Here is a 230686-nt window from a genome sequence, read left to right on the forward strand (position 1 = left end):
CCGGGTCACGGAGCGCTGCTTCCACCACCTGGAGGCGCCGGTGCTGCGCGTGGCCGGGTTCGACATCCCGTACCCGCCGCCGATGCTCCCCAGCGCGGCGGACACGGCGGCCGCACGGGACGCCGTCCGGCAGGCCGCCGCCCGGCGCCCCGGGCGGCAGGCCGAGCAGGTCGTGCAGGTGCAGATCGGGCGGCTGGAGGTCACGGCCGGCGGCGCGCCCCAGGGCGGCGGCCGGCCCCGGCCCCGGGAGTCGGAACGCCCCGGGGCCACCGTCAGCCTGGCGGACTACCTGGCCAGGGGGCGCGAGTGAGCGGCCACCGGCACGCGGACGTACGACGAGAAGCAGCACGACGAGAAGCCGCACGACGAGAAGCAGCACGACGAGAAGCCGCACGACGAGAAGCCGCACGACGAGAAGCAGCACGACGAGGAGAGGGACCGAGGAACTGACGCCATGAGCAACGCACTTGCCCTCGCCCACGTCACCCAGGCCCTCGCCCTGCTGATCGAGGCCAACCTGCCGCCGGACATCGACATCGCGGTCAAGGTCGAGACGCGCAGGCCGCCGGCCGACCCGCCGCTCGAACCCACCATCACCGTGTTCCTCTACCAGGTCACGCCCAACACCTCGCAGCGCAACAACGACCTGCCGACCCGGGCGTCCGACGGCACGCTGGTCCGACGGCCCGCCGCCGCGCTCGACCTGCACTACCTGATCAGCGCGTACGGCGAGGAGGCCGAACTGGTCGGGCAGCGGCTGATCGGCTCGGTGGTGCGCACGCTGCACGAGATACCCGTACTGCCTCGGGACATCATCGAACTCGCGGGCCAGCGACCGTACTTGGGCGGCAGCGACCTGGCCGACGCGGTGCAGCGGGTGCGGTTCACCCCGGCGGCGATGGACGTCGACGAGACGTCCAAGCTGTGGGGAATGCTGCACCAGACGCCGTACGCGCTGTCGGTCGTCTACCAGGCCGTGCTGGTCCTCATCGACGGGCGCGAGACGCCGGTGCCGGCGAAGGCGGTGGAACGGCCGGAGGTACGGGTGCTGCCCTTCGGGGCGCCGGGGGCGCCTTCGCCGGACCCCGTGCCGCAGGAGCCGGCCGCGCCGCCCCCGCAGGAGGCCGCGGAGTCCGCTGACGAACCCACGAAGGCCGTGGCCGGGACCGAGACGAAGGCGCCCGCGAAAGCCCCCGCGAAGACGGCCGCGAAGGCGCCCGCGAAGACGGCCCGGGGCCGCAAGGCGGCGCAGCCGGCCAGGAGCGCGACGAAGGCGGCCGCCAAGCCCGCCAAGTCCGCGCGGAGTCAGCCGGCGGCAAGGAACGCGGACGCGGACGGCAGCGAGGACACGGAGAACTGAGGCACATGGCAGCGACGGGGGCAGGTGAGGACATGGGAACGCACCGGACGGCCACGGCCGAGACCGGAGGCGCCGCCGCCCTGGGCGACGGCACGACGCTCACGGCGGAGATCCGGCGTGTCCTGGCTCGCGTCGACGCTCATGCGCTGCGCGGCACGGAGGGCGAGGAGCGAGAGGCGCACACCCCCGCGCCCGAGCTCACCGACGGCCCCGGCACCGCCCCCCTCGACGCCCTGGTCACCTGCTTCGGTCTCACCGCGTTCGAGCGGGACCTCGTCCTGCTCACGGCCGCACAGGAGCTGGAGCCCACCGCCGCCGCGCGCTGCGCGGCCGCCAGCGGGGACCCGGACCGGGCCCACCCCACGTTCTCCCTCGCCCTGGCCGCCCTGGACGAGCCGCACTGGAGCGCGCTGCCGCCCGTGGCGCCGCTGCGCCGCTGGCGGATCCTGGAACTGGACGACGAGTCACGGCTGACGACCTCCCGGCTGCGGCTCGACGAACGCATCTTGCACTTCCTGCTCGGCTCGCCCTACCTGGACGCCCGGCTGCACGGCCAGGCGCGCCGCACCTCCGTACCGGACCGGCTGCCGCCGTCGTACGACCTCGCCGCGAGCCGGGTCGCGGCGGGCTGGACCGACGGCGCCCGCCCCGACGCGCCGCTGCTCGTCGAACTCGTCGGCGGCGATCTGCGCAGCCGCGCCGACATCGCCGCAGCCGCCGCCGCGCGCGCCGGGCTCGGGCTGTACGCGATGAGCGCCGAGGACATCCCCGTCGACCCCGCCGAGCGCGACCGGTTCGCCCGGCTGTGGCAGCGCGAGGCGATCCTGCTGCCGGCCGCCCTGCTCGTGGAGTTCGGCGAGCCCGACCGGGAGCAGCAGGCGGCCACCGACGCGTTCCTGGCCGGGGCGGCCGTGCCGGTCGTCGTGTCGAGCGCCGACCCCCGCCGCACGGACCGTCCGTACGGCACCCGGGTGAGCGTGCCGAGCCTGAACGACGAGGAGCAACTGGCGCTGTGGTCCGAGGCCTTCAGCGACGTCGCCGACCTGGAGGAGCGCGAACTGCGCTCCCTGATCGCCCAGTTCCAGCTCCCGCCGCACGTCGTACGGTCCGCCGCCGCGACCGTACGGCGTGAACTGCCCTACGAGGACGAGCTCGACGCCGCGGGGCTGGCCTGGCGAGCCGGTATGGACGAGGCCCGCGTCGGCATGGACGAGCTCGGCCGCCGCATCGAACCGCAGGCCGGCTGGAACGACCTCGTGCTGCACGAGCGGCAGACCGGCGTGCTGCGGGAGATCGTCGCTCACGTACGGCAGAGGTCGGTGGTCCACCAGGAGTGGGGCTTCGGCGCGACCCTGCGCCGGGGCCTCGGCGTCACCGCGCTCTTCGCGGGCGGCTCCGGCACCGGCAAGACCCTGGCCGCGGAGGTGATGGCGAAGGAACTCGGCCTCGACCTGTTCGTCGTCGACCTCTCCCAGGTCGTCAGCAAGTACATCGGCGAGACCGAGAAGAACCTCCGCCGGGTCTTCGACGCCGCCGAACGCGGCGGCGCCCTGCTGCTGTTCGACGAGGCCGACGCCCTGTTCGGCAAGCGCAGCGAGGTCAAGGACAGCCACGACCGGTACGCCAACCTCGAGGTCAGCTACCTGCTCATGCGGATGGAGGCCTACCGCGGCCTCGCCATCCTCACCACCAACATGAAGAAGGCCCTGGACAACGCCTTCCTGCGGCGCATCCGTTTCCTGGTCGACTTCCCCTTCCCGGCCGAGCACGAGCGCGCCGAGATCTGGCGCCGGGTGCTGCCGTCGAAGGCCCCGGTGAAGGACATCGACCCGCAGCTGCTCGCGCAGCTCACCGTGGCGGGCGGCTCGATCCGCAACATCGCCCTGTCCGGGGCGTTCCTCGCCGCCGAGGAGGGCGAGGCGCTCCAGATGCGGCACATGCTCGCCGCCGCCCGAACCGAATACCTCAAGCTGGAACGCTCCTTGACGCCGACGGAGGTCCGCGGATGGGTGTGACACAGAGCGGCGGGACCGCGGTGGGTGCGACCCCGGCGCCTCGCGAGATCCGCGTGGACATAGGCGAACTGGTCCTCGACGGCTTCCGTGCCGACCCCGACCGGGTGGCCGCCGCCTTCGAACACGAGCTGACCCGGCTGGTCCGCGAGCGCGGCGTACCCGCCGACGGCCCCTGGACGGCCGACGTCCTGTCCGGACTGCCGCCGCTGCCCGCCGGGCTGTCCGCGCGGCGGCTCGGCCAGGAACTGGCGCGGGCCGTGCACGAGGGCCTGTGCGGCCGCGGGGAGGTGACGTCGTGAGCAACTCCCGGACCCAGGACGGCCGTTCCGAGCAGTCCGCCGAGCAGCGCCGCCGCAAGCGCAAGGAGCGTGCGGCCAAGTCCCGTGCCCCCGAGCCCAGGGACATCGTCAGCGGCGCCGGCCAGCCGCTCGACCCGGGCGTACGACGGGAGCTGGAGGAGCGTCTCGGGCACGACCTGAGCCGCGTACGCCTGCACACCGGACGGGACGCCGGAGAGCTGGCGGACCTGCTCGGGGCGGACGCGGTCGCCGTCGGCCAGGACATCTTCTTCGGCGAGGGGGCGTACCGGCCGGGCACGGACGAGGGCCGCCGGCTGCTCGCCCACGAGCTCCTGCACACCGTCCAGAACCCGCACGGCCTCGGCGCGTTGCGGGCCGGGCGTGAGCTGGGTGCGGTGAGCCTGCCGCAGCAGGCCATCGAGCGGGAGGCGGAGTCGGCGGCCGAGGACCTGGTGCGCGACACGGGTTCCGGCGCGGCCGTCCCCGCTCCGGACGTGGAGGAGGGGCAGGCCACCCCCGGCTGGCTCCGCTACGCGACCGTCGACGCCGATCGCCGCCGCATGGAGCAACTGGACCCCGCGACCCTCGTCGACCGCATCGCCAACGGCCTGCTGCGCTCCCTGCGCGGCGACCCGGAGGACCGGTCGGGCCGCGTCCGGATCCAACTGGCCCGGATGGCACCCGAGGTGCAGGACAGCGTCCTGGACCGGCTGGAACTGCGGCTGCCCGCGCCGGTCGTGGACCGGCTGCTGGAGGGCGTGGAGGAGACGGAGCGGGCAGGGCCGCTGCCGATGGACGCCGCGGCGGCTCCCCACGCCCTGCCCGGCGCGACGGAGGAGATCGAGGAGGAGCGCGCTCGCGAGGACTCCGAGGCGGACCGGGCTCCCGAGCGGGACGTACGGCCGGAGGAGCCGGACCGGCAGGGTGATGAGCCCGAGGACGCCCGGGGCGAGGAGGCCGTGGAGGCTGCCGGCCAGGAGCAGGGCGCGGAGGGTTCGGCCGCGCGGCAACAGGGTGCCGAGGGGGCGGCCGCGCGGCAGCAGGTGGGCGCCAAGGACGAGCAGGAGCGCTCGCAGGGCCGGCAGGAGGAGAAGGACGCCTCCGGCCGGGACGCGCGGCAGGACGCAGGCGACGAACGCAAGGACGCCTCGGACACCGAACGCGAACAGCAGGACCAGGACAAGCAGGACGAGCGCGCCGCCGAGCAGGACGAGGGCGGACCCGAGGACGAGGCCGCCCAGGAGCCCGAGAAGCAGGCCGGCGAGCAGGAGCGGGGCGAGGACGAGGCCCCGGCCGAGGTTTCCCGCCGCCAGGCCACCGCTCCGGGCACCGTCGACCGCAGCGGCGCCGAGCCCGGGGAGAAGTCCCGGACCGGCGGCGATTCCGGAACCGTCCGTGCGGTGGGCGACCCGGAGAACGAACGGGACGCCGACGACGAGCCGTTGGGGCTTGAGCCGGAGTCCGAGCAGTACCAAGCCGACGAGGACGCTCGGACGGACGAGGCGCCGGGCGGCGAGGAGGCACCTCCCTCGGAGGCCGACCTCCTCGGGCACACCGACGCGGCGAAGAATGCGAGCCTCATCGAGGAACGGCAGAAGGGCACGGCCCCTCGGCCCCAGCTTCCGTCCACGGACGTCGCCTCGGTGTCGGACGGGGCGCAGCAGGACGAGCGGCCCGGGACCGCTCAGGACGCTGCGTCGTCCGTCGAGGAGACGGCGGGGGGTGACGACGTACCGGATGCCGTCACCTTCGGGCCGGACTCCGGGCAGCAGCCCGGGGCCGACGAGGCCACCGAAGCAGCGGGTGCGGACGCCGGGGCCGCCCGTGCCGTTGCCGCGGCCGGTGGCGACCGGGACCGGAAGCAGGCGGAGGAACGCACCCAGGACGCCGACGCCCGACGGCGCGACGAGGAGGGCGGGGCCGTCGACGGTGCCATGTCGGACGGGGCGCCGCAGCCCGGTGAGGCGGCCGCGCCCGATCGGCTGGCCAAGGCGAACGAGGACGCTCGGACGCAGAGCGCTGCTTCGCCCTCAGCCGGCGCGGCAGGGGCGGAAGGTGCGGGCCGAGGTGAGAGCACCGGAAAGCCAGAGGCCGCTCGCAGCGGCGCGACCGAACAGGGCACCGGAGCCGCGCAGGGCACGGCCGAGCAGGACGGCAAGGCGGCATCAGGTACCGGAGACCGACGCGGCGACAACGCCGACCGGAACACGCCCGCTCCGGAGCCCACGCCCGCTCCCGGTGGGCAGGACGTCGCCGAGGGCAAGGGCGACGCGACCACCCCCGGCCCCCGGACCGGCCCGGAGAAGGTCTCGACGCCCGGGCCCGTTGGCGCCCCCGAACTGGCGCCGGGCAATGGTCCGTCCCCCATGTCCGGACGGCCGGAGGCCGCGACCAACGCTCCCCGCTCCGCCGGTGCCCCCGGCAGCGCTTCCAAGGCCGCCGATGCCCCGGGCGTCGACGGCTCCGCCGGATCGGCCGGTGGTTCCACGGGCTCGCGCGCCCGTCCGGCGGGCAGCAAGCGCCAGGCGGCACGAAAGGCCGCGAAGACCGCGTCGCGCCGAGACGGCGGCGGCGGCGGCCGTACATCCCCCGCCCCCGTCCGCTCCGGCGGCCGCGCCGGCGGCGGTGGCAGCCCCGCCGCGTCCGGCGGCTCAAAGGCCAAGGCCAAGAAGGAGACCCCGCCCCCGGACGTCTCCAACGCCACCCCCGAGTCCGGCCTGTCGACGGCCGCGGGGCTCAAGCCTCACCAGGCTCTGGAGACGCTCAAGGGCGTCGGCAGCGCGGTCGGCCGCTCGGTCGACAAGGAACGCACGGCTCTGCGCAAGGCGCCCCCGAAGATGCAGCGGCCCTCCGGCTCCCCGCGTACGGTCCCCGGAGGCCCGCAGGCGGCGTCCCCGGGCACGTACACGAACGCCAAGGTCGCCCGTACGAACGCGGCTCAGGGCAAGACACCCGAGATCCGCGGCGAACAGAAACCGGAAGGCGAAGTTCCGGGCGCGAACGTGCCGGAACCGAGCTGGTGGGACATCGCCGTCACCATCGGCGCCCAGCTGTTCGGCAAGCTGCTGAAGGAGATCCTGCCGCTCGACGACCTGATCGACTCGATCCTGGGCCTGCCGACCAAGGACGAGGGTCTGCAGAACGCCCGGGTGGGCGACGCCCCGAAGCTTCCGCTGGAGAACGACTCCGACCCGCAGCGCACCGACGAGCAGGGCCGCAAGCTCGACGAGCGGAAGAACGAGCTGCACCAGTCGGGACGTGACGACGCGGCCCGCCCGATGGGCGAGGACCAGATCTACCCCGACGTGCCCAAGGAGACCCTGACCGGCAAGGTGGCCGGGGGGAAGAAGGGCGCCAAGGCCGGCGGCGCGCGGTCGGTGTCCGGCGGCGGTGTGCCGATCGAGTCGGCCTCCGCGGTCGCCGAGCACGACCGGGGCCCGCAGATCCAGGCGGGCTTCTCCCAGGGCCGCCAGAAGATGGGGCAGGAACGCCAGGCCAAGGACAAGAAGGCCGCCGACGACCGCAAGCAGCACGACCGGGACCTCCAGAAGGAGGTCTCCGCCAGCGGCAAGAAGCAGTCGGACGCCCGCGACAAGGGCCGTTCCGACATCGCCGATTCACGAGACCAGTGGCGCAAGGAGCAGGACGACAAGGTCTCGGAGATCGACGACAAGAAGGGCAAGAAGTACGACAAAGTCCGCGACGACATCAAGAAGAAGGAGGAGGACACCGACAAGGACGTCGACAAGCGGACCGAGGACGACAACAAGAAGATCGACGACGAGCAGACCAACGCCGAGAAGGAGGCGGAGAAGAAGCAGGAGGAGGGCAAGGACGACGCCGACAACTGGCTCGAAGAGGCCATCGAGAAGCTGAAGGAGTTCTTCGAGACCCTCAAGAACGCCATCAAGAGCGTCTTCGAGAAGGCCCGTCAGGTCGTCACCGACCTCATCGACAAGTTCAAGCAGCAGGTCTTCAAGCTCATCGACGACGCCCGCAACTGGGTCATCGACCAGATCAACACCTTCGCCGACGCGCTGATCGCCCTCGGCGACGAGCTCCTCGCCGACTACCCGGCGATGCGCGACAAGTGGCGCAACACCATCGACGGTGCGCGCGACTGGGCCGTGCAGAAGGTCAACGAGGCGGCGGACGCGCTGAAGGAGGTCGCGGGCAAGCTCCTCGACGGCCTGTGCGGTGCGCTGCTGGCCGGCCTGGACGCCCTGGAGGGCGGCCTGCTGGCGGCGGTCGACATCGCCGAGACGGTGACCGTCGGCGCGCTGGAGTTCGGCGCCGCCGCCGTCGCGGCGCTCGGCGAGTGGGCGGCCATCTTCAACGACATCGTCTCCGACCCGGGCGACTGGATCAGCAAGGCCGGTGCCGCCGCGGAGACGGGTGCGAAGGAGCACCTCTTCGAGGAGGTCAAGACCGCCGTCAGGGCCTGGTTCAACCAGAAGGTCCAGGAGATCATCGGCATCCCGATGGAGGACTTCCAGGAGCTGGTCTCCGGGGGAGTGTCCGTCGAGCAGATGGCGCAGATGGCCTGGGACGAGGCACTGCCCCAACTCCCGGTCATCATCGGCGTGATGGTCGTCGAGAAGGTCGTCGCCAAGCTCATCCCCGGCGCCGGCTGGGTGATGGCGATCATCGACGCCCTCCAGACCGCGTGGGGCGCCCTCAGCGAGATCCTCGCCGCGTTCGGCCTGTTCATGGACTTCCTGAAGTCGGTCAAGAGCGGCAACGGCGCGCTGCCCTTCGCGAAGGCGGTGGCGGCCGGTGTCGTGGCCCTGCTGGAGCTGATCTACACGTTCCTGATCGAGGGCGTCGGCCGGTTCATGGGCAAGGTCGCCGACCGGCTCGGCGACATGCTGAAGAAGATCCGCACGAAGAAGCCCGGGCCGGGCCGTCCGGAGGCACCGAGCAAGCCCGACGACGAGAAGCCGAAGGACGACAGGCCCAAGGACGACGACACCAGGGACACGGACAAGCCGGCCGACCGCCCCGCCCCGCGCAAGCCCTCGCCCGACAAGACCTCCCGCCCCCCGTCCAAGCCCCGCCCCGGCAAGCGCACCTCCCCGGAGAAGAAGCCGCGCCCCTCGCACTCCACCCGCCCGAAGAAGCGCCGCGACGACGACGAACGCCGCGAGGAGGGCCGCGAGGTGAACGCGGCCAGGCGCCGAGCACGGGACGCCGAGCGCAGGATGCGCGACGACGACAGGGACGAGCGCGGACGTGGGGCCGACCGCCGCGGCCCGGCCCGGGACACGCTCCGCGACCGGCGTCGCCCCGGCGCCGACAGGAGGGACGGCCGTGACCGCGACGCCCGCGACACGCGCCCCGATGACCGCCGCACCGACGACAGACGGCGCCCCGACGAGCGCCGCCGGGACACCGACGGCACGCCCGACCGCCGCTCGCGGGACCGGGACCGTCAGCCCGGTGACCGGCCTCGCCGCAGCCCCCTCCGGCGCGCCCGCCAGACGGTCAAGGCGGCCGTCAACCGCGCCCGCCGGGCGACGAGCAAGCTCTACGGGAAGGCCCGTCACCGGCTCGGCAACCGTCTGAACGACCGGCTGCGCAGGCTGCGGGACCAGTGGCGGCGCCGGCACGACCGGGACCGCACGCGTCACAGGGACCGTGACCGGCGCCGCGACAACGACAGGCGGCGGGAGGAGACCAGGCAGCAGCAGGCGCCGCCGCTTCCCCGGGTGCGGTTCCGTATGGCCGACGGCGAGGTGCACACCTTGCTGTTCAACGGCCGTACGCAGAGCGCCGACCTCGTGGTGCGCAGTGTGCAGCAGGCGATGAGCGCGTTCTTCGCCGACTGGCAGGCGGACATCGCGACGATGCCTGCCGGTACCGAGAAGAAAGCCCAGACGACCGCCCTCAACAAGGCGGACGCGCTGGCTCAGAACGTCGACGCAATGCAGAACAGCATGTCGCCCCGATACACGACCGCGAACTACGGCAGCCGTCCGATCCCCACGAACATCCGGTCCTGGCAGTACAAGCGACTCCAGACGGCGATGGTCAAGCTCGCCCGCCTCCTCGAAGAACGCGACACGAACAACAACAACGATATTCCCCCCGCGGTGTTCCCACCGTTCGTGGACAACGTTCGGGCACGGAATTTCAAGGCCTACTACCTGCAACAGGGCATCCCGAAGGGGCAACCAGCAGGTTTGCACAACAAGAAGCCACCCAACCCCGTCGGGTGGAGCCAAGCCCTTTCCCAGGCTCCGAACAACTTCGTCAAGATGCACCTCCTGCCCTTCAAGCTGGGCGGCCTGGCATCCGGCTCGAATCTCGTACCGGCGCCGGGCGACATCAATACGCGATTCCACTACGGCGTCGAAGACGAAGCGAACACGGCGAGGTCGGCGGCGGGGAAGGCGATCTGGTACACCGTCCGGGTCAAGTTCCGCAGCAATCCGCACGAGTTCTTCCCCGAGAACGTCATGACCCGGTGGAACTACCACTACAAGTCCGGGAACACGTGGAAGGAAAGGCCGCCGATCACGGCGCCGAAGCACCACTACACCGAGGACATACCGTTGCCGAAGTTCATCGAAGTGAACCGGCAGAGCGAAGAGGACCGCATGTTCTCGAAGTACTTCAAGGCATCCACCAAGATGGCCGCGGAGATCAGGAAGCTGTCCCGTCAACGGCGGTTCCGAAACGTCGGCGATCTCACCACGCGGCTGGAGAAACACCTGAAGGCGACCAGCAGCCCGTTGCAGAGCGAGTTCAGCACGGTCCAGGCGGAGATCCGCGCACGACACATAGAAGGACTGATCTCCTACTGACCACGGCACCGCCCCACGCCTGACGAACGGAGCTACCCCATGACCGACCTGAACCCCGCCGAACGACGACTGCGGCTGATGATGAGCGAACTGCGAGAGGCGTCCGAATTCGAGGTGCACGATGCCCTGCCCGGTGTCGTCGACCCCGCCTGCGAGGACATCGTCGCGGCATTTTCCGGTATCACGGTGTCCACGGGTATCTCACTGGACGGCGCGCTCAAGGACTGTTTCGTTCGTTTCGACCGGTGCTCGGCCAGCTGGAGCATGGAAGGCTCGGAGAACGACCTCTCCGGAGAGTTCTGCATATCGCACCTGCCCGCCGTGGTCGCCACCGAGGCGCCTCCCACGGCGACGGAGCTGATGACCCAGGACGAACGGCAGCGGTACGCGGAGTTCAGGGTGCTGGACGATCACCCGGTGAGCGGGACGGGCGCCTTCGCGGCGCTGCGCCTGAACCCGGAAACCCCCACCCCGGAGATCTGGTACCACGACTTCCACTACAACCTGGGCGGCTTCCGGATGGCGCTCGACCACTGCCGCTATCTGGACGCCCTCACGCTCACCAAGGGGACGTTCGGCTGGCAGTTCCTGTTCTGCGATGTCTCCTTTGCGGACGACGACTTCGTGGGTCTGGGGGACGAGCTGGGAGAAATGCTCGACGTCTTCCCCCGCCTCTTCCCCGACCACGACTACACGGACCTGCGCGCCCGCCTGGAGGCCCGCCTGTGACCCGCTACGCCGACATCCCCAAACCGATCCGCTCCGGCATCGTCGTCGTCAACCCCGACACCGGCACCCCCCAGCGCATCATCGTGCTGCAGTTCAACCCCGACACCCTCGAACGAAGCGTCAGCCCCCAGTCGGCCGGTGACAGCGGGGACGCCGGAGGCGGCGGCACCGGCAGCGGGGACCGCAACGAGGCGTTGCGGCTCAAGGGCCCCGCGCAGGAGACCTGGAAGTTCACCGCCGAGATCGACGCGACCGATCAGTTCGAGATCGCCGCACCCGACGGGATCCACCCCCAGCTCGCCACGCTGGAGATGCTCGTGCAGCCGACCACCGCCCAACTGCGCGCCGCGAGCAAGCTGTCGCAGAAGGGCGCCATCGAGATCAGCCCGATCGAGATGCCGCTGACGCTGTTCACCTGGGGCAGCAAGCGGGTCATGCCGGTGCGGCTGACGGAGCTGTCCGTCAACGAGTCCGCCTTCGACGTGAACCTCAATCCGATCCGGGCCTCGCTCAGCATCGGGATGAAGATCCTCACCGTCAGCGATCTGCCCGCCGGGCACCGCGGTGCCGATCTGTACATGGCGCACCTCGCGCAGAAGGAGCGGCTGGCCGCCGCGGCCCGGGGCGGCAGCCTCGGCGCGCTGGGCCTCGGCGGCGGCCTCGGCGCGGCGGCGAGCGCGAGCGCATCGATCAGGAGGGGCTGAGCCACCACCATGGCCGACATCGAACCGTACGAGAGCGCCCTGGACGCCATACCCGGAGCTCATCCCTATCCGCGCACCAGCCGCTACCACGACGCGGAGATCGGGGTGCACCGACAGGCCGACGGGACCGAAGTGCGCTACACCAAGCGCCGGTTGCTGCCCCCGCTCGACGACACCGGGCAGGACGCCGCACCCCATGTCGTCGGTGCCGGGGAGCGGCCCGATCTGCTCGCCCAGCGGTACTTCGGCGACCCGGGGCAGTGGTGGCAGATCGCCGACGCCAACCCCGTACTCGATCCGCGTGAGCTGACCGAGGAGGCCGGGCGCGTCATCGACATCCCCCTCGCCGGCGGCTTCCCGCAGGGGGACCGGCGTGTTTGACCTGCCCGTCGGGCAGGGCCCCGTCCACATCACCCTCCTGATGGGGCCCAAGCTCGCCCGCCCCGTGCCCGCCGAGGTCACCGAGGCCCTGCTCTCCGCCCAGATCACCGCCACCGCCGGCGAACGCAGCGGGTTCCAGCTCGCCTTCGACCTCACCAAGAACGGCATCATCAGCCGACGGCTGCTGCCCGAGGGGTTCTTCGACCCGAAGACGCGGCTGATCGTGACCGTCAACGTGCGCGGCACGTCCGCCGTGCTGTTCGACGGGCTCGTCGTACGGCAGGAGGTCGGCGCCAGCAACCGGCCCGGCCACTCCACCCTCACCGTCACCGGCGAGGACCTCACCCTGCTCATGGACTTGGAGGAGCGCACCGCCCGCTACCCCAACCTGCCGCCGTCCGAGCGCGTGCTCGCCATCCTGCGCCGCTACTCCGACTACGGCATCCGGCCCGACGTCTACACCGAGAAGGTCGCCCAGCCCCCGCACCAGGACCTGCGCGTGCACTACCAGACCGGCACCGACCTCCAGTACGTCACCGAGCTCGCCCGCGCCAACGGCTACACCTTCTACCTGGAGCCCGGCCCCAATCCCGGCCAGTCCTCCGCCCGTTGGGGGCCGGAGGTCCGGCTCGGCATCCGCCAGCACGCCCTCAACGTCAACCTGGACGCCCACTCCACCGTCGACCAGATGACGTTCGCCTACGACGGGACGGCCCGGGAGGAACCGCAGGCCCGCTGGCAGGACCCGGGGACCCGGCAGTCCACCCTGCTGCCGCAACCGCCGATCAGCCCGCTGCGGCCGCCCCTCGGCCGGCGTCCCACCCCGGCCCTGAAACGCAGGACGCTGTCCGGCACCGCCAAGCAGCAGCGCGAGCAGGCCGAGGCCGAACTGCTCGCCCGCGCGGCCGTCTCCGCCGACGTCGTCTCCGGCTCCGGCTCCCTCGACGTCAACCGGCACGGCTACATCCTCCAGCCCCGCCAGCTCGTCGGCGTACGGGGCGCCGGACGGGCCTACGACGGCGACTACTACGTCAAGTCCGTCACCCACAACCTTCGGCCCGGCTCGTTCCAGCAGAACTTCACCCTCTCCCGGGAGGGCCTGGAAGCCCGCAGCGACTACGTCCGGCCGTAACCCGCACCCACCAACGACCCACCCACCAGGAGCACTCCCACCATGGCGGCACCCAGCAATCGCTACCTCGGCAAGTTCCGCGGCCGGGTCGTCGACAACAACGACCCGCTGCGCATCGGCCGCGTCACCGTCGAGGTCCCGGACGTGCTCGGCGACGAGCCGTCGACCTGGGCGCTGCCCTGCCTGCCGTTCACCGGGCCGCAGTCGGGGCAGTTCGTGGTGCCACCGCCCGGCGCGGGCGTGTGGGTGGAGTTCGAGCAGGGCGATCCCAGCTTCCCGGTGTGGACGGGGTGCTGGTACGGCGCCGCCGACGAGCTGCCGCCCGACGCGCGCCGCGAGCTCCAGGCCGGCTCGCCGAGCAAGCCGGTCGTCGTGCAGACGCCGGGGGCGCACAAGCTCGTCATGAACGACACGCCCGGCGCCGAGCAGGGGATCCTCCTGCAGGCCCAGGGCGGCGCCTATGTCCGCATCACCGAGGAAGCCGTGGTCATCGCGACCGGCGCGGGCGCCGAGATCGTGCTCCGCGGACGTGAAGTGACGATCAACGAGGGCCAGTTGACCGTGCTCTCGAAGCGATAGACGGGGGAAGAGACCGTGTCCGGGAATCTGCTCGACGCGGGAGCCGTGATCGGCTGCCCGCACGGCGGCCGCGTCACCGCCGCCACACCGCCCGCCGGGGGCCTGCGCGTCGCGGGCGCCGCCGTCGCCACGGCCGCGCACGGCTACGTGGTCACCGGCTGCCCGCACACCGTCGACCGGGTGCCCTCGCCGTGCGTCACCGTCCGCTGGACCGCCGACCGCACCGGCATCACGGCCGACGGCGTGCCCGTGCTGCTCGACACCTCCGCGGCGCAGTGCTTCAGCGCGGCCCTCGTCCCGCAGGGGCCGCCCGTCGTCCAGGCCGCGCAGCGAAAGGTCACCGTCCGATGAGTTCGCCCAGTCCGATGAACCCCCTCGACGCCGGCGCCCGCCCGGGCGACCGGAGCCCGCGCAGCGACGTCGCGTTCCCGTTCCGTCCGGACCGCCGCGGACGCACCGCGCACGCCCGCCACGGCGAGCACGTCCACGACCTGATCGAGCAGCTGCTGTTCACCAGCCCCGGCGAGCGCGTGATGCGCCCGGACTTCGGCTGCGGACTGCTGGACCTGGTGTTCGCGCCCAACAGCCCCGAGCTGATCAGCACGCTCGAACTGTCCGTGCAGGCCGCGCTGCAGCGCTGGCTCGGCGACCTCATCGAGGTGACGGCCCTCGACATCGTCAGCGAGGACCACTCCGTCCGCGTGTACCTGTCGTACGCCGTCCGGGCCACCGGCGCCCGGCGCGACGACGTCTTCGAAGGGAGGGCCGCCGCATGACCACCGGCACCACCGCGTCCCGCCGCAGCAAGGTGAGGGCCGCCCAGCTGAACGGCGTCGACACCGTCGAGGTGGACGACGACGGACTGCTGCTCACCGTCACCTTCCTCGGCAAGGCCCCGCACGGCCTCGGCCCCGAGAACGTCCGCATCGACGGAGGCCGCCGCATCACCGGCATCACCGCCGTCGACGTCAGCGTCGAACGCGAGGAGGACCCGGAGCTCGACGACCGGCTCTACGTCACCCTCGACCGGGCCGGCGACACCTCCCGCTACCGGCTCTCGCTCGTCGAGACCGACCCGTACGGACGGCCCGGCACCGAGCCGTACCGCGGCTTCGACCAGCGCTACCACAGCGCCGCGTTCACCTTCCGGCCCGACTGCCCGACCCCCTTCGACTGCAAGGGCGAGCCGCACGAGGAGCCGTCCTTCCCGGCCGCGCCCGTCATCGACTACACGGCCCGCGACTACGACACCATTCGCAAGCTCCTCCTGGACCGGCTCGCGCTCACCACCCCCGACTGGGCCGAGCGCAACCCCGCCGACCTGGGCATGACCCTCGTCGAACTGCTCGCGTACACCGGCGACCAGATCAGCTACCAGCAGGACGCCGTCGCCACCGAGGCCTATCTCGACACCGCCCGCCGCCGCGTCTCGGTACGCCGCCATGTGCGGCTCATCGACTACGCGATGCACGACGGCTGCAACGCCCGCGCGTACGTCACCGTCCAGACGGCGCACGACCAGGTGCTCGCCCCGGGCACGTTCCGCTTCGCCTCCGTCGACGTGCGCAGCCTCGACCCGCACGACCGCCCCGAGCCGGGCATCGTGATCGACGAGGCCGACCTCGGTGACCTCGACGAGCGCGGCTCGGTGGAGGTCTTCGAACCGGTCGTCGCCACCGACCCGCTGGAGCTGAGGGTCGCGCACAACGCGATCCGGCTGTGGACCTGGGGCGGCGAGGTGTGCACCCTGCCGCAGGGCGCCACCGCGGCCACCCTGCGGGACGCGTGGGCCGACCCGGAGACCTGCCGCGAGCGCCGGCTGGCCCTGCGGCCGGGCGACGTGCTCGTCCTGGAGGAGGTGAAGGGCCCGCGCACCGGCACCCCCGGCGACGCCGACCCCGCGCACCGCCAGGCCGTCCGCCTCACCTCCGTCACCCCCGGCCTCGACCGGATCGAGGACCAGCCGGTCCTGGAGGTCACCTGGGCCGCCGAGGACGCGCTGCGCTTCCCGCTCTGCCTCACCACCCGTGGCGGACGCGACTGCCTGCCCGTGCAGGACGTCACCCTCGCCCGAGGCAACGTCGTCCTCGTCGACCACGGACGCACCCTGACCGGGCTCCCCGAGGCGGTCACCGTGCCGCCCGTGCCCGCCGTGACCGCCCCCTGCGACCCTCCCGCCTTCGGCTGCCACGACGTCGATGAGGGAAACGCGCCCGCGCGTCTCATCAACGCCCTCACCGACAAGGCCCGTTCGGGCCGGGCGCTCGTCCCCGGCGATGTCCGCGAACTCTTCGACGTCGTCGGCGAGGCCGCGACCCAGCGCGCCGGTCTCGGCCTGGAGAGCGCCGGGCAGCGGCACGAACAGGTCGTGCCCGGAACGGCGTACGCCCAGGCCGCCGCGCTGCGCACGCTGCTCGCCCAGTCGGTCTACCCGGGCATCGCGCCCCGCTTCCGCCCGGTCCTCGGCCGCACGCCCGTCACGCAGGCGGTGCCCTTCCCCGACTCCGGCACCGTCGCCGCCGGGCAGGCGACGCGGATCGCGGCCATACCGGGCCGGGTCCGGCAGCGACTGGTCGAGCTGTGGCGCAGTGCCCGCGACCGGGACGGGCTCGGCGGGGAGGAGATCGCCGAACTCGCCGTCGTCTACGGGCTCGACGTGCTGGAACGCTTCGAGCTGCGCCGCCACCCGGTCCGCGCCCTGCGTGAACTCCTCTACCGCAGCGACCAGTTGCTCGACGCGAAACTGCGCCGCGTCGAGGTCCTCGCCGCCCGGGCCCGCGCGGGCACCGTGCTCGACGGGCACATCGCCTGGGAGATCGCCCACGCCTGGGGCCCGGCCTACGCGGCCGGACTGCACCCCGAGGAGACGGTGCTGCGCGGGCCCGCGACCGCCGCCCTCGCCCAGGACCCGAGGAAGGCACTGCCCGCCGTGCGCCTGCACGGCGACGGCGTGACCTGGGTGCCGCGGCGCGACCTGCTCGACAGCGGCCCCCGCGAGAAGCACTTCGTGGGCGAACTGGAGGACGACGGCCGCCTCGCCCTGCGTTTCGGCGACGGCCGGCACGGCGCGAAGCCCACGCCCGGCTCCCGTCTGGAGCTGCGCCACCGGCTCGGCGGCGGCACCGCCGGCAACGTCGGAGCCGAGGCCATCAACCACCTCGTCGTGCAGGGCGAGTGCGAGGCACCGGTCGCCGTCGTGCGCAACCCGCTGCCCGCCACCGGCGGCGCCCAGCCCGAACCCGTCGAGCAGGTACGCCAGTTGGCCCCGCTCGACCTGCGCCGCACCCGACTGCGCGCGGTCACCGCCGAGGACTACGCCGCCCTCGCCGGGACCCTGCCCGGCGTGCAGCGGGCGGCGGCCGAGCTCCGCTGGACGGGCAGCGTCCAGGAGGCGCACATCGCGATCGACGCGTACGGCACCGCCGCTCCGCCGCAGGAACTGCTCGACTCGGTCGCCCAGGCGCTGGAGGCGTACCGGCGCATCGGCCACGACCTCGTCGTGGGGCCCGCCCGCCTGGTACCGCTGGACATCGCGCTCACCGTGTGCGCGAAGCCCGGCCACCAGCACGGGCAGATCCTCGCCGAGCTGTACCGCGTGCTGGGCAGCGGACGACTGCCGGGCGGACGGCTCGGCTTCTTCCACCCCGACGCGCTGACCTTCGGCGGGCCGGTCCGGCTCAGCCGCCTGGTCGCGGTCGCCGCTGCCGTGCCCGGCGTGGAGAGCGTCGAGGTCACCCGGCTGCGGCGACTGTCCGAACAGGACCGAGGAGAGAGGGAGGACGGCGTGCTGCGGCTCGGCCCGCTGGAGATCGCCACCTGCGACAACGACCCGGACCGGCCGGAGAACGGCCTGCTGGCGATATCCCTGGGAGGTGCCCGATGACGGACACGCACCCGGTCACCACGACCGACACGTGCGGCTGCGGCGGCGCCTGCCGCGGCGGCCACGACGAGCGCCTCGCGCCGGCCCCGCCGCACAACGCGCCCGGCCGCACCGCGCTGGACTACCGCGTCGGCGAGTACGGCTCCTTCCGGGCCGCCCTGCTCGACCGGCTCGCCTCGCCCGCCTACCCGGCGCTCAACGGCCTCACCGTCCGTACCCCGGACGACCCGGCGATCGGCCTGCTCGACGCCACGGCCGTCCTGGGCGACCTGCTCACCTTCCACTCCGAGCGGATCGCCGACGAGGCCTACATCCGGACCGCGAACGAGCACCGTTCCCTGGTGCTGCTCGGCCGGCTCGTCGGGCACCGTCCGCGGCCCGGCGTCGCCGCCGCCACACACCTGGCCTACACCCTCGAACGCGACCCGCGCGCCGAGGCTCAGAACGTGCTGATCCCGCGCGGTGCGCGCAGCCACAGCGTGCCCGCGTCCGCCGACGAGGAGTCGCTGACCTTCGAGACCGGCCGGGACCTGACGGCCCGCTGGGACTTCAACGAACTGAAGGTCCGTCGCCGCCGTCCCTCGCTCGTCACCCCGCAGGACCTCGACAGGCGCTCCGAGCTGTTCGTCGACGGCACCGGGCTCTCCCTCCAGACGGGCGACCAGTTGCTGTTCGTCTTCGGGGAGGGCGCGGGCGGCGAGCGCAAGCTGCTGCCCGTGGCGAAGGCGCGCGTCGACCGGGACGACGACATCACGGCGATCTCCCTGCCGAAGTCGGCCCCGCAGACCCTGAAGGAACTCGTCGACGAGGTGCGGCGCTGGACGGCTCCGCCCGTGCAGCCGGGAGAGCCGGGGGAGGAGCCGCCCACCCCGGAGGTCCCCAACCCGCGCCCGGTCAGCCGGCTGATCGAGGACTTCGAGGACCAGGTCCTGGAGCCCTTGCGTGGCGACCTGGACGGCGTCAAGACGCCCGAGCGGCTCGCGGCCCGTCTTGCGGAGCCTCTCGCGCGGCTGGGTGAGGCGCAGGTGCTGGCTGCTCCGTATGAGGACGTGGCGGCGTGGTTCGGGCGGCTGGAGGCGGTCCTCGCTGAACTCGCCGAGCGGGCCATGGAGTTGGCGCCTGCGCAGACGGATGAGGAGGGTGCGTCGATCGGTGGTCGGCCGTCCGCGGCGCCGTTGGGGCTGGTCGCGCCCACGCGCACATCGACACGGCCCACGCCCCTGACGGGCGACTCGCGCGCCGCCGCTCTGACGGCCCTGGGCGCAGTACTTCCCGCCCTGCGCTCCACAGCCGGCGCCCCCCGGGGCGCCACCGGCCCCCAGCTCCCGGGCACCGACACCGCCCGCCTCCTGTCCGCCCTCAACCCCGGCCTCGACAGCCTCTACCCGGCCTGGCGCACGGCCGCCGCCCCCGGCACCCCGCAGTTCCTGCGCGAACTGCTCGCCCTGCGCGTCACCGCGGCCCCCTTCGGCGCCACGGCCCCGCTGAAGCCGGTGCAGGACGACCGCGGCCGGGTCATCCGCACCGCCGACTGGCCCCTGACCGGCGCGGTGCTGGCAACCATGCGGGTCGTGTACGACACGGCGGGCAAGTCGCCGGTCCGGGCCGAGTTCCAGTACGTCGAGGGCAGCGGCTCCGACCAGCGGGCCGAGAACCTGCCCGTCACCCAGCCGGTCACCTTCACCCTCGGCCCCGGCCAGGTCGAGCTGTCCGTGCGCTCCGGCCAGGACCACGACCTGAACTGGCTCAACCGGCGGCCGGCCGACTCCCAGGAACCAGGAGTCACCGCCCGCCTGGCCTCCGGCCTGCCCGAGCGCACACTGTTCGTGTCGCGGCCCGACGACGAGGGCCTGGTCCATGTCGGCGTCCACAACGGCACCTCCGAGCAGATCGTCCTCCGGCCCGGAGCCAGTGAGCAGTTCACACACGGCGAGTACGAGGTCAGCCTCACGTACACGGTGGGCAGCGCCGAGCCCCACGTCGAGGTCGTCATCGCCAGCAAGCCGGAGCCCGTCAACCGCCGCACGCTCCAGCTGGACACCGTGCACGAGGGCATCACCGTCGGCAGCTGGGTGGCGGTCCAGCGGCCCGCCAAGGGGGCGGACAAGGGAGTCCCCGGCGACCCGAAGCTGGCCTTCGTCACCACCCAGGTGGTGGCCGCCCGCACGGCCGCGTACACCAACTACGGCATCACCGGACGCGGCACCGAACTCACCCTCGCCGACTCCTGGCTGGACGAGTTCGACGTCCTGCTGTCGCACATCCGCGACACCACCGTGCACGCGGCGGGAGAGCCCCTGCGCCTCGCGGACGAACCCCTCGGCGAGGACGTGCACGGCAATGAGATCGAACTCGCCGAACTGTACGAGGGGTTGCGGCCCGGCCGCACCCTCGTGGTGTCGGGCGAGCGCAGCGACATCCCGGGAACGGCCGGCGTAAAGGCCACGGAGATCGTGACCGTCGCCTCCGCGGACCCGGCCGTCGACCCGCGGCTGCCCGGCGACCGCGTCCACACCCGGCTCGTGCTCACCGGGGATCTCGCCCACCGCTACCGCCGCGAGACCGTCCGCATCCTCGGCAACGTCGTCGAGGCCACCCACGGCGAGAGCCGCGAGGAGGCCATCGGCAGCGGTGACTCGGACCGCGTCAACCAGACCTTCGCGCTCTGGCAGTCCCCGCTGACCTGGCTCGCCGACGACAACCCCCTGGGCGCCACCCCCGTGCTGGAGATCCGGGTGGACGGGGTGCTGTGGCACGAGGTCGACAGCCTCGCCGGACGCGGCCCGGCCGAGCGTGTCTACATCACCGGCGCCACGGCCGACGGCCGGACGACCGTGACCTTCGGCGACGGTGTGCACGGCGCCCGGCTGCCCTCCGGCCACGAGAACGTCCGCGCCCGCTACCGCTTCGGCACCGGCAAGGCCGCCAACATGCCGGCGGACCGCGTCACCCAGCCCCTCACCCGGCCGCTCGGCGTCACCGCGGTCACCAACCCGCGCCCGGTCACCGGCGGTGCGGACGCCGACGGCCCTGGCCTGACCCGCCGTACGGTCCCACTCGCCGTCTCGGCACTGGACCGGCTGGTGTCCGAGTCCGACTACGAGGACTTCGCCCGCTCCCGCGCCGGCATCGGCCGGGCCGCCGCACGCGAACTCTTCGACGGGCGGCGGCGGGTGCTGCACGTGACGGTCGCGGGCACCGACGACGTGCCGATCGCCCCCGACTCGGACACCCTGACTGCCCTGCGCGGCGCCCTCACCGAGTACGGCGACCCGGGCCTGACGGTCCGCGTGGACGGGCGGGAACTGGTCCTGCTGCTCATCGCCGCCAAGGTCAAGGTCGCCCCGGACCACAGCTGGCAGTACGTCGAGCCCCGGCTGCGGCAGGCCCTGCTGCACCGGCTCGGCTTCGAAGGACGGGAACTGGCAAGGCCCGCACGCCTCTCCGAGGTCCTGGCCACCGCCCACACCGTGCCCGGCGTCGACTACGTGGACGTCGACGTCTTCACCGGCGTACCCGCCTCCGCCACCCCCGAGGAGCTCACCGAGCTGCTCACCCGGCCCGGCCCGCCCCGGGCGTCCGTCCTGGCGCACCCGGCGACGTACGACGAGAAGACCCACACGGTCCGCGCCGAGAACGGCGAGACGCTGTCGGAGATCTGCGCCCGGTACGGCGTCCCGCTCGCCGAACTGCTGCGCCTCAACCCCGACATCACCGACACCCGGCGCCTGCCCGAGGGCCGGTCGGTGTACGTCTTCCGCGGCATCCGCCCGGCCCAGCTCGCGCTGCTGTCGCCCCGGGCCGCGGACACCCTGATTCTGACGGAGGTCAAGTGATGTCCCCGGACACCCAGTTGGAGACCCCGGCCCCGGCGGTGCCCAGGGAGCCGGACGGGCTCGCCGACCTGCTGCCCCGCTGGCACCGGCTGCGCGACACCGAGGAGGGCGAGCCGCTGCGCGCGCTCCTCGCCGTGATCGCGGAGCAGCTCGACCGCGTCCGCGACGGCGTGCAGCAGGGCTACGAGGACCTGTTCGTGGAGACGGCGGCCCCCTGGGTGTTGCCCTACCTGGGCGACCTCGTCGGCTACCGCACCCTGCCCGGCTACGAGCGCGTTCTGACCACCGGACTGCACGACGGCGGCCGGGCCGCCCTCGCGGAGGCAGTCGCCCCGCGCCGGGACGTGGCCGCCACGGTCGCGAGCCGCCGCCGCAAAGGCACCCTGCACCTCCTGGAGGAACTGTCCGATCAGGTCGCCGCCTGGCCCGCCCGGGCCGTCGAACTGTCCCGGCGCGTCGCCCACACCCAGCCGGTGAAACTGCACGGCACCGGCACCCACCGCGGCGAACGCGGCCGCCTCACCGACCTGCGTGACGGTGCCGAACTCGCCCTCGGTGGCGGTCCGTTCGCCGACTCGGCCCGTACGGTCGACGTCCGCCGCGCCGAGTCACGGCACCGGCAGGGCGGCTGGAGCCCGGCCGGGGTCGCCCTGTTCGTGTGGCGGCTGAAGTCGTACGCCCTGACCAGGACCCCGGCCTACTGCATCGACCGGGCCCGCAACCTGTACACCTTCTCGATCCTCGGCAACGACACCCCACTGGTCACCAAGCCCTTCCCGGAGCCCTCGCCCACGCACATCGCCACCGTCGACAACGTCCCGGCGTTCATCACCCGCCGTCTGCTCCACGACCGGCTGCTCGACTACTACGGCCCCGGCAAGAGCTTCGTCATCCGGCGCGACGGCGAGGACAACCCGGTACCGCCCGCCGACATCGTGGTCGCCGACCTGTCCGACTGGCGCTACCGGCCGAAGCGCGGGCAGGTGGCCGTCGATCCCGAGCTGGGCCGGATCGCGTTCGGCTCGCGGTCCGCGCCCCGGCAGGGCGTGTGGGTCGACCACCACTACGCCCAAGCGGCCGACCTGGGCGGCGGCGAGTACGAGCGGAACCGCGAGCCGCGTCCCGACGCCGAGGTGTACCGGGTCGGTCCCGGGCAGCCGCACCGGCAGATCATGGACGCCTACCGGGCCTGGCAGCACGACCGCCGGGCCGACCGCACCGGGCCCGCCGGCATCATCGAGATCACGCACAGCGGCGCCTACCAGGAGCAGCTGGACTTCGACCTCGACCCGGGCGACCGGCTAGAACTGCGCGCGGCCGAGGGCACCCGCCCGGTCATCCGGCTGCTCGACTGGTACAGCAACCGCCCCGACGCCCTCAACATCCGCGCGGTGTCCGACGACTGCGCCCCGCACGAGCGGCCCCGGGTCGTGCTCGACGGGCTGCTGGTCGCCGGGCGCGGCATCAACGTCACCGGCGCGATGGGCGCCGTCGTCCTGCGGCACAGCACGCTCGTGCCCGGCTGGTCGCTGGAGCCCGAGTGCGCGCCGCACTCGCCCGAGGAGCCGAGCATCGTCCTGGACCGCACCACCGCGTGCCTCCAGATCGAGCACAGCATCCTCGGCACCATCGAGGTCATCGGCGACGAGGTGAGCGAGGACCCCCTCGACATCCACATCCGGGACAGCATCCTGGACGCCACCGCCGACGACCGCGAGGCCCTGTCCGCCCCGGACTGCCGCCACGCCCACGCCGTGCTGCACCTGCACCGCACCACGGTCATCGGGGAGATCCACACGCACGCCGTGCGGATCGCCGAGAACAGCGTCTTCACCGGCCGGCTCCACGTGGCCAGGCGCGGCATCGGCTGCCTGCGCCACTCCTACGTCCCCACCGGATCGCGCACCCCCCGCCGCCACCGCTGCCCGGACACCAAGCCCCTGTTCACCTCCCAGCGCTACGGCACGCCCTGGTACGGCCTGCTCGCCGACCGCTGCCCCGAACAGATCCGGCGCGGCGCGGACGACGGCGCCGAACTCGGCGCCTTCCACGACCTGTACCGGCCGCAGCGCGAGGACGGTCTCAGGGCCCGGCTCGCCGAGTACACGCCGGCCGGCACCGACGCCGGGATCTTCTTCGTGACGTGAGGCGCGCACCCGCCACCGACCTTGTGAACCCGCACTTCTGAACCAGGGGGGACACCCTTCATGCACGCAGACCTCTCCCGCTCCACGTTCCGCCCGGAGCGGCACTACTCCGCGGTCGTCGCCCAGCAGGGCCGCGTCCAGCTCGACGCCGACCTCAACGAGCAGACCGCGATCCAGCTCCACCAGGCCCGCACCCTCGCCGCCGACCTGATCGGACCGCACGGCGGACCGCGCGACGCCGCCGGCTTCCGCATCGAGTACGTGGGCGGCAAGCACGAGATCGACACCCTCATCGTCCACGGCGGCCGCTACTACGTCGACGGCATCCTGTGCGACGCCGACCGTCCGGCGGCCGGAGTGCCGGTCACCGACGAGGAGAACGAGGAGTCCGCGCCGGAGCCGCCCGCGCAGTGGACCTACTGGGACCAGCCCGACGGCTACCGCGACCCGGAGAAGCCCGGCGACCGGCTGCCCTCGCCCGCCCAGACGCCGTTCGTCGCCTACCTGAACGTATGGGAGCGCTCGGTCAGCGCAGCCGAGGACCCGGCCCTGCGCGAGGTCGCCCTCGGCGCGGCCATGCCCGACACCGCAGCCCGCGTGAAGGTCGTCTGGCAGGTGCTGCCGCTGTCCCTCGCCGCGCTGGAGATCGAGGAGACCGACCCGTCCAGGGAGACGGTCCGGGACGCCTTCACCCGCTGGGCGCGGCGTCAGGCGGCCCCCTCGGCCCGGCTCGCCGCGCGCAGCGAGCGGCCCGACCACGCCGACGAGGACCCCTGCCTGGTCAAGCCCGACGCCCGCTACCGCGGCCCGGAGAACCAGCTGTACCGGGTGGAGGTCCACGCGGGCGGCGAGACGAAGGACGCCACCTTCAAGTGGTCCCGCGAGAACGGCTCCGTCGTCTTCGCCGTCGACGAACTCGACGGCACCTGGGTGCAGCTGGCGTCCCTCGGCCACGACGCCAAACTGGACCTGGACGTCGGCGACCACGTCGAGTTCGTCGACACCGCCTACGCCTCCCGCCTGGAACCCCTGCCGCTGCTGCGCGTCGAGGAACTCGACCTGCCCGGCCGCCGGGTCCGCCTGTCCGCCGAACCCGCCCCGGGCGTCGGACGGCTGGCGCACCTGAACCCGTACCTGCGCCGCTGGGACCACAGCGGCGGCCCGAAGCGCAAGGGCCGCAGCACCGCGCTGAAGGACGGGGCCATCCCCGTCACCGAGGGGGAGTGGCTGCCCCTGGAGGACGGCGTCGAGGTGTACTTCGCCCGGGGCGGCGTCTACCGCACCGGCGACCACTGGATCGTCCCGGCCCGCACCGCCACCGGCGGCGTCGAATGGCCGGCCGATCAGGCCCGCCGCCCGCTGCTCCAGGGACCCGCCGGAATCGCCCGGCACTTCGCCCCGCTGGCCCTGATCAAGGGCGAGGGCAGCGCGATCGACCTGCGCCTGGCGTTCGGCCCGCTGGCGAGCAGCATGCCACCCGCGGACGAGGCGACGCTCGCCGCCGAGGAAAAGGCCCACCGCGAGGAACTGGCCGCCGAGGACCCCTCCCACGGGCGGTCCCAGACCACAGCCGAGGCGGAAGCCGCCGCGGAAGGAGACAACTGATGGCCAAGCCGCTGAGCGCGTCCAAGCTGGTGGAGATCCTCAGAGCCGAGGGCGTGACCGTCCACGAGGTCCGCAGCTGGCGCACCCACAACCGCAACAGCAAGGGCCCCTGGGGCCCGGTGAACGGGGTGATGATCCACCACACCGTCACCTCCGGCACCGCCGCCTCCGTCGACATCTGCTACGACGGCTACTCCAGCCTGCCCGGCCCCCTGTGCCACGGCGTCATCGACAAGAAGGGCCATGTGCACCTGGTCGGCAACGGCCGGGCCAACCACGCCGGCCCCGGCGACAGCGACGTCCTGCGCGCCGTGATCAACGAGTCGAAGCTGCCGCACGACAACGAGGCCGACACCGACGGCAACCGGCACTTCTACGGCTTCGAGTGCATCAACCTCGGCAACGGCAAGGACCCCTGGCCCGAGGCGCAGAAGGAGGCCATCGAGAGGGTGTCCGCGGCGATCTGCCGCCACCACGGCTGGTCCGAACGCTCCGTCATCGGGCACAAGGAGTGGCAGCCGGGCAAGGTCGACCCGCGCGGTTTCACGATGGACGGCATGCGAAAGCGCATACGCGACCGGCTCAAGGGCGCCGCCGGGGGCGGCAGCAAGCCCGACCCGGACCCCAAGCCGTCACCCAGGCCGTCCTACGAGCCGTTCCCGGGCGCCGCGTTCTTCCACGCCGGGCAGCGCTCCCCGATCATCACGGCGATGGGCCGCCGCCTGGTCGCCGAGGGGTGCAGCCGCTACGAGGAGGGGCCCAGCCCCGACTGGAGCGAGGCCGACCGCCGGTCCTACGCGCTGTGGCAGCAGAAGCAGGGCTTCTCCGGCAAGGACGCCGACGGCATCCCCGGCAAGGTCACCTGGGACCGGCTGAAGGTGCCCAAGTCCGGAGGGTGAGCGTGTGTGCCCCTCCTTCGGGAGGGGCACACGGTGTCACCAGCGGGGCAGCTTCAGTTCGTACTCCGGCTGGAACCGCTGCATGTAGCCGGTGTCGTCCCGGCTGCGCATGCCCGAGTCGACGTACCGCCGGTGCAGTCGCTCCAGTTGCTCGTGGTCGAGCTCGACACCCAGCCCCGGCCCGGTGGGCACCTTCACCTCGCCGTCGCGCAACTCCAGCACGCCGGGGACGATCACGTCGTCCGCGGAGTTCCACGGGTAGTGCGTGTCGCAGGAGTGGTCGAGGTTGGGGATGGCCGCGGCGACATGGGTCATCGCGGCGAGGCTGATGCCGAGGTGCGAGTTGGAGTGCATCGACAGGGCGAGCCCGAACGCCTCGCACACGGCGGCCAGTTCACGGGTGCGGCGCAGTCCGCCCCAGTAGTGGTGGTCGGTGAGCAGGACCTGGACGGCGTTCTGCTCGACGGCCGGCTTCAGATGCTCCCAGGCGATCACGCACATATTGGTCGCGAGCGGCATGGGGGAGTCCTTCGCCACCTCCGCCATCCCGGGGATGCCCTTGGTCGGATCCTCCAAGTACTCCAGGACACCGTCGAGTTCACGGGCGACGTACCGGGACGTCTCGACCGTCCAGGCCACGTTCGGGTCCAGCCGCAGCGGCTGCCCGGGGAAGGCCTCCGCCAGGGCCCGCATCGCGGCGATCTCCTCGTCGGGCGGGAAGACACCGCCCTTGAGCTTGAACGACCTGAAACCGTAGCGCTCCTGCATCAGTCGGGCCTGCTCGACGATCCCGGCCGGGTCGAGGGCCTCGCCCCAGTCGTCGGTGACGGCCGGGCGGCCGTCGAGCGCGGGGTGCTCGGCCCACTTGTAGAAGAGGTAGGCGGCGAACGGCACCGCGTCGCGGACCGTGCCGCCCAGCAGGTCGCTGACCGGACGGCCGAGCAGCTTGCCCTGCGCGTCCAGACAGGCCACCTCCACCGCCGAGGTGGTCCAGCCGCGCTCGTGGGAGCTGGGCACGGTCGGCAGCAGGGCCGCGTCGATCGCGGCGGCCACGGCGGTGGTGTCGAAGACGTCCATGCCGACGACGACCTTCGCTGCGGCGTGCAGCCGCTCCAGGCGGGCCGCCCCGCCCGGCGACTCGCCGAGCCCCACCGTGCCGTCCTCGAGGACGAGTTGGAGAATGATCCGCAGGGCGAGCGGCTCGTGCACGCCGTTGGAGTTGAGCAGCGGCGGGTCGCCGAAGGCGATCGGGGTGACGATCAGCTCACGAACACGGCTGGAGCTCATGCGCCGACCACCTCCAGTCCGTGGTCGAGCAGCTTGGAGAGCCGGGCGATGTGCTCCGGCGTCGGATCGAGCAGCGGCGCCCGCACCCCGCCCACCTCCAGGCCGCGCAGGGTCACCCCCGCCTTGACCAGCGACACGGCGTACCCGGGGACCTCGTCACGCAGGGCGACCAGCGGGCCGTAGAACTCGTCGAGGAGCCGGGAGACCAGGGCGTCGTCGTCCTCGGCGAGCGCCCGGTGGAAGGCCAGGGCGATCTCCGGGGCGAAGGCGAACACCGCCGAGGAGTACAGATCCACGCCGACGCCCTTGTAGGCGGGCGCGGTCATCTCGGCGGTGGGCAGACCGTTGAAGAACTGGAAGTCCTCCGTGCCCGGCACGGCACGCACCGCGCGGACGATGCGATGCATCCGCTCGATGTCCCCGATGCCGTCCTTGAGGCCGACGACCCCGGGCAGGGCGGCGATCTCGGCGGCCGTCTCCGCGGTGAGCCGGGCGGTGCCCCGCTGGTAGAAGACGACGGGCAGGTCCGTGGCCGCGGTCACCTCCTCGACGTACCGCACGAGGCCCTGCTGCGGGGCGCTGACGAGGTAGGGCGGCAGCAGCAGGATGCCGTCGGCGCCCGCGCGTTCGACGCGCGCGGCCTGGTCGCGGGCGACCGGGGTGGGCCCGCCGGCCGCTGCGAGCACCGGCACCCGTCCGGCCGTGGTCGTGACGGCGACCCGGGTGGCCCGCTCGATCTCCTCGGCCGACAGCGCGTGGAACTCACCGGTGCCGCAGGCGACGAACACACCTCCAGCGCCCGCGGCGACACCCGACTCGATGTGCTGGGCCAGCCGTTCCTCGTCCAGTGAACCGTCCGCCGCGAACGGCGTGACCGGGAAGAACAGCACTCCGTGGAACTTCATGTCTCCCTCAAACGTGGGGGTGGGTCGTCAGCCCTTGGTGGCCCCGGCGGCGATGCCGGTGACCAGCGAGCGCTGGAGGAGCAGATAGACGATCAGGCTGGGAATCAGGGCGATGACCGCACCGGCCAGCACCACCCCGGAGCCGACCTCGGGGTCGGTGCGCAGGATGGACAGGGCGACGGTGACCGTGTAGTCGGTGGGGTCCTTGGCGGCGATCAGGGGCAGCAGGTACTGGTCCCAGATCATGATGAAACCGAGCACCCCGGCGACACCGAGCGCGGGCTTGCACAGCGGCAGGACGACCTGCCACAGCATGCGCAGCTCGCCCACGCCGTCGATCCGGGCGGCCTCCTCGATCTCGGAGGGGATGTCCTTCATGAACTCCGTCAGCAGCATCACCGAGAAGCCCCAGGCGCCGAGCGGCAGGATCACGCCCCAGACGGTGCCCTTGAGGTCGACGCCGACCACGGGAACGTGCCCGAGGACCAGGGACAGCGGGATGGCGATGACCTCCTCCGGGAGCATCATCGTGAGCATGAACAGGGTGAGTATCAGCGCCTGCCCGCGGAACTTGTGCCGGGCCAGGGCGTAGGCGGCGAGTGTGCAGACGGCGAGCTGGAGCAGCAGTCCGCCGCCCGCGATCACCAGGGAGTTGCCGAAGTAGTCCCAGATGCCGCGCTCGCCCGCCACGTCGAAGTTCAGCAAGGTCGGGTGGTGCGGGAGGAACGACAGGGTCGAGCCGCTGGCTTTCTCGCTGAAGGAACCGGAGAAGATCGTCAGGAACGGTGCCGCGAAGACGCCCAGGGCGAGCAGGCAGAGCAGGATGCGCAGGGCCCAGGCGGGTCCCAGCCGGTCGCTCCAGCCGAGGGCGGTGTCGAAGCGGGCGGGGGTGGTGCGCCGCTTCCCGGCGGACTTCCGCGCGGGAGAGGCGGTCACCGGGGTCCGGACGGGGTCGATGGCGGGGGCGCTCATCTCACGTCTCCCCTCTTGCGGAGGTAGTTGACCGTGACGGTGAGCAGCAGCGTCACGCAGAGCAGAACCACGGAGGCGGCCGAGGCACCGCCGATGTCGTTACGGGTGAAGCCGAGGGTGTAGGCGCGGGTCATCCACACGTCGGTGGAGCCGGCCGGGCCGCCGCCGGTGAGGACGTACACCTCGGTGAAGACGCGCAGTCCGCGGATGGCGGCGAGGGTGAGGACGATGCCGAGGGCGGGCCGGATCGCCGGCAGCGTGATGTGCCGCAGCCGCTGCCACAGCGAGACGCCGTCCATCGCGGCGGCCTCGTAGAGCGAGCGGTCCACGCCCGCCAGGCCGGCGAGGATGATCACCATGTTGTACGGGGCGAGCATCCAGATGCCCATGGCCATCGTCGCCCACAGCGCGGTGTCGGGGTTGTCCAGGTAGGGCACGGGCCCCAGCCCGAACAGCCCCAGTCCGCTGTTGATCAGGCCGTCGGAGGTCGGGTAGTACATCAGCCGCCACATCTCGCCGACCACCGCGGTGGCGGTGACGACGGGCAGGAAGACGGCGGTGCGGATGATCTTCAGCGAGCGGGCCTGGCCCTCCAGCAGCAGCGCCAGCGCGGAGCCGACGACGATCCCGCCGAGGGACATGCCGACGCCGAGGAGCAGGGTGTGGCCGATGGCGTCCTGGAAGCGGTGGTCGGTGAGGACCCGCGTGTAGTTGTCGAGGCCGACCCACTTGTCACCGAGGAAGGGCCGCACCTCGAAGAAGCTGAGCCAGACGCCCTTGCCCATGGGCAGGAACTTGAAGACGAGGGCCAGCAGCAGACCCGGGGCGAGGAACAGCCAGGGCAGTACGGCCTTCTTGCCGATGACCCGGGCTCTGCGCGGCCCGGGCGTCGTCGCGGTCGCGGTCATTTCAGCAGCTCCTGGTCCTTGAGGTCACCGGCGAGGGTGTCGTTGAGCTCCTTCAGGCCGGAGCGGACGTCGCTGCCGCAGTAGGTGAAGATCGCGTTGAGCGCGTCGGCGGTGTCCTGCTTGATCGGGGCGAAGTTCGGCGCGTTGGGGAACTGCACGGAGGCGGTCTCGTACGCCTTCTGCACCACGCTCCAGCGGGGGTCCTTGCGCACCTTGGCCGCGTCGAGCGTGGAGTTGACCGGGATGCGTACGACGGGCTGGTGGTCGCCGGTCATGGCGAGTTCCTGGCCCTCGGGGGAGACGAGGAACGCCGCGAGCGTCTGCTCCTGCTTCGCTTTGCCGGTCCGGGCGCCGAAGTAGATGTTCTCGCCGTCGGCCAGCACGTCGTTGTTGCCGGCCGGGCCCGAGGGTGCCGGCAGTACCTCGTACTTGTCCTTGCCGAGCGACTTGTCGAACGTGGAGATGTTGTACGGGCCGGTGAGGTACATCCCGGCGTTGCCGTCCTGGAAGTTGGTGGTGTTCGCGGTGACGGAGGTCAGGGCGCTGGGCTGGATGACACCGTTGTCACCGCAGAAGAGGTTCTTCTTCATCCAGGTGACGGTGCGCAGGGCCGCCGCCGAGTCCATGGCGGGCCGGTAGCCCGACCCCTCCTTCCGGAGGATCTGCACACCGCCCTGCCACAGATAGCTGGCGCCCCACCAGGCGACGTAGCCGTTCTGGGCGCTGCCCGGGACGACCATGCCGTACGTGTTCTTCCTGCCGTCCCCGTCGGGGTCGCGGGTGGCGAAGGCCTTGGCGAGGGCGAGGGTGTCCTGCCAGGTCTTCGGCTGCGGCAGGCCGAGCTTCTCGCGCCAGTCCTTGCGGACGAACAGCGTCATGGCCTGCCGGGAGTACGGGATGCCGTAGTGCCTGCCGTCGAGGCCCACCGTGGACGACCAGGACTTGGCGGTGATCTCGTCATGTCCGGATATCGAGGCCGGAGTGATCGGCTTGAGCAGGCCCTGGGCCTGGTAGCTGCCCATCAGGGCCGTGTCGTTGATCATGACGTCCGGCAGGTCCTTGACGGACGCGCGGCTCTGCAACTGCTGGTCGAAGTTCATGACCGGCTGAAAGTCGACCTTGATGCCGGTCTTCTCGGTGAAGGCGGCGAACACACGGTCGTAGGTCTTGGCGGACTCCGGATCGCTCCGGGTCCACACCTCCAGGGTGTTCGGGTCGTCCGCCCGGGCGCTGCCGGAACCGGAGCCGCAAGCGGCCGTTCCGAACAGGAGTCCCGAGACGGCGAGGCTGGCGGTCAGGCGGCGCACGCGGCGGAGCCGCATGGCGATGCAGCGTCGGCGATCCCGCATGGGTGGCTCTCCGTTCATATTCGTGAACGTCCTTCACGAATCTAAATGATCGGCCAAGCTACGGATCGCTTCCTCGCCATGTCAAGACATGGCCGAAAGATTTCACCGAGGCCACACGGGGGCCAAAGGCACCCAGGAAACAGCGACGGCCCCCACCGGATATCCGGTGGGGGCCGTCCGAAAATGAAGGGTGCTCGGGTCAGACCTGACGTTCGGCGTTCTTCTTCTTGATCCGGGCCGATTCCTTGCGGACCTCCGCCTGGGTGGCGCGCTCCCGCCCCAGCCACTCGGGAGCTTCCTGCTTCAGCGCCTCGATCTGCTCGGTGGTGAGGGGCTCGGTGACGCCCGCGCGGGCGAGGCCCGCGATGGAGACGCCGAGCTTCGCGGCGACCACCGGCCGGGGATGCGGGCCGTTGAGCCGCAGGTCCTGCAGCCACTGCGGCGGGTTGGCCTGGAGCTCGTTCAGCTCGGCACGCGAGACGACACCCTCCCGGAACTCGGCGGGTGTGGCCTCGAGGTACACACCCAGCTTCTTCGCCGCGGTCGCGGGCTTCATCGTCTGGGTGCTCTGGTGCGACGTCATGCCGTCAAGCGTATCGAGCATGTGCACGGCCCCTGACCACGGCCGGTAACCTGGCGAGGTGACAGGCTCGGATGCAACCCACTCGTTCCGACTCGCCTACGTCCCCGGCGTGATGCCCGACAAATGGGTGCGCATCTGGAACGAGCGGCAGCCCGACGTCCCGCTGACCCTCACGCAGGTGCCCGCCGGAGCGGCGGCCGAGCGGCTGCTGGGCGGGGACGCCGACGCGGGCCTCGTCCGTACGCCCGTGGACCGGGAGGTCTTCAGCGCGATCCCCCTCTACACCGAGCAGACGGTCGTCGTCGTGCCCAAGGACCACCTGGTCACCGCCGTCGACGAGGTCGCGCCGGAAGACCTGGCCGACGACATCGTGCTGCACCCCCTCGACGATGTCCTCGACTGGGAGAGCCTCCCCGGGCGGCCCGCGCTCGAACGGCCCGCCACCACCGCCGACGCCATCGAACTGGTAGCTGCCGGCATCGGTGTGCTCGCCGTCCCGCTGTCGCTCGCCCGCCTCCACCACCGCAAGGACCTCACCCACCGGCCCCTCAAGGACGCCCCCGAATCGAGCGTGGCGCTCGCCTGGCCCGAGGACGCGAAGACGGACCAGGTCGAGGACTTCATCGGCATCGTCCGCGGCCGCACGGTCAACAGCACCCGGGGCCGTCAGCAGCCTCCGGCGCGGGGCGAGTCCACGGGTGCGGACCGGGGCGGCGCCCGGCGCAAGCCGGTGCCCGGCAAGTCGGCGGGGGCGAAGCGCACCGGGAAGAGCGGGAGCGGCGCGCCCAAGGGCAACAGGCGCGGCAAGCCCCGCCGCCGTTCGTAGTACCGGAGCCGGCCGTCGTGTGCGGTGCCCGCGCCCGCCGTCGTTCGTGGGACCCGGTCCAGTCGTAGTGCTCGGGTACAGGGCGAGCGGACGGACCGCAGCCCCGTACCCGTACCCGTACCTGCTCAGCCGGCCGACGGAGACGGCGCCTGTGCCCCGTAGGACGGATTGGGGGCGACCGTCTGGAAATCCTTCAGGTCTTCGGGGATCGGCAGCACGCGGACCGGTGCGCCCTGCTGCGGCGGCGGCGGTGTCGTCTGCTCCTGGGGCAGCTTGGGCGGGGCGGTGATCTGGAAGCTGACCTGCTCCTGGTTGATCAGGCCGGTCTGCTCCAGGACCGTGATGTGGTCGAGCACGGTGTCGTTGGTGGTGTCGGCGAGCTCCCGCACGAGGCTGTTCCGGGTGGTCGCCCGGATCTTGGCGATCGTCGGGAAGATGCCCCCGTGCGCAACGCGCATGATGGTCACGGCCGTGGACTCGAACTCCTTGCCGGTGCTGCCTTCGGCCGTCGCCACGAACTGCTGCTGCTGCGGCGACGCCTCGTTCGGCAGGGTGATGCCCAGGTCGGTGGAGACCTTGCGGCAGCCCGCGTCGAGCCGGCCGTGCCCTACGAGCAGATGCTTGGCGACTTCCTGCATCTCAGGCGACGAGCTCCGCTGCTTGATCAGTTGCCCCAGCGGGTACTCCCACAAGCCGGCCGCGCGCACGCGCACAACGAAGTCGCGGTCCGCCTCGGTCAGCGGACCCCACTGGGTGTTGGCGATGATGCGGTCCTGGCCGGAAGCGGCGTTCTCCACGCCCAGCATGCTCGGGTAGGCGAGCGCGGTGAGCGTAAGGATCAACGCACCGCCCACGAACGCGGTTCCTGCCGTGCTGCGCGAGATGCGCATCGTGCCTCCTGGGATATGAACGGCCCAACACCGAGAGGTACGGATGCGAGGGGAGAAACAATCACTCCTGCCGCAAAAAAGTTCGGGCGGGTGGGGAAAGGTGAGTTCACGAAAGGCCGGCCGGGCTCACGAGCCAGTCGTATGCGGTCCGCGCCGTGAACTGCTCCTGGCCGCCCGGCAGAAGCAGACCCGCGGTGGTGAACTCCGGTGCGTCCGCCTGTGAGGGGACGTACGGGATCGCGATGCACCGCATGCCGGCGGCGTGCGCGGCGGCGGCACCCGGGGCGGCGTCCTCCAGTACGACGCAGTCGGACGGGGCCGCGCCGAGCCTGCTGGCCGCCTCCAGGAAGACGTCCGGAGCCGGCTTGCCGTGCGCGACCTCGTCGGCGGAGACCACGGTGTGCAGATGCGCGTCCAGTCCGGTCGCGCTCAGCACCGCGCCGATGGCCTCCGGGGACGAGCCCGAGGCCACGGCCATGGGCACGCCCTCGGCCGCCAGCAGTTCGACGAAGGTGCGCATCTCCGGGTAGGCGCGGGTGGCGCTGCGGGCCAGCTCCAGGTAGCGGCGGTTCTTGGCGGCGACCAGCTCGTCCACCGAGGCGGGCAGGCCGTAGCGGTCCTTCCAGTCCGCGACCGTCTCCTGGGTGCTGATGCCGACATACCGCTCGTGGTCCGCCCAGGTGAAGTCCGTGACGCCGTTGTCAGCGAGCGTCTGACGGCCTGCCTCGTAGTAGTTCGGCTCGCTGTCCACGAGCGTTCCGTCGAGATCGAAGATGACCGATATTCCGCGGAGCCTGCTCATGCCGCCATGCTCTCAAAGATCATCCGCGGGCCGATCGCCCGATCGACTCCACCAGCGGCAGCATCCGGTGGGGGACGCGCTCACGCAGGGCGACCTCGGTACGGGTGCGCACCACACCGGGCATGCTGATCAGCTTCTGGACGATGTCCTCCAGGTGCGCGTTGTCCCGCGCCACCACCCGGGCCAGCAGGTCCCCGCCACCGGTGATCGAGAACGCCTCCACGATCTCCGGCACCGCCGCCAGCGCGTCGCCCACCTCGTCGAGATGGCCCTGGGTGACCTCGATGTGCACGAACGCCAGCACCGGATGCCCGAGCGCGGCGGGGGAGAGGGCCGGGGCCGTGCCGGTGATCACACCGTCGCGCTCCAGCCGGTCGAGCCGGGCCTGAAGGGTGCCCCGGGCGACGCCGAGGATCCGGGCGTACTCGCGCACACTCGTGCGCGGCTGCTCCAGCAGCAGCCGCAGGATGCGGGTATCGAGCTCGTCCACGGGCATGGCGCGTCCTCCTCGTCCGTTGGCTCTGCCGCGGCCGTCCAGCGGACGCTCCGGCAGTACCAATGGACCAGTCTAGAAGAGGCCGGTTGAGCCAGTGGCCCCCGAGATGCTGATATAGGTGCGTCGATGGCGCTGCGGACCCCGCGGCGCCTTTTTCATGCGTGCTCATGGCCGGTGGCTCGAAAGGGGCGGTAGGCGGTGCTGAAGAGGGTGTTCATGGCTCCGGATCCGGGGCGGACGCGGTTGCGGTTCGCCGCGCGAGCCGTGCTCGGCATCGCGCTCGCGGTCGCCCTGTGCGGCCTCGCCGGGCACTCCCTCACGGGTGCCGTCACCGGCGGCCTCGCCGCCCTGCTCGCCCTGTTCACCGTGACCGACGCCACGGTCCGCGGCCAGGCGGTCACGACCGCGCTGCTGCCCGCCGTCGGTCTGCCCGTGCTCACCGCCGCGGCCGAACTGCACGACCACCCGGTGGCCCGGGACCTCACCTTCCTCGCCGTGGTCGGCGCGGGCGTGTACGCGCGCCGCTGGGGCCCGCGCGGGCACAGCCTCGGCGTGTTCGCGTTCATGACCTTCTTCGTGGCGCAGTTCCTGCACGCCACCACCGACCAGCTGCCCCAGCTGTACATCGCCGTCCTGCTGTCCGTCCTCGCCGCCGCCGCGGTGCGCTTCGGCCTGTGGTGCTACGAGCGCCGCCTGCCGCCGCCCGCCGTGCCCGCCCCGCCGGGTGGCACCGGCCTGGCCCGGGTGACCACCCGCCAGGCGATCCAGGCCACCGCCGGTGCCGGCTTCGCCCTCGTCGTGGGCCAGCTGGTGTCCGGGCAGCGCTGGTACTGGGCAGTCGGCGCCACCTGGTGGATCTTCGTCAACACCACCTCGCGCGGCGAGACCCTGGTCCGCGGCTTCCGGCGGCTGCTCGGCACGGTCATCGGCATCGCCCTCGGCCTGCTCGTGGCCATGCCCGTGCACGGCGACCCGACGGTCACGGCCGCCCTCGCCGCCCTCTGCGTCTTCGGCATCTTCTACACGGCCGCCGTGTCCTACACCTGGATGATGCTCTGGGTCACCCTCCTCGCCGGACTGCTCTACGGCCTCCTCGGCGTACTCGGCCCGGACCTGCTCGCCCTGCGACTCGCCGAGACCGGCGTCGGGGCACTCGGCGCCGCCCTGGCCGTGATCCTCGTCCTGCCCGTCACCACCCACAGCGTCACCGACGCCTGGATCCGGCGGGCCCTGGGCTGTGTGCACGCCTGCGCCGTCGAGACCGCCCGGCGGCTGGCGGGTGCGGCCGACGCCGACCCCGCCCCGCGGGTGGCGGAGCTGGAGCAGCTCCTCGCCCGGGTACGGCTCTCGGTCGCCCCGCTCGTGCACCCGCTGAACCCGATGCTCGGCCGCAAGCGGCGGGCCCGGCACGTGCTCGCCCTCCTCGACGACTGCGCCCGGGAGATCCGCGGCCTGGTCGCCGTCGCGGCCGACCCCGAGGCCTCCCACGACGCCCGTCTGTCCACGGCCTGCCGACGGGTGGAGGCCGCGGTGGAGGCCCTCACCGAGGGCAGGGACATCGCGGTCCACGCGGACGGCCTGTCCCACGCGGAACCGGCACTGGCCCACCTGCACGGTCTGGAACGAGCCCTGTCCGAACTGGCCCGCCCCCTGCGCACCCCATCCGGCTCGCCGCTGGTGGGCGCCTGACGGGACGCACCGGCGCCCCGGGAACGGGCTCCGGCCAAGCCGGCCCCGCTTGTCGGGCGCGTCGCTGGTTGTGGGGGTCTGGCCCCGGGGCTCCTGGGGGCGTGGAGCGCGCTTCGGTCGAGCCGGTCCGCTTGTCGGGCGCGTCGCTGGTTGGGGGTCTGGTCATGGGGCTCCTGGGGGGCGTGGAGCGCGCTTTGGCCGAGTCGGCCCGCCTGTCGGCCACGCCGCCGGTTGGAGGTCTGACCCGGGGGCTCCCGGGCGGGGCGTGGAGCGAGCCTGGGCCGAGCTGACCCGCCTGTTGGGCGCGTGCTCCGGCGTGCCGTGCAGGGGGCTGGGCCCGGCTGCCCCGTCCGCTGCGGATGACGCTGGTAGGTCGGCGCTTGCCGGGGCGCTTCCGCTACGGCTGGGCAGGCCTTGGCGACGGTTGCGACGGGCCCCGGGTACTCCTGCGGGCCCGGGTCCGATCGGGCGACCACCCCTTGACCGATTGGTCTAGACCTTGCATGATCGGCTGCGCGGTCCTTCCGGGCGGCGCGGGCGAGAGGGGACAGCGGTGGCGGACGGCAGGCGGCGGGCGTTCATCGGGTCGTTCACGGCGGCCGGCGGCCCCGGGATCGTGATGGCGGAGGTCGACGCCGGCACGGGCGCGCTGACCGTGCTGAGCAGCGTGAACGCCGTCCCGGACCCCTCCTACCTCGTCCTCGCGCACGACGGTGAGACGCTGTACGCGGTCAGTGAGACAGCCGAGGGCGCGGTGGCCGCGTACCGCGTGGACGGGGACAAGCCCGAGCCTGCCGGGCGGCCCGTGCCGGTCGACGGCAGTGGCCCGACCCACCTCAGCCTGTTCGCCGGGCACGTCCTGACCGCCAACTACGGCTCCGGCAGCGTCACCGCGGTCCCGCTCCGCCCCGACGGCACCCTCGCCCGGTCCGCCTCCGGCGCGCTCCGGCACAGCGGGGCGGGGCCGCACACGCCCCGCCAGCAGCGACCGCACGCCCACCAGGTGCAGCCCGACCCGAGCGGCCGCTGGGCCGTCAGCGTGGACCTCGGTACGGACTCGGTGCGGGTGTGCACGCTGACGGACGGCGCCCTCGTCCTGCACCGGGAGAGCGCCCTGCGGCCCGGGTCGGGGCCGCGCCACCTGTCGTTCCACCCGGGCGGCTCGTACGCGTACGTCGTCAACGAACTGAGCCCCTCCGTCACCGTCTGCCGCTGGGACGCGGCGGACGGCGTCCTGACGCCGCTGTCCGAAACCCCGGTCCTGCCCGGCGCACCGGCCCGCGACGCCTACCCCTCGGGCATCGTCACCTCGCCCGACGGCCGCTTCGTCTGGACCGCCACCCGGGGCGAGGACGTCCTGTCCGTGCTCGCCGTCGAGGGCGAGGAGCTGCGGCTCGTCGCCACGGTGCCCTGCGGCGGCCACTGGCCGCGCGCCCTCACCGCCTCCGACGGCTTCCTGTACGTCGCCAACGAGCGCTCCGGCGACGTGACGTGGTTCGCGGTCGACCCGCTCACGGGCGTCCCGCGCCGGGGCGGCTCGATCAGGGTGACGGCGGCATCCTGCGTGGTCATCGCCTGAGGCGGGCGTGAGGGCTCGCTCGGCCCCGCGACGCCCCCGCACCCGGCCAGGCACCCCACCCCCGACGACGAAGGCCCGCTCCGAACCGGAGCGGGCCTTCTCGGCGTTGCGCGCAGCGCCTCGCGTCAGCGCGCGGGCGTGCTCTGCGCCTGCTGCGGCGCGATGCCCAGCGCCGTCGTGTACTTGGCCAGGGCGAGCTTGCCGATCGCCGGGTACGGGCCGAGCGACTCGGCGGCGGAGCAGCCCGCCTCCTTCGCGGCCTCCTCGACCAGACCCGGCTCGATCTCCGGACCGATCAGATACGGCGCGAGCGCCAGCTGCTGCGAGCCCGAGGAGCGCAGCTGCTCGGCGACGGAGGCGATGGAGCCCTCCTGGTCCAGGGCCGCCGCCATCACCGGCACGGCGAGGCGCGCGGCGAGCAGCATGCCGGTGATCCCGGCCGCCTGCACGGCCTCGTCACCGCCCACGGAAGCGAGGACGATGCCGTCCGCGGCCGTCGCCACGGTGAACAGCCGGGCACGGTCGGCACGGGCCAGACCGGCCTCGGACAGCCGCACGTGCAGCGCCTCGGCGAGCAGCGGGTGGGGGCCGAGGACGTCGGTCAGCTCGGCGGCGACACGGCTCTCCATGAGGGCCTGACGGACCTGGCGCAGCAGCGCGCTGTCCGGACCGGCGAGCAGCGGCACGACGACGGCGACGGGGCCGTCGGGCATCTTGACGTCCATGCCGGCGGCGCGGGCATGCTCGAAACGGGCCGTGCGCTCCTCGGCGGCGTGCACGAGCACGGCCTGCAGCGAGGGGAACTCCGCGTTGTCCCCGTCGAGGTACCCGATGCGGGCGTCGAGGCCGGGCAGCTCGGAGCGGGCGATGCTCACGACCTCCTCGGCGAGGCTGCGCGTGGCGCTACTGGGCGTCCCCGGCACGGCGAGGACGAGCGCGGGCGCGCCCTCGGGAGCAACCAGCGGCTCGGGACGACGGTGCCGTCCGGGCTGGCGGGGGCGCGGCATTCGTACGGGCAGGCCATCCGCGGGCCCAGTGGGGGAACTCATGGCGCCGCATGTTACTGGCTTCTTGGGTTCCCCTGTTCGGGGAGGGTGCAGGTGAGCGGTATCCGTCCTGTTTTGTCTGATGAGTTACGTTCGGATGGGATGCGGTCGGATCAATCCCCCGAGCGGGTGGTCACGGACAGCATCACCCCGTCACCCGGCAGCGTGAGCGAACCCGTGCTCAGTTCCGCCGCGATGCGCACCGAGCCGTGCAGCGGATCGCCCTCGGCCGGCACCCGCCGCGTGTGCGGGAGCCGCTGCGCCAGTTCCTCGTCCAGGGGACCGAGCAGCGGGTCGCCCAGCTTGAACAGGCCGCCGGTGACGGCGAGGCGCGGCTCACCGCCGGAGGGGCACACGGCCGCCGCGGAGTCGGCCATGTGCCGGGCGGCCGCGCGCAGGATGCCCGCCGCGCCGGGATCCTGGGCCGCGCAGGCGGCCACGCGTGGTGCGAAGGAGGCGAGCACGGCGGGCCGGTCGGGGCGCGGATACAGGGCGCCGGGCAGCCCCGCGACGGGTCCGAACTCCTCCTCGGCGCAGGCCAGCAGCAGGGCCGAGCCGTCCTCGCGCCCGTCGTGGGCGCGCAGCGCGGCCTCGAGACCGGCCCGCCCGATCCAGGCACCGCCGCCGCAGTCGCCGAGCAGATGCCCCCAGCCGTCCGCCCGCCGCCAGCCGCTCAGGTCGGTGCCCACCGCGATGAGCCCCGTACCGCCGGCGATCACGGCGCCGGGGCGTGGCCCGAGCGCACCCACGTACGCGGTCACGGCATCCGCGGCCAGTGCGACCCTGCGCACACCCCACTCCCGGGCCAGGGCGCCCGGCAGTTCGGCGCGCAGCCCGTCACCCAGGGAGGCCATCCCGGTTGCGCCGACGACGACGGTGGTCAACGGCACCGCTCCCGCCTCGGCGGTCAACGCACGTACCAGGGGCACGAGTTGCGCCATGAAGTGCGCGGGGTCGATGCCCCGGTCGCCCGTACGGACCGGCTCACCGGATGCCCGCCGGGCCAACGGACCGCGCTCGGCGGTCCCCACCACGGCCCGGAGCCCGGAGCCGCCGGAGTCCACGGCGAGAAACCCCGAGCCCTCCGACGCCCCGGTCACGGCAGACGCCAGTCCACCGGTTGGCCGCCCTGGCGGATGAGCAGGTCGTTGGCCCGGCTGAACGGGCGGGACCCGAAGAAGCCCCGGTCGGCCGACATGGGGGAGGGGTGGGCGGATTCCACGGAGGGCAGGTCGCCGAGGAGCGGACGCAGATTGCGGGCGTCACGGCCCCACAGGATGGACACCAGCGGCTTGCCGCGCCCCGCCAGGGCCCGGATGGCCTGCTCCGTGACCTCCTCCCAGCCCTTGCCGCGGTGGGCGGCGGGCTTGCGCGGGGCGGTGGTCAGGGCCCTGTTGAGCAGCAGCACGCCCTGCTGCGTCCACGGCGTGAGGTCACCGTTGGACGGCTGGGGGAGTCCCAGGTCGGTGTTCAGCTCGCGGTAGATGTTGATGAGGCTGCCGGGCAGCGGCCGCACCTCGGGCGCGACCGAGAACGACAGCCCCACCGCGTGCCCCGGAGTGGGGTACGGGTCCTGACCGACGATCAGGACGCGTACGTCGTCGAAGGGCTGCTGGAAGGCCCGCAGAACGTTCGGCCCGGCCGGGAGGTAGGTGCGCCCCGCGGCGATCTCCGCGCGGAGGAAGTCCCCCATCGCGGCGACGCGTTCGGCCACCGGTTCCAGGGCCTTCGCCCAGCCCGCTTCGACGATTTCATGCAAGGGTCGTGGTGCCACGGGCGTCACCCTACTGCCGTACGGGCAGCGGCGATCAACCGGTGGCCAACGCCTGTGCGCAACCTCGTCCCCCGCCTCATCCGCGCCTCAGCCGACGAGCGCGGCCCGCACGCACAGCACGTCCGGCAGATGCGAGGCGAGCTGCTGCCAGCTGTCGCCGTCGTCCGCCGACGCGAACACCTCGCCGTTGCGGTTGCCGAAGTAGATGCCCGCCGGGTCGGCGTCGTCCGTGCACATCGCGTCGCGCAGCACCGTGCCGTAGTGGTCCTCCTGGGGCAGGCCCGCCGAGAGCGGCTCCCAGCTCTTGCCCGCGTCCGCCGTCCGGTAGACCCGGCACCGGTGGCCGGCCGGGACCCGGTCGGCGTCGGCGTTGATCGGGAACACGTACGCCGTGCCGCCTCGGTGCGGATGCGCCGCCGCCGCGAAGCCGAACGTGGACGGCAGGCCCTCACCGATGTCCGTCCAGTGGGCGCCCGCGTCGTCGCTGCGGTACACCCCCCAGTGGTTCTGCAGGTACAGCCGGTCCGGGGTGGCCGCGTCCCGCGCGACCTTGTGCACGCACTGGCCGAACTCCGGGTTCGGGTCGGGCAGGAAGACCGCCGAGACACCCGAGTTGGAGGGCGCCCAGCTCGCGCCGCCGTCCAGCGTGCGGAACACCCCGGCGGTCGAGACGGCGACCGTCACCGCCTGGGGGTCGCGCTCGTCGGTGAGCACGGTGTGCAGGCCCTCACCGCCGCCGCCCGGCACCCATTTCGACCGCGTGGGGTGCTCCCACAGGGGCCGGACCAGCTCGAACGTCTCCCCGCGGTCCTCCGAGCGGTACAGCGCGGCCGGTTCGGTGCCCGCGTACACCACGTCCGGCTCGGCGGCGGCCGGGTGCAACTGCCACACCCGCTCCAGGGACGCCCCGGTGTCCTTGGGGAACTTGACGGCCGGACGGGCCGGTTCGGTCCAGGTCCGGCCGAGATCGTCGGAATGGAACACGGACGGGCCCCAGTGCGCGCTGTCGCCGCCGGCCAGCAACCGAGGGGTCCCGCCCCGGGTGTCGATGGCGACCGAGTACACGGCCTGTGCGTTGAAGTAGGGGCTCTCGTCGAACTCCCAGGCGCCACCACCTCGCCGGCGCCCGATGAACAGGCCTTTGCGCGTGCCCACGGCGAGCAGTACCTCGGTCATGCCGATCACCTCCGCGGCGTCGTCGTTGACGCCCTCGTCCCGAACACCGGCCAGTCTGCACCCGACCACTGACAGTCACCTCCGGAACGTGCTCCGTCGCAGGTCAGCGGGGTGTCGGCCACGCGGACGCAGGGTCCCGCGGGCCCGCTCCCGGAGGGGGTTCGGGGGCGCGGCGGCCCCTGGGGGCCGACCCGTCGGACAGGTGCAGTGAGCAGCCAGGCGCCGCCGTCCGTATGGGGAGAGCGGCGAGATGGTCGTGGGCTCGTGAGGAGGAGGCCTTCGATGGCGTTACGTGGTCCGAAGGTGTGGCTCTGGCGCTGGCGGCGCAATCCGCTCAAGCGCCGCGCCGACAGGGTGGAGGCCTGGGTCGTCCTGGGCGTGTGGATGCTCACCGTGCTCGTCGGCGTGCTGGCCGGTACGACGGTGAGCGGCTCCGTGGAGGACGGGCTGGCCCGGGAACGCGTCGAATGGCGCCCCCTCGTGGCACGGCTCGCCGAGCGTGCTCCCGGTACGGCCTCCGAGAACGCCCATGTGTCCCGCGCCGACCAGGTGTGGGCGACGGCACGGTGGACCGCCGCGGACGGTTCCGAGCACTCCGGCCAGCTGCGGGTCCCGGCCGGCACTGCGGCCGGGGCCCCGGTCACGGTGTGGACGGACCCCGAGGGTCGCCAGGTCACCCGGCCCGTCACCGAGCCCCAGGCCCGCGTACGGGCCTCCCTGATCGGCGGCGTGGCAGGTCTCTGCGCCGCTGCCGTCCCCCTGGTCGCCGGCCGCGCCCTGCGCAGCCGCCTGGAGCGTCTCCGCATCGACCAGTGGGACGCCGAGTGGTCCCGCTTCGGCCCGATGTGGGGGCGTACGACGGGGTGAGGTCCTAACGGTGCCCCTGCCCGGCCAGCGCCTCCCGGCACACCCGCAGCAACTCCAGGTCCTCGCGTATGCCGTGACCGCCGGAGTCGGTGCGATGCCGCCGGGGAGAGGCGAGCTCCGCTCGGAGCACGTCGTGCAGGGGTGCTCCCGCCGGTCCCAGTGCCGAGAGGCACTCGGCGATCGTTCCGCGCGTGCGCGGGTGTTCCCTCCACGCGGAGCGGAGAACGGGAACGAACTGTTCCGGATCCCCGGCTGTCCGCCACACCGCGCACGCCGCCGTGGCCCGCGCGAGCGCGTCACCGGAGCCGGCCGTCTCGCGCAGCCCGGGCAGGGCCGGACGAGCCGCCGACCCCATCCGCCCCAGTACGGCCGCCGCACGCCGCCGGCCGCTCCCGGTGCCCGTCAACTCCCGCAGCAGCACGGGCACCACGGCATCCGCATCGCCCGTGACCGACCACAGCGCGTCCGCCGCCGCGACCGCGCATCCGGTCTCCAACAGCCCGCGCAGGTCGGGTATCGCTTCGCGCGCGGTGCCGCCGAACGCGCCGAGGGCACGGGCCGCCGCCTCCGTGACGGCGTCGCGCCGCCGCAGCCCGTCCGGCATGCCGCGCAGCAGCCGCAGTACCGCGGGTATGGACTCGGCATCGCCCAGGGCGGCGAGTGCCGACAGCAGGGGAACGGCCCGCTCGTGGGTGTCGGACGCGTCGAGCGGCACACGGGCGAGCCGTCGCCGCAGCGCGGGCACGAGCGGAACGGCGGCGCGGCCCAGGTGGGGGATCACCAGCCCCAGATCGTTCGGGACGACGGGGCCCGCCAGCACCTCGGCCAGCACGGGCGTGGCCCGCGGGTCCCCGGCCCCGGCCAGCGCCTTGAGGGGACCGCCGAGGGCCGGCGCACCCCGCTCCCCATGCAGTATGCGAAGCTCGGGACGGTACGTCACCAGCGCGTGCAGATGGTCCGCGGCGGGCGCGGCCAGCTCGAAGAGCTCCACCAGGACCGCGACCGCCGCGTCGTGCAACCGGCCCTCCTCCGCGCCCAGTTGGTTGCCGATGAGGGTGACCGGCTCGGCGTGGCGGGCACGCCACTCGCGGAACAGCCCGGCCGCCATCCACACGCCGTTGCACCGGTCGAGGGGATCCGGGCTGGTCAACTGCCCGCACAGCAGGGCGACCCGGTCGGCCACCCGGCCGCCGAGCGCGGAGTGCAGCGTCCGCAGCAGCCGAGAGCCCTCCTCGTCCGAAGGGCGCAGCCGCCGCAGCCGGCCGGCGAGCGTGTCCGGACCGGGACAGTCGTACGGGTGTCCCGTCCGGGCCCGCTGCCCGGATCTGTCCCTGAGCAGCCGGACGACGGTCGGTACGAGATCGGCGGGGAGCAGCTCCGGGGCACACCCCGCGAGCTGGCCGAGTGCGGCGAGCCGGAGCCCGGGGTCGTAAGGGGGCCCGCTCAGTTCGGTCAGCAGGCGCACCGCCTCGGCGGCGTGGGCATCGTCGGTCAGGCGGTACCGCTGCGCGAACAGGCCGAGGCTCTCCGCCAGGGCGAGCAGGACCCGGCCGTCCCGCTCCACGGTGATCCGCTCCCGCACCAGGGCGAGCACCTGTGCCGGCCGGCCGAGGAACCGCACCAGCGCCCCGGGAACCGCCCGGCGCACTCCGGGGTCCGCGTCCCCCGCGAGCCGGACGAAGACCTCGGCACGCGCGCACAGGGCATCACGCGCTCTCGTCGCGGGACCATCGGGGGCACCGGCGATGTCGCCGATGCTGACGAGGAGTTCCACCACCCCCGCCCGGTCCCGCACCTCCTCGCAGCCGGCGAGCGCGAGGAGAAACGGAACACAGGCGAGCGTCGAGTCGTACACATCGCCCTGGTGGTGCACGGCGCCGTACAGCCCGTCGAGCGCGGTCTGCCGCTCGGCCGGGTCGGCGGAGGCCAGTCCCCGCAGTAATCCGGGCACGTCCTCCGCGCTGCCGTACGCATGGCGCAGCGAGGCCCAGTCGACCTCGTCGATCCCCCTGAACACGGTGTCCTCCCCCAGGCGAAATGCCAACTGACGGGGAGTCTGCACCACGGCACTGACAACGAAGCGGAATCGGGAGATGACTGTGCGCGAACTGTGCGCACGATGGCTTGACTTCGAGTCGGCCCCGCCCGGGCCGCTCGGCCTCGCCTAGGTCGCTCGGCCCCGGCAGGGCGGCGCGGGCGGCCGGTACGGCGCCGTCGACGTCCTCGGCGGTACCCGCCGGGACCAGCCCAGTCGGCCTCGCCCAGGCCGCTCGGGCCCTGCCCAGCCCGGTCGGCCTCGCCCGAGTCCGTCGGCCCTGCCCAGCCCGGTCGGCCCGCCTCGACCGGTCAGCCCGCCCCGGTGCCTCGCCCCCCATCGGGCAGCGCCCGCTCCACGATCGTGTCCAGGCCCGCCGTCTGCGGCAGCGTCCCGAACGCATGCCCCCAGTCACCCCCGAGCCGCGTCGCGCAGAACGCGTCGGCGACCGCCGGCGGGGCGTGCCGGACGAGGAGGGAGGCCTGGAGCGTCAGCGCCATCCGCTCCACGAGACGGCGCGCCGTCGTCTGCGATGCCTCGGACAGCCCGTCCTTGAGCCGCGTCACGGCCGCGTCCAGCCGGGCGTCCGCCCCCCGCGCGAGGGCGAGCTCCCCGAACAGGGCCTCGGCGGTGCCCGGTTCGCGGCTCAGCGCCCGCAGCACGTCGAGGGCGTTGACGTTCCCCGAGCCCTCCCAGATCGACAGCAGGGGAGCCTCGCGGTAGTGCCGGGGCATGCCCGACTCCTCCACATAGCCGTTGCCGCCGAGGCATTCCAGGGCCTCCGCGGTGAAGGCGGGGCCCCGTTTGGTCACCCAGTACTTGCCGACGGCGGTGGCGATCCGGCGGAACGCCATCTCGCCCTCGTCCCCACGGATCGCCCGGTCGGCCGCCCCGGCCAGCCGAAGGGTGAGCGTCGTCGCGGCCTCCGACTCCAGCGCCAGATCCGCGAGCACGTTGCGCATCAGCGGCTGGTCCACGAGCCGGGCGCCGAACGCGCTGCGGTGGCGCGCGTGGTGCCCCGCCTCGACGAGGGACTTGCGCATCAGCGCCGCCGACATCATCACGCAGTCCAGCCGCGTGCAGTTGACCATCTCGATGATGGTCTTCACGCCCTGCCCCTCGGGGCCGACCAGCCAGGCCACCGTCCCGTCGAACTCGGGCTCGGAGGAAGCGTTGGACCGGTTGCCCAGCTTGTCCTTCAGTCGCTGGATGCGGAAGGGGTTGCGCGTGCCGTCGGGCAGCACGCGCGGCACCAGGAAGCACGACAGCCCGCCCGGAGCCTGCGCCAGCACCAGGAACACGTCGCACATCGGCGCCGAGGTGAACCACTTGTGCCCGCGCAGCGTGTACACCCCGGGCTCGGCCGTGGGCGTGGCCGTCGTGGTGTTCGTCCGGACGTCGGAGCCACCCTGCTTCTCGGTCATCCCCATGCCCGCCAGCAGCCCGCGCTTCTGCGTGGGCTCCCGCAGGGCGGGGTCGTACTCCCGGCTCGTCAGCAGCGGCTCGTAGAGCTTCGCCAGTTCCGGCTGCCTGCGCAGCGCCGGCACGGCCGCGTAGGTCATCGACGTGGGGCAGCCGTGCCCCGCCTCGGTGTGCCCCCACACCAGTCCGCCGGCGGTCCTGACGACGTGGGCACCGGGCCGGTCGTCCGCCCAGGGCGACGCGGCCAGTCCCTCCGCGATCGCCGTGCGCATCAGGTGGTGCCAGCTGGGGTGGAAGTCGACCTCGTCGACGCGGTTGCCGTACCGGTCGTGGGTGCGCAGCTCCGGCTCGTGGCGGTTGGCCAGGTCGGCCCACTCCTGTGCCTGGGCGCTGCCGGCCTGCCGGCCGAGCCGCCGCAGGTCCGCCTCGGCCCACCCGGCATCCTCCCGCCGCAGCCCCTCCAGCAGGGCCGTGTCGTCGGAAGCGTCGTACGGGGTGAGAGGCGGGGCCTGGTTGGTGACGTCGTGCGTGGCGGGTCCGCCGTGCTCCCGCTGTTCGTCCAGTGTGGAGACCATGCAGCGAGTGTTGCACTATCGCTGCGGTCGCAGCAATCCTGCAACATCGAAGTCCGCCGCGTACAGTACGTGACCATGCCGATGAACGTCCCGGCGCGGTCCGGCGCGCTCGATCTGCGTCCGCTGTCCGCGCGGTCGGTCGTCCTGAGCCTGCTCCTCGGGACGCATCCCCCCGAACTGCCGGTCAGGGAACTGGTGCGGCTCGTGGAGGGCTTCGACGTCGGCGGCTCCACCCTGCGTGCGGCGCTCAGCCGGATGGTGGCCGCCGGAGACCTGCGGCGCACGGACGGCGGCTACCGCCTCAGCGACCGGCTGCTGGAACGCCAGCGCCGCCAGGACGACGCCGTGCATCCGCGCACGCGCGCGTGGGGCGGCGACTGGGAGATGGTCGTGATCACCGCGACGGGACGCGGCCCCGCCGAACGTGCCGACCTCCGCACCCGGCTGACCGCACTCCGGCTCGCCGAACTCCGCGAGGGCGTCTGGCTCCGGCCCGCCAACCTGACCCGCGCCCTCCCCGGCGACCTGGACCAGGTGGTCCAGTGCTACACGGCCCGCCCCGACCGGCCCTCGGGCGCATTGGCCGAAACGCTGTGGCCGCTGGACGCCTGGTCCACCACGGCCCGGGCCCTGCTCGCCCACATCGCCGGCGCGCCCCGACCGGCCGACCGCCTGACCGCCTTCGCCGGCGTCGTACGGCACCTGCTCGCCGACCCCGTCCTGCCGCCCGGGCTCCTGCCCGCCGACTGGCCCGGTGCCGAACTGCGCGCCGCCTACACCGACTACCAGCGGGAGCTGATCGGGGAGGTACGCGCGCGCGTGCGCGGCACCTGACGCGGACGGCCGTGCGAAGCGCCCTCCGGGCGCCGCGCACGGCCGCCTTCACCGTGGGGGGAATGCCTGCGGGGGACTACCTGTAGGTGATGTCCGAGGCGGAGTAGAGGCAGTTGCTGCTGTCGGGGCCCGAGCCGACGGCGGTGTTGTTGTTGTACTTCTGGCAGGGGACGACCTTGCGGCCGGAGTCGTTGCGGATCGTGATGTTCCGCAGCGTCGCCACGTCGTTGCGGTTGACGTTGATGCCGACGAGCCGCGCGGTGGAGCCGGTTCCGGTCACGTCGACGGTGTTGAGGTTGACCTTGCGCGTGTACTGCGTGGAGCAGTCACCGCAGGAGCGGTACAGCGTCTTGAACTCCTGCACCGCGAAGTTGGAGATGGTCAGCGTGCCGCCGCCGTTGTGCTGGAAGACCTTGTCCGCCGCCTTCTTCGCGCCGCCCCCGATCACCTGGTAGGTGGCGCCGTTGCCGCCGCGGAAGGTGGCGGCGTCCTCGCCGACGTCCTCCCACCAGACGTTCTGCAGCGTGCAGCTGCCCTCGCAGTGGATGCCGTCGGCCGCGGGGGCGCCGAGGATGACGTTCTTCAGCACCGCGCCGTTCGCGAGCTTGAAGATCGGGTCCTGGCCCTCCTCCTGGCCGTCACCGGCCAGGGCCCCGGTGCCGTAGTACCGCTTCATCCCGTAGTCCTTGGTGCCGGACACGGAGATGGTGGAGGAGGTCCCCTGGCTGCCGTTGGGGGTCGGCCAGGTCGCGGCGCTCGCGGTGGGCGCATTGGTAGTCATGATCATGCCAACCGACAGGCCGAGTGTGGCCAGTGCGCCGGTCAGTGCGCGCCTGCGGGCGCGCGGACGTGTCGCAGAAGTCATGTCCCGATTCCTTCTGTCGTGGGGGTGGATGGGGGTCAGGGCTTTCCGGTGCCCGTGCGTCCCGTCGGGGTGCCTTCATGGAGCCATTGGTTCATGTACATGAATGACATTCGCCATGTTGCTTACCGCGCGTGCTGCGTGCGGCCGGTCCGAAAGCCCTGCCGCGCCCCGGGGGTGCACTTCCCTGAGGCCGGACAGGCTCCGGTGAGCGCCTTCGCGAGGGCGCTTCCGGGTCACACTGCTGAACGGAACGTAGGCGGCAAGCGCTTTCTAGTCAACGCTTCGCGCAGAACACATTCAGCCACTCCTGGTCACGGCGACAGCCGTGTGGGAGCGCTTCCATGAGAGCCATGGCCATGTCACCATGCCGAACGGACGCTTCCCTTCGCGAGAGGGCGAGTCGATGAGGGACTCCGCGCATGCGTACGTGCGTCAGTGGGCTCGTGTTCATGCTGGTGATCACCGGTGCTCTGGTTCCTTCATCTGGACGTCGATCGGCCCGTTGATCGGCTCCAAGCCGGACGCAGGGCACTCGCTACCAGGGGATGGACCCCGCGGCGAGCGGCGAGTGTCACCGGCCGCCTGGCGGCTCGCCCCGCTGACCCGGACCGGCTCCTCCTTCTGAACCGCCCGCACGACCTTCTGAACCGCCCGTACGACGTCCTGCGAGCCGCACCTCACGACGAAAGGAACCCGGACGTGTCTGCCACCCCCCACCCCACCGCGAGGAGACCCCTGCGGTCACTGCTCCTCGCGCTCGTCGCCGCGCTGCTGCCGTTACTCACGGCCACCGCGCTCACCGCACCCGCGGCCGCCGCAGGCGAGCCCGCCCGAGACTCAGCCCGCGTCTCCGCCCGCGAGGGTGCCGTGCCCGCCGCGGCGCTCACCGAGGTCACGAACTTCGGTACGAACCCCAGCAACCTGCGGATGTACCTGTACGTACCGGAGAGCGTGACCGTGAAGCCGGCGGTCGTGGTGGCCGTGCACTGGTGCACCGGCTCGGGCCCGGACATGTACAACGGCACCGAGTACGACACGCTCGCCGACCGGTACGGGTTCATCGTGCTCTACCCGTCCGTCACCCGCAGCAGCAAGTGCTTCGACGTCTCCTCGCCCCAGGCGCTGCGCCGCGGCGGCGGCAGCGATCCCGTCGGCATCAAGTCGATGATCGACTGGGTCACCCGCACCTACGACGCCGACACCGGCCGGGTGTTCGCCACCGGCATCTCCTCCGGCGCGATGATGACGAACGTCCTGCTCGGGGACTACCCGGACGTGTTCGCGGCGGGCGCCGCCTTCTCGGGCGTCCCGTTCGGCTGCTTCGCCACCACCGACGGCTCCGAGTGGAACAGCGCCTGCTCGGGAGGCACGGTCACGCACACCCCGAAGGAGTGGGGCGACCTCGCCCGGGGCGCATACCCCGGCTACACCGGCCCCCGCCCCCGGATGCAGATCTGGCACGGCACCCAGGACGACGTCCTGCGCTACCCCAACTTCGGGGAGCAGATCAAGCAGTGGACGAACGTGCAGGGCGTGAGCCAGTCGCCCACCACCATCGACACGCCCCAGTCCGGCTGGACCCGCACCCGCTACGGAGGCACGGGAGACCAGGCCCCCGTGGAGGCCGTCAGCCTCCAGGGCGTCGGCCACAACCTGTACGCCCAGGGCATGGCGTCCCGCGTCCTCACCTTCTTCGGCCTGGACGGGTCGGGCCCGGCTCCCCAGCCCCAGCCCGGCGCCTGCAGGGTGACGGCCTCGGTGAACGCCTGGAGTACCGGTCTGACCGCCTCCGTGACCCTCACCAACACCGGTACGACGACCGTCAACGGCTGGAAACTCGGCTTCACGCTGCCCGCGGGGCAGACGGTCACGGGCGGCTGGGGTGCCACGTACACGCCGTCGTCCGGGGCGGTCACCGCCACCAACGTCTCGTACAACGGCACCATCGCGCCGGGAGCGAGCGTGAGCATCGGCTACCAGGCCGCTCACGGCGGCAACAGTGCCGCTCCGGCCGCGTTCACGCTCAACGGAACGGCGTGCGCGGCCGGTTGACGTACCCCTTCGGGTGCCGGACCGGACCGGCGTGAGGCACCTCTGCGGGTGCCGGATCAGACCGACCGGTGGTACTGGTCCGGCACCCGCACCTCGCCGCCGAGTTCCCGCGCGGCGTGCCGTGCCCAGGAGGGGTTGCGCAGGAGCTCGCGGCCCAGCAGGACCGCGTCCGCCTCGCCGTTGGCCAGGATCTTCTCGGCCTGCTCGACGTCGGTGATGAGCCCGACCGCGGCGACCGGCAGCGCGGTCTCGTTCTTCACCCGGGCGGCGAAGGGCACCTGGTAGCCGGGGCCGGTGGGGATGCGGACGCCGGAGGCGTTGCCGCCGGTGGAGACGTCCAGCAGGTCGATGCCGTGGGCCCGCAGGTCGGCGGCGAAACGGACCGTGTCGTCCGCGGTCCAGCCGCCGTCCTCGAGCCATTCGGTCGCCGAGACGCGGAAGAACAGCGGCTTGTCGTCCGGCCAGACCTCCCGTACGGCGTCGACGACTTCGAGGGCGAAGCGGGTGCGGTTCTCGTACGAGCCGCCGTAGGCATCGGTGCGGTGGTTGGAGTGCGGGGAGAGGAACTCGTTGATCAGATAGCCGTGGGCGCCGTGGATCTCGGCGACCTCGAAGCCGGCGGCGAGTGCGCGGCGGGCCGCGGCGGCGAACTGACCGACGACGTCCTTGATCTGGTCGACGGTCAGCTCGGCCGGGGTCGGGTGCCTGTCGTCGAAGGCGAGCGGACTGGGGGCGACCGAGTCCCAGCCGTGCGCGTCCGGACCGACCGGGGCGCCGCCCTTCCAGGGACGGTCCGTCGACGCCTTGCGGCCGGCATGGGCCAGCTGGATCGCCGGCACCGTGCCCTGTGCGGACAGGAAGCGGGTGATGCGGCGGAACGCCTCGACCTGCGTGTCGTTCCAGATGCCGAGGTCGTAGGGGGAGATGCGGCCTTGCGGGGACACCGCGGTGGCCTCGACGATGATCAGGCCCGTACCGCCGGTGGCGCGGGCGGCGTAGTGCGCGAAGTGCCAGTCGGTGGGGACCCCGGTCTCCGGGCCCTCCGGCGCCGCCGAGTACTGGCACATCGGGGGCATCCACACGCGGTTCGGGATCGTCAGCTCGCGCAGGGTGAAGGGCTCGAAGAGCGCGGTCACGGCGGACTCCATTCGTCACGGGGCCGATGTCGACTCGTACGATAGGCATCGTAGTACGGCGGATGTCAAACTACGAGGGTTCTCGTACTATGGAGTCCCCGAGGAAGTGGAGCCGCCGTGACGTCCCCCGCCGTCAGCAGTCGAGACCTGCCGCATCCCGAGCGTGACGAGATCCGGCTGGAGGGGGTGCTGCATGCGCTCTCGGATCCGATGCGGTTGCGGATCGTGCGGGAACTTGCCGGTGCGAGTGGCGAGTTGTCCTGTTCGCACTTCGAGCTGCCCGTCACCAAGTCGACCACCACGCATCACTTCCGCGTGCTGCGGGAGAGCGGGGTGATCCGGCAGGTGTACCGGGGTACGGCCAAGATGAACGGGCTGCGGCGGGACGAGCTCGACGCGTTGTTCCCGGGGCTCATGGGTGCCCTGCTCGACGCGGCAGCCCGGCAGGCCGTCCGTCTCGGTGGCTGAATCGTGCGCCGGTCCGGGAGGGGCGTGGCTCGTCGCGCCCGTGCGGCGGAGCCGCACGTGACGCCGCCCCGCGCCCCTAAGGAGCCTTGCCCGCTGCGGCCTTCAGCAGGGACTCCCAGTCCGGGAGTTTGACCACTCCGCGGCCCAGTGACGCTCCCAGTTCCGCTTCCGCCCGCTCGATCGACTGCCAGCCCGGCCATTCGATCGGGTCGGTTCCCTCGGCGCGCAGGGCCGGGAGGGGGTCCTCGGGGACGACCCGGAGGGTGAGCGCCGGGGCGTCCTCCAGGAGTGACGTCGCCGTCTCCTTCGCGCAGGGGCGGTTCGTGCCGATGACGCCCGTGGGGCCGCGCTTGATCCAGCCCGCCACGTACTCGCCCGGGGTGACGACACCCTCGCGCAGGACGCGGCCGGACAGGTTCGGGACGGTGCCGGTGGCCGGATCGAACGGAAGGCCCTCCAAGGGGACTCCGCGGTAGCCCACGGAGCGCAGGACCAGCTGTCCCGCGATGACCTCATGGCGGCCCGTGCCCGTCACGCCGCCCTGGCCGTCCGGGGTGGTCCGCTCGAACCGCGCCGCGCCCACGTGGCCCTGCTCGGCGAGCAGCTCGGACGGGCGGAGGAAGAAGCGGAGGTGGATACGGCGCGGGGCGCCCTTCGGGGGTGTCTCGGCCCAGCCGCGCAGTACCTCCACGTTGCGGCGCTGTGGCGCGGGCAGTGCGGACGGGTCCGTGTACCCCGGGTCCAGGGCCAGCTCCGCCGGGTCCACGACGACGTCGGTCTCCGGCAGAGTCCCCAGCTCGCGCAGCTCCTTGGTGGTGAACCGGGCCTGGGAGGGGCCGCGCCGGCCCACCATGTGGATCTCGGTCACGCTGCTGTCCGCCAGGGTGGTGAGGGCCGCCTGCGGAATGTCGGTCGTGGTGAGCTCGGCCAGCCCCCGGGCCAGCATCCGCGTGACGTCCACGGCGACGTTCCCCACGCCGATGACCACGGCCGACCGGGCTTCCCGCAGGAAACCGGCGTCCACGGCGTCCGGGTGGGCGCTGTACCAGGACACGAACTGCGTCGCCGACCAGCTCCCCGGCAGGTCCTCCCCGGGGATGCCCAGGTGCCGGTCGGTGGCGGCGCCCACGCAGTACACCACCGCGTGGTAGAGCTCCCGCAGCCGCGCGACGGTCACGGCGCCGGGGCCGGGGCCGATCTGCACGCCGCCGAGGAACCGGACCCGATCGTGCTCCAGGACCGCGCGCAGGTTGTTCTGCAGCGACTTGATCTTCTCGTGGTCGGGTGCCACGCCGTAGCGGACGAGGCCGTACGGGGACGGCAGCCGGTCCAGGACGTCGACGCACACGTCGGAGTCAAGCTGGACGAGGCTCTGGGCGGTGTAGCACCCGCTCGGCCCGGAGCCTACGACGGCGACTCGCAGCACGGCGGAACTCCTTACCCGGGGGATCCGGCGGATCTCGGGAGAGCGCTGACGCCTCCAGCATCGCACCCGCCGGGCTCCGCTGACAGGGTGCAGTGCGCCGCCCGTGGCGCGTGTCCGATCTATAGGGAATGTGATCATGCGGTTACGTTCAGTGAATGCTGGAAGCATCCTTTCTGAATCTTTCTGATCGCTCTCCGGCGGACGGTGCGGTGTCCGTGCGCCCCGCGTGGGAAGTGCGGGAGAACGGGGGCGCCACGCGTTGGTTCGAGTTCCGGCTGGCTTTCGCGGACGGCGCCCGGGTCGACGCGCTGGCCGTCGTGGGCGGCGGATGCGTCTGCGTCGAGGAGGTGCGCGCTGAACCCGCGCTGTCCCTCGACGACCTGGCCGTGCTCGCCGACTGGATCGAGGAGTCGGTGGCCGAGGCGTGCGGTGCCGGGCCCGGGCCCGACGGCTGCGCCGGGCAGGGGCGCCGGGCCCGGCCGGCCTGGCCGCGCGGAGCGGAGGGGCGACGGCTGGTGGCGCGGGAGTACCGCGCGGCCCAGCGGGACGGAGCCGACCCGGTCCTCGCCGTGATGTGCGCGACCGGGCACAGCCGTCGTACGTCGCTCAGGCTGATCGGCCAGGCCCGGGACGCGGGCCTGCTGTCGCCGCGCCGAGCCCGGCGCTGAACACGATCGAGGCTGCCCCGCCCCCGGGCGCGTTCAGAGCATGTTCCGCATCCGCGTGATCTCGCTCGTCTGCTGTGCGATCACCTCGTCGGCCATCTCCTCGACGCGGATGTTGTTGCCCTGCCCCTTCACATCCGTGGCCATGGTGATCGCGCCCTGGTGATGGGTCGTCATCAGGGTCAGGAAGAGGTGGTCGAACGCCGGGCCCTCAGCCGCGCGGAGCTTCTTCAGCTGGGCCTTCGTCGCCATGCCGGGCATCGTGGCGTGCTCGTGCCGCTCGGCCTTCAGCGGCTTGCCGTACGACTTCAGCCAGCCCTTCATCGCCTCGATCTCGGGCTTCTGGCCGGCCGCGACGCGCTCGGCGATCCGCCGCACGTCCTTCGACTCGGCACGCTCCGGGACGAGTTCGGTCATGTCCAAGGCCTGTGCGTGGTGCTCGATCATCATGCGGACGTAGGAGACGTCGGCCGAGTTGGGGGAGTCGTTCTCCGAACGCTGGTCGGCCGCTTCCTCGGCGGACAGGGTGCGGTTCGCTTCGCCGGGCTCACCCGGCGCGATCACGGCGGGCCCGTCCGCCGCGGCCTGCTCGCGGTCCGGACCGGAGTCACAGCCTCCGATCGCGAGCACGGCCAGGACGGCCAGCCCCGTCGTGACGGCGGACGCCCGAGACGCACGGCGGAAGAGCACAACGACCTCCTGTGGCAGGTGGGTTGGGACGCACCTCGTGTTGCGGGCGGCGTACTGGCACGCTTCCGCGGGTCATTGATCGGGAAACTTCATTGCGATTCTGTTGCCCCCTGTTGGTATGAGCATGGCGAAGACGATACTGCGTGGTGCGTGAACCGTTCCGAAGTGAACGGAACCAGGGAGGAAAACAGTGATCCTGTTGAACGACCGCAGAACACGCCGCAGACGCGTGGGAGTTGTGGCTGCCGCCGGTGGGCTGCTGGCCGCGCTCCTCACAGCGGCACCGGCAGCGGCCACCCCCGACCCGGGGGACGCGCCGCCCGCGCCGAAGAAGGTTTCCAAGAGCGCCCAGGCCGAGGTCCGTGAGGCCATCCAGAGCGGCGAGATACCCGGCCAGGACGAGATCGTCCACTCCGACAACATCCAGCACCTGGCCCACGTCCCCAAGGACGTGCTGCAGGGCACGAACTCGGACCTCGCCTTCCAGGGCAGGTACGCGTTCGCGGGCAACTACGACGGCTTCCGCATCTTCGACATCAGCAATCCCAAGGCGCCGAAGACCGTCACCCAGGTGCTGTGCCCCGGCTCGCAGAACGACATCTCCGTCTCCGGCAACCTGCTGTTCCTGTCCACCGACTCCTCGCGCAGCGACAGCAGTTGCTCCAGCACCACCCAGCCGGCGACCGAGAAGTCCTCCTGGGAGGGCATGAAGGTCTTCGACATCAGCGACAAGCGCAACCCGAGGTACGTCGCCGCCGTCGAGACCGCCTGCGGCTCGCACACCCACACGCTGGTGCCCGAGCGCCGCGACGTCTACGTGTACGTCTCCTCGTACTCGCCGAACGCCGCCTACCCCGACTGCCAGCCGCCGCACGACGGCATCTCCGTCATCAAGGTGCCGCGCAACGCCCCCGAGAAGGCGAAGGTCGTGGGCTTCCCCGTGCTGTTCCCCGGTGAGGGGCCGGACGGCGGCGGCAACCCGGGCGGACCCACCAACCCGGGCGTCTCCAAGACCACCGGCTGCCACGACATCACCGTGCTGCCGTCGAAGGACCTGGCCGCGGGCGCCTGCATGGGGGACGGCATCCTGTTCTCCATCAAGGACCCGGAACGCCCGAAGGTCATCGACCGGGTGCAGGACAACGTCAACTTCGCGTTCTGGCACTCGGCGACCTTCAACCAGAAGGCGAACAAGGTCGTCTACACCGACGAACTGGGCGGTGGCGGAGCGGCCACCTGCAACGCGGAGATCGGCCCGGACCGTGGCGCCGACGGCATCTACGACATCGTCGGCAAGGGCGACCAGCGCAAGCTCGTCTTCCGCAGCTACTTCAAGATCCCCCGCCACCAGGCGGACACCGAGAACTGCGTGGCCCACAACGGCTCGCTGATCCCGGTCAAGGGCAAGGACATCATGGTCCAGGCCTGGTACCAGGGCGGCGTCTCCGTCTGGGACTTCACCGACTCGGCCGAACCCAAGGAGATCGCCTACTTCGACCGCGGCCCGCTGACCACCGACACGATCAAGTCGGGTGGCTCGTGGTCGGCGTACTACTACAACGGCTACATCTACTCGAACGAGTACGCCCGGGGCTTCGACGTCCTGAAGATCAAGGACCGGCGCACGGACCCGGCCCGCTGGGTCCACATGCGTGAGCTCAACGTGCAGACGCAGCCGGACTACTTCGACTGACCCAGCGGACCGCACTCCGGTGCGGCCCCGGTCGCGAAGAACCGCGACAGATCCTTGTCGCCCCTCCCGCCGGAGTCTCCGGTCTCCGGCGGGAGGCCCAGCTCCCAGTCGAGCCGGTAGCGCTTGAACAGCTCGGCCCGCAGCACCGGCACCGGCATCGGCACCCCCGGCACCAGGGCCGCGTACACGGCGCCCATCAGCAGGGCGCGCATCATCGGGTAGTCGCTGTCGACATCCGGCGACCCGTGCCGGGCCATAGTGTCCCGCAGCAGCTCGGCCAGCCGCCGCTGCTCCGGGCACTGCATGAAGCCCTCGGCCTGCATGATCCCCGCCATGTGCTGGCGCATCAGCACCGGCCGGTCCCTGGCCAGGCCCAGGATCGCGTCGATGGCCCGGGCCATCCGCTCCCGGCCGTCCTCGGTGCGCGGCTCGCGCTCCAGTGCCTCCTCCAGCGTGCGGTGCATCAGCCGGTGCACGGCGGACTGCACCAGCTGGCGCTTGCCGGGGAAGTAGTACGACACCAGGCCGCGGGCGGAACCCGCCCGGTCCGCGATGTCGCCGAGCGTCGTCGCGTCGTAACCGCGCTCGCCCACGAGCTCGACCGCCGCCTGCAGGAGCCGCTCCCGGGAACGCCGCCGCAACTCTTCATTGACCGAGGCGCTACGCGGAGACATGCTGTAACTCCAGTGTTGACTGGCTGCCAGCCAACTATACTCAGAGCGTCCGGCCAAGACCTCCCGGGTCTGGGCCGGTGATGCCGTCTGCCTCGGGCGACGCGGGGGATCGTCCGAGGCGGGCGTGCAGCCCGACCCAGTGGTGGCCTAGGGCTACTTTCTGCAACCGGGGGCCCTCTCCGGGGACGGCGCGTCTTCTCAGCTCACCAGATCCAGGACCGGCCGCAGCCCGTCCGGCCGGTCGGCCGCCGGCAGGTGGTCCACGAAGTGCACCCCGCAGCCCAGAGCGGTGGCGCCGCCGTCCGCCCGGCGGTCGTCGCCGACCATGAGGGTCTTGCGCGGATCGGCGCCGAGCGCCTCGCAGGCGGTGGCGAACAGTCGCGGGTCGGGCTTCTGGATGCCGTGCTCGAACGACAGGACGTACGTGTCGATGTAGGGATCCAGGCCGTGTGCGCGGAAGACCGGCCGCAGGTCCCAGCCGATGTTGCTGACCACCCCGACGGGAATGCCCCGCTCCCGCAGTGTGTGCAGCACTTCGACGGCGTCCGGGTAAGGAGCCCACGCGGCCGGGGCCATGTGACGGTCGTACAGCGCGTCGTACAGGGCCGGGTCGGGCAGCGGGACCTGGCGGGAGAGGCCGGTGTAGGCGGCCCGGTGCAGGGCGGCACTCTGGTCCCGGATCAGCCAGGCGTCCGCCAGTTCCTCCGGCACCCGCGCGGGGCCACCGCCGCCGGGCAGTGCCCCGACCGCCTCCAGCGCGAGCGCCGCGGCGGTCAACTCGGCCTCCGCGAGCCGGACATCGGCCCCGGCCAGCGCACCGCGCAGCCAGGAGTCGGTGGACTCGACACGGAAGAGGGTTCCGGAGAAGTCGAAGAGCACGGCGGTCATGCCGCGATCCTACGAGGCCGCGTCACGCCGCGACGGAAGATCGGTGAGGCGGCTTTGAGTTGAGGGCTGCCAGCGCCGGTGCATCCACACGGCCAGGGCCACCACCGTCGTGCCCAGCAGCCAGCCGCCCGCCACGTCCGACGGCCAGTGGACGCCGAGCCAGATCCGCGTCAGCCCGACCCCGACCACCGAGACGACGGCCACGGCCAGGGCCGTACGCCACACGGCCCGGCCGACGCCGCGCCGGTGCAGGAGCCACAGCAGCAGGCCGCAGACCACCGTGGCGGTCATGGCGTGGCCCGACGGGAACGCCGAGTAGTGGGCCGAGTCGACGGGGTCGGGCCAGACGGGGCGGGGGCGGTCCACCGCTGCCTTGATGCCCTGCTGCAGCAGGGTGCCCACCGCGACGGCCAGTGCCAGCCACAAGGCCGTCCAGCGCGCCGCCATCCGTACCACCAGCCACACGACGACGGCCGCGCACAGCACGCGCATCGTCCACGGATCCCACACCCAGTCCGTCAGGATGCGGCACGCCTGAGTGAGGCCCGGTTCGTCGACCGCCCAGCGATGGGTGGTGTCGGCGATGTCCCCGTCCGCGCTGATCAACGGGCTCCATCTGGCTGCGACGAGGGTCAGCAGCAGCGCCGAGCACAGGGCCAGGGCGCCGGCGAAGCGGGCGGCGCTGTGGTTCTCCGGACGGGGCGGTGAGTCGATGGACGAGGTGTGCATGATGCGATCCTCGCCGAACCGGGGGGTCCGGATCCAGTACGGCGACGATCTTCAGCCCCTCAGGAGCGCGCTTCGGCCATGCGGGAGCCGCCGGACCCGGCCCGGGCACAGGTCTCATCCGGCGTCCATCGCGGCAGGAACCCCGGCGGCCCCGGCGGTACCCCGGTCATCCCAGCGCTCGCAGCCCCGGTACGAACGCCACCAGCACCGGCACCACGGGCACCAGCGCGGCCGCAGCCGTCAGGCGCAGACGCCGCCCCGCGGTCAGCCGGTCCGGGGGTGTGAGCAACCGGTGCACCCGGGCCGGGACATGGGCCTGGGGTGTGGGGCAGGGCCCGAACACGCCACGGTGCTCGTTCAGTTCGACCAGGGCCAGGGCCGTGGTCAGACGGCCGAAGCGGCGCGATGCCGTGTCGTCGGCGGCGAGTTCGACCAGGCGGTGCATCTCGTCGCGGAACGCGGCGAACACGGGCACCTGCGGAAAGCCGTCGGCGAGGGCCGAGGAGCAGTTCAGCAGCCAGTCGTGCCGGGCCCGGGCGTGGCCCTGCTCGTGGGCGAGCACGGCGTCCAGCTGCCGGCCCTTCAGCCGGCGCAACGCGGCCGTGGTGACGACCAGTTGCGGGGGAGTGCCGGGCTGCCACCAGGCGTCGGGCTGCTCGCTCTCCAGGACGACGAGCCGGCCGGAGACGGTCACCTCGCCCGGCAGCAGCGGAGCCCGGACCAGCAGATCGGCGCGCCGGCGGCGGCGCCGGGCGCGGGCCCGGCCGATCTCGCGGAGCAGCATCGCCGCGCTCCACAGCCCGGCGCCGGCCAGGGCGAGCGCGGTGGTCGCCGCCCAGGGGCCCGCCGTACCGAGGGCGTAGGCCTCGACGACCGCGCGCGGGGCCGTGGCGAAGAGGTGCCCGCCGACCGCGTGCCAGGCCGCGGCCGCGCTGAGCGTCATCGACAGCGCACAGCACACGAGGACGGCCGCCACCGCGCACTGCCACACCCACAGCGCCACCACCGGCTCACGGTCCGGCCAGTCCGCCCGGGCGAGGAGCCGGGGGGCGACCACGGCGGTCAGGGCGCCGAGCAGCAACAGCGCGGCGGTGAGCATCATGAGGGCAGCCTATGAGCGCGGCCCTGCGCAGGGGTACGGCTTGTGCCGTCAAAGTGACGCAGGCAACGGATCCGTCGGGGCTGTCGGGCCGGTCCCGCTCACAGCGCCAGCAGCATCGCCACCATCGCGATCCCCATGGACAGCCGGCAGGCCCGCGCGAGTTCCGGCCGGTCGCCCCACCCGGCGGGTCCGCCGCCCCCGGCCACGGCGGCGACCGGAACCAGGCGGACGCCGGTCAGCAGCACGTACCCGGCGAAGTAGAGCAGCAGCGCCCCGGTCAGGAGCGGGACCCCCGATCCGCCCCGACCGTGCGCGTGTGCGGGGGAGCCGGCCATGACGACGGACATGTAGACCATCGCCGCCGCCCCCACCAGGTGGTGGAGATGGTGCGCGTCGGCCCGCGCCGCCCACAGTGCCTGCATGCCCGCCGCCCCGAACACCGCCGCGTAGACGGGCCACGCCCAGGACGGCGGTGTGAACACGGCCGTCGGCACGGCCATCGCGGCCATCCCGAAACCCATCAGCGCCTCGCCGCCCGCGGCGCTGCGCTGCTCCTCGGCGCCGCTGCGCATCCGCGCCAGGCAGTAGGCGCCGGTCACCGCGCAGAGCGCCACCAGCAGCCAGCCGGACGAAGCCGGTCCGTGCACGCGCACCTCCCCGTTCGACGGTCGGTCATTCGATGCCCGGGCCATGCGGCGCGCACGCAAGCGCAAGGGTGTACACGGGGAGCATTCGACGGAGCACGCCGGCTGAGGAGATGTATTTCACGGGTAAAACACCTGCTAATCTTATGGGTATGAGCAGTGCGACCCCCACCCCCACCCCCGCCACCCGACCCGCCCGGCGTCTCCCGCTGGCGGGGGTGCTGCGTCTCGGCAGGCCCTCGGAGATCTGGTTCAAGCCCGCGCTGAGCGTGGTGGCGTCGATCGCCCCGCCCGCCCTCACCCTGCTGGCGCTCGGCCGGCTCGACCTCGTGATGTACGCGATGGCCGGGTCCCTGTGCGCGCTGTACGCCCACAACCGCCCCTACGCCGCCCGGGCCGGGGTCCTGGTGTGGGTGGTGCTGGGCATGCTCGGCGGACTCGCCGTGGCCCTGGTCGCGGCCTCGCTCACCGGCAGCGCCGTGCTCCTGGTCACCGTCGGTGCGCTGCTGGCCGCCGCGCAGAAGGTGCTGTGCGACGCCACCCGGGTCGGTCCGCCGGGCAACGTCGTGCTCACCTTCGTCAGCTCCGCCTCCCTGTTCGCGCCGCAGACCCTCGGCCAGGTGCCGGGCCATCTGGCCCTGGCCGCCGCGACGGGTGCCTGGGCCTGGCTGGTCTGCATGGCGCCCGGCCTCGTCCGGCCGCACGGACCGGAGCGTCGAGCCACCGCCTCCGCGCTGAAGGCCGCCGCCGGGTACGCCGACACCGGCGGCATGGGAGAGGGCCACGCCCGGGCCCGCGCCGCGGGCTATGCCGCCGTGCAGGCCGCCTGGCAGTCGCTGCTGTCCACCAGGGCCCCTTCCCGGACCCGGCGCGCCCTCGAACGGCTCGTCGTCCGTGCCGAGGTCGCCCTCGCGGCGCCGACGGAGGCGGACGCGGGACGGCTGCGCGCATGGGCGGGCTCGCTGCGCGGCACGGGGGCCGTCCCGGCGGCCGGGCTGCCGGACGCGGCCGCCGACGAACTGCTCGGCGTGGCCGCGGCCCGGCCCCTCTGGGCGCGGCTGGGCCCGCTGACCCCGCTCGCGATGCGCACCGCGCTCGGCTGCGCGCTCGCCGGCTACGCCTCCCTCGCCCTCGGGATCGGCCGCCCCTACTGGGCGCTGGTCACCGCCGCCTCGCTCTACCAGGCGAACATCGCGCTGACCTGGAGCCGGGCCGTCCAGCGGGTCGTGGGCAACGTCGTCGGCGTGCTCGTCTTCCTGGCCGTCGTGCCGCTCGCCCACCTGGGCCCGGTGGCGCTCGTGCTGTGCTGCCTCGCGTTCAGCTTCGGTGCGGAGGTGCTGATCAGCCGGAACTACTGGCTCGGCAGTGTCTGTGTGACGCCCATGGCCCTGCTCATCACGGAGTTCGCCGGCTACCAGCAGCCCGCGGCGCTGATGACGGAGCGGGTCGTGGACACCGTCGTCGGTGCGCTGGTCGGGTTCGTCGCAGCCGTCGCCGTCACCAACCGGCGTGCGGGCGACCGCGTCGAACGGGCGCTGACCACGGCCGACCGGGCCCGCGAGCACGCCGCCCGCCTCCTGGCCGAGCCGGACCCCGACACCGCGGTCCTGGAATCCGCCCGCCGCGGCCTCGCCGTCGCCCTGGCCGACCTGCGCGCCACCGCCGACGCCGCCGCCGGGGAATGGTGGCAGCGGGCCCTGCCCCAGGAGCGGGTCGTGCTCGCCGAACAGTCCGGACACCGTACGCTCGCCGCGACGGCCCGACGCCAGGGCCTGCTCCCGGAGCGGGACCCGGCCACCGAAACGGAGGACGCACGGCCATGACGCCGACGGAAGGACCATCGCCCACGGGGAGCGACGCGGGACAGACCCCGCAGCCGGGGGTCGAGGCGGAACCGGTGGCGCAGGGACGGGCGGCTGTCGAGGGGGGAGCGGCCGGAGGGGGTCGCACCGGCAGTGCTCCTGCGGCCGGAGGGGATTCGGCTCGCGGCCTGACGGCCGCAGCGGACCCGGTCGAAGAAGAACCCGTCGGAGAAGAACCGGGTGGCGGCCGGCGGGGCGACACCGTTGCCGCCGTTGTCCGGCAGTGGCAGGCCGTGCATCCCGGACTCGACACCGGGCCGATGGAGATCATCGGGCGGATCAACCGCTGTGCCGCTCTGCTGCAGCAGGCCGAGGACGCTCCCTTGCGCCGGGCCGGGCTCAGTCGGCCCGAGTTCGATCTGCTGGGCGCGCTGCGCCGTACGGGCTACGAGCTGACGCCCGGAGAGCTGGCCCGGGAGACCTTCTCCTCGGGGGCCGCCGTCACCAAACGCCTGAAGCAGCTCACCGAGCGGGGTCTGGTCGAACGGCGCGGGGACACCCGTGACCGCCGGGTCGTCCACCTCCGCCTCACCGATGCCGGACGCGACCTCGTCGACGGCATCCTGCCCGTGCAGCTCGCGTACGAGACCGCCGTGCTCTCCGGTATCGACGGCCCCGAGCAGGGTGAACTCGCAGCACTGCTCGGGGAGTTGCTCAGCCAGCTGGAAGGGCGCCTCGGCGTGCTGCGGGCCTGAACCGGGCACCGGCCGGGGCGCGTGGGCGTACCGGTCAGAGCACCTCGTGCACGCTGCGGCGATGCGTGGAGCGGCGGTCGTCGACGGACGCCCAGAGGTCGCCGTAGATGTTCCGGGTGATGGCCGGCTCGCGGACGAAGTCGTGCGGGAAGCCGAGCGGCACCGCGCTCACCTCGTCGAGCCGGGCGAGGGCGTCCGCGTCGAGGCGGACGTCCACGCTGCCCAGATTGTCGGCGAGCTGGCTCTCCTTGGTCGCCGCGATGATCGGCACCATGGTGCCCGGCCGGGCCAGCAGCCAGGCCAGCGCCACCTGGGCCGGGCTCCAGCCGCCCTCCTCGGCGACCTCCAGCACGGCGCTGATCACGGCCGCCTCGCGCGGGTCGGTGTCCCCGCCGGTGGTGTCCAGCCGCCCCGGCTCGCCCCGGCGGTACTTGCCCGTGAGCTTCCCGGCCGCGAGCGGCGCCCAGGCCAGCACGGCCAGGTCGAACGCCCTGGCCTGCGGGAGTAGTTCGCGCTCCGGGGTCCGCTCCAGCAGGCTGTAGCGCAGCTGCGACCCGGCGAACGCGGTCCAGCCCCGCAGCTCCGCAAGGGTGTTGGCCTGGGCGATCTCCCAGGCGGGCCAGTCCGAGACACCGACGTACAGCACCTTGCCCGTGCGGACGAGGTCGTCCAGGGCCCGCATGACCTCCGCGACCGGTGTGAAGTTGTCCCGGGCGTGCACCCACAGCACGTCCAGCCGGTCGGTGCGCAGCCGGCGCAGGCTCGCCTCCACCGACTGGACCAGGTTCTTGCGGTGGTTGCCCGCGGCGTTGACGTCGCCGTCGCGGATCCCGCAGGTGTACTTGCTGGCCAGCACGAACGTGTCGCGCCGGCCCTCCAGCAGCTCTCCGAGGATCCGTTCGGAGCTGCCGTCGGTGTAGTTGTTGGCGGTGTCGATGAAGTTGCCGCCCGCCTCCGCATAGGAGTCGACGATCCGGGCGCTGACCTCCTTGCCGGCGCCCCAGCCCCAGTCGTCGCCGATGGTCATCGCGCCGAGGCACAGCTCGCTCACGCGCAGACCGGTCTTGCCGAACAGTGTGTAACGCACGGTCTCGCCCCCTCCGGGCAGGTCGTACGCAGGAGGCTAGGAGCTGGAGCGCACTTCAACGCAAGCCACAGCCCGCCCCCGGCCGTCGCACTCCGCCTCTCAGCCCTCGTCGCCGGCCCGGTACACGCCGAACATCGCCCCCTGCGGGTCCCGCAGCACCGCGATGCGCGGGCCGTCGGGCACGGACGTGGGCACCATCAGGACCGTGCCGTGCTGCTGCACGACGGCGGTCGTGTCGTCCACGTCGGCCACGGCGAAGTACGGCAGCCAGTGCGCCGGCACCTCGGGCGGGAACTTGTCGTCCATCGCCACCATGCCGCCGAAGTCCGCGCCGCCGATGCCCCACTGGGTGTAGCGGTCCGACGGGGCGACCGTCCAGCCGAACACTCGCGTGTAGAAGGACACGGCCCCCTCCGGATCGCGTGTCATCAGCTCCACCCAGCCCAGCGAACCGGGCGCGTTGAACAGCCCGGCACCCGGGAAGGTCCCCGCCTGCCACAGCTGGAACACGGCACCGTCCGGATCGGCGGCCACCGCGAACCGGCCCACCTCGCCCACGTCCATCGGGCCGAACAGCAACGTCCCGCCCGCCTCGGTCACCGCACGGGCGGTGGCGTCCGCGTCGGTCACCGCGAACGACACGTTCCACGCGACCGGCTGCGACGGCTGGTACAGCGGGGCGAGCGCGGCCACGGCCGCGTCCCCGAGGTGCGCGACGGTGTAGCCGCCCTCCTGACGAGCGTCGGTCTCGGGCCGCCAGCCGAACAGCCGCGTGTAGAACCGCCGGGCCGCGTCCAGGTCGCTGGTCCCCAGCTCGGTCCAGCAGGGGCCGCCGGTCACCGGTGCGTCGAGCTTCATGGCGTTCCTTCCACGAGCGGCGGGGACAGGCCCCCGGGCCCCCTCCAGCACGCTAAGCCGCTCCCCGGCCTCCCTGCCATCCGGGGAAACCCACTGGTGTGCCGCCGCGGCCCCGGCGTACCCTCGCCCCGTACCGCACCGCGTGGCGGCCTCCAGCTCCTTCACCCTGCCCGGAGGTACCCCATGCCCGCGCCCGAGGTGCGCCCCTTCCGCCGGTCCGACCGCGACCAGCTGACCGACCTGGTCAACATGCATGTGGCGGCCGTCGTCCCCGGTGTCTCCGTCTCCGTGAACACCGTCCTCGGCGAGCTGGAGCGGCAGCCCGGCGAGTTCATCACGGACCCGTGGGTGGCCGAGCGGACGACGCTCGTCGCCGAGCAGCGCGGGTACGTCGTCGCCGCGGCCCATCTGCTGCGTTACCGCGCCGGCGGCGAGGTCGGCGAGGACTACCGGGACGCCGCCGAGATCAACTGGTTCGTCCACCGCCCGGCGGCCTCCCTCTGGCCGGACGCCGATCTCGCCGCGGACCTGCTGATGCGGGCGTGCCTCGCGCAGTTCTCCCGCTGGAACGCCCGCGTCCGCTACGCCGACGGGTCCCTGCCCGCCCCGCTCGTCTACGGCCTGCCCCGCAACTGGCCGCACATCCGGGCCCTCTATGAGCGCGCGGGGTTCCGGCACACGGGGGACACCGAGGTCATCCTGATCGCCCGGGTCGCCGACCTGCCGCCGCACGAGCCCCGGCCGGACGTCACGGTCGAACGCACGCTGGGGGAGTGCGGCACCCGCTTCACGGCCTACGCCGACGCGCGCGCCCTCGGCTTCATCGAGATCGACACGGCCCTGGCCCGCCCGGAACGCCACGCCCGCGCGGCGGGCCTGGCCGACATCGGCAACCTGCACGTCGACCCCGCGCACCACGGCACCGGCCTGGAGCACCGGCTCCTGGCCCGGGCCGCCGACTGGCTCCGCCTGTGCGGCGTCGACCGGCTCGTCGCCTACGAAACGGCCGACGACGGCACCATGCTCGACCTCCTGACGGGCGCGGGCTTCCACGAACTCACCCGCACCGACCGGGGCTGGGAGCACCGCCCCGGGTGACCTCAGATGCCGGGGCGGTAGCGCATGGGGTGGTCCGCCGGGACCTCGACCAGCACGATCGGCGTCCCGTCCGGATCCGCGATCCACATCTCGACCAGGCCCCACGGCTCCTTCACCGGCGGCCGCACGATCTCCACGCCCTTCGCCCGCAGCTCCTCCTCCGCCGCGGCCACGTCGTCGACCTGCAGCCACAACCGCACGGCGGGCGACGGGGGAGTCTCGGACCGTCCAGCGACCTCGAGGAAGCCGCCGCCCAGGAAGTAGACCGTGCCGCGGTCGGGGCCCGTGCCGAACTCGCGGTAGACGGCGAGGCCCAGCTGCTCGCCGTAGAAGGCACGGGACCGCTCGGGGTCGGTGGGGCGGAGCAGGATCCGGCTGCTGAGTACATGCACCATGCAGCGGAGCTTAGTGGCGGCGTTACGCTCGTCCCTGCCCGAGCCGCGCCAGGAAACGGAGACGTACGCCCATGGAGACCGCCGCCACCGCACTGACCTTCCGCGACGCCACCGACGCCGACGTGGACGAGCTGGTCGCGCTGATCGAGTCGGCGTACCGGGGCGACGACAGCCGGGCCGGGTGGACCACCGAGGCGGACATCCTCGAAGGGCAGCGGACCGACCCGGAGGGGGTGCTGGAGGTCATCAAGTCGCCCGACAGCCGGCTCATGACCGTGGAGCGGGACGGCAGGATCGTCGCCTGCTGCCAGCTGGAGCACCAGGGCGACCACGCCTACTTCGGGATGTTCGCCGTCAGCCCCCGGCTCCAGGGCGCGGGTCTCGGCAAGGTGATCATCGCTGAGGCCGAGCGGCGGGCGCGCGAGACCTGGGGCGTGACGGAGATGCAGATGAGCGTGATCTCCGTGCGCGACGATCTCATCGCCTGGTACGAGCGGCGCGGCTACCGCCGTACGGGCCGGATGACCCCGTTCCCGTACGGCGACGAGCGCTTCGGCGTTCCGCAGCGCGACGACCTGAAGTTCGAGCTGCTGGTCAAGGAGCTCGCCTAGCTTGCCTGGCCGCCGGGGGCGCCCCCCTAGGCAGTGAAACGGCCCGTGCGCTTGATGTCCGGGTGGTCGGTGGTCGCGCCGTCCAGACCGAAGGCCCGGACGAGGCGCAGCTGATCCTGCGTGTTCACCACCCAGCCGATGATCCTCAGGTCGGCCTTGCGGGCCCGCTCCACGATCTCCAGGGTGAGCCGGCGGATGTTCAGGCAGACGGTCTCGGCGCCGGCCTGGACGGCGCGGTCGACGATGTCCGTGCCGTAGCGGCTGGCGATCAGCGCGGTGCGCACTCCCGGTACCAGGGGCTTGATCTCAGCGATCGCCTCGTCGTGGAACGAGGACACCTCCACCCGGCCGGCCAGCCCGCGCCGGTTCATCACCTCGGCCAGGGCCCGCGCCGCCTGCGCGTCCTTGATCTCGGCCTGGAGCGGCGTGTGAACGGCCTCCAGCACCTCCTCGAAGACCGGGACCCGCTCGCCCCGGCCCGCGTCCAGGGCCCGCAGCTCGGCGAGGGTCTTCTCGGCGATCGGCCCGGTGCCGTCGGTCGTGCGGTCCACATCCGTGTCGTGCATGACGACGAGGGCGCCGTCCTTGCTCAGATGCAGATCGAGTTCGATGGCGTCGAGGCCCGCCTCCTGGGCGGCGACGAAGGACCGGAGGGTGTTCTCGGGTTCCACACCCATGACTCCGCGGTGACCGATGGTGAGGAAGTTCAAGACGCGACTCTCTTCCGTCGACAGGCGGCACTGGGCCTGACGGCCCCCCTGACCGTATCGCCTGGACCCGCCCTGTGCAGAGAGTGAGGGCATGGTCGCCGCACATCCGGGCAGAAGCGTGACCGACAGGAAAAAGTGCGGTGAAGCACAGGGTCGGGCAGGATAATTTCCCGGGTTCACCCTTGCTGGGAGGAACCTCGTGTGTATACGGTCTGCATACGTGAGATTCTCCCGTGGAAGGTGGGACATGACGGAAATTCTTGTGCAGGTGGGTTCGGAGGAAGGTCTTCCTCCCGTGGCCAGGGTGGTGGAACACCCGGCATGGCCCGTGCTCAAGGATGCCGTGGAGCGGATCCGGCCATGGCAGTCCAAGGACGGGTCGATCGACTTCGACGCCGAGGGCGCGCCCGACCCGGCCGACGCCGAGCTCGCGGTCCGCCAGGTCGCCGACGCCGTCCTGGAGCTCTCCCCGCTGCTCCCGCACGACGGCGCCTATCACGAGGCCCTGGTCAAGGACCTGACCCGGTGGGCCGACAGCGGCTTCCAGGTGCCCGACTTCCTCGACTCGCTGCTGGCCTTCCAGCCCGCCGCGAACCGCGCGGACGGCCTTCAGCACCTCGTCGTCTTCCCGATGTACACGCAGAACGGCAACCCGGACCGCAACCTCGAGGCGGTCGTGCTGCGCATGGTCTGGCCGGACTGGCTGGCCGAGCTGGAGCGCACCCGCTACGACAACCCGCTCTTCTGCGGCATCAAGTTCGAGGACTTCACGGCCGGCTACGACACCCACTCGGCCGTCCTGTTCCCCGAGACCATCGCCGTGCGCGAGGCCCCCGAGCGGTTCACCTGGGGCGGCATCTTCTGCGACCGCGAGGCCGCCCGCTTCCGCCGCGTGACCGACGCCGCCGTCGACATCCTGGGCCTGGAGCTGCCCGAGGACGTCGCCGCGATGGTCCACGACCAGAAGCGCTGCGAGGAGGCGTTCGTCCTGTGGGACATGGTCCACGACCGCACCCACAGCCACGGCGACCTGCCCTTCGACCCGTTCATGATCAAGCAGCGCCAGCCGTTCTGGATGTACGGCCTGGAAGAGCTGCGCTGCGACCTCACCGCCTTCAAGGAGGCCGTGAAGCTGGAGGCGGACGGCGTCCCGCAGGCCCGTGACGTGCAGGTCGCGGTCCTCTTCGACCGCATGTTCCGCTTCCCGGTCAGCGGTGAGCGAGTCCGCAACTACGACGGCCTCGGCGGGCAGCTCCTCTTCGCCTACCTGCACAAGCACGACGTCGTCCGCTGGACCGACAACAAGCTCACCATCGACTGGGAGCGCGCCCCGCAGGTCACCAACCAGCTGTGCGCCGAGATCGAGGACCTCTACCGCGACGGCATCGACCGCCCGAAGCTCGTCCACTGGTTCGCCGGGTACGAGCTGGTCTCCACCTACCTCTCCCCGCACCCGGGCTCGAAGTGGGCCAAGGGTCCCGACGCCCTGGACACGACCCAGCCGCCGCGGAAACTCGTCGATGACGTGCTTCCGGACGAGTTTCCGCTGAGCATGTTCTATGAGGCACTGTCCAAGAAGCTTAAGAACGTGATCGCCTCCGCCAAGGGCATCACGGCGGACAGCGCCGAGCGGATCGCCGCATGAGCGATCGGCGTACCGAGAACACTGCTCAGGAGGCGAAAATCATGGGGAACGGGGCGCTCAGCGGTGCGGTGATCGCGGTGGCCGGAGCGGGCGGGCCCGCGGGCCGGGCCGCGCTGCTCAGGCTGGCCGAGGCGGGTGCGACCGTCATCGGGTCGGACAACGATCCGGAGCGGCTGGCGGAGGCGGTGGACGCGGCGAGCTACGCGACCGGCGGCGCCACCGTCACCGGCGACACGGTCGATCTGCTGGACCTGGGGGCCACCCGCGACTGGGCCACCCGCGTCGAGAAGGACTTCGGCCGGGTCGACGGCCTGGTCCACCTCGTCGGCGGCTGGCGCGGCAGCGAGACCTTCACGCGGACCAGCCTCGACGACTGGGACTTCCTGGAGATGCTGCTGGTCCGCACGGTGCAGCACACCTCCCTCGCCTTCCACGAGGCGCTGCAGCGCAGCGACCGCGGCCGGTACGTGCTGATCAGCGCCGCGGGCGCCAGCAAGCCCACCGCGGGCAACGCCGCCTACGCGGCCGGCAAGGCGGCGGCCGAGGCGTGGACGCTGGCCATGGCGGACTACTTCCGCAAGGCCGGGGGCGCCGAGGGGCCGACGTCGGCTGCTGCGATCCTGGTGGTGAAGGCGCTGGTCCACGATGCGATGCGCGCCGATCGACCCAACGCGAAGTTCGCGGGCTTCACCGACGTCAAGGACCTGGCCGAGGCCATCACCGAGGTCTGGGAGAAGCCTGCCGCCGAAGTGAACGGAAAACGTCTGTGGCTCACCGAGAAGCCGTGAACCCGCCGAAGACCGACGCCCGTCGTCATCACGACCCGGAGGTCCGCGGTTTCGCCAGCGACAACTACGCCGGGGCCCACCCGGAGGTTCTCGCCGCCCTGGCCCTGGCCAACGGCGGGCACCAGGTCGCGTACGGCGAGGACGCGTACACCGAGAACCTCCAGCAGGTGATCCGCAGCCACTTCGGGCCCACCGCCGAGGCGTTCCCGGTCTTCAACGGCACCGGCGCCAACGTCGTCGCGCTCCAGGCGGTCACCGACCGCTGGGGTGCGGTGATCTGCGCCGAGAGCGCGCACATCAACGTCGACGAGTGCGGCGCCCCGGAGCGGGTCGGCGGCCTGAAGCTGCTGACCGTTCCGGCGCCCGACGGCAAGCTCACGCCCGAGCTGATCGACCGGCAGGCGTACGGCTGGGACGACGAGCACCGCGCGATGCCGCAGGTCGTCTCCATCGCCCAGGCCACCGAACTGGGCACGGTCTACACGCCGGAGGAGATACGCGCCCTCTGCGAGCACGCCCACGCGCACGGCATGAAGGTGCACCTGGACGGCTCGCGGCTGGCCAACGCCGCGGCCACCCTGAACGTCCCGATGCGCACGCTCACCAACGCCGCCGGCGTCGACATCCTCTCCCTGGGCGGCACGAAGAGCGGCGCCCTGTTCGGCGAGGCGGTCGTGGTCCTCAACCAGGACGCCGTCAGCCACATGAAGCACCTGCGCAAGCTGTCCATGCAGCTCGCCTCCAAGATGCGCTTCGTGTCGGTGCAGCTGGAGGCCCTGCTCGCCCGGGACCTGTGGCTGCGCAACGCCGGTCACGCCAACGAGATGGCCCAGCGCCTCGCCGAGGGCGTGCGGGCCGTGCACGGTGTGGAGATCCTCTACCCGGTGCAGGCCAACGCGGTCTTCGCCCGCCTGCCCCACGACGTGAGCGAGCGCCTCCAGAAGCGGTTCCGCTTCTACTTCTGGGACGAGGCGGCGGGTGACGTCCGCTGGATGTGCGCCTTCGACACGACCGAGGACGACGTGGACACGTTCGTGGCGGCACTGAAGGAGGAGATGGCCCGCTAGGGGCCACCTCCCCGAGGTCGAACTTCCGGATGCTCAGCTCGGGATCGTCGTCGAGGGTCTCGGCGGGGTGCCTACGGTGGTGCCCTCCGGTGCCCGGAACCGCACCGTGGCCACGGAGGCCCCCGCGCCGCCCGACGCGGAGTCCGGTGTCCAACGCGAACCGCTGCCCCGGTGCCCCCGCCTCGTCCAGTACGCAACAGGGCCCCCGTGCCGGTCTCGTCCTCCCGGTACTCACAGCTGCATAGGTATGCAATCAATGGAAAATTGATTGACTCGGAAGTGGATCTCTCCCTAAGCTCTGCGTGCATGCAGCTGATCCAGGAAACCCCCGACCTCTCCGCCTACTTGGCCGCTGACGAGGCGGTCGACCACCATCATCCGCTCGTCCGCGACACAGCGGCGAGGCTCGCCGACGGGGTGGCGGACTCGTATGAGTATGCGCGGGCGGCCTTCGAGTTCGTGCGCGACACCATTCCGCACTCGCAGGACTCCGGTGATCTCCGCGTCACCTGGCGCGCCTCAGATGTCCTGGAGCAGCGCACCGGTATCTGCTACGCCAAGGCTCACGCGCTGGCCGCACTGCTCCGGGCCGAGGACATCCCCACCGCGTTCTGCTACCAGGAGTTGGGGGTGGTGCACGGACTGATCGCCGTGCGGTTCAACGGTGCCTGGCACCGGCAGGACCCACGGGGCAATAAGCCCGGCGTCGACGCGCAGTTCTCCCTCGACGGTGAACAGCTCGCCTTCACGCCCGATCTCGCGTCCAATGAACTGGACTACCCAGTCCTGTATGCTGCACCGCATCCGGTCGTGCTGGACGCCCTCACGGCGGCTCGCGACCGGCCGCACCTGTGGCAGACGCTCCCCACCGCACTCTGAGGCAAGGCGACCATGACGCTCACGCTGACCGTGTCCGACGACGTACGCGCTCTCGCGCCCGGTTTCACGCACGTCGCGATCGAGGCGCACGGCCTGGTCAACGGGCCGAGCAACGACGCCGGCTCGGCGCTGCTGGACGACGCGGCGCGTCGGCTCGCCGTACGACTGGACGGCCGTGCCCCGCACGAGGACCCGCACATGGCCGTATGGCGCGAGACCTACACGGCGTTCGGCTCGAAGCCGTCCCGTACCCGCAACTCCGCGGAGGCGCTGGCCAAGCGGGCCCTCTCGGAGGCCGGGCTGCCCCGCATCAACCTGCTCGTCGACCTCTACAACGCCGTCTCCGTCGCCCATCTGATCCCGGTCGGCGGCGAGGACGCCGACCGGATCGAGGGCGGCATGCGACTGATCCGCGCCACGGGCGAGGAGGACTTCGTGACCGTCGCCGGCGGCGAGGAGACCGTCGAGCACCCCGACGCGGGCGAAGTGGTGTGGCGTGACGACGCGGGCGTGACCTGCCGCCGCTGGAACTGGCGCCAGGGCCCGCGCACCCGGCTCACCGAGCAGACGACCTCGGGCATCTTCCTGCTGGAGAGCCTCGCGCCGATGCCCGTCGCCGAGGTTGCCGCGGCCGCGGCGGAACTCGCCGAACTGCTGGCGAAGTTCAGCCCGGGAGCGGACATCGCCGTCCGCGCTCCGGAGTCCTCCGCCTGAGCCCCTGCCGGGCGGGCCTCAGAGTGCCTCGGCCGCCCGCACCTGCTCCGGCGTCGGGGCCGTGCCGCCGAGGTGGGCCGGCATCCACCAGGTGTCGTCCGGACCCTTCGGGCGGACGGGGTAGGCGCGCTGGGCGGCCTCGAGGAGCTCCTGGACGCGCTCGCGCAGCTGGCGCGTGATGGCGCCCGCGTACTTGTCGCGGGAGGCCTCGATCGCCTCGCCCACCCGGATCGTGATGGGGATGTGGCTGCGCTTGAAGTTGCGCGGCTGGCCCTTGGTCCACAGCCGCTGCGTGCCCCACACCGCCATCGGGATCAGCGGGACGCCGGCCTCCTGGGCCAGGCGCGCGGCACCCGACTTGAAGCTCTTCAGCGTGAACGACTGCGAGATGGTCGCCTCCGGGAAGACCCCGACGATCTCACCCGAGCGCAGCGAGTCCAGGGCGTGCGCGTAGGCCGCCTCGCCCTGCTTGCGGTCCACGGGGATGTGCTTCATCCCGCGCATCAGCGGGCCGGAGATCTTGTGCCGGAAGACGGACTCCTTCGCCATGAACCGCACGAGACGCTTCTGCGGCAGGGCCGCCAGGCCGTCGAAGACGAAGTCCAGGTAGCTGATGTGGTTGCTCACCAGCACGGCGCCGCCCGAGCGCGGGATGTTCTCCGAACCCTGGCAGTCGATCTTGAGGTCCCACACCTTGAACAGCGTGCGGGCGAAACCGACGACGGGACGGTAGACGAGCTCTGCCATGGGCGGGTCGGACCCTTCCTGCTCTGCCTGGGAAGGGATTCCCAGTGGAAAGTTACGCAGCCGTAGGTTTACGGCTTGTCGCAGATCGTGCCCGAAGAACGGCCGGGTAGCCAGTCCTCGTGCCCGTCGGCGGCGAGATTCTCGTCACGTCGCCCGCAGGTTCCCACCTCGTGCTTTTGCGTCCCCATTACTCCGCGCGGACCGTCACCCGCCGCACGAGCAGGTACAACTCGCATCCCAGGCAGTACCCGAATGCCGCATTCAGGAAGGCGGCGGCGAGTGCGGCGCCGGTCGCCGCGAGTCCCAGCCAGCCGGGCCCGAGGGTGTGGCCGACGAGCCCGAGTCCGGCGAAAAGCAGCCCCACCACCTGGGCGAAGCGCGGCGGTTCGGGCGCTTCGAACTCCGTCGGCGGCCCGAGCCGCGGCCGTACGGCCTTGGCGAACAGCAGGCCGTAGGGGGAGCGGCTCACCCCGCCCGCCGCGCCGAGCAGGAACGCCAGCGTCTGCCAGGCCAGCAGCCAGGCGCTCCCCGTGATCAGAACGACCGCCAGGACGGCGGCCGTGACGGCCGCGCCGAAACGCGGACCTCTCACATCGATGTCCATGGAGCAAAGCATTCCGCAGCGCGACCGCGTTGAGGGGGCGGGAATCTTTGCGGTCTCGTGAACGCTTGCAGCAGGTGATGACCGGACTGGTGGTGTGTGTGGTGGTGCTCGCGGCGGCGAGCGCCTACGGAGTGCTGCAACGGCGGCGGAGCGGGAGAGTGCGGGTGCGCGGGCGCGACGACGGCAAGCGGCTCGATGCGGCGGAGCTGGGCGCGGAACTCGGCGAGCGGGCCACGCTCGTGCAGTTCTCCAGCGCGTTCTGCGCGCCCTGCCGGGCGACCCGGCGGGTCCTCGGCGAGGTCGCCGCCGTGGTGCCGGGCGTGACGCACGTCGAGATCGACGCCGAGGCCCACTTGGACCTCGTACGGCGGCTGGACATCCTCAAGACCCCGACCGTGCTGGTCCTGGACGCCGACGGCCACGTGGTCCGGCGGGCCACCGGGCAGCCGCGCAAGGCCGACGTGATCGCCGCGCTGGGAGAGGCGGTGTGACGGGCGTGGTGCCGCCAGTGAGCCATCTCCCACATCACGGAACGAACTTGACTGCGCGTACCATTTATCGTCAGCCTGACCCCATGCCTGCGGACCTTCTCGCCACGCCCGACCTCCTGCGCTCGGTCTTCCGGCAGCACGCGGCAGGGGTCGCCGTCATCACCGCTCGTGGCGAGGAGGGTCCGGTGGGCTTCACCGCCACCTCCCTGACATCCGTCTCCGCCGAGCCGCCCCTGCTGTCCTTCGGCGTGGGCACCGGCGCCTCCAGCTGGCCCGCGATCGCGGCGGCGGACCACGTCGGTGTCCACGTCCTCGGCGAGCACCAGCAGGAGCTGGCCGCCACCTTCGCCCGCAGCGGCGCCGACCGTTTCGGCCCGCCCACCGGCTGGTGGGAGGGGCCCGAGGGCGTCCCGATCCTCGACGGCGTGGTGGCCTGGCTGGTGGGACGGGTCGTCGCCCGCGTGCCCGCCGGGGACCACCGGATCGTGCTCGCCGAGGTCGTGCACGGCGACCCCTCGGGCACCGGCCGTCCCCTCCTCTACCACCAGGGACGATTCCAGCGTCTGCGCGACTGAACCGGGCGCCCCCCGGGCTGCGTGACCGTCGAGTTCCGGTTACGCTGCGTTGCGAAGGTCACAGTTCAAAGCGCTTGCTTAGCGGGAACGAACTGAGTGTACTGACGAGTAATGTTTCGCTCGGGGCGTGGGTCGCCCCGACCGGGATCGGACGCTAGAGGCGCCTATGCTGCCTGCAAGTAGGCAGCATGGAAATGACGATGCAGTAGGAGAGCCGGCGTGAGCTTGAGGATCGTTGTCACTGTGAAGTACGTGCCCGACGCCACTGGCGACCGGCACTTCGCCGATGACCTGACCGTCGACCGGGACGACGTGGACGGTCTGCTCTCCGAGCTCGACGAGTACGCGGTCGAGCAGGCGCTGCAGATCTCCGAGAACTCCGACGACGACGTGGAGATCACCGTCCTCACGGTGGGCCCCGAGGACGCCAAGGACGCCCTGCGCAAGGCGCTGTCCATGGGCGCCGACAAGGCGATCCACGTCGAGGACGACGACATCCACGGCACCGACGCCATCGGCACCTCCCTGGTCCTGGCCAAGGCCGTCGAGAAGGCCGGTTACGACCTGGTCATCTCCGGCATGGCCTCCACCGACGGCACCATGGGCGTCGTGCCCGCGCTGCTCGCCGAGCGTCTGGGCGTCCCGCAGGTCACCCTGCTCTCCGAGGTCTCCGTCGAGGACGGCACGGTCAAGGGCCGCCGCGACGGCGACGCCGCCTCGGAGAACCTCGAGGCGTCCCTGCCGGCGGTCGTGTCGGTGACCGACCAGTCGGGCGAGGCGCGTTACCCGTCCTTCAAGGGCATCATGGCGGCCAAGAAGAAGCCGGTGGAGTCCTGGGACCTGTCCGACCTCGACATCGAGGCCGAGGAGGTCGGCCTGGAGGGCGCCTACACCACGGTCGACGGCGCGGCCGAGCGTCCGGCCCGCACCGCGGGCACGATCGTCAAGGACGAGGGCGAGGGCGGCAAGCAGCTCGCTGAGTTCCTCGCGGGCCAGAAGTTCATCTGAGCCCGGTATTCGCTGACCGCCCCTCATCTTTCGCAAGCAGGAGAGAAGAAGTCCCATGGCTGAAGTTCTCGTCTACGTCGACCACGTGGACGGTGCCGTCCGCAAGCCCACCCTGGAGCTGCTGACCCTGGCCCGCCGCATCGGCGAGCCGGTCGCCGTCGCGCTGGGCAACGGCGCCGGTGACACCGCCGCCACGCTCGCCGAGCACGGCGCGGTCAAGGTCCTCACCCACGAGGCCGCCGAGTACGCCGACTACCTGGTCGTACCCAAGGTCGACGCCCTCCAGGCCGCCCACGAGGCCGTGTCCCCGGCCGCCGTGCTGGTCCCGTCCTCCGCCGAGGGCAAGGAGATCGCCGCCCGTCTCGCGCTGCGTCTGGGCTCCGGCATCATCACCGACGCCGTCGACCTGGAGGCCGGCGACGAGGGCCCCGTGGCCACCCAGTCGGTGTTCGCCGCGTCCTTCACCACCAAGTCCCGTGTCTCCAAGGGCACCCCGGTCATCACGGTCAAGCCGAACTCGGCCGCCGTCGAGGCCGCTCCGGCCGCCGGTGCGGTCGAGGCCCTGTCCGTGACCTTCTCCGCGCAGGCCACCGGCACCAAGATCACCGGCCGTACGCCGCGTGAGTCGACGGGCCGCCCGGAGCTGACCGAGGCCGCGATCGTGGTCTCCGGTGGCCGTGGCGTCAACGGCTCGGAGAACTTCGCGATCATCGAGGCGCTCGCCGACTCCCTCGGTGCCGCTGTCGGTGCCTCGCGTGCCGCGGTCGACGCCGGCTGGTACCCGCACACCAACCAGGTCGGCCAGACCGGCAAGTCCGTCTCGCCGCAGCTCTACATCGCCAACGGCATCTCCGGCGCGATCCAGCACCGCGCCGGTATGCAGACCTCGAAGACGATCGTGGCGGTCAACAAGGACGCCGAGGCCCCGATCTTCGACCTCGTCGACTACGGCGTCGTCGGCGACCTCTTCGACGTCGTCCCGGCCCTGACCGAGGAGATCAAGACCCGCAAGGGCTGATCGACCCCGGCTGAGGAAGGCCCCCGTGACCGCGCGAACGGTCACGGGGGCCTCTTCTCATCCCAGGGTCATCGAGGCCTGCACCGGCAGATGGTCGCTCGGATACGTCCCGTCCCTGCTGAAGGTGTTCATCCCGGCCCAGTGCGTGGTCACCCCGGGGGTGGTGAGGATCCAGTCGATGCGCCGCCCGCCGGGTCTGAGCGCCCGGTAGCCGTGGTGCGTCCCGTAGGCCGGACCCCGCGAGGCCGCCGCGTCCCAGGTGTCCACCAGTCCGATGTCCAGCATGAGGTCGTGCACCCGGTTGTCGTGGGCGGCCGCGTTGAAGTCGCCGGTGACGATGACCGGTAACGACCGGTCCCACGCGGCGATCGTCTCGCCGATGAGTCCCGCCGAGCGTTCCCGGGCGTACTGGCTGACGCTGTCCAGGTGGGTGTTGAGGACGTAGAACTCCCGTCCCCCGTCGCCGAGATCGACGAAACGGACCCACGTCACCATGCGCAGCCAGTCCGCGCCCCAGGTGTTCGAGGCGATCGTGTACGGCGTGTCGGACAGCCAGAAGTGATCGAATTCGATCGGCTCGAGTCTGCGCGTGTCGTAGAAGACCGCCATGAACTCGTCCTTGCTGCCACCCCCGCGTCCGGTGCCGATCCAGTCGTAGTGCTCGCCGAGATCCTTCTCGATCGCGCGCACCTGCCGGTAGAGCCCTTCCTGGGTGCCGATGAGGTGCGGCAGCTCGCGGCGCAGCAGTTCTCGCATCACCGGTCGGCGCACCTCCCAGCGCGGTGTCCTGTCGACGACGGTCCCGAAGCGGACGTTGAACGTCATGACGTTCAGGGCGCCGGGGTGCTCGCCGGCGGAAGCGGGCTGTGTGGGGCCCGCGGTGGTGAGCAGCGGCCCTGTGATGGCGGCGGCCGCCGCCGCCTTGAGCCCGTGGCGGCGCGTCACTCCGGCCTCGTTCGACACGTGGTCTCCCTCCCCTTGCACGTCAGGATGAAGCTTGCCTTCTGAATACGGAAGAAGAGGGTGAGTCTGCGGAGACCAAGGGTGAAGGATGGGGAACCCCACTTCAAGACGGTGTTGACCAGGCCGAAGGTCGGCCGATAACTTCGCTCTACGGATTGTTGATTCCGTACAGCGGAAAAGAGGAGGGTCTCGGAATGGGTCAGGGCCAGCAGGAGAAGGTGGCGACGAGCCTCGCGGGCGCCGTCAGCGAGGAGATCAGCGCCTCCCTCGCGCCGGTCGACGCGGAGCTGGAGCGCCGCTACCCCGGCGACCCCGGTACCCGCCAGCCCGTCCACACCGTCTACGTACCCGGCGACGTCTTCGCCGCCGACACCGTCCGCACGTGGGGTGACCGGGCGCTCGCCGCCCTCGACGAGCACGCTCCGGACGCCGCGTCCTTCGCCGCCGTCCTCGGCCTCTCGGAGGAACTCGCCGAGCCCGTCCACGCGCGCGTGCGCGCCAAGCTGGAACGCGAGCCGATCGAGGACCTGCGCGTCGACTTCGAGGACGGCTACGGCAACCGCCCCGACGCCGAGGAGGACGAGGCCGCCGCCCGCGCCGCCCGGATCATCGCCGAGGCCTACGAGGAGCGCGCCGCCGCCCCCTACATGGGCATCCGCATGAAGTGCATGGAAGCGCCCGTACGCGCCCGGGGCATCCGCACCCTCGACATCTTCCTCACCGGCCTGATGGAGGCCGGCGGCCTGCCCGGCGGGCTGGTCCTCACCCTGCCGAAGGTGACCTACGCCGAGCAGGTCACCGCCATGGCGCGGCTGCTGGACGCCTTCGAGAAGACCCACGGTCTGGAGCCCGGCCGGATCGGCTTCGAGATCCAGATCGAGACCAGCCAGTCCATCCTCGCCGCCGACGGCACCGCCACCGTCGCCCGCATGATCCAGGCCGCCGAGGGCCGCGCCACCGGCCTGCACTACGGCACCTTCGACTACAGCGCCTGCCTCGGCGTCTCCGCCGCCCACCAGGCCAGTGACCACCCCGCCGCGGACCACGCCAAGGCCGTCATGCAGGTCGCCGCGGCCGGTACGGGCGTACGCGTCTCGGACGGCTCGACGAACGTCCTGCCGGTCGGTCCCACCGCGAAGGTCCACGACGCCTGGCGCCTGCACTACGGCCTCACCCGCCGCGCCCTGGCCCGCGCCTACTACCAGGGCTGGGACATGCACCCCGGCCACATCCCCACCCGCTACGCGGCCGTCTTCGCCTTCTACCGCGAGGGCTTCGAGCAGGCCGCCGCCCGCCTGTCCCGCTACGCCAACCGCACCGGCGGCGACGTCATGGACGAGCCCGCCACCGCCAAGGCCCTCAGCGGCTACCTGCTGCGCGGCCTGGACTGCGGTGCCCTCGACATCGGGGAGGTCGCCCGCCTGGCCGGTCTGACCCGGGCGGACCTGGAGAGCTTCGCCGCGCCCCGGCGCGGGGACCTGACGGCCTCCGCCTGAGGGCTTCCGTACGCCGGCTCCGCCGGCACGTACCGGCCCTGTCACAGCCGTGGTCGGCGGCTGTCGCGGTCACCGCCGCCCCTTAGTCTGTACGCCACGTACCGGCGGAGTCGTCCGTCGGCGCATCCGGTGGGGTCACAGGAACGGGGCAGCGGTGTCGACGGGGGAGCACGGGCAGACGGACGGGGCCGGACGGCTGCTGGCAGGCCGCTACCGCGTCACGGCGGCGCTGGGGCGCGGCGGCATGGGCGTCGTCTGGAAGGCCGTCGACGAGGTCCTCGGCCGTGAGGTCGCGGTCAAGGAACTGCGCACCTACACCGACGCGGCCGGTCCCGAACTGGCCGCTCTGCAGCTGCGGATGCAGCGCGAGGCGCGTGCGGCGGCCCGCGTGCGCCACCCCGGCGTCATCGCCGTGCACGACATCGCCAAGGTCGACGGCCGCCCGCTCATCGTGATGGAACTGGTCGACGGGCCGTCCCTGGACGACGTCCTGCGTGAGCGCGGCACGCTGGACCCGGGCGAGGCGGCCGGGATCGGCGCGAAGGTCATGGACGCGCTGGCCGCAGCCCACCGCGCGGGCGTCCTGCACCGGGACGTCAAGCCGGGCAACATCCTGCTCGACCGCTCGGGCCGGGTGGTCCTCACCGACTTCGGCATCGCCACGATGGACGATCCGGGGGACGGTTCGGCCACGCACCTCACGCGCAGCGGCGAACTCGTCGGCTCCCTCGACTACCTGGCCCCCGAGCGCGCCCAGGGCGCCGACCCCGGGCCCGCCTCCGACATCTGGGCGCTGGGTGCCACGCTGTACGCGGCCGTCGAGGGCTCCTCGCCCTTCCGCCGCACGTCCACGTTCTCCACGCTCACCGCGATCGTCACCGAGCCGCTGCCGGAGACCCGGCGCGCCGGCTCCCTCGCGCCCGTCCTCCAGCGGCTGCTGGACAAGCGCCCCGAATCCCGCCCGGAGGCCGACCAGGCCCGCGCACTGCTCCAGGCGGTCGCGGACACGGGTGGCAAGGACACACCGACCTCTCCCCTGCGGGGCTCCGCGGCCACGCCCCCGCGTGCCGAGACGGAGCGCAGCGTCCCGTCGGTGCCGCCGGGGTTCGGACCCCCGCAGCCGGGCGCCGCAGGACCTCACGGGGGCACGAACACCCCGAACTCCGGCACGGCGGCCGCGTTCGGAGCCGCGGGGGCGGCGGGGACCGAGGGCCATGACGGGCCGGGGCACGCCGGCCCCGGCCGGCCGGCACCGGGAGGCTTCGTCCCGCAAGGCCCAGGCTCCGGTCACGCCCCGCCGACGGGCCCCGGCGTACAGGGAACGGGCTCCGGGCACCCCGCGTCGGCAGACCCCGGCGCACAGGCCTCGGCCCCCGGTCACACCATGCCGTCGGGCCCCGGCCCGCAGACCCCGGGCACCGGCCCCCATGGCTTCGGCCCGGCCGACCCCGGCAGCACCGCTCCCGGCGGCTCCGCCCCCACCGGCCCGATGAACGCCGACCGCGCAGCGCCCCGCCGCAGGGCACGCGTCCTGCTCGCCGCCGCGGCCGCCACCGTCGTCCTCGCCGCCGCCGGCACCACGGTCGCCCTGCTCGGCGACTCCGGCGGCAAGGAGACCGGCGCACGGCCCGACGCCGCCCCCGCGGATGCCGGGTCCTCCGAGCCCAGCGGCGGGGACGGCGGCTCGAACGCCCCGAGACCCACGCAACAGGGCGACGACAAGGGCAAGGCCCCGTCCGACGAGCCCGGCGACAAGAAGAACCCCGAGCCCACCGGCCGGTCGACCACCTCGCCCCCCGCCAAGTCCACCGGCGGCGGCACCGCAGGCGACACCGGCGGCGCGGCGTCGGACGGCGGCACCACCGGGGGCGGTTCCGGCGGCGGCGCCACGACAGGCGGCGGCTCGACCACCCCGGCCCCGGTCTGCCACTCCATCGGCGGCGGCAAGTACAACTGCCAGGTCTGGAAGACGGCCGCCTCCTACACGGCCTCCGGCACCGAGGTCGGCATCCTCAAAGCGGGCACCAACTACTTCTACTGCCAGCAGAACCTGGGCCGCCGCGAGACGTCCGGGGAGTGGACCAACGTCTGGTGGGCGAAGACCGACGACGACAGCGGCAACACGAACGTGTGGGTCAGCGACGTCTACATCAAGGGCGGCGACAACGACGCGCCGGTCCCCGGGCTCCCGCTCTGCTGATCCCGCGCCGAGGCGGCCACATACCGTTCGAGACCGGAGGCCGTCACCAGCTTCTCCTCGATGAACAGGCGGGTGCCCCGCTCGCACAGCCGCCGGTCCCCGCGGGCCCGCGCGCAGAACTCCTCGGGTACGACACCGAACAGCTCCCGCAGGCGCGGCAGCCCGACGAGGAGCTCGGTCAGCAGCTCCCGCTCACCGGGGTGCGTGCGCGGAGTGCCCGTGCCGTCGTGGAGGACGCCGTGCCGATTGACGTAGGCGTACGCCCCGGGCAGGCGCGTGCCGTCCGCGAGGTCGATCCGGACGTCCGGCGACGGCAGCCAGGCCCGGTCGAAGTTGCCGCCCGGCAACGGCACGCCCTCGCTCGCGTCGATCACCGCGAGCTGCTCGGCGTCGAGCCACAGGACGAACAACTCCCGCACGGTGTCCGGGGCCCCGACCGGCGAGGCCGACACGTACCCCATGCGGCTCACATGCGCGGAGACGCCGGCGTCGACACCCGTCACCCGTGCCTTCACCATGGGCAGCGGCGACCCGATCCCGAACTCCGTCATCTTGTGCCGCAACTGGCCCGGACAGCCGTTGGAGCCGATGGCGATGACCGGTGTGCGGTCCCCGTACACCAGCTGCTCCAGCGGCAGGAAGCGGTCCCCGTCGAGGAGCCCGGAATCGGCGGGCCACGCGCCCGGATACAGCAGGGGATGCTCGCGCGGCGCCTCGGCCATGCCGAGTGCTCGCAGCGTGCGATCGGTGGCGTCGTCCATCGGCCGCTCAGTCCGCCGGGGGGATCTCGCCCGAGCCGCGGGTGATCAGCCGGGTCGGCAGCTCGATGCGCTCGGGGGTGACGAGGGTGCCGTCCAGCTGCCGGAAGAGTCGATCCGCCGCGGTGCGGCCGATGTCCGAGGCGTCCTGGGCGACGACGGTGACGCCCGGCTGGAGCAGGTCGGCGAGCTCGATGTCGTCGAAGCCGACCAGGGCGACACGGCGGGTCTGCTCGGCGAGCACACGGATCACGGTGACCGTCACCCGGTTGTTGCCGGCGAAGATCGCCGTGACGGGGTCCGGGCCGGTGAGCATCTCCTCGGCCGCCCTGCGCACCCGCTCGGGGTCGGTGACGCCGAGGGACATCCAGGAGCCCGCCACCGGTATGCCCGCGTCCTCCATCGCGGCCCGGTAGCCGCGCAGCCGCTCGGCGGCGGTGTGGATGCGGGGCATGTCGCCGATGAAGCCGATCCGGCGGTGCCCGTGCGCGATGAGGTGGGCGACGCCGTCGCGGGCGCCGCCGAAGTTGTCCGACAGGACCACGTCGGCGTCGATGTGCCCGGCCGGGCGGTCCACGAACACCGTGGCGACACCCGCCTTGAGCTCGGGCTCCAGATAGCGGTGGTCGTCCCCGGCCGGGATCACCACCAGCCCGTCCACCCGCCGCGCGCACAGGGCCAGCACCAGTTCCTGCTCGCGCTCGGGGTCCTCCGCGCTGGAGCCGTTGATCAGCAGGGCGCCGTGCGCGCGGGCCACCTCCTCGACCGACCGGCTCAGCGGTCCGTAGAACGGGTCCGCGAGGTCTTCCAGGACCAGGCCGATGCTCGCCGTGCGGCCCTTGCGCAGCACCCGCGCGCTGTCGTTGCGGCGGAAGCCGAGGGCGTCGATCGCCTCCTGGACCCGCTGCTCCGTCTCCGGGGTGACCCCCGGCTCCCCGTTCACGACACGGGAGACCGTCTTGAGGCCGACTCCGGCGCGTGCCGCGACGTCCTTCATGGTGGGCCGGGTGCCGTAGCGCGTGGCGGATCGGAGGGGGGTCTGGGGCACGGTGCGGTGTCCTGTCCTGTCGTCCACGGGGGTGCGTCGATCCTGGGTTTGTATGAGGATGTGGCGTCGAGCATAGAGCCTGGACAACGTTGTCAGGCTCGGGAGAGACTGTCCACCGCAATCTCCGGCCCCGTGCACCGCCGCGGGACCGGTCTGCTGCTTGCCCTGCTTGATGGCCATTCTCGGCGTTTTTTCATGCCCGACGGGGAGATCCGACTCTGATGCACACCGACCTCGTGGCCGCGCTCGACATCGGCGGCACCAAGATCGCCGGCGCTCTGGTGGACGGCCACGGCCGGATCCTGGTCCGCGCCCAGCGGCCGACGCCCGCCCGGGAGGACGGCGACACCGTGATGCGGGCCGTGGAGGGGGTGCTCGGGGAGCTCACCGCGTCGCCGCTGTGGGAGCGTGCCGCGGCCGTGGGCATCGGCAGCGCCGGGCCCGTGGACGCCTCGGCGGGCACGGTGAGCCCGGTGAACGTGCCCGGCTGGCGCGACTACCCGCTCGTCGCCCGGGTCCGGGCCGCCGCCGGGAACCTGCCCGTCGAGCTGATCGGCGACGGGGTGGCGATCACGGCGGCCGAACACTGGCAGGGCGCCGCCCGCGGCCACGACAACGCGCTGTGCATGGTCGTCTCCACGGGAGTCGGCGGCGGCCTGGTGCTCGGCGGCCGGCTGCATCCCGGGCCCACCGGCAACGCGGGCCACATCGGCCACATCAGCGTGGACCTCGACGGCGATCTGTGCCCGTGCGGCTCGCACGGCTGCGTGGAGCGCATCGCGAGCGGCCCCAACATCGCCCGGCGCGCCCTGGCGAACGGCTGGCGGCCCGGCCCCGACGGGGACACGTCCGCCGCCGCGGTGGCCGCCGCCGCCCGGTCCGGTGACCCGGTCGCCGTCGCCTCCTTCGAGCGGGCCGCCCAGGCCCTGGCCGCCGGGATCGCCGCCACCGCGACCCTCGTGGAGATCGACATCGCCGTGATCGGCGGGGGAGTGGGCAAGGCGGGCGACGTCCTGTTCGACCCCCTGCGCAAGGCCCTGAGCACCTACGCGACGCTGTCCTTCGTCCGGCACCTGACCGTGGCGCCGGCACAGATGGGCACCGACGCGGGGCTGGTGGGCGCGGCGGCGGCAGCCCTGGCGAAGCGGACGGACGCGGCGGCGGCCGGGGTGTGAGACCGGGACCGGCCGATCCGGCAGGAACGTTCCCCCTGCGGGGGTGCGGGGGCTAGTGACGGGGGTCGGTGCGGGGTTGCCGGGGGCGGTCGCGTGGACTTGTCCCCGGCCTCGTAGCGCTGCCGAAGCCGCCTGCGCGGGCTTGCGGTCCGGCCCCCCTGATGGCTACCGAGCCGCCCGCGTGGGTTTCCGGTCCTCGGCTCCTGGAGGCTGTTGAGGTCGGCGGCAGGGGTTTGGCACCGGGTCTCTTGATGGTTGCCGTAGCCGCTCGTGTGGGTTTCCGGCCCTCGGCTTCTGGGGCTGCCGAAGTCGCCCGTGTGGGTTTCCGGCCCCCGGCTCTTGGCGGCTGCCGAGGCTGCCCGCGTGAGTTTCCGGTCCTCGGCTGCTGGAGGCTGTTGACGTCGGCGGCAGGGTTCCCCCCGGGCCTCTTGATGGTTGCCGTAGCCGCTCGCGCGAGATGCCGGCCCCCGGGCTCCTGCAGGCTGTTGTGCCGCCCGGGCGGGTTTCCGACCCGGCTCCTGGGAGGCTGTCGAGGCCGGTCCGCGGACGGGGCTCATCGACCCGTCCGTCGAGGCCGCCGCCGGGCTCCAGGACCCGCCTCCGGGCCCCCTGGCCCGTTCGGTCCGGGATACACGGAAATCGAACCGCATGTCTGTGCGATGTGACACGATCGCGCTTGTGAGCAGCAGACCCGCCTCGGCGCAGCACCTGCGTGACCTCGCTCGACTGCGTCGCGTCAAGGACCGGATCGACCGGGAGTACGCGAAGCCTCTGGACGTCGAGGCGCTCGCCCGGGGTGTGCACATGTCGGCCGGGCACCTCAGCCGCGAGTTCCGGCAGGCGTACGGCGAGTCGCCGTACAGCTATCTCATGACGCGGCGCATCGAGCGCGCGATGGCGCTGCTGCGCCGGGGCGACCTCAGCGTCACCGAGGTGTGCTTCGAGGTCGGCTGCGCGTCGCTGGGCACCTTCAGCACCCGTTTCACCGAGCTCGTGGGCATGCCGCCCAGTGCCTACCGGCGCGAGGCGGCGCGCGCGACGGCGGGCATTCCGTCGTGCGTGGCGAAGCAGGTGACCAGACCGATCAGGAATCGAGAAGCGCCCACCCCGAGCCGAAACTAGCGTGATGGCCATGGACCTTCGGATTCACGCCAGTTTCCTTCCGCACGACGACCCGGACGCCGCCCTGGCGTTCTACCGCGACACCCTCGGCTTCGAAGTCAGAAACGACGTCGGATACGAGGGCATGCGCTGGATCACGGTCGGCCCCGTCGGCCAGCCCGGCACGAACATCGTGCTGCACCCGCCGGCCGCCGACCCCGGCATCACCGAGGACGAGCGCCGCACCATCGCCGAGATGATGGCCAAGGGCACCTACGCCAGCATCGTCCTGGCCACCACCGATGTCGACGGCACCTTCGAGCGGGTGCAGGCCGGCGACGCCGAGGTGGTCCAGGAGCCGGTGGACCAGCCCTACGGCGTTCGCGACTGCGCCTTCCGCGACCCCGCGGGCAACATGGTCCGCATCCAGCAGCTCAAGGCGTCGTAACAGCCCCCCGCACCGCACCTCCCCCCGCGCCGCCCCCCGGGACCGGCGCGGGGGAACGAGATCGTCCGAGCGCGGCAGCCCCGCACGACAGATGGAGACACCATGAGCAAGGCCACGACGACGGACAGACAGTCGCCCGGGCCGCACGTTGCCGACAGCCATGACGTGATCCGCGTGCACGGCGCGCGCGAGAACAACCTCAGGGACGTCAGCATCGAGATCCCCAAGCGCAGGCTCACGGTGTTCACGGGCGTCTCCGGCTCGGGCAAGAGCTCGCTGGTGTTCGACACGATCGCGGCGGAGTCGCAGCGGCTGATCAACGAGACCTACAGCGCCTTCCTGCAGGGCTTCATGCCGAACCTGGCCCGGCCCGAGGTCGACGTGCTGGACGGGCTGACGACCGCGATCGCCGTCGACCAGCAGCGCATGGGCTCCGACCCCCGTTCCACCGTCGGCACCGCCACCGACGCCAACGCGATGCTGCGGATCCTCTTCAGCCGGCTCGGCACGCCGCACATCGGCCCGCCCGGCGCGTTCTCCTTCAACACGGCCTCGGTCTCGGCGAGCGGTGGCATGACGGTCGACCGCGGCGCCGACAAGACCAAGACGGAGAAGGTGACCTTCAGCCGCACCGGCGGCATGTGCACGCACTGCGAGGGCCGGGGCACGGTCTCCGACATCGACCTGACCCAGCTCTACGACGACTCCAAGTCGCTCTCCGAGGACCCGTTCACCATCCCCACCTACACCGGGGGCGGCTGGGTGGTGCGGGTCATCGCCGAGTCGGGCTTCTTCGACAAGGAGAAGCCGATCCGCGAGTACACCAAGAAGGAGCGGCACGACTTCCTGTACCGCGAGCCGACCAAGGTGAAGATCAACGGCGTCAACCTCACCTACGAGGGGCTGATCCCGAAGATCCAGAAGAGCTTCCTGTCCAAGGACCGCGAGTCGATGCAGCCGCACATCCGGGCCTTCGTGGACCGGGCGGTCACCTTCACCCGGTGCCCCGAGTGCGACGGCACCCGGCTCAGCGAGCTCGCCCGCTCCTCGAAGATCGGCAAGGTCAACATCGCCGACGCCTGCGCGATGGAGATCCGCGACCTGGCGGAGTGGGTGCGCGGGCTCGGCGAGCCGTCGGTGGCGCCCCTGCTCGCCAAGCTCCAGCACACCCTCGACTCGTTCGTGGAGATCGGCCTCGGCTACCTCTCGCTCGACCGGGCGTCGGGCACGCTCTCCGGTGGCGAGGCGCAGCGCACCAAGATGATCCGCCACCTCGGGTCCTCGCTCACGGACGTCACCTACGTCTTCGACGAGCCGTCCATCGGCCTGCACCCGCATGACATCCAGCGGATGAACAACCTGCTCCTGCGCCTGCGTGACAAGGGCAACACCGTGCTGGTCGTGGAGCACAAGCCGGAGACGATCGCCATCGCCGACCATGTCGTGGACCTCGGCCCCGGCGCCGGCACGGCGGGCGGCACCGTCTGCTTCGAGGGCACCCTGGAGGGGCTGCGGGGCAGCGGCACCGTCACCGGCCGGCACCTCGACGACCGGGCCAAGATCAAGGCGACGGTCCGCAAGCCCACCGGCGCGCTGGAGATCCGGGGCGCCTCCGCGAACAACCTGCACAGCGTCGACGTCGACATCCCGCTCGGCGTCCTCACCGTCATCACCGGCGTCGCGGGCTCCGGCAAGAGCTCGCTCGTGCACGGCTCGATGCCCAAGCAAGCGGGGGCCGAGGGTGTGGTGGCGATCGACCAGACCCCGATCCGCGGCTCCCGGCGCAGCAACCCGGCGACGTACACCGGCCTGGCCGACCCGATCCGCAAGGCCTTCGCCAAGGCCAACGGTGTGAAGCCGGCGCTGTTCAGCGCCAACTCCGAGGGTGCCTGCCCCACCTGCAACGGCGCCGGTGTCATCTACACCGACCTGGCGATCATGCAGAGCGTCGCCACCCCGTGCGAGGAGTGCGAGGGCAGGCGGTTCGAGGCGTCGGTGCTGGAGTACCGCCTCGGCGGCCGCGACATCAGCGAGGTGCTGGCGATGCCGGTGACCGAGGCCGAGGAGTTCTTCGGCAGCGGAGAGGCCCGCACGCCCGCCGCGCACAGGATCCTGGAGCGGCTCGCGGACGTCGGGCTCGGCTACCTCACCCTCGGCCAGCCGCTCACCACACTGTCCGGCGGCGAGCGGCAGCGGCTGAAGCTGGCCACGCACATGGGCGAGAAGGGCGGCGTGTACGTCCTCGACGAGCCGACCACCGGTCTCCACCTCGCGGACGTGGAGCAGTTGCTCGGCCTGCTCGACCGGCTCGTCGACGCCGGCAAGTCGGTCATCGTGATCGAGCACCACCAGGCTGTCATGGCGCACGCCGACTGGATCATCGACCTCGGGCCCGGCGCGGGCCACGACGGCGGCCGGATCGTCTTCGAGGGCACCCCGGCCGACCTCGTCGAAGCCCGTTCCACGCTGACCGGGGAGCACCTGGCGGCCTACGTGGGCGCCTGACCAGGCCTCGGTGGCCGTGAGGCGTGCACTCGACGGGCTCGCCTCACGGCCCACACTTCGGGCAAAAAGTACAAATCATGCGAATATCGGCGCCGGTCGAGGGCACTCCGTCTCCTGAATCCCCCACGGAACGGAGCCGCTGATGATCATCAGGAAGATGCACGAGATGGGCGTCCGCAGCGAGCACGCCTACATGGCCGGCATGGCCTCCATCGGCCTCAGCGTCGTCGCCTGGGTGGGCTCCATGAAGATGGAAGGCGGCACCGGTCTCGCCCGTGCCGACCGCTGGGGCATCTTCGTCGGCGAATGGGCCCCCACCTTCTTCGGTCTCGGCCTCGCCCTGTCCCACTACGAGCAGCAGGACGGCACCCTCACCGCCGACGTCCACGAGTTCCGGCCGTCGCGGAAGGCGGGCTGAACGGCCCATCCCGGCGCGCGGCCGGCGCCGTCCCCGCGCACCCTGGTGCCATGGCGTCCGTGAAACCCGTCGTGGTCTACCCGCCCGCCGCGGACGGCGGCCGGCGGGTCCGTGTGGACGACCAGTTCCTCGGTATCGCCTACGGGCCGCTCGACGTCGCCGAGTTCCTGCGGCGCGCCGGGATCGAGGACGCGGACGAGGCGTACGTGGCGGCCACGGGACTGATCGAGTGGCGCGGCGGCGGTCCGGGAGTGTGGGCGACCGACCGGGAGGGCGACTCCGCGTAGCGCCCGCTTCGCCCGGTCGCACGCGGCTGCGTGACCCCGGAGCGGGTCCGGCAGTTGAGTCGGGCATGAAGAAGCGCAGCATGCTCGCCATCGCCTCCCTCGCCACCGGCTTCGTCGTCGCGGCGGTCACCCCGTCCCACGCCCTCGGGGACAGCCTCGGCACCCTGAGCGTCGACGAGACCCTCAAGACGCTCGACGAGACCGTCGCCAAGGACAGCCTGTCCCTGGACCGGGAGGACGGCGCCCAGGCGAAGAAGAAGGGCTGACGAGCCGCACGGCCCCGCGGCCACGGCGCCGTCGCTCCCGCGTGAGGGGGCGCCGGCGCCGTCGTCATGCGCCCTCAACTGCGGCTGGTTTCCGTGGCAGGGTGGAGCGGGCAAGCCTCAGGGGGCCAACAGCAGAGGGGGACCTGTGACCGTCGTCTGGATCAACGGCGCGTTCGGTGCGGGGAAGACCACCACCGCACGGGAATTGATCGAACTGATCCCGAACAGCACGCTCTTCGACCCGGAGGTCATCGGCGGCGCGCTCGCCCACCTGCTGCCACCCAAACGCCTCGCCGAGGTCGGCGACTTCCAGGACCTGCCGATCTGGCGACGGCTCGTGATCGACACGGCGGCCGCGATGCTCGCCGAGCTCGGCGGGACCCTCGTCGTCCCCATGACCCTGCTGCGCCAGGAGTACCGCGACGAGATCTTCGGCGGCCTGGCCGCGCGCAGGATTCCGGTCAGCCACATCCTGCTCGCTCCGGCCGAAACGATACTGCGGGAGCGCATAGCGGGCCGCGAGGTCCCGCAGGACCTCGCGGACGGCGAGATGCGAATACGTCAGTGGTCCTTCGACCACATCGAGCCGTACCGGGCCGCCCTCGCCTCCTGGCTCACCGCAGACGCCCACCCGGTCGACACCGGCGACCTCACACCGTACGAGACGGCCGTCCGGATCGCCGAGGCCGTCACCAGCGACTCCGTGCCCGTCTGCGACATCGTGCAGACGCCCGAGCCCACCGCCGAGACCGTCGCGGCCGGAGTGCTCCTCTTCGACGAGCAGGGCCGGGTGCTGCTCGTCGACCCCACGTACAAGGCCGGCTGGGAGTTCCCCGGCGGTGTCGTGGAACCCGGCGAGGCGCCCGCGCGGGCGGGGATGCGGGAGGTCGCCGAGGAGACCGGCATCAGCCTCGACGAGGTGCCGAGCCTGCTCGTCGTCGACTGGGAGCGCCCCGCGCCCCCCGGGTTCGGCGGCCTGCGTCTCCTCTTCGACGGCGGCCTCCTCCACTCCGCGGAGGCCGGCCGGCTGCTGCTGCCCGGCCCGGAGCTGCGCGCCTGGCGGTTCGTCACCGAGGAGGAAGCCGCCGACCTGCTGCCCCCGGTGCGCTACGAGCGGCTGCGCTGGGCCCTGCGGGCACGCGAACGCGGAGCGGCGCTCTACCTGGAAGCCGGGGTGCCGGTCGGCTGACGCCGGGCTCGCTGCCCGCGCCCTTTACCCGGCACGGGGGATTCCGAGGGAAAAGCAAAAGGAAACGACGCCGGAGCCACGGCCAATGACTTCCCAAGGAATCTCCCGCAAACACTCACGCGGCGGGTAATCACATTCCCTGCTCTCGTCAACACTTCTCCATGTCCGCAAACAATCCCTTTTCTCGCCCCTGCGCGGCTTGACCGGACTCGCACGCCATTGCGAAAGTCCGCAGAGTCTCACGGCGGAATCAACGACCGCCACCCAATTTCCTTGCCCCAGGGGCAGATCCGGGATGTCCGTACGATGACCACGCAACACCAGCCCGTCGACACCGGCGGCGGCACCGCGCTGCTGACCGAGCCGTCGACGCAGGACTCCAGACCCGGCGGCACGGTTGTCGCCGGCCGCTCACCGGCCCGGATGGCCTGGCGGCGGATCAGGCGGGACAAGGTCACCACGGCCGCTCTGGCGGCCACCCTCCTGTTCATCGCGATCGCGCTCCTCGCGCCGGTGCTCACCGCACTGACCGGCTGGGGACCGATCACCCCCGACAACAAGGCGATCAATCCGGACACGGGCAACTTCCCCTACGGATCGCTGGGAGGCATCAGCGCCCGGCATCTGCTCGGCGTCGAACCGGGCACGGGATACGACCTGTTCGCCCGCATCGTCTACGGCCTGCGCACCTCCCTCTACGTGGGATTCGCCTCGGCGCTGCTGTCCACCGCCGTCGGCGTCGTCGCAGGGCTCGCCGCCGGCTACTTCGGCGGCTGGGTCGACTCCCTGCTGTCCCGGATCATGGACGTGATGCTGGCGTTCCCGCAGCTGCTGTTCATCATCGCGCTCACCCCCGTGATCCAGAACGCGTTGCAGACCAACAGCCACGGCGGCACCGACGAGAACCTCCGGCTGCTCGTCCTGGTCCTCAACATCGCGGTCTTCGCCTGGGCGTACACCGCCCGCCTGGTGCGCGGGCAGGTACTGTCCCTGCGCGAGCGGGAGTTCGTCGACGCCGCACGGCTGATGAGCGCCGGGCGCCGGCACATCCTCTTCCGGCAGCTGCTGCCCAACCTGTGGGCGCCGATCCTGATCTCCTTCGCGCTCGCCGTCCCGCAGAACATCACCACCGAGGCGGCGCTGTCGTACCTGGGCGTCGGTGTCATCCCGCCCAACCCCGACTGGGGAGCCGTGCTGTCGGACGCCTCCCAGTTCTTCCTCCAGGACCCGATGTACCTCTTCGTGCCCGGCGTCCTGCTCTTCCTCCTGGTCCTGGCGCTCAACCTGCTCGGGGACGGCGTCCGGGACGCCCTGGACCCCCGCGCCCGCCGCGGCTGACAAACCACCCCCCGAGTTTCGGCCCGGCGGTCCCACCAAACGGCCGCCGACCCGTAGCAAGAACGGAGTTTCCTCAATGACGCGCAGAACGCGCAGATCACGCACGGTCGCTCTCACGGCAACCGCCGTCGTGATCGCCCTCGGAGCCACCGCATGCGGAGGGTCCTCCGGCAACAGCGCCGACGGCTCCCCGTCGAAGGGCGGCACGCTGACGATCCTCGACGACGCCGACTTCAACCACATCGACCCTCAGCGGACGTACACCACCGAGGGTTCGAGCATGGACTACGAGCTCGTCCGCACCCTCACCGGATGGGACGAGACGGCATCCGCGCCCAAGCTGGTCGGCGACCTGGCCACCGACACCGGAACGTCCAGCAAGGGCGCCACGGTGTGGACGTTCCACCTGCGTCACGGAGTCAAGTGGCAGGACGGCAGCGAGGTCACCGCGCAGGACGTCAAGTACGGCGTCGAGCGGGCCTTCTCCCCGGACATCAACGGCGGCCCGCCGTACGCAAGTCAGTGGCTGGCCGGCGGCGACTCCTACAAGGGCCCGTACCAGGGCAAGCAGTTGGACTCGATCGGGACACCGGACAAGTACACCCTCGTCTTCCATCTCAACCAGCCCGTCGCCGACTTCAACGAGACGACGGCCATGACCGGCTGGTCGGCGGTGCCCAAGGCACACGACACCGGCGCCACGTACGACACACATGTCTGGTCCGACGGGCCCTACATGATCAAGTCGTACACCAAGAACAAGGAAATGGTCCTCGTCCGGAACAAGAACTGGAGCCGGTCGACCGACCCGATCCGCCAGCAGAACCTCGACGAGATCGACGCGAAGTTCGGCCAGGACCAGGCCGCCATCGACCAGCAGATCAAGTCCGACGGCGGCTCCGCCCGGACCGCGATCACACAGACGCCGATCGCCGGCTCCGACCTGACGACGATGGCGAACGACCCCTCGCTGAAGTCGCGCTACTACAAGATCCCGGCCCCGGGCATCAACTACATGGCGATCAATCTGAACCGGGTCAAGGACCTCAAGGTCCGTCAGGCCATCGAGTACGCCGTCGACAAGACCACCGTACGCGGTGCCTTCGGCGGTTCGGCCTACGGCAACTACGCCACCACGATGCTCGCCCCCGGCATCGACGGCCACAAGGACTTCAACCTCTACAGCAGCAACCCCGCCGGTGACCTCACCAAGGCCAAGGCCCTGATGAAGCAGGCCGGCAACCCCAAGCCGACGATGTCGCTCGCGGTCGAGAACATCCCCACGCACGAGCACTTCGCGGACGCCGTGAAGACCGCGCTCGCGAAGATCGGCATCACGGTGAACATCACCCCGATCGACAAGAACAACTACTTCAGCACCGTCGACAACGTGAAGAACCAGTACGACCTGACGTGGGGCGACTGGATCGCGGACTGGCCGAACGCCTCCACCGTGCTGCCCACCCTCTTCGACGGGCGGCAGATCAAGAAGCTCCCGCAGTCCAACAACGACCTCTCGTACCTGAACGACCCGAAGGTCAACGCGCAGATCGACAAGATCGGCAAGATGACCGACATCAAGCAGCGCAACGCCGCCTACGGGGCCCTGGACGAGCAGATCCTGAAGGACGCCGCCGTGGTCCCGCTGATGTACATGAACTTCAGCGAGGTGAGCGGCTCGAAGGTCGGCGGGGTCATCAACGACTCGATCATGGCCGAACCCAGCCTGGTGCACGCCTACATCAAGCAGTGACGCATCCCCTCTGAACCCCGTCGGCGGCCCCGGCCGCCGGCGGGCATCCCCCTCACGTCAGGTCCCGGCACCCCATGTTTCGTTACCTCATCAGACGCCTGCTGGCAGCGGCCGTGATCATGCTGGTGATCACCACGATCACCTTCTTCATCTTCTTCGCGCTGCCGTCCAACCCCGCGCTCCTGGCCTGTGGAAAGACCTGCTCGCCCTCCCGTCTCGCGGAGATCAAGCACTCACTGGGCCTGGACCAGAGCTACCTGACGCAGTACTGGGAGTTCGTCAAGGGGCTGGTCGCAGGACGCGACTACGGCGACCAGAGCGTCCGCATCCACTGCGCCGCACCCTGCCTCGGCATCTCCTTCCAGACCGACACCCCCGTCCTGACCACGCTGCTCCAGGACTTCCCGGCGGACCTCTCCCTCGGCCTCGGCGCCGCGGTGGCGTTCCTCGTCCTGGGCGTCGGCCTCGGCACCGTCGCGGCGGTGCGCAGGGGCCGGGCCGCCGACAAAGCGGCGGTGGGACTCGCCCTGTTCGGCGTGTCGGTGCAGATCTACTTCATCGGTCTGCTCCTGCTCTACCTCTTCGTCGACAAGTTCCAGATCCTGCCCACCTCGGGCTACACGCCGATCACCGAGGACCCGGCCGGCTGGTTCCAGGGGCTGATCCTGCCGTGGACCACCCTGGTCGTCGTCTACCTCGCGATGTACACCCGGCTCACCCGCTCCTCCATGCTGGAGGTCTTCGCCGAGGACTACATGCGCACCGCCCGCGCCAAGGGCCTGCCGGCCGCCACCGTCGTCCTCAAGCACGGACTGCGGGCCGCCATCACCCCGATCATCACCATCTTCGGCATGGACGTCGGCTCCCTGATCGGCGGCTCCGCGGTCATCACCGAGTCGGTGTTCGGCATCAACGGCATCGGCAAGCTCGCGGTCGACTCCGTCCAGAACTCCGACCTGCCGGTCATCCTCGGCACCACGCTCTTCGCCGCGACGTTCGTCGTCCTCGCCAACGTCGTCGTCGACCTGGTGTACGGCCTCGTCGACCCGCGCGTGCGCCTCGCCTGAGCCCTTCTTCGTCCTTAGGAACACCCGTGTCCGTATCGACCTCACCGCAGCCCGCGGACGTCACACCCGCGCCCGCACCCTTCCTCGACGTACGCGATCTGAGGGTGCACTTCCCGACCGAGGACGGCCTCGTCAAGTCGGTCGACGGCGTCTCCTTCACCCTGGAGAAGGGCAGGACCCTCGGCATCGTCGGCGAGTCCGGCTCCGGCAAGTCGGTGACCTCACTGGCCCTGCTCGGACTGCACAAGGGCACCCGCGCCCAGGTCTCCGGCGAGATCTGGCTGGAGGGCAGGGAACTCGTCGCCCTGCCCGAGGCCGGCATGCGCGCCCTGCGCGGCCGCACGGTCTCCATGATCTTCCAGGACCCGCTGTCCGCGCTGCACCCCTTCTTCACCGTCGGCTCCCAGATCGCCGAGGCCTACCGGGTGCACCACAAGGTCTCCAAGAAGGAGGCCAAGGACCGCGCGGTGGAGATGCTGAAGCGAGTCGGCATCCCGCAGCCCGAGCGCCGGGTCAGGGACTACCCGCACCAGTTCTCCGGCGGTATGCGCCAACGCGCCATGATCGCCATGTCGCTGGTGTGCGACCCGGCCCTGCTGATCGCCGACGAGCCCACCACGGCCCTGGACGTCACCGTCCAGGCGCAGATCCTGGACCTGATCCGCGACCTCCAGGAGGAGTTCGGCTCGGCCGTCGTCATCATCACGCACGACCTCGGCGTGGTCTCCGACGTCGCCGACGACATCCTGGTGATGTACGGCGGCCGCCGCATCGAGTACGGCACCACCCGCGAGGTGCTCAAGCAGCCCCAGCACCCCTACACCTGGGGCCTGTTGCGGTCGATGCCGCACCTCAGCGGTGACGTCGGCGAACGCCTCGACCCGATCCCCGGCACCCCGCCCAGCCTGATCAACCTGCCGGACGGCTGCTCCTTCCACCCCCGCTGCGCCTACAAGGGCTGGGTGCCGGAGGGCCGTTGCACGACGGAGCGGCCCGAGCTGCGTCTCGTCTCCGGCAGCGAACGGCACCTCGCCGCCTGCCATCTCAGCGACGACGCCAAGCAGGAGATCCGCGGCGGGGCCGGTCCGGACGACCACAGCGCCGCAGCCGCACGGGCCGCGCAGTGACGGCGGCGGACGAAAGGGAGCAAGCCGTGAGCACCACCCAGCCCCTCACGGGGCAGAACACCGACCGTCCCACCGGCGAGAACCTCCTCGACGTGCGCGGTCTGCAGAAGCACTTCCCGATCCGGCAGGGCATCATCTTCCAGCGGCAGATCGGGGCCGTCCGCGCCGTCGACGGCATCGACTTCTCGGTCGGGGCCGGTGAGTCGCTGGGCCTGGTCGGCGAGTCCGGCTGCGGCAAGTCGACCACGGGCCGCCTGATCACCCGGCTGCTCGAACCCACCGGCGGCTCCGTGGTGTTCGACGGCGAGGACATCACCCACCGGCCCGCCGCGCGGATGCGGGAGGCCCGCCGCAACCTCCAGATGATCTTCCAGGACCCGTACGCGTCGCTGAACCCCCGGCACACCGTCGGCACCATCATCGAGACACCGATGCGGCTCAACGGCATCAACCCGCCCCAGGGCCACAAGAAGCGCGCCCAGGAACTCCTGGAGACCGTCGGGCTCAACCCCGAGCACTACAACCGCTACCCGAACGAGTTCTCCGGCGGCCAGCGCCAGCGCATCGGCATCGCCCGAGCCCTCGCCCTGCGGCCGAAGCTGATCGTCGCCGACGAACCCGTCTCGGCACTGGACGTCTCCATCCAGGCACAGGTCGTCAACCTGCTCCAGGACCTCCAGCGGGAGTTCGGCATCGCCTTCGTCTTCATCGCCCACGACCTGGCCGTCGTACGGCACTTCTCCGAGCGGGTCGCCGTGATGTACCTCGGCAAGATCGTCGAGGTCGCCGAGCGGGAGTCGCTCTACACCCGGCCCCGGCACCCCTACACGCACGCGCTGCTGTCCGCCGTACCCGAGGCCGACCCGGACGCCGTGCAGCGGCGCGAACGCATCCGGCTGGCCGGGGACGTGCCCTCCCCGATCGACCCACCCTCCGGCTGCCGCTTCCGCACCCGCTGCTGGAAGGCACAGGAGAAATGCGCCCTGGAGGAACCGCACCTGGTGCGCGTCGAGGGCAGCCCCCCGGGTCATCTGACCGCCTGCCACTTCCCCGAGGAGCCGTCCGTCACCGCACGCGAGGAGGACATCGTCCTGGACCCGGCTCTCGGCTAGGCCGTGTTTCAGGTAGCGGGTGAGTCTCGGGCGGAGAGTTCTTCGGCCAGTTCCATACAGCGCAGGCGGGCTGGGGAGAAGTCGTAGGGCATCTTGCCGGTGGCTTCGAACACGCTCATGGAGTCAGCCTCCCGCCTGCCAGAGCTGAGGTCGGCCTCGCCCTCGCCGTCATCGGCGGTGGCAGGGTGCAAAGTGTCCCAGGCGTCGAAGAGGTCATCGTCGTCCTTACCCAGGCCGGACTCCTCGATGACGGCCTGCAGGGCGCTTTCGAAGTCGTGCCGCTCGACGGCCACTTGAGCCACCCGTGGATCATCGACGGCGACACTGTCATCGAGTGCCTCCTCGGCGTCGTCGATGCGGTCGGAATCCTCCCGCAGAGTGGGATGCGTGGCCAGGACGACGAAGCGGGTGGCCTGGACGGCCGCGCCGAGCGGGCCGAAGATCCGCTCAGTGACCAGCAGACTGTCCAGGTCCGCCTGACGCAGGGAGCCCTCGGGCAGGCTCCTGAGGCGTTCGGTGACGAGGTCGGAGAGCAGGCCCATCCGGCTGCCTTCGGTGCGCATCCGCTGCACGGCGGTCCGTTGCCGCCGCAATTCCGCCTCCTGCTCGGCGAGGGTTTCCTCCAACCGCTCCAGGATGCCCTCGATACCTTCTCCGCTGTCCGCACCGGCGGAAGCCGTGCCGGTGGTAAAGGCGTCACGGATGTCGTCCAGGGCGATCCCGGCATCGGCCATCTTGCGAATCCACAGCAGGCGGATCATGTCCTCGTACCCGTAGCGGCGGCGGTCATCGCCGCCCCGCTCTGGCTCGGGGAGCAGCCCGATCTCGTGGTAATGGCGAATCGCCCGTGGCGTGCTGCCGGCGAAGGCCGCCGCGTCACCGATCTTGACCTGGCGGGGTGGCATGAAAGACGAATGCATGAGCAGGGACCCTTCCTCAAGGCATCGGGACGTAAGTCCACCGGACCACATGCCGCTACGGAAGGTGCAACCCCATACACACCGCTCCGCCCAATGCCAAGAAATGCGCCCTGTCCGTACTCGAACGGCAGGTCCCGCCACGGAACTCCGGTCCGAACCCGCCACCGCACACCGTTCTATCAGCCGCCGACAGCCAGGCCACCTGCGACTTGTGCCCACGGATCATCAGCATGCAGGGCGTGCACAGGAAGCCGAACCTGAAACACGGCCTAGGCGGGTCGCCCGAGCGCCGCGCTCCGCAGTGCCCGGGCCGCCTGCCCCGTCACCGGATCTCCGTGACCGAAGCAGGCCACGTCCGCGTCCAGTTCGGCCAGACGCAGGCAGGCCGCGAGGACCTGCCCGCGATCGAGGTTGAACACCCCCGGCATCACCGTGCCGTCGACGGGTGAGGCGGCGACCGTGTCACCCGTGAACAGCACGCCCTGCTCCGGGAGATGGAGCGCGATGCTGCCGTGCGTGTGCCCCGGGACGTGCACGATCTGCGCCCCGCCGCCCATGTCCAGCACGTCGCCGCCGGACACCTCGGTGACCTGTCGCGGCCGGGCGAAGTCACCCTCGGGCAGGAGCTTCACGGCCTGCTCGTGCAGCGGCAGCTCCCAGTCCTCGAACAGCGGCGGCGGGCCCGGGGCGTCCCCGCGTACGACCGGCGCGTCGAGCCGGTGGACCAGCACCTCGGCGCCGCTCAGCGCGGCGAACTCGCCGGCCCCGCCCGCGTGGTCCTCGTGGAAGTGGGTGAGCACGATCCGTCGTACGTCCCGGGGATGCCGGCCGAGGGCGGTCACGGCCTCGGCGATCGGGGCGCCGGAGCCGGCCGGGCCGGCGTCGACCAGCGTCAGTTCGCCGCCGTCGCGCCAGAGATAGGCCTGGCCGACCGGGAAGCGCAGAAGGTGGAGGCGGGGGAGCAGCTCGATGACGTCCATGGCAAGACCGTAGGAAAGGCCCCCGTCCGAGGACGAGGGCCTTTGCTGTGGGCAGAGGTCAGCTCGCCGCGTAGTTCCGCAGGAACAGCGCCTCCGCCACCGACAGCCGCTCCAGCTCCTCGGGGGACACGCTCTCGTTCACGGCGTGGATCTGGGCCTCCGGCTCGCTCAGCCCGATCAGCAGGATCTCCGCACGCGGATAGAGGGCGGCCAGCGTGTTGCACAGCGGGATGGAGCCGCCCTGCCCCGCGTACTGCATCTCCTGCCCCGGGTAGGCCACCGCCATCGCGGCCGCCATGGCCTGGTACGCCGGGCTGGTGGTGTCGGCGCGGAACGGCTGGCCCTCGCCGATCTGCTCGGTGCTCAGCCGCGCACCCCACGGGGTGTGTGCCTCCAGGTGCGCCTGGAGCAGCTTGGTCGCCGCGCCCGCGTCCACCCCCGGCGGCACCCGCAGGCTGATCAGCGCACGGGCGCTCGCCTGTACCGACGGCGTGGCGCCGACCACGGGCGGGCAGTCGATGCCGAGGACCGTGACGGCGGGGCGCGCCCAGATGCGGTCGGCGACCGTCCCGGAGCCGATCAGCTCGACGCCGTCCAGGACCTTGGCGTCCTGGCGGAACTGCCCCTCCTCGTAACGCAGCCCTTCCCAGGCCGCGTCGCCGGAGAGGCCTTCCACGGTCGTCGAACCGTCCTCGGCGCGCAGCGAGTCCAGCACGCGGATCAGCGCGGCGAGCGCGTCGGGCGCGGCACCGCCGAACTGGCCCGAGTGCAGATTGCCCGCGAGCGTGTCGACCTGCACCCGCACCATGGTCATGCCGCGCAGGGTGGAGGTGACGGTCGGCAGGCCGGCACGGAAGTTGCCCGCGTCGCCGATGACGATCGTGTCCGCCTTCAGCAGGCCGGGGTGCTCCTCGGCGTACCGCTCCAGACCGCCCGTGCCCATCTCCTCCGAGCCCTCGGCGATCACCTTCACATGGACGGGGACGCCGCCGTTCGCCTTCAGTGCGCGCAGTGCCAGCAGGTGCATGACCAGGCCGCCCTTGCAGTCGGCGGCCCCGCGCCCGTACCAGCGCCCGTCCCGCTCGGTCAGCTCGAACGGCGGGGTCGTCCAGGCGGCCTCGTCCAGCGGCGGCTGCACGTCGTAGTGGGCGTAGAGCAGGACGGTCTTCGCGCCCGCCGGGCCGGGCAGGAAGCCGTAGACCGACTGCGTGCCGTCGGGGGTGTCGAGCAGGGCCACGTCCTCGAACCCCTCGGCGGCGAGCGCGTCGGCGACCCAGCGGGCGGCGCCCTCGCTCTCGCTCCTAGGGAACTGGTCGAAGTCCGCCACCGACCGGAAGGCCACCAGTTCGGTGAGCTCCTCCTTCGCCCTGGGCATCAGCGAGGCGACGGTCTCGGCGACCGGATTCGACGACATGGGCACGCTCCTCGTGGGTGCGACGTTGTACGGATGCGTACCTCTCGGTACGCGGTGATCGTGTGGTGTGGGCGCGGCCCCGTGTAAGGGCCACCCACGCCGCCGATACTCCCACAGCGGCCTGCGGTGACCGCCGCCGTAGGATGCGGGAGACAGCGGCAGGCGGCTTGATCGGGAGCAGTAGACCATCGTGAGCAGCGAGAACTCTTCGGCGGACGACGTGCGGCAGGTGTGGGACGTCGTCGTGGTGGGCGCGGGACCCGCGGGCGCTTCGGCCGCGTACGCGGCGGCAGTGGCCGGCAGACGCGTGCTGTTGCTGGAGAAGGCCGAGCTGCCGCGCTACAAGACGTGCGGCGGCGGCATCATCGGCCCCTCGCGCGACGCCCTGCCGCCCGGCTTCGAACTGCCGCTCAGGGACCGGGTGCACGCGGTGACGTTCTCGAACAACGGCCGCTTCACGCGCACCCGACGCTCCAAGCAGATGCTGTTCGGGCTGATCAACCGGCCCGAGTTCGACCAGCAGCTCGTCGAGCACGCGCAGAAGGCGGGCGCCGAGCTGCGTACGGGCGTCACGGTCCAGCGGGTCGAGCAGCACGGCTCGGTGGTGCCGGACCGGCGCACGGTCGCCGTGGTCCTGCAGGGCGGCGAGGTCCTGCTCGCGAGGGCCGTCGTCGGGGCGGACGGCAGCGCCAGCCGCATAGGGGCGCATGTCGGGGTCAAGGTCGCCCAGGTGGATCTCGGCCTGGAGGCGGAGATCCCGGTGCCGGAGACCGTCGCCGAGGACTGGAAGGGCCGGGTACTGATCGACTGGGGCCCCCTGCCCGGCAGTTACGGCTGGGTCTTCCCCAAGGGCGACACCCTGACGGTCGGGGTGATCTCGGCCCGCGGCGAAGGGGCCGCGACGAAGCGGTACTTGGAGGAGTTCATCGGCCGGCTGGGCCTCGCCGGTTTCGAACCGAGCATCTCCTCCGGGCACTTGACCCGCTGCCGCGCCGACGACTCGCCGCTCTCGCGCGGGCGGGTGCTGGTGTGCGGTGATGCCGCGGGGCTGCTGGAGCCGTGGACCCGCGAGGGCATCTCGTTCGCGCTGCGGTCCGGCCGGCTCGCGGGGGAGTGGGCGGTGCGGATCGCGGAGGCGCACGACGCCGTGGACACGCGTCGGCAGGCTCTCAACTACGCGTTCGCGGTCAAGGCCGGGCTCGGAGTGGAGATGAGCGTCGGCAAGCGGCTGCTGACGGTGTTCGAGCGCCGTCCCGGGCTGTTCCACGCGGCGCTGACGAGCCTCCGCCCGGCCTGGAGGGCGTTCAAGGAGATCACCCAGGGCTCGACGTCGCTGGGCGAGATCGTCCGCACGTATCCGGTGGCCCAGCGGGCTCTGACCGCTCTGGACCGTCGTCCCGCGACGGGCGGCGAGGTCAGCTCGTCGGAGTGATCTCGAAGACCGGGTGGTCGGGGGCGATGCGGCGCAGCTGGTCGTCCGGGGAGTCGGGGCCGACTCCGTTGAAGAAGACCCCGACCTCCGCCTTCCAGCGCTTGAGGTAGGCGCGCAGGATCGGGGCCTTGTCGTCGTCGCCCACCTCGGCCGCGGTGAAGGTGTCCACGCGCTTGCCGAGGTGCAGCTCGCCGCCGCCCGCCGCACGCATGTTGTGCGTCCACTGCACGTGGCCGCGGGGGGCGACCAGGTACTGCTTGCCGTCCAGGGTCAGCAGATTGACCGGGGTGGTGCGCCACTGGCCGCTCTTGCGGCCGCGGACGGCGAGGACCCGGGAACCCCAGACGCTGATGCCGCGGCGGGTCAGCCAGGCCACGAAGCGGTTGAAGACGTTGACGGTGAACCAGCCGGGCTTCTGGACGTGTGTGGACATGGTTCCCCCTGTTTGAGTGTGGAGCGGCGCTCTCATTCGTGAGCACTGCTCTCGCTTGGTGCTGCCAGTCTGCCTGAGCTCGGCACCCCAAAGCAAGAGCACTGCTCTCATTTTTGATTACCGCTCTCGTTTGTGTGCACTGCTCTGCTTCCATGGCACACTGCCCCGCATGAGCACCGCACACGGCGCCCGGGCCCGGGCCAGGATCGAAGTCACCGCGGCCATCAAGGACGAGGCCCGCAGACAGCTCGCGGCGGAGGGCGCCGCCCGGCTCTCCCTGCGAGCCGTGGCCCGCGAGCTCGGCATGGTCTCGTCCGCGCTGTACCGCTACTTCCCCAGCCGTGACGACCTGCTGACCGCACTCATCATCGACGCCTACGACTCCCTCGGCGAGAACGCCGAGGCGGCCCACGAGGCGGCGGCCGGCCCCTTCGAACGCTGGATCACGGTCTGCGAGGCGGTGCGCCGCTGGGCGCTGGACCACCCGCACGAGTACGCGCTGATCTACGGATCGCCCGTCCCCGGCTACACCGCCCCCGACGCCACCGTCCCGGCCGCCGCCCGCGTGGGCCTCCTGCTCATCGGCATCGTGCGCGACGCCCACCAGGGCCGGGGTCTTGCCCGCCCCGCGCTGCCGGCCGACCTGCGCCCGGAGGCGGAACGGATGACCGCCGACCTCGCCCCGGACCTCCCCCCGGAGGTCGTCACAGCACTCGTCGCGGCCTGGGCGCAGCTGTACGGACTGGTCGGCTTCGAGCTGTTCGGCCAGTTCCACCGGGTGGTGGAGGACCGGGAGAGGTTCTTCCGGCATGCGGTGGGGCAGCTCGCCCGGGGGGTGGGGCTGGCGCCCGAGTCCGCGTAATGCCACCGGCCCGGTGGACGGGTCTGCTTCCCGGGGAGTACGCGTGATCACCACTCCGGGGGGACGCCGCTGCGGGAGGGTGGCGTCTAGCGTGGCCGGTATGGACGAGCAGCGTGCGCGGGGCGGTTCGCCGCGGTGGTGGCGGCACGGGCCCGCGTGGTGGGACCGGTGGGAGGGGCGGGCGCCTCGATGGCCCTGGCGGTCCACGGTCCTGGTGACCGTGTTCGTCCTGGTCGGATCGAACTTCGCCGCCCAGGGGCAGCAGGGCGAGCGGGCGGAGCCGGACCTCTTCGCGCGGGTGCTGCTGCTGGTGGCCGGGGCGATGCTGCTGTGGCGCAAGCGGTATCCGGTGGCCGTGGTGTTCGGCACGGCGGCCGCCGTCATGGTCTATCTGGGGGCCGGGTATCCCTACGGGCCGGTGCTCTTCACCGTCGCCCTGGCCTGCTTCAGCGCCATCGTCGCCGGGCACCGCCGGGCGGCGTGGGCCGCGATGGGCATGCTCTGGGCCGGGCACGTCCTGGTGGCGCACTGGCTCTTCCGGTGGCTGCCGCCGTCCGGGGACTCCGCCGCCTCCTGGGGCGAGGAGATCGTGGTCGCCACCTGGGTGGTGGCCATCGCGGCGGTCTCCGAGCTGTTCCGCGTCCGGCGCGAGCAGTGGATCCGCGAAAGGGCCGAGCGGGCCGAGGCGGCGCGACGGCGGGCCGACGAGGAGCGGCTGCGGATCGCCCGGGAGCTGCACGACGTCCTCGCGCACAGCATCTCCGTCATCAACGTGCAGGCCGGGGTCGGTCTCGCGCTCCTGGACACCGACCCCGAGCAGGCCCGAACGGCCCTCACCACGATCAAGGCCCAGAGCAAGGAGGCGCTCGGCGAGGTGCGCCAGGTGCTCGACACGCTGCGGGCCCCCGGTGACGCGCCGCGCGCCCCCGCGCCCGGGCTCGACCGGCTGCCCGAACTGGTGGAGCAGGCAGCGGACGCGGGCCTCACCGTGGACGTCGAGGGGGAGCCGCCGCGCCTCGCCCCCGGCACGGACCTCGCCGCCTTCCGGATCGTCCAGGAGGCCCTCACCAACGTCGTACGGCACTCGGGTTCGCGGCACGCGCGCGTGCACCTCGCGCACGACGCGGGCATGCTGCGGCTGCGCGTGGACGACGACGGGCCCGCGACCGGCGCCGACGCGGGCGGCAGCGGCAACGGGCTGGCCGGGATGCGGGAGCGGGCCGCCGCCCTGGGTGGCACCATCGAGGCGGGTCCCCGCCCGGACGGAGGGTTCCGGGTGCGCGCCGTGCTGCCGCTGACGGCATCCGCCGGCACGTCTCCCCGACCGATACAGGAGGACCGGTGATCCGCGTACTGCTCGCCGACGACCAGTCACTGGTCCGGGCCGGGTTCCGGGCGCTGCTCGACGCGCAACCCGACATCGAGGTGGCCGCGGAGGCCGGCGACGGGGAGGAGGCCGTGCGCTCGATCCGCGAACTGCGGCCCGACGTCGTCCTGATGGACATCCGGATGCCCGCCCTCGACGGCCTGGCCGCGACCCGCCGGGTCACCGAGGACCCGGCCCTGAAGGACGTCAAGGTCGTCATGCTCACCACCTTCGAGCTCGACGAGTACGTCTTCGAGGCGATCCGCTCGGGCGCCTCCGGCTTCCTGGTCAAGGACACCGAGCCGGAGGAACTCCTGCGCGCCGTACGGGCGGTGGTCGCGGGCGACGCGCTGCTGTCGCCGGGCGTGACACGGCGGCTCATCTCCGAGTTCGCGTCCCGCTCCAAGGAACCGGCGGCGGCCGGTGCCCTGGGCCGGCTCACCGAGCGGGAGCGGGAGGTGATGGCCCTGGTCGGGATCGGCCTGTCCAACGAGGAGATCGCCCGCCGGCTGGTCGTCAGCCCGCTCACCGCGAAGACCCACGTCAGCCGCACGATGGTGAAGCTGGGCGCCCGCGACCGGGCCCAACTGGTCGTGCTCGCCTACGAGTCCGGGCTGGTGCGGCCGGGCTGGCTGGGCTGATCCGCCGAGCGGAACCGGACCAGCACACTGACGACCCGGGCGACGAAGAGGACGGGCGCGAGCACCACCCCGGTGCGCGGCAGCAGAGTCTCCGCCGTGTCCGGGAGATCGAAGAGCAGCGCCGGGCCGGCCACGGCCCCGAAGACGACCGCCGCCGCGAAGGCGGCACTGCACAGCGCGTACCCGATCTCGACGGTGATCGCGTCCCGTTCGGCCTGCGTGCGCCGTCCCCCGTGACTGGTCATACGGCGAGTCAAACAGGAGGGTGCCCGGCGGGCAAGCGTCCCGCAGGGCGCCCTCGGGAGGCGGGTTTGTCGAGGACGTACGCCGTGTAGTGCGTGACGCGCCCGATGGCCCGGTGAGCCCGGACGACGGTGATGACCTCGTCCCAGTCCTGTGCGTCGAGTGTCCTGAGGCCTGGCCACCGCAGGCACAGGGCCCGGCGGCCGGCCCGGGTGGACGCGGCGCCGACGAACAGGGCACAGAGTTGGGCTGCCCTGTGGAGTACGGGGGCGGTCCAGTCGAGGATCCGGCGCGTGGTGAAGCCGGCGGCGGAAGCCATCAGGGGGTAGCGCTCGTACGGTTCGATGTCGTCGAAGCGCCAGGTCCCGCGCACGAGGCCGTTCGGGTCGAGGGACTCGATCGGCTGATCCGTACGGGACGTGACATCCACGAGGACGAGCCGGCCTCCCGGGCGGAGCAGCCGGAAGCTCTCGCTCAGGAACGACCTGCGGCCCTCATGGCCGAAGTGGAAGGCGGCCTCCAGGCAGTGCACTCGGTCGAAGGACCCCTCCGTCAGCGGGATCTCCGCGGCCCGCCGCGGCAGAGCCGTGGCGTCGGCGACGGCGAAACGCGCGCTGTCGCCGAAGCGGCGGCGTGCCTGGTCGATCTGCGCGGGCTGGATGTCCACCCCCAGCGCCCGGCATCCCGCGGCACCCAACCGCGCCGTGGTGTCGCCGCGACCGCATCCGGCATCCAGGACGAGCTGTCCGGGCCGGGCGTCCAGCAACGCCAGCGACCGGCGAGCCAGTCGGCGCTGAAAGGGCACCGGCCCGGTCAGGACCACGAGCGGCAGAGTGGGCAGCGTGAAGTAGCCGATGTCGACCAGGCTGTCCCAGCCGAGGTGCCGCAGCACCCGGAAGAGCACACTGTCGTCGTTGTACGCACTCGCGAGGTCTCCGCTGTCTCCGCTGTCACCCATCCCGCATCCTCCGTTCCGAGGGCGCCCCCACGGGGCCCACTGCCCGTGTCACCGCCCCGACCTGCGCCTACACTGGGCCCATAAGGGACGTTCGTGACGTACCGGAACCGCCGTGCGCTATCAGCGGATGCTCGTGCCGGTCCTCGCCCTGGTCCTCGTGATGGCGCCCGCGATCTCCGCGCGGGCACAGGGTGAGGAAGTCCCGCGCGGCCCCACGTTCGCCGCGCGCGCTCTGCAGGCGCTGATCGACGGTGTCCAGTTCGGGGTGATCATCGCGATCACGGCGGTCGGTCTCTCGCTGATCTTCGGCACCATCCACCTGATCAACTTCGCGCACGGTGAGTTCGTCACGATCGGCGCCACCTTCGCGTTCTTCCTCAACGCCTCCGCGGCCGGTCCGGGCTGGCACCTCATCCCCGCCGCCCTCGCCGCGGTGGCGTTCGGCGCCCTGCTGGGCGGGGCGGTCGAGCGCGGCATCTGGCGCCCGCTGCGGGCTCGGGGCACCGGGCTGATCAACATGTTCATCGTCACCATCGGGCTCTCGCTGCTGCTGCGCCACGTCGTCCTCGTGCTGTACGGAACACGGCCCGCCTCCTACGCCCAGTACGACATCCAGAGCACGATCGGCATCGGGCCGGCCGGCATCACCCCGCGGGACCTCACCGTCACCCTGCTCTCCGTGCTGGTGCTGCTCGGCATCGCCGCGCTGCTGCAGAAGACGCGGATCGGCACGGCCGTGCGGGCCGTCTCCGCCAACCGCGACCTCGCGGAGGCGTCGGGCATCGACGTGCAGCGGGTGGTGCTGTTCGTGTGGATGCTCGGCGGCGGGCTGGCCGCGCTCGGCGGCGTCTTCTTCGGACTGGTCGAGATCGTCACCTGGGACATGGGCTTCAAGCTCCTGCTGCTCATGTTCGCGGGGATCATCCTGGGCGGTCTCGGCTCCGCCTACGGTGCGATGGTCGGCAGCCTCGTCATCGGCGTCGTCGCCCAGATGTCCACCCTGTGGTTCCCGGTCGACCTGCAGTACGCCTGGGCGCTCATCGTCCTCATCCTCGTCCTCCTCGTCCGGCCGCAGGGCATCCTCGGCCGGGCCGAACGTGTCGGGTGAGGGGTCGACGCCATGGACTTCTCGGCCATCCTCTCCGACGCCCTGCGCTCGGGAATCGGCCCCATCGCCGCCGTCTACGCCCTCGCCGCGATGGGACTGAACCTGCACTTCGGGTACACGGGGCTGCTGAACTTCGGCCAGGTCGGATTCATGCTGGTCGGCGGCTACGGGCTCGCCATCACGGTGTCGACGTACGACGGCCCCATGTGGCTCGGCGTCCTGGGCGGAATCGCCTGCGCGATCGTGCTGGCCCTGCTCCTCGGCCTGCCCACCCTGCGGCTGCGCGCCGACTACCTCGCCATCACCACGATCGCGGCGGGGGAGACGCTACGGCTGTTCTACCGCTCCAGCTGGGCCGAGCCGGTCACCGGCGGGGTGTTCGGGCTGCAGCGGTTCGCGAACGACTTCTACGCGCTCAGCCCCATCGAGCCCGGCACCTACGGCGTGTGGCTCGTGAGGTTCAGCGCCCGCGACCTCTGGGTGATGATCATCGGATGGGCGCTGGTGGTCGTGGTCGGAAGTCTGCTCGCCCTGCTGATCCACAGCCCCTGGGGCCGTGTCATCCGGTCGATCCGTGATGACGACGTCGCCGCGCGCAGCCTCGGCAAGAACGTCTACGCGTACAAGATGCAGAGCCTCGTGCTCGGCGGCGTCATCGGGGCGGTCGCGGGCATGATGCAGGCGATCCAGGTGCAGTCCGTGAACCCGGACAACTACGACCCGGCCGTCACGTTCTTCCTGTACACGCTGCTCGTGCTCGGAGGTGCCGGGCGGATCCTCGGGCCGGTCGTCGGCTCGATCCTGTTCTGGTTCGTCCTCAGCTTCCTCGACAGCGCGCTGCGCCAGGCCATCGACGCCGAGTACATCTCGCCGGACCTCATCAGCACGTCGGAGGTCGGCGCGGTGCGCTTCGCCCTGGTCGGCATCGCCCTGATCCTGCTGGTCGCGTTCCGGCCCCAGGGCATCCTCGGCAGCCGGAAGGAGATGCTGCTCAGTGGCCGCTGACCCTGCCGTGCCCCACCCGGGCCGGCTCTCCGCGATCGATCCCGAGCCGGGGGTGCGCAAGCCCGATCCCCTGCTGGTCCTGGACCAGGTGACCCGCACCTTCGGCGGCCTCGTCGCCGTGCGGGTCGAGCACCTGGAGGTACAGCGCGGGGCCATCACGGCGCTCATCGGGCCCAACGGCGCCGGCAAGACCACGTTGTTCAACGTGGTGAGCGGGTTCGACCGGGCCGACGGCGGCCGGTGGTCGTTCGACGGACAGCCGCTCACCGGCTCCCCGGCGCACCGGGTGGCGCGGCGCGGAATGGTCCGTACGTTCCAGCTCTCCAGGGCGCTCGCCCGGCTCACGGTGCTGGAGAACCTGCTGCTCGCCGCGCCCGGGCAACGCGGCGAGCGGGTGCTGCCCGCGCTGCTGCGACCGCTGTGGCGCGGGCAGGAGCGGGAGTTCGAGCGCCGGGCCGACGAACTGCTGGACCGGTTCCGGCTCGGCCCCCTGCGCGACGACCACGCCGGCACGCTCTCCGGCGGCCAGCGCAAACTGCTGGAACTGGCCCGCGCGCTGATGACCCGGCCGGTCATGCTCCTGCTCGACGAGCCGATGGCCGGGGTGAACCCCGCGCTGACCCAGTCGCTCCTCGGGCACATCACGCGGTTGCGGGACGAGGGGCTGACGGTGTGCTTCGTCGAGCACGACATGGACGTGGTGATGGGCATCAGCGACTGGGTGGCCGTCATGGCCGACGGTCACCTGGTGGCCGAAGGGCCACCGCACACCATCGGCCGGAACGCCGCCGTCGTGGACGCCTACCTGGGCAAGCGGCACGACGAGCCGGACGCGACCGAGGAGAAGGGCGAGGAGGGGTAGCGATGTCCCCTGAGGAGCAGGCACCGGTGCTGGCGGCCGACGACATCGTCGCCGGTTACGTCCCCGGTGTCGACGTGCTGCGCGGATGCAGCGTCGAGGTGCGGCCGGGCGAGGTGGTCGGCGTGATCGGCCCCAACGGCGCCGGCAAGTCCACGCTGATCAAGGCCGTCTTCGGGCTGCTGCGGGTGCGCGGCGGGACCGTGCGGCTGCGCGGCGAGGACGTGACCGGCAGGCCCGCGCACGAGCTGGTCCGGCGGGGCGTGGGCTACGTACCGCAGCTGCAGAACGTGTTCCCCACGCTGACCGTCGAGGAGAACCTGCGGATGGGGGTCTACCTGCGGCCCAAGGACCACGCGCGGCGCGTCGCGGCGGTCGAGGAGCTCTTCCCCGTGCTGGCCGACCGCCGCAAGCAGAAGGCCGGCGCGATGTCCGGCGGCGAACGCCAGATGCTCGCGATGGCCCGCGCGCTGATGATGGAGCCGCAGCTGCTGCTGCTCGACGAGCCGTCGGCCGGTTTGTCACCGCTCCACCAGGACCACGTCTTCGACCGGTGCAGAATGATCAACAGCGCGGGCGTCGCCGTGCTCATGGTCGAGCAGAACGCCCGCAGGTGCCTTCAGCTCTGCGACCGCGGCTACGTCCTCGACCAGGGCCGCAACGCGTACACCGGTACGGGTACGGCCCTGTTGCACGACGAGAAGGTGATCGAGCTGTACCTCGGCACGCTCGCCCGCGTCCGTTGACTCCCGCTGCCGGTCCTCCCGGTCACTCCTCGGCCTTGCTGGTCTCGGTACGCAGGGTCTGCAACTTCCCCTCGTCGTCGTAGCCGTACACCTCGATCGTCGCCTGGCCGGGCTCGCCCTTGTCGGTGAAGTCGAGCGGACCGCTCACGCCGTCGTAGTCGATGTCCCTGCCGTCGGCGAGGAGCTCCTTGCAGGCGGCGAACGACTTGCACTTCTCGCCGTCCTTGGTGATCCCGTTCATCTCCTTCACGTACGCGCCCGGGTCGTCGGACTTCGCCTTCTCGGCGGCGAGCGCGATCGTCGTCACGCAGTCGAACGCCTGCGGCGCGAACTGCAGCTCCTTCAGCTTCGGCGCGAACTCCTTGAGCTCCTTCACGTACTGCTCGTTCTCCGCCGAGGCCGGCGCGGTCCCCTTCATCCCGGAGAGCCTCTCGGGCTGGCCGGGGGCGACCAGCGAGGGCAGTTCCTCACTGCGCAGTCCGTCGGCGCCGTAGACGCCGATCCGGTCGGGCCCGAGTCCGGACTCGATCATGCCCTGCAGGATCTGGGTGCCTTCCTCGAAGGCGATCACCACGGCGGCGTCCGGCCTGGAGTTCTCGATCTGCTGGGCGACCTGGTCGAAGTTGGTCGCCTTCGGGTCGTAGGTCTCGGCGAGCGTCACCGTCGCACCGCGCTCCTCCAGCGACTTGCGAGTGGCCTCCATCAGGCCGCGCCCGTAGTCGTCCGCCCGTGCGACCAGGGCCACCCGGTCGTGGCCGTCGTCGCGGACGACATCCGCCAGGATGGGCCCCTGCAACACGTCACTCGGGACGGTGCGGAAGTAGTAGCCGTCGTCCTCGTAGTCGGTGAAGGTGGGAGCGGTGTTCGACCCCGAACACTGCACGACGCCCGCTCCGGTCACCCGGTCGATGAACGCCAGTGACATACCGGAAGCCGCGGCGCCGACGATCGCGTCCACGCCTGCCGCGAGGACCCGGTCCGCCGACTGTGCGGCGACGGCCTCCTGGCCCGCCTCGTCACTGGAGACCACGGTCGGCACGGACTTGCCCAGGACCCCGCCCGCGTCGTTGATCTTCTGTATCGCGAACTTCAGCGACTCGATCTGGGGTGGGCCGAGGTAGGCCAGCTGTCCCGTCTCCGGCAGGACATAGCCGAACTGGAGCTCTCCATCGCCCGGCTCGGCCCGGGCGGTGCCCGTCGTACCGCAGACGGCTATCACGAGGGCGGCCGCGCTTGCGAAGATCGCGGACCGCCGTATCGACGCTTTCATCTCCGCCTCCGCTCGTTACAGGCGGCGGTGGTCGACTGGCCGGCCCTCCGCCCGCCATCTGTACACGAGGGTAGAACTCATTCGGAGATCGGAAAAGGTGTGAAATCTACACTTTTGCGATTGATTGTGCTCATCGCTTCGGCCCTGCGCTCCCCCCTCAGGTCGCGCAGGGCCTTGGTCATGCGTGGACGCGCTCCCTAGTCGCCTACGGTGACGCGCTCCGCCTCCTTCGGGGTGGACCTGGCGACCACGACGGACGGCTGCTTCCGCCCGGTCCGCAGGCCCGTGAGGGTGATCAGCAGGCCGGCGAAGGCGATGAGCGTCACGACCACCAGCCCGGGCCGGTAGCTGTCGAGGACGGCCTGCGGGGAGGCGTTGCCCCGCTCGGGGGCGTTCGCGGTGACCACCGCCGTCACCACGGCGAGGAAGATCGCGCCGCCCACCTGGACCGAGGTGTTGAGCAGCCCGGAGACCATGCCCTGCTCGTGCTCGTCGACGCCGTTGGTGGCCTGGACGTTGAGGGACGGGAAGGTCAGCGCGAAGCCCGAGCCGACCAGCAGCATCGTCGGCAGGATCACCGCCGCGTAGACCGGGTCGAGGTCGATGCGCAGGAACAGCACGTACCCGGTGACCATCAGCGCGAAGCCCAGCACCATCAGCCGGGCCGTGCCGAACCGGTCGATGACCGCTCCGACCTTCGTCGCGGACAGCGCCACCAGCGCGCCCGCCGGCAGGAAGGCCAGGGCCGTGTGCAGCGCGGACCAGCCGAGCAGCTGCTGCATGTACAGCGTGACCAGGAACTGGAAGCCGATGTAGCTGCCGACGAACGTCAGCGCGCCCAGCTGGGCCCGCACCTGCGGCCCCGAGCGCAGCACGCCGAGCCGGATCAGCGGGCTGGGGCTGCGCCGCTCGACGGCGACGAAGGCCGCCAGGAGTACGGCCACGGCGGCGAAGGACAGGACGGTCCGGGCCGCGCCCCAGCCCACCTCGGGCGCCTCGACGACGGTGAAGACGAGCAGCAGCATCGAGGTGGTGCCGAGGACGGCGCCGGGGATGTCGTAGCCGCCCTGGCCGCGCTCGCGCTCACTGCGCGGCAGCAGCTTCAGGCCGACGAGCAGGGCGATCAGCGCGATGGGGGCGGGCAGGAGCATGGTGAGCCGCCAGCTGGCCTCCGTGAGCAGGCCGGAGAAGACCAGGCCCATCGAGTAGCCGGTGGCGCCGCAGGTGGTGTAGATGGCCAGGGCGCGGTTGCGCAGCGGGCCTTCGGGGAACGTCGTGGTGATGATCGACAGGCCGGCGGGGGCCGTGAAGGCCGCGCTCAGGCCCTTGATGAAGCGGCTGGCGATGAGCAGCGGCCCCGAGTCGACGAGGCCGCCGAGCAGCGAGGCGAGCGCGAAGACGCCGAGGGCCACCAGGAAGACCTGACGCCGGCCCAGCAGGTCGGCGGCGCGTCCGCCGAGGAGCAGCAGGCCGCCGTAGCCCAGGATGTAGCCGCTGACGATCCATTGCAGTGCCGAGGTCGACAGGCCGAGGTCGGCGCCGATGGACGGCAGGGCGACGCCGACCATGGACACGTCCAGGGCGTCCAGGAACATCGCGGCGCAGAGCACGAGCAGGGTGCCCCAGAGCCGCGGAGTCCAACGCCCCTCGGACGTGGGGGAGATGAGCGGAGAGGTCATGCCCGGAACACTACATGCGCATGCATGAGATGCAAGTGCATTTAATTCGGGTGCAACAATCTGGGTTCTCTGTTACGGTGCGGCGCATGGCGGCTCAGCAGGCCGAGCAGACGCTCGTGGCACGGTGGCGGGACATTCTGGCGCTGCACGCGCGGACGCAGTGCGAACTCGACCGTGCGCTGCACGGGCATGGCCTGTGCGCCAGCGACTTCGAGGTGCTCGACGTCCTCGCCGGGTGCCGGACGCCGAACGGCACGCCGTCCTACCGCGTCCAGGAGATCTCCGAGCGGGTCCATCTCAGCCAGAGCGCGCTGTCGCGGCTGATCGCCCGGCTGGAGAAGGAGGGACTCGTCGAGCGCGGCATGTGCCCCGAGGACCGGCGCGGCGTGAAGGTCTGCCTCACGGCAAAGGGACGCGCGTTGCACGGCGAGGTGCTTCCCGTGCAACGCGCGGTACTGGCGCGGATGCTCACCGACGACTGATCGCCCGTCGGCCGCTCAGATCGCCGACGTCTCCCGCCACAGCTTGGCGAGCGCCTGGTCGCCCGTGGCGCTCGGCAGGGGCGCCCGGTTCCACAGCGCCAGATACAACTGCTCGGCCGGGCCGGACAGTTCGCACTCGGCCTCCCCGGACGCGTCCCGCGTGGTCACGGGCGGCTCCGGCGACAGACGCACCGTCCACACCGCGCCGGTGTCCTCCGTGCGGACCCGCAGGACACGGGGCTCGGGGGTGCGCACGCGGCTCCTGGCGCGGGCATGGAAGCCGCGCAGCAACTCGTCGATGCCGTCGGTCGCGAACTCGGGGCCGACGCTGTTCGGGCCCCCGCCGCGCGCGGACTCCGCGTCGACCCGGTGCACGGCCGTCTCGTGCGCCTGCCGCCGGGCCCAGAAGGCCAGCGGGGACGGCGCGGGCAGGAAGGCGAAGCACTCCACGTCGGGCGAGGCGCCCGCCAGTGTGCCGACGAGATGCCGGTGGCTGTCGCGGTACCAGTCCACGAGCTCAGGGCCGTCGAGGTCGGTGGGTTCGACCAGCGGGCGGCGTTCGGTGAGCTGCTCGGCGACGTAGGCGGCGGCCCAGCGGTGCACGGCGCCCGTGTGCCGCAACAGGTCGCGCACCTGCCACTCGGGGCACGTCGGCACCTTCGCATCGGTCCCGGCCTCCTCGGCGGCCGCGGCCAGCAGCCGGCCTTCCGTCTCCAGCGCTTGAAGGAACTCGGCGGTCTCCATGGCGCCGAGTCTGCCGCATGAAGTGCGCTCCAGGCCCGGGGATTTCGGGCGGCCGGCCGCGGTGGCTACGGCAGCGGCGTCCCGCCCGTCGCGTTGACGATCTCGGCGGTGATGTACGACGCCTCCTGCGAGGCGAGGAAGACGTACGCCGGCGCCATTTCGGCAGGCTGTGCAGGCCGCCCGATGGGGGCCTGCTTGCCGAACGTCTGCGTGTCCGGCAGGGTCGCCGGGATCAGCGGCGTCCACACCGGGCCCGGCGCCACCGCGTTGACGCGGATGCCCTTCTCGATCAACATCTGCGCCAGCCCCTGGGTGAACGTGACGATCGCGCCCTTCGTCGTCGCGTAGTCCAGCAGGTGCGGACTGGGCTTGTACGCCTGCACGGACGTGGAGTTGATGATGCTGCCGCCCTCCGGGATGTGCGGCAGGGCCAGCTTGCACAGCCAGAACATGCCGTACAGGTTGGTGCGCAGCACCCGGTCGAACTGCTCGGTGGTGATCGCCTCGATGCCGTCGGGCTGCGACATCTGGTACGCCGCGTTGTTCACGAGGACGTCGATCCGGCCGAACTCGTCCACGGCACGCTCGATCAGCGCCCGGCAGTTCTCCTCCTCCCGCACGTCGCACGAGACGGGCACGGCACGCCGGCCGGCCTCCTCGACGAGCCGGGCCGTCTCGGCGGCGTCGTCCTTCTCGTCATCCAGATGGGTGAACAGCACGTCGGCTCCCTCGCGGGCGAACGCCAGGGCGACCGCGCGGCCGATCCCGGAGTCCCCACCGGTGATCACGGCCTTGCGATCGGCCAGCCGGCCACTGCCCCGGTAGGACTCCTCGCCGTGGTCCGGGGGCGGGTCCATCGGCCCCGTCCAACCGGGGTGCGGCTGGTCCTGGGAGGGAAACTCCGGGGTCGGGTGCTGCTCTCCGGGGTGCTGCTGTTCGGTCACGGGTCTGCCTCCTCGTCCATGGCGTACGGCCCGGTGATCACCACGGGCGTGGCCACGGGTACCCAGGATCACCGGTATCCCTCCTGGCAGCGTCCCCCCTTCAGCCCCCGGCCGCCCGCCGCGCCGCCGCCCCCACCAGCGCTCCGACGAGCGCCGCCACCGCGGCCAGCACCGCCACGCTGGTCAGTGCGGTCGGCAGGGTGAACCAGTCCGCCATGAAGCCGATCGCGGGCGGGCCGAGGAGCATGCCCCCGTAGCCCAGGGTGGAGGCCGTGGCGACACCGCTGGGCCCGGCGAGGGCGCCGGCGCGTTCCACGGCCACGGGGAAGAGGTTCGCGAGGCCGATGCCCGTGATCGCGTAGCCGAGGAGGGCCGCCCAGAGGGAGGGGGCGAGGGAGCCGAGCAGCATTCCGGCCGCCGCGGTGGTGCCGCCGGCGACGACGGTCGGAGTCCGCCCCAGGCGTTCCAGGAGCGTCGTGCCGGACAGCCGCCCCACCGTCATGGCGAGCGCGAAGCAGGAGTAGCCCGCGGCCGCGGCACCCGCCGAGGCGTGCAGGTCCTGTTCGAGGTGCAGGGCGCCCCAGTCGGCCAGCGCCCCCTCGCCGTACGCGGTGCACCCCGCGATGAGGCCGAAGACGATCACCAGCCCCCGGGTGCGGGCGTCCAGGCGGCGCGGGGCGCCCTCGTCGGGGAGCTCCCGCTCCGGGGGCGCCGGCGGCTCGTGCCGCAGGAGCGTGGGGCCCGCCGCGGCGGTGACGAGCAGGCCGACGAGCGTGAGCAGCAGCAGGTGCCGCGTGGGGGAGAGGACCCCCGCGACCAGCCCGCCCAGCCCTGCCCCGACCATGCCGCCCAGGCTGAACGCCGCATGGAAGCTCGGCATGATCGGCCGCCGCAGCGCGGCCACGAGTTCGACGGCCGCGCTGTTGAAGGCGACGTTGATGCCGCCGTACGCGGCCCCGAAGAGCAGCAGGACGAGGCCCAGCGCGAGCGCCGAGTGGGTCAGCGGGGGCAGGGCGACGCTGAGGGAGAGCAGGACCGCGCAGACGACGGTGACCTGGTGGTTCCCGTAGCGGCGGCACAGGCGCCCCGTGAGGGTCATGGTGACGACGGCCCCGGCGGAGACGCCCAGGAGGGCGAGGCCGAGGGCGCTGGCGGAGGCGCCCGTCTGCGCCTTGATGGCGGGGATGCGCACCACCCAGCCGGCGAAGACGAAGCCGTCGAGGGCGAAGAAGACGGTGAGGGCGACGCGGAGTCGGGACAGGGAGCTGCCGTTGCCCGGCACGTCACTGTGCGTTCGGGGTTTGTTTATTTGCGGCACAAAGTCAGGCTAGGTGGGTGCGGGGTCGAGGACAAGGTGCGACTCTGGGACGAGACGAAACCGCCGAGGGTGCGGACGTACCCGCCGAAGGAGCGCAGGAGGGCACATGGGACGTGACGTGCCGGCCCTGGTGTTCACACGGGAGGACCGCCGTCGGTACCGGGAGAAGATGCACACCGACCTCGAGGTGCTGGCCCGGATGCTCCACGAATCGGGGTTCGAGAGCGAGCGCCCCCAGGTCGGGCTGGAGATCGAGCTCAACCTGGTGGACGACGCCGGGCTGCCCGCGATGCGCAACACCGACGTGCTCCAGGCGATCGCCGACCCCGCCTGGTCGAGCGAGCTGGGCCGCTTCAACCTGGAGATCAACATCCCGCCCCGGCAGCTGACGGCCGGCGGCCCCGGTTCCTGGGAGCAGGCGATCCGGGACGCCCTCAACCACGCCGAGGACCGCGCCGCGGCGGTGGGCGCCCACCTGATCATGATCGGCATCCTGCCGACCCTGGGCGAGTCGGACGTCAGCGAGTCCGCGCTCTCCGGCGACCCGCGGTACCGGCTGCTCAACGAGCAGATCTTCGCGGCCCGGGGCGAGGACCTGCGGATCAAGGTCGACGGCGTGGAGCGCCTGTCGACGTACGCCGACACGATCACTCCCGAGGCCGCCTGCACCAGCACCCAGTTCCATCTCCAGGTCGACCCGAAGGAGTTCTCGCAGTACTGGAACGCGGCCCAGGCCATCGCGGGCGTGCAGATCGCCCTCGCGGCGAACTCGCCCTTCCTGTTCGGCAAGGAGCTGTGGCGCGAGACCCGCATCCCCCTGTTCGAGCAGGCCACCGACACCCGCCCCGAGGAGATCAAGGCCCAGGGCGTGCGGCCCCGGGTGTGGTTCGGGGAGCGCTGGATCACCAGCGTCTTCGACCTCTTCGAGGAGAACGTCCGCTACTTCCCGGCCCTGCTGCCGCTGTGCGAGGACGAGGACCCGCAGAAGGAGCTGGACAACGGGGGCGTTCCCCAACTGGGCGAACTGACCCTCCACAACGGCACCATCTACCGCTGGAACCGCCCCATCTACGCGGTCACCGACAGCGGCCCGCACCTGCGCATCGAGAACCGGGTGCTGCCCGCCGGCCCCACCGTGGCGGACATCATCGCCAACGGCGCCTTCTACTACGGCCTGACCCGCGCCCTGGTCGACGAGGACCGGCCGGTGTGGACGCGGATGTCCTTCTCGGTCGCCGAGGAGAACCTGCACACCGCGGCCCGCGACGGCATCGACGCCCGCCTGTACTGGCCCGGCGTGGGCGAAGTACCCGTCACAGAACTGGTGTTGCGGCGTCTGCTGCCCCTGGCCCACCGGGGCCTGGAGCTCACCGGCATGGACGCCGCCTGGCGCGAACCCCTGCTGGGCATCATCGAGCAGCGCTGCGTCACCGCCCGCAACGGCGCCCTGTGGCAGGCGGAGATGGTGCACCACCTGGAGAAGGCCGGCATCTCCGACCGGCGGGAGGCACTGCGGCAGATGACCAGGACGTACATGGACTACATGCACATGAACGCGCCCGCGCACACGTGGCCCGTGGACTGACCTCAGGCGGGCCGGCCGTGCCACTGCGCCGCAGCCGTCAGGGGCACGGGCGCGGGCACCCGTGCCGATGTCGTCAGCTCGATCCGCCGCCCCTCGGCCGCCGACCGCAGCAGGGCGGTCATCGTCTCCAGCACGTGCAGGGCGAGTTCACCGTTCGCGCGCGGCGCCCGCTGCCCGTCGGCCGTGAGGAAGTCGAGCAGTCCGACGCCGCGTGCGCCGTCCTCGTAGCCCGCCGACGTCGGCAGGGCGCGCCACCGCGTGTCGCCGAGCGCGTGGAGGCGTACCTCGCCGTCGAAGCGGTTCGGGTCCGGGACCGAGAGGCTGCCGCTCTCGCCGTGGACCTCGATCGGCGCGGCCGTGGTTGCCACGCCGTCGAAGCTCGTCGTGAGCGTCGTCAGCGTCCCGTTCACATGCTCCAGCACTCCGGAGACATGGCTGTCCACCTCGACCGGAATGCGCTCGCCGGCGCGCGGACCGGAACCGATGACGCGTTCGGCACGCAGCCTCCCGGCCGCCCCGGTCACGGCACGCACCGGCCCGAGCAGATGGACCAGGGACGAGAGGTAGTACGGCCCCATGTCCAGCAGCGGGCCCCCGCCGGCCGTGTAGTAGAAGTCGGGGTGGGGATGCCAGCGTTCGTGGCCCGGGGTGACCATCACGGCCGAGGCGAACTGGGGGCGTCCGATGCTCCCCGCCTCCACGGCGGCCCGCGCGGTCTGAACTCCCGTGCCCAGGACGGTGTCCGGGGCGCAGCCCACACCGGTGCCCGCCTTCGCGGCGGCTTCCAGGACGGTCCGGGCGTCCTCCAGGCCCGCCGCCAGAGGCTTCTCCCCGTAGACGTTCTTGCCGTGGCGGATCGCCCCGAGGGCTATCTCGGCGTGGGCCGCCGGGGTGGTCAGGTTCAGCACCGTGTCCACGTCCGGGCTGCTCAGCAGTTCCTCGACCGTCAGCGCCCGGGCGCCGGGCAGTTCGGCGGCGGCCGCGGCCGACCGGGAGGCGTCGAGGTCGGCGACCGCGGTGACGCGCACGCCGGGATGGCCGACGAGCGTGTCCAGGTAGGCGCGCGAGATGACGCCGAGCCCTACGACCCCGACGCGGTGCGCGTCGCCCACAGCATGCCCCTCTCGATGATGGTCCGGACGTGGGGGTGCTCCAGCACGTCGACGCTGTGCCCCGGAGTCGTCACCACGACCCGCCCGGCACCCCACCGGCGGGTCCAGACCGCCGGTGAGGTGACCGGCCGGTGCCAGGGCTGCCACGGCCGGGTGGGATGCGTGGTGGTGGCCAGGACGTCGATGAGGTCGTCGTGGAGCACCCAGTACTGCTCGGTGTCCAGCGCGAAGTCCTCGATGCCCGCCGTGATCGGGTGCTCGCGACCCGCCGCGGTGAGGGCGATGGTGTGGGGCAGGAAGTTGTCCGCCGCCTCACCCCGGCGTTCGCACGGTTCCTTGCCGGGGTGCGTGGCGAACTGGCCCCCCACCAGGTGGAGATAGTCCGAGGAGGCGCGGAACGAGTCGGCGATGCCGCCGTGCCAGCCGGTGAAGCCGGTGCCGGCCACCACCGCGGAGGACAACCCCGCCACCTGCTCGTGCGTGATCTCCGACATCGTCACGCACTGCACGACCAGGTCGGTGCCGGCCATCTCGGCGCCGTCCGCGTAGATCTCGGTCGACTCCTCGACCCGGACGGCGTACCCGTTGCTCCGGAGGAAGGGCAGGAACAGTTCCGTGGCCTCGACCGGCTGATGCCCTTCCCAGCCGCCGCGGACCACCAAGGCTCTCTTCTGCGTCATCGTGATCTCAGTGTGCGCCGGTCGCCCGCGCCCGCAAAAGAGGGCCGGACCTCACGAAACTTTCGCGGCGACGGCCCGCGCCGAGACCATCCAGCAGGCCGCGGTGTAGCGGACCTCCGTGCCCTGCACGAAGGGGTCGAAGGCGGGGCGGACCGCCTGGACGATCTCTGCCCGGGTCCGCTCGTCGGCGCTGGGAAGGACCATGCCGAGCGGGCCGAGCCGGGTGAAGTAGGTGACGAGTTCCTTCTCGGGCAGGGCGCAGACCACGTCGACCGGCTGGATGTCGACCCCGGCCCAGCCGCTCTCCGCCAGGATGCGGTGGACCCGCTCCGGGTCCGCGAAGGCGAACTGGCCCGGCTGGTCCGGCCGGCGGGCGGGAAGCTCCGGCAGGAACGGGGCCGCGGCGCGTTCCGCCGTCGTCATGAACGGGTTCTCCTCCGGGCCGCGCCACACGACGCACCGCAGCCCGGCCCCGTCCCGCACCGTGGCCCGGAGATTGGTGAAGGCCCGCACGGGGTCGCTGAAGAACATGACGCCGAAGCGCGAGATGACGGCGTCGAAGGCGCCGGGTTCGAACGCGTACTCCTGCGCGTCGGCCTGGATGAAGGACGCCGGTACGCCCTCCTGCTCGGCGCGCGCCCGGGCCGTCTCGATCATCGGGGCGGAGATGTCGACCCCGACGCAGTGACCGACCCTGCGGGCGACGGCCCGGGTGATACCGCCCGTGCCGCAGCCGACATCGAGCACGCTGCCCGCGTGTTCGGCGGACACGGCGTCGACGAGCAGCTCCTCGATGGGCCGGAACATCTCGTTCAGCACCCCCTGGAGATCCACCCAGGCACGGCCGGAGGGTCCGTTCCAGCGGGCGGCCTGCTCGTCGTCGGACCTGTGTGAGGCATCCATCTTCGGGTCTCTCCCTCTGCTTGCCTTCGTCGGGACGGGATGACAGCGTTCTACTTCAAGTCGACTTGAGGTCAAGACAATGACAGACCTGGACATCGCAGAAGTGGCGCACCGCGCCGGAGTGCCCGCCTCGACGCTGCGGTTCTACGAGGAGAAGGGGCTGATCGCCTCGACCGGCCGGCGCGGCCTGCGACGCCAGTACGACCCCGGGGTGCTGGAGCGGCTGGCGCTGATCGCGCTGGGGCGGACGGCCGGGTTCTCGCTCGACGAGATCGCGCAGATGTTCGCGCCGGACGGGCAGCCGCGGATCGACCGGCGGATGCTGTCGGCCAAGGCGGAGGAACTCGACCACAGGATCCGCGAACTGGGCGTCCTGCGGGATTCCCTGCGGCATGCCGCCGCCTGCCCCGCGCCCAGCCACCTGGAGTGCTCCACCTTCCGCCGCCTGATCGACGCGGCGGCGTCCGGCGGTGTCGCGGTGCCGGGAAGGCGGCCCCCCGAGCGCCGTTGACGGGCCGTCGGCGCTCCTGGCCCGATCCTGGGCCGTGCTTTGCCCGATTACCGTCGACGCGTGCCTGGCCTCGGCTGCTGCAGTCCTGACCGAAGAAGGTCCCACGGTGCCCCGCAGGGACGGCCCTTGTTTCCCTCGTCCGCCGTGTCGCCCCCGGGGCACCGCCTGCCGGGTCGCTGGAGATGGGGTGAGGAAAAACGTTCCAAGGCCTCTCACGTTATACTTGCGGCGCCCATGAAGGCCATCGTCGTGCCTGGTCGCGCGGCTGCAACAGCGAGGGGGTGGACGCCATTCCGGCACGCCCCGCCCGCATCCAGGACGTCGCTGCCGCCGCCGGCGTCTCGGTGTCCACGGTGTCGAACGTGCTCAACCGGCCCGAGCGGGTCAACGCCCAGACCGCCGAACGCGTCCGTGTCGCCGTCGCCGCGCTCGACTACGTCCCCCACCCGGGCGCCGCGGGCCTGCGCACCGGCCATTCCTCCGCGATCGGGCTGGTGCTGCCCGACGTCACCAACTCCTTCTACGCGCGCATCGCGCGAGGCGCCGCCGACGCGGCCTACGACCACGGCTACTCCCTCGTCCTGTGCCACAGCGGGGACGCCCCGGAGCGGGAGCAGGGCTACTTCAGCATGCTCGTCGAGCAGCGGGCCGTCGGAGTCGTCGTCGTGCCGCTGAGCGCCGACCCGGGCCGGCTGGCGCGGCTGCGCGAGCGGGGCATCCCGCTCGTCCTGGCCGACCGCGCGATGCCCGACCGGGAGGGCTGCTCGGCCTCCGTCGACGACATCGCCGGCGGCCGCATCGCCGTACAGCACCTCCTCGACAGCGGGGCCCGCGACATCCTCGTCGTCAACGGCGAGCGCGGCATACGCCAGTGCGCCGACCGCTACCAGGGCGCCCGGCAGGCCGTACGCAGCCGCCGCGAGGCCCGGCTCGACCAGGTCGTCGCCGAGCGGATGACCGTCGCGTACGGCACGGAGATCGCCCGCGGGCTGAAGGACCTGCCCGACGGGGTGTTCTGCACCAACGACTTCCTCGCCGCCGGCCTGTGCCGGGGCCTGGCCGACCGGGGCGTGCGCGTCCCCGAGGACGTACAGGTCGTCGGCTACGGCGACCTCGACGTCGCGACCTTCGGGGCGACGACGCTGACGACGGTCCGGCAGCCCGTCGAGGACCTCGGCCGGGCGGCCGTGGAGATGCTGCTCGACGAGATCGAGGCCCGTGCGGACCACCTCCACGAGACCCGCGTCTTCGCCCCCGGCCTGGTCCTGCGCGACTCCACCCGGCCGCTCTCCGCCGGCTAGGGCCGACACCGCACTCGGCGGCCAGCCGCCCATCATCCGCGTCAACAACCCTGCGGGTCAGTACACCTGGCCCCGGACGGAATCCGCAGCGTCACCGGCCCCCACAGCCCCGACGACAGCTGGGATGCGAAGGCCCAGGCGGTCGGCGTGGCCTCCGCGAGGTACGGCGCCAGCGTGCCCCGGACCGTCACCTCCAGCCGGACGGTCCGCCCCGCGGCACCGCGCAACGGGAAGCGGTACGGCGGACAGAACGCCTCACCGGCGAACTCCCCGTCGACCGACACCTCCACGCTGCCCCGCACCCGCCCGAGATCCAGCACGGGATCGGGCCCGGGCGGCACGTCCAGCGCACGCGCATACGTCACGCCCCCGCTCCAACCGCCCAGCCCCTGCTCGCGCCAGTCGCCCAGCGCCAGCGGTGCCGGCACGGTCCGCACCCGCACCGGCCCGCGCCATGCGGAGCCGCCCCGCAGAACCGCCGTGGGCTCGGTGACCACCTCGACCCGGGTGGGTGCCGAGAGCGGTTCACGGAGCGTCAGCCGGTCGCCCGCCAAAGCCAGTTCCGGTCCGCCGCCGACCCGCACGCGCGCGGGCAGCGCCAACGGCAGCTCCAGCGACACCGTTCCCGCCGGCACGGTGAACCGGAAGCGCTGCGGCGACGCCCGGACGCCGTCGGTGGACCGCGACGGCCACACGGCGCCGCCGAGCAGCGGACGGCCGTTGAGCCACACGGTGTCCGGCAGCGGGTGCGGCCGTACGGCCGCATGGCAGTGCTGCAACTCGCCCCGCCTGCGCGTGTCCTCGACGGTCCGGCCCCGCCACGCGCCCGTCTCGGCCTCCCAGCCGGCGCCACTGACCAGGGCCGTCACCTCGGACCCCGAGCGCGCCACCAGGTCGACGAACACCCCGTCCCGGACATCGTCGGTGTCGGTCACGACCTCCAGCGTGTGCTCGCCCGCCCCGAGCTCGAGCTCGTGACGGAAGAACATCGGCACGGCGCCCCAGTCCGCCTCGTAGTACTCCACCTTCTCCTGCCGCGCCACCACGGCCCCGTCGAGCAGCACGGTCACCGCCGACGCGGCACCCACGACGAGCACCGCCCGCCCCCCGCCGCCCGGGACCCGGAGCCGTGCGCGACAGGCGACCCGGCCGTCGGGCCGGACCCCGTCGGGCGGGCGCATGAACCGCGGCCGTGGCCCGAGCCCGCCCGGCTCGGAGAGGCAGAAGAAGCTGCCGAGCGGTGTGCCGGCGGCGGCCGAGATCGTCGAGGGCCGGTCCTGGGCGTCGGCCAGTTCGTACTCGAGCACGTTGCGGTCGCGGGCCACGGTGACCGGGGCGGAGGCCAGGTAGCCGTCGTCGTACGGGGCCAGCGGCTCCCCGTTCCACCACACCCGCTTGACCGCCTCCGCGCCGACGTGCAGCTCGGCAGGCCCCCGGCGGCCGGTCTCCACGATCGCCCGGACCCGGGCGGCCGTCGCGCCGACCGGCACGGGAACGCGTACGAACTCCTCGTTCACCAGCCCTTTGGTACCCAGCAACCCTCCCTGGTCCGGGATGCCGCGGCTCGACGAGTACACCGCGACGTCCCAGCCCGAGTCCGCCGGCACGAGGGGCAGTTCGCCGGCCAGGACCCGCTGCACGCACGCGGCGTCCAGAGGCTCGGGAGCCTGATCGAGTGGCACCGGCGGCAGGACCCGGACCCGGTTGCCGTAGGTGACCCGGGTGCGCTCCCACACCGCCCCCTCGGTCCACTCCATGGTCCAGATCTGCGGCTCCTGCACGGACGCCCCCGGGGGCAGCGCCAGATCGCCCCAGGTGTTGTCCATCGTGGGGACCAGCCGGCCGTGCCATCCGGTCGAGACGTCGAGCACCCGGGCCGCCGTCCCACCCTCGGAGGGCGCCGATGCCGGACGGCCCTCACGCCAGACGACCAAGGCCGCCGGGGCACCGTCCAGCGGCACCTCGATGGTCGAGAGGGCGCCGTCGTCGCAGACCGACACGCGGGCGGGGCCGCGGGAACCGGTCGCCGGGTTCCAGACCTCGGCCTCCGCGACGCCTGCCCGGACGGTGACGGACGAGGTGCGGACCGGCTCGGGCGTGGAGCCGGGCGGTCGCAGCGGATGCGCGCCGATCTCCGGGAAGGCCGCCGTGACCAGAGCCACCGCCTCGTTCCCCTTCCGCCGGACGAGCAGCGGCACATGGCTCGTCGCGTGCCCGGCCGCGTCGGCCACCGCCTCGGCGGCGGCCTCCGGATCGCGCACCCGCTCCAGCCGGGGATGGGCCAGCAGAGCCGCGACGACCGAGTCGTCACCGGCCCGGCCCGCGGCCGTCCCGGGCGGACGGCCCACGACCACCACCCGCCCTCCCGCGTCGAGCAGTTCGGCCAGCCGGCGTGCCGTCTCCTCCTCCAGCACGCTCGCCGAGGGCAGCAGCACCACGCCGTACGCCAGGTCCCTGATCCGCAGGGCGCCCTCGGTGGCCTTGGCGCGCTGCACCGAGTCGTCGTCGACGACGTCGAAGGAGATCCCGTGCCGGTCCAGGGCACCGGCGTGCGGCCCGAGCCAGTTGTTCGTGCCGCACAGGTCCAGGTAGTGCCGCTGGGTCTCGTCGGCGTCGGCATGGCCGTCGCCCAGCCGGCCGTCGCCGAAGTGCCGGACGGGCTCGTCCAGCGGGACGAGGGCCTGCATGGTGGCGGTGGGGTGCAGCACCGCCACGTCCGCCGCGTAGCCGCCCCACGACATGATCGAGCAGATCCGGGCGACGGCCCGGGAGAACGCCGGGTACTGCTTCCAGTAGGGCTGGCGCCAGTCGGTGGACGGCGGCGCCCACTCGAACCAGCCGCCCGCGGTACCGAAGTAACTGGCGTGCGGGTTGTACAGGTTGGCGCCGCTGCGCAGGAACGGCAGCAGCCAGTCGTAGGTGTCCTCCAGCGTGCCGCCCCAGCCGGAGGAGTGGAACGCCTCGATCCAGACGCGCTCGTGGCCGTAGAGGTGGGCCATGGAGGAGTGCACCTTGGCGTCGCCGTGGTGGTCGCTGCCGGCGGCGCCGTACCAGCGGTGGGTGCGGAAGTAGTCGGTGTAGATCTGCGTGGACTGGGCCGGGTAGCCCGCGCGGGCGGGGTGGCTCTGGTCGCTGCCCAGCAGCAGGCCGCGCTCGCGGTGCCAGGCGGCCAGCGGCCGGAACAGGGCCTCCTCGGTCAGCTCCGCGCGGACCGCGTAGTAGTCGGCACGGACCTTCCCCTCCGGCACGCCGGCGTCCGTGCCGAACAGGGCCGGCAGGTGGTCGAGCAGGTCGTAGCCGCGCCGGGTGCGGAACTCGTCGGCGAAACGGTGGCTCCAGGCGTTGGTGCCGGGCAGTTCGTCCTGGAAGCTGCCCGCGATGACGGTGCCGAGGTAGTCCGGTACGCGGCGGTCGTACTCGTGGTGGACCGTGTCCATCAGCAGGCCCACGGCGTGCGGGTCCAGGTAGTCGAACGCCGTGGGGACGGCGGTGACGAGCCGCACCTCGGTCCCGTCCGGGGCCGCGATGTGCCCGACCCCGGCGAGGTCGAGCCGCCGGCCCTGCCGGGAGTACGCCGCCAGCGGCGTCTCGGCATCCGCCAGGCCGACCGTGCCCCGGGAGACCCTCACGTCACGGCAGCGCAGCGCGAGTCCCGCCGCGCCGGGATGACGCCGTGTCACACCGCCCTGCACATTGGCCCCGGAGAACCCGATCTGGTCGTAGAACCACAGCCGCGTGCCCAGCTCCGCGGCGATCTCGCAGGCGTCGGTGAAGCGCGCCCACCACTCCTCGCCGAACCACGCCGGATCGTCGGCCCGGGCCCCGAACGTCGGGCCGGCCGGGGCCAGATTGATGACGACGAGGTTGTGGACCCCGCCCTCGGCGAACGCCCGCAGCTGCCAGGCGAGTCGCTCTCGGGTGACCTTCGCTCCCGACCACCACCACAGGGGAGTGGGGCCGAAGTCGCGGGGCGGATCGTCGAACAGTCGCCGGAGCTCGGGGGAGATCACGGACACCGTCCTTCCCCTAAAACGTTTTTAGGCCACCTTCACCGTAGGCGAGCTGGAGCGGCCGCGCCATATCCCTGTGACGGCGCCACGGAAGTCGGCGTCATGTCACCCATGCGCGCGCGACACCTTGTTGCAACGTTTTTCTCGCCCTATATTCGCTGCGACCAGGCCCCCGGAACCGCGATGTCACCAGACGACGGAGTCGCATCATGGCCGGTACCCGCCCCATCCCCAAACCGCTCTGGAAGGCCGCCGCCCTGTCGGGCATGGCCTCCTATCTCGACGCCGGGCTGATCGTGAGCATCTCCGTCAACCTGGCCGTCTACCGCGACAGTTACGACATGGGCGTGTGGATGGCCGGGGCGATCAGCGCGATCGTCACCGGCTGCATCGCCGTCGGATCCCTCGTCGGCGGACGGCTCGCCGACCTCTTCGGCCGCCGCCGCGTCTACAACTGGGACATCTTCTGCTTCGCGATCGGCGCCCTCGTCATCACGCTCGCGCCGGACGACATCACCCTGCTGGCCGGTGTCCTCGTCGCGGGGCTCGCGGCCGGCGCCGACCTGCCGACGTCCCTGGCCGTGGTGTCGGACGCGGCGCCCTCCTGGGCCAGGGGCAGGCTGGTGGCGTTCACCCAGGTCATGTGGATGCTGGGCATCGCCGTCGCCATCTTCCTCGGCTTCGTCCTGTCCACCACCGGCATGACCGGGGCCCGGCTCATCACCGGGCAACTGGCCGTCGCCGCACTCGTCACCTGGGCCCTGCGGTCCCGGCTGAAACTGTCCGACGAGCCGTCGGAGACGGATACCGAAACCGCCCCGGAGGGCATCTCCCTGAAGGGTGTATGGAGCCGCGCCGCGCTGCTGCCGATGGCCGCGACGTTCTTCTTCTACGTGACCTGGGGCCTCGGGGCCAACACCTTCGGCCAGTTCGGCACCTATCTGCTCGTCACCGTCAGCGACGCCTCGCAGAGCCTGGCCACCGGAATCAACCTGGCCTTCATCCCGATCGGCGTGCTCCTGACGTTCGCCTTCGTCCGGGTCGCCGACAGCCCCTGGCGCGACCGGCTGTTCCACGTGGCCGCGGTGGTGCAGATCCTCGCCTTCGTCATCGCGTCCCTCACCGCGGGCGCACTCGTCGGCATGCTCGTCTTCTTCGTGCTCTACCAGCTCTCCAACCCCTTCGCCGGAGAGGCCAACTACAAGGTGTGGTCGCAGCTCACGCTGCCCGCGGACACCCGCGGCACCACCCAGGGCCTCACCTACGCCCTGTCCCGGGGCGTGTTCGCGGTCGCCGCGTTCTTCACCCCCGCCCTCGCCGACTACAGCCCGTCCGTCCTGCTCTGGACGATCACCGCCTGCATGACGGCGGCGGCGTTCGCGGGCGTGTTCATCATCCGCGTCCTGGTCCCGCGGTCCGCGAGCGCCGTACAGGACAGAGCGGACCTGCGCGTGTCCAGCACCTGAGCCGCAGCACATCTGACAAGGAGCACCGACCATGGCAACGACCGCGGACCGCACGGCCGTACGGACCGCCGCCCTGCACGACCTGCTCCCGCCGGTCACCCGGCGCCGCACCCGGATCGGGCTGGTCGCCGGCGGACTCGGCACGTACTGGCCGCAGTTCCCCGGCCTCCTCCCGCAGCTGAAGGAGTCGGCCGCCTATGTCGCCGAGCGCTTCCGGGAGATGGACGCGGAGGTGACCGACGCCGGGTTCGTCTCCGACGCCCAGGAAGGCGCCCGCGCCGCCGAGGAACTGCGGCGGGCCGACTGCGACCTGATCGTGCTGTTCCTGACGACGTACCTCACCTCCTCTATGGTGCTGCCGATCGCGCAGCGCTCGCACACGCCGGTCCTGGTCATCGACCTCCAGCCGTCCGAGAAGATGGACCACGCCGCCTTCGACACCGGGGCCTGGCTGGCCTACTGCGGGCAGTGCCCCGTCCCCGAGGTCGGCAACGTCTTCCGGCGCGCCGGCATCCCTTTCCGGTCGGTGTCGGGCTGGCTGCGGCAGGAGTCCGCCTGGCGGCGCATCGAGCAGTGGATCCGGGCCGCGCACGTCCGTGCCGCGCTCCGGCACGCCCGGCACGGCCTCATGGGGCACGTGTACCCCGGCATGCTCGACGTGCAGACCGATCCGACGCTGCTCGCCACGACGTTCGGCTCGCACGTGGAGGTTCTGGAGTTCGACGACCTCAGGCACCGCGTGGAACGGGTGACCGAGGCGGAGACCAGGGAACGGATGGCGCTGGCCCGGCAGATCTTCACCCTCGACGAGAGTGTCGTGGAGGAGGACTTCGCGTGGGGCGCGACCGTGTCCGTCGCCCTGGACCGGCTGGTGGCCGACTTCGAGCTCGACAGCCTCGCCTACTACCACCGCGGCCTCGACGGTGAACTGCACGAGCGGCTCGGCGCCGGCATGATCCTCGGCGCCTCCCTGCTCACCGCCCGGGGCGTGCCCGCGGCCGGCGAGTACGAACTGCGCACGTCCGTCGCCCAGCTCGCCTCCCAGAGCGTCGGCGCCGGAGGCTCCTTCACCGAGATCCAGGCCCTCAACTTCGAGGACGGCGTGGTGGAGATGGGCCACGACGGCCCCGCACACCTCGCCGTCGGCGCGCGCGACCCCCTGCTGCGCGGCCTCGGCGTCTACCACGGCAAGCGCGGCTGGGGCGTGAGCGTCGAGTTCGACGTCCGGCACGGGCCCGTCACGCTGCTCGGCCTCGGCCAGGACGCCGATGGCAGCCTGTGCTTCGTCACCTCCGAGGGCACCGTCGTACCGGGACCGCTGCTGGAGATCGGCAACACCACCAGCCGGGTCGACTTCGGCCGCGACCCGGGCGAATGGGTCGACGCCTGGAGCGCCACGGGCGTCGGCCACCACTGGTCCCTCGCGGTCGGCCGCCACACGGCGGACTTCCGGGCGGCCGCGAGCCTGCTGGGCATCGACCACCGGCAGGTGTGAGGCCTCGGCCGGACGGCGGAACGTGACGACGACGCCGATGACTCCCTCGATGAGCCGCAGCCGGTGCCCAGGAGGACGGAAGGGTGGGAAACGTGAATGACGGGGCGCCGGGCGATGAGGGTCAGGGCAGCACGAGCAGGACGGCCAACGCGATGAGCAGCGAGTCGATCCGGTCCAGCAGGCCTCCGGAGCCGGGTAGCCAGCGGCCGGCGTCCTTCGCCCGTGCACCTCTTTTGACCATGGACTCGAGAAGGTCCCCGGCCGGGCCGCCGACCGCCACCGCGACCGCCATCGGCCAGCTCAGCGAGGACAGCACGGCGAGCACACCGAGGCCGGCCGCGGCTCCGGCCAGCGTTCCGCTCCACCGCTTGGCCGGGGACAGTGGCGACAGCCGCGGCCCGCCCAGCCCTCGACCGGCGAAGTACGCCACGATGTCGGCGATCGAGACCGCCACGAACAGCGCGAGCGCACTCGCCCCGAGCACCACCAACCCGGCCAGCACACCCAGCCAGGCTAGCCCGAACAGGCCGGCGCAGAGCCGGCGCAAGCCATGGTCGGCGTCGCCGGCCAGGAGCGGCACCGCGGCCACCGCGAGCGCCCCGGTCGCGAGCACACGCAGCACCTGCCCGGGCGCCAGCCAGGCAGCCAGCACCACGCCTGCCACCGCCGCGGCCAGCACCACCCGGTCCACCCGGCCCAGCCGCATCAGCCCGCCGAACTCCATCACCGCGATCACCGCAACCGCGATGGCGATGGCCGCGGCGCCTGGTCGGCCCAACCAGAACGCACCGGTGACCAGTGGCACTCCGATCGCCCAGGCGCACCACCGGATCAGCAGCTCGCGGCGCCGGGACACCGCCACCGCGATGCCGCCCAGCGCCAGCGCACCACCGAGGTAGGGCGCCAGGGAGGCCACGGTGATCACCGGGCGGATCCGGCGGCGGATGCGCCCGAAGGCGTCGGAACGAGCGACGCCGAACCCGGCCGCAGTACGTCCAGGGCGGCCTGACACGCGGCCACGATGCGCGCGTTCTCGGCGGTGTCCTTGACCGCGATGCGCACGGTGCGCCCCTGGTACTGAGAGGACAACGGTGACAGGTCGCGCAGGTACACATCGCTGCGGCGGCACTCGTCCACCAGTTGCGCGGCACTCGGCCCGCCGGACGGCAGGGTCACGGTGAGGAAGTTCGCCACGGCCTCTTCGACCACCACGGCCTCGTCCAGCGCGGCCAGGTCGGCGGCCAGTCGCCGGCGCAGCGCGTGCGTGCGACGCCAGCAGTCGCTGTAGTACGCCGGGTCGCGCAGGGCTGCGACTGCGGCCAGTTGCGCCGGAAGGCTCACCGGCCAGGGCGGGGTGTGTCGGCGCAGCTGCGCCGCGGTGGTCGGCTCGGCCACCAGGTATGCGGCCCGCATACCGGACAGCGCATACATCTTGGACAAGGAGCTGCAGACCACTACCCGCGGGTCGTTCGCCGCGAGGCCGGCGAGCGACTCGGTCAGGTCGACATAACCCAGGTACGCCTCGTCGATCCACCAGCGGGTTCGGGCCGGCGCGGCGGCGATCAGCGAGCGCAGCTCGGCGGCCGGAGCGTGGCGTCCGGTCGGGTTGTTGGGGTTGACCACCACCACGAGGTCGTAGCGGCCGGCTCTGACGGCAGCAGACAGCCGGGCCGGATCGATCCGCCAGCCGTCTTCGCGGCGCAACGGGAACCGGTCCACCCGGCATCCGATCACCCGCTCCGTGACGTGGGCATACTCGCCGTAGCCCGGGTCCATCAGCAGCACTCTGCTTTCCGGGGTCAGCCACTGGCCGAATGCCCTGAAGATCAGGTCGGACGAACCGGCGCCGACCGCGAGCGTCTCCGCCGGCAGCGCCCGGGCCGCGGCGATGTCCGCCAGCAGTCCCTCGGCCCCGGTCGGAGGCGAGGTCCGGGCGGCCCAGGCCGGATCTTCCGCGAGTGCCGCCCGCACCCCGGGGGCCGGCGGGAACCAGGCATCCAGCACGTCGGCCGCGACCACCTGATGGCGTCGGTGCAGGCTGCGGAAGTCCGTGCCGATGGCCGTGAACGAAGCGCCGCCGTGTTCGCAGCCGTCCGGCCGGGGTGCGAACGCGACGTCCAGCCGCCAGTCCACTTCGGACCGCAGACGCTCCAGCGTGGTGCGGTATCGGTCTGTCGTGACCTTCGTCAGCTCGGCCACGCCGGCGGTCAGCACCTCGAACGTCAACGCACCGCTGTGGACGGTACGGCCGACCGGGCGCAGGCCGGCGGCCAGGTACATGTTGAGCAACTCGGTGCGCCCCATCGCCACCACCCGGCGACCGCCCCGGGCGGCGATCCAGCGCAGTGCCGCGTACATCAGCAGCGGGGCCGCCGCGGAGGCCCGCCAGCGCGGCTCGACGGTGAGGATGCGCACCTCGAACAGGCCGCCCTCGGTCAGCAGCGGCAACTCGTCGCGGGTCAGGTACTTGTCCAGCGCGTACCGCCCCAGCCAGGGCGGAGTCAGGCTGACAAAACCGATCCGGGTCGTGCCTCGCGCCGCGACCAGGTAGACGTTGTCGCCGTCCAGCCCGTCGTGAAGCCGCCCGGACGGATCCAGCGCATGCTGGCCCAGCTCCTCTGCGTACACGCGGTGACGCAGTTCGTGGATCCACTCGAGATCCTCCGGAACGGCAACGCGCAGCTGCAGGTCACGACCCATTATTTGACTCTTTCGACGCGGGGTGGGGCCGTTCCATCGTGGAGAGCGCAGAGCGGCCGCGACAGAGCCGAGCGGCACAATCAACCTGGGTACGCGTACTCAGGCGCAGTCGTCCCACGCGTGGCATCGCCGCCTCCGGCTGGAAGAGGACGGGTGGGTGTTGTCCCCACCCGGAGGACCGGCGTGGACACGGTCACCGGGCCCGGCAGCAGCCCGGCGCCGCGATGAGCACGAGGGCGTTCAGCAGGAAGATCCGCCGGGACGAGGGCACCGCGTACCGCCTCCTCGAGACCGTCAGCACCCAGCGTGTGCGCTGCCCGGCCGCGGCCATCCGTGACAGCACCCATCCTCGGAACCGAACACCCGCCCGTCGGCTCGGCGTTCATGGGGGGCGCCCACCGGGAAGGATGAGGGTTGGGCCGGATGGCGGAAGCCGCTGGAGGGGGGGAGAAGCTGAAGCCCTGGTGAGACAGCCGCGGCCGGCCGCACCGCCGCATCGGCGACCTGTCTCCCTCCGCACCGTCACAGGACCCGACCCCCAGGACGCGTCATGGCCTCGGCCGTGCCCTGCCGCGAAGCGCTCGGGTTCCGGGAAGGAGAAGCCGTGCCCCAGTCCGAAGACCACCGTCTGGTCGATCTCGAAGCACGACTCGAGCGGGAGGACCCCCGGTTCACCCGGGCCATGAGATCCGGCCGCCCCACCCGGCCCCGGGAGTACCGGCGCACCGGAGCCTGGTGGGGGCTGGCACTCGGCGTCGCCGTGCTGGGCTCCGGCATCGCCCTGGCCCAGGGGCTGCTCATCGCCGGCGGGCTGGTCCTCGTCGGCATGGCGGCCCAGCTGGCGGATCCGGACCCGGCCCGCATGACGCACCGGGGGTTCGGGCGACGCTGACGCGGGCGGCCGTCCGGGGGCCTCCCGTGACGCCCGGACATCGGGGAGTGTGCGCCGTCAGGGTGCCGTTGTAACCCGTGTGAACGCTCTGGATGGTGGGACCGCCCGGCATGACTGACGGTGGTTCATGTCGAGGCCGGGTCTCGTGAGCTGGCGAGGCGTCAGCTGCCCGGCTCGCGACGGAAGGACTCACCGATGCGCTCTGCCCGCATGCTGCTCGCGACGGCCACGGCAACAGCCGCCCTCGCGATCGCCGCACCCGCCGCCTACGCCGAGGCGATGGGTGACTGGGACCACGACACCACTTCCTACAGCAAGGAGCACCACAAGGACGGCGACCACCACGCGCCGCGCGGCGGCGTACACACGGGTGGCGGAGCACTCGCCGCGGTGACCGCGGACGAGGACTGGAAGACCTCCAAGCAGGACGAGGACTCGTCCGGCGCCATGAGCGACGAAGAGGGCAAGGAAGAGGGCAAGGAAGAGGGCAAGCACGAGGAGCAGGGCAAGGAGAACGGGCACGAGAAGGGCTCCTGGAAGGGCAAGCACGACAAGCCGCACGGCGGGATGCACACCGGTGGCGGAGCGCTGGCCGCCGTGACGGCGGGCGACGACTGGGAGAACTCCAAGTACGACCCGGACACGTACAAGGACGGCGAGGACGACTGGGGCGACAAGCGCAACGAGGAGGGCAAGGAAGGCGGACACGAGAAGGGCTCCTGGGAGGGCAAGCACGACCGGCACGACAAGCCGCGCGGCGGCATGCACACCGGTGGCGGCGGGCTCGCCTCCGCCCCGGGCGTGACCGCCGGCGGGCTGGCGGTGCTGGCGGTGGCCGGCACCGGCCTGTACGCGCTGCGTCGTCAGAGGGCCTCGCAGGGCGCCGTATGACCCATGCCTGACCTCATAGCCGGCCGTGGCCGCCGCACGTGCCCAGCGCGTCGCGGCGGCCCGGCTCGTCCTCCCGCGTGCCGTGCCCGCTGCCGTGCCTGAATGAGGTGGTCCTTGATGGCAGCCAGTCCTCCCGCTCTTCCCGACCCCGGCCCCGAACCGTCGAGGCGGCGGTTCCGCACCGTCGTGACGGTGCTCTGGGCGGTGGCCGCCCTCGTCCTGACCGTGAATCTGTTCGGCGGCAGCGGCGAGTCGACCGACGATGCCGGCCCGCCACACGCGCCGCCTGCCGTGGCAGCCGCCTCGGCCGTCCCCGATCTGCCCGACACGCGGTCCACGTCCGCGGCGCCGCACCGGTCGGCCGCGTCCGGAGCCGGCCCGCAGCTGCCGCGGTCCCGCCCGGTCCGCCTGCTGATCCCCAAGATCTCGGTCGACGCGCCCTTCACCGACCTCGCCATCAACCCTTCCGGACAGCTGGAGCCCCCGCCGCCGAACGACACCAACCTCGTCGGCTGGTACGCCAAGGGCCACACCCCCGGAGAAGCCGGTACCGCCATCATCGCCGGGCACGTGGACACCCCGACCTCCCCGGCCGTGTTCGCCGGACTCAGCGAGCTGAAGAAGGGCGACCGGTTCCAGGTGGCACGAGCCGACGGCAGCAAGGCCACCTTCGCCGTCGACCACACGGAGTCGTTCGAGAAGGACGCCTTCCCCAGTGACCGCGTGTACGGCGACACACCCGAGGCCCAGGTCCGGCTCATCACCTGCTCGGGTTTCTACGACCGTCAGGCCCGGGACTACACCGAGAATCTGGTCGTCTTCGCCCACCTCGTCTGACTTCCGGGGCACCGGCCTGACTAGGTGTTTTAAAGTGACTGCCACCAGTTCAGGCGACTGTGGGACCTGTGAGGGATTCGCGAACCATGACGACCGAAACGTTTGAGTTCCAGGTAGAGGCGCGTCAGCTGCTCCAGCTGATGATCCACTCGGTCTACTCGAACAAGGATGTCTTCCTGCGGGAACTCGTCTCCAACGCTTCCGACGCGCTCGACAAGCTGCGTCTGGAGAAGCTGCGGGACGACTCGCTCGACGCCGACGTGTCGGACCTGCACATCGAGCTCGACGTCGACAAGGAGGCCCGCACCCTCACGGTGCGGGACAACGGCATCGGCATGTCGTACGACGAGGTCGGGCAGCTCATCGGCACCATCGCCAACTCGGGCACGGCCACGTTCCTCAAGGAGCTGAAGGAGGCCCAGGACGCCGCCGGGGCCGAGGGACTCATCGGCCAGTTCGGTGTCGGCTTCTACTCCGGCTTCATGGCGGCGGACGAGGTCACCCTGGTGACCCGGCGCGCCGGCGAGGGCCAGGGGACGCGCTGGACGTCGCGCGGCGAGGCCACGTACACCCTGGAGAGGGTCGACGACGCGCCCCAGGGCACGTCCGTCACGCTCCACCTCAAGCCCGCCGACCCCGAGAACCAGCTGCACGACTACACCTCCGAGTGGACGATCCGGGAGATCGTCAAGCGCTACTCGGACTTCATCACCTGGCCGATCCGGATGGTCCCGGAGGCGAAGGACGGCGAGGGCGCGCCCGAGCCCGAGACGCTGAACTCCATGAAGGCCCTCTGGGCGCGCTCGCGCGACGAGGTGTCCGACGACGAGTACCACGAGCTGTACAAGCACATCAGCCACGACTGGCGCGAGCCCCTGGAGACGATCCGGCTCCAGGCCGAGGGCACCTTCGAGTACCAGGCCCTGCTCTTCGTCCCCTCGCACGCCCCGCACGACCTGTTCACGCGGGACTTCAAGCGCGGCGTCCAGCTGTACGTGAAGCGCGTCTTCATCATGGACGACTGCGAGGCGCTGCTGCCGCCCTACCTGCGCTTCGTCAAGGGCGTCGTCGACGCGCAGGACCTCTCGCTCAACGTCTCCCGCGAGATCCTCCAGCAGGACCGGCACATCCGGATGATGCAGCGCCGGCTGACGAAGAAGGTGCTGTCCACGGTCAAGGAGTTCCTCGCCAAGGACGCCGACCGCTACCGCACGTTCTGGCGCGAGTTCGGCACCGCCCTGAAGGAGGGCCTGGTCACCGACTCCGAGAACCGCGACGCGATCCTCGCCGTCTCCTCGTTCGCGACGACGCACTCCGACGACGAGCCGACCACGCTCGCGCAGTACGTGGAGCGGATGAAGGACGGTCAGGACGACATCTGGTTCATCACCGGTGAGTCCCGGCAGAGCATCGAGAACTCCCCGCACATGGAGGCGTTCCGGGACAAGGGCATCGAGGTCCTGCTGCTCACCGACGCCGTCGACGAGGTCTGGGTCGACGCCGTCGGCGAGTACGAGGGCAAGAAGCTGCGGTCCGTCACCAAGGGCGAGATCGACCTCGACGGCGAGGGCGAGGAGAAGGCCGGCGAGGAGCGGGAGAAGCAGGCCGAGGAGTACGCCGGGCTGCTCGGCTGGATGCGGGAGCAGCTGGACGAGGACATCAAGGAGGTCCGCCTCTCCACGCGGCTCACGGTCTCCCCGGCCTGCGTCGTCTCGGACGCGCACGATCTGACCCCCGCCCTGGAGAACATGTACCGGGCGATGGGCCAGGAGGTGCCGCGCACCAAGCGGATCCTGGAGCTCAACCCCGGCCACCCGCTGGTGAAGGGCCTGCACGAGGCGTACCGGGCGAGCGAGGACCGTGCGGAGCTCGGCGAGTCCGCCGAGCTGCTCCACACCCTGGCGGTGCTCGCCGAGGGCGGTCAGCCCAAGGACCCGGCGCGCTTCGTCAGGCTCGTCGCTGACCGCCTGGAGCGCACGTTGTAGTCACGGGGCGGATCAGGGGTGGTCCGGGGCGCCCGCCGCCCGGGCACCGGGCGGGGTCGTGCCGGTGCCCGGCGGGACGATCTCGCCCTGGACCACCCGCGGCGCGGGGGCCGTACCGGCCTCCTCGTCCTTCGCCGCGCGGGCCTCGGCCTTGAGGATGCGGGCCGCCTTGCCGGCCGAGCGGGTCAGCTCGGGGAGCTTCTTCATCCCGATGACGGCTATGACGACGATGAGAATGATCGCGATCTCGCTCAGTCCGAACATGGTGTCCTGTCCTCTCTCGCCCGGGCCGGGCACGGCGAGAGCGTATCGGGCGGCGAGCACGGCGTGATCGCCGTATCGGGATGCGGCAGCAGGTGCCGGCGCAGGTGGGGCAGCATCCCGCGGTCGAGCAGCTCCTGCCGCCAGACCAGCCGGGCGTGCTCCACCTGGTCGGCGGCCGGGGTCGCGCCGCGCCGGCGCAGGGCCGTGCGCAGCAGAGCGGCCAGGGTGACGAGGCTGGTCACGGCCGCCACCAGCGCCAGGGTCCAGCCGGCCGCGACGAGCGATCCGGGCAACGGGCCGAGGGTGTCGGCGAGGTGCAGCAGAGCGCCGGTCAGGAGCAGCGCCGCGGCGGACGTCCCCGCCACGAGCGGTGTGAGCACCGCGAGGGCCGGCAGCAGAGTGCCCGTGCCGAGCGGACCCCGCGCCTCGTGCCGGGCGGCCCTGCGCACGGCGAGATACGAGCGGTACGGCTCGTCGGCCGCCGCCGCGATGTCGTCGGTGCGGTCGAGGGCATGGGCGCGCAGGTGCGCTGCCGCCCGGCCGGCCGGGTCGGCGCCCAGGGCGTCACGGATGTCCGCGGTGCCCAGCGCGTGCTGCAGTACGGCTTCGAAGTCCGCGCGGTCGTCCGGGCGGAGGCGGGACGGGTCGGCCACATGGTCTCCCGGTCGGTTGCTGGTGCGGCCGCCGGGCCCGGCCACCCACGGCGGGCCCGGCGGCACGGTCGGTCCGGGTCAGACGCTGACGCCGAAGTCGGAGGCGATACCGGCCAGACCCGAGGCGTAGCCCTGGCCGACGGCACGGAACTTCCACTCGGCGCCGTGCCGGTAGAGCTCGCCGAAGACCATCGCGGTCTCCGTGGAGGCGTCCTCGGACAGGTCGTAGCGGGCGATCTCCTGGCCGCCCGCCTGGTTGACGACCCGGATGAAGGCGTTGCGGACCTGCCCGAAGCTCTGGCCGCGGTTCTCGGCGTCGTGGATGGACACCGGGAACACGATCTTGTCGATCTCGGCGGGCACGGCGGCGAGGTTCACCTTGACGGACTCGTCGTCTCCCTCGCCCTCACCGGTGAGGTTGTCGCCGGTGTGCTCGACCGAACCGTCCGGGCTCTTGAGGTTGTTGTAGAAGACGAAGTGTTGGTCCGAGGGGACCTTGCCGGAGGCGTCGAGGAGCAGGGCGGAGGCGTCGAGGTCGTAGTCGGTGCCGGTGGTGGTGCGCACGTCCCAGCCCAGACCGACCAGGACGGCGGTGAGGCCCGGCGCCTCCTTGCTGAGCGAGACGTTGCCGCCCTTGGACAGGGAAACTCCCACGAGGTACTCCTTCTTGAGCGCTTTGACGTGTGCGGTTGGATGACAATCTGAAATCTACAGCAATGTAGAAGCAGATGGGATGGGAAGGGCGGATCTATACGATGTCCGCAAGGGCAACGCAGGGCTGCGAAACGGAGGCAGGGCGGTGACGGGTCCCGGGCAGCGTCCCCGGCGGGGACAGGGCGAGCTGGAGGCGCTGGTGCTGTCGGCGCTGCGGGAGGCGGACGGCCCGGCCACGGCCGGCTGGGTGCAGGAACGCCTGGGCGGTGACCTCGCGTACACGACGGTGATCACGATCCTGACCCGGCTGCTGGGCAAGGGCGCGGTCACCCGGGAGCGGGTCGGCCGGTCCTTCGTCTGGACGCCCGCCTCGGACCAGGCGGGCCTGGCCGCCCGCAAGATGCGCAAGGTGCTGGACGCCGAGAGCGACCGCGGGGCCGTGCTGGCCAGCTTCGTCACCGGCCTCGGCCCGGACGAGGAGCAGCTGCTGCGCGACCTGCTGGATCAGGCCCAGGGCGAAGGGGAAGACTGACGCCTCATGGGGGTCTTCGTCTTTCTGCCACTGATCCTGCCGCTCACGGCCTGGCCGGTCGCCCGCCTCGCCGAACAGCACCTGCATCCCCGCACCGCGACCGGGCTGCTGACGGTGCTGGCCGTGGTGCTGGCGCTGTGCAGCACGGTGTGCCTGGCGTTGGTGATGGTGGTCGGCACCGCCCAGCTCCCCGGCAACCCGCTGCCGGACGGCTGGTCCGACCCCGAGGTGCGGGCGGCGGTGCCGTACGACGAGGTCGTGGGCAAGGCCGCGATTCCCGCGCTGTGTGCGGTGGTTGTCGCCTGTGTCCGGACGATGCGGAGGCACGTCCGGGTACGCCGTCAGGCGCATCTCGCGCTGGCCGGGCTGCCCGGTACGGAGGTGGCGGTGCTGCCCGACGCCGTGCCCTACGCGTATGCGTTGCCGCCCGGGGGGCGCCGCGGCGGCGGTGTACCGCGTGCCGGCGCCGACGGACGCGGCCCGCGCCGGGGGCGTGGCCGTGTCGTGGTGACCACGGCCCTGCTGGACCGGCTCCGGCCGGCCGAGCGGCGGGCTCTGTTCGCCCACGAGAGGGCGCACCTCGCCGCACGTCACGACCGCTATCTGCTTGCCGTTCAGCTGGCGGCCCGCGCCAACCCGTTCCTGCGGCCGCTGCGCTCCGCCGTGGCGTACACGGCGGAGCGGTGGGCGGACGAGGAGGCGGCCGGGGTGATCGGCAGCCGCCGCACGGTGGCGAGGGCGATCGGCACGGCCGCGCTCGTCTCGCGGGGTACCCCGCTGCCCACGCTCGCGGGACTCGCCGCTCCCGGTCCGGTGCCGCGCCGGGTGGCGGCACTGCTCGGCCCGGCTCCCGCCGTGCACCAGTGGCCGCCGGCGGGCACGGCGGTCGGACTGGCGGCGTGGGGCGCGGCCGCGGGAACGGCCGTCTCGGCGCTGTCGTCCGCGAATTCGGCGGTGACGATGGTCCTCATCCTGCACGCGGCGACGCCCCTCTGAGGGGCTGGAGCGCGCTGAGCACCGCGCGCACCGCGGTTGCGGAGGGCCATGCCTCGTTCCTCCGCAACCGCAACCGCAACCGCAACCGCACCCGTCACCGCTCAGCCCACGATCCGGCCCAGCTCGATCCGGTCGATGTTCGGCGCCCACGCAACGGCGTTGCCGAACGTCACCTTGTTCGCGCCCTTCGCCAGGTCGACCGGGACGCCGACCGTCCAGTAGTCGTCCCAGCTCCAGGTGTTCTTGAAGGTGACCTTCTGCGCCGCGGCGCCCCCGACCTCGATGTCCGCCGTACGGGACATGATGTCCGTGTTGTAGGCGTGGCCGTTGTCCCGGCGGTCGTTGTGCGCGTAGTGGACGACCAGCAGATAGTGGCCGGACCGAGGTGCGTCCACCGTGAACTCGGCGGTGCTGGAGGCACTGTTGCCGAGCCAACCGATGGAGGACCCGGCGGACGCGTGCGGGGAGTCGACGAGCTTGGCCCCGCCAGCGAGCGTGGCCGAGGCGCCCTCGTAGGAGAGGGTGCCGGCGGCCGAGCCGTCGCCGGAGACGTCGAGGGAACGGACGGCGGAGTGGCCCGACGTCATCGCGACCCGGTTGTTGCCCGCGACGAGGTACAGCCGCAGCGGTCGGCCGGGCGCCGCCGTGACCGTCTCCCCGTGCAGCGAGAGCTTCACGGCCGCCGAGGTCCGCGGCACCACCGTGTAGTAGCCGTCGCGCGGGGCGTAGACGTCGAACACGGCCTTGTCTCCGGAGCGCAGCACCAGGGAGCCCGTGCCCACACCGGCCGACGAGGTGTAGTCGTACGACGGCTTGCCGCTGATGTCCGCCAGCGTGGCCTCGTAGGCAGCGAAGGGCGCGCCCGTCCGCTTGGTCAGGTCGATCCGGTCCAGCGTGACCTCGGCGTCGCCCTTGGACAGGATCAGCTGGTGCGTGCCGGCCTTCAGCTGGACACTGACGTTCTTCTTGGCGCGGTACGTCCAGTTCTCCGTGGAGGGGTAGGTGACCGTCACCGGGTCGGCGCCGTCGACGATCAGCTTCTGTGTGGCGGGGCCGCCGGACTGGTTGCCGTAGAGGATCGCCAGGTCGTAGGTGCCGTCCTTCGGCACGTTCACCGTGAACGCGACCTTGCTGCCGGGCTGGTTGAGGGAGCCGACGTCCTTGGTGCCGGAGGCCGCGTAGCCGTTGGCGTTGCTCACCGTGCCCTGGGTGTAGACCTTGCCGTCGGTGAGGGCCGCGTCCTCGGCCTCGTACGACGCCGACCACGGGACGGACGCGGCGGACGGGGTGCCCGAGCCGCCGGGGGTGAGGACGATCCGGTACGCCGACATCTTGTGCAGGCCGCGCAGCGGTACGGTCGCCGAACCGTCGTCCGCGACCTTCACCTTGGTGCGCGCCAGGACCCGCGGAGCCGCGTGCTGCCCCTCGTATCCCGACCACGCGGCCTCGGCGACGGTCGCGGTGACCGTACGGCCGAAGACGGATCGCGGGACGTTGCGCACGACCACGTCCGAGTCGCCGTCGGCGCCTCCGAGCAGCACCTGGGCCTGGCGGCGGGAGGTGTCCAGGGAGGCGAGGCCCTGGAGGGTGTCGATGGTGTTCGGCTGCGGCGGCGTCACCTTCACGGTGTTCCCGGTCAGGCCCGCGTACCAGCGGAACAGCCACCAGCCGCCGTTGGGGATGTTCGAGCGCACCACGTGGCCGCTGAGATTCCCGGCGGCGTCCCAGTACGCCATGTTGGCGTACACCTTGTTGCGCTCGAACATCGACACCCACTGCACGAGCTGCCCGGGCACGGACAGGTCGCGGCGGTTGGCGTACTCGTCGATGTTGATCTTCAGCGGGGCGACACCCGCGTCGCGCTCCAGCTTGCGGTAGTCGTCGTAGTGGGCCTGGAAGTCGCGCAGGGAGCCGGAGCCGAGTTCGTGCCAGGTCATGATCTGGGGCAGCACGTTCTCCCGCTTGGCGAAGGCGAGGAAGTCCTTCAACAGGCGGGTGTGGTAGGCGGCCTCGTTGGGGCCGGCGATCCGGGCGTCCGGGTCGATCGAGCGGATCCGGTGGTACACCGTCTTCCAGTCCTTGAAGAACCGGTCGCGGTTCTTCTCGTACTGGGCCTGGTCGGCGACGTCGAGCTTGTACCAGATCTGGTCGGGCTCGTTGAACGGGATGTAGACGAAGCGGTCGCTGTTCGCGTGGGCCGAGACCTCCTTGACGATCTTGTCGACCTTGGGGAGGTAGTCGTCGATGCCGAGGTCCTCGTACGGCCACTTGGCGTAGATGTCCTGCATCATCACGTTGATCTCGCCGCCGCCGGTGCGGAAGAACGACTTGGAGACGGTGAGCGCGTCGCCGTTGGGGTGCTGGGCGCCGCCCTCCGGCTTCTGCGAGATGCTGGTGATCTTCAGCGGCTCCATCACGGCGTCACTGGGCACCCCGTCGTCGCTGAGCCCGTACAGGGAGCCGTTGGCGCCGAGCATCACCGGGCCCTCGGAGGCGTCGAGGTCGACGGTGAGGCGTTGCGGGTCGGCTGCGGCTGCGGCTGCCGCTGGACCGGCCGCGGGGAGGGTGGCTGCCATGGCGGCTGCTCCAAGTAGTGCTGTGAACAGGGCGGTTCTGGTACGGGATCTCGTGCGGGTGGGGGTGATCACGCTGCTGGACCTCCAGTCACTTGACGGCTCCGCTGGTGATTCCGGACACGATCTTTCGCTGGCCGACGAGGAACACGGCGACCATGGGCAGGCTCATCACCACGACGTACGCGAAGACGAGATGCCAGTTGTTGAGGTAGAGCTGGGCGCTGGCGACCTGGTAGAGGTTGAGCGGCAGGGTCGCCCGGTCTCCGCCGCCGAGGACGAAGAACGCGTAGAAGACGTCGCTCCAGGCGTAGAGCATCACCATGATCGTCGCGGTGGCGATGACCGGCCGGAGCAGGGGCAGGACGATCCGCCAGAAGACCCGGGACGGCGACGCCCCGTCCATCCGGGCCGCCTCCTCCAGCTCCAGGGGAATGGCGCGGATGAAACCGGTCATGAAGAAGATCGACGTCGACAGATACATGCCGGTGTAGACGGCGATCATGCCGGGCCGGGTGTTGGCCATGCCCAGTTGCCGCAGCTCCATCACGATGGTGATGACGGCGGGCGGCAGCAGCAGCCCGCTGATGCACAACGCGTACGCCGCCGACACCAGCTTCGACTTCCGGCGTGCGAAGACCCAGGCGGCGCCCGCGCCCAGGATCAGCACCAGGACCACCGAAGGCACCACGACCAGAAGGGAATTGAGGAAGCCCCGCAGCATCTCGCCCTCGCCCACGGCGTCCGCGTAGTTGGCGGACGGCTGCCACTGCCGGGGCAGGTCGAGGTTCGGCTCGATGGCCTCCGCCTGCGGTTTGGCCGAGGTGACGGCGACCAGCCACAGGGGCACGCCCACGGCCAGACCGGCCAGCAGCAGGACCAGGGCGGGACGGCCCCAGTGCCACACCGGGGTCATAGCATCTGCTCCCTTCGCCGGAGCCCCACGACCAGCGGAATCGCCACGGCGACCACGACCAGGAAGAGCACGAGGCTCATCGCGGAGGCTTGCGCGTACAGGCCCTGTCCGAAGATCCGGAACATGTAGATGTTGAAGACCTCGGTGGAGGCCGCGGGCCCGCCGCCGGTCGTGGCCTGCACGATGTCGAAGGTGTTCATCGAGCCGATCAGCGCCGTCGTGACGTTGAAGGTGACGGCCGGCGCGAGCATCGGCCAGCGCACCGACCAGAACGTCCGCCACGGCCCGGAGCCGTCGATCCGGGCGGCCTCCAGCATGTCGCCGGGGATGCCCTTCAGCCCCGCCAGATAGATCAGCATGGACAGGCCCATCCACTTCCAGCCGTGGATGAGGGTGACGATCACCAGCGTCCAGGTCGTCGAGCCCAGCCACGGGATGTCCGTGCCCAGGACGGAGTTGACGGCGCCGTCCTGGTCGAGGAGCGCCTGGAAGACGTACCCGGTCGCGAGTGCCGAGATCAGCACCGGCAGGAAGAAGACGGCCCGGAAGAACCGGTTGAAGCGGCTGTCGTCCTCCAGCAGCAGCGCCAGCACGAGCCCGAAACCGTTCTGGAACACCGCCGCCAGCAGTGCGTACACCAGCGTCGTGCGGATGGCGCGCAGCAGCGAGCCGTCGTCGGCGATGGTCCGGAAGTTGTCCAGGCCCGTGAAGGCGATGTCCGCGTGGTACGAGGACCAGTTGGTGAACGGGTAGTAGAAGTTGAGCAGGTTCGGGACCAGGAAGAAGACCGCGAAGACGGCGATCGCGGGGAGCGCGAACCACCACGGGTGGTGCACGGCGGCGCGAGGAAGCCGTCCCCCGCCCTTGGAAGTGCCTGGCGCAGCCGACTGCTGGTGCGTACGTACGACCGTGTCCGCCATCGTCAGAACCCGGGCGCGCCCTGGGCCTTGGCCACCTGCGCGAACTGATCCTGGATCGCCTGCGCGACCTGCTGCGGGCTCTTCTTGCCGAAGATCATGTCGGCCAGGTACAGGTGCGTGTCGGGGGCGACGATGGCCTTGGCCTGGAACACCCCGATGGCCTTGGGCAGGGCCCCGACTTGGGCCTTGGACGTCTCGGGCAGCCCGTCGGGGGTGGGCACGGACGGCTGCACGGACGGGATCTTCATCGCCTTGATGTAGTCCGGGTAGTCCGGGCCGAGCCAGAACGCGAGGAACTGGCGGGCCGCGTTCTGCCGCTTCTCGTCACCGGTCTTGAAGGCGACGACCCCGTTGGTCTGGTCGGGGGAGTACAGGCCGGTGGCCGAGGAGTTGGCGACCGGGAACCAGCCGATCCTCTTGTCGATCTCGGCGGTGGAGTACTTGGCCTGCAACTGGCTCTGGAAGGAGGTGACGTTGAGGACCATGCCGGCGTCCCCCTTCCACAGCGCGTCGGCCTGCCCGGTGAACGTGCCCGTCCGGTAGTTCTTCTGGGCGAGCCCGGCGTCGAGCAGTTTCTCCTTGTACTTCTTGATCGCGCCGACCACGACCGGGTCGGTCCACTTCTTCTTGCCGGCGTTCAGGTCGGCCCACCACTGCTGGTCGAGGTCGGTGAGCTGGATCTGCATCTGCCACTGGAGCGGCCATTTGTCGCCGCCGGCCTCGTAGAAGGCGGCCGCGTCGGTCTTGCCGGCGACCTTGCGGCCGAGCGCCAGCAGCTCGTCATACGACTTCGGGAAGTCCTTCTCGCCCAGCCCGGCCTGCTTGAAGACATCCTTGTTGTAGTAGACGCCGAGCATCGCCGGGCTGGTGACGATCGCCGCGTAGCGCTTGCCGTCGATGACGCCGAGGGACCTCTCCGTGTCGCCGAGCTTGGAGACCCACGGCTCGCCGTCGAGGGTGAGCAGGTTCTGCTGCGGCTGGACGAACGGCAGTGTGGAGATGGACGGCTGCCAGAACATCAGGTCGGGGCGGTCGCCGGAGGCCAGCTTCGTCGGCACGTTCTGCTCGTAGAGGTCCGGGATCGCCTGGGTGTCGACCTTGGCGCCGGTGGCCTTCTCGAAGGCGTCGATGACCTGCTTGGGCGCGTTGACCGTGTTCTGGGCGGTCCACATGGTCAGCTTCACGCCGTCCAGCCGTGCGGTCGGGTTCACCGCCGTCCGCTCGGCGTCGTCCGAACCGGAGTCCCCGGCCGTCGGGTCACTGCACGCGGTGGCGGCCAGGCCGGCGGCACATATCAGCGCCAGGGCGGGGAGAACTCTTCTGTCCATCTCGTGCCTTTCCGAGCAGCGGTTCGGTTCAGGAGGCGGGACTCACGACTGTGTTGCTCACAGGGGCTGTTCAGTGGCCGGAGGGCGGTGGCCCCGAGCTCTCCCGCACCACCAGTTCCGGTACGGACACGGGATGGGGGGCGACCGGCGCGGACTCCTCCAGCGCGCCGTGCAGCAGGGCGAACGCGGACCGGCCGAGGCCGGTGAAGTCCAGGCGTACGGTCGTCAGGGACGGTGTGAGGAAGGCGGAGTGCGGGGCGTCGTCGAACCCGGCCACGCTGACCTCGCCCGGCACCGGGCGGCCCGTCTCGTGCAGGGCGCGGAGCACGCCGAGCGCGAGGTCGTCGTTGCCGCACAGGATCGCGGTGACGGAAGGGTCCCGCGCCAGCTCCAGCGCCGCTGCGTGACCGCCCGCCGGTCCCCAACTGCTCTGCACCGGGCGGGGTTCCGGGGCGCCCGCCTCCCGCAGTGCCTGCCGCCAGCCGCTGGTGCGGGCGCTGGTGCGGCGGGTGCTGGAGGGGATGGCGACGTAGTGCACGGTCCGGTGACCCAGGGAGAGCAGATGGTGGGTCGCCTGGTAGGCGGCCTCGCGGTCGTCGGTCCACACCCAGGGGCTCTCGCCGCCGGGCGGGCTCGCCGGGGTCTCGACCACGCCCACGACCGGCAGCCCGGCGGGCACGGCTCCCAGCGCCCGCACACCGGCCGGATCGTAGGCGATCACGACGATCCCGCCGCCCGTGTCCGCCGCCCGCTGCACCTCGGCGGCGACGGCCGCGTCCTCGGCGGATTCCAGCACGCCGATCCCCACGGCGTAGGACGCGGCGCGGGCGGACTCCTCGATGCCCTGAAGGATCGAGGCGTAGCCGTAGTGGGTGGTGTTCGCGGTGAGCACGGTCACCGTGCGGGTGCGCCCGCTGGCCAGAGCCAGGGCGGTGGCGTTGCGCCGGAAGCCCAGCTCCTCGATGGCGGCCAGCACCCGCTCCCGGGTGGACGGCCGGACGCTGGGGTGGCCGTTGATCACCCGCGAGACCGTCTGGTAGGAGACCCCGGCGGCCGTGGCGACGTCCCTGATGCTCGCCGGGCGCCTTGTGTGACCGGTCACATTCATGCCAGGATTGTGACCGGTCACACTTGGGTCGTCAAGAGACCGTAACGAGGGATTCACGCGGACCTCCGCTCCCCGGCGACGGGGCGGGGCCAGGAGGGGGAGCACCTTGACCGGCACGGCGGATGCGGCGCACATGGCCTCCAACCAGCGGCAGAACGAGTTCACTTGGGGGCACGAGGCGCTCGACGCCCGATTCGCCGTCGCCGCCGACGGGACGCCGCGACTGGTCCGGCTGACGCACCCCGACGACGACCGCCGAGCCGCCCCGCAGTCCGCGCTGCCATTGGTGGAGCTCACCGCCCTCGGCCACGGCAGCGGCTGGTCCGGCCCCCGCTTCACCGGCACGGCCTTCGGTGCCCGGCTCGCCTACCGCGCCCACCGCACCGACAGCCGCGACGGCTGGGAACGGCTGACCGTCGAACTCCACGACCCGGGCACCGGGTTGACCGCCTTCGCCGAACTCGGCTCACCCACCGGCCTGCCCGTCCTGCGCTCCACCGTCCGGCTGCGCAACGACGGCCGTGAACCCCTCGTCGTCCAGTCCGTCAGCAGCCTGCTGCTCGGCGGCCTGCCCGCCCCGGCCGCCCTCGACGTCCACCGGGCCCGCAACGACTGGCTCGCCGAGTGCCGTTGGTACGCCGAGCCGCTGCGCGCGTCCGTCGCCGACATCAACACGGACGTCCACGAGCACGACAGCCGGGCCGCCCTCGCCCTCACCGGGCGCGGCAGCTGGCCCACCGACGGTCATCTGGCCATGGGCGCGCTGACCGAGCGGGACGGCGGCCGGGCCTGGGCATGGCAGGTCGAGTCCCCGGCCGGCTGGCGCTGGGACCTCGGTGAACGCGCCCACGGCACCTACCTGGCGCTGAACGGCCCCACGGACGCGGAGCACCAGTGGCGGATCCGCCTCGAACCGGGCGAGGAATTCACCACCGTCCCCGGTGCCCTCGCCCTCGGCCCGGACCTCGACGCCGCGCTCGGCGCCCTCACCTCGTACCGCCGGGCGATCCGCCGCCCGCACCCCGACCACACCGCCCTCCCCGTCGTCTTCAACGACTACATGAACACCCTCATGGGCGACCCGACCACGGCCAAGCTGCTGCCGCTGATCGACGCCGCCGCCGACGCCGGTGCCGAGTACTTCTGCATCGACTCCGGCTGGTACGACGACGACACCCGGGGCTGGTGGGACAGCGTCGGAGCGTGGCAGCCCTCCCCGCGCCGCTTCCCCGACGGCGGCATCCGGGCCGTCCTGGACCGGATCCGCGAGCGCGGGATGGTGCCGGGGCTGTGGCTGGAGCCGGAGGTCGTCGGGGTGCGCAGCACCGTCGCGGCCGAGCTGCCGCCCGAGGCGTTCTTCCAGCGCGACGGCGTACGCCTCGCCGAACAGGGCCGCCACCAGCTCGACCTGCGGCACCCGGCCGCACGCGCCCACCTCGACAAGACGGTCGACCGGATCGCCGGCGACTGGGGCGTGGGCTACCTGAAGCTGGACTACAACATCGTCGTCGACCCCGGCACCCAGGCCCCCGGCGACCTCGCACCGGGAGCGGGCCTGCTCGGCCACGCCCAGGCCTACCTGGACTGGCTCTCCGGAGTCCTGGACCGCCACCCCGGCCTCGTCGTCGAGAACTGCGCCTCCGGCGGCATGCGCATGGACGGCGCCACCCTCGCCGTGGCCCAGCTCCAGTCCACCAGCGACCAGCAGGACCCGCTGAGCTACCCGCCCATCGCCGCCGCCGCACCGACCGTCGTCCCGCCCGAACAGGGCGCCGTCTGGGCCTACCCGCAGCCCGAGCACGACGACGACCTGATCGCCTGGACCCTCGGCGGGGCACTCCTCGGCCGCATCCACCTCTCCGGCCATCTGAACCGCATGTCGGACCACCAGCGCGTTCTCGTCCGCGACGCGGTCGACGTCTACAAGTCGATCCGCGGGGACCTCGCCCGGGCCCTGCCCTTCTGGCCGCTCGGCCTGCCCGGCTGGACGGACGAGTGGCTGGCCCTGGGGCTGCGGGACCCCGGCGACGGCACGGCGTACCTCTCCGTCTGGCGGCGTGGCGGACCGGCGGAACTCCGCGTCCCCGTCCGGCACCTGGCGGGCCGGGCCGTCCGGGCGGACGTCCTGCACCCGTCGTCGGCGGAAGCCGGCGGGGCCGTCTGGGACGGGGAGGGGCTGAGGGTGTCCGTGCCGCGCACACCCGGGGTCCTGCTGATCCGGCTCGGTCTCGAACCGTGAGAAGGACACCTCACGCGCGTACGGCGTTCCGCTCCCGCGCCTGAGCGCGCGCGTCCCGGCGGAACGCCCACGCCATGTCGGGCTCGATCACCCAGCGGAACACCCGCCGCACCGGCGGGGTGCACAGCGCGGTCACGAGTACCGCGGCGACGACCGTCACGAGGATCTCGCCCAGGGGCCGGTGCACCCACGCCGGTTCGTACCAGCCCCAGAACTTGGACCCCTGCGCGACGAAGCCGTGCAGCAGATAGCCGTAGAGCGTGCCCGCGCCCAGCACGGTGAACCAGGCGCGGCGGCCGGGCACCCAGGCGAGGAAGCAGGCGACCAGGACCAGCGAGCAGCCGAATGTCGCCAGCGTCATGACGGGTCCGTACCAGGAGGGGGCGGCGAGCTCCTCGGCGGCGTCGCGGTGGTAGAACCAGGCGCCGCTCATCCGCGGCACCGCCCAGTAGGCCACGGCGAGCGCGCCGGCGAAGACCGGTACGGCGAGGATCCGTGCCGCGCGCCGGCGCACCAGCCGGAAGTGCTCGGGCCTCAGCAGCAGACCGAGGACGAAGTACGGCAGGAACTGCAGTGCGCGCTGCAGATCGAGGTCGTTGCCGATGGACGGCGAGAGCGTCGCCAGCATCGCGATGACGAGGGCGATCGGCAGCGGCCACCGCACGCGCTGCCAGATCGGGGTGGTCAGCCGCCAGATGAACAGGGCGGCCAGGAACCAGGTCAGGTAGAGGGGGTCCAGCAGGCTCACCGGCCGGTCCGGCTCCTGGTCGGTCCACCTCGTGAACAGGGTGTACGCCGTCTCGAAGACGACGTACGGCACGGCGAGCCCGGTGATCAGGCGCCTGATCCGCCCCGGGCTCGCGTCGAACGAGCGCGAGAAGTAGCCGGAGATCACGATGAACGCCGGCATGTGGAAGGCGTACACGACCATGTAGAGCGCGCCGGCCGCCCGGCTGCCGTCCCGCAACGGCTCCCAGGAGTGCCCGATCGCCACCAGCACGATCGCCAGGTACTTGGCGTTGTCGAAGAACGCGTCCCGCCGGCCGGCCGGCTCCGTCACGGGCGGCGCTTTCCGTTCCGTGCCGCCGGTCACGACCGCGCGCATGCGCAGGGTGTCCTCGCTCATCGCGCCTCCCGAGCGGAGTTCGGGGAACCCGGACGGGCGCATACACGTCTTGCCGGAGATACGGCGGTGGGGTGCCGGTGCGACATCCCCGCCGCCTGACCACTGCGGAACGGTGCAAACCGCTTTCTGCGCGGGTGTAGCGCGGATCACATCAATGGCGGTGCCGCCGGGCCGGGAGCGCGGCGGCACCGCCGCACGGGGGCGTGGTCAGCTCACGGAGCAGTCGGCGCCGTTGAGGGTGAAGGCCGTCGGGCTGGGGTTCGTGGTCGACCGGGTGGCCGTGAAGCCGAGGGTGACCGAGCCTGACGCGGGGATCCTCGCGGTGTACGAGGCGGCCGTGACGCTCACCTCGGAGCCGCTCTGGGTCGCCGTGCCGCCCCACAGGTTGCTGATGCGCTGGCTGTCCGGGAAGGTCCAGCGCAGTGTCCAGCCGTCGATCGCCGACGTACCGGTGTTGCGGAGGACGATCTCGCCCTGGAAGCCGCCCTGCCAGCTGCCCGTCACCCGGTAGCCGACACCGCAGGCCGATGGTGAGCCGCCGGGGGAGGTCGTGACCGTCACCGTGCCCGAGCGGGGGGAGCGGTTGCCTGCGGCGTCGCGGGCGTAGACGGCGAAGGTGTGGGAGGTGGCGGGGGACAGGCCGGTGAGAGTGGCCGTGGTTTTCGTGCTGCTGGTGACGGCCGTCTCGGTGCCGCCGCTGATCCGCACGATGTCGTAGCCGGTGACGCCGGTCGCGTCGGAGGCGGCGGCCCAGGTCAGGGTGGCGGACGAGGAGGTCACCCCGGAGGCGGTCGGGGTGCCGGGAGCGGTCGGGGGAGTCGTGTCACCGCCGCTGCCGGAGTAGATCGCGGCCTCCTTGGCGGTGGCGGCGATGCCGTTCACGCCGTTGAAGAGGCGCTGCCCCCAGCTGGTGAGCTGGTTCGGGTCGAAGTTCGTGACCAGGTCCAGGTACTCGACCCCGCCGCCGTTGCCGCTCCATGACCAGCCGAGGTAGCCGAGGCGGAGCTGCTGGGTGACGGCCAGGATGGTGTCCTCGTCGGGGTTGCCGTCCGAGTGGTCGTGGCCGAACTCGCCGACGACGATGGGCAGTTTCGCGGTGACGAAGCGGTTCAGGTAGTCGGTGATCTCGGCGGCGGTGTCGAAGACGCCGTACATGTGGATCGAGAAGACCGTGTTGGCGTCGGGGTCGGCGGCGAAGACCGAGGCGGCGTTGTCGCGCATCGTGAACGCCCAGTCCTGGCCCCAGTTGGGTGCGTCGACCATGATCGTGTGGTCGAAACCGGCGTTGCGGAGCTTCTGGATCGCGGCCTTGGTGTCCGCCGTCCACGCCGTGTAGTTGGTGTTGCCGTACGGCTCGTTGCCGATGTTGACGATGACGTAGTCCTCCTGGCCGGCCAGGGCGCTCTGCACGCTGATCCAGTAGTCGGCCGCGCGGGAGAGGGTGGTCGCTCCGCTCTGCTCGCCGTAGCCCGTGGTGTCGTGCACCTCCAGGACGCAGATGAGCCGGTTCTGCTTGCACTGGGAGACGACGTTCGCCACGTCGGCGGTGTCGTTGCGCGTCCAGCGGTCGCCGTTGGCGAGGACCACGCGGACGGTGTTGGCGCCCTTCGCCTTGATGTGGGCGAAGGAACTGGTCTGGTTCGGGTACCAGGTGTGGGCGTGGTTGACGCCCCGCATCACGAAGTCGTTCCCGTCGGCCTCCAGCAGCCGGCCGTTCTGCACCCGGAAGCCGGTGGGCGCGGCCTGGGCCGGCGGGGTGAGGACGAGGAAGGACAGGAGGAGAGCGAGGAGGGTGGCGGCCACGGTGGCCAGGCGTGGCGTGGTGGAGGCGAGGCGGGGTCTCATGGCGGCTCCAGAAGTGGGGATGGAGTGGGGCACGTTGTCGGTCGCGCGGTCGTGCCGAACGGGGTCCTGCCGTCGGGGCGCGGTTCGGGTGGGACCGTGCCGGGACGTTTCCGGCCCGGCACGGCTGTCATCCGGCCGGTGCCGTTCCCGTGCAGGTGACGGTCGCCGCCGGAGTGCCGGCCGTTGCCGGGGCGGTGGCGACGAAGCCGAAGGTGGTGCTCGCGCCGGGGGCGAGGGTGCCGTTCCACGCCGCGTTCCGGACGGTGGCCGTGCCGTCGGCGCCCGTGGCGAGGGTGCCGTTCCAGAGCTGGGTGAGACGCGCGCCGTTCGCCGGTACGACGGTCGCGGTCCAGCCCGAGACAGCGGACGCGGACGTGTTCGTCACCGTCACCTCGCCCTGGTAGCCGCCCTGCCAGGAGGAGGCGGCCCGGAAACGCGCGGTGCAGGCGGCGGGGTCCTCGCCCGGGTCACCCGGATCGCCCGGATCCTGCGGGACACCGGCGTCGAGGGTCGCGGCCAGGGCCGGGAACCAGCGTGCGGCGATCTTGTTGTCGCCGGAGGCGTTCGGGTGCACGCCGTCGTAGGTGTCGGTGGCCGTACTGAAGCCGGTCCACTGGTCGACCACGGTAATGGGGGAGCGGTCGGTGCCGGTCGCCCGGGCCCAGCCGGGGATCCGCGCGTTGAAGTCGACGACCCGCTGCGCACAGGCCGCGCAACTGCTCGGGTTCATGGGGATGAGCTGCGCGACGAGGATCCGCATGTCCGGATTCGAGGCCCTCATCTGCGCCACGAGCTTGGTGTAGGCGGCGAGGATGCGGTCGGGGGCGATGCTGCTCCAGACGTCGTTCGTGCCGAAGTGCATGACAACGATGTCCGGACGGGTGGAGGCCAGTCGGCCGGGCAGCAGGTTCTGATCGGCCACGTTGGTGACCAGCTCGCCGCCGTGCCCCTCGTTGTCCCCGTCGTGCGCCTGTCCGCAGCCCTGCGGGGGGAGGGTGCCGACGAAGTCGATGTCCTTGTAGCCGCTGTCGGTCAGCCGGTTCCACAGCACGGCCCGCCAGCAGCCCGGCGAGCCGGTGATCGAGTCGCCGAGCGGCATGACGCGGACGGGATCCGCCGCGGGGGCGGCTGTGGCACGGGGGGCCAGTGTCATGCCGAGGGGGAGGAGCAGGGTGGCCAGGAGCCCGAGTACGGAGATGACGCGTAAGTGCGGGGACGAGTGGGGGGTTCTGCGCATGGTGGTCCCTTCCCATGGATGAGGTGGGAGCGCTCCCACATCATCAAGCCATCGTTGTCATTGACGCGTCAAGAGGTGTGGCGTCCTGATGGCATGCCTGTGGGCCATGAAGGCGCTGCGAACAGCGGGCTTCTCGCAGGTACGGCCGGTGATCGAGTCACGGCTCCCTGCGGCGCACCAGGAACGACAGTCCCTCCGGGCTGCTCCACCGCACCAATCGACGGCCGGTCTCTTCGAAACAGTTGACCGGGGCCTGGCCGTCATCGTGCGCGCGGACGACGCTGTCCGGATCATCGACGGCGACCATGAGTTCCCACCGTGGGCCGGACGTGCCGGGTCCCGCCGCGGCGACGAAGTCGGCGCAGATCAGGGGGGATCCGGTCGTCTCCTCGTAGAAGTGCCGGGCTTCGCCGGGCCGATCGCAGGTCAGGACCATGCGATGCGGAGAACCCGCCAGACGGGGCGGGAACCGCCATCCGGGGAAGTGGTGCCGCTGCCAGAGAGAGAAGGCGGCGCCCACCGGATCGATCAGTGTCGCGATGCGGCCCTGGTCGCCCGCGTCGAAGGGAGGTACGACAAGGCGAGCGCCGTGGGCCGTCGCCGCTTCGACACGACGGTCGATGTCGTCGACCGCCAGGTAATAGGCGATGTGGGCGGGTGTTCCCGGTGGGTAGACCGGGTTCGCCAAGTCGCTTACGCCGCCGATCAGGTAGCCATCGACGGTGATCTTGGTGGCCTTGCGCCAGTCCTTCTCGTCCACCGCGAAGCGCCAGCCGAGCGCCTTGGACAGGAGGGCGGCCGTGCCGGCAGGGTCGCGGGTTTTGAGGTCCATCCAGCAGAACTCGTTCAAAGAACCCAGACAGGGCGTCATCTTGTGCTCCTTGTCGTCCCGATGCTGGGTACCGGGCGCCCGGACGACTCCGCAAGGGAGTTTCAGCCGCCGCGCGGACGGAAGTGCCGGCAGGGAAGCCGCGGGAGAACGCCCCACCCGTGGGCCGGAAACCGTCAGGACTTTTGCCGGGCCATGAGGCATTCATGACCGGATGCCCAGAGAGCCGAGTCCATGATGGTCGGCGTCGATAAGGCATGCCTTGGCTAACCAGCTTGTGAGGGGTCGGGGCGTTGGGCCGGGAGGGCCGCAGTACATGTGGGACGACGCGTTTCCGAGCTTTCTGATCGGGCTGAGGGAAGGACTGGAAGCCGGGCTCATCGTCTCCGTGCTGGTCGCCACCCTCGTGCGGGCGGGGGCCGGGTCGCGGCTGCCGCAGGTGTGGACCGGCGTGCTGGCGGCGATCGCGCTGTCGATGAGCTTCGGTGCGGTTCTGACCTTCACCGCGGCCTCCCTGTCCACCACCGCACAGGAGGCCTTCGGGGGCGCCTTGAGCATCGTCGCCGTCGCATTCGTCACCGCGATGGTGTTCTGGATGCGGCGATCCGCCCGCGGCCTCGCGGGCGAGATCAAGGAGAAGGTCACCGAAGCCCTGGCCATGGGCGCCGGTGTCCTGGTCCTGACCTCCTTCCTCGCGGTAGGGCGCGAGGGCCTGGAGACCGCGCTGTTCCTGTGGACCACCGCACGGGCGGCGAACGAGTCGGCCGGCCCCATGACCGGCGCGGGTGTCGGGCTCGTCCTGGCGGCCCTCCTGTGCTGGGGGCTCTACCGCCGGGTGCTGCGCATCAACCTCACCCGCTTCTTCACCGTCACCGGCGCCGTCCTGGTCGTCATCGCAGCGGGCGTACTCGGCTACGGACTTCGCGACCTCCAGGAAGGCGCGGTCCTGCCCGGCGGCACGGCGTACGCCTTCGACCTGAGCGGCAGCGTCGACGCCGGCTCTTGGTACAGCACGCTGCTGCAAGGCGTTCTGAACCTGACTCCGGCGATGACCTGGCTCCAAGTGGCCGGGTACGCCGGGTATCTCGCCGTGGTGATGACCCTGTTCGTGGGTGGAGTGCGCGGAGTGCGCGGAGTGCGCAAGGTGCGCGCAGTGCCAGGGGTGCGGAGTCATGGGAACACCACACCGCCCCGGCCCGGGAGCGGCTCGCCCGACCGGCCCGCCGGCCCCGCACAGGTCCGCCCCGTACCCGCCCGCCCCCGCTGGCTCCTCCCTGCAGCCGTCGTCGCCGTGCCCGCCCTCCTGGCCGGGCTTGTCGTGGCCCTGGCACACCCCAAGCCCGCCGCCGGAGAGACCGTCGCCGTCTCCGGGACGGACTGCGGTCGGGGCTTCACCGCACCAAAGCCCGGGCGGCAGGACTTCCTGATGCACAACACGGGGAACCAGACCTCCGAGGTGTACCTGATCGACCCGTCCTCGAACGCGGTCTACGGCGAGATCGAGGGGCTGGCGCCCGGCACCACCCGGGACCTGGTCGCCACCGTGGCGGGCGGAACGTACGCCTGGCGCTGCGTGCCGGCCGACGGCAAGGCCGTCACCTCGACGGCGGTCCGGGTCGGCGGCGCCGCCGGCGCCCACGCCGTCGCCCCCGTCTCCGATCGGGATCTCGCCGCGCCGCTCAAGGCGTACCGGGCGTACGTGGACCGGGGGCTGGCGACACTCGTCACCCAGGCCCGCAAGCTCAGTGGCGACATCCGAGCCGGGCACCTCGACACCGCCCGCACCGACTGGCTGACGGCCCACCGCACCTACGCCTCCCTCGGCGCCGCCTACGGCACGTTCGAGGACTTCGACCGGAAGATCGACGGGCGTCCCGACGGTCTGCCGGGCGGCGTGCACGACAAGGACTTCACCGGCTTCCTCCGCATCGAGTACGGGCTGTGGCACGGTGAACCGGCAGCCGGACTCAAGGGCGTGGCACAGCAGTTGGCAGACGATGCCGCCGGACTGCTAAAGGCCTTCCCGCACCAGGACTTCGACCCCTCCGACCTGCCCTTGCGCGCCCACGAGATCCTGGAGAACACCCTCCAGTTCGAACTGACCGGCGACACCGACCAGGGCAGCGGCACCGGACTGGCCACCGCCGACGCCAATCTCGTCGGCACACGCGAACTGCTCGCCGTGCTCAAGCCGTTGCTCACCACGCGCGCTCCCCGTCTGCTGCCCACCGTCGACGTGGACATCGCGCGACTGCAGAAGCTGCTCGACTCCGCACACCACGGGACCGGCTGGACCCCCGTCGACCGGCTCGACCACGCGGCGAAGGCCCGGCTCGACGGGGCCACGGGGCATCTCCTCGAAGACCTCTCGCCGGTGCCGGACCTGCTCGAAGTCAGGAAGTCCGCATGAGCACCCGGCGACGGAACCACCCCGCAGAAGACTTCGAAGGGAACCCCCTCATGCCGTCCGCCGACACGCCGCCGCCGGGCTGCCCCGCCCACGCCGTCCGCCGCTCCTTCGTGAAGACGGCCCTGGGCGCCGGAGCAGCCGGAGCCGTCCTGGCCGGAGGCGGAATCGCACTCGCCGAGAGCGGCGGTGCGAGAGCCCACGCGGCCGAGCAGCAGAGCGCCGCCCCGGTGGCCTTCCACGGAACACACCAGGCCGGGATCCTCACACCCGCTCAAACGGCCGCCGCTTTCGTCTCCTTCGACGTCATCGCCGAGAGCCGAGCCGAACTGGCCGATCTGCTGAGAACCCTCACCGGGCGGGCCCGCTTCCTCACCTCCGGCGGCACGCCCGAGGACCTCGGCGTCGGTGCCCCGCCCTCGGACAACGGCATCCTGGGCCCGGTCGTCCCGGCCGACGCGCTCACCGTCACCGTGGGGGTCGGCGCCTCCCTGTTCGACGACCGGTTCGGACTCGCCCGGGCCAAGCCGCGCCGGCTCACGCCCATGCGGACCTTCCCCAACGACGACCTGAACCCCGCCGAGTGCCACGGCGACCTGTCCCTGCAGATCTGCGCGGCCCGCCAGGACACCGTGCTGCACGCGCTGCGCGACATCGCCAAGCACACCCGGGGCGCGCTGCGGATCCGGTGGCGCGTCGACGGGTTCCAGAACGTGCCCCGGCCCAGCGGCACCCAGCGCAACCTGCTGGGCTTCAAGGACGGCATCGTCAACCCGGACGTCGCGTCGGCCCGCGAGATGGACCACCTGGTGTGGGTCGGCAAGAGACAGGGCGAGCCCTCCTGGGCGGGCGGCGGCAGCTACCAGGTCGTCCGGATCATCCGGATGCTCGTGGAGTTCTGGGACCGGGTCTCGCTGTCCGAGCAGGAGCTGATGTTCGGCCGGCGCAAGGACACCGGTGCCCCGCTGGACGGCGCCCGGGAGACCGACAGCCCGAACTACGCCAAGGACCCGCACGGCACGGCGATACCGCTCGACGCACACATCCGGCTCGCCAACCCGCGCACCGCGAGGACCGACAACTCCCGGATCCTGCGCCGGGGCTACAACTACGACCGAGGCATCGACAACGTCGGCAACCTCGACATGGGGCTGGTCTTCTGCTGCTACCAGCAGGACGTGCGCCGCCAGTTCGAGGCCACGCAGACCCGGCTGATCGACGAGCCCCTCGTCGACTACATCTCCCCGACCGGCGGCGGCTACTTCTTCGCCCTGCCCGGCGTGCAGGACTCCTCCGACTGGCTGGGCAGAGGGCTGCTCTCGGCCTGACACGCGAAGGCCCGGCCTCAAGTCCCGTCCGTGCCAGAAGTGTTGACCGCGCACTGAAAGCGTTTTAGCTTCCTTTCACCGACACGCCGACGTGAGGGGGAGCCGTGGCAACTGGCTTACGGGAACGAGCAGGTGCGAAGGGGGTGAGTCCCAACCGCCGCCCGTCAGGAAGGGCTGAGCGCGAGCGTAAAGGTTTTCAGAGACGCAAGGGCGGAACGCTGTTCCTGCTCATGCTCCCCGGCGTCGCCTACTTCCTGCTGTTCCACTACGGCGCCCTCGTGGGCAACGTCATCGCGTTCAAGGAGTACGTGCCGTTCGACGGCCTGTGGGGCAGCCCCTGGGTGGGGTCCGGCAACTTCCGGCGCATGTTCGAGGACGAGGCCTTCTGGGACGCGGTCCTCAACACCCTCTGGATCGCCGTCCTCCAACTGGTCTTCTACTTCCCGGTGCCGCTCGGCCTCGCCCTGCTGCTGCACACCCTCACCTGGAGCTCGGTGCGCCGGTTCGTGCAGTCGGTGGCGTATCTGCCGCACTTCATCTCGTGGGTGATCGTCGTCGCGCTGTTCCAGCAGGTGCTCGGCGACACCGGCCTGCTCAACAGCGGCCTGAGCGGGGCCGGTCTGCACACCGTCGACATCATCGGCGACCCGGACGCCTTCAAGCCGCTCGTCGTCGCCCAGGTCATCTGGAAGGACGCCGGCTGGGGCACGATCATCTTCCTCGCCGCCCTCGCCCAGGTCGACGAGCAGCAGTACGAGGCGGCCGCCATCGACGGCGCCGGGCCCTGGCGGCGCTTCTGGCACGTCACCCTGCCCGCCATCCGCCCGGTGATCGTGCTGCTGCTCATCATGCGGCTCGGCGACATCCTCTCCGTCGGCTTCGAGCAGATGCTGCTGCAGCGCGACGCCGTGGGCCCCGAGGCCGCCGAGGTCATCGACACCTTCGTCTACCACCAGGGCATCGTCGGCGGCGACTACGGATTCGCGGCGGCGGCGGGCCTGTTCAAGGGGCTCGTCGGCGCCGTCCTCGTCTACGCGGCCAACAAGGTCGCCCACCGCCTCGGCGAGCAGGGGGTCTACCGGTGAGCGCGTCCGCCCGGCCCGGCTGGATGGAGAAGCCGCGGCCCCTCACCCAGGCCGCCAAGGCCCTCGCCCTGACCGCGGTCGTGCTGCTGGTGTGCGTGCCGTTCCTGGTGATCGTGTCGACCTCCCTGGCCTCCACCCAGGAGGTCGTCGACAACGGCGGCTGGGTGCTGTGGCCCAGCGAGCCCACGCTCGACGCCTACCGCGACATCTTCGACGGCGGCATCGTCACCCACGCCCTCGCCGTCAGCGCCGGCGTGACCATCACGGGCACGCTGCTCAGCCTCGCCTGCACGGTGACCCTGGCCTACGCGCTGTCCCGGCCCGGCGTCTTCGGCGGCAAGCCCGTCCTGCTGCTGGTGCTGTTCACCTTCCTCTTCCCGCCCGGCATGATCCCGAGCTTCCTGCTGGTCAAGGAGCTCGGCCTGCTCGACTCCTACGCCTCGCTGGTCCTGCCCGTCCTGGTCAACGTGTTCAACCTGGTCGTCCTGCGCGGCTTCTTCCAGTCGATCCCGGAGGAGCTGTACGAGGCGGCCCGGCTGGACGGGGCGGGGGACTGGCGGGTGCTGGTGTCGGTGGTGCTGCCGCTGTCCAAGGCCGCGCTCGCCGTCGTCGGCCTGTTCTACGCCGTCGCCTACTGGAACTCCTGGTTCTACGCCTCGCTGTACCTGGAGAGCGACCACTGGCCGCTCCAACAGGTGCTGCGCACCTATGTGGTGTCCGGTGCCGGACTCACCGACGCGACCACCGGCGAAGCAACCGTCACCGCCCCGCAGACCGTGCAGATGGCGGTGCTCGTGATCGCCACCGTGCCGATCCTGCTGGTCTACCCCTTCCTGCAGAAGTACTTCACCAAAGGCGTGCTCACCGGCGCCATCAAGAGCTGACACGAGGTGGTTCACCCATGCCCCGCATGTCCCGACGCACCCTCCTGCGCTCCATGGCGGCGGGCGGCGCCGCCGTCTCCGCCCCCGGCCTGCTGACCGCCTGCTCCTCCGGCTCCGGCGACGGCGACGTCTCCAACGCCGGGAAGAAGCTCGCGCCGTGGCCGGCCCACCGGCCCGCGACGGGCCCGAAACCCGATCTCGCCCCCACCGGCGCCGGAGTCCAGGCCGGATACACCTCCTACCCCTCCGACCTGGTCAAGTCCGTCTCCCGAACCCCCGGCGACGGCTCCACCGTCCGCGTCATGACCGTGTCGTTCGGCACGCCGCCCAAGCCCGCCTCCGCGAACCGGTTCTGGGCGGCCGTCGAGAAGGCCCTCGGCGTGAAGATCGAGTACACGATCATCTCCCAGGCCGACTACCAGAAGAAGATGGCCACGGTCATGGCCGGCGACGCCGACGCCCTGCCCGACATCATCAACATGTTCGCCGGCTTCACCCTGCCCAGGGAGGCGCAGTTCGTGCAGCGCCGCGCCGAGGACCTCACGCCGTACCTGTCGGGCGAAGCGATCACCGACTACCCCAACCTCGCCAACATCCCCACCCACGCCTGGCGCGACATGGGCCGCATCGGCGGGCGCATCCACGGCATCCCGCTGGAACGCCCGCTGCCCGGATCGACCCTGTGGATCAACCAGGACATGTTCGCCGACTCGGGCATGAAGGAGGGCTGGAGCGCCGAGGACTTCACCGCCGTGGCCCGGCGAGGCACCCGCGGCAGGGCCTACATGCTCGGCGCCGCCAACGGGTCCCTGTTCGGCAACGCCTTCCACTCCGCCGCCCACAACGCGCCCCAGCGCTGGGCCGTCACCAAGGACGGCACCTTCCTGACGGCAGCGGCCGACGAACGCTACAGGGCCTCGATCGCCTTCCAGGCACAGCTGCGCAAGAACGGCTCCTTCCACCCCGACGCCACGTCCATCTCCCAGATCGACCTGACGACCCTCTACTACAACGGCACCGTCGGCTCCATGCAGGACGGATTCGGCGCCTACCTGCCCAAGTACCGTGAGTCCAAAGGCAAGATGAGCCCGGCAGCCGCCCTTCCGTACAGTGTCGGCGGCGAGCCCGGCGGCATCGTGGCCGCCCGCCGCTCCTTCGGCTACACCGTCCTGAAGAAGGCGAAGAAGGAACGCGTCCAGCTGCTCCTGCGCATTCTCGACTACCTCGCCGCGCCGTTCGGCAGCGAGGAATGGGAACTCGTCCACTACGGCGTCGAGGGCGTCCACTTCACCCGCGGCAAGGACGGCTCGCCCGTACCCACCCGGCTCGGCGAGGTCGAGAACAACACCAACCTGCCGCTGAAGTACCTCGCCGAAGGACCCCAGGTGCTGTTCGTGCCCGGCATGCCCGACGCCGTACGGGCGCTGCACACCTGGCAGCGCAAGGTCGTCCCGCACGCCATCCGGGACGCCTCCTTCGGGCTCCAGTCCGCCACGAACAACTCCCAGGGCGCCACCCTCAAGACCTTCCTCGACGACACCGTCACCGGGATCATCGCCGGGCGCCTGCCGTTGTCCGAGTGGGACGCGGCGGTGAAGAAGTGGCGCAGCCGGGGCGGCGACAGAATGGCCGACGAGTACGCGAAGGACTACGCGGCCAACACCTGAGCAGCGGTGGGCGGAAGAGGAGACGCGGGGGATGGGGAACGACATGGGGTCCAAGGGGCGGGTCACGATCCGCGAGGTCGCCGAGCGGGCGGGCGTGTCCACGGCGACCGCCTCCCGCGCGCTCAGCGGCAACCACCCGGTGCCCGCCACGACCCGGGCCCGGGTCCTGCGCGCCGCCCGCGACCTCGACTACGTCGCCAACGCACACGCCCGCGCCCTGGTCGGCGGCGGCCGCAAGATGGCCGCCGTCGTGGTCCGCCAGGTCACCAGCCCCTTCTACGCCCAGGTCGCCGAGGGAGTGGAGGCCGAGGCCGCCGACCGCGGCTGGCTCTGCGTGGTCGGCGCCACCGGCGGTGACGCGCAGCGCGAGATGGAGTTCGTGCAGCTCATGCGGGAGGAGGGCGCCCGGCTGGTGATCCTGGTCGGCGGGGTCGTCGAGGACGACGCCTACCGCGAGCGCGTCGCCCACTACGCCCACGCCCTCGACTCCTCCGGGGCCCGGCTCGTGCTCTGCGGCCGGCCCGCGCCCGGCCCCGAGATCCCCGCGCTGGTCGTGGAGTTCGACAACGAGGCCGGGGCCCGCGCCGTCACCGGCCACCTGCTGTCGGCCGGGCACCGAGGGATCGTGTTCCTCGGCGGCCTGCCCGGCAACACCGCCCTCGACGCCCGCGTCACCGGCTACCGGGCCGCCCTCGCCGAGCACGGACTGCCGCCGCAGGCCGCGCACGTCGTCGACTGTGGACTCGGCCGCGCCGCCGGCCACCGCGCGATGGCCGAACTCCTCAAGAAGACACGGGAGTTCACCGCAATATTCGCCGGGGACGACATGGTCGCCGCCGGTGCCCTGCGCGCCATCGCCGAGGCCGGGCTGAGCGTCCCGGGTGACATTTCCGTCGTCGGCTACAACGACATCCCGCTCGCCGAGGACTTCAACCCGCCGCTCACCACCGTCCGCACCCCCGCCGAGGAACTCGGGCGCGCCGCCGTGCGCATCGCCCTGCGCGACCCCGAGCACGCCGCCGGGGCCCACCATCTGCTCGGCACCCACATCGTCGTCCGCGACAGCGTCGGCCCGCCCCCGCCCGGGCGTGCCCTGTGACCAACGGAGGAACCGCACCCGCATGAGCGCGCCGCACGTGTCGCTCCCCGACCCGACGCACCTCCCCAACCTGCCCCACCTGCCCCCGGCCGACCCGTTGACCTCGCCCGTCACCGGCTGGACCCGCGCCCACTGGGAGGCCGTCGCCGACCGCCTCCTGGACTCCCTGACGCCCTATGCCTCCCCGGGCCTGGCCCAGTACCGCCTGCCCGGGCCGCCCAGCCACTCCGGGCCCTGGTCCGACGGGCTGGAGGGCTTCGCCCGCACCTTCCTGCTGGCCGCGTTCCGCATCGCCGGTTCGGGCGGGCGGGAGACGCCCGGCCTGATCGAGCGGTACGCGACAGGGCTCGCGTCCGGCACCGACCCGCGCAGCCCCGACCACTGGCCCCCCATCACCGACCGGAGCCAGCCCATGGTCGAGGCGGCGTCCGTCGCGATCGCCCTGCACGAGACCCGCCCCTGGATCTGGGACCGGCTCGACGACCGCGTACGGCAGCGGATCGCCGACTGGCTCGGCGGCTTCCTCGGAGCGGTCGTCAACGACTCCAACTGGCGGCTGTTCCAGGTCATCACCGAGGAGTTCCTCGCCTCCGTCGACGCCCCGCACAGCCGTGCCGAGATCGACGCCGGGCTGGCCCGCCTGGAGGACTGGTACCGGGGCGACGGCTGGTACACCGACGGCGACGGCCGCAAGTTCGACTACTACAACGCCTGGGCCCTGCACCTCTATCCGGTGCTCTGGGCCCGCATCGCCGGACCGCGCGCGGACTCCCGGCTGGTGGCGGAACACCGGGCGCGCCTGCGCTCGTTCCTCCGCGACCACCAGCACTTCTTCGGCGGCGACGGCGCCCCGGTCCACCAGGGCCGCTCCCTCACCTACCGCTTCGCTACGACAGCGCCCCTGTGGGCAGGCGTTCTCGCCGACGCCACTCCGCTCCCGCCCGGCCGCACCCGCCGCCTCGCCTCCGGGGCGCTGAAGCACTTCGCCGAGCGGGGCGTGCCCGACGAGCGGGGGCTGCTGACGCTCGGCTGGTACCGGCCCTTCCTCCCGGTCACCCAGCGCTACTCGGGCCCCGCCTCCCCCTACTGGGCGAGCAAGGCCTTCCTCGGCCTGCTCCTGCCCGCCGACCACCCCATGTGGACCGCGCCCGAGGAACCCGGCCCGGTCGAGACGGGCGACGTCCGCCTCGCGTTACCCGCCCCGGGCTGGCTGCTGCACTCCACCGCTGCCGACGGGATCGTACGGCTGGTCAACCACGGCAGCGACCGCCTGCCACCCCCGCCGGCGACACCGGACGACAGCCCGCACTACGCCCGCCTCGCCTACTCCAGCGCCACCGCCCCCGAGACGCCACCGGCCCCGCACACCGGCCCCGACAACCACATCGCCCTGCTGGCCCCCGACGGCACACCCACCCGGCGTGGCCGCATCCACCCGCTCGCCGTCGAGGGAGCCCGTGCCGCCTCCTGGCACCGGGCCGTGCTCCCCGGCAGCGGCGAAGGGCATCGCATCGAGACGGTCAGCGTGGTGCACGGCCCGTGGGAAGTACGCGTGCACCGCGTCGACGCGCCACCCGGCACGCCCGTACGCGAAGGGGGATGGGCCGTCGCGGACGACACCGCACCCCCACTCGGCGGGACCGGCCCGGCCCGGGCGCTGGCCCGGCGCGCGGACGGGCTGACCAGCACGATCGCAGGACTGCACGGGTGGCAGGACGCCCGGGCGGCGGTGGCCCACGCGGCCGGCGCCAACGCCTGCGGCCACCACTCGGCGACCCCGTACCTCACCCTGCCCGCCCACCCGGGCGGCACCCACCTCCTGGTCACCCTCGTCGTGCTGAGCGCCGACCCGGAGGTGAACGGCGACCTGAAGGTGAAAGGCGACCCGGAGACGAACGGCGGCCGTAAGACGAACGGCGACCCGCACGCGCGAAGTTCAGGAACGCGCGTACGGGTCGCCGTGTCCGGTGAGGTGGAGATCCGCTTCCCGGACGGCACCCGGGAGCGGGTGCCGCGATGACCGGGTCAGGCCGCCTCGGCGCGGCCCCGCGTCACCGCCTTCTTCAGCAGCGGCCACGCCAGCAGCAGCACGATCACCGCGTACACGGTCACCGCGAAGGGCGTGTTGACCAGGCCCGTGACACTGCCGTCGCTGATCTGCAGGGCGCGCCGCAACTGCTGCTCGGCGTTCGGGCCGAGGATCACGCCGATCACGGCGGGCAGCACGGGCAGCCCGTAGCGGCGCATCCCGAAGCCGATCAGACCGATGATCAGCAGGATCACCAGGTCGATCACTTCGCCGCCGACCGCGTACGCGCCGACCGCCGCGAAGAACATGATCCCGGCGTACAGGTACGGCCGCGGGATGCGCAGCAGCTTCGCCCACACCGGCGCCAGCGGCAGGTTCAGCGCGAGCAGCAGCACCATGCCGACGAAGAGCGAGGCGATCAGGCCCCACACCAGGTCGGGTTCACGCTCGAAGAGCAGCGGGCCCGGCTGGATGCCGTACTGCTGGAAGGCGGCCAGCATCACGGCCGCGACCGCCGTGGTCGGCAGGCCCAGGGTCAGCATCGACACCAGGGTGCCCGCCGCCGAGGCCGACGCCGCCGACTCGGGGCCCGCGACGCCCTCGATGGCGCCCTTGCCCCACTCGTCCTTGTGCTTCGACAGGCGCTTCTCCGTCACGTACGACAGGAAGGTGGGAATCTCCGCGCCGCCGGCCGGGATCGCGCCGAACGGGAAGCCGATGAACGGGCCCCGCAGCCACGACTTCCAGGTCCGGTTCACGTCGCCGCGCCCCAGCCACGGACGCCCCACCGGTATCGGCTCCGGCGGCCTGCGCCGCAGGTGTGCCGCCACCCACAGGGCCTCGCCGATCGCGAAGAGCCCGACCGCGACGATCACCACGTCGATGCCGTCGGCCAGTTGGAGCGAGCCGAACGTCAGGCGCTGCTGGCCGGTCATCTGGTCCAGGCCCACCAGGCCCAGGGTGAGGCCGATCAGCAGGGAGGCGAGACCCCGGATGCGGGACGAACCGAGCACCGAGGTCACCGCGATGAACGCCAGCACCATGATGGCGAAGTAGTCCGGCGCCCCGATGTCCACGGCCAGCTTGGCGACCGTCGGCGCGAGCGCCACCAGCAGCAGCGTGCCGATCAGGCCGCCCGCGAAGTGCCCGACGGCGGCCGCCGCCAGGGCCTGGGCGCCGCGCCCGGACTTGGCCATGGGGTTGCCCTCCATGGCCGCCACCACCGCCGCGCTCTCACCGGGCGTGTTGAGCAGGATGGAGGTGGTCGAGCCGCCGAACATCGCGCCGTAGTAGATGCCGGCGAACATGATGAACGCGCCGGTCGGGTCGAGCCCGTACGTCACCGGCAGCAGCAGCGCGACCGCCATCGCCGGGCCGATGCCCGGCAGCACGCCGATCGCCGTGCCGAGCAGCACACCGATGACGGCCCAGAGCAGGTTGATCGGGGTGAGGGCCGTACCGAAGCCGTCCAGCAGGGAGTTGAAGGCATCCATGTCACAGCACTCCCATCAGCGGACCACCGGGCAGGGGCACTCCGAGCAGGTTGTTGAAGACGGTGTAGGTGATGAGGGAGAGCCCGGCCGCGATGAGCGCATCGCGGTCGATCCGGCGGCTGCCGAGCGCGAACGCCGCACCCCAGAACAACAGCGCGCCCGCGATGGGGAAGCCGAGCGGTTCGATCAGGACGGCGGCGCCGAGGAACACCCCGGCGAGCAGCAGCACCGTGCGCCAGTCGGCGGGCTCGGACAGGTCGATGTCCTCACCGCCCTCTGCCTGGCCCCGGCCGCCGCGCAGCACGTCGACGGCGAGCAGGGCGGCGATGACCAGCAGGCCGGCGCCCACCACGACCGGCACGGTCTTCGGGCCGACCGGGCCGCGCTGGGCGATGTCGACGTCCATGGTGAGCGCGTCCGTCAGGACGAGGACGCCCAGTGCCAGCAGCAGTGCGCACACGCCGAGTTCGGAGTGCTCGCGCAGCCACGAGCGCCGTTCGCCGCCGGTCTCGGCGGGGGAAATGTCGGTCTGCGTCGTCACAGTCCCAGCTCCTTCAGCACCGAAACCACGCGCTTGTCCTCGGAGTCGAGGAACGCGCCGAACTTCTCCCCGGTGAGGAAGGCGTCGTCCCAGCCGTTCTGCTCCAGGGACTTGCGCCACTCGTCCGAGTCGTGGAGCTCCTCGACGAGCTTCACGAGCTTGTCGCGCTCCCCGTCGTTCAGGCCGGGAGGGGCGACGATGCCGCGCCAGTTGGTGAAGTTCACGTCGTAGCCCGCCTCCTTCAGCGTGGGCGCGTCGAGCCCGTCGACGCGCTCGGGGCCGGTGACCGCGAGGAGGCGCAGCTCGCCCGCCTTGATCTGGTCCAGGTACTCGCCGACCCCGGAGACACCGAAGGCGACCTTGTTGCCGAGGATCGAGGCGAGCAGTTCGCCGCCGCCGTCGAAGGGGATGTAGTTGACCTGCTTCGGGGGGATCCCGGCGGCCCGGGCCATCAGCATCGGCGCGAGGTGGTCGGGCCCACCGGGCGACGAGCCGCCGCCCACCGGGAGCTTGCCCGGGTTCTCCTTCCAGGCGCCGATGAGATCGTCGATCGTCTTGTACGGGGAGTCCTTGGCGACCACGACGACGTCCTGCTCCTCGGTGAGCCGGGCGATCGGCGTGGTGTCGCCGAGCGTCTTCGGCGCGTCGTTGGAACGGACGGCGCCCACGACCCCGAGGCCCATGGACATGGCGAGCTTGCCGTTGCCGTGCTCGCTCACCAGCCGGCTCAGACCCACCGTGCCGCCGGCGCCGGGCAGGTTGAACACCTCGATGTTGTGGGTGAGTCCGGCGTCCTCGGCGTTCTTCGCGGCCGTCCGGGCCGTGATGTCGTAGCCACCGCCGGGTGTGTTGGGGACCATGAAACGCAGGCCCGGGATCTGTGTGCCGGTCTCGGAGCCGCTGCCGGTGGTCAGCAGCGGCGGTCCGACGAGCACGAGCACGGCGGCCCCGAGCAGGGCCAGGGGGGTGCGCAGGCGCACGAGTGCCACCACCTGTCGGTACGTCGATGCGGGTAGGTAAAGGCCCTGTGGGGGAGGGTGACGTGGGCCACATGGTGCCCGGGTGGTGGCGGGCTGTCTCCCTTGCGGAACCAACGTCGGTTGTGGTCATTGCGGTAACCGGGGCGCCCTGCGGCAGCGCCGGCGACGCGACAAGCCGACGGCCCCGGCACCGACGCGCCGGGGCCCTCGCACGAGTGGCGGTTCAGTGGCTCCTAAGCAGTGTGGATCTCCAGGGCGGCCCGCACGGCGGACTCCAGGGCTCCCTCGATCCACGCCGGCTTGACGGACGTGTGGTCACCGGCGAAGTGCAAAGGCCCCTCACGCAGTGGGATGACCGGGAGCAACTCCGTGTGCTGCCCGGGCAGCAGCACGGACGCCTCCCCGTAGGCGTACGGGTCGCGCAGCCAGCTCTGCGTACGTCCCGCGCCGGTGTAGAAGACCTCGATGCGCTGGCCGTAGACCTGCTGGAGACCGCACAGAGCGTGCGGGTAGCGCGCCTCGTCGTCCAGGGAGTCCCAGCGCAGAGCGTCGTCCGCCCAACTGTAGGAGGCCAGCACGACACCCCCCGCGCTGCCCGGAACCGGATGGGAGGGGTGGAACATGAACCGGTTGGCGTTGTCCGACACCGAGCCGCCGCCCACGACGTCGGCCGCCTCGGGCTGGTCGCGCGCACTCGCGCGGTTGGCGGCGTAGTGGATGCGCTGACCGGCTGTGATGTGCCCGCCGGGCACCGAGGGGTGGGCGCCGAGGAGGGTGCCGTCCGCGGCGGCGCGGCCGGTGCGGTACGCGTCGTACAGGCCCGGGTCGACGGCGTTCAGCTCCCGCTTCCAGTCGGCCTCGTCGAACTCCCACCAGCGGCGGCTGAACTCCAGCAGCACCTTGGTCGCGCTGTCGTAGTGCAGTTCGCAGACCGCGCGGCGCTTGCCGTACGACATGGGCGGGTCGATCTGTACGTGGCGCAGGCCGGAGAACGGCACCGTGACCACGGCGACGTCCGCGGTGAACTGCTCGCGTACGACCGGGCCGTCGCGGCCCTCGGACACGGTGTCCACCCACACCTGCGGGCCCTTGCTCCGGACGTGGCCGGCGTCCGGCGCGGGCCGATCGGGGTGGTGGTACTCGATGCGCGTGACACGGCGGTCGAACCGCACGTCCTCGCGCACGCGTTCCAGCAGGGCGTCCGGCAGTACGGCCGTGCCGCCCTCCAACTCGTAGAACGGTGTGTCGGGGCTGATGAGGGAGGAGCCGATGAAGCTGTGGATGAAGGAGAGCGGGAGGCGTGAGGTGAGGTTCTCCAGGGTGCCGATCAGGTCGATGGTCCGCTCGTCCAGTCCGGCGTGCTCGGTGAGGAAGCGGAACATCGACCAGTCACCGAACCGCCGCACCACCCGGGCCCAGCCCCGCAGCCGCTCCGCAAGCGGCTTGTCGACCCGCTTGCCGTCGGAGCCGACGTAGCTGAACTCGTCGCGCACCGGGTCCAGCGCGGAGCGCAGGATGGCGGCGGCCGGGGTGTCCCAGTGGGCCTTGGGAACGCCGAAGGACCGGTTCACGCGCCGTGGTGCGCGGGCGTAGTCGGTGCGCCGGACACGGATGCCGTTGACGTGGATCCAGGTGCGGCCGGCTGGACGCCCTTCGGTGTCGACGTCGACGTAGTGGAAGCGCCGCTTCTTGAGGCCGAACTGGTCGATCAGTTCCATCACCAGGGGGTGGCTGCCGGGGATGCGCATCGCGCCCGCTTCGGCGTACTGGCGGGGGTCGGCGAAGGGCTGCTCGGCGTCCTCGTGGCCGCCGCTGCGGAAGGTCTTGATGCGTCCGCCGGCGCGGTTGCCGTTGGCCTCCAGGACCGTCACCCGGTGACCGGCCTTCTTCAGCAGCCAGGCGGCGACCAGCCCGGCCGGACCGGCGCCGATGACGAGGACGTCTTTGGGGCGGGTCCGGCGCTGAGCCGGCAGGCCCTTCTCGAGGACGCGCTGGTAGCGCGGGACGAGAGGACGGTCGTCGGAGTCCAGGACGAGCAGTGCGCGGGCGACGGCGAGGCATCGGTCGAAGTCGGCGCCGCGTCTGTCGCCCGGGGCGGCCGGGGCAGCCGGTGCGGGCAGGGCCGCGGCGGCACCGCCGGTCAGGGCCGTCGCCACCGTGGCCGTGCCGGCCACCGCCGCGAAACTCCGCCGGGAGAGACCGCCGTCCGAGTGCACCAACGCGTGATCTTCAGTCATGGCGGCCTTTGTACTGGCGGCCTGGGCAGGGCGCCGCCCTTCGCTCGGGCGTTGACCCGAAGGAGCGAAGCCGGCTGCAAACCCTGACGTCACAGCGGTCCGCCGGGCGACGGAGCCGGGCAACCCGAAGGAATGAATGCGGAGCGAACCTCGTCTGCCGCCGCGATCGAGCCCGCACACTGCGGCATGCGGATGCACATCCGTGCTCTCCGGCCGTCGGCGCACCCGGCGCACCCGGCGCATTGCCTACGCGGCGCCGACCGACTTCAGGAGAGCCCGGGCGACGAAGGGGGAAGAGTGTCGCAGCGGCGCGCTCCGTTGGGTGACCGAGCCCGTTACTGGTTCGACAGCACCCTGGCCCGCGGTGCCTCGGCGATCGTCGGCTGGATGGCGCTGCTGTGCCTGGCCGTCGTCGTCCCGGCCAGCGCGGTGGTGGTGTGGACCGACCCCGACGCGCCGGAGTCGCTGACGGACCGGCTGGCGGCGGTGTGGCACCTCACCGGCGAGACCCTGCGGCTGGGCGGGGCGACGGGTACGCCACTGCGCGTGACGATGTCGGTGCTGCTCGCCCTGGTCGCTCTGCTGTACGTCTCGACGCTCGTCGGCCTGATCACGACGGCGCTCACGGAGCGGCTCACCGCGTTGCGGCGGGGCCGTTCCACCGTGCTGGAACGCGGGCACGTCGTGGTCCTGGGGTGGTCGGAGCAGGTCTTCACGGTGGTGAGTGAACTGGTTGCCGCCAACGCCAACCAGCGGCGCGCGGCGGTGGCGGTGCTGGCGGACCGGGACAAGACCGCCATGGAGGAGGCCCTGAGCACCAAAGTGGGCCCGGTCGGCCGTACGCGGCTGATCTGCCGCAGCGGCCCCACCACCGACCCGGCCGTGCTCACCCTGACCAGCCCGGCGACGGCCGGAGTCGTGCTGGTCCTGCCCCGCGACGAGCCTGACGCCGATGCCGAGGTGGTCAAGACGCTGCTGGCGCTGCGGGCGGCCCTGCCCGGGGAAGGGGCCCGTCCGCCCGTCGTCGCCGCCGTCCGGGACGACCGCTACCGGCTGGCCGCCACGCTCGCCGCCGGACCGGGCAGCGTCGTCCTGGAGGCCGACACCGTCACCGCCCGGCTGATCGTCCAGGCGGCCCGCCGCCCCGGGCTCTCCCTCGTCCATCAGGAACTTCTCGACTTCGCCGGCGACGAGTTCTACCTCGTCACCGCACCGGCCCTGATCGGCCGCCCGTTCGGCGACGCGCTGCTGTCCTACCCGACGTCCAGCGTCGTCGGGATCGTGCGCGGCGACACCCCGCTGCTGAACCCGCCGCCGCAGACGTCCCTCGCCGAGGACGACCTGCTCATCGTCATCTCCCAGGACGACGACACGGTCTGGCCGGCCGACTGCGCCGACTCGGTCGAGAAGGCGGCGATGGCGTCCGGCCCCGCGACGCCCGCACGGCCGGAGCGGGTCCTCCTGCTGGGCTGGAACCGCCGAGCGCCGCTCATGGTCGACCAGTTGCGCCGCCGCGCCCGGCCCGGATCAGCCGTCGACGTGGTCGCGGACGGCGGTGAAGCGACGGTCCGGCAGGTGAGCGAGACCGACGCGCATCACGGCACCGAGCTGACCCTGACCCTGCACCCCGGTGACGTCACCCGTCCGGAGACTCTGCGGAATCTGGATGTGCACTCCTACGACAGCGTGATCGTGCTCGGCCAGGACCCCGCCCCCGGGCAGCCCCCGGAGGACCCCGACAACCGCACGCTCGTCACGCTCCTGCTGCTGCGCCAACTGGAGGAGGCCACCGGGCGCGGACTCCCCGTCGTCACCGAACTGATCGACGACCGCAACCGGGCGCTGGCCCCCATCGGCCCCGGAGCCGACGTGATCATCAGCGGCAAGCTCATCGGCCTGCTCATGGCGCAGATCTCCCAGAACCGGCATCTGGCGGGGGTGTTCGAGGAGTTGTTCTCCGCCGACGGCACCGGCATCCGCCTGCGGCCGGCCGGCGACTACGTGCTGCCCGGGTGTGAGACGACCTTCGCCACCGTCGTGGCCGCGGCACGCCAGCGCGGCGAATGCGCCATCGGTTACCGAAGCCACGACGACGCGTCGGCGACCCCGGGCTACGGGGTGCGGATCAACCCGCCCAAGGCCGAACGGCGCGGTTGGACGGCCGGGGACGAGGTGATCGTCGTCGGCGGGGACTGAAACCCCCGGCGACGAGGCGGACGGTGGCTGCCTGGCGCGGGCTGCTGTAGCTCCAGGCAGCCTTGTACGTCGTCGTGTTGATCGCCCCCGCGACGGCGCCGCGCGCGATCGGGTTGCCGCCGGGCCGCGGTCAGATCCGGCACCCACGCCGTGGTCGTGTCGCCCCCGACCGCTGAAGCGGTCCAAATGCCCGTGATCCGCGTGAAGAAACACTGAAATTCGACTGTGTGTTCGCCTGCGGGCAGGGCACCAGAGGGAGCGGAGGTTGATAACTATGGTTCCCCTGCTTCTCGTCCTGCTTCTGGCCCTGGTCCTGTTCGGCGCGGGCTTCGCGCTGAAGGCCCTGTGGTGGATCGCGGTGATCGTGCTGGTGCTGTGGCTGCTCGGCTTCGTGCTGCGCACCGCGGACAGTGGTGGCCGTAGGGGCCGCTGGTATCGCTGGTAGACGGCAGATCACCGCCTGCGGCGAACAAAACGTCAGGAATGGGGTAAACGAAAGTGACCCGGATTTCTGTTAGGAAAGGCGTTCCTGTTCCATGGCCGATACGAAAGACGTCGTAGAACTCATTCTTCAGGACCACCGGCGCATGGAAGACCTCTTCCGTCGGATGCGGAGCGTCGAAGACGACCGGGCGGGTGCGCTGAGGGAGTTCGCGGACCTGCTGATCGCACACGCGCAGGCCGAGGAGGCCGAGGTCTACCCGGCGCTCAAGCGGTACAAGAACATCGATGACGAAGAGGTCGAGCACGGCGAGCACGAGCACGACGAGGGCAACGAGGCCCTCCTGGAACTCCTGGAGGTCGACGAGGTCGGCTCCGAGGAGTGGGACTCGAAGCTCGAGGAGCTGGTGGAGGCCGTCAACCACCATGCCGACGAGGAGGAGCGCACCATCCTCAACGGCGCGCGGGAGAACGTGGCGATGGAGCGGCGGGAGGAGCTCGGCCGGGCGTTCTTGCAGGAGCGTGAGCGCCTGCTGAAGGCCGGGTGCGGTTCCGTGGAGAACGTGCGCAAGATCGTCAAGTCCTGACTCGAACATGCCGGCCCTGATGGCCACCGCTCGCGGGCGGTGACCATCAGGGCCGGTTGCCGTCGCGGATCGTGCGGCGCCTGGGGTCTGTCGTTTGGATCAGGCCGCAGACGCGGGCCCTGGCACGCGCATCTGCCGCGACAGAACTAGCCGTCCGCGCGCGCCGTGCAGTCGATGTCCCTCACCGGCAGTCGCCCCCTCGCGAGGTACGCGTTGACCGCGTCGTCGACACACGCCGACCCGTAGATGCCGTAGACCCCGTGCTGGTCGGCCCCGTTCAGGGTGACCAGGCGCGAGGAGGGCCACCTGTCACGGAGGGCCTCGGCGCCGTCGTAGTAGGTGCGCGGGTCACCGGTGGCGTTCACCAGCAGGGCCGGCAGGTCACCCCGGATCCTGGTCGGACGCTCGCGCGGCCGGTCCCAGAACGCGCACGGGTTGAGGTTGTGCGTGACGGGCGCGAAGAGCGGGTCCTCGGCGCGGTGGCGCTGGACGTCGCGCCAGTACACCTCGGGATCACGCGGCGCGGCGTTGTCGCCGCACACGATCGCCGTCTGCGCACTGCCGTAGGGGGAGTCGGTGTCCGTGAGCACGAACTTGAGCACCCCGGCGAGCCACGGCGACGGTGTCACCCGCTGCCCCTGCGAGGCCCGCAGCATGTCGCGCACGCCCTGGGCGAAGTCTCCGTAGGCGGTGTCGTTGTGCTGCGAGAGGCCGTTGAGGGCGACGACGGGCATCACGTGCTCGTCAAGCCGGTGGGCGCCGAGCCGCAGCGGGGTGCGGGCGGCGGCGGCCCGGATGCGCTCCACGGTGGCCAGCACCTCGCCCCGCGTGCCGCCCAGCCCGTAGGCCGTGTCGCGGGCGGCGGCCCAGGAGGCCCACCCCTTCAGGGCGTGGCGGTTGGACGCCTCGACGCCCCGCCACAGCCGGGCGCTGTAGCGGTCCGGATCGATCACACCGTCCAGGACGACCCGGTCGGTGCGGCCCGGGAACAACGAGGTGTACACCTCACCGAGGTAACTTCCGTAGGAGTAGCCCAGATAGGAGATCCGCCGCTCGCCGAGCGCGGCCCTGACGACGTCCATGTCGCGCGCGGTGTTGCGGGTGGTGGCGTGGGGGAGCGCGTCGCCCGCGTCGGCGCGGCAGCAGTCGGCGAGCTCCTTCGAGAAGGCCGCCATGCGGTCGAAGCCGGTCCGGTCCCCACCCGCTCCGCGCCAGGCCGAGCCGGTCGGCCAGCGGCAGTCCAGCGGGGTGCTGCGGCCGACGAAGCGGGGATCGACGCCCACCACGTCGTACCGTGCGGCGACGTCCTTCATCGCCTCGCGCACCCACGGCGCGTCACCGAGCGAGGGCCCGCCGGGGCCGCCGCCGTTGAGGAGGAGGGGGCCGACACGGCGGCCGGTGTCGGTGGCGCGGATCCGGGAGATCGCGACGGAGATCTTCCGGCCGCCGGGGTCGGAGTAGTCCAGCGGGACGGTCACGTCGGCGCAGCGGGCGCCCGCCTGCTCCAGTTCCTTGCCGGTCGTGTCGTCCGGCCCGAGCACGCAGCTCCTCCAGGTGAGGTGCTGCTGGTGGTAGCGGGCGAGAGGGTCCGGGGCCGCCCGGGCCGCGGCGGGCAGTGCCGTGAGGGCGAGGGCGGCGGCCGTCAGGGTGAGGGCGGCTCTTCTCGCGGTTCCCGGGGAACGGGATAACACCTGGTGTCCTTTCCGTCGGCGATGCCCCTCCAGGGGCCGCAGGGGCGTGCCCGGGAGGGGCGCTGTGCGACAGAACGGTAGGCACCGCCGCGCCCGCCGATCACTCCGGCCGGCAGCCGGTTCACGGTGGGGCCATCCCCAGTGAGAAGGCGGGGGAATGCCGTTTCCATGGCCGGGGCAGCAACCCGAATCTCCGCCCCAAGCTGGGACAATGCTCGGGCAGACCTTGTGCAGGTCACTGCAGGGGGGTTGTCCAGACATTCTCTCGCGCCTAGGGTCCCTTTCGAGTGCAAGCGCTTTCCAAGCGTGTGTCCGCCGGCTGTCCGAGGAGCGCCGCATGTCCTTGTCCCCCACCCGCCGCCGCGTGGCCGTCGTCGGCACCGGAGCCATCGTCGGCGGCAGCCATCTGCCCGCGCTGCGGGCCCACTCCGACCGGGTGGAACTGGTGGCCGCCGTCGACGTGGACCAGGAGCGCCTCGACGCCTTCCGCGAGCTGGCCGGTGAGCAGGTCGCCGGGTACACCTCGGTGGACGCGATGCTGGACGCCGTACGCCCCGACCTGGTCCTGATCGGGACGCCGCCCTCCCTGCACCGCGAGCAGACGGTGGCCGCGCTGAAGGCGGGCGCCTGGGTGCTGTGCGAGAAGCCGCTCACCCTGTCGCTCGCCGAGTACGACGAGATCGCCGCCGCCGAGGAGGCCTCCGGCGGGTACGCGGCGGTCGTCTTCCAGCACCGCTACGGATCCGGCGCCGTGCACGCCCGCGAGCTGATCACGAGTGGCGAGCTGGGCGCCCCGCTGGTCGCGCACTGCCAGACCACCTGGCACCGGGACGCCGCGTACTACGCCGTGCCGTGGCGCGGAACATGGGCCGGCGAGGGCGGCGGCCCGACCATGGGCCACGGCATCCACCAGTTCGACCTTCTGCTGCACCTGCTCGGTGAGTGGGAGGAGATCCGGGCCATGGCCGCGCGCCTGGTCCACGACACCGAGAGCGAGGACGTCTCCACCGCCCTGGTGCGGTTCAGGAGCGGCGCCCTCGCCACCGTCGTCAACAGCGTGCTCTCCCCGGACGAGGTGAGCCGCATCCGCATCGACTGCGCGGACGCCACCGTCGAGCTCACCCACCTGTACGGCCACAGCAACGACAGCTGGGCCTACACCCCGGCCCCGCATGTCGCCTCCGAGCGCGCCACCGCCTGGCGCACCCCCGCGAGTGACGTGCCGAGCTCGCACACCGCCCAGCTGGGCGCACTCCTCGACGCCTACGACGCCGGCACCCGCCCACCGGGCAGCGGCCGCGACGCCCGCGCCACCCTGGAGTTCGCCGCCGCCCTGTACAAGGCGGCGTTCACCGGCCGCTCGGTGCACGCGGGGGAGATCGGCCCCGGCGACCCCTTCTACGAGGCCATGCACGGCGAGTACCCCGACTGGGCCCCCAAGGAGCGCGCATGACCATCCGCGTCACCCACACGCACGGCGAGGCCATCGCCGTCTCCGCAGGCGGCACGGAGATCCTCCGGTACGTCTACCGCCCCGACCCGGATCCCTTCGAGTCCCGCAAGCCCTACGCCCACCCCGTACGCACCCTCTCGGGTCGCACGGTCACCGGCTACCGCCCCAACGACCACCGCTGGCACAAGGGCCTGCAGATGACCGCGAGCCATCTGTCCGGCCAGAACTTCTGGGGCGGCAACTGCTACGTCCACGGCCAGGGCTACCTCCGCCTGCCCGAGCGCGTCGGCTCGATGCGGCACGACGGCTTCGCGGACTTCACCGTCGAGGACGACCGCCTCGCCTTCACCGAGAACCTCACCTGGATCGAGAACGGCGGCGAGGAGTGGGCGCGCGAGGTGCGCGGCCTGACCGTCCACTCGGTGGACGAAGAGGCCGGTTCCTGGGCCCTGGACTGGTCGATCCGCCTCACCAACACCCGTTCCGAGCCCCTCGCCTTCGGCTCCCCGACCACCGCGGGCCGTGAGATGGCCGGCTACACCGGACTCCAATGGCGCGGCCCGCGCGACTTCACCGGCGGCACGGTCTTCGCCCCGGACACCGACGCCGACGCGGGCAAGCTGATGGGCACCCAGGGCCCGTGGCTCGCCTTCACCACCGAGCACGACGACGTCGACGGCCACTCCACCCTGGTCTTCGCACACGCGCCCGAGAACCTCGACGAGACCTCCCCGGTCCACGAGTCGCACTGGTTCGTCCGCTCCGAGCCCTTCCCGACGGTCGCCTTCTCCTGGGCGTTCTTCGAGGAGTTCGAGCTGCCGCCGGGCGAGTCCTTCGGGTACCGGTACCGCATCGTCGTCGCCGACGGTGCCTGGGACCGCGACCGGGTCGGCACGCACCTGGAGGGCCTGGAGTGGTGAGCGAGCCAAAACCGGCGGGGCTTCCGCACCCGCTGCCCGGCGCGATCGGCCTGTCCCACCTCAGCGCCTACGACTGGGAGGCCGCCGACGGTGTCTGCGGCGGCAGCCCGCACCTGCACCTGGTGTGCACGGAGGCGTACGTCGTCACCGGCGGCCGGGGCGCGGTCCAGACGCTGAGCCCCGACGGCTACCGGGACATCCCCCTGGAAGCCGGTTCCCTCGCCTGGTTCACACCGGGCACCGTGCACCGCATGGTGCAGGGCGGCGATCTGCGCATCACCGTGCTGATGCAGAACAGCGGCCTGCCCGAGGCCGGGGACGCCGTGTTCACCTTCCCGCCCGAGGTGCTCGCCGACCCGGAGAGGTACGCCGCCGCCGCTGCCCTGCCGCCCGGCACCGGACCGGAGACGGCGGCGGCCGCCCGGCGCCGCAGGGACCTCGCCGTCGAGGGCTACCTCGGGCTGCGCGAGGCCCTCGTCGCCGGCGACAACGGCCCGTACCTGGAGTTCCAGCGGGCCGCCGCCCGGATCGTGCGCGCCAAGGTGCCCACCTGGAAGGCCCTGTGGCGGGAGGGCGCCCTGGCCACCGCGGAGCGCACCGGCGCGCAGCTCGACGCCCTGGCCGCCGGCGATCCCGCCTACCTCGGCGAGGCCACCGCCCACGAGGCCGCGTCCACCCGGCTCGGCGGCTTCGGCATGTGCGGCCGGCGCGACGAGTACGCACTGCCGGGGACCACGCTGCCGTACCAGCAGGAGTAGCAGCAGGAGGGGGGACCGGGGGGTCTCAGCCAACCTCCGAGGAGAGGAGTGACCTCGGCATGCCCGGACACAGGACAAAGGGGTTCTGCGCGTCGGCCGCCGCACTGGCACTGTGTGCCCTGCTGGCGGGCTGCGGAGGATCCGGGGAGTCCGCCGACGGCGGCAAGGTCGTGCTGCGCTACACGTGGTGGGGCAACCCCGACCGCGCGGAACGCACCGAGCAGGCCGTCGCGCTGTTCGAGAAACAGCACCCGAACGTCGACGTGACGACGTCGTTCTCCGGCTACGACGCCTACAAGCAGAAGCTCGCCACCCAGGCCGCGGGCGGTGACGCCCCGGACGTGATGCAGCTGGACTACCGCCAGATCGACCAGTACGCCTCCGGCGGAGTCCTGCTCGACCTGGCCCGGCAGAAGTCCGTCCTGCGCACCTCCGAGATCGACCAGGGCCTCCTCGCCACCGGCCGCGTCGACGACGTCCAGTACGCGATCCCGCAGGGCCGCGGCACCGAGACCGTCGCCTACGACGTCGCGACCTGGAAGAAGTCGGGCGTGCCCCTGCCCGGCAAGAGCTGGACCTGGAGCCAGTGGGCGGACACCATGCGCGCCCTCGCGAAGCAGACCGGCAAGCCGGGGGCGACCGACCCCGGCCAGAGCGAGGACGCCTTCGAGGTCTGGCTGCGCGGCCGGGGCAAGGCCCTCTACACCGAGGACGGGAGGCTGGGCTTCACCGCCGGCGACCTCACGCGCTGGTGGACTTTCACCGACCGGCTGCGCCGCGAGGGCGCCGTGTCGCCCGCCGAGCAGACCACCCAGCTCGACGGCTCCGTGGAGAACACCCCGCTGGGGCGCGGCGAGTCCGTCACCGACGCCAACTGGGACGCTCCCGCGAGCGGCTTCGTCGCCCTGATACCGACCGGCGTCGCCCTCGCGCCCATGCCGTCGGGTGAGGACGGCACACCCGGCCAGTACTTCAAGCCGTCGATGTTCCTCGGCGTCTCGGCGAACACCGGCCATCCCGAGGCGGCGGCGCAGCTCGTCGACTTCTTGATCAACGACCGCGAGGCCGCGAAGATCCTCGGCGCGAGCCGCGGCATCCCCGTCAACGAGACGATCCGTGACGAGATCGGCCCGCAGCTCAAGGACTTCGACAAGACCATCGCCGGCTTCCAGGCATCCCTGGAAGGCAAGCTCAAGGACCCGCCCCAGGCGCCTCCCTCGGGCGACAACGCCCTGCAGAGCACCTTCCAGCGCGACTACGACCAGGTGTCCTACGCGCGCATGTCGCCCCGCGAGGCGGCCGAGAACTACGTCACCGAGGCGAAGGCGGAGCTGAGGTCATGACCACCACCGCGATCCCCGCGGAGGCGAGGCGCGCCCCCGCCGCCGCCCCGAAGCGCCGCCCCAAGCGCGAACGCGAGGGCGCCGCCTGGGTGTTCCTCTCGCCCTGGGTGCTCGGCGCGATCGTCCTGACACTGCTGCCGATGGCCGTGTCGCTGTACCTGTCGTTCACCGACTACGACCTGTTCAACCCGCCGAAGTGGGTGGGCCTGCGCAACTACGCGCAGATGTTCACCGAGGACCCGCGCTACTGGCGCTCGGTCGTGACGACCCTGACCTACGTAGTCGTCGCCGTGCCCCTCCAACTGGCCCTCGCCCTCGTCGTAGCGCTGGCCCTGAAGGGCATGAAGCGCGGCAAGGGCTTCTACCGCTCCGCGTTCTACGCACCGTCCCTGCTCGGCGCGTCGATGTCCATCGCGCTCGTCTGGCGGGCGATCTTCAACGACGGCGGCACCGTGGACAACCTGCTGGGCACCGGCGGCTGGGTCAACAAGCCTGGCTGGGCCCTGCTCGCCGTGGCCCTGCTGACGGTGTGGCAGTTCGGGGCGCCGATGGTCATCTTCCTCGCCGGGCTCCAGCAGATACCCGCCGAGCTGTACGAGGCGGCGGCGGTCGACGGGGCCGGGAAGTGGCGGCAGTTCCTGTCCGTCACCGTGCCGATGCTCTCCCCGGTGCTGTTCTTCAACCTGGTCCTGCAGACCATCCAGGCCTTCCAGGTGTTCACCCCCGCCTTCGCGGTCAGCGCGGGCAAGGGCGGACCGGCCGACTCGACCCTCGTCTACACCATGTACCTCTACGACCGCGGCTTCGTCGCCTCCCACATGGGCTACGCCTCCGCCATGGCCTGGGTGCTGCTCGTCGTGATCGGCATCGTCACGGCGGTGCTGTTCCGCACCTCGCGCTCCTGGGTCTTCTACGCCTCCGAGGGGGAGCGGTGACCTCAACGACTGTTGCGCACAAGCCCGTTCGTTGGGGACGCGTCGCCCTGCACGTCGGCTGCCTGGCCGCCCTGCTGGTCATGCTGTACCCGCTGGCCTGGTTGCTGGCCACCTCGCTCAAGCCCGCCGACGAGGTCATCGCCAGCCTCGACCTGCTGCCCAGCCACCTGGAGTGGTCGAACTACTCCACCGCCCTGGACGGCGTCAACGACGTCTCCATCTGGCGGCTGCTCGGCAACTCCCTGCTGATCGCGGGCGGCGCGGTCCTCGGCAACGTCGTCAGTTGCTCGCTCGCCGCCTACGCCTTCGCCCGCCTCAGGTTCCGCTTCCGCGGGCCGCTGTTCGCCTTCATGATCGCCACGATCATGCTGCCGCACCACGCGGTACTGATCCCGCAGTACATCATCTTCAACCAGCTCGGCCTGGTGAACACCTACTGGCCGCTGATCCTGCCGAAGTTCCTCGCCACCGAGGCGTTCTTCGTCTTCCTCATCGTGCAGTTCATGCGCGGCCTGCCGCGCGAGCTGGAGGAGGCGGCCCGGATCGACGGCTGCGGGCCCTTCCGCAGCTTCTTCCAGGTCGTACTGCCGCTCACCAGGCCGGCCCTGATCACCACCGCCATCTTCACGTTCATCTGGACCTGGAACGACTTCTTCACGCAGCTCATCTACCTCTTCGACCCGGACAAGTTCACCCTCACCCTGGCGCTGCGCTCCTTCGTGGACGCCTCCAGCACCTCCGCGTTCGGCCCGATGTTCGCCCTGTCGGTGATCGCGCTGCTGCCGATCGTGCTGTTCTTCCTCGCCTTCCAGCGGTTCCTGGTGGAGGGCATGGCCAGCTCCGGACTCAAGGGGTGAGCGGCATGCCCACACGCGAGGCGGGCGAGGTGTTCGGCCCGCGCATGACCCTGTTCGCCGACGTGCTGAGCGTCGGACTCGCCACGGCGGCGGCCTGCCTGCCCCTGGTCACGGCCCCGGCCGCGCTGTCGACGGCGTGCGCCGTGCTGCGCGGGGCGGGACAGGACCAACCCGTCACGGCGGGGCGGTACTTCGCCCTGCTGCGGCGGCGGTTGCGCGCCGGCGACCTGGTGGCGGGAGCCATCGCCCTGGCGGGTCTGCTGCTGTTCGCGGCCGACCTGGCGCTGGCCGGGGCCGGGCTGCCGGGGGCGCCGCTGTTCGCCGTGGCCGCCGCGGTGATCGGCGCCGGCGCGGCGGTGATCGGCCTGCGGGCCTGCGGGCGCCCCGAATCGCTCACCGACTGGCGTGCAGCGGTGCGCGGGGCCGGGCGGGACGCCGTGGCGGACGTGGGCGGCAGCGGCCTGGTCCTGCTCGCCGTGGCGACGGCGGCGCTGTGTGCCTGGATGCTGGTCCCGCTGGCCTTCCTCGCCCCCGGGCCGCTGGCCCTGGCACTCACCGCCGTCGACGTACGGCGGTCGGCGGCTGTTCTCCTTCAGTAGCCGGGAGTTCGGGTGGAGTACCAGGCCAGGATGCCGCCGAGCCCGTCGCCCCTCAGCGCAGGGCCGTCAGTGTCTTCGGATGACGGTTTGTCAGTGCGAGGGGTGCCGGGTGGCGGGGGAGGGTCCTCGCGCCCGGCACCCCGTCGACCTACCGGCGCAGGGCGCCGCCGATGCTGATCCGTGGCCAGGAACGGGCCGCCGTGAGGAGGGCCTGTGTCCTCGCCGAGGGGGTGGCCGCTGCCGCCGCCAGGGCCGCCGCGGCGCTCGCGATGCCGAGGACCGCGCCCGCCGCCACGTCGCCCGGGTAGTGCACGCCCGTGTGGACGCGGGAGTAGCCGACGGCGCTCGCCAGCGCCCCGAGCGGTACCGCCGCGGGGGGCAGGACCACACCGACGGCGGTGGCGAAGGCGACCGCCGACGCCGTGTGCCCGGACGGGAACGAGGCCGAGGTCGGCATCCGGACGTGCCGGTCCACCGTCACCCGGGCCGCCTCCCGGTCGGGCCGCGCCCGGCGCACCAGGCGCTTGCCCAGCAGGTTGGCGGAGGCCGATGCCACGGCGATCGCGCCGACGCCGACGAGCGCGGCCTTGCGCGGCCGCTTCCCGCCCAGGGCCAGGGCGGCGGCGATGGCGAACGAGATCTTGGAGTGATCGGCCGCGTGCGACAGGTGGCGCAGCGTCCGGTCCAGGGTCGGCGTCGGGGTGGCGGCCACCGCCGCGTACAGGGCGCCGTCGACGGCCCTGAGATCGCCGAACACGGCGCTCAGAAGTCGGCCGCTTCCACCCGCGGAGTCCCGGGCGTTCTGGAGCGGACGGGGGGCGTCCGCGTCTGTGGTCGTCGGATCGGTCATGTGCTTCTCCCCGCAGTGGCCTTCCTCAGCACGGTACCGGCTCACGCCCGGCGCACGCTCGGCGCCCCTGCGAGCCGGTACCTCCCGAGTGCCCGGACGGCGGACGGCCACCCCGGTGAGCCGGGACACTGAGCACATGTCACCCCTGACCCGCCGGGCCCTGCGCGCACTCGAGCGTTTCCACGCCGCCCGCCCCTGGGACCACAACGCCCACTTCCACCGCTGGATCCTGCGACAGCTCCCCGAGCGGGTGGGCAGCGCCCTGGACGTGGGATGCGGCAGCGGCGACCTGGCCCGGCTGCTGGCCGGCCGGGCGCAGCGCGTGCAGGGATCGACGCCGACCCGGAGATCACGGCCTGGGCACGGGAGCTGACGCCCGCGGCGGCCCCGGTGACGTACACCGCGGCCGACGCGCTGACCGGGCTCGGTGATCAGTCGTACGACGTCATCACCTGCGTCGCCGTCGTCCACCATCTGCCCCTCACCCGGGCCCTGGAGACCTTCCGCGACCATCTGGCCCCCGGCGGCACCCTGGTGATCGTCGGCGTGGCCCGGGAGCGGACGCCCGTCGACCGGCTGCTCGGCATCGCGTCGATCCCGCTCAACATCGTCATGGCGTTGCTGAAGAACCGGGGCCGCCCGGCGCCCCGCCCGGTCTCGATGACGGCCCGCACCCGTCCGGCGGACCTGACCTTCACCGAGATCGTGCGCGAGGCCCGGGCGGTGCTCCCCGGCGTCCGCCTGCGCCGCCGTCTGTTCTGGCGCTACACGCTGGTGTGGCGCCACCGCTGACCCGCCGGCGCCTCAGCCGGCGGCCCGGAAGGTGCGCAGCCGCAGCGAGTTGCCGACCACGAAGACCGACGAGAAGGCCATGGCCGCCCCGGCGATCATCGGGGTGAGCAGGCCGGCCGCGGCCAGCGGGAGGGCCGCCACGTTGTAGGCGAAGGCCCAGAACAGGTTCGAGCGGATGGTGCCGAGCGTGCGGCGGGCGAGCCGGATGGCGTCCGCCGCGGCCCGCAGATCGCCGCGCACGAGCGTCAGGTCGCCGGCCTCGATCGCGGCGTCCGTGCCGGTGCCCATGGCCAGCCCCAGATCGGCCTGGGCGAGGGCCGCCGCGTCGTTGACTCCGTCCCCGACCATCGCCACCGACCGGCCTTCGGCCTGGAGCCGCTTGACGACGTCGACCTTGTCCTGCGGGAGCACCTCGGCGATGACCTCCTCGATGCCCACCTCGCGGGCGACGGACCGGGCCACCGCCTCGTTGTCACCGGTCAGCAGGATCGGCGTCAGGCCGAGCGCCCGCAGCCGGCCGACCGCCTCCGCGCTCGTGTCCTTCACCGCGTCGGCCACCTCCAGCACCGCGCGCGCCTCACCGTCCCACGCGACCGCGATGGCCGTGCGCCCGGCGTCCTCGGCCCCCGCCCTGGCCCGGGCCAGGCCCTCGGGAAGCTCCATCGCCCAGTCGGCCAGCAGCCGCTCCCGCCCGACGAGCACCGCATGGCCCTCGACGACGCCCTGGACGCCGAGTCCGGGCACGTTGGCGAAGTCCTCGGGCGTGGGCAGCGCGCCCAGCTTCTCCAGCGCTCCGTCGGCGACGGCCCGGGCGATCGGGTGCTCGGAGGGGTGCTCCAACGCCCCGGCCAGCCGCAGCACTTCGGCCTCGTCCGTGCCCTCGGCCGTGTGCACGGTCAGCAGCGTCATGCGGCCGGTCGTGACCGTGCCGGTCTTGTCGAGGACGACGGTGTCGACCCGGCGCGTGGACTCCAGGACCTCCGGGCCCTTGATGAGGATGCCGAGCTGCGCGCCCCGCCCGGTGCCCACCATCAGCGCGGTCGGCGTCGCGAGTCCCAGGGCGCAGGGGCAGGCGATGACGAGCACGGCGACCGCTGCGGTGAAGGCGGCCGTCAGCCCGGCGCCGTTGCCCAGCCAGAAGCCCAGCGTGCCCAGCGCGAGGGCGATCACCACCGGAACGAACACGGCGGAGATCCGGTCCGCGAGCCGCTGCGCGGCGGCCTTGCCGTTCTGCGCGTCCTCCACCAGCCGGGCCATCCGGGCCAGCTGCGTGTCGGCACCGACCCGCGTGGCACGCACGACGAGCCGCCCGCCGACGTTGATCGTGGCGCCGGTGACCGGGTCGCCCGAGCCCACCTCCACCGGTACGGATTCACCGGTGAGCATCGAGGCGTCCACGGCGGAGGAACCCTCTTCGACGGTCCCGTCCGTCGCGATCTTCTCGCCGGGCCGGACCAGGAAGCGGTCCCCGGCCTTCAACTCCGCGACCGGGACGGTCTGTTCGCTGCCGTCGGCGCGCAGCACCGTGACGTCCTTCGCGCCCAGCTCCAGCAGCGCCCGCAGCGCCGCGCCCGCCTTGCGCTTGGCGCGGGCCTCGAAGTACCGCCCGGCCAGGATGAAGGCGGTCACGCCCGCGGCCGCCTCCAGGTAGATGTTCCCGGCGCCGTCCGTGCGCTCGATGGTCAGCTCGAAGGGGTGCGTCATGCCCGGTGTGCCCGCGGTGCCGAAGAACAGCGCCCACAGCGACCACAGGAACGCGGCCGAGATGCCCACCGAGATCAGCGTGTCCATGGTGGCCGCGCCGTGCCGCGCGTTGGTGAACGCCGCCTTGTGGAAGGGCCACGCCGCGTACGTCACGACGGGCGCGGCCAGGGTGAGCGACAGCCACTGCCAGTACTCGAACTGCAGCGCCGGGATCATCGCCATGGCCGCGACGGGAACCGCGAGCACCACGGCCGTGATCAACCGCTCGCGCAGCGGCCGCAGTTCGTCGGCCTCCTCGCCGGGGTCGGTCTGTTCGGCAGGGGGAGTGGGCTCCTGCGCGGTGTACCCGGTCGCCTCGACGGTGGCGATGAGGTCACCGACGGAGACGTCTCCGGAGTAGCTGACCTTGGCCTTCTCCGTCGCGTAGTTGACGGTGGCGGTGACCCCGTCCATGCGGTTGAGCTTCTTCTCGACGCGCGCCGCGCAGGAGGCGCAGGTCATGCCACCGATGGTGAGCTCCACCTCGGCGCCGGTGCCGGTCGTCGTACCGGTGCTCATGGCTCAGGCCCTCCCGGTCAGCTCGTAGCCGGCGTCGTCGACGACCTCCGCGATCACGGCGTCGTCGGGTTCGGCGGCGCTGGTGACGGTGACGTGGCCGCTGTCGAGGTCGACCTCGACACCGCTGACGCCGTCCAGCTCGCCGATGGCCTTGGTCAGCGTGGCCTTGCAGTGGCCGCAGGACATTCCGGAGACGGCGTAGGTGGTGGCGGGCATCGGGTGCCTCCTCTGGGTGATTCAACAGATGCGGAGCATACGGGGCGGGGGTATCCCCTCGTCGACTTCATGTATACCCCTGAGGGGTATACGATGCAAGCGCGAGAATGACTTGACTCAATACCCCCTAGGGGTATGGTGAAGTGCATGGAGGCCCCGCATTCGAGCGGGAGGCCCGGTATCTGAAGGAGCCGACGGCCATGAACACCGGACTGAGGATCGCCACCTTCGCCGCCGCCCTGGCAGCGACCTTCGGCGCGGCCTACGGCGTCGGACAGGGCATCGACCCCGTCGTCGCCGACAGCCCCCCGAAGCACGAGGACGAGCACCCCCGGCCCGCACCGGAGCCGAAGGGGGGCGGCGGCCACGCCGGACACGACACACCCCCGGCCGGCGGGCTGCAGATCTCCGAGGGCGGCTACACGCTCGACCTCGGCACCCCGCGCGTCACCGCGGGCGAGCGGGCCGACCTGCGCTTCACCGTCCGGGACGCCGGCGGCCGCGCGGTCACCGCCTACCAGCGCGAACACGACAAGGAACTCCACCTCATCGTGGCCTCACGCGACCTGGTCACCTACCGCCATCTGCACCCCACCCGCGCCGCCGACGGCACCTGGAGCACCCCCGTGGACCTGCCCCGCGCGGGCGGCTACCGCGTCTTCGCCGACTTCACCCCGGCCGGGAAGGACGCCGAGAACCTCACCCTCGGCGCGGACCTCGCCGCCTCCGGCCCGTACGAGGCCCGGCAGCTGCCGCCCGCGAGCACCGCGACCCAGGTCGACGGCTACGAGGTCCGGCTGGCCGGGGCCCTGCGCCCGGGCAAGGCGAGCGAACTGAAACTGAAGGTCTCCCGCGACGGCAAGCCCGTCACCGACCTCCAGCCCTACCTCGGCGCCTACGGCCACCTGGTCGCCCTGCGCTCCGGCGACCTCGCCTACCTGCACGTCCACCCGAACGGCGAACCCGGTGACGGCACGACCAGGCCCGGCCCGGACATCTCCTTCGCGGCCACGGCACCCAGCTCCGGCTCCTACCGCCTGTTCCTGGACTTCAAGCACGACGGAAAGGTCCACACGGCGGCGTTCACCGTCCGCGCCGGGGGAGCGGCGGCCGGGGCCGGTACCCCCGAGGGGCATGTGGAGGACGGCCACGGGCACTGAGCGTCAGCCGAGCGCCCGGTCCAGGTTGAAGGCCGCGCTGATCAGCGCGAAGTGGGTGAACGCCTGCGGGAAGTTCCCCTGCTGCTCACCGGTGTGGCTGATCTCCTCGGCGTACAGGCCGAGATGGTTGGCGTACGTCAGCATCTTCTCGAAGGCGAGGCGCGCCTCGTCGATCCGGCCGGCGTGCACCATCGCCTCGACGTACCAGAACGAGCAGATGGAGAACGTGCCCTCGTCACCGCGCAGCCCGTCGGGGCTCGCCCGGGGGTCGTAGCGGTAGACGAGCGAGTCGGACACCAGCTCCTCGGTGAGCGCGTCCAGCGTCGACAGCCACTTCGGATCGGTGGGGGCGATGAACTTCGTCAACGGCATCATCAGCACGGCCGCGTCCAGCACGTCACCGTCCTCGTGCTGGACGAAGGCCCGGCGCTCCTCGGACCAGCCCCGGCTCATGATCCGCCGGTAGATCGTGTCGCGGCACTCCCGCCAGCGCGGCAGGTCGGCGGGCAGGCCGCGCCGGTTGGCCATCCGGATGGCCCGCTCGATCGCCACCCAGCACATCAGCCGCGAGTACAGGAAGTTCCTGCGCCCGCCCCGCGTCTCCCAGATGCCCTCGTCAGGCTGGTCCCAGTGCGTGCACACCCAGTCGACCAGCGCGCACACGTCGTCCCACTGGCCGCTGGAGATGGGCTGGGCCCACTTGTCGTAGAGGTAGATGGAGTCGATCAGCGCGCCGTAGATGTCGAGCTGGAGCTGATCCGCCGCCGCGTTGCCGACCCGGACCGGCGCGGAACCGTGGTGGCCCTCCAGGTGGTCGAGGGTGCGCTCGGGCAGCTCGGTGCGTCCGTCGATGCCGTACATGATCTGCAGAGGGCCGGAGGTCTTGCCGTCGCCCGGGCTGATGTGCCGGGTCACGAACTGCATGAACGCCTCGGCCTCGCCGGTGAAGCCCAGCCGCAGCAGGGCGTAGACGCAGAAGGCCGCGTCGCGCACCCACACGTACCGGTAGTCCCAGTTGCGCTCGCCGCCGAGCTCCTCGGGCAGGCTCGTCGTCGGCGCGGCCACGATCGCCCCGGTCGGCGCGTACGTGAGCAGCTTCAGCGTCAGGGCCGAGCGGTGCACCATCTCCCGCCAGCGGCCCTTGTACCGGGACGCCGACAGCCAGCGCCGCCAGTACGCCACCGTCGCCGCGAACTGCTCCTCCGCGTCCGCGTGCGCACACCCGCGGGGCGTCACATCGCCGCCGACCTTGTCCAGGGCGAACACCGCGGTCTCGCCCTCGGAGAGCTTGAAGTCGCCGCGCACGTCCGGCCCGTCGGTCTCCAGCGGCACGGTCGCCGTCAGTGCGAGCGCCAGCTTTTCGGTCTCGAACAGCGCGGTGTCGCCGGTCAGCCGGACCGTGTGCGGCAGGGAGCCGTAGTCGAACCGGGGTGCCACCCGCGTACGGAACGGGATCGAGCCGCGCACGCACACCACCCGCCGGATCAGCCGGTGCCGCTCGGCCTCGGCCGGCCCGCCGCCGACCGGCATGAAGTCCTGCACCTCACCGACCCCGTCCTCGGTGAAGAACCGGGTGATCAGGACGTTGGTGTCGGGGAAGTAGAACTGCTTGGTCCGCGCCGGCACCGTCGCCGCCAGTTCGAAACAGCCGCCGCGCTCCGCGTCCAGGATCGAGGCGAACACGCTCGGCGCGTCGAAGGCCGCGCAGCAGTACCAGTCGATCGTCCCGTCGGTCCCCACCAGGGCCACACTGCGCAGATCGCCGATCAGCCCGTGTTCGGCGATCGGTACGTACCGCCGGCCGCCCGGCACGCCCCGGTCCGGTGCCGTTTCGCCCATGACAGCCTCCCTGCCCGGTACGCGCCTCAGCCCCAGCCTAGGCCGTGTCCGCAGAGTCCCGCCTGCCCCGCGACGCCCGGCACGCTCCCCCAAGCTCTGCGAGCAGGGGGCACCCCCACTCGCCGCACCGGGCGATCCAGTACGAGGGACTCCGCCCGGCACGCCGAGAGCACGAGAGCACACGCCAGACGGCTTTGAGGACACGGCCCGGCGCCTGTCGTCCGGACAGGCCGCGGAGCGGCGTCGAACGGCACCGTCGCTTCCCCGTGGCCTGATCCAGACGCCTTGCCCTGGAGCCGCCGGCGAGCGGCCGCTTCAGACCGTGACGACCCGCAGCCCGGCCTCCTCGAAGCGCCGCACGGTGCCCGCGTCGGCCGCCGTGTCCGTGACCAGCGTGTCCACCGCCTCGGCCGCGCAGATCCGGGCGAACGCCCGCTGCCCGAGCTTGCTGGAGTCGGCGGCCACCACCACCCGCTCCGCCCGCTCGCACAGCAGCCGGTTGATCGCCGCCTCCGCCTCGTCGTGCGCCGCCGCGCCGTGCGTCACGTCGAAGGCCACGACACCCAGCACCGCCACGTCGACGGTGATCTGCCCGAGCACCCCGTCCGCGAGCGGCCCGACCAGCTCGTAGGACTGGGGCCGCGCCACCCCACCGGTCAGCACGATCTTGAACTGGGGCCGCACGGCCAGCTCGTTGGCGATGTTCAGCGCGTTCGTCACGACCGTCAGCGCGGGCGACCCGGACGCCAGATCCCCGCGCGCGGCCAGGGCCCGCGCCACTTCGGTCGTGGTGGTCCCGCCGGTCAGCCCGACCGCCTCACCCGGCACCACCAGCCCCGCCACCGCCTTGGCGATGCGCTGCTTCTCGGAGGCGTGGCGGGCCGTCTTGTAACGCAGCGGCAGCTCGTACGACACGCCGTGCACCACCGCACCGCCCCGGGTGCGCACCAGCATCTGCTGCTCGGCGAGCCCATCGAAGTCACGGCGGATCGTCGCCGCCGACACCCCGAGCTCCACCGCCGCGTCCTCGACGTCCAGCCGGCCGCGCTCCACGAGCAGTTCCAGCAGCGCCTTCCAGCGGGCGTCGCGCGACATCCGCACCTCCACGTCTCGATCTCCGGCGACCCTAGCGCACCCGATCCGGCCGAATGCTTGATGCTGCTCGAAAGCTGGCGATATCTTGCAGGAACAATCAGAGCGGAGGGTGCGGTATGACGCATGTCGAGGACGAGCTGACCAGCCAGCCCGAGTGCTGGGCACGCGCCGCATCGGAGGCGCCCCGGTTCGTGAAGGTGCTGCCGGCGCCGGGGGAGCGGGTCGCGATCGTCGGCTGCGGCACCTCCTACTTCATGGCCCAGGCCGCCGCGGCCCTGCGCGAGGGCGCGGGCCAGGGCGAGACCGACGCCTTCGCCGCCTCGGAGTTCCCCCACGGCCGCGCATACGACCGGGTCGTCGCCCTCACCCGCTCCGGCACCACGACCGAAGTGCTGGACCTGCTGCACCGGTTGAAGGGCGCTACCCGCACCACCGCGATCACGGCCGATCCGGACACGCCCGTGTCGACGGCCGCCGACGACCTCGCCGTCCTGGACTTCGCGGACGAACGCTCCGTCGTCCAGACCCGGTTCGCGACGACGGCCCTCACCCTGCTCCGCGCCCACCTCGGCCTCCACCCCGACACCGCCGTCGCCGACGCGCGCACCGCCCTGACGCAGCCGCTGGCCGAAGGACTGGTGGAATGCGGCCAGTTCACCTTCCTGGGGCGCGGCTGGACCGTCGGCCTGGCCAACGAGGCCGGGCTGAAGATGCGCGAGGCCGCGCTGGCCTGGGCGGAGGCCTACCCGGCGATGGAGTACCGGCACGGCCCGATCAGCGTCAGTACCCGGGGCACGGCGACCTGGATGCTGGGCGACGCGCCGGACGGGCTCGCCGAACAGGTGGGCGGCACGGGCGCGTTGTGGATCGCCGGGGCCCTGGACCCGCTCGCCGAACTCGTCCGCGTCCAGCGGCTCGCCGTCGCCGTCGCCGCGTCCCGCGGGCTGGATCCCGACCGCCCGCGCCACCTGACGCGCTCGGTGATCCTCCCCGCAGACCACCACTGACGCTCTGGAGACACCGTGCCCCTCACCACCACCGGCGAACTCGTCACCTCCGCCGCGGCCGCCCGCTCGGCCGTCGCCTCCTTCAACGTCATCACCCTGGAGCACGTCGAGGCCGTCGTCACGGGCGCCGAGTCGGTGTGCGCCCCCGTGGTCCTCCAGGTCAGCGAGAACGCCGTCAGGTTCCGCGGTGGCCGGCTGCTCCCGCTCGCCCGCGCGGTCGTCGCCGTGGCCGAACGGGCCGCCGTACCGGTCGCGTTGCACCTCGACCATGTGCAGAGCGACGCCCTGCTGCACCAGGCCGCGGACGCCGGCTTCAGCTCCGTGATGTACGACGCGGCCCGGCTGCCCTACGCGGAGAACCTCGCCGCGACCCGGGCGGCGGTCGACTGGGCACACGCCCAAGGGCTGTGGATCGAAGCCGAGTTGGGCCAGATCGGCGGGAAGAACGGCAGACCGCCGCTGGACGCGCACGCCCCCGGCGCCCGCACCGACCCCGACGAGGCACGGACCTTCGTCGCCGACTCGGGCGTGGACGCCCTGGCCGTCGCCATCGGCAGCTCCCACGCCATGACCACCCGCACGGCGGCCCTCGACCACGCCCTGCTCGCACGCCTGTCGGCCGCACTGGACGTCCCGCTCGTCCTGCACGGCTCCTCCGGCGTCCCGGACGACGAACTCACGGCGGCCGTCGCGGGCGGCATCACCAAGGTCAACATCGGTACGGCCCTGAACATCGCGCTGACCGGGGCGATCCGGGACTTCCTCACCGACCGGCCCGAGGCGGTCGACCCGCGTGGTTACCTGACCCTCGCCCGGGAGGCGATGACACGAGTGGTGACGAGGACCCTCCGGACGCTCGGCGCCGCTACCGCTTGACGGCCTTCAGTACCACGAACTTCGGGTCGCTCGCGACGAGTCGGCTGTTGCCGAACAGCTTGCGCAGCTTGACGTGGTAGCCCAGGTGCCGGTTTCCGACCACCCACAGCTCCCCGCCCGGCCGCAGCGTGCGCCGCGCCCCGGTGAACATCCGCCAGGCCGTGGCGTCCGTCGTCGCCTGGTGGGAGTGGAACGGCGGGTTGTTCAGGACCAGATCGACACTGCCGGACGGCACGCCCGCCAGCCCGTCCCCGACCCGGAACTCGGCGTGCCCCGGCACCCCGTTCGCCTTGTACGTGGCCTCCGCCGAGGCCACGGCCTGGAACGACTCGTCCACGAACAGCACCTCGGCGTCCGGGTCGGCCAGCGCCACCGACGTGCCCACCACGCCGTTGCCGCACCCCAGATCCACCACCCGGCCGCCCCGTCCGTCCGGCAGATGCCGGAGCAGGAACCGCGTCCCGATGTCGAGCCGGTCGGCGCAGAAGACCCCGGCGTGGTTCACGACGGTGCCGTGCGCAGCGGGGCCGATGCCGTCCGGCAGCGTGTAGACGTACGGCCACGGGTTGGCGGGCCGCTCCAGCGCGGGATCCGGCGTGCAGAAGATCAGCCGGGCCTTCTTCTCGGCGAGCGAGGTCCGGGTCGGGCCGAGGATCCGCTCGAACAACTGGAGCGTCGAGGTGTGGATCTCCTTCACCATGCCCGTGCCGACGACGACCGTCCCCGCGTGCACGCCCGGGGCGAGCCGCAGCAACTGGTCCTCCAGCAGCGCCAGGCTCTTCGGCACCCGCACCAGCAGCACGTCGATCCGCCCCGGCGGCGGATCCTGCGTGGTGAGCAGCCGTACCGTCCCCGGCTCGACACCGGCGCGGGCGAGGTTGGCCCGCGTCGCCTCCTGCGCGAGGTAGGAGTCGGTGATCTGCACCGGTCGGTGCGCCGCGAGCGCCGTGACCAGCGCGCCCCAGCGGTCCCCGACGACCACGACCGTGCCGTCCAGCGGCACCCGCTCCCCGGCCAGATGCCTCAGCAGGTACTCGTCGGAGGCGTCCCAGGCGCGCAGCCTGTCGCGCGGGTCCTCGGGGAATCGGGTCAGCGCCGGCTCGCCCCACGGCGTCGTCATACGGTCGTTCATCGTGCGACCAGGCTAGCCGAGCCGCAGCTCAGGGCGTGTCGGGCACCATGGGGGCATGGACGCCGAGCTGTTCCCCAGGGCCCGTACCCAGGTCGCGCCCGGCGCCGTGCACCTGCCCGACTGGCTCGACACGGAAGGCCAGCGCGCGCTGCTCGACGCCTGCCGTGACTGGGCCCGGCCGCCCGCCGGACTGCGCACGGTCCGCACACCCGGCGGCGGCACCATGACCGCCCGCCAGGTGTGCCTGGGCTGGCACTGGTACCCGTACGCCTACGCCCGCACGGTCGCCGACGGGGACGGCTCCCCGGTGAAGCCGTTCCCGCCGTGGCTCGGCGACCTGGGCCGCCGGGCCGTCCGCGACACCCTCGGAGGACCGGCACCGGACTACGACATCGCGCTGATCAACTTCTACGACGCCGACGCCCGCATGGGCATGCACCGTGACAGCGACGAGAAGTCGGACGCGCCGGTGGTGTCGCTGAGCCTCGGAGACACCTGCGTCTTCCGCTTCGGCAACACCGGGACGCGCACCCGGCCCTACACCGACGTCGAGCTGCGCAGCGGCGACCTGTTCGTCTTCGGCGGCCCCTCCCGCCTCGCCTACCACGGGGTGCCGCGCATCCACCCGGTCACGGCACCGCCCGGGCTCGGGCTGACGGGCCGGCTCAACATCACGCTCCGGGTCAGCGGCCTCCAGCGCCCGGCGGAGAGCAGCCCCGGCTGCTCGGCGGGGCCCGGCGGGCACGCTCGGCCACCATCCCGGCGGATCATGGGAGACTCGCCCTCATGAGCGGGAAGGCGGACCCCCGGCAGGCGGGGGATGGGACCACCTCGAGGACGCGGCTGGACCGGGGGCGCGGAGCGCTCGGACCCGCGCTGGAGCTCGTGCACACCGGACGCGCGCCGACCCGGGCGGTGCTCACCGCCGAGCTCGGCGTGACGCGGGCGACGGCCGGCGCGGTCGCCGCCGAGCTGGAAGCACTCGGGCTGATCCGGGTCGACGCCCGGCCCGGCGCGGCAGCCGGCTCGCAGGGCAGACCCTCCCACAGACTGGCCGTCGCCGAGGAGGGCCCCGTCGCGCTCGCCGCGCAGGTGCACGCCGACGGGTTCCGGGCGGCGCTGGTCGGGCTGGGCGGCCGGATCGTCGCCACCGCGCCCGGCTGCGAGGTCGTCGACGCGGACCCGGCCAAGGTACTCGCCTCCGTCGTCACGGCGGGCGCCGAGCTGCTGCGCGAGACCGGCCTGCGGTGTGTGGGCGCGGGCCTCGCCGTGCCCTCCGCCGTCGCCGAACCCGAGGGACAGGCGCTGAACCCCCTCCACCTGGCCTGGCCCGCGGGCGCGCCCGTCCGGGACATCTTCGCCGAGCAGGTGCGCGCGGCCGGCCTGGACGGACCCGCGTTCGCCGCGAACGACGTCAACCTCGCCGCGCTCGCCGAACACCGGCACGGCGCCGGCCGAGGCTCCCGCGACCTGCTGTGCGTGGCCACCGGCCACCGCGGCGTCGGCGGCGCGCTCGTCCTCGACGGCCGCCTCCACCGGGGCAGTTCGGGCCTCGCGCTGGAGGTCGGGCACCTCACCGTGCACCCCGAGGGCCGCCCCTGCTACTGCGGCAGCCGCGGCTGCCTGGACGTGGAGACCGACCCGCTGGCCTTCCTCACGGAGGCCGGACGCGAGCCGGGCCCCGAGGTGTCCCTGCTCCAGCAGTCCATCGACCTGATCCGCCACCACTACGACGACCCGGGCGTCCGCACCGCCGCCGAGGCCCTCATCGACCGCCTCGGCCTCGGTCTCGCCGGTCTGGTCAACATCCTCAACCCGGACCGCATCATCCTGGGCGGCCTGCACCGCACCCTCCTCGACGCCGACCCCGGCCGCCTGCGCGCGGTCGTGGCCGACCGCAGCCTGTGGGGCCAGAGCGGCGGCGTCCCCATCCTGCCCTGCACCCTCGACCACAACAGCCTGGTCGGCGCGGCGGAACTGGCCTGGCAGCCGGTCCTGGACGATCCGTTGGGAGCGCTGACCCCGCAGGTGTGACCGGGGGCCGGGCGCGATCCCGCGAGCCTGACCCCACGGGTATCAGGCTTGTCCGCGCCGCTTCCGGGAAGGCTCGCCGCTGAGCGGGCAGGCTGGTTCGCAGGCAGTCCGCCCGCACCGCACCACCGAGGAAGTTGACGCAATGACCGACAAGCTCACCGTGAGCGTCCTGGGCACCGGCATCATGGGTGCCGCGATGGCCCGCAACCTCGCCCGGGCCGGACACACGGTCCACGCCTGGAACCGCACCCGGGCCAAGGCCGAGCCGCTGGCCGCCGAGGGCGTGCGGATCGCCGACACCCCCGCGCAGGCGGTCCAGGACGCCGATGTCGTTCTGACCATGCTCTACGACGGTCCCGCCACGCTGGACACGATGCGCGAGGCCGTCCCCGCCCTGCGACCCGGCAAGGCCTGGGTGCAGTCCACCACCGCGGGCATCGAGGGCGTCGCCGAGCTGGCCGGCTTCGCCCGCGAGCACGGCCTGGTCTTCTACGACGCCCCCGTCCTGGGCACCCGCCAGCCCGCCGAGGCCGGGAAGCTGACGGTCCTCGCGGCCGGCCCCACCGAGGGCCGGGACAGGGTGACGCCGGTCTTCGACGCCGTCGGCGCCCGGACCGTGTGGAGCGGCGAGGACGGGGCGCTGGGCGGCGCCACCCGGCTGAAGCTCGTCGCCAACAGCTGGGTCCTCGCCGTCACGGCCGCCGCCGGCGAGGCCCTCGCCCTGTCCAAGGCCCTCGGCGTCGATCCGCACGGCTTCTTCGACCTCGTCGCCGGCGGCCCGCTCGACATGGGCTATCTGCGCGCCAAGTCCGATCTCGTTCTCGAAGGCAGGCTCACGCCGCCCCAGTTCGCGGTGAGCACCGCCGCCAAGGACGCCCGGCTGATCGTCCAGGCGGGCGCGGACAGCGGCGTCCGCCTGGACGTCGCCGAAGCGGCCGCCGCCCGCATGGAGCGTGCCGCCGCCCAGGGCCACGCCGACGAGGACATGGTCGCGGCCTACTTCGCCAGCTTCGACGAGAAGACCGACTCCTAGGAGGTTCCCCTCATGTCCAAGCCGCCGCTGCCGCCCGAGGCCGACGCCCTGCTGAGCCGGCCCAACCCGTGCGTCATGGCCACGCTGCGCTCCGACGGCGCACCCGTCTCCACCGCCACGTGGTACGTGTGGAAGGACGGCCGGGTGCTGATCAACCTCGACGAGGGCCGGGTCCGCCTGAAGCACCTGCGCCGCGACCCGCGCGTCACCCTCACCGTCCTCGACGGCGACGGGTGGTACACCCACGTCACCCTCATCGGCCGCGTCACGGAGATGTACGACGACGAGGACCTGGCCGACATCGACCTCCTCGCCCGGCACTACACCGGCAAGCCCTACCCGGACCGCGTCCGCCCCCGGGTCAGCGCCTGGATCGAGGTCGAGCGCTGGCACGGCTGGGGCTCGATGAAGGACAGCGACCCAGGCCGGCGGCTGAGGCCGGTGACCGGCCCGGTCAGCGCCACTGCGCCCCGAACGCCCGGCCCGGATTCTCCGTGAGGATGCGCCCCACCAGTTCCTCGCCCACGGCGTGCGCGAGCCGGGGCCGCAGCCGGCGCAGCAGGTACGGCATCCCGGGGCCGCCGCCCACCGAGCGGGCGGCGGCCGTGGTGGTGTCCGCCCCCAGCAGCAGCCGGTCACCGAACCCGGCGTCGGCGAGCGCCCGTACGGCGTCCGGCATCCGCCAGTCCGTGGCGTGGTGGGCGAGTGACGGCCCGTCGAAGGCCAGATAGCAGCCGGACTCGGCCGCCTGCCGGTGCACCACGGGGTCGGGGGAGCGGTTGAGGTGCCCGAGCACCACCCGGTGCGGCGGCACCCCCGACTCCCCGCACAGCAGGTCCAGTACGTCCAGCGCGCCGGTGCCCATCTCCAGGTGCACGGCGATCGTCGCGCCCGTGGCGTGATGCGCCTCGGCCGCCGCCGTCATGGTCCACCGGGCGTGCGCGTCCAGGGTGTGGAAGCCGCCCGCGACCTTGACGAGCCCCGCGCGCACCCCCGACGTCCCGATGCCCACGGTGAGTTCGGAGACGAAGACCTCGGCGAGCCGGCTCCGCAGCCCGGCAAGGGTGTCCTCGTCGTAGTGCACGGCCTGGTGCAGACCGGTCGCGGCCACCACGTGCACACCGGTCTCCCGGGACAGCGGCGGCAGATCGGCGGCCCGCCGCCCGAGCCCGTACGGCGTCCACTGCACGACGGCCCCACCGCCCTGCTCCCGGAACGCGACCAGCTCGGCCCGTGCCGCCGCCACGCTGCGCAGCTCCTGGCCGGGCAGCCGGGGGCTGCCGAAGAAGAGATGGTCGTGGGCGTCGCACACCCCCAGGTCCTCGGGGGACACGTCCCCCAGCACCGTGCGGACCGCGCTCACCACTGGCGTCCCCGGGGCAGCCGGTCCCGGCCCGGCGCGGACAGGTGCAGCACCTCGAACATCTCGCCGTCGGCCACGGGCGTGTCCTGCTCCCAGAGGGAGAAGTGCACGAGCTCCCAGCGGCTCGTGTCGACGGCCGTGGCGGCGAGCAGGGCCCCGTCCAGCGCCGCCAGCCGCCGGGCCTCGCCCGCCGCTTCCTCCACGGCGTCGGCCAACAGCCGCCCGCCCGGCACCGGTTGGCGCCGCCGCAGGGCGAACCTCGGGTGCGTACCCTCCCCTTCCTCGTACGCGAGCCCCGTCCACTGCCGCGCCGACGGCCGCCCGAAGTCGTCACTGAGCCCCTGGAATCCGCCGCCCCACAGGAAGGAGTTCATGCCGCCGACGGTGTTCCAGAGGTAGAAGGGCGCGTACTGGTTGACCGGCGAGCCGCGCAGGCCGCGCTCGCGTATCAGGTAGGCCTTGAGGCCGAGCCCGTCCCAGTCGTCGAGGAGGTGACCCCGGCGGGCGACGCGGTCGCGGATGATGCCCATGTCATAGCCGGCGGGCAGGGTCAGTTCGTACTGCATGGCGTGCATGGAAGTCTCCTCAGGAGGTCCGGGGTGCCAGCAGGGAGAGCAGTCCCCGAACCCCCGCGTCGAACGCGGCGGGGGAGCCGGAGGCGCGGGCGAGGACGTAACCGCCCTGGACGGTCGCGACGACCGCCGCCGCGATCTCCCCGCCGTCCAGGCCGGGCGCGAACTGGCCCTGCGCCTTGCCCTCTTCGACGATTCCGGCGATCCGCCCGCGCAGCCAGTCGAGCGTCTCGTCGACCGGTGCGCGCAGCTCCGCGCTCGCGATCACGTCCGGGTCCATCGTCAGTCGGCCGACCGGGCAGCCCCGCAGCACGTCCCGCTCGCGCCGCAGATACGCCTCGATGCGCTCATAGGGCGTGCCCGGGCCGTCGAGTACTCCCGCGGCCGTACCCCGCATCTCCTCGGCGGTCCGCCGGATCGCGGCCAGCGCGAGATCGGGCTTGCCCTTGAAGTGGTGGTACATGCTGCCCTGCCCGGCGTCCGCGCGCTCCAGGATCGCCTTGGGGCTGGTGCCCACGTAGCCGCGCTCCCACAGCAGCTCGCGGGTGGACTCGATCAGCCGTTCCGGGGTGCTCATGCGCTCACTGTACATACCAGTAGTTACAGAAGTCGAGGCCGCGCGGAGCAGACGAGACCCGCCCGCCCTGCTCCCCACGAGGTACGCGCAGTTCCGCTGGCCGTACGACGACGGGGGACCCCTCGCCGGACGACTCTCGAAAGCGACACAGGACATCACGCGATCGAGGAGTTGGACGACATGCAGACCCTGGCGAACTTCGGCGACGGCGGCGGGCCCGGCCCGTGGATCCTGCTCTTCCCGGTGATCTGGGCGCTGGTGATCGGCGGCGGCATCGTGCTGCTGCGCCGCACGGTGTGGCGCGGACGCCGCGGCGGCCCCTGGCGGCAGTCCGCCGGCGGCAACGACTCGCCCATCACCGTACTCGGCCACCGCTTCGCCTCCGGCGAGATCGACGAGGACGAGTACTGGCGCCGGCTGTCCGTGCTGAACGAGGAGTTCGGCCGCAAGGGAGGCGCGGCATGACCACGACGGCCTCGCCCTCATCGAGCAGGAGGCCGTCAGGCAGCAGCTGACCATCGGGGAGAAGGCACAACTCGCCTTCACCGACGGCACGAAGGAGACCTTCACCGCCGCGATGTCTACGGCCGGTCCGAACTCGCCGGCGACTACGTCATCACCCGCGCCGCCTGGGTCCCGCACCGCACCCAGGACTCCGACACCCTCGTCGCCGTCACCTTCGAGGACGGTGTCGGCACCGACGCGGGCCGGGGCGGTGGAGAAGACCGCCGAACCCTACGGCAACCCGGAGGTCCAGACCCGCGACGCGTACGCGCGTCGTGGGACTCGCGGCCGACGCCCTCGCGGGGCTGCGCCCGGCCCGGCGCGCGGCACGCCTGGACGTGCTGCGGGCCGTCGCCACGGAGTGCCGTACGCCCCGGGAGCACACCCGGCGGCGTACGCCCCCGAGGCCCCCGGAGGGAACGGTGGTCACCGCCCGGTCAACCGGCAACGGCGGACCGGGCGGGAGCATGGTCGGGCCGGAGCCCGTCGGTGGAAGCCCCGACCTCGGCGAACCTGCGCGCGGGCTTCTCCTGGACCGTGCGCCGCGACAGGAGCGACGGCGACGTCACCGCGGGGGCGGACGTCGGCAGGGTGAACCAGACGACCTTGCCGGACTCGCCGTCCGGCCGGACGCCCCAGCTCTCGCTCATGGCGGCCACCATCGCGAGCCCGCGCCCGCAGGTCGCCAGCGGCTCGGCGTCGTCGACCACGGGCATCCGAGGATCGCCGTCGCGCACCGAGACCGTGAGCCGGTCGAGCAGCAGCTCTATCTCCACGGTGCACGTCTTGTCTGGCTGGGCGTGCCGGTGGACGTTGGACAACAGCTCCGTCACGCCGAGCGAGGCCCGGTCGATCAGGGGATCCAGATGCCAGTAGCGCAATTGCGCAGATACGATTCTGCGGACCTGGCCGATCCGCGACGGCAGGGCTTGGAGCTCCACCGTGCAGTGCCTGCTTGGGTAGCTGATCACGGCTGCGACTCCCCGACGTGAGGTCCGGAAGAACACGGAGTTCGGATCCAGCAGGGCGCCTGCGTGACACTGCCGCCTGCTGTCGTGGCCGGCGGGCTGGTTCGCAGCGTTATCGCCGGTAAACCCAGAGTGACGTGAGACCAGAGTGGCGCAGGGGATGAGGTACCGCAACTCGCGGACATCTCAGCCGTCACGCCCCGCTGCCCTGCGCACGGCTTCGATGAAGCGCCGCGCGGCCGGCGGGCCCGGCTCTCCCGGAGCGGGGTCGTGGTCGCCCAGGGTGAGCATGTACCGCTTGCCGTTGAAATCCGCCGTGGCCCGGTCATCGGGGCCGAACCAGGGCTTGGAGGCGCGCACGGCCTGCACCGGCGCGCTGTCGATCTCACTGCCGTAGCTGGTCAGCAGCTCGAGCCGGCCGTCGCTGATCCGGACCTGCCCGGCCCGGGTGAGCGAACGCAGCCGCTTCCCGATCCGCACGCCCGTGGCCCTGAACTCCGGCTCTCCCATGCCACCCGCCCCCTAGTGCGCGTCGGTGTACCGGCCCGCTCTGCGCGCTGCCCGGTACGGGCTCGTGTCCTGACCCAGTGTGCCCCGTCCGGACGCATGGTCCCTCCGGGTGGTGCGACCTGCCCGGTCCGAACGCCGGCCGGCCGTGCGGTGTGCCCCGCACGCCCTCGCCCCCCAGGGGTGTGGGCCCGTGCCCGGAAGCCCGCTCCGGAAGGCGGTCGTACCCTGCGGTCACCCCGTCCGGGGCCTGTTCTCGCGGTGCAGTCTGCCCCCGCCCGGCGTCGAGCACCAGTGCCCGCGACCCCCTCGCCGGGGGGCGCCCGCAGCACACTCACCAATGCGCCCCCGGGACTGCGCGCCCCCTTGCCCCGGCTCTGCTCCTGGGGGCGCTTTGGGGGGCTCAAAGATGCGTTTATGCAGGTGAGAAGCGTGCGCCAGGTGCTTATGATCGGAGGTGTCGGCCGCGCGACGCGTCGTCGGCGCGCAGCGTTAGGAGCCCCCCGTGCGTACTCCCCAGCAGACCCGGACCGGTGTGACCCTCGACGTCGACCACAGCGACGCCGCCTACCGGGCATGGCTCAAAGAAGCCGTCCGCAGAGTCCAGGCCGATGCCAACCGCTCGGCCGACACCCACCTGCTGCAATTCCCCCTGCCGGAGCGGTGGGGCATCGACCTGTATCTGAAGGACGAGTCGACCCACCCCACCGGCAGCCTGAAGCACCGCCTCGCCCGCTCCCTCTTCCTGTACGGCCTGTGCAATGGCTGGATCCGGCCGGACCGGCCCGTCATCGAGGCCTCCAGCGGCTCGACGGCCGTCTCCGAGGCGTACTTCGCGAAGCTGATCGGCGTGCCCTTCATCGCCGTCATGCCGCGCACGACGAGCGCCGAGAAGATCCGCCTCATCGAGTTCCACTCCGGCCGATGTCACTTCGTGGACGACCCCCGCACGATGTACGAGGAGTCCGCCCGCCTCGCGGCCGAGACCGGCGGCCACTACATGGACCAGTTCACCTACGCCGAACGGGCCACGGACTGGCGTGGGAACAACAACATCGCCGAATCCATCTTCCGCCAGCTGCGCCTGGAGCGGTTCCCCGAGCCGGCGTGGATCGTCGCCACGGCGGGCACCGGCGGCACCTCCGCGACCCTCGCGCGCTACGTCCACTACATGCAGCACGACACCCGCGTCTGCGTGGCCGACCCCGAGAACTCGTGCTTCTTCGAGGGCTGGACCACCGGCGATCCGGACGTCACCTGCGACTGCGGCTCCCGTATCGAGGGCATCGGCCGGCCCCGCATGGAACCGAGCTTCGTGCCCGGCGCGATCGACCGGATGATGAAGGTCCCCGACGCGGCCAGTGTCGCCGCCGTACGGGCCCTGGAGCGCGCCATCGGCCGCAAGGCCGGCGGCTCGACCGGCACGGGGCTGTGGAGCGCGCTGAAGATCGTCGCCGAGATGGTGTCCGAGGGCCGGCAGGGCAGCGTCGTGACCCTGCTGTGCGACCCGGGGGACCGCTACCTCGACAAGTACTACTCGGACGCCTGGCTGGCCGCCCAGGGGCTGGACATCGAGCCCTACACGGCCGCGATCGACTCGCTCCTGCACACGGGCGTCTGGCCCGACTGAATCCGGCTCCTCAGGCCGTCAGCCGCCGCTCCAGCGCCCGCACGGCGTCCCGGAACGCGCGCGCCTGGCCCCCGCGCGCCACCTTCATGGCCAGCCGGTACGCAGCCGCCCCGTCGGTGGCGAAGGTCCACCGCACCCGCGTGCCGGCGCCGGCCGGAGCGAGCCGCCACTCCTCGGCTATCGCCCGCACCCCCGGCAGGTTGGTGACGTCGACGCGGTAGGCGTACACCTCGGGTCCCTCCGCCGCGATGATCGACTCGCGGAACCGGATGCCACCGGTGAGCGTGATGTCGCGCCCCGCACCGGCGCCGACCGGCCGGGCAGCCGTCACCTGCGGGAACCACTCGGCCCAGCCGGGCACGTCCTCGAGCGCGGCGTAGACCCGCTCCACCGGAGCGGAGACCTCCCGTACGAAGACGTGCCGAACGGGAGCCGTCCCGACGAAGTCGAGCCCCACCGGGCGCAGTCGATGAGCCATGGACGGAGCCCTCCTGGCGGGAGCGGGACGACCGGAAGCGTCACCCTAGCTGGCGCTCCGTCAGATGTCTGCGCCGTCCTCGGGCTCCCCGGCCACCACCAGCCGCCGCAGATGCTCCGCGACCACCCCGCGCGCCTCGTCCGGCAGGCCGGCGTCCGTCACGAGCGTGTCGATCCGCTCCAGCGACGCGAAGGAACTCAGGCCCACCTTGCCCCACTTGGTGTGGTCCGCGACCACGACCACGCGGCGGGCCGACTGCACGAGCCGCCGGTTCGTCTCGGCCTCCGCGAGGTTCGGCGTCGACAGGCCGGCCTCGACCGATATGCCGTGCACCCCGAGGAACAGCAGGTCGAAGTGGAGCGCCGCGATCGCCTGGTCGGCCACCGGCCCCACCAGCGAGTCGGAGGGCGTGCGCACCCCGCCCGTCAGCACGACCGTGGCCGCGCCCTGCCGCGGGCCCGAGGTGCGCTGCGCCGCGTGGAACACGTCGGCGACCCGCACCGAGTTGGTGACCACCGTGAGGTCCGGAACGTCCAGCAGCTGCTGCGCCAGCGCGAAGGTCGTCGTACCGCCCGACAGGGCGATCGCCGCACCCGGCGCGACCAGCTTGGCCGCGGCGCGCGCGATGTCCTCCTTGGCGGTCAGCTCCAGGCCGGACTTGGCCTCGAAGCCCGGTTCGTGCGTACTCGCCTCGACCACCGGGACCGCGCCGCCGTGCACCTTCTCCAGCACACCCTGGCGGGCGAGCGCGTCGAGGTCGCGGCGGACCGTCATGTCCGACACGCCGAGCTTGCGGGTCAGCTCGTTGACCCGGACACCACCCCGGCGGCGGACCTCGTCGAGGATCAGGGATCGCCGCTGCTCCGCGAGGAGGTTCTGATTCTCGCTCACGTACGCTCCGGTCCTTTCGCCTCAATGCCGTCCGACACGCCCCGCACACCCTCCCCGACTAGGACATATTCCCCGGCTCCGGTGCGCGGACGCCCCATCCTTGCATGTCGCGCCGCGGACAGTGCCACCGACCGCTCGTCGCGCACTCGTCACAGCGGGCTCACGTGTCGCGCCGCTTCATCACGGATCGGGGAGATTCCGTGACAGGAGGTGTGCGGCGGCCCGAAAGTGGAGATCCTTGTGCCCGCACGGACAGAGCCGACGGCGTGTCACGGGGGAAGTGCGAATCAGTGGAACGTGCGCAGGAACATGCGTCGACCGGCAGACCGGACGGTCCCGCCGCGCGGCCCGGCGAGACCGGGACCGCCCTGGAACTCCTGGTCCACGGCGTGGGCGGCACCACGCCGCAGGAGATGCTGAATGATCCGCGGACCGTGCGGATCACCGGCGACGACACGGCGGCCGTCTTCCGGCGCGCCGACGACGTCGATGCCGAGCACAGCCCCGAGGACCGCCGTCGCGAAGGACCGGTGCCGGAGGCCTACGTCTGGTGCAACCTCACCTCCGGCAACGGCACCCGCGCCCTGTGGCTGTTACTGCTGCCGTTCATGGTCGTCAACCTCGCCCACTGGATGCGCCCCACCGCCCACGGCCGCCGCCGCACCGTGCGCCTGTACGGCCTCCTGGTCAGGCTCGCCGGGCTCACGCTGACGGTGCTGCTCGTCGCGGCGGCCTGCGAGGTCGCGCTCGACCTGGCGGCCTGGCAGTGCGCGGGCACCGCCGCGTGCGCCGACCAGCACTCCTGGCTGGGCTTCCTCTCACCCACCGTCTCGGACGGCGGCTGGTGGAGCGCCCCCGGCCGCAGGCTCGCCCTCGCCGCCGTCGTGCCCACCGCCCTGACCGTCCTGCTGTGGTACCTGTCCCGGCGTACGTGGAGCGACTACGAGTCGCAGCAGCCCTTCGAACGTGCCCCCGAGCCCGAAGCGGACGGCGGCCCGACCGCACTCGGCCGGCCCGGGTTCTGGTACGGACGCCGGCTGGTGGCCCGGCTGCGCGCCGCGCACACCGCCGCCGGCCTCATCACGGTCGCCGCCGCGGTCGGCAGCGCCGCCGCCCGCCACGACCGCCGCCCCGGCGGCCCCGCCGTGCTCGACACCCTGGGCCTGATCCTGGAAGCGGCCCTCGCGGCCTGCGCGGTCGCCGTGGTGTGGGTGGTGTGCCGCCGCGGCCGCAGCGAGAAACGGCTGGACCGCACACTCGACGAGCGTTTTGTACGACGCCTGCCGCTCGCCGCGCTCGCGCTGCTCGCCCTCGCCGTCCTTTACGCCGGGTGGGAGCGCCCGGGGTGGAGGTCGGAAGGCCGTCTGCCGGGTGACACGACCTTCGGCGGGATCGCCCTGGTCCAGGGCCTGCTCGTGATCGTCCTCGGCGTCGTCGCCCACGTCCTGCACCGCACCGACCCCGACCGGCGGGCGGTGCTGCGGGGCCTGGGCGGACCTGCCGTGGCGATGCTGGCCTGCGCGCTGGGCGGGGTGATGTCCGGCGGCGTGTCCCAGCGCGTGTCCGACTGGCTGGACGGCACCGGGGCGTCGATCCCGGGCCCGCCGGTGCTGCTGACCTGGCAGGCGTCCGTGATCCCGCCGCTGCTCGTGGTGCTGCTGGGGCTCTTCGGCTGGCTGGCCCATCGTGCCTGGCAGCTGGCCCGCGAAGAGCGCGTCGCCGTGGCACTCGACTACCCGGACGAGGCCCTGGACCCCGCCCGCACCCGCCGTATCGCCTACACCCGTGCCATGGCCTCGCTGACCGACCGGGGGCCCCGCATCGTCGCCGTCACCTCCGGCGTCACCCTGTTGCTCGGCGCCGCAGCCCTCGTGGGAGCCCTGGCAACCGACGAGACGCCGGGCGAGGCCGCGCAAGGCACCTACCCCGTCGTCCACGGCGCCGCGGAGACCGCCCAGGCCCTCGGCTCCTGGCTGATCGGCCTCGGGTTCATACTCTTCGTCACCTGGGGCCGGCGCGCCTACAAGGACGCCGCGGCCCGCCGCACCATCGGCATCCTGTGGGACGTCGGCACCTTCTGGCCCCGCGCCTCCCACCCCTTCGCCCCGCCCTGCTACGCCGAGCGCGCGGTGCCCGACCTGACCTGGCGGATAGCGACCTGGACCCGCGCCACCGGCGGACGGCTGGTCATCTCCGGGCACTCGCAGGGCAGCGTGCTGGCCGCCGCGGCGGCCTGGCAACTCGCCCCGTCCGCCCGCAAGCGGGTCGGGCTGCTGACCTACGGCTCCCCGCTGGAACGCCTCTACGGCCGCTGGTTCCCGGCGCACTTCGGACCCGACGCGCTCGGCTCCCTGCACCGGGACGTCGACTGCTGGCGCAACCTCTACCGGCTCACCGACCCCATCGGCGGCCCGGTGCGGCTGCCCGGCGGCCGCGGCGCGCAGGTCGACCACACCCCCCTGATGGACCCCCTCGCCTACGGCCGCACCGCTCTCCTGCCGCTGCCCGCGCCGATCCTCGGCCACTCCGACTACCAGGCCGACCCGGCCTTCGCCGAGGAACGCCACACCCTGCTGGCCCGGTTGAGACCGGAGGCGCCGGAAATGCCTTCGCCACGGCACCAGCCCGAGCCGCCCGCCGCGTAGGCGAATCCTCAGAGCAACTCGGGGAGATCCTCCGCGTAGAGCAGCGTCAGGTCGTCCGTGCTCGGCTCCGGGACCTGGGCGACCCGGCTCGCGTGCCGCTCGACCATGGCCTCGAACGTCTGCCGTGCGGTACGGCCGTTGCCGAACGCCGGTCCCTTGGGGAGCACCGTGAAGTACTTCCGCAGGGCCTCCGCCGCGCCCGGAGCCAGCCGGTACTCGTGCTCCTCGGCCTGCTGCTCCACGATCCGCAGCAGGTCCTCGGGGCCGTAGTCGCTGAAGGTGATGGTCCGCGAGAAGCGGGACGCCACACCCGGGTTGACCGACAGGAAGCGCTCCATCTCTGCCGTGTAGCCCGCGACGATCACCACGACCGCGTCCCGGTGGTCCTCCATCAGCTTCACCAGCGTGTCGATGGCCTCCTTGCCGAAGTCGCGGCCCGCGTCCTCCGGGGACAGCGCGTAGGCCTCGTCGATGAACAGCACGCCGCCGCGCGCCTTCTCGAAGGCCTCCTGGGTGCGGATCGCCGTCGAGCCGATGTGCTCACCGACCAGGTCGACCCGGGACACCTCGACCAGGTGGCCCTTCTCCAGCACGCCGAGGGAGGCGAGGATCTCGCCGTAGAGTCGCGCGACCGTGGTCTTGCCGGTGCCGGGGGAGCCGGTGAAGACCAGGTGCCGCTTGACCGAGGCCGCCTTCAGGCCGGCCTGCTGCCGGCGCCGGCCGACCTCGATCATGTCGGTGAGGGCGCGCACCTCGCGCTTGACGCTGTCCAGGCCCACCAGCGCGTCGAGTTCACCGAGGACGTCCTTGGAGGAGCGGGCCGGCTGCTCGGGCTCCACGGCCGCTGCCGGGGGTTCCGGTTCCGTGCGCTGTCCCGGGACAGCGCCCAGCAGGCCGGGTGAGTGACTCACCGTCTGCACCGCCGTCTCCGGCGCCGCCGCGGGCGCGCGCAGCCCCGCGCTCTCGTCGCTCGTGCAGTCCTCGACGAGCGGGCTCGCTCCGGACGCCGCGTCCGCGCCGCTGTCCGCGAACTCGTAGCCCCCGCGCGCGCACCGCTCCGTGCGGCACTTCCGCAGCGTCGTACGGCTGCCGTCGATCACATGGAAGCCGTAGCCGCCGCTGCCCGTGACCCGGCAGTTCAGGAAGCTGCCGCGGCCGCCGGCCGAGACGTAGACACCGGCCTCCGCGGGGGAGTCGATGGTGCAGCGCTCCACGGTGGGGTCGGCGCCCTTGGTGACGATCACGCCGGTCTGGGTGCCGTCCACCGTGCAGTTGCTGAGGGTGCCACCGCTGCCGTGGTCACGGAACCAGGCGCCCGTCGCCGCGTCCCGGATCCGGCAGTCGTCGAGCTGCGCGGTCGCGCCGTCGCTCACCGACACGGCCGTGTTGCGCACCTGCGACAGGTCGGTGTCGACGACGTCCACGCGCGAGCCGCGGTCGAGGACGAACAGCGCATCCGGCACGTCGTGCACGCGGCAGGAGTCCAGGACGGCGGTGGCGCCGTCACTCACCCACACCGCCGGGTAGTCGCCCGTGCTGTCGAAGATCTCGCACTGGTTGGCGTCCACCCGCGTGCCCGGATCCCACACCGACAGGCCGTTGCGCCCGAACTGCCGCACCGTGGTGCGGGTCAGCGTGAGAACGGAGCGGGAACGCAGGTCGACCGCGTTCTCCGGGATGTCGTGGATACGGCAGTCGGCGAGCGTCAGCACCGCGTCCGTGTCGAGCGTGACCCCATCGGCCGTCGTGCGGTGCACATCGCAGTCGGTGAGGTGGGCGGTGGCCCGGCCGGTGATCTGCACACCGCTGCCCCGGACTTCGTAGATCTCGCAGCCCACCGCCTCCAGCGCCGAGTTCTCCCCGGTAGCCGACAGGCCCGAACCCGACGTGTGGTGCACCCGGCAGCGCTCCAGGCGGGGGTGGGCACCGCCGCGCACCGCCACGCCCGCCTGGCCGGCCGCGACGATCTCGCACTCCTCGAACACCCCGCCCGCGCCGTCGACCACGGCGATGCCGATGCCCGCCGGATTGTCGACCGCGCAGCGCCGCACCGTGGGCCGGGCGCTGCCGCGCACCTCGATGCCGGCCGCCGACCGCGTCACGACCCGCACGTCCCGCAGCTCCGGGGTGCCCTCCTCCACCAGCACGGCGGGGGCGGCCGCGTCCTGGCCCTCCACATGCAGGTCCTGCACCACCGCCGAGGCGCGCACGGTCAGCGGCACGCCGTCCACGGGCGCGATCCGCACCGAGCCGGGGGAGCCCTCGGGACCGCGCAGGGTCACCGCGCGCTGCAGGACGAGGTTCTCCCGGTAGGTGCCGGGCGCGACGGTGAGGACGTCGCCGTCGGCCGCGGCCTCCAGGGCGGCGGCGAGCGATGCGTACTCACCCGTGCGGCGCCGCCACCGCGACGTGCCGGTGTGCGTCACCTGGACCGTGCCCTGTGCCATGGTGTAGCTGTGCCCCCACCTCGGTCGTACTGATGGCTCGTCCGCCCTCGGGGCGCTCCGGCCGGATCGCGACCGCGACCGAGCCCGCCCCGGGGGGGGCCTGGGCGCGCACGCGGCATCGACACCGGCGCGTCCCTGAGGCTCGCTCGCGCGCGGGTTGTGCCGAACGGTTCGGCCGGACCACCGTAGCGTGCGCGCGGGTGGTGGGTTGACCAGAGCCGGAAGGCGGTCAGCTGCCGGTGCCCGTCCTGCCCCAGTCCGGGCCCGCCTTGTCCCATGCCTGGTCCCAACGGGCGTACCGGCGGCGGACCATGCGCCAGACGATCAGCCGTCTGCCGCCCTCTATGAGTCCGCCCGTCGCCAGGGCCGCGCCGAAGCCCGCCAGGACCGCGTGCGTCGAGGCCGTCGCGGAGTCGAGCGGGCGGGCCACCATCCGGCCGTGCCGGTCGGTCCATATCCGGAACTCGTCGCCGTGCTGCGGGTCCTTGAGGCTTGCCAGGACCGGGCCCTGGTGCGCGGTGCCGTCCGGTGCGGTCCAGTCGGCGAGGACGCGGTTGCGCAGATCCCTGCCCGACGAGGTCTCCGGGTCGGCGTCCAGCGGGGAGGGGTCCAGCTTGCGGACCACTGTGGCCGTCACCAGATGCCGCGCCTCGTGCTGCGCCCGGACGGAGCGCTGCAGCGCGTCCTGAGCCGTGCCCCCGACGAGCGCGCCGGCGACCGGGGCGGCCAGCAGGATCAGCAGCAGGGCGGCCAGTGCCACCCAGGCCTCGGCCAGGTCGGTCGCGCGGCACAGTGGATTGCGCCGCCAGCGCCAGAGCCCCCTGATCGCTCGCACCGCCTGCACCCCCTTCCCGCTCCGTGATACTCCCCGGCGGAGCCGTACACGCACGGACCCGTCGAAGAGAGAGCGACATCACCTCTCCCCAGGGCCTCTCATGAATTTCTCACACAAGCCCAACGCCCGGGCCCGCGGCGCGGTTCCCACACGCTCGGAGAGCTATTCGAGGATCCTGACCGCGTCCCCGACCCGGATCGTGCCGCGGGACAGCGGCACCAGGTTCTGCCCGAAGACCAGCTTGCCGCCGAGCCGGCGGTGCCGCCCCAGGCTGAACAGGGGCTCGCGGCCGCGCTCGCCGGTGCCCTGGTCGGTGGTGGTCACCACGCACCGGCCGCAGGGCTTGGCCACGCGGAAGGACACCTCCCCGATGGCGAGGCGCGACCAGGCGTCCTCGGCCCAGGCGGGGGTGCCCGCCACGACCACGTTCGGCCGGAAGCGGTTCATGGGCAGGGGGCCCTCACCGGCGTGCTCGCCCTGCGCGATCAGGGAGTTGAGGGCGTCGAGCGAGGCCGTCGTGGTGAGCAGCAGCGGAAACCCGTCGGCGAAGGAGACGGTCTCACCGGGCCGCGCGTACTCCGGGTCGACGGGCCGGCGGGTGGCCGGATCGTCCATATATGCCAGCCGCACGTCGATGCCGAGGTAGGAACTGCACCAGGCGTGCGCGGCCTCGTCCTCGGCCGGGATCACCTCGACCTTGTCGCGGAAGATCTCCACCGGCACGGTGGCGACGGGCCGGGGAACGGGCACCGTCAACGGCGGCATGCCGGGCGCGGACAGACGGACGCCGCCACCGGACCGAAGCTCGGCGGCGGCGAGTGCGAGACGCGGCTGCTGGCGTTGTGTGACGACCTTTCCCCCGTCGTCGATCAGCACCCAGCGCCGGTCTCCGGTCAGCCCCCAGGGCTCGACGGCGGCCTCCCGGGGCGCCAGGCCCCGGACCGCCTTGACCGGATGGACGTGAATCGAGTGCAGGTGAGCGTTCCCCATGGGGCCATGGTGCCAGCCGGCACCGACAGCCCCCGGAGGTCGGCTCAGTACCCGCGGTACTGCTGGTTGTTGTACGGGTCCTGATAGGGCGCCGGGGCCGGCCGGGGAGCAGCGGGGCGCATCGCCTCGTAGCCCGCGGGGGCCGCCGGGCGCGGCTGCTGCGGCTGGGGGCCGGGGTAGCCGCGCGGAGCGGTGGCCTGCTGCGGGATGTACGCCGCGGGCGCCTGCTGCAGCGGGGCGGGCTGCTGCGCCTGCGGATAGCCGTAGGCGGGCTGGGAGGGAGCTGCCGGAAGGGCGGGCAGCGCCGAAGGGAGGGCGGGCAGGTTGCCGCCCGGCATGTCGTACTGAGCGGGAACCCGGATCGGGGCGATCTGCGGGGTGCCCCGCTCGGCGACGAGCCTGTCGTAGATCGGGGTGTCCGGGAAGGAGGCGGAGTAGTAGCCGCCGCCATAGGTGGAGCGGGGGGAGGTCATGGCACATAAGTTAAGCCCACGATGTGCTGGTTGGGGAGACCGATAAGAGGGTTGTTTTCCGTGTCCGCCGTGACCCGGGATCCCCAATGCGAGCGAACTCGGCAAAAAGGGGCGCCGAACGGGCCCCTGATCGTGTAAAGGCCGAGTTCCGGGCGGGTTACCACCGGTTGGCCGCCGGTCGCCCGTGCGGTGACGCATGGGACTTCGCCGCGGCAAGGAATAGGTTGTGCGCACGGAACTCGACGGACGGGCCGGGACGGGCCTGGCGCGGTGACACGCAATGGGGGCGGACATGGAAATGCTGAAAGGTTCAAATACTCCAGTGCCCACCGCGGCGTTGCGGGTGGAATTGGGGTGGCGGGCCGGAGCGGGCGTACCCGACGCCGACGCCTCCGCTTTGCTGCTCGTCAGCGGGAAGGTCCGCTCGGACGCGGACTTCGTCTTCTACAACCAGCCCGCGCACTCCTCCGGCGCGATCCGGCACGAGGGCAAGCGCACCACCGACGGCCGGGTGACCGACGCGCTCCTCGTCGACCTCGCGCGCGTGGAGCCCGCGATCGAGACGGTCGTCCTCGCCGCCTCCTCCGACGGCGGCACGTTCGGACGGGTCCCCGATCTGTACATCGAGGTCCAGGATGCCGCCCAGGGCACGCCGGTGGCCCGCTTCGACAACCCGGGCGCCACCACCGAAACCGCTTTCGTACTGGGCGAGTTCTACCGCCGCCAGGGTGCCTGGAAGTTCCGCGCCGTCGGGCAGGGCTACAGCAGCGGACTCGAAGGACTGGCCACGGACTACGGCATCACGGTGGACGAGCCGCAGCAGGCGGCACCGGCCCCGGCCATGGCCCCGGCGCCTCCCGCGGCCACGCCGCCCGCCGCGTACACGCCCCCGCCGGTGCCGCAGCCCGCGGCTCCGCCGCCGCCTGCCGCGCCGCCCGCGCCCGTCCGCCTCACCAAGGTCACGCTCACCAAGGCGGCCCCCTCCGTCTCCCTCACCAAGCAGGGCGGCACATCCGGCGCGCTGCACGTGAACCTCAACTGGGAGGTGCGCAAGCAGTTCTCGGGGTGGAGCAGCAAGTTCGGACGCCCGACCGCGATGCACTCCGACCTCGACCTCGACCTGTGCGCGCTGTACGAACTCAACGACGGCAGCAAGGGCGTCGTGCAGGCCCTCGGCAACAGTTTCGGAGCGCTGCACCAGCCTCCGTACATCCACCTCGACGGCGACGACCGCACCGGGGCCCTGACGACGGGCGAGAACCTCACCGTCAACCTCGACCACAAGAACGCCTTCCGGCGCATCCTCGTCTTCGTCACCATCTACGAAGGGGCCCGCTCCTTCGCCGACTTGCACGCCTCGGTCACGCTCCAGCCGCAGTACGGGGCGTCGATCGAGTTCTCCCTCGACGAGTGCACGGTCCCCTCACTGGTGTGCGCACTCGCCCTGATCACCAACACCGGCGGCGACCTGGTCGTCCAGCGGGAGGCGCGCTACCTGGTGCCCGACCGCGGGGTGAGCCCGCAGCGGACCGTCGACCACGCCTACGGGTGGGGCATGAACTGGACCCCCGGCCGGAAGTGACTCCGCCTGCGGTCGTCAGCCCTCGTCGGGCAGCACGGCGTCCGGGCGCGCGTAGGTGCGGCCCTTCCAGGCCGCACCCCGTCCCCGGTAGTGCTGCACCGCCGAATCGACCGTCATGAGGAGGTAGAGGAACGCGGTGAACGGCAGCAGGGGAGCGAGCCACAGCGGCTGCCGGTAGTAGCGGAGCATCGGGACGTAGGTCCCCGCCATGACGAGCCACGCGAGACCCCCGGCGACCGCCGCCCGCGTACTGCCGGCGGCGAAGCCGGCCAGGACCGCCGCGGGCGGCACCAGATACACCAGCGCCAGCCCGGCGACCGTCCCGGCCAGCAGCGCAGGGTTGTGCCGCAGCTGGGCGTACGCACTGCGCGAGACCATGCGCCACAGGTCGTGCAGCCGCGGATACTGCCGCACACTGTCCACCCGCTCGGCGAGCCCCAGCCAGACGCGGCCGCCGGCGCCCTTGACGGCCCGGGCGAGCGCCACGTCGTCGATCACGGCGTGCCGGATCGCGTCGGGAATCCGCGCCCGCTCGGCGGCGTCCGCCCGCAGCAGGACGCAGCCCCCGGCCGCGGCCGCCGTCCGCCCCCGCGCGGCGATCCGGCGGAAGGGGTAGAGCTGCGCGAAGAAGTAGACGAACGCCGGGACCACCAGCCGTTCCCAGACGCTCTCCACCCGCAGCCGGGCCATCTGGGAGACGACGTCGAACCCACCGGAACGGGCCGCCGCCACCAGCTCCCGCAGACTGTCCGGCGCGTGCGCGATGTCGGCGTCCGTCAGGAGGAGGTACTCGGGATCACGCGCGCGTGCCAGCCCGATGCCGTGGCGCACCGCCCACAGCTTGCCGGTCCAGCCCGCCGGAGGCTCGCCCGGCGAGCCCACGGTCAGCGGCAGCCCGCCGTGCCGGCGCGCCAGCTCACGCGCCAGATCACCGGTGCCGTCCGAACTGCCGTCGTCGACGAGGAAGATCTCCGCCCGCCCCGGATAGTCCTGCAGCAGCAGCGACGGCAGCGCGGCGGGCAGCACGGCCGCCTCGTCGCGGGCGGGGACGACGACGCACACGGACGGCCACGCGTCCGGCTCCGCACGCGCGGGCAGTCGCACATCGGTGCGCCAGAAGAAGCCCTGACAGAGCAGCAGCCACAGCCAGGCGAGAAGTGATCCAGCGGCAGTCCACACAACGGCGCTCACGCGCGCAGTCTGCCCCACCCGAGCTGCCCGCAACGGCTCATCGTCTATCGTGATCGGGTGAAGATCGCGCTCATGGACTCCGGAATCGGTCTGTTGGCGGCCACCGCCGCGGTACGACGGCTGCGCCCCGACGCCGATCTCGTGCTCTCCCTGGACCCCGACGGCATGCCGTGGGGCCCGCGCACCACGGAAGACCTCACCAGGCGTGCCCTGGCCGTCGCCGAGGCCGCCGCCGCGCGCCGCCCCGACGCCCTGATCGTCGGCTGCAACACCGCGACCGTGCACGCGCTCACCGCCCTGCGCGCCCGCCTCGAACCGGGACTCCCGGTCATCGGTACCGTCCCGGCGATCAAGCCGGCCGCGGCCGGCGGCGGGCACCTCGCCATCTGGGCCACCCCGGCGACCACCGGCAGTCCCTACCAGCGGACCTTGATCCGGGACTTCGCCGACGGCGTGCCCGTCACCGAGGTGCCGTGCTGGGGCCTCGCCGAGGCGGTGGAACACGCGGACGAGACGGCGATCGACGCGGCCGTGACCGCGGCCGCCGCCCTCACCCCGGACGAGGTGACCACCGTCGTGCTGGGCTGCACCCATTACGAACTGGTCGCCGAGCGCATCCGGACCGCCGTCCAGCGCCCCGGCCGCCCGCCCCTCGTGCTGCACGGCTCCGCGGGAGCCGTGGCCGCCCAGGCCCTGCGCCGGCTCGGCGGGCAGCCCGCGCCGGGAGCCACGCCGCACGGCACGCTCACCGTGCTGCTCAGCGGACGCGAGGGCGCGCTGCCGGCCCCTGCCCTGGCGTACGCCGAAGGGCGTCTGCTGCAGGCGGTCACGCCTGCCGGCTGACGGCAACCGGTCACCGACGGTCATCGGCGAGCCGGAGCCGTGCGACGTCCACCCGGCGCAGTCACGCTCCGCCACGAGGTACCAGCGGAGCGAAACCTGAGTACCCTCATAGGCATGAGGGACCACCTCCACGGCGAGAACGCCCCCCACTCGCACCCGGACGTCTGGACCGGCCGTGCCACCAACCGTGTGCAGTGGCTGCTGGCGCTCGTGGGTGCTGCCTGCATGGCGCTCGGCGTCGAGCTGGCCGTCGACTCGGCATGGACGTCCGGCGTCGCCCCGCTGGTCATGGCCGTCGTCGGGTGCATCGCCGCCGGGCTGCTGGTCCTCTTCGGAACGCTCGCCTTCGTGCACGTCGCCCTGCGGGTCGACGAGGAGCACCTCGAGGTGCGCTGCGGCCACATCGGCGTGCCCCGCCGCCGTATCCCGCTCTCCGACGTGGCCGGCGCCACGTACATCTCCCATGTCACCCCCCGCCACTGGGGCGGCTGGGGCTACCGATGGCTGCCCGAGAAGGGCACCGCGGTGGTCGTACGACGCGGCGAGGGCGTCGAGCTGGAGCTGTGGGACGGCCACACCTTCACCGTCACGGTGGACGACGCGGAGGCGGCCGTGCGGGTGATCGAGGCACGGCTGCGGCCCACCAAGCCGGGCGCTCCCGCGCACTGATTCGCCGGGCCCTCGTCACCGGCTGTGATCGACGCCGGTGATCACTGACCGTGATCTCAGGGCCGTGATGCCGTCGGCGTCGGGCACCGGATGCCGGTCGTTCACCACGCAGGAGTGCGTCCAGCGCCGCGCGCCTGAGCTTCCGGAGTGCGGTTTGCCGATTCGTCGGCGAGGGGGCGCGCCGTGGCCATGCCCGCCAGCAGGCCCGCGCCCACCGACACCGCCGTGAAGCTCAGCGCGTTTCCGATCGCGGCGATGGCGGCGAGCGCTGTCAGGGCCGCGCCCGCCGTGAGCGCGACCGGGGTCGGGCGCGGGCCGCGCCACAGCGCGTACAGGACCCAGCCGAACGCCGCCGCCAGCAGGACCATGCCGACGATCCCCTGTTCCGCTGCTTGCTGCAGGGGCGCCGAGTGGGGCTTGCCGTCGGACAGCAGTGACTGGGCCGACGTCGTGCTCAGCTCCCCGAAGCGGCCCGGCCCGGCCCCCAGCGCGGCGTCGTCGCCGAGCAGGTGCCAGGCGTCCTGCCACAGCTGCACGCGGTGCGGCGTCAGCCGTCCCTCCAGAGCGGCCACGAACCCGCCCGGCACGGCTTGCGCGGCGACCGCCCAGATCAGACCGGTGACCAGGGCGGCGACCGCGGCCAGTACGGCCATTCCCGCGCCGCGGTGACGCGTGCGGCCGGCGGCCAGCGAGCACACCAGCACCGCGAGACAGGTCACGAAGCCGCTGGTCGAGCCGAGCACGGCCGCCAGCACCGCGATGCCGGCGGCCAGCAGACGCAGAGCGAACCGAACGGCCGGCGCAGGCGCGGCCCAGGCCGCACAGCACGCGGCACCGGCCGACAGCGTCAGTACGGCGGCGGTGGCCCCCGCATGCCCCAGGGGCGTGGCGATCTGCGGGCCCGGAGCCAGATGCGGAACGGCCACCGTCAGCGCGATGCCGGCCAGCGCCCCGGCGAAGGGCGCGCCGACCGGCAGCAGCGCCCCGCCGATCCGCCCGGCGGCGTACCCGGCGGCCACGGCCAGCACCGCCAGGAGCACTCCCTCGGGCCGTCCGTCGTGCACGGCCGCAGTGATCAGGGACCAGGCGGCGCAGGCGCCCAGCACCACGACACCCGCCGCGTCAGAAACGATTCGTCTCTCGCCGTCCGCGTCCGGCCCGGACGCAGACGTCATCCCACTGGAACCCACCCCGCCCGCCCCCCGGCGCACCCTCGCCCCCGACTTGTGAAGGCCCCGGTCGCCCGGCCGCCACGGGCCGTACGTCTGAGGCTTGGCACACCGTAACGGCTGGTGAACGGTTTGGGGATGTGTCGTGACGAAATGAACAGGGAGTCCGCAACGCGTACCGCGCTGTCGGCCCGCAGGTCACGCGCCTTACACTCCGGGAGTGACCGTCACCGCAACCTCCGTCGGCGAGTCGGACCAGCTGGAGCCGCGGATCGCGCCGGGGGCGCGGACGTGGGCCCGGCGGCTCGTACGTCTCGTTCCGGCCGCCGCAGCCGCGCTCTCCGGCCTGCTCCTCTACGTCTCCTTCCCGCCCCGCACGCTGTGGTGGCTGGCCCTGCCGGCCTTCGCCGTCTTCGGCTGGGTGTTGCGCGGCCGCGGCTGGAAGGCGGCGCTCGGTCTCGGCTACCTCTTCGGCCTCGGGTTCCTGCTGCCGCTGCTGGTGTGGACGGGAGTGGAGGTCGGGCCGGGCCCCTGGCTCGCCCTGGTGGCGATCGAGGCTCTCTTCGTCGCCCTGGTCGGCGCCGGTGTCGCGGCCGTGTCGAAGCTGCCCGGGTGGCCGGTGTGGGCGGCCGCCGTGTGGATCGTCGGCGAGGCGGCACGCGCGCGTGCGCCCTTCAACGGCTTCCCCTGGGGAAAGATCGCCTTCGGTCAGGCGGACGGTGTGTTCCTGCCGCTCGCCGCGGTGGGCGGCACCCCGGTGCTCGGTTTCGCGGTCGTCCTGTGCGGCTTCGGACTGTACGAGGTCGTCCGGCTTGCCGTGCATTGGCGGCGGACCGGTGAGGTGCGGCGCGCCGCGGCCACCATGGGCCTGCTGAGCCTGGCCGTCCCGGTCGTGGGCGCCGTCGCGGCCCGGCCGCTGGTCAGTGACACGGCCGAGGACGGCAGTGTCACCGTCGCGGTGATCCAGGGCAACGTGCCCCGCGCCGGGCTCGATTTCAACTCCCAGCGGCGGGCCGTACTCGACTACCACGCCCGCGAGACGGAACGCCTGGCCGCCGAGGTCAAGGCCGGCAAGGTCGCGCGGCCCGACTTCGTGCTGTGGCCGGAGAACTCCTCCGACATCGACCCCTTCGCCAACCCCGACGCCCGCGCCGTCATCGACTCGGCGACCAGGTCCATCGGCGTGCCCATCTCGGTCGGCGGCGTCGTCGAGCGGGACGGCAAGCTGTACAACGAGCAGATCCTGTGGGACCCGGCGAAGGGCCCCGTCGACACCTACGACAAGCGCCAGATCCAGCCGTTCGGCGAGTACCTGCCGCTGCGCTCGTTCATCGGTGCGATCAACGAGAACTGGACGGCGATGGTCCGCCAGGACTTCAGCCGGGGCACCGAGCCGGGCGTGTTCACCATGGACGGCGCCAAGGTCGGCCTCGTCACCTGCTACGAGGCCGCCTTCGACTGGACCGTGCGCTCCGAGGTCACCGACGGCGCCCAGATGATCTCCGTGCCCAGCAACAACGCCACCTTCGACCGCAGCGAGATGACCTACCAGCAGCTCGCCATGTCCCGCGTGCGCGCGGTCGAGCACAGCCGGACCGTGACGGTACCGGTGACCAGCGGTGTCAGCGCGATCATCATGCCGGACGGCAGGATCACGCAGAAGACCGGCATGTTCGTGGCCGACTCACTGGTGCAGAAGGTGCCGCTGCGGTCCTCGCAGACCCCCGCCACCCGCCTCGGCATCCTGCCGGAGGTCGCCCTCGTGCTGGTCGCGGCGGGCGGACTCGGCTGGGCCGTCGGCGCGGGGATGCGCGGGCGACGCGCCGATGACGTGTAGCCGTACGCCGGTCGCACGCCGCTTGAATCGCGCCGGGGCGCCGGAAGCGGCCCGTTAGGGTCGACGGCATGGCTACTCCCGACTTCATCCGCACGCTCCGTGCCTCGGCCGGTCATCAGCTGCTCTGGCTCCCCGGGGTCACCGCCCTCGTCTTCGACGACGAGGGCCGAGTGCTGCTCAACCGCCGGGCCGACACCCGCCAGTGGTCCGTGCTCGGCGGCATCCCGGACCCGGGGGAGCAGCCCGCGGCCTGCGCGGTGCGGGAGGTCTACGAGGAGACGGCCGTGCGCTGCGTCGCCGAACGCGTCGTCGTCGTCCAGGCCCTGCAGCCCGTCACGTACGAGAACGGCGACACCTGCCAGTACATGGACATCACCTTCCGCTGTCGGGCCGTCGGCGGCGAGGCGCGGGTCAACGACGACGAGTCGCTGGACGTGGCCTGGTTCGACATCGACGCGCTGCCCGATCTGAACGAGTTCGGGCTGCTCCGGATCAAGCAGGCCCTGTCGGACGCCCCCACATGGTTCGACCCCACTGCCTCCGGCTGAACTATGGGGCGTGACCACATGGGGTGGGGCATGAGCGCTGCCTAGGGTCGAACCATGACCGCGCCCCGTGCCCTCCCGGCCCCCCACGCCTCCCCGCTCGACCTGGGCGGCCGCACCGCGCTCGTCACCGGCGCCGCCGGCGGCATCGGCCGTGCCTGCGTGCTGCGGCTCGCGGCCGCCGGGGCCAAAGTGAGAGCCGTCGACCGGGACGCCGCGGGCCTGGAGGCCTTGGCCGACCAGGGGTGCGGCCTCGCCGGGACGGTGGAGCCACACGTCCTCGACCTCACCGACCTGGACGCCGCCGAACTCGCTGCCGCGGGCACCGACGTCCTCGTCAACAACGCCGGGCTCCAACTGGTCCGTCCCATCGAGGAGTTCCCGCCCGAGGTGTTCCACACGGTGCTCACCGTGATGCTGGAGGCACCGTTCCGGCTCATCCGCGGGGCCCTGCCCCACATGTACGGGCAGGGCTGGGGCCGCGTCGTGAACGTGTCGTCCGTCCACGGGCTGCGCGCCTCGGCCTACAAGTCGGCCTATGTGGCCGCCAAACACGGTCTGGAGGGACTGTCCAAGACCACTGCCCTCGAAGGCGCGGCCCACGGTGTCACCTCGAACTGTGTGAACCCCGCCTATGTGCGTACCCCACTGGTCGAGAAGCAGCTCGCCGACCAGGCACAGGCGCACGGCATCCCCGAGGAGCGGGTCCTGTCCGAGGTGCTGCTGCAGGACAGCGCCGTCAAACGGCTCATCGAACCGGAGGAGGTCGCCGAGGCGGTGGCATATCTGTGCAGTCCGCAGGCGTCCTTCGTGAGCGGTACCTCGCTCGTGCTCGACGGTGGCTGGACCGCCCACTGAGCAGCCGGTCCCATCGGCTCCGGGGAGTTGTCCACAGGGCTGACGGGACGGCCCGGTCATGGTGAATCCTGTGAGCATGTCCAGCGATCACGTGCAGTCCGCCGAAATGCCGTTCCTCGAGCTCCTGGCCCGGGGAGCGTCGGCCGACGCCTATGAGCAGCCGGAGCTGCTCGCGCGTGCCGAGGGGCGCCCGGCGGAGTGGATCGCCGCGCTCCAGCAGGCCAAGCCGCTCGCCCTGCGCGTGCGCGCCGAGCTGGAGGGGCGACGCCGGCGCGAGGCGGAGCTGTCCGCCCTGTTCGAGACCGCCCACGACCTCGCCGGGCTGCGCGACCTCGACGCCGTCCTCCAGGCGATCGTGCAGCGCGCCCGCTCACTGCTCGGCACGGACGTCGCCTACCTCAGCCTGAACGACACGGAGCGCGGCGACACCTACATGCGGGTCACCGAGGGCTCGGTCGCGGCCCGGTTCCAGCAGCTGCGGCTCGGCATGGGGGAAGGGCTCGGCGGCCTCGTCGCACAGACCGCGCGCCCCTATGTCACCGACGACTACTTCGAGGACGACCGTTTCCAGCACACCCACACCATCGACGCGGGCGTGCGGGACGAGGGGCTGGTGGCCATTCTCGGCGTGCCGCTGACGCTCGGGCACCACGTCATCGGCGTGCTGTTCGCCGCGGACCGCCGGGCCCGGGTCTTCGAGCGGGAGCAGATCGCCCTGCTCGGCTCCTTCGCCGCCCTCGCCGCGGCCGCCATCGACACCGCCAATCTGCTCGCCGAGACCCGGTCGGCTCTCGCCGGCCTGGAGCGGGCGAACGAGATCATCCGGGACCGCAGCGGCGTCATCGAGCGCGCCTCCGACGTGCACGACCGGCTCGCCGAGCTCGTCCTGCGCGGCGGCGGGGTGCACGACGTGGCCGCCGCGGTCTCCGAGATCCTCGACGGCACGGTCGAGTTCGCCGAGACCGCCGCCGCACCCGCCGGCGCCCTGGAGAAGTCCGGTGCGGAGGGGCACGCGGTACAGCACGAGGACGACTGGATCGCCGCCGTCGCAGCGGGCGGCGAACTCCTCGGCGCGCTGGTGCTGCGGGGGCACCCGGGGCTCGACCCCGTCGACCAGCGCACCCTGGAGCGTGCCGCCATGGTCACCTCCCTGTTGCTCCTGGCCCGCAGATCCGCCGCCGAGGCCGAACAGCGCGTGCGCGGTGAGCTGCTGGACGACCTGCTGGACGCCCGCGACCGCGACCCGCGCCTGCTGCGGGAGCGTGCGACCCGGCTCCACGCCGACCTCGACGCGCTCCACGTGGTGCTGGCCGCGCGGCTGGAGGTCGGTGCGGCCGGTGCCGACCAGGAGGCGGACGCCCGCAGACGCCTGGCAGCGGCGGCGTCCCACCTGGCCGCGACCCGGCACGGCCTGGCCGCCGCGCGCGACGGGGGCACCGTGCTGCTGCTGCCCCTCGGCCCCGGCGACACCGCGACCGACGTGGCCCGCCGCGCCGCCCGGCACCTGGGCACAGCGGTCCACGCACCGGTCACGGTCGGCGCATCCGCACCCGCCCAGGAGCTCGCCACCCGCCCCGAGACCGTGGCCACGGCTTACGCGGAGGCCCGCCGCTGCCTCGAAGCCCTCCGAGTCCTCGGCCGCTGCGGGGACGGGGCCGCCGCCGAGGACTTCGGCTTCCTGGGGCTGCTCCTGGCCGGTGACCGGGACATCCCCGGCTTCGTCGACCGCACCGTGGGCCAGGTCATCGCCTACGACCGGCGACGCGGCACGGACCTGCTGCGCACCCTCGACGCGTACTTCGCCTGCGGCATGAGCCCCGCCCGCACCAAGGACGAACTGCACGTCCATGTGAACACGGTCGCCCAGCGCCTGGAGCGCGTCGGCCGCCTCCTGGGCGACGACTGGCAGAGCCCGGCCCGCGTCCTGGAGATCCAACTCGCGCTGCGACTCCACCAGTTGTCGGAGCCCGCACAGCACTGACCCCCGTACGCACGCACGTACGGGGGCCGGAGACCACGGGTTCCTGGCGGGTCAGGCGGTGCGTGCTTCCTCCGCGGAGGCGGTCGCCCGGTCCGCTTCCCGGCCGGTGGGAAGTGCGACGTCGGCCAGGTCCCGGTGGCGCGTCTCCTTGGCCGCCGCCACCGCGATGACCGTGAGCACGGCGGCGGCGATGACGTACAGGGCGATCGGAGTGGAGCTGCCGTAGTCCGACAGGAGCGCGGTGGCGATCAGCGGCGCGGGCGCGCCCGCCGCGACCGAGGCGAACTGGGCGCCGATCGACGCACCGGAGTAGCGCATCCGCGTCGCGAACATCTCCGAGAAGAACGCGGCCTGGGGCGCGTACATCGCTCCGTGCAGGACCAGCCCGACGGTGACGGCGAGGATCAGGTTGCCGAAGCCGCCGGTGTCGATCAGCGAGAAGAACGGGAACATCCACAACCCGACCCCCACCGCACCCATCAGATACACGGGCCGGCGGCCGATCCGGTCGGACAGGGCGCCCCACGCCGGGATGACCGCGAAGTGCACGGCCGAGGCGATCAGCACCGAGTTGAGCGCGGTCTGCTTGGAGACGCCGGCCGAGGTGGTGGCGTAGACGAGGATGAACGCGGTGATGACGTAGTAGCTGATGTTCTCCGCCATGCGCGCCCCCATCGCGACCAGGACGTCACGCCAGTGGTGCCGCAGCACCGAGACGAGCGGCAGCTTCTCCGCCGCCGCCGCGACGTCCGCCTTACGGGCCTCGGCCTGTTCCAACGCCTGCTTGAAGACCGGCGATTCATCGACAGACAGACGAATCCACAAACCGACGATCACCAACACCCCGGAGAGCAGGAACGGCACCCGCCACCCCCAGCTGCCGAACGCGGCGTCCGACAGCAGGGCCGTGAGCAGTGACAGCACACCGGTGGCGAGAAGCTGCCCTGCCGGCGCGCCGGTCTGCGGCCACGACGCCCAGAACCCGCGCCGCCGCGCGTCCCCGTGCTCCGACACCAGCAGGACGGCACCGCCCCACTCACCACCGAGGGCGAACCCCTGGACCAGCCGGAGCACGGTGAGCAGCACCGGCGCGGCCGTACCGATCGAGGCGTGCGTCGGCAGCAGCCCGATCGCGAAGGTCGCCCCGCCCATCAGCAGCAGACTCAGCACCAGCAGCTTCTTGCGCCCGAGCCGGTCGCCGTAGTGCCCGAACACCAGCGCGCCCAGCGGCCGGGCGGCGAACCCGACCGCGTACGTCAGGAACGACAGCAGGGTGCCGACGAGCGGGTCCGAGTCCGGGAAGAACAGCTTGTTGAACACGAGCGCGGCGGCGGAGCCGTAGAGGAAGAAGTCGTACCACTCGATGGTGGTGCCGATGAGGCTGGCGGCGACGATGCGTTTGAGGCTGGCGGGGGTGCCGGGCGTCGGTGGAGCGGATGCTGCGGAGGCCATGTGCGCCACTTCCTCGTGTGCGATGGGGACGGGTACGTGTCGGCACACCGTAGGAAGAGGCAGGTCAGGCGGACATGTGGTGGGACTACATAGTACGGGGGTGGAGTATGCGTGCGCCCCCTATGCCTTCACTTCGAAGTCCGAGTGAGGAGTTTTGTACCCATCACGTAGCGTCACGACGGTACTGGGCAGGCCTGGGCTTTGTGGGCGGCCGGCCTTTGTTCAGGCGTCGTACGCGTAGAAGCCGCGGCCGTTCTTACGGCCGAGGTGGCCTGCGGCGACCATGCGGCGCAGTAGTGCCGGCGGGGCGTACAGCGGTTCCTTGAACTCCTCGTACATCGACTCGGCGACGGCTTGGGCGGTGTCCAGGCCGATCAGGTCGAGCAGGCGGAGCGGGCCCATGGGGTGGGCGCAGCCGAGTTCCATGCCTTCGTCGATGTCCTGGGGCCGGGCGCCGCCGGACTCCACCATCCGGACCGCGCTGAGCAGGTAGGGCACGAGGAGGGCGTTGACGACGAAGCCGGAGCGGTCGGGTGCCTGGATGGGCTGCTTGCCGAGTTGCGTGGCCAGGTCGCGGGTGCGCTGCACGGTGTCCGGGCTGGTGGTGAGGGCGGGAACGAGCTCGACCAACCTCTGTACCGGAACGGGGTTGAAGAAGTGCATGCCGATGACCCGGCCGGGCCGCTCGGTGGCGACGGCGAGATCGACGACGGGGAGGGAGGAGGTGTTGGTGGCCAGGATCGCCGCGGGGTCTTCGACCGCCTTGTCCAGGGAGCGCAGGACGTCGGTCTTGATCTCGCGGTTCTCGGCGACGGCCTCGACGACGAATTGACGGTCGGACAGGTCACTGAGGTCGTGGGTGAACGAGAGCCGGGCGCGGGCCTGGTCGCGCTGTTCCTCGGTGATCTTGCCGCGCTGCACGCCTCGGTCGAGGGAGGCGGTGACTCGACGGCGGCCTGCCTCGACGGCGTCGGGTGTGGCTTCGGCGACACGGACGTCGAGGCCGCCCAGGGCGGCGACTTCGGCGATGCCGGAGCCCATGAGGCCGCAGCCGACGACGCCGAGACGGGTGACGGATTCCATGTGATGTCCTGTCCGGTCAGTGGTAGGGGTCAGACGTTGCGGCGGTACTGGCCGCCGACCTCGAAGAAGGCGTCGGTGATCTGCTGCAGCGAGCAGACGCGGGCGGCGTCCATGAGGACGGCGAAGACGTTGTCGCCGCCCACCGCCGCGTCCTTGAGGGCAGCCAGGGCGGCGTGGGCCGGCTCCTGGTGTCGGGCCTGGAAGTCCTGTACGCGCGCCAGTTGGGAGTGCTTCTCCTCCTCGGTGGCGCGGGCGAGTTCGATGACGCCGGGCTCGGCGATGTCGGCGTGGGGGTTGCGGAAGGTGTTGACGCCGATGAGGGGCAGGGTGCCGTCGTGCTTGCGCTGTTCGTAGAGCATCGACTCGTCCTGGATACGGCCGCGCTGGTAGCCGGTCTCCATCGCGCCGAGCACACCGCCGCGCTCGCTGATCCGCTCGAACTCCTCCAGGACGGCTTCCTCGACCAGGTCGGTGAGTTCGTCGATGATGAACGAGCCCTGGAGGGGGTTCTCGTTCATGGCCAGGCCCCATTCCCGGTTGATGATCAACTGGATGGCCAGGGCGCGGCGGACCGACTCCTCGGTGGGGGTGGTGACGGCCTCGTCGTAGGCGTTGGTGTGCAGGCTGTTGCAGTTGTCGTAGATCGCGATGAGGGCTTGCAAGGTGGTGCGGATGTCGTTGAAGTCCATCTCCTGGGCGTGCAGCGAGCGGCCCGAGGTCTGGACGTGGTACTTCAGCTTCTGGCTGCGCTCGCCCGCGCCGTACTTCTCCTTCATCGCGACCGCCCAGATACGGCGGGCCACGCGGCCGAGAACGGAGTACTCGGGGTCCATGCCGTTGGAGAAGAAGAACGACAGGTTCGGGGCGAAGTCGTCGATGTGCATGCCCCGGGCGAGGTAGGCCTCGACGTAGGTGAAGCCGTTGGCCAGGGTGAAGGCGAGCTGGCTGATGGGGTTCGCGCCGGCCTCGGCGATGTGGTAGCCGGAGATGGACACCGAGTAGAAGTTGCGGACCTTCTGCGCGATGAACCACTCCTGGATGTCGGCCATCATCCGCAAGGAGAACTCGGTCGAGAACAGGCAGGTGTTCTGGCCCTGATCCTCCTTGAGGATGTCGGCCTGGACTGTGCCTCGCACGTTCGCCAGCGCGTGCGCCCGCAGCTCGGCCGCCTCCTCGGGCGACGGTTCGCGGCCCTCGGTGGCCCGGAAGCGGTCGAGTTGCTGGGCGACGGCGGTGTTGAGGAAGAAGGCCAGGATGGTCGGCGCGGGCCCGTTGATCGTCATAGACACCGACGTCGTCGGCGCGACCAGGTCGAAGCCGTCGTAGAGCGCCTTCATGTCCTCCAGCGTGGCCACCGAGACGCCGGAGGTGCCGACCTTGCCGTAGATGTCCGGACGTTCATCGGGGTCGCGGCCGTAGAGGGTGACGGAGTCGAAGGCGGTGGACAGGCGGGTGGCGGGCTGGCCCTCGGAGAGCAGCTTGAAGCGCCGGTTGGTGCGGAACGGGTCGCCCTCGCCGGCGAACATCCGCGCCGGGTCCTCGCCGTCGCGCTTGAAGGGGAACACCCCGGCGGTGAAGGGGAAGTGGCCGGGCAGGTTCTCCCCGCGCCAGAACCGCACCAGCTCCCCGTGGTCGGTGAAGCGGGGCAGGGCGACGCGGGGGATCTTGTTGCCGGAGAGGGACTCGCGGGTCAGCTTGGTGCGGATCTCCTTGTCACGGACCTTCACGACCTGCTCGTCGCCGGAGTAGGCGGCGATGACGGCGGGCCAGTTCTCGATCTGCTCGCTGATGTCGTGCGGGAGCCGCCTGCGGGCCTCGTCGAGCAGCGACTGCACGTTCTCGGCGTCGGAGCCGGCCTCGACGAGCTCGCCCCGGACCGCGTCCAGGCGCTGCACCCGCCGTGCCGCCTCGGCCAGTTGGGCGGTCTCGCCGTGGTAGGCGCGGACGGTGTCGGTGATCTCGGCGAGGTAGCGCACCCGGTCCGCGGGAATCACCTGCCGGATGCCGGAGGAATGGCGAATGTCGACCGCGGCCAACGCGCCCTCCGACAGCGGCAGTCCCTTCTCGGCCAGGGCGGCCTTCAGGTGCTGATGCAGCGCGGTGACGCCGTCGTCGTTGAAGGTCGCCGCCGAGGTGCCGTACACCGGCATGTCCTCGGGCCGCATCCCGAACGCCTCGCGGTTGCGGACCAGTTGGCGGCCCACGTCGCGCAGGGCGTCCTTGGCGCCGCGCCGCTCGAACTTGTTGATCGCAACCACGTCGGCGAAGTCGAGCATGTCGATCTTCTCGAGCTGCGAGGCGGCGCCGAACTCCGGCGTCATCACGTACATCGAGGTGTCGACGAACGGCACGATCGCCGCGTCGCCCTGGCCGATGCCCGGCGTCTCCACGATCACCAGGTCGAAGCCCGCTGCCTTGACGACGTCGACCACGTCGGACAGATGCTCGGGCAGCTCGCGGCTGCCGCGGGTGGCCAGGCTGCGGAAGAAGACCCGGCTGCCGTCCAGGGAGTTCATCCGGATCCGGTCACCGAGCAGGGCGCCGCCGCCGCGGCGACGGGTCGGGTCGACCGCGATCACCGCGATCCGCAGCTTGTCCTGCTGGTCGACACGGAACCGGCGCACCAACTCGTCGGTCAGCGACGACTTCCCCGAACCACCGGTGCCGGTGATGCCGAGCACCGGAACCGACCCGGCGGCAGCCGTGGCACGCAGTTGTGCGAGGAACTCCGGGGGCAGTTTGCCGAGTTCCGCACCGGTGATGGCTCGGGCGATCGCGAACCGGTCACCGGCCAGTACGGCGGCCGCGTCGGCCGGCTTGCCGTCCCAGAGGTCGAAGTCGCAGTCCTGCACCACCGAGTTGACCATCCCGGCCAGGCCCATTCGCTGGCCGTCCTCCGGGGAGAAGATGGTCACCCCGCTGTTGCGCAGCCGGGCTATCTCGTCGGGCACGATGACGCCCCCTCCGCCGCCCACCACGCGGATGTGGCCGGCGCCCTGCGCACGCAGCGACTCGACCAGGTACTCGAAGTACTCGACGTGCCCGCCCTGGTAGGAGGAGACGGCCACGCCGTGTGCGTCCTCCTCCAGCGCCGCGTCCACGACCTCCCGCACCGAGCGGTTGTGGCCCAGGTGGATCACCTCGGCACCCTGGGACTGGAAGATCCGCCGCATGATGTTGATCGACGCGTCGTGCCCGTCGAACAGGGCTGAAGCGGTGACCAGGCGAACAGGGTGCACGGGCCGGTGCAGATCGCTCATGAGGGCCTTCCCGGACGGAGCGGGGGTATTGCTGACGCCAGAGATACTAGGACGTCCTAGTAAATTGCTGGAGGTGATCGCCGTCACAGGTCGAGGACCAGGCGAGGCCCGCACGAGCGGGAGACACAGATGAGCATGGTGTCGCCGGCGGCCCGCTCGTCCTCGCTCAGCAGCGAGTCGCGATGGTCGGGTTCGCCGTCCAGTACGTCCGTCTCACAGGTGCCGCACGTGCCTTCCCGGCACGAGAAGTCCACCGCGACGCCGGCCTCCTCGATCGTTTCGAGTACCGAGCGGTCAGGCGCCACGGTGAGGGTGAGCCCGGAGCGGGCGAGCTCCAGCTCGAAGGCCTCGGCCGGTCCGGACCCCATTGTCTGCGCGGGGGCGAACCGTTCGATGCCCAGCGTGCCGGGGGGCCGGCCCGCGCACTGCTCCTGCACCGCTCGCAGCAGGGGTTCGGGACCGCAGGCGTGCACCAGGGTGCCCTCCTCGGGTGCGCCGAGGTGGGCGGCGAGGTCCAGCAGGCCGTACTCGTCCTGCGGACGGATGAGTACGCGGTCCCCGAGCGGGGCGAGGCGGTCGAGGAACGCCATGGAGGTGCGGGTGCGGCCGCCGTACAGCAGAAGCCAGTCGGCTCCCGCGGCCTCGGCGGCCTCGACCATGGGAAGGATGGGCGTGATGCCGACGCCGCCGGCGATGAACAGATGGCGTGCCGCGGGCCGCAACGGGAAGTTGTTCCGCGGTCCGCGGACCCGCACGGTGGTGCCTTCGTGCAGGTGGTCGTGGACGTACGCGGAACCGCCCCGGCCCCGCGGCTCGCGCAGCACGGCGATCTGCCAGGCCGCATGCTCGGCCGGGTGGCCGCACAGGGAGTACTGACGGATCAGGCCGCCCTCTTCACCGTCGTCGCCGTCCAGGAGTACGTCGATGTGGGCACCCGGAGCCCAGGCGGGAAGCACACCGCCGTCGGGGCGGCGCAGGGTGAGGGAGACGACGCCGTCGGCGGCGGGGGTGCGGGTCGCCACGGTGAGGGTCGTCCAGGCGAGCAGTTGGTCGTTCATGGTGAGTCAGCTCCGGGGGTCAGGCCTGCGTCGGCACATGAAGCAGCAGCGCGTCGCCCTGGCCGCCGCCCCCGCACAGGGCCGCCGCTCCGCTGCCGCCTCCGCGCCGTCGCAGTTCGGTCGCGAGGGTCAGCACCAGCCGGGCTCCGGTCATGCCGACCGGGTGCCCGAGCGCGATCGCGCCGCCGTTGACGTTCACCTTGTCCAGAGGGATGTCCAACTCCCGTACGGAAGCCAGAGCCACTGAGGCGAACGCCTCGTTGATCTCGAACAGGTCCAGATCGGCGCACTTCAGCCGGCCGTCCCGGGACAGGGCGTCGCGGACCGCGCCGGCCGGCTGGACGAGCAGCGAGGGGTCGGGGCCCGCGACCGTGCCGTAGGCGCCGATCTCCGCGAGCGGGGTCAGGCCCTCCCGGCGGGCGCGCTCCGCGCTCATCACGACGACGGCTGCGGCGCCGTCGGAAAGCTGTGACGAGTTGCCCGCGGTGATCGTGCCCGCCCCTGAGAAGGCCGGCTTGAGCCGCCCCAGGCCCTCTGCGGTGCTCCCCGGCCGTACGCCTTCGTCGGTGTCGACCACCGTCTCGCCCCGGCGCCCGGCCACGGTGACCGGGACGATCTCCTCGGACAGCGCACCCGACTCCTGTGCCTGGGCGGCCCGTTGATGGGACAGCGCGCTGTACTCGTCCTGCTCCTCGCGCGTCAGGGCGTACGGCTGCTGATAGCGCTCGGTGGCCGCTCCCATGGAGACGCCGTCGAAGGCGCAGACGAGGGCGTCACGGTCGAGGGCGTCCTCCACCGTGGTCGAGCCGTACTTCCAGCCGGTGCGTGATCCGCGCAGCAGGTGCGGGGCGCCCGACATGGACTCCATGCCACCGGCCATGACCACGTCGTGACGGCCGGAGGCGATCATGAGGTCGGCCAGGGCGATGGCGTGC

At 72.1% G+C, this 230686-nt stretch carries 199 protein-coding genes and 4 pseudogenes (1 of these 203 cut by a window edge); 111 read left to right on the plus strand and 92 right to left on the minus strand.

Features of this window, described 5'->3' with window-relative positions:
* From AB0G20_RS08350 to AB0G20_RS08430, 17 genes and pseudogenes are all read left to right on the plus strand, one after another.
* Positions 1–310, plus strand: a pseudogene (locus tag AB0G20_RS08350) (hypothetical protein); the annotation flags it as partial.
* A gap of 144 nt (positions 311–454) precedes the next feature.
* On the plus strand, positions 455–1360 hold the full coding sequence (locus AB0G20_RS08355; protein ID WP_361297746.1) for a DUF4255 domain-containing protein: 906 nt from the start codon (positions 455–457) through the stop codon (positions 1358–1360).
* A gap of 32 nt (positions 1361–1392) precedes the next feature.
* On the plus strand, positions 1393–3375 hold the full coding sequence (locus AB0G20_RS08360; protein ID WP_361297749.1) for an ATP-binding protein: 1983 nt from the start codon (positions 1393–1395) through the stop codon (positions 3373–3375).
* Positions 3366–3674 (plus strand): hypothetical protein, encoded by a 309-nt coding sequence (locus AB0G20_RS08365; protein WP_361297752.1) that lies wholly within the window; start codon positions 3366–3368, stop codon positions 3672–3674. Before AB0G20_RS08360 ends, AB0G20_RS08365 begins: the two co-directional genes overlap by 10 nt.
* Positions 3671–10480, plus strand: a complete 6810-nt coding sequence (locus tag AB0G20_RS08370; RefSeq protein ID WP_361297755.1) for a DUF4157 domain-containing protein — start codon at positions 3671–3673, stop codon at positions 10478–10480. The genes AB0G20_RS08365 and AB0G20_RS08370 overlap by 4 nt, the downstream gene beginning before the upstream one ends.
* A gap of 39 nt (positions 10481–10519) precedes the next feature.
* Positions 10520–11209: a hypothetical protein gene (locus AB0G20_RS08375; RefSeq protein ID WP_361297758.1), complete on the plus strand. Its 690-nt coding sequence runs from the start codon at positions 10520–10522 to the stop codon at positions 11207–11209.
* Entirely contained in the window at positions 11206–11913 is a 708-nt protein-coding gene (locus tag AB0G20_RS08380) for a hypothetical protein (RefSeq protein ID WP_361297761.1), read from the plus strand. The genes AB0G20_RS08375 and AB0G20_RS08380 overlap by 4 nt, the downstream gene beginning before the upstream one ends.
* A gap of 9 nt (positions 11914–11922) precedes the next feature.
* A complete protein-coding gene (locus AB0G20_RS08385) occupies positions 11923–12294 on the plus strand; it encodes a hypothetical protein (protein WP_361297764.1) in 372 nt (123 codons plus the stop codon).
* A complete protein-coding gene (locus AB0G20_RS08390) occupies positions 12287–13426 on the plus strand; it encodes a hypothetical protein (protein WP_361297767.1) in 1140 nt (379 codons plus the stop codon). Before AB0G20_RS08385 ends, AB0G20_RS08390 begins: the two co-directional genes overlap by 8 nt.
* Before the next feature lie 42 nt (positions 13427–13468).
* Positions 13469–14005, plus strand: coding sequence for a phage baseplate assembly protein V (locus AB0G20_RS08395; protein ID WP_361297770.1), 537 nt, complete (start codon positions 13469–13471; stop codon positions 14003–14005).
* 15 nt (positions 14006–14020) lie between these two features.
* On the plus strand, positions 14021–14356 hold the full coding sequence (locus AB0G20_RS08400) for a hypothetical protein (RefSeq protein ID WP_361297773.1): 336 nt from the start codon (positions 14021–14023) through the stop codon (positions 14354–14356).
* A gap of 14 nt (positions 14357–14370) precedes the next feature.
* Positions 14371–14781, plus strand: coding sequence for a GPW/gp25 family protein (locus AB0G20_RS08405; protein ID WP_361299332.1), 411 nt, complete (start codon positions 14371–14373; stop codon positions 14779–14781).
* Positions 14778–17888, plus strand: a complete 3111-nt coding sequence (locus AB0G20_RS08410) for a putative baseplate assembly protein (RefSeq protein ID WP_361297776.1) — start codon at positions 14778–14780, stop codon at positions 17886–17888. Before AB0G20_RS08405 ends, AB0G20_RS08410 begins: the two co-directional genes overlap by 4 nt.
* On the plus strand, positions 17885–21724 hold the full coding sequence (locus AB0G20_RS08415) for a putative baseplate assembly protein (protein WP_361297779.1): 3840 nt from the start codon (positions 17885–17887) through the stop codon (positions 21722–21724). The genes AB0G20_RS08410 and AB0G20_RS08415 overlap by 4 nt, the downstream gene beginning before the upstream one ends.
* Complete coding sequence (locus AB0G20_RS08420) at positions 21724–23871, plus strand: hypothetical protein (RefSeq protein ID WP_361297782.1); 2148 nt, start codon at positions 21724–21726, stop codon at positions 23869–23871. The genes AB0G20_RS08415 and AB0G20_RS08420 overlap by 1 nt, the downstream gene beginning before the upstream one ends.
* Positions 23872–23931: 60 nt before the next feature.
* On the plus strand, positions 23932–25476 hold the full coding sequence (locus AB0G20_RS08425; RefSeq protein WP_361297785.1) for a DUF6519 domain-containing protein: 1545 nt from the start codon (positions 23932–23934) through the stop codon (positions 25474–25476).
* Positions 25476–26375 (plus strand): peptidoglycan-binding protein, encoded by a 900-nt coding sequence (locus tag AB0G20_RS08430; RefSeq protein ID WP_361297788.1) that lies wholly within the window; start codon positions 25476–25478, stop codon positions 26373–26375. The genes AB0G20_RS08425 and AB0G20_RS08430 overlap by 1 nt, the downstream gene beginning before the upstream one ends.
* Before the next feature lie 36 nt (positions 26376–26411).
* Here the strand turns inward: AB0G20_RS08430 and AB0G20_RS08435 are convergent, their stop codons facing one another.
* From AB0G20_RS08435 to AB0G20_RS08460, 6 genes are all read right to left on the minus strand, one after another.
* Positions 26412–27662, minus strand: coding sequence for a glucarate dehydratase family protein (locus AB0G20_RS08435; RefSeq protein WP_361297791.1), 1251 nt, complete (start codon positions 27660–27662; stop codon positions 26412–26414).
* A complete protein-coding gene (locus AB0G20_RS08440; protein ID WP_361297794.1) occupies positions 27659–28567 on the minus strand; it encodes a 5-dehydro-4-deoxyglucarate dehydratase in 909 nt (302 codons plus the stop codon). The genes AB0G20_RS08435 and AB0G20_RS08440 overlap by 4 nt, the downstream gene beginning before the upstream one ends.
* A gap of 27 nt (positions 28568–28594) precedes the next feature.
* Positions 28595–29539, minus strand: a complete 945-nt coding sequence (locus tag AB0G20_RS08445; RefSeq protein ID WP_361297797.1) for a carbohydrate ABC transporter permease — start codon at positions 29537–29539, stop codon at positions 28595–28597.
* On the minus strand, positions 29536–30447 hold the full coding sequence (locus AB0G20_RS08450; protein WP_361297800.1) for a sugar ABC transporter permease: 912 nt from the start codon (positions 30445–30447) through the stop codon (positions 29536–29538). Before AB0G20_RS08450 ends, AB0G20_RS08445 begins: the two co-directional genes overlap by 4 nt.
* Positions 30444–31796 carry a sugar ABC transporter substrate-binding protein gene (locus AB0G20_RS08455; RefSeq protein WP_361297803.1) on the minus strand — a complete coding sequence of 451 codons (1353 nt, stop codon included), beginning with the start codon at positions 31794–31796 and terminating at the stop codon, positions 30444–30446. Before AB0G20_RS08455 ends, AB0G20_RS08450 begins: the two co-directional genes overlap by 4 nt.
* A 199-nt stretch (positions 31797–31995) precedes the next feature.
* Positions 31996–32400: a DUF5997 family protein gene (locus AB0G20_RS08460; protein ID WP_361297806.1), complete on the minus strand. Its 405-nt coding sequence runs from the start codon at positions 32398–32400 to the stop codon at positions 31996–31998.
* A 37-nt stretch (positions 32401–32437) separates the two neighbouring features.
* On the opposite strand from AB0G20_RS08460, the gene AB0G20_RS08465 reads away from it, so the two are divergent.
* Positions 32438–33205 (plus strand): LysR family transcriptional regulator substrate-binding protein, encoded by a 768-nt coding sequence (locus AB0G20_RS08465; RefSeq protein WP_361297809.1) that lies wholly within the window; start codon positions 32438–32440, stop codon positions 33203–33205.
* 125 nt (positions 33206–33330) lie between these two features.
* Here AB0G20_RS08465 and AB0G20_RS08470 read toward each other — a convergent pair whose 3' ends face one another.
* The 3 genes from AB0G20_RS08470 to AB0G20_RS08480 form a co-directional block, all read right to left on the minus strand.
* Positions 33331–34095, minus strand: coding sequence for a DUF4142 domain-containing protein (locus AB0G20_RS08470; RefSeq protein ID WP_361297812.1), 765 nt, complete (start codon positions 34093–34095; stop codon positions 33331–33333).
* 106 nt (positions 34096–34201) lie between these two features.
* Positions 34202–34897, minus strand: coding sequence for an HAD family phosphatase (locus AB0G20_RS08475; protein WP_361297815.1), 696 nt, complete (start codon positions 34895–34897; stop codon positions 34202–34204).
* Between the two features lie 19 nt (positions 34898–34916).
* Positions 34917–35393, minus strand: a complete 477-nt coding sequence (locus AB0G20_RS08480; protein WP_361297818.1) for an Lrp/AsnC family transcriptional regulator — start codon at positions 35391–35393, stop codon at positions 34917–34919.
* Positions 35394–35591: 198 nt separating this feature from the next.
* On the opposite strand from AB0G20_RS08480, the gene AB0G20_RS08485 reads away from it, so the two are divergent.
* Together AB0G20_RS08485 and AB0G20_RS08490 are read left to right on the plus strand one after the other, a co-directional pair.
* Positions 35592–37082, plus strand: a complete 1491-nt coding sequence (locus tag AB0G20_RS08485) for an FUSC family protein (RefSeq protein ID WP_361297821.1) — start codon at positions 35592–35594, stop codon at positions 37080–37082.
* 553 nt (positions 37083–37635) lie between these two features.
* The gene (locus AB0G20_RS08490) at positions 37636–38661 is read left to right on the plus strand and encodes a lactonase family protein (RefSeq protein WP_361297824.1); all 1026 of its coding nucleotides are present in this window, start codon (positions 37636–37638) and stop codon (positions 38659–38661) included.
* A gap of 125 nt (positions 38662–38786) precedes the next feature.
* Here the strand turns inward: AB0G20_RS08490 and AB0G20_RS08495 are convergent, their stop codons facing one another.
* From AB0G20_RS08495 to AB0G20_RS08510, 4 genes are all read right to left on the minus strand, one after another.
* Entirely contained in the window at positions 38787–39710 is a 924-nt protein-coding gene (locus tag AB0G20_RS08495; RefSeq protein WP_361297827.1) for a hypothetical protein, read from the minus strand.
* A 110-nt stretch (positions 39711–39820) separates the two neighbouring features.
* Positions 39821–40807 carry a BadF/BadG/BcrA/BcrD ATPase family protein gene (locus tag AB0G20_RS08500; RefSeq protein ID WP_361297830.1) on the minus strand — a complete coding sequence of 329 codons (987 nt, stop codon included), beginning with the start codon at positions 40805–40807 and terminating at the stop codon, positions 39821–39823.
* Positions 40804–41481 carry a uracil-DNA glycosylase gene (locus AB0G20_RS08505; protein ID WP_361297833.1) on the minus strand — a complete coding sequence of 226 codons (678 nt, stop codon included), beginning with the start codon at positions 41479–41481 and terminating at the stop codon, positions 40804–40806. Before AB0G20_RS08505 ends, AB0G20_RS08500 begins: the two co-directional genes overlap by 4 nt.
* Positions 41482–41568: 87 nt before the next feature.
* Complete coding sequence (locus AB0G20_RS08510; RefSeq protein WP_361297836.1) at positions 41569–42726, minus strand: exo-alpha-sialidase; 1158 nt, start codon at positions 42724–42726, stop codon at positions 41569–41571.
* A 213-nt stretch (positions 42727–42939) separates the two neighbouring features.
* On the opposite strand from AB0G20_RS08510, the gene AB0G20_RS08515 reads away from it, so the two are divergent.
* Positions 42940–43524: a hypothetical protein gene (locus AB0G20_RS08515; protein WP_361297839.1), complete on the plus strand. Its 585-nt coding sequence runs from the start codon at positions 42940–42942 to the stop codon at positions 43522–43524.
* A 4-nt stretch (positions 43525–43528) separates the two neighbouring features.
* Here AB0G20_RS08515 and AB0G20_RS08520 read toward each other — a convergent pair whose 3' ends face one another.
* Both AB0G20_RS08520 and AB0G20_RS08525 read right to left on the minus strand, forming a co-directional pair.
* Positions 43529–45541 (minus strand): HEAT repeat domain-containing protein, encoded by a 2013-nt coding sequence (locus tag AB0G20_RS08520; protein ID WP_361297842.1) that lies wholly within the window; start codon positions 45539–45541, stop codon positions 43529–43531.
* Between the two features lie 329 nt (positions 45542–45870).
* Positions 45871–47556, minus strand: a complete 1686-nt coding sequence (locus AB0G20_RS08525) for a DNA alkylation response protein (protein ID WP_361297845.1) — start codon at positions 47554–47556, stop codon at positions 45871–45873.
* Positions 47557–47631: 75 nt separating this feature from the next.
* Between AB0G20_RS08525 and AB0G20_RS08530 the strand changes: the two genes are divergently transcribed.
* Positions 47632–48390, plus strand: a complete 759-nt coding sequence (locus AB0G20_RS08530) for a PaaX family transcriptional regulator C-terminal domain-containing protein (RefSeq protein WP_361297847.1) — start codon at positions 47632–47634, stop codon at positions 48388–48390.
* Between the two features lie 76 nt (positions 48391–48466).
* On the opposite strand, the gene AB0G20_RS08535 is transcribed toward AB0G20_RS08530, so the two are convergent.
* A complete protein-coding gene (locus AB0G20_RS08535; RefSeq protein ID WP_361297849.1) occupies positions 48467–49255 on the minus strand; it encodes a pectate lyase in 789 nt (262 codons plus the stop codon).
* Between the two features lie 699 nt (positions 49256–49954).
* Between AB0G20_RS08535 and AB0G20_RS08540 the strand changes: the two genes are divergently transcribed.
* Positions 49955–51307 carry a PHB depolymerase family esterase gene (locus AB0G20_RS08540; RefSeq protein WP_361297852.1) on the plus strand — a complete coding sequence of 451 codons (1353 nt, stop codon included), beginning with the start codon at positions 49955–49957 and terminating at the stop codon, positions 51305–51307.
* Positions 51308–51363: 56 nt separating this feature from the next.
* Here AB0G20_RS08540 and AB0G20_RS08545 read toward each other — a convergent pair whose 3' ends face one another.
* On the minus strand, positions 51364–52443 hold the full coding sequence (locus tag AB0G20_RS08545) for an NADH:flavin oxidoreductase/NADH oxidase (protein WP_361297855.1): 1080 nt from the start codon (positions 52441–52443) through the stop codon (positions 51364–51366).
* 117 nt (positions 52444–52560) lie between these two features.
* On the opposite strand from AB0G20_RS08545, the gene AB0G20_RS08550 reads away from it, so the two are divergent.
* The gene (locus AB0G20_RS08550; RefSeq protein ID WP_361297858.1) at positions 52561–52911 is read left to right on the plus strand and encodes a helix-turn-helix domain-containing protein; all 351 of its coding nucleotides are present in this window, start codon (positions 52561–52563) and stop codon (positions 52909–52911) included.
* A 76-nt stretch (positions 52912–52987) separates the two neighbouring features.
* On the opposite strand, the gene AB0G20_RS08555 is transcribed toward AB0G20_RS08550, so the two are convergent.
* Entirely contained in the window at positions 52988–54337 is a 1350-nt protein-coding gene (locus tag AB0G20_RS08555) for an FAD-dependent oxidoreductase (protein WP_361297861.1), read from the minus strand.
* A gap of 209 nt (positions 54338–54546) precedes the next feature.
* Here AB0G20_RS08555 and AB0G20_RS08560 point away from each other — a divergent pair, with 209 nt between their 5' ends.
* A complete protein-coding gene (locus AB0G20_RS08560; RefSeq protein WP_361297864.1) occupies positions 54547–55005 on the plus strand; it encodes a DUF6214 family protein in 459 nt (152 codons plus the stop codon).
* A 33-nt stretch (positions 55006–55038) separates the two neighbouring features.
* Here AB0G20_RS08560 and AB0G20_RS08565 read toward each other — a convergent pair whose 3' ends face one another.
* Positions 55039–55692 (minus strand): DUF305 domain-containing protein, encoded by a 654-nt coding sequence (locus AB0G20_RS08565; protein WP_361297867.1) that lies wholly within the window; start codon positions 55690–55692, stop codon positions 55039–55041.
* 190 nt (positions 55693–55882) lie between these two features.
* Here AB0G20_RS08565 and AB0G20_RS08570 point away from each other — a divergent pair, with 190 nt between their 5' ends.
* Positions 55883–57385 (plus strand): hypothetical protein, encoded by a 1503-nt coding sequence (locus AB0G20_RS08570; RefSeq protein WP_361297870.1) that lies wholly within the window; start codon positions 55883–55885, stop codon positions 57383–57385.
* Here the strand turns inward: AB0G20_RS08570 and AB0G20_RS08575 are convergent.
* The 5 genes from AB0G20_RS08575 to AB0G20_RS08595 form a co-directional block, all read right to left on the minus strand.
* Positions 57373–58059 carry a helix-turn-helix domain-containing protein gene (locus AB0G20_RS08575; protein WP_361297873.1) on the minus strand — a complete coding sequence of 229 codons (687 nt, stop codon included), beginning with the start codon at positions 58057–58059 and terminating at the stop codon, positions 57373–57375. The genes AB0G20_RS08570 and AB0G20_RS08575 overlap by 13 nt on opposite strands.
* 198 nt (positions 58060–58257) lie before the next feature.
* A complete protein-coding gene (locus AB0G20_RS08580) occupies positions 58258–58947 on the minus strand; it encodes an HAD-IA family hydrolase (RefSeq protein ID WP_361297876.1) in 690 nt (229 codons plus the stop codon).
* Between the two features lie 9 nt (positions 58948–58956).
* On the minus strand, positions 58957–59676 hold the full coding sequence (locus AB0G20_RS08585) for a phosphatase PAP2 family protein (RefSeq protein ID WP_361297879.1): 720 nt from the start codon (positions 59674–59676) through the stop codon (positions 58957–58959).
* Positions 59677–59842: 166 nt separating this feature from the next.
* Positions 59843–60778: a M56 family metallopeptidase gene (locus AB0G20_RS08590; RefSeq protein ID WP_361297882.1), complete on the minus strand. Its 936-nt coding sequence runs from the start codon at positions 60776–60778 to the stop codon at positions 59843–59845.
* A gap of 98 nt (positions 60779–60876) precedes the next feature.
* Positions 60877–61425, minus strand: a complete 549-nt coding sequence (locus AB0G20_RS08595; protein ID WP_361297885.1) for a DUF5134 domain-containing protein — start codon at positions 61423–61425, stop codon at positions 60877–60879.
* Between the two features lie 149 nt (positions 61426–61574).
* Here AB0G20_RS08595 and AB0G20_RS08600 point away from each other — a divergent pair, with 149 nt between their 5' ends.
* Positions 61575–63245 carry an FUSC family protein gene (locus AB0G20_RS08600; protein ID WP_361297888.1) on the plus strand — a complete coding sequence of 557 codons (1671 nt, stop codon included), beginning with the start codon at positions 61575–61577 and terminating at the stop codon, positions 63243–63245.
* A gap of 272 nt (positions 63246–63517) precedes the next feature.
* A complete protein-coding gene (locus tag AB0G20_RS08605; RefSeq protein WP_361297891.1) occupies positions 63518–63979 on the plus strand; it encodes a MarR family transcriptional regulator in 462 nt (153 codons plus the stop codon).
* A gap of 34 nt (positions 63980–64013) precedes the next feature.
* On the opposite strand, the gene AB0G20_RS08610 is transcribed toward AB0G20_RS08605, so the two are convergent.
* Both AB0G20_RS08610 and AB0G20_RS08615 read right to left on the minus strand, forming a co-directional pair.
* Positions 64014–65066, minus strand: a complete 1053-nt coding sequence (locus AB0G20_RS08610) for an aldo/keto reductase (protein WP_361297894.1) — start codon at positions 65064–65066, stop codon at positions 64014–64016.
* 99 nt (positions 65067–65165) lie between these two features.
* Positions 65166–65924, minus strand: coding sequence for a VOC family protein (locus AB0G20_RS08615; protein WP_361297897.1), 759 nt, complete (start codon positions 65922–65924; stop codon positions 65166–65168).
* 183 nt (positions 65925–66107) lie between these two features.
* Between AB0G20_RS08615 and AB0G20_RS08620 the strand changes: the two genes are divergently transcribed.
* Positions 66108–67022 (plus strand): GNAT family N-acetyltransferase, encoded by a 915-nt coding sequence (locus tag AB0G20_RS08620; protein ID WP_361297900.1) that lies wholly within the window; start codon positions 66108–66110, stop codon positions 67020–67022.
* Positions 67023–67024: 2 nt separating this feature from the next.
* On the opposite strand, the gene AB0G20_RS08625 is transcribed toward AB0G20_RS08620, so the two are convergent.
* Positions 67025–67417 carry a VOC family protein gene (locus AB0G20_RS08625; RefSeq protein ID WP_361297903.1) on the minus strand — a complete coding sequence of 131 codons (393 nt, stop codon included), beginning with the start codon at positions 67415–67417 and terminating at the stop codon, positions 67025–67027.
* A 68-nt stretch (positions 67418–67485) separates the two neighbouring features.
* Here AB0G20_RS08625 and AB0G20_RS08630 point away from each other — a divergent pair.
* Positions 67486–68028: pseudogene (locus AB0G20_RS08630) on the plus strand (N-acetyltransferase); the annotation flags it as partial.
* A 26-nt stretch (positions 68029–68054) separates the two neighbouring features.
* On the opposite strand, the gene AB0G20_RS08635 reads toward AB0G20_RS08630, so the two are convergent.
* Complete coding sequence (locus tag AB0G20_RS08635; protein ID WP_361297906.1) at positions 68055–68738, minus strand: glycerophosphodiester phosphodiesterase family protein; 684 nt, start codon at positions 68736–68738, stop codon at positions 68055–68057.
* Positions 68739–68985: 247 nt separating this feature from the next.
* Between AB0G20_RS08635 and AB0G20_RS08640 the strand changes: the two genes are divergently transcribed.
* The 5 genes from AB0G20_RS08640 to AB0G20_RS08660 all read left to right on the plus strand — a co-directional run bounded on the left by AB0G20_RS08640 (position 68986) and on the right by AB0G20_RS08660 (position 73831).
* Positions 68986–70383: a DUF6421 family protein gene (locus AB0G20_RS08640; RefSeq protein WP_361297909.1), complete on the plus strand. Its 1398-nt coding sequence runs from the start codon at positions 68986–68988 to the stop codon at positions 70381–70383.
* A gap of 41 nt (positions 70384–70424) precedes the next feature.
* A complete protein-coding gene (locus tag AB0G20_RS08645) occupies positions 70425–71171 on the plus strand; it encodes an SDR family NAD(P)-dependent oxidoreductase (protein ID WP_361299335.1) in 747 nt (248 codons plus the stop codon).
* The gene (locus AB0G20_RS08650; RefSeq protein WP_361297912.1) at positions 71168–72238 is read left to right on the plus strand and encodes a low specificity L-threonine aldolase; all 1071 of its coding nucleotides are present in this window, start codon (positions 71168–71170) and stop codon (positions 72236–72238) included. The genes AB0G20_RS08645 and AB0G20_RS08650 overlap by 4 nt, the downstream gene beginning before the upstream one ends.
* A 306-nt stretch (positions 72239–72544) precedes the next feature.
* Positions 72545–73117 (plus strand): transglutaminase domain-containing protein, encoded by a 573-nt coding sequence (locus AB0G20_RS08655; protein WP_361297915.1) that lies wholly within the window; start codon positions 72545–72547, stop codon positions 73115–73117.
* Positions 73118–73129: 12 nt separating this feature from the next.
* Positions 73130–73831, plus strand: coding sequence for a phenylalanine--tRNA ligase beta subunit-related protein (locus tag AB0G20_RS08660; protein WP_361297918.1), 702 nt, complete (start codon positions 73130–73132; stop codon positions 73829–73831).
* A gap of 18 nt (positions 73832–73849) precedes the next feature.
* On the opposite strand, the gene AB0G20_RS08665 is transcribed toward AB0G20_RS08660, so the two are convergent.
* Together AB0G20_RS08665 and AB0G20_RS08670 are read right to left on the minus strand one after the other, a co-directional pair.
* Positions 73850–74578, minus strand: a complete 729-nt coding sequence (locus tag AB0G20_RS08665; RefSeq protein WP_248509209.1) for a lysophospholipid acyltransferase family protein — start codon at positions 74576–74578, stop codon at positions 73850–73852.
* A 187-nt stretch (positions 74579–74765) separates the two neighbouring features.
* Complete coding sequence (locus AB0G20_RS08670) at positions 74766–75182, minus strand: DUF4395 domain-containing protein (RefSeq protein WP_361297922.1); 417 nt, start codon at positions 75180–75182, stop codon at positions 74766–74768.
* Between the two features lie 77 nt (positions 75183–75259).
* Here AB0G20_RS08670 and AB0G20_RS08675 point away from each other — a divergent pair, with 77 nt between their 5' ends.
* From AB0G20_RS08675 to AB0G20_RS08690, 4 genes are all read left to right on the plus strand, one after another.
* On the plus strand, positions 75260–75673 hold the full coding sequence (locus AB0G20_RS08675; protein ID WP_361299338.1) for a thioredoxin family protein: 414 nt from the start codon (positions 75260–75262) through the stop codon (positions 75671–75673).
* An 83-nt stretch (positions 75674–75756) separates the two neighbouring features.
* Positions 75757–76248 carry a flavin reductase family protein gene (locus tag AB0G20_RS08680; RefSeq protein WP_361297925.1) on the plus strand — a complete coding sequence of 164 codons (492 nt, stop codon included), beginning with the start codon at positions 75757–75759 and terminating at the stop codon, positions 76246–76248.
* A gap of 219 nt (positions 76249–76467) precedes the next feature.
* Positions 76468–77256, plus strand: a complete 789-nt coding sequence (locus AB0G20_RS08685) for an electron transfer flavoprotein subunit beta/FixA family protein (RefSeq protein WP_361297928.1) — start codon at positions 76468–76470, stop codon at positions 77254–77256.
* A 55-nt stretch (positions 77257–77311) separates the two neighbouring features.
* Entirely contained in the window at positions 77312–78274 is a 963-nt protein-coding gene (locus AB0G20_RS08690) for an electron transfer flavoprotein subunit alpha/FixB family protein (RefSeq protein ID WP_361297931.1), read from the plus strand.
* A gap of 57 nt (positions 78275–78331) precedes the next feature.
* Here AB0G20_RS08690 and AB0G20_RS08695 read toward each other — a convergent pair whose 3' ends face one another.
* The gene (locus AB0G20_RS08695; protein ID WP_361297934.1) at positions 78332–79237 is read right to left on the minus strand and encodes an endonuclease/exonuclease/phosphatase family protein; all 906 of its coding nucleotides are present in this window, start codon (positions 79235–79237) and stop codon (positions 78332–78334) included.
* Between the two features lie 194 nt (positions 79238–79431).
* Here AB0G20_RS08695 and AB0G20_RS08700 point away from each other — a divergent pair, with 194 nt between their 5' ends.
* Together AB0G20_RS08700 and AB0G20_RS08705 are read left to right on the plus strand one after the other, a co-directional pair.
* Positions 79432–80733 carry an aldolase/citrate lyase family protein gene (locus AB0G20_RS08700; RefSeq protein ID WP_361297937.1) on the plus strand — a complete coding sequence of 434 codons (1302 nt, stop codon included), beginning with the start codon at positions 79432–79434 and terminating at the stop codon, positions 80731–80733.
* A gap of 154 nt (positions 80734–80887) precedes the next feature.
* Entirely contained in the window at positions 80888–82933 is a 2046-nt protein-coding gene (locus AB0G20_RS08705) for a protein kinase (protein ID WP_361297940.1), read from the plus strand.
* Here the strand turns inward: AB0G20_RS08705 and AB0G20_RS08710 are convergent.
* Together AB0G20_RS08710 and AB0G20_RS08715 are read right to left on the minus strand one after the other, a co-directional pair.
* Positions 82879–83694: a hypothetical protein gene (locus AB0G20_RS08710; RefSeq protein WP_361297943.1), complete on the minus strand. Its 816-nt coding sequence runs from the start codon at positions 83692–83694 to the stop codon at positions 82879–82881. The two genes, AB0G20_RS08705 and AB0G20_RS08710, sit on opposite strands and share 55 nt — an antisense overlap.
* Positions 83695–83701: 7 nt before the next feature.
* Complete coding sequence (locus AB0G20_RS08715; RefSeq protein WP_361299341.1) at positions 83702–84688, minus strand: LacI family DNA-binding transcriptional regulator; 987 nt, start codon at positions 84686–84688, stop codon at positions 83702–83704.
* Positions 84689–84960: 272 nt separating this feature from the next.
* Here AB0G20_RS08715 and AB0G20_RS08720 point away from each other — a divergent pair, with 272 nt between their 5' ends.
* The 13 genes from AB0G20_RS08720 to AB0G20_RS08780 all read left to right on the plus strand — a co-directional run bounded on the left by AB0G20_RS08720 (position 84961) and on the right by AB0G20_RS08780 (position 98525).
* On the plus strand, positions 84961–85914 hold the full coding sequence (locus AB0G20_RS08720) for an ROK family protein (RefSeq protein WP_361297946.1): 954 nt from the start codon (positions 84961–84963) through the stop codon (positions 85912–85914).
* Positions 85915–86592: 678 nt separating this feature from the next.
* Positions 86593–87036, plus strand: a complete 444-nt coding sequence (locus AB0G20_RS08725) for a helix-turn-helix transcriptional regulator (protein WP_361297949.1) — start codon at positions 86593–86595, stop codon at positions 87034–87036.
* A 10-nt stretch (positions 87037–87046) separates the two neighbouring features.
* Positions 87047–87463: a VOC family protein gene (locus AB0G20_RS08730; RefSeq protein WP_361297952.1), complete on the plus strand. Its 417-nt coding sequence runs from the start codon at positions 87047–87049 to the stop codon at positions 87461–87463.
* A 102-nt stretch (positions 87464–87565) separates the two neighbouring features.
* Entirely contained in the window at positions 87566–89968 is a 2403-nt protein-coding gene (locus tag AB0G20_RS08735; protein WP_361297955.1) for an excinuclease ABC subunit UvrA, read from the plus strand.
* Between the two features lie 142 nt (positions 89969–90110).
* A complete protein-coding gene (locus AB0G20_RS08740; protein ID WP_361297958.1) occupies positions 90111–90386 on the plus strand; it encodes a hypothetical protein in 276 nt (91 codons plus the stop codon).
* A gap of 50 nt (positions 90387–90436) precedes the next feature.
* A complete protein-coding gene (locus AB0G20_RS08745; RefSeq protein WP_361297961.1) occupies positions 90437–90673 on the plus strand; it encodes a hypothetical protein in 237 nt (78 codons plus the stop codon).
* A 65-nt stretch (positions 90674–90738) separates the two neighbouring features.
* A complete protein-coding gene (locus AB0G20_RS08750) occupies positions 90739–90939 on the plus strand; it encodes a hypothetical protein (RefSeq protein WP_248509168.1) in 201 nt (66 codons plus the stop codon).
* A 145-nt stretch (positions 90940–91084) separates the two neighbouring features.
* Complete coding sequence (locus tag AB0G20_RS08755) at positions 91085–92128, plus strand: NUDIX domain-containing protein (RefSeq protein WP_361297966.1); 1044 nt, start codon at positions 91085–91087, stop codon at positions 92126–92128.
* Positions 92129–92434: 306 nt separating this feature from the next.
* The gene (locus AB0G20_RS08760) at positions 92435–93466 is read left to right on the plus strand and encodes an ABC transporter permease (RefSeq protein WP_361297969.1); all 1032 of its coding nucleotides are present in this window, start codon (positions 92435–92437) and stop codon (positions 93464–93466) included.
* A gap of 76 nt (positions 93467–93542) precedes the next feature.
* Positions 93543–95219, plus strand: coding sequence for an ABC transporter substrate-binding protein (locus AB0G20_RS08765; RefSeq protein ID WP_361297972.1), 1677 nt, complete (start codon positions 93543–93545; stop codon positions 95217–95219).
* Positions 95220–95293: 74 nt separating this feature from the next.
* The gene (locus AB0G20_RS08770; RefSeq protein WP_361297975.1) at positions 95294–96286 is read left to right on the plus strand and encodes an ABC transporter permease; all 993 of its coding nucleotides are present in this window, start codon (positions 95294–95296) and stop codon (positions 96284–96286) included.
* A 26-nt stretch (positions 96287–96312) separates the two neighbouring features.
* Complete coding sequence (locus AB0G20_RS08775; protein WP_361297978.1) at positions 96313–97413, plus strand: ABC transporter ATP-binding protein; 1101 nt, start codon at positions 96313–96315, stop codon at positions 97411–97413.
* A 26-nt stretch (positions 97414–97439) separates the two neighbouring features.
* The gene (locus tag AB0G20_RS08780) at positions 97440–98525 is read left to right on the plus strand and encodes a dipeptide ABC transporter ATP-binding protein (protein WP_361297981.1); all 1086 of its coding nucleotides are present in this window, start codon (positions 97440–97442) and stop codon (positions 98523–98525) included.
* An 8-nt stretch (positions 98526–98533) separates the two neighbouring features.
* Here AB0G20_RS08780 and AB0G20_RS08785 read toward each other — a convergent pair whose 3' ends face one another.
* The 3 genes from AB0G20_RS08785 to AB0G20_RS08795 all read right to left on the minus strand — a co-directional run bounded on the left by AB0G20_RS08785 (position 98534) and on the right by AB0G20_RS08795 (position 101839).
* Positions 98534–99445 (minus strand): MerR family transcriptional regulator, encoded by a 912-nt coding sequence (locus tag AB0G20_RS08785; protein ID WP_361297984.1) that lies wholly within the window; start codon positions 99443–99445, stop codon positions 98534–98536.
* Positions 99446–99714: 269 nt separating this feature from the next.
* A complete protein-coding gene (locus tag AB0G20_RS08790; RefSeq protein ID WP_361297987.1) occupies positions 99715–100425 on the minus strand; it encodes an MBL fold metallo-hydrolase in 711 nt (236 codons plus the stop codon).
* Between the two features lie 58 nt (positions 100426–100483).
* Complete coding sequence (locus AB0G20_RS08795; RefSeq protein ID WP_361297990.1) at positions 100484–101839, minus strand: dipeptidase; 1356 nt, start codon at positions 101837–101839, stop codon at positions 100484–100486.
* Positions 101840–102029: 190 nt separating this feature from the next.
* Between AB0G20_RS08795 and AB0G20_RS08800 the strand changes: the two genes are divergently transcribed.
* A complete protein-coding gene (locus tag AB0G20_RS08800; protein WP_361297993.1) occupies positions 102030–103271 on the plus strand; it encodes a geranylgeranyl reductase family protein in 1242 nt (413 codons plus the stop codon).
* Here AB0G20_RS08800 and AB0G20_RS08805 read toward each other — a convergent pair.
* Entirely contained in the window at positions 103255–103704 is a 450-nt protein-coding gene (locus AB0G20_RS08805) for a nitroreductase family deazaflavin-dependent oxidoreductase (protein WP_361297996.1), read from the minus strand. The genes AB0G20_RS08800 and AB0G20_RS08805 overlap by 17 nt on opposite strands.
* 169 nt (positions 103705–103873) lie before the next feature.
* On the opposite strand from AB0G20_RS08805, the gene AB0G20_RS08810 reads away from it, so the two are divergent.
* The 3 genes from AB0G20_RS08810 to AB0G20_RS08820 all read left to right on the plus strand — a co-directional run bounded on the left by AB0G20_RS08810 (position 103874) and on the right by AB0G20_RS08820 (position 106573).
* Entirely contained in the window at positions 103874–104566 is a 693-nt protein-coding gene (locus tag AB0G20_RS08810; RefSeq protein ID WP_361297999.1) for a TetR/AcrR family transcriptional regulator, read from the plus strand.
* 100 nt (positions 104567–104666) lie between these two features.
* Positions 104667–105911 carry a sensor histidine kinase gene (locus AB0G20_RS08815; protein WP_361298002.1) on the plus strand — a complete coding sequence of 415 codons (1245 nt, stop codon included), beginning with the start codon at positions 104667–104669 and terminating at the stop codon, positions 105909–105911.
* Positions 105908–106573, plus strand: a complete 666-nt coding sequence (locus AB0G20_RS08820; protein ID WP_361298005.1) for a response regulator transcription factor — start codon at positions 105908–105910, stop codon at positions 106571–106573. The genes AB0G20_RS08815 and AB0G20_RS08820 overlap by 4 nt, the downstream gene beginning before the upstream one ends.
* On the opposite strand, the gene AB0G20_RS08825 is transcribed toward AB0G20_RS08820, so the two are convergent.
* Positions 106534–106818, minus strand: coding sequence for a DUF6332 family protein (locus tag AB0G20_RS08825; protein WP_361298008.1), 285 nt, complete (start codon positions 106816–106818; stop codon positions 106534–106536). The two genes, AB0G20_RS08820 and AB0G20_RS08825, sit on opposite strands and share 40 nt — an antisense overlap.
* Before the next feature lie 8 nt (positions 106819–106826).
* Positions 106827–107774 carry a class I SAM-dependent methyltransferase gene (locus AB0G20_RS08830; protein ID WP_361298011.1) on the minus strand — a complete coding sequence of 316 codons (948 nt, stop codon included), beginning with the start codon at positions 107772–107774 and terminating at the stop codon, positions 106827–106829.
* A gap of 112 nt (positions 107775–107886) precedes the next feature.
* On the opposite strand from AB0G20_RS08830, the gene AB0G20_RS08835 reads away from it, so the two are divergent.
* The 4 genes from AB0G20_RS08835 to AB0G20_RS08850 are packed head-to-tail and all read left to right on the plus strand — an operon-like array spanning position 107887 to position 111492.
* Positions 107887–108882, plus strand: a complete 996-nt coding sequence (locus AB0G20_RS08835; protein ID WP_361298014.1) for a branched-chain amino acid ABC transporter permease — start codon at positions 107887–107889, stop codon at positions 108880–108882.
* Between the two features lie 12 nt (positions 108883–108894).
* Complete coding sequence (locus AB0G20_RS08840; protein WP_361298017.1) at positions 108895–109887, plus strand: branched-chain amino acid ABC transporter permease; 993 nt, start codon at positions 108895–108897, stop codon at positions 109885–109887.
* Positions 109877–110749 carry an ABC transporter ATP-binding protein gene (locus tag AB0G20_RS08845; RefSeq protein ID WP_361298020.1) on the plus strand — a complete coding sequence of 291 codons (873 nt, stop codon included), beginning with the start codon at positions 109877–109879 and terminating at the stop codon, positions 110747–110749. Before AB0G20_RS08840 ends, AB0G20_RS08845 begins: the two co-directional genes overlap by 11 nt.
* Before the next feature lie 2 nt (positions 110750–110751).
* Positions 110752–111492, plus strand: coding sequence for an ABC transporter ATP-binding protein (locus AB0G20_RS08850; protein WP_361298023.1), 741 nt, complete (start codon positions 110752–110754; stop codon positions 111490–111492).
* A gap of 22 nt (positions 111493–111514) precedes the next feature.
* Here the strand turns inward: AB0G20_RS08850 and AB0G20_RS08855 are convergent, their stop codons facing one another.
* A complete protein-coding gene (locus AB0G20_RS08855; protein WP_361298026.1) occupies positions 111515–112762 on the minus strand; it encodes an ABC transporter substrate-binding protein in 1248 nt (415 codons plus the stop codon).
* 197 nt (positions 112763–112959) lie between these two features.
* Complete coding sequence (locus AB0G20_RS08860; protein ID WP_361298029.1) at positions 112960–114441, minus strand: MFS transporter; 1482 nt, start codon at positions 114439–114441, stop codon at positions 112960–112962.
* Between the two features lie 86 nt (positions 114442–114527).
* Between AB0G20_RS08860 and AB0G20_RS08865 the strand changes: the two genes are divergently transcribed.
* Positions 114528–114923, plus strand: coding sequence for a MarR family transcriptional regulator (locus tag AB0G20_RS08865; RefSeq protein WP_361298032.1), 396 nt, complete (start codon positions 114528–114530; stop codon positions 114921–114923).
* 15 nt (positions 114924–114938) lie between these two features.
* Here AB0G20_RS08865 and AB0G20_RS08870 read toward each other — a convergent pair whose 3' ends face one another.
* The 3 genes from AB0G20_RS08870 to AB0G20_RS08880 form a co-directional block, all read right to left on the minus strand.
* Positions 114939–115667 carry a maleylpyruvate isomerase family mycothiol-dependent enzyme gene (locus AB0G20_RS08870; RefSeq protein WP_361298035.1) on the minus strand — a complete coding sequence of 243 codons (729 nt, stop codon included), beginning with the start codon at positions 115665–115667 and terminating at the stop codon, positions 114939–114941.
* Positions 115668–115732: 65 nt separating this feature from the next.
* The gene (locus AB0G20_RS08875) at positions 115733–116611 is read right to left on the minus strand and encodes an SDR family oxidoreductase (protein ID WP_361298038.1); all 879 of its coding nucleotides are present in this window, start codon (positions 116609–116611) and stop codon (positions 115733–115735) included.
* Positions 116612–116711: 100 nt separating this feature from the next.
* A complete protein-coding gene (locus tag AB0G20_RS08880; protein ID WP_361298041.1) occupies positions 116712–117893 on the minus strand; it encodes an MFS transporter in 1182 nt (393 codons plus the stop codon).
* A 142-nt stretch (positions 117894–118035) separates the two neighbouring features.
* Between AB0G20_RS08880 and AB0G20_RS08885 the strand changes: the two genes are divergently transcribed.
* Positions 118036–119514: a glutamate-cysteine ligase family protein gene (locus tag AB0G20_RS08885; protein WP_361298044.1), complete on the plus strand. Its 1479-nt coding sequence runs from the start codon at positions 118036–118038 to the stop codon at positions 119512–119514.
* A 2-nt stretch (positions 119515–119516) separates the two neighbouring features.
* Here the strand turns inward: AB0G20_RS08885 and AB0G20_RS08890 are convergent, their stop codons facing one another.
* Genes AB0G20_RS08890 through AB0G20_RS08900 form a run of 3 tightly spaced genes read right to left on the minus strand, consistent with a single transcriptional unit; the run spans position 119517 to position 122209 of the window.
* Complete coding sequence (locus AB0G20_RS08890; protein ID WP_361298047.1) at positions 119517–120626, minus strand: Gfo/Idh/MocA family oxidoreductase; 1110 nt, start codon at positions 120624–120626, stop codon at positions 119517–119519.
* The gene (locus AB0G20_RS08895) at positions 120596–121306 is read right to left on the minus strand and encodes a ThuA domain-containing protein (RefSeq protein WP_361298050.1); all 711 of its coding nucleotides are present in this window, start codon (positions 121304–121306) and stop codon (positions 120596–120598) included. Before AB0G20_RS08895 ends, AB0G20_RS08890 begins: the two co-directional genes overlap by 31 nt.
* A 51-nt stretch (positions 121307–121357) precedes the next feature.
* Positions 121358–122209, minus strand: a complete 852-nt coding sequence (locus tag AB0G20_RS08900; RefSeq protein WP_361298053.1) for a class I SAM-dependent methyltransferase — start codon at positions 122207–122209, stop codon at positions 121358–121360.
* Positions 122210–122288: 79 nt separating this feature from the next.
* On the opposite strand from AB0G20_RS08900, the gene AB0G20_RS08905 reads away from it, so the two are divergent.
* Together AB0G20_RS08905 and AB0G20_RS08910 are read left to right on the plus strand one after the other, a co-directional pair.
* Complete coding sequence (locus AB0G20_RS08905) at positions 122289–122720, plus strand: helix-turn-helix domain-containing protein (protein ID WP_361298055.1); 432 nt, start codon at positions 122289–122291, stop codon at positions 122718–122720.
* Between the two features lie 281 nt (positions 122721–123001).
* Positions 123002–124021 carry a LacI family DNA-binding transcriptional regulator gene (locus AB0G20_RS08910; RefSeq protein ID WP_361298058.1) on the plus strand — a complete coding sequence of 340 codons (1020 nt, stop codon included), beginning with the start codon at positions 123002–123004 and terminating at the stop codon, positions 124019–124021.
* Positions 124022–124062: 41 nt separating this feature from the next.
* Here AB0G20_RS08910 and AB0G20_RS08915 read toward each other — a convergent pair whose 3' ends face one another.
* Positions 124063–128031, minus strand: a complete 3969-nt coding sequence (locus tag AB0G20_RS08915; RefSeq protein ID WP_361298061.1) for a glycosyl hydrolase — start codon at positions 128029–128031, stop codon at positions 124063–124065.
* Positions 128032–128240: 209 nt separating this feature from the next.
* On the opposite strand from AB0G20_RS08915, the gene AB0G20_RS08920 reads away from it, so the two are divergent.
* Entirely contained in the window at positions 128241–129497 is a 1257-nt protein-coding gene (locus AB0G20_RS08920) for an MFS transporter (protein ID WP_361298064.1), read from the plus strand.
* 31 nt (positions 129498–129528) lie between these two features.
* Complete coding sequence (locus tag AB0G20_RS08925) at positions 129529–130992, plus strand: L-fucose/L-arabinose isomerase family protein (protein ID WP_361298067.1); 1464 nt, start codon at positions 129529–129531, stop codon at positions 130990–130992.
* Between the two features lie 121 nt (positions 130993–131113).
* Here the strand turns inward: AB0G20_RS08925 and AB0G20_RS08930 are convergent, their stop codons facing one another.
* The 3 genes from AB0G20_RS08930 to AB0G20_RS08940 all read right to left on the minus strand — a co-directional run bounded on the left by AB0G20_RS08930 (position 131114) and on the right by AB0G20_RS08940 (position 134035).
* On the minus strand, positions 131114–131917 hold the full coding sequence (locus AB0G20_RS08930) for a phosphatidate cytidylyltransferase (protein ID WP_361298070.1): 804 nt from the start codon (positions 131915–131917) through the stop codon (positions 131114–131116).
* A complete protein-coding gene (locus tag AB0G20_RS08935) occupies positions 131914–133692 on the minus strand; it encodes an aminotransferase class I/II-fold pyridoxal phosphate-dependent enzyme (RefSeq protein WP_361299344.1) in 1779 nt (592 codons plus the stop codon). The genes AB0G20_RS08930 and AB0G20_RS08935 overlap by 4 nt, the downstream gene beginning before the upstream one ends.
* Positions 133693–133885: 193 nt before the next feature.
* Positions 133886–134035 (minus strand): hypothetical protein, encoded by a 150-nt coding sequence (locus tag AB0G20_RS08940; RefSeq protein WP_361298073.1) that lies wholly within the window; start codon positions 134033–134035, stop codon positions 133886–133888.
* Positions 134036–134296: 261 nt separating this feature from the next.
* Here AB0G20_RS08940 and AB0G20_RS08945 point away from each other — a divergent pair, with 261 nt between their 5' ends.
* From AB0G20_RS08945 to htpG, 4 genes are all read left to right on the plus strand, one after another.
* Positions 134297–134584 carry a DUF3040 domain-containing protein gene (locus AB0G20_RS08945; protein WP_361298076.1) on the plus strand — a complete coding sequence of 96 codons (288 nt, stop codon included), beginning with the start codon at positions 134297–134299 and terminating at the stop codon, positions 134582–134584.
* Between the two features lie 195 nt (positions 134585–134779).
* Positions 134780–135475, plus strand: coding sequence for a hypothetical protein (locus AB0G20_RS08950; RefSeq protein ID WP_361298079.1), 696 nt, complete (start codon positions 134780–134782; stop codon positions 135473–135475).
* Between the two features lie 117 nt (positions 135476–135592).
* On the plus strand, positions 135593–136312 hold the full coding sequence (locus tag AB0G20_RS08955) for a class F sortase (protein ID WP_361298082.1): 720 nt from the start codon (positions 135593–135595) through the stop codon (positions 136310–136312).
* Between the two features lie 86 nt (positions 136313–136398).
* Positions 136399–138297 carry a molecular chaperone HtpG gene (gene htpG / locus AB0G20_RS08960; protein WP_361298085.1) on the plus strand — a complete coding sequence of 633 codons (1899 nt, stop codon included), beginning with the start codon at positions 136399–136401 and terminating at the stop codon, positions 138295–138297.
* 12 nt (positions 138298–138309) lie between these two features.
* Here htpG and AB0G20_RS08965 read toward each other — a convergent pair whose 3' ends face one another.
* From AB0G20_RS08965 to AB0G20_RS08975, 3 genes are all read right to left on the minus strand, one after another.
* The gene (locus AB0G20_RS08965) at positions 138310–138561 is read right to left on the minus strand and encodes a twin-arginine translocase TatA/TatE family subunit (RefSeq protein ID WP_361298088.1); all 252 of its coding nucleotides are present in this window, start codon (positions 138559–138561) and stop codon (positions 138310–138312) included.
* The gene (locus AB0G20_RS08970) at positions 138549–139214 is read right to left on the minus strand and encodes a hypothetical protein (RefSeq protein ID WP_361298091.1); all 666 of its coding nucleotides are present in this window, start codon (positions 139212–139214) and stop codon (positions 138549–138551) included. Before AB0G20_RS08970 ends, AB0G20_RS08965 begins: the two co-directional genes overlap by 13 nt.
* Positions 139215–139292: 78 nt before the next feature.
* Positions 139293–139868: a TerD family protein gene (locus AB0G20_RS08975; protein WP_361298094.1), complete on the minus strand. Its 576-nt coding sequence runs from the start codon at positions 139866–139868 to the stop codon at positions 139293–139295.
* Positions 139869–140013: 145 nt separating this feature from the next.
* Between AB0G20_RS08975 and AB0G20_RS08980 the strand changes: the two genes are divergently transcribed.
* Both AB0G20_RS08980 and AB0G20_RS08985 read left to right on the plus strand, forming a co-directional pair.
* Entirely contained in the window at positions 140014–140400 is a 387-nt protein-coding gene (locus AB0G20_RS08980; protein ID WP_361298097.1) for a BlaI/MecI/CopY family transcriptional regulator, read from the plus strand.
* Between the two features lie 6 nt (positions 140401–140406).
* Entirely contained in the window at positions 140407–141396 is a 990-nt protein-coding gene (locus tag AB0G20_RS08985) for a M56 family metallopeptidase (RefSeq protein ID WP_361298100.1), read from the plus strand.
* Positions 141397–141497: 101 nt separating this feature from the next.
* Here the strand turns inward: AB0G20_RS08985 and AB0G20_RS08990 are convergent, their stop codons facing one another.
* The 5 genes from AB0G20_RS08990 to AB0G20_RS09010 all read right to left on the minus strand — a co-directional run bounded on the left by AB0G20_RS08990 (position 141498) and on the right by AB0G20_RS09010 (position 148241).
* Positions 141498–143972, minus strand: a complete 2475-nt coding sequence (locus AB0G20_RS08990) for a CBM35 domain-containing protein (protein WP_361298103.1) — start codon at positions 143970–143972, stop codon at positions 141498–141500.
* Between the two features lie 88 nt (positions 143973–144060).
* Complete coding sequence (locus AB0G20_RS08995; protein ID WP_361298106.1) at positions 144061–144885, minus strand: carbohydrate ABC transporter permease; 825 nt, start codon at positions 144883–144885, stop codon at positions 144061–144063.
* Positions 144882–145805 (minus strand): sugar ABC transporter permease, encoded by a 924-nt coding sequence (locus AB0G20_RS09000; protein WP_361298109.1) that lies wholly within the window; start codon positions 145803–145805, stop codon positions 144882–144884. The genes AB0G20_RS08995 and AB0G20_RS09000 overlap by 4 nt, the downstream gene beginning before the upstream one ends.
* Positions 145806–145807: 2 nt before the next feature.
* Positions 145808–147133, minus strand: a complete 1326-nt coding sequence (locus AB0G20_RS09005) for an ABC transporter substrate-binding protein (protein ID WP_361298111.1) — start codon at positions 147131–147133, stop codon at positions 145808–145810.
* Positions 147134–147203: 70 nt separating this feature from the next.
* Positions 147204–148241, minus strand: coding sequence for a LacI family DNA-binding transcriptional regulator (locus AB0G20_RS09010; RefSeq protein ID WP_361298114.1), 1038 nt, complete (start codon positions 148239–148241; stop codon positions 147204–147206).
* A 133-nt stretch (positions 148242–148374) separates the two neighbouring features.
* Between AB0G20_RS09010 and AB0G20_RS09015 the strand changes: the two genes are divergently transcribed.
* Positions 148375–150480 (plus strand): glycoside hydrolase family 36 protein, encoded by a 2106-nt coding sequence (locus tag AB0G20_RS09015; RefSeq protein WP_361299347.1) that lies wholly within the window; start codon positions 148375–148377, stop codon positions 150478–150480.
* 10 nt (positions 150481–150490) lie between these two features.
* Here AB0G20_RS09015 and AB0G20_RS09020 read toward each other — a convergent pair whose 3' ends face one another.
* From AB0G20_RS09020 to AB0G20_RS09035, 4 genes are all read right to left on the minus strand, one after another.
* Positions 150491–151585, minus strand: a complete 1095-nt coding sequence (locus tag AB0G20_RS09020) for an acyltransferase family protein (protein ID WP_361299350.1) — start codon at positions 151583–151585, stop codon at positions 150491–150493.
* A gap of 228 nt (positions 151586–151813) precedes the next feature.
* A complete protein-coding gene (locus AB0G20_RS09025) occupies positions 151814–153451 on the minus strand; it encodes a cellulase family glycosylhydrolase (RefSeq protein ID WP_361298116.1) in 1638 nt (545 codons plus the stop codon).
* 127 nt (positions 153452–153578) lie between these two features.
* A complete protein-coding gene (locus AB0G20_RS09030) occupies positions 153579–154688 on the minus strand; it encodes a GDSL-type esterase/lipase family protein (protein WP_361298119.1) in 1110 nt (369 codons plus the stop codon).
* 157 nt (positions 154689–154845) lie between these two features.
* Positions 154846–155559, minus strand: a complete 714-nt coding sequence (locus AB0G20_RS09035; RefSeq protein WP_361298122.1) for a VOC family protein — start codon at positions 155557–155559, stop codon at positions 154846–154848.
* 274 nt (positions 155560–155833) lie between these two features.
* Between AB0G20_RS09035 and efeU the strand changes: the two genes are divergently transcribed.
* The 7 genes from efeU to AB0G20_RS09070 all read left to right on the plus strand — a co-directional run bounded on the left by efeU (position 155834) and on the right by AB0G20_RS09070 (position 166007).
* The gene (gene efeU / locus AB0G20_RS09040; RefSeq protein ID WP_361298125.1) at positions 155834–157927 is read left to right on the plus strand and encodes an iron uptake transporter permease EfeU; all 2094 of its coding nucleotides are present in this window, start codon (positions 155834–155836) and stop codon (positions 157925–157927) included.
* A 50-nt stretch (positions 157928–157977) separates the two neighbouring features.
* A complete protein-coding gene (gene efeB, locus AB0G20_RS09045; protein WP_361298128.1) occupies positions 157978–159252 on the plus strand; it encodes an iron uptake transporter deferrochelatase/peroxidase subunit in 1275 nt (424 codons plus the stop codon).
* Positions 159253–159482: 230 nt separating this feature from the next.
* The gene (locus AB0G20_RS09050; protein ID WP_361298131.1) at positions 159483–160337 is read left to right on the plus strand and encodes an ABC transporter permease subunit; all 855 of its coding nucleotides are present in this window, start codon (positions 159483–159485) and stop codon (positions 160335–160337) included.
* Positions 160334–161221, plus strand: coding sequence for a carbohydrate ABC transporter permease (locus AB0G20_RS09055; RefSeq protein WP_361298134.1), 888 nt, complete (start codon positions 160334–160336; stop codon positions 161219–161221). The genes AB0G20_RS09050 and AB0G20_RS09055 overlap by 4 nt, the downstream gene beginning before the upstream one ends.
* 17 nt (positions 161222–161238) lie before the next feature.
* A complete protein-coding gene (locus AB0G20_RS09060; protein WP_361298137.1) occupies positions 161239–162888 on the plus strand; it encodes an extracellular solute-binding protein in 1650 nt (549 codons plus the stop codon).
* 43 nt (positions 162889–162931) lie between these two features.
* Positions 162932–163987, plus strand: a complete 1056-nt coding sequence (locus AB0G20_RS09065) for a LacI family DNA-binding transcriptional regulator (protein ID WP_361299353.1) — start codon at positions 162932–162934, stop codon at positions 163985–163987.
* A gap of 22 nt (positions 163988–164009) precedes the next feature.
* Positions 164010–166007: a DUF2264 domain-containing protein gene (locus tag AB0G20_RS09070; RefSeq protein WP_361298140.1), complete on the plus strand. Its 1998-nt coding sequence runs from the start codon at positions 164010–164012 to the stop codon at positions 166005–166007.
* Positions 166008–166012: 5 nt separating this feature from the next.
* On the opposite strand, the gene AB0G20_RS09075 is transcribed toward AB0G20_RS09070, so the two are convergent.
* The 4 genes from AB0G20_RS09075 to AB0G20_RS09090 all read right to left on the minus strand — a co-directional run bounded on the left by AB0G20_RS09075 (position 166013) and on the right by AB0G20_RS09090 (position 171267).
* Entirely contained in the window at positions 166013–167509 is a 1497-nt protein-coding gene (locus AB0G20_RS09075; protein ID WP_361298143.1) for a tripartite tricarboxylate transporter permease, read from the minus strand.
* Between the two features lies 1 nt (position 167510).
* A complete protein-coding gene (locus tag AB0G20_RS09080; protein ID WP_361298146.1) occupies positions 167511–168050 on the minus strand; it encodes a tripartite tricarboxylate transporter TctB family protein in 540 nt (179 codons plus the stop codon).
* Entirely contained in the window at positions 168047–169030 is a 984-nt protein-coding gene (locus AB0G20_RS09085; RefSeq protein WP_361299356.1) for a tripartite tricarboxylate transporter substrate binding protein, read from the minus strand. Before AB0G20_RS09085 ends, AB0G20_RS09080 begins: the two co-directional genes overlap by 4 nt.
* A gap of 233 nt (positions 169031–169263) precedes the next feature.
* Positions 169264–171267: an FAD-dependent oxidoreductase gene (locus AB0G20_RS09090; protein ID WP_361298149.1), complete on the minus strand. Its 2004-nt coding sequence runs from the start codon at positions 171265–171267 to the stop codon at positions 169264–169266.
* 297 nt (positions 171268–171564) lie between these two features.
* Between AB0G20_RS09090 and AB0G20_RS09095 the strand changes: the two genes are divergently transcribed.
* From AB0G20_RS09095 to AB0G20_RS09105, 3 genes are all read left to right on the plus strand, one after another.
* Complete coding sequence (locus AB0G20_RS09095; RefSeq protein ID WP_361298152.1) at positions 171565–173463, plus strand: NAD-binding lipoprotein; 1899 nt, start codon at positions 171565–171567, stop codon at positions 173461–173463.
* Between the two features lie 274 nt (positions 173464–173737).
* A complete protein-coding gene (locus AB0G20_RS09100; protein ID WP_161367449.1) occupies positions 173738–173908 on the plus strand; it encodes a DUF5670 family protein in 171 nt (56 codons plus the stop codon).
* 91 nt (positions 173909–173999) lie between these two features.
* Positions 174000–174491: a hemerythrin domain-containing protein gene (locus AB0G20_RS09105; RefSeq protein ID WP_361298156.1), complete on the plus strand. Its 492-nt coding sequence runs from the start codon at positions 174000–174002 to the stop codon at positions 174489–174491.
* A 146-nt stretch (positions 174492–174637) separates the two neighbouring features.
* On the opposite strand, the gene AB0G20_RS09110 is transcribed toward AB0G20_RS09105, so the two are convergent.
* On the minus strand, positions 174638–176182 hold the full coding sequence (locus tag AB0G20_RS09110) for an alpha/beta hydrolase (RefSeq protein ID WP_361298159.1): 1545 nt from the start codon (positions 176180–176182) through the stop codon (positions 174638–174640).
* A 337-nt stretch (positions 176183–176519) separates the two neighbouring features.
* Here AB0G20_RS09110 and AB0G20_RS09115 point away from each other — a divergent pair, with 337 nt between their 5' ends.
* Genes AB0G20_RS09115 through AB0G20_RS09145 form a run of 7 tightly spaced genes read left to right on the plus strand, consistent with a single transcriptional unit; the run spans position 176520 to position 183047 of the window.
* A complete protein-coding gene (locus AB0G20_RS09115) occupies positions 176520–177635 on the plus strand; it encodes a Gfo/Idh/MocA family oxidoreductase (RefSeq protein ID WP_361298162.1) in 1116 nt (371 codons plus the stop codon).
* On the plus strand, positions 177632–178555 hold the full coding sequence (locus tag AB0G20_RS09120; protein ID WP_361298165.1) for a PmoA family protein: 924 nt from the start codon (positions 177632–177634) through the stop codon (positions 178553–178555). The genes AB0G20_RS09115 and AB0G20_RS09120 overlap by 4 nt, the downstream gene beginning before the upstream one ends.
* On the plus strand, positions 178549–179313 hold the full coding sequence (locus AB0G20_RS09125; protein WP_361298168.1) for a cupin: 765 nt from the start codon (positions 178549–178551) through the stop codon (positions 179311–179313). Before AB0G20_RS09120 ends, AB0G20_RS09125 begins: the two co-directional genes overlap by 7 nt.
* A 59-nt stretch (positions 179314–179372) precedes the next feature.
* The gene (locus AB0G20_RS09130) at positions 179373–180656 is read left to right on the plus strand and encodes an ABC transporter substrate-binding protein (protein ID WP_361298171.1); all 1284 of its coding nucleotides are present in this window, start codon (positions 179373–179375) and stop codon (positions 180654–180656) included.
* The gene (locus AB0G20_RS09135) at positions 180653–181591 is read left to right on the plus strand and encodes a sugar ABC transporter permease (protein ID WP_361298174.1); all 939 of its coding nucleotides are present in this window, start codon (positions 180653–180655) and stop codon (positions 181589–181591) included. The genes AB0G20_RS09130 and AB0G20_RS09135 overlap by 4 nt, the downstream gene beginning before the upstream one ends.
* On the plus strand, positions 181588–182448 hold the full coding sequence (locus AB0G20_RS09140; protein ID WP_361298177.1) for a carbohydrate ABC transporter permease: 861 nt from the start codon (positions 181588–181590) through the stop codon (positions 182446–182448). The genes AB0G20_RS09135 and AB0G20_RS09140 overlap by 4 nt, the downstream gene beginning before the upstream one ends.
* Before the next feature lie 5 nt (positions 182449–182453).
* Entirely contained in the window at positions 182454–183047 is a 594-nt protein-coding gene (locus tag AB0G20_RS09145) for a hypothetical protein (RefSeq protein ID WP_361298180.1), read from the plus strand.
* A 148-nt stretch (positions 183048–183195) separates the two neighbouring features.
* Here AB0G20_RS09145 and AB0G20_RS09150 read toward each other — a convergent pair whose 3' ends face one another.
* Positions 183196–183897 carry a phosphatase PAP2 family protein gene (locus AB0G20_RS09150; protein WP_361298183.1) on the minus strand — a complete coding sequence of 234 codons (702 nt, stop codon included), beginning with the start codon at positions 183895–183897 and terminating at the stop codon, positions 183196–183198.
* Between the two features lie 136 nt (positions 183898–184033).
* Between AB0G20_RS09150 and AB0G20_RS09155 the strand changes: the two are divergent.
* A pseudogene (locus tag AB0G20_RS09155) lies at positions 184034–184689 on the plus strand (class I SAM-dependent methyltransferase).
* A 12-nt stretch (positions 184690–184701) separates the two neighbouring features.
* On the opposite strand, the gene AB0G20_RS09160 reads toward AB0G20_RS09155, so the two are convergent.
* On the minus strand, positions 184702–186951 hold the full coding sequence (locus AB0G20_RS09160) for a heavy metal translocating P-type ATPase (protein WP_361298186.1): 2250 nt from the start codon (positions 186949–186951) through the stop codon (positions 184702–184704).
* Between the two features lie 3 nt (positions 186952–186954).
* On the minus strand, positions 186955–187167 hold the full coding sequence (locus AB0G20_RS09165) for a cation transporter (protein ID WP_361298189.1): 213 nt from the start codon (positions 187165–187167) through the stop codon (positions 186955–186957).
* 200 nt (positions 187168–187367) lie between these two features.
* Between AB0G20_RS09165 and AB0G20_RS09170 the strand changes: the two genes are divergently transcribed.
* Positions 187368–188327 carry a hypothetical protein gene (locus AB0G20_RS09170; RefSeq protein WP_361298192.1) on the plus strand — a complete coding sequence of 320 codons (960 nt, stop codon included), beginning with the start codon at positions 187368–187370 and terminating at the stop codon, positions 188325–188327.
* Between the two features lie 3 nt (positions 188328–188330).
* Here AB0G20_RS09170 and AB0G20_RS09175 read toward each other — a convergent pair whose 3' ends face one another.
* Both AB0G20_RS09175 and AB0G20_RS09180 read right to left on the minus strand, forming a co-directional pair.
* Positions 188331–190166, minus strand: coding sequence for a glycoside hydrolase family 15 protein (locus tag AB0G20_RS09175; protein WP_361298195.1), 1836 nt, complete (start codon positions 190164–190166; stop codon positions 188331–188333).
* A gap of 315 nt (positions 190167–190481) precedes the next feature.
* On the minus strand, positions 190482–191261 hold the full coding sequence (locus tag AB0G20_RS09180) for a DeoR/GlpR family DNA-binding transcription regulator (protein WP_361298198.1): 780 nt from the start codon (positions 191259–191261) through the stop codon (positions 190482–190484).
* A gap of 116 nt (positions 191262–191377) precedes the next feature.
* On the opposite strand from AB0G20_RS09180, the gene AB0G20_RS09185 reads away from it, so the two are divergent.
* Both AB0G20_RS09185 and AB0G20_RS09190 read left to right on the plus strand, forming a co-directional pair.
* Complete coding sequence (locus AB0G20_RS09185; protein ID WP_361298201.1) at positions 191378–192268, plus strand: SIS domain-containing protein; 891 nt, start codon at positions 191378–191380, stop codon at positions 192266–192268.
* 15 nt (positions 192269–192283) lie between these two features.
* Positions 192284–193144 carry a class II fructose-bisphosphate aldolase gene (locus tag AB0G20_RS09190; protein ID WP_361298204.1) on the plus strand — a complete coding sequence of 287 codons (861 nt, stop codon included), beginning with the start codon at positions 192284–192286 and terminating at the stop codon, positions 193142–193144.
* Here the strand turns inward: AB0G20_RS09190 and AB0G20_RS09195 are convergent.
* Positions 193134–194264, minus strand: a complete 1131-nt coding sequence (locus AB0G20_RS09195) for a methyltransferase (protein WP_361299359.1) — start codon at positions 194262–194264, stop codon at positions 193134–193136. The two genes, AB0G20_RS09190 and AB0G20_RS09195, sit on opposite strands and share 11 nt — an antisense overlap.
* A 67-nt stretch (positions 194265–194331) precedes the next feature.
* Between AB0G20_RS09195 and AB0G20_RS09200 the strand changes: the two genes are divergently transcribed.
* The 4 genes from AB0G20_RS09200 to AB0G20_RS09215 all read left to right on the plus strand — a co-directional run bounded on the left by AB0G20_RS09200 (position 194332) and on the right by AB0G20_RS09215 (position 197841).
* Entirely contained in the window at positions 194332–195066 is a 735-nt protein-coding gene (locus tag AB0G20_RS09200) for an alpha-ketoglutarate-dependent dioxygenase AlkB (RefSeq protein ID WP_361298207.1), read from the plus strand.
* Positions 195063–196310 (plus strand): ROK family protein, encoded by a 1248-nt coding sequence (locus AB0G20_RS09205; protein ID WP_361298210.1) that lies wholly within the window; start codon positions 195063–195065, stop codon positions 196308–196310. The genes AB0G20_RS09200 and AB0G20_RS09205 overlap by 4 nt, the downstream gene beginning before the upstream one ends.
* 142 nt (positions 196311–196452) lie before the next feature.
* Complete coding sequence (locus AB0G20_RS09210) at positions 196453–197343, plus strand: NAD(P)-dependent oxidoreductase (RefSeq protein WP_361298213.1); 891 nt, start codon at positions 196453–196455, stop codon at positions 197341–197343.
* A 12-nt stretch (positions 197344–197355) separates the two neighbouring features.
* Positions 197356–197841 carry a PPOX class F420-dependent oxidoreductase gene (locus AB0G20_RS09215; protein WP_361298216.1) on the plus strand — a complete coding sequence of 162 codons (486 nt, stop codon included), beginning with the start codon at positions 197356–197358 and terminating at the stop codon, positions 197839–197841.
* Here AB0G20_RS09215 and AB0G20_RS09220 read toward each other — a convergent pair.
* The 3 genes from AB0G20_RS09220 to AB0G20_RS09230 are packed head-to-tail and all read right to left on the minus strand — an operon-like array spanning position 197798 to position 199870.
* The gene (locus tag AB0G20_RS09220; protein ID WP_361298219.1) at positions 197798–198706 is read right to left on the minus strand and encodes a phosphotriesterase; all 909 of its coding nucleotides are present in this window, start codon (positions 198704–198706) and stop codon (positions 197798–197800) included. The two genes, AB0G20_RS09215 and AB0G20_RS09220, sit on opposite strands and share 44 nt — an antisense overlap.
* On the minus strand, positions 198703–199281 hold the full coding sequence (locus AB0G20_RS09225; RefSeq protein ID WP_361298222.1) for a DUF4865 family protein: 579 nt from the start codon (positions 199279–199281) through the stop codon (positions 198703–198705). Before AB0G20_RS09225 ends, AB0G20_RS09220 begins: the two co-directional genes overlap by 4 nt.
* A 10-nt stretch (positions 199282–199291) precedes the next feature.
* Positions 199292–199870 carry a TetR/AcrR family transcriptional regulator gene (locus tag AB0G20_RS09230; RefSeq protein WP_361298225.1) on the minus strand — a complete coding sequence of 193 codons (579 nt, stop codon included), beginning with the start codon at positions 199868–199870 and terminating at the stop codon, positions 199292–199294.
* Positions 199871–200035: 165 nt separating this feature from the next.
* On the opposite strand from AB0G20_RS09230, the gene AB0G20_RS09235 reads away from it, so the two are divergent.
* Both AB0G20_RS09235 and AB0G20_RS09240 read left to right on the plus strand, forming a co-directional pair.
* Positions 200036–200320, plus strand: coding sequence for an SHOCT domain-containing protein (locus AB0G20_RS09235; RefSeq protein WP_361298228.1), 285 nt, complete (start codon positions 200036–200038; stop codon positions 200318–200320).
* A gap of 4 nt (positions 200321–200324) precedes the next feature.
* Positions 200325–200721 (plus strand): annotated as a pseudogene (locus AB0G20_RS09240) (ABC transporter substrate-binding protein); the annotation flags it as partial.
* A 75-nt stretch (positions 200722–200796) separates the two neighbouring features.
* On the opposite strand, the gene AB0G20_RS09245 reads toward AB0G20_RS09240, so the two are convergent.
* Positions 200797–201330 (minus strand): ATP-binding protein, encoded by a 534-nt coding sequence (locus AB0G20_RS09245; RefSeq protein WP_361298231.1) that lies wholly within the window; start codon positions 201328–201330, stop codon positions 200797–200799.
* 183 nt (positions 201331–201513) lie between these two features.
* Positions 201514–201837: a hypothetical protein gene (locus tag AB0G20_RS09250; RefSeq protein WP_361298234.1), complete on the minus strand. Its 324-nt coding sequence runs from the start codon at positions 201835–201837 to the stop codon at positions 201514–201516.
* Between the two features lie 502 nt (positions 201838–202339).
* Here AB0G20_RS09250 and AB0G20_RS09255 point away from each other — a divergent pair.
* Positions 202340–203464, plus strand: a complete 1125-nt coding sequence (locus tag AB0G20_RS09255) for a PLP-dependent cysteine synthase family protein (protein ID WP_361298237.1) — start codon at positions 202340–202342, stop codon at positions 203462–203464.
* A gap of 10 nt (positions 203465–203474) precedes the next feature.
* Here the strand turns inward: AB0G20_RS09255 and AB0G20_RS09260 are convergent, their stop codons facing one another.
* Both AB0G20_RS09260 and AB0G20_RS09265 read right to left on the minus strand, forming a co-directional pair.
* Complete coding sequence (locus AB0G20_RS09260; protein WP_361298239.1) at positions 203475–203942, minus strand: SRPBCC family protein; 468 nt, start codon at positions 203940–203942, stop codon at positions 203475–203477.
* A gap of 60 nt (positions 203943–204002) precedes the next feature.
* Positions 204003–204833: a DeoR/GlpR family DNA-binding transcription regulator gene (locus AB0G20_RS09265; protein WP_361298242.1), complete on the minus strand. Its 831-nt coding sequence runs from the start codon at positions 204831–204833 to the stop codon at positions 204003–204005.
* 290 nt (positions 204834–205123) lie between these two features.
* Between AB0G20_RS09265 and AB0G20_RS09270 the strand changes: the two genes are divergently transcribed.
* Positions 205124–207478: a hypothetical protein gene (locus AB0G20_RS09270; RefSeq protein ID WP_361298245.1), complete on the plus strand. Its 2355-nt coding sequence runs from the start codon at positions 205124–205126 to the stop codon at positions 207476–207478.
* An 8-nt stretch (positions 207479–207486) separates the two neighbouring features.
* Here AB0G20_RS09270 and AB0G20_RS09275 read toward each other — a convergent pair whose 3' ends face one another.
* The 4 genes from AB0G20_RS09275 to AB0G20_RS09290 form a co-directional block, all read right to left on the minus strand.
* On the minus strand, positions 207487–209925 hold the full coding sequence (locus AB0G20_RS09275) for a right-handed parallel beta-helix repeat-containing protein (protein WP_361298248.1): 2439 nt from the start codon (positions 209923–209925) through the stop codon (positions 207487–207489).
* A gap of 229 nt (positions 209926–210154) precedes the next feature.
* Entirely contained in the window at positions 210155–210760 is a 606-nt protein-coding gene (locus AB0G20_RS09280) for a hypothetical protein (RefSeq protein WP_361298251.1), read from the minus strand.
* Between the two features lie 162 nt (positions 210761–210922).
* A complete protein-coding gene (locus AB0G20_RS09285) occupies positions 210923–211750 on the minus strand; it encodes an MOSC N-terminal beta barrel domain-containing protein (RefSeq protein ID WP_361298253.1) in 828 nt (275 codons plus the stop codon).
* A 44-nt stretch (positions 211751–211794) separates the two neighbouring features.
* The gene (locus AB0G20_RS09290; RefSeq protein WP_031139469.1) at positions 211795–212223 is read right to left on the minus strand and encodes a DUF6643 family protein; all 429 of its coding nucleotides are present in this window, start codon (positions 212221–212223) and stop codon (positions 211795–211797) included.
* A 298-nt stretch (positions 212224–212521) separates the two neighbouring features.
* Here AB0G20_RS09290 and AB0G20_RS09295 point away from each other — a divergent pair, with 298 nt between their 5' ends.
* The gene (locus AB0G20_RS09295; protein ID WP_361298258.1) at positions 212522–213805 is read left to right on the plus strand and encodes a TerD family protein; all 1284 of its coding nucleotides are present in this window, start codon (positions 212522–212524) and stop codon (positions 213803–213805) included.
* 15 nt (positions 213806–213820) lie between these two features.
* Here the strand turns inward: AB0G20_RS09295 and AB0G20_RS09300 are convergent, their stop codons facing one another.
* A complete protein-coding gene (locus AB0G20_RS09300) occupies positions 213821–215014 on the minus strand; it encodes a glycosyltransferase (RefSeq protein ID WP_361298261.1) in 1194 nt (397 codons plus the stop codon).
* A 39-nt stretch (positions 215015–215053) separates the two neighbouring features.
* On the opposite strand from AB0G20_RS09300, the gene AB0G20_RS09305 reads away from it, so the two are divergent.
* A complete protein-coding gene (locus tag AB0G20_RS09305; RefSeq protein WP_361298264.1) occupies positions 215054–215839 on the plus strand; it encodes an aspartate/glutamate racemase family protein in 786 nt (261 codons plus the stop codon).
* A 114-nt stretch (positions 215840–215953) separates the two neighbouring features.
* Positions 215954–216508 (plus strand): hypothetical protein, encoded by a 555-nt coding sequence (locus AB0G20_RS09310; protein WP_361298267.1) that lies wholly within the window; start codon positions 215954–215956, stop codon positions 216506–216508.
* A 101-nt stretch (positions 216509–216609) separates the two neighbouring features.
* Here AB0G20_RS09310 and AB0G20_RS09315 read toward each other — a convergent pair whose 3' ends face one another.
* On the minus strand, positions 216610–217683 hold the full coding sequence (locus AB0G20_RS09315; protein ID WP_361298270.1) for an O-antigen ligase family protein: 1074 nt from the start codon (positions 217681–217683) through the stop codon (positions 216610–216612).
* Between the two features lie 214 nt (positions 217684–217897).
* Between AB0G20_RS09315 and lnt the strand changes: the two genes are divergently transcribed.
* The 4 genes from lnt (at position 217898) to AB0G20_RS09335 (ending at position 222898) form a co-directional block, all read left to right on the plus strand.
* A complete protein-coding gene (lnt, locus tag AB0G20_RS09320) occupies positions 217898–219514 on the plus strand; it encodes an apolipoprotein N-acyltransferase (RefSeq protein WP_361298273.1) in 1617 nt (538 codons plus the stop codon).
* 68 nt (positions 219515–219582) lie between these two features.
* Positions 219583–220062 (plus strand): NUDIX domain-containing protein, encoded by a 480-nt coding sequence (locus AB0G20_RS09325; protein WP_361298276.1) that lies wholly within the window; start codon positions 219583–219585, stop codon positions 220060–220062.
* Between the two features lie 54 nt (positions 220063–220116).
* Entirely contained in the window at positions 220117–220917 is an 801-nt protein-coding gene (locus tag AB0G20_RS09330) for a 3-hydroxybutyrate dehydrogenase (protein ID WP_361298279.1), read from the plus strand.
* Between the two features lie 76 nt (positions 220918–220993).
* Positions 220994–222898: a GAF domain-containing protein gene (locus AB0G20_RS09335; protein WP_361298282.1), complete on the plus strand. Its 1905-nt coding sequence runs from the start codon at positions 220994–220996 to the stop codon at positions 222896–222898.
* 51 nt (positions 222899–222949) lie between these two features.
* Here the strand turns inward: AB0G20_RS09335 and AB0G20_RS09340 are convergent, their stop codons facing one another.
* The 5 genes from AB0G20_RS09340 to AB0G20_RS09360 all read right to left on the minus strand — a co-directional run.
* Positions 222950–224350, minus strand: coding sequence for an MFS transporter (locus AB0G20_RS09340; protein WP_361298285.1), 1401 nt, complete (start codon positions 224348–224350; stop codon positions 222950–222952).
* 222 nt (positions 224351–224572) lie between these two features.
* Complete coding sequence (locus AB0G20_RS09345) at positions 224573–225433, minus strand: 3-hydroxybutyryl-CoA dehydrogenase (RefSeq protein ID WP_361298288.1); 861 nt, start codon at positions 225431–225433, stop codon at positions 224573–224575.
* 29 nt (positions 225434–225462) lie between these two features.
* Positions 225463–228693 carry a fused isobutyryl-CoA mutase/GTPase IcmF gene (gene icmF, locus AB0G20_RS09350; protein ID WP_361298291.1) on the minus strand — a complete coding sequence of 1077 codons (3231 nt, stop codon included), beginning with the start codon at positions 228691–228693 and terminating at the stop codon, positions 225463–225465.
* Between the two features lie 83 nt (positions 228694–228776).
* Positions 228777–229751 (minus strand): PDR/VanB family oxidoreductase, encoded by a 975-nt coding sequence (locus AB0G20_RS09355; protein WP_361298294.1) that lies wholly within the window; start codon positions 229749–229751, stop codon positions 228777–228779.
* Between the two features lie 19 nt (positions 229752–229770).
* A protein-coding gene (locus tag AB0G20_RS09360; protein ID WP_361298297.1) for an acetyl-CoA C-acyltransferase crosses the window boundary here: on the minus strand, positions 229771–230686 show its 3' portion. 275 nt of this gene lie beyond the right edge of the window; the window shows 916 of its 1191 coding nt (coding positions 276–1191); its start codon lies beyond the right edge, outside the window — the gene reads right to left on this strand; the stop codon is at positions 229771–229773.

The organism is Streptomyces sp. NPDC024017 (assembly GCF_040638895.1).
Classification (GTDB): Bacteria; Actinomycetota; Actinomycetes; order Streptomycetales; family Streptomycetaceae; genus Streptomyces.

Bases quoted from the DNA above. Each gene is read 5' to 3' on its own strand.
- AB0G20_RS09345 (WP_361298288.1), bottom strand. From the start codon at position 225,433: ATGGAATCCGTCACCCGTCTCGGCGTCGTCGGCTGCGGCCTCATGGGC.
- AB0G20_RS08385 (WP_361297764.1), top strand. From the start codon at position 11,923: ATGGCCGACATCGAACCGTACGAGAGCGCCCTGGACGCCATACCCGGA.
- AB0G20_RS08810 (WP_361297999.1), top strand. From the start codon at position 103,874: ATGAGCACCGCACACGGCGCCCGGGCCCGGGCCAGGATCGAAGTCACC.
- AB0G20_RS08735 (WP_361297955.1), top strand. From the start codon at position 87,566: ATGAGCAAGGCCACGACGACGGACAGACAGTCGCCCGGGCCGCACGTT.
- AB0G20_RS08625 (WP_361297903.1), bottom strand. From the start codon at position 67,417: ATGGTGCATGTACTCAGCAGCCGGATCCTGCTCCGCCCCACCGACCCC.
- AB0G20_RS09145 (WP_361298180.1), top strand. From the start codon at position 182,454: ATGCCCACACGCGAGGCGGGCGAGGTGTTCGGCCCGCGCATGACCCTG.
- AB0G20_RS08655 (WP_361297915.1), top strand. From the start codon at position 72,545: ATGCAGCTGATCCAGGAAACCCCCGACCTCTCCGCCTACTTGGCCGCT.
- AB0G20_RS08730 (WP_361297952.1), top strand. From the start codon at position 87,047: ATGGACCTTCGGATTCACGCCAGTTTCCTTCCGCACGACGACCCGGAC.
- AB0G20_RS08865 (WP_361298032.1), top strand. From the start codon at position 114,528: ATGGCGGCTCAGCAGGCCGAGCAGACGCTCGTGGCACGGTGGCGGGAC.
- AB0G20_RS08665 (WP_248509209.1), bottom strand. From the start codon at position 74,578: ATGGCAGAGCTCGTCTACCGTCCCGTCGTCGGTTTCGCCCGCACGCTG.
- AB0G20_RS08745 (WP_361297961.1), top strand. From the start codon at position 90,437: ATGGCGTCCGTGAAACCCGTCGTGGTCTACCCGCCCGCCGCGGACGGC.
- AB0G20_RS09165 (WP_361298189.1), bottom strand. From the start codon at position 187,167: ATGCCCGCCACCACCTACGCCGTCTCCGGAATGTCCTGCGGCCACTGC.
- AB0G20_RS08475 (WP_361297815.1), bottom strand. From the start codon at position 34,897: ATGAGCAGGCTCCGCGGAATATCGGTCATCTTCGATCTCGACGGAACG.
- AB0G20_RS09100 (WP_161367449.1), top strand. From the start codon at position 173,738: ATGGTTCCCCTGCTTCTCGTCCTGCTTCTGGCCCTGGTCCTGTTCGGC.
- AB0G20_RS09090 (WP_361298149.1), bottom strand. From the start codon at position 171,267: ATGACTGAAGATCACGCGTTGGTGCACTCGGACGGCGGTCTCTCCCGG.
- AB0G20_RS09340 (WP_361298285.1), bottom strand. From the start codon at position 224,350: ATGGCCTCCGCAGCATCCGCTCCACCGACGCCCGGCACCCCCGCCAGC.
- AB0G20_RS08740 (WP_361297958.1), top strand. From the start codon at position 90,111: ATGATCATCAGGAAGATGCACGAGATGGGCGTCCGCAGCGAGCACGCC.
- AB0G20_RS08460 (WP_361297806.1), bottom strand. From the start codon at position 32,400: ATGCTCGATACGCTTGACGGCATGACGTCGCACCAGAGCACCCAGACG.
- AB0G20_RS09335 (WP_361298282.1), top strand. From the start codon at position 220,994: ATGTCCAGCGATCACGTGCAGTCCGCCGAAATGCCGTTCCTCGAGCTC.
- AB0G20_RS09000 (WP_361298109.1), bottom strand. From the start codon at position 145,805: ATGGCGGACACGGTCGTACGTACGCACCAGCAGTCGGCTGCGCCAGGC.
- AB0G20_RS09285 (WP_361298253.1), bottom strand. From the start codon at position 211,750: ATGGGGAACGCTCACCTGCACTCGATTCACGTCCATCCGGTCAAGGCG.
- AB0G20_RS08850 (WP_361298023.1), top strand. From the start codon at position 110,752: ATGTCCCCTGAGGAGCAGGCACCGGTGCTGGCGGCCGACGACATCGTC.
- AB0G20_RS09315 (WP_361298270.1), bottom strand. From the start codon at position 217,683: ATGACGTCTGCGTCCGGGCCGGACGCGGACGGCGAGAGACGAATCGTT.
- AB0G20_RS08440 (WP_361297794.1), bottom strand. From the start codon at position 28,567: ATGAAGTTCCACGGAGTGCTGTTCTTCCCGGTCACGCCGTTCGCGGCG.
- AB0G20_RS08785 (WP_361297984.1), bottom strand. From the start codon at position 99,445: ATGCATTCGTCTTTCATGCCACCCCGCCAGGTCAAGATCGGTGACGCG.
- AB0G20_RS08580 (WP_361297876.1), bottom strand. From the start codon at position 58,947: ATGACCGCCGTGCTCTTCGACTTCTCCGGAACCCTCTTCCGTGTCGAG.
- AB0G20_RS08805 (WP_361297996.1), bottom strand. From the start codon at position 103,704: ATGTCCACACACGTCCAGAAGCCCGGCTGGTTCACCGTCAACGTCTTC.
- AB0G20_RS08620 (WP_361297900.1), top strand. From the start codon at position 66,108: ATGCCCGCGCCCGAGGTGCGCCCCTTCCGCCGGTCCGACCGCGACCAG.
- AB0G20_RS09230 (WP_361298225.1), bottom strand. From the start codon at position 199,870: ATGTACAGTGAGCGCATGAGCACCCCGGAACGGCTGATCGAGTCCACC.
- AB0G20_RS09010 (WP_361298114.1), bottom strand. From the start codon at position 148,241: ATGAATGTGACCGGTCACACAAGGCGCCCGGCGAGCATCAGGGACGTC.
- AB0G20_RS09310 (WP_361298267.1), top strand. From the start codon at position 215,954: ATGAGGGACCACCTCCACGGCGAGAACGCCCCCCACTCGCACCCGGAC.
- AB0G20_RS08495 (WP_361297827.1), bottom strand. From the start codon at position 39,710: ATGAGTTCCCCCACTGGGCCCGCGGATGGCCTGCCCGTACGAATGCCG.
- AB0G20_RS08585 (WP_361297879.1), bottom strand. From the start codon at position 59,676: ATGCACACCTCGTCCATCGACTCACCGCCCCGTCCGGAGAACCACAGC.
- AB0G20_RS08405 (WP_361299332.1), top strand. From the start codon at position 14,371: ATGAACCCCCTCGACGCCGGCGCCCGCCCGGGCGACCGGAGCCCGCGC.
- AB0G20_RS08700 (WP_361297937.1), top strand. From the start codon at position 79,432: ATGGGTCAGGGCCAGCAGGAGAAGGTGGCGACGAGCCTCGCGGGCGCC.
- AB0G20_RS08435 (WP_361297791.1), bottom strand. From the start codon at position 27,662: ATGAGCTCCAGCCGTGTTCGTGAGCTGATCGTCACCCCGATCGCCTTC.
- AB0G20_RS09295 (WP_361298258.1), top strand. From the start codon at position 212,522: ATGCTGAAAGGTTCAAATACTCCAGTGCCCACCGCGGCGTTGCGGGTG.
- AB0G20_RS09185 (WP_361298201.1), top strand. From the start codon at position 191,378: ATGACGCATGTCGAGGACGAGCTGACCAGCCAGCCCGAGTGCTGGGCA.
- AB0G20_RS08515 (WP_361297839.1), top strand. From the start codon at position 42,940: ATGGCGTTACGTGGTCCGAAGGTGTGGCTCTGGCGCTGGCGGCGCAAT.
- AB0G20_RS08905 (WP_361298055.1), top strand. From the start codon at position 122,289: ATGACAGACCTGGACATCGCAGAAGTGGCGCACCGCGCCGGAGTGCCC.
- AB0G20_RS08690 (WP_361297931.1), top strand. From the start codon at position 77,312: ATGGCTGAAGTTCTCGTCTACGTCGACCACGTGGACGGTGCCGTCCGC.
- AB0G20_RS09120 (WP_361298165.1), top strand. From the start codon at position 177,632: ATGACCATCCGCGTCACCCACACGCACGGCGAGGCCATCGCCGTCTCC.
- AB0G20_RS09175 (WP_361298195.1), bottom strand. From the start codon at position 190,166: ATGGGCGAAACGGCACCGGACCGGGGCGTGCCGGGCGGCCGGCGGTAC.
- AB0G20_RS09075 (WP_361298143.1), bottom strand. From the start codon at position 167,509: ATGGATGCCTTCAACTCCCTGCTGGACGGCTTCGGTACGGCCCTCACC.
- AB0G20_RS09035 (WP_361298122.1), bottom strand. From the start codon at position 155,559: ATGACGCCCTGTCTGGGTTCTTTGAACGAGTTCTGCTGGATGGACCTC.
- AB0G20_RS08455 (WP_361297803.1), bottom strand. From the start codon at position 31,796: ATGCGGGATCGCCGACGCTGCATCGCCATGCGGCTCCGCCGCGTGCGC.
- AB0G20_RS09290 (WP_031139469.1), bottom strand. From the start codon at position 212,223: ATGACCTCCCCCCGCTCCACCTATGGCGGCGGCTACTACTCCGCCTCC.
- AB0G20_RS08535 (WP_361297849.1), bottom strand. From the start codon at position 49,255: ATGACTTCTGCGACACGTCCGCGCGCCCGCAGGCGCGCACTGACCGGC.
- AB0G20_RS09235 (WP_361298228.1), top strand. From the start codon at position 200,036: ATGCAGACCCTGGCGAACTTCGGCGACGGCGGCGGGCCCGGCCCGTGG.
- AB0G20_RS09215 (WP_361298216.1), top strand. From the start codon at position 197,356: ATGTCCAAGCCGCCGCTGCCGCCCGAGGCCGACGCCCTGCTGAGCCGG.
- AB0G20_RS08575 (WP_361297873.1), bottom strand. From the start codon at position 58,059: ATGTCTCCGCGTAGCGCCTCGGTCAATGAAGAGTTGCGGCGGCGTTCC.
- AB0G20_RS09260 (WP_361298239.1), bottom strand. From the start codon at position 203,942: ATGGCTCATCGACTGCGCCCGGTGGGGCTCGACTTCGTCGGGACGGCT.
- efeB (WP_361298128.1), top strand. From the start codon at position 157,978: ATGCCGTCCGCCGACACGCCGCCGCCGGGCTGCCCCGCCCACGCCGTC.
- AB0G20_RS08365 (WP_361297752.1), top strand. From the start codon at position 3,366: ATGGGTGTGACACAGAGCGGCGGGACCGCGGTGGGTGCGACCCCGGCG.
- AB0G20_RS09210 (WP_361298213.1), top strand. From the start codon at position 196,453: ATGACCGACAAGCTCACCGTGAGCGTCCTGGGCACCGGCATCATGGGT.
- AB0G20_RS08715 (WP_361299341.1), bottom strand. From the start codon at position 84,688: ATGAAGGACGTCGCGGCACGCGCCGGAGTCGGCCTCAAGACGGTCTCC.
- AB0G20_RS08950 (WP_361298079.1), top strand. From the start codon at position 134,780: ATGCGCTCTGCCCGCATGCTGCTCGCGACGGCCACGGCAACAGCCGCC.
- AB0G20_RS09065 (WP_361299353.1), top strand. From the start codon at position 162,932: ATGGGGTCCAAGGGGCGGGTCACGATCCGCGAGGTCGCCGAGCGGGCG.
- AB0G20_RS08590 (WP_361297882.1), bottom strand. From the start codon at position 60,778: ATGATGCTCACCGCCGCGCTGTTGCTGCTCGGCGCCCTGACCGCCGTG.
- AB0G20_RS08815 (WP_361298002.1), top strand. From the start codon at position 104,667: ATGGACGAGCAGCGTGCGCGGGGCGGTTCGCCGCGGTGGTGGCGGCAC.
- AB0G20_RS08830 (WP_361298011.1), bottom strand. From the start codon at position 107,774: ATGGGTGACAGCGGAGACAGCGGAGACCTCGCGAGTGCGTACAACGAC.
- AB0G20_RS09030 (WP_361298119.1), bottom strand. From the start codon at position 154,688: ATGCGCAGAACCCCCCACTCGTCCCCGCACTTACGCGTCATCTCCGTA.
- AB0G20_RS08425 (WP_361297785.1), top strand. From the start codon at position 23,932: ATGCACGCAGACCTCTCCCGCTCCACGTTCCGCCCGGAGCGGCACTAC.
- AB0G20_RS09205 (WP_361298210.1), top strand. From the start codon at position 195,063: ATGAGCGGGAAGGCGGACCCCCGGCAGGCGGGGGATGGGACCACCTCG.
- AB0G20_RS09170 (WP_361298192.1), top strand. From the start codon at position 187,368: ATGAACACCGGACTGAGGATCGCCACCTTCGCCGCCGCCCTGGCAGCG.
- AB0G20_RS08760 (WP_361297969.1), top strand. From the start codon at position 92,435: ATGACCACGCAACACCAGCCCGTCGACACCGGCGGCGGCACCGCGCTG.
- AB0G20_RS09005 (WP_361298111.1), bottom strand. From the start codon at position 147,133: ATGGACAGAAGAGTTCTCCCCGCCCTGGCGCTGATATGTGCCGCCGGC.
- AB0G20_RS09015 (WP_361299347.1), top strand. From the start codon at position 148,375: ATGGCCTCCAACCAGCGGCAGAACGAGTTCACTTGGGGGCACGAGGCG.
- AB0G20_RS08720 (WP_361297946.1), top strand. From the start codon at position 84,961: ATGCACACCGACCTCGTGGCCGCGCTCGACATCGGCGGCACCAAGATC.
- AB0G20_RS08410 (WP_361297776.1), top strand. From the start codon at position 14,778: ATGACCACCGGCACCACCGCGTCCCGCCGCAGCAAGGTGAGGGCCGCC.
- AB0G20_RS08360 (WP_361297749.1), top strand. From the start codon at position 1,393: ATGGGAACGCACCGGACGGCCACGGCCGAGACCGGAGGCGCCGCCGCC.
- AB0G20_RS08680 (WP_361297925.1), top strand. From the start codon at position 75,757: ATGCCTGCGGACCTTCTCGCCACGCCCGACCTCCTGCGCTCGGTCTTC.
- AB0G20_RS08770 (WP_361297975.1), top strand. From the start codon at position 95,294: ATGTTTCGTTACCTCATCAGACGCCTGCTGGCAGCGGCCGTGATCATG.
- AB0G20_RS08375 (WP_361297758.1), top strand. From the start codon at position 10,520: ATGACCGACCTGAACCCCGCCGAACGACGACTGCGGCTGATGATGAGC.
- AB0G20_RS08395 (WP_361297770.1), top strand. From the start codon at position 13,469: ATGGCGGCACCCAGCAATCGCTACCTCGGCAAGTTCCGCGGCCGGGTC.
- AB0G20_RS08900 (WP_361298053.1), bottom strand. From the start codon at position 122,209: ATGGATGCCTCACACAGGTCCGACGACGAGCAGGCCGCCCGCTGGAAC.
- AB0G20_RS08430 (WP_361297788.1), top strand. From the start codon at position 25,476: ATGGCCAAGCCGCTGAGCGCGTCCAAGCTGGTGGAGATCCTCAGAGCC.
- AB0G20_RS08525 (WP_361297845.1), bottom strand. From the start codon at position 47,556: ATGGTCTCCACACTGGACGAACAGCGGGAGCACGGCGGACCCGCCACG.
- AB0G20_RS08710 (WP_361297943.1), bottom strand. From the start codon at position 83,694: ATGGACGACGCCACCGATCGCACGCTGCGAGCACTCGGCATGGCCGAG.
- AB0G20_RS08660 (WP_361297918.1), top strand. From the start codon at position 73,130: ATGACGCTCACGCTGACCGTGTCCGACGACGTACGCGCTCTCGCGCCC.
- AB0G20_RS08600 (WP_361297888.1), top strand. From the start codon at position 61,575: ATGAGCAGTGCGACCCCCACCCCCACCCCCGCCACCCGACCCGCCCGG.
- AB0G20_RS08450 (WP_361297800.1), bottom strand. From the start codon at position 30,447: ATGACCGCGACCGCGACGACGCCCGGGCCGCGCAGAGCCCGGGTCATC.
- AB0G20_RS08825 (WP_361298008.1), bottom strand. From the start codon at position 106,818: ATGACCAGTCACGGGGGACGGCGCACGCAGGCCGAACGGGACGCGATC.
- AB0G20_RS09135 (WP_361298174.1), top strand. From the start codon at position 180,653: ATGACCACCACCGCGATCCCCGCGGAGGCGAGGCGCGCCCCCGCCGCC.
- AB0G20_RS09050 (WP_361298131.1), top strand. From the start codon at position 159,483: ATGCTCCCCGGCGTCGCCTACTTCCTGCTGTTCCACTACGGCGCCCTC.
- AB0G20_RS09250 (WP_361298234.1), bottom strand. From the start codon at position 201,837: ATGGGAGAGCCGGAGTTCAGGGCCACGGGCGTGCGGATCGGGAAGCGG.
- AB0G20_RS09130 (WP_361298171.1), top strand. From the start codon at position 179,373: ATGCCCGGACACAGGACAAAGGGGTTCTGCGCGTCGGCCGCCGCACTG.
- AB0G20_RS08415 (WP_361297779.1), top strand. From the start codon at position 17,885: ATGACGGACACGCACCCGGTCACCACGACCGACACGTGCGGCTGCGGC.
- AB0G20_RS08935 (WP_361299344.1), bottom strand. From the start codon at position 133,692: ATGGGTCGTGACCTGCAGCTGCGCGTTGCCGTTCCGGAGGATCTCGAG.
- AB0G20_RS08870 (WP_361298035.1), bottom strand. From the start codon at position 115,667: ATGGAGACCGCCGAGTTCCTTCAAGCGCTGGAGACGGAAGGCCGGCTG.
- AB0G20_RS08895 (WP_361298050.1), bottom strand. From the start codon at position 121,306: ATGACGCAGAAGAGAGCCTTGGTGGTCCGCGGCGGCTGGGAAGGGCAT.
- AB0G20_RS08790 (WP_361297987.1), bottom strand. From the start codon at position 100,425: ATGGACGTCATCGAGCTGCTCCCCCGCCTCCACCTTCTGCGCTTCCCG.
- AB0G20_RS09330 (WP_361298279.1), top strand. From the start codon at position 220,117: ATGACCGCGCCCCGTGCCCTCCCGGCCCCCCACGCCTCCCCGCTCGAC.
- AB0G20_RS09275 (WP_361298248.1), bottom strand. From the start codon at position 209,925: ATGGCACAGGGCACGGTCCAGGTGACGCACACCGGCACGTCGCGGTGG.
- AB0G20_RS08920 (WP_361298064.1), top strand. From the start codon at position 128,241: ATGGCCGGTACCCGCCCCATCCCCAAACCGCTCTGGAAGGCCGCCGCC.
- AB0G20_RS09070 (WP_361298140.1), top strand. From the start codon at position 164,010: ATGAGCGCGCCGCACGTGTCGCTCCCCGACCCGACGCACCTCCCCAAC.
- AB0G20_RS09105 (WP_361298156.1), top strand. From the start codon at position 174,000: ATGGCCGATACGAAAGACGTCGTAGAACTCATTCTTCAGGACCACCGG.
- AB0G20_RS09200 (WP_361298207.1), top strand. From the start codon at position 194,332: ATGGACGCCGAGCTGTTCCCCAGGGCCCGTACCCAGGTCGCGCCCGGC.
- AB0G20_RS09195 (WP_361299359.1), bottom strand. From the start codon at position 194,264: ATGACGACGCCGTGGGGCGAGCCGGCGCTGACCCGATTCCCCGAGGAC.
- AB0G20_RS08645 (WP_361299335.1), top strand. From the start codon at position 70,425: ATGGGGAACGGGGCGCTCAGCGGTGCGGTGATCGCGGTGGCCGGAGCG.
- AB0G20_RS08750 (WP_248509168.1), top strand. From the start codon at position 90,739: ATGAAGAAGCGCAGCATGCTCGCCATCGCCTCCCTCGCCACCGGCTTC.
- AB0G20_RS09160 (WP_361298186.1), bottom strand. From the start codon at position 186,951: ATGAGCACCGGTACGACGACCGGCACCGGCGCCGAGGTGGAGCTCACC.
- AB0G20_RS08640 (WP_361297909.1), top strand. From the start codon at position 68,986: ATGACGGAAATTCTTGTGCAGGTGGGTTCGGAGGAAGGTCTTCCTCCC.
- AB0G20_RS09150 (WP_361298183.1), bottom strand. From the start codon at position 183,897: ATGACCGATCCGACGACCACAGACGCGGACGCCCCCCGTCCGCTCCAG.
- AB0G20_RS08795 (WP_361297990.1), bottom strand. From the start codon at position 101,839: ATGTCGTCGAATCCGGTCGCCGAGACCGTCGCCTCGCTGATGCCCAGG.
- AB0G20_RS09180 (WP_361298198.1), bottom strand. From the start codon at position 191,261: ATGTCGCGCGACGCCCGCTGGAAGGCGCTGCTGGAACTGCTCGTGGAG.
- AB0G20_RS08670 (WP_361297922.1), bottom strand. From the start codon at position 75,182: ATGGACATCGATGTGAGAGGTCCGCGTTTCGGCGCGGCCGTCACGGCC.
- AB0G20_RS08765 (WP_361297972.1), top strand. From the start codon at position 93,543: ATGACGCGCAGAACGCGCAGATCACGCACGGTCGCTCTCACGGCAACC.
- AB0G20_RS08530 (WP_361297847.1), top strand. From the start codon at position 47,632: ATGCCGATGAACGTCCCGGCGCGGTCCGGCGCGCTCGATCTGCGTCCG.
- AB0G20_RS09355 (WP_361298294.1), bottom strand. From the start codon at position 229,751: ATGAACGACCAACTGCTCGCCTGGACGACCCTCACCGTGGCGACCCGC.
- AB0G20_RS08470 (WP_361297812.1), bottom strand. From the start codon at position 34,095: ATGCGCATCTCGCGCAGCACGGCAGGAACCGCGTTCGTGGGCGGTGCG.
- AB0G20_RS08965 (WP_361298088.1), bottom strand. From the start codon at position 138,561: ATGTTCGGACTGAGCGAGATCGCGATCATTCTCATCGTCGTCATAGCC.
- AB0G20_RS08855 (WP_361298026.1), bottom strand. From the start codon at position 112,762: ATGAAAGCGTCGATACGGCGGTCCGCGATCTTCGCAAGCGCGGCCGCC.
- AB0G20_RS09225 (WP_361298222.1), bottom strand. From the start codon at position 199,281: ATGCACGCCATGCAGTACGAACTGACCCTGCCCGCCGGCTATGACATG.
- AB0G20_RS08480 (WP_361297818.1), bottom strand. From the start codon at position 35,393: ATGCCCGTGGACGAGCTCGATACCCGCATCCTGCGGCTGCTGCTGGAG.
- icmF (WP_361298291.1), bottom strand. From the start codon at position 228,693: ATGAGCGATCTGCACCGGCCCGTGCACCCTGTTCGCCTGGTCACCGCT.
- AB0G20_RS08860 (WP_361298029.1), bottom strand. From the start codon at position 114,441: ATGACCTCTCCGCTCATCTCCCCCACGTCCGAGGGGCGTTGGACTCCG.
- AB0G20_RS08985 (WP_361298100.1), top strand. From the start codon at position 140,407: ATGGGGGTCTTCGTCTTTCTGCCACTGATCCTGCCGCTCACGGCCTGG.
- AB0G20_RS09325 (WP_361298276.1), top strand. From the start codon at position 219,583: ATGGCTACTCCCGACTTCATCCGCACGCTCCGTGCCTCGGCCGGTCAT.
- AB0G20_RS08995 (WP_361298106.1), bottom strand. From the start codon at position 144,885: ATGACCCCGGTGTGGCACTGGGGCCGTCCCGCCCTGGTCCTGCTGCTG.
- AB0G20_RS08355 (WP_361297746.1), top strand. From the start codon at position 455: ATGAGCAACGCACTTGCCCTCGCCCACGTCACCCAGGCCCTCGCCCTG.
- AB0G20_RS08990 (WP_361298103.1), bottom strand. From the start codon at position 143,972: ATGGCAGCCACCCTCCCCGCGGCCGGTCCAGCGGCAGCCGCAGCCGCA.
- efeU (WP_361298125.1), top strand. From the start codon at position 155,834: ATGTGGGACGACGCGTTTCCGAGCTTTCTGATCGGGCTGAGGGAAGGA.
- AB0G20_RS09025 (WP_361298116.1), bottom strand. From the start codon at position 153,451: ATGAGACCCCGCCTCGCCTCCACCACGCCACGCCTGGCCACCGTGGCC.
- AB0G20_RS09020 (WP_361299350.1), bottom strand. From the start codon at position 151,585: ATGCGCGCGGTCGTGACCGGCGGCACGGAACGGAAAGCGCCGCCCGTG.
- AB0G20_RS08615 (WP_361297897.1), bottom strand. From the start codon at position 65,924: ATGAAGCTCGACGCACCGGTGACCGGCGGCCCCTGCTGGACCGAGCTG.
- htpG (WP_361298085.1), top strand. From the start codon at position 136,399: ATGACGACCGAAACGTTTGAGTTCCAGGTAGAGGCGCGTCAGCTGCTC.
- AB0G20_RS08885 (WP_361298044.1), top strand. From the start codon at position 118,036: ATGGGACGTGACGTGCCGGCCCTGGTGTTCACACGGGAGGACCGCCGT.
- AB0G20_RS08445 (WP_361297797.1), bottom strand. From the start codon at position 29,539: ATGAGCGCCCCCGCCATCGACCCCGTCCGGACCCCGGTGACCGCCTCT.
- AB0G20_RS08420 (WP_361297782.1), top strand. From the start codon at position 21,724: ATGTCCCCGGACACCCAGTTGGAGACCCCGGCCCCGGCGGTGCCCAGG.
- AB0G20_RS08955 (WP_361298082.1), top strand. From the start codon at position 135,593: ATGGCAGCCAGTCCTCCCGCTCTTCCCGACCCCGGCCCCGAACCGTCG.
- AB0G20_RS08675 (WP_361299338.1), top strand. From the start codon at position 75,260: ATGACCGGACTGGTGGTGTGTGTGGTGGTGCTCGCGGCGGCGAGCGCC.
- AB0G20_RS08925 (WP_361298067.1), top strand. From the start codon at position 129,529: ATGGCAACGACCGCGGACCGCACGGCCGTACGGACCGCCGCCCTGCAC.
- AB0G20_RS09060 (WP_361298137.1), top strand. From the start codon at position 161,239: ATGCCCCGCATGTCCCGACGCACCCTCCTGCGCTCCATGGCGGCGGGC.
- AB0G20_RS09115 (WP_361298162.1), top strand. From the start codon at position 176,520: ATGTCCTTGTCCCCCACCCGCCGCCGCGTGGCCGTCGTCGGCACCGGA.
- AB0G20_RS08840 (WP_361298017.1), top strand. From the start codon at position 108,895: ATGGACTTCTCGGCCATCCTCTCCGACGCCCTGCGCTCGGGAATCGGC.